Below are 226,445 nucleotides of genomic sequence, written 5' to 3' on the forward strand. Positions count from 1 at the left end.
GGTCGACACCCCCACCCCGCCCTTCGCGCCCGTGACCGCCAGGACGAGCGCGCGGTGCCCGCTCCTCGTGGAGTCCCGCTCGACGAGCAGCTCGTGCAGCCGGTTCGACCAGTCGAGCGCGTTGGTGACGCGCTGCTGGACCTCGCTGAAGGACAGCGGGTAGGTCAGGACCCCGCGGGCACCGGCGTCGAGCGCGAGACCGAGGTTCTCGGGGTCGCTGTCGCCGGCCACGATGAGCGTCACGCTCGACGGGCGCCGCAGCCCCAGGTCGCGGATGACCTGGTGCACCGGCTCCGGTCCGAGCTGGTCGTGCACGATGACGAGGTTCGGCTCGCGCTCGACCACGGCACGCACGAGCTCGCCGGTGGTCTCGGCGAGGGCGAGCACCTCGAGCTCGGCGACCTCCGCGAGCTGCGCCCGCAGCTCGTACGCCAACGTCTGGTCGGCGCACCCGATGATGACGGTCCCGGCCATCAGCCCACGTTCCCTTCCGGCACGGAGACCCCGCCGAGGTCCTCGGCGTCGAAGTCGTCCTGCTCGCCGGAGCGGTTCTCACCGGTGCCGGTCGGCAGGCCGACGAGGCGCACCTCCTGCGCGAAGGCTGCGGCGTACGTCACGGCCAGCGCGTCGTTGGGCTCGAGCGCGAGCGTCACCGGGACCACTGCCTGCTCCCCGGACGGGCTGTCCTCGTCGTAGCGCACCTGGCTGCCCCGCACGGACACGACGCGGACGTTCTGCACCAGCACCCGCACCTGCTTGGGCAGGCCCGGGACGTCGGCGAAGACCGCGTAGATGTCGACGTAGTCGCCCGGCCGCACGCGGTCGGCGATGCCGGTGATCTGGTTGACCTGGACGGCGATCTCCCGCTCGGTCGGCGACAGGTCGGACGGCGGGACGAGCATGTCCTCGGAGACGAGCGTGCCGGCGGCGATGTTGAAGCCGATCCGTCGGCCGAGCAGGTCCTCCGCGGTGACGCGGGCGTTGTCCGACAGCCACCGGGCCGGCACCTCGTCCACGACGAGCGAAGACTCGTCGATGACCGCGTACGCGGGCAGGTCGTCGGCGGCGCGGTACACGGTGACGACCGAGCCCACCTGGCTCTGGACGTTGCCCACGTACGTCGCGATGACGAAGAAGACGACGACGGCGAGCACGGCGGACAGCAGGATGAACAGGACACCGCGACGCTGGCGGGGGTTCACGCAAGGACTCCTTGGGGATCGACGACCACGGGTCGTACGTGACAGAAGGGACAGGTCTCGGCGAACACCAGGGCGTCGCACACGCCGCACCGGCCGCGTGCGGGCGGCAGCGCCAGGCGCTGCTCGGCGGGCAGGGCCACGAGCTCCACGGCCTCGTCGGCACCGATGCGCCCACGGGCGTCGAGCGCGAGCGCCGGGTGGTCGACCGTGCCGGTCGCGCCCGACGTCGTCAGGACGTCCTGGAGGGCCGGCGCCGGGATCCGCGCGAGGCCGGCTCCGTACAGGTCGCCGCGGGCGAGCACCGGCTCCGCCGGGGACGCCTTGCCGACCGCACGCGCCTCCGGCTGCGGGCCGGAGAACGTGACGACGAAGCCGGAACCGCCCGGCAGCCACGAGCGCAGGTGCTGACCCACCGCGACCTCGGGGTGCTCCAGGCGCGCCACGCTGGGCGCCCACGCGCCGCTCCACGTCTGCTCCAGCAGGCGGTCGGCCAGGACGACCGCGATGCCGGCGTCCACGTCCGAGGTGGCGATCTGGTTCGCGATCAGCAGGAGCGCGGCCGGGCCGTGGTGCCCCGTGCGCCACGCCACCGGGTGGCCGGCGTCGGCCAGCAGCGCCGCATGCCGCCGCACGAGTGGTTCGTGCCGTCTTTCACCCAGGAGGAGGACGTGCGTTGCACACCCTGCGAGCCTCTCGGCCAGGTCCGGCAGATCCTCGGGTGCGACCAGCAGCAGCCGGTCGCTCTCGACGAGCTCACGAGCGTCCGGGAGGGGCGGCACGAGCGCCGACACGACGATGCGCTGCATGGATACGGTGCTCTCCTCGGTGCTGCGGCCTGCGCGTACGCTCCAGAACGCCTCCCGAATGGGTCCCTGGAAAGGGACACAGCGGGAGGAATCGGGCACGGGTTGCGACACAAGAGCCGGGGGACGATGACCCGCGAATGGTAACGGGAGGCCTGAGATGCACCAGCCAGACGTTCGGCTGTTCGTGGACGGGAGGGACGTCGCCGGCCTCGTGGTGGCCGACACGTGGGCCCGACGTGCCCGCGGGATGCTGGCGCGCCGGCCGCTGCCCCCGGCCATGTGGTTCGTCGGCGAGAGCGGCGTGCACGGCGTCGGCATGACCCGGACGCTCGACGTCGCGCTCCTCGACGGCAGCGGGCGGGTGCTGGCGACGACCGTGCTGCGGCCTTTCGGCATGACACGACCGCGCCGGGGCGTCGTGGACGTCCTCGAGGCGCCGCGGGGCAGCTTCGCGGCCTGGGGGCTCACGACCGGGAGCACGCTGGCGCGGCGGGGCAGCGGCGCGGCGCAGGTCGACGGGTCGTGAGGCACGATCACATCCTCGGCACCCGGAACCCCCGGACGTAGGGCCCAGGGACCGGGTTCGCCCGGGTGCGGCCTGGGCCCACCCTGGGCCCCTCGACCCACGGCGGGGTTGCACGAGGGCGACCGGCGTGCGGTGCGACCCGCGTGCGGTGCGACCGTCCGCGGTGCGCGCTGCAGTAATTCCTTCAACGATGTCAGGACCGCCCCGTAACGTTGTTCGACGTGCGTTCCCTGCCTCTCGCCGATCCCGGCACCCCGCCGCTGAGCGGACCCACCGCCTACCTGTGGTGGCTCGCCCGGCGCCAGTGGGGCATCCTGCTGACCGCCGTCGCGTGCGGCGTCGTGATGTTCGCCTGCCAGGCGTTCCTGCCCTTCCTCACGGGTCGCGCGATCGACGACGGGCTGGAGCAGGGCTTCGGCCCCGACCTGCTGCGCGCCGCCGGTGCCCTGCTGACCCTCGGGCTCGTCAGCGCCGGCGCCTCGGCGATCGGTCACCGGTTCGACGTCGCCAACTGGCTGCGGGCGGCCTTCACGACGTCGCAGCTGGTCGGACGCACCGCGGCTCGCTCGGGGCACGCGATCACCGCCGAGCTGCCGACGGGTGAGGTCGTGTCGGCCGTCGCCAACGACGCGCTGCGCGTGGGCGAGGTGTTCGCGGTCCTGGCCCGGTTCGTCGGCTCGATCACCGCCTACGGTGCCGTGGCCGTGCTCATGCTCCGGGTCTCCGTCCCGCTCGGCCTCGTCGTGCTGCTCGGGCTGCCGACCGTCGCCGCGGCCCTCGGCCTGCTGGTCAAGCCGCTGCAGCGGCGCCAGACGGCGCAGCGCGAGGCGTCGGGCCGCCTGACGACGCTGGGCGCCGACACCGTCTCCGGCCTGCGCGTGCTGCGCGGCATCGGCGGCGAGTCCGTCTTCACGGGCCGCTACCGGCAGCAGTCGCAGCTCGTCCGGGAGCGCGGCGAGAACGTCGCGGTCACGCAGTCCTGGCTCGACGCGCTGCAGGTGCTGCTGCCGGGCGCGTTCGTCGTCGCGCTCGTGTGGATGGGCGCGCACATGGCGCTCGCCGGCACGATCACGCCCGGCCAGCTCGTCACGACCTACGGTTACGCGGCGTTCCTGGCGTGGCCGGTGCAGAACGCGACCGAGTTCCTCCAGGCCACGACGCGCGCGTTCGTGGGGACGCGCAAGGTGCTCGCCGTGCTGCGCGTCGTCCCGGCCGCCGGTGTCGACCCGGGTACCGCCGCGGTGATGCCGCCGGTGGGTGCCCCGCTGGTCGACGAGGCCAGCGGCGTCACGCTGGAGGCGGGCCGCGTCGTGGCGCTGGTGTCCGCCGACCCCGACGAGTCCGCGCGCATCGCGACGCGGCTGGGTCGGTTCGACGACGCCGCCGAGGCCGGGACCCCCGTCCTGCTGGGCGGGGTCCCGCTGACCGACCTGCCGCTGGCCGAGGTGCGGCGCCGCATCGTCGTCGCCGAGGCGATGCCGCAGCTCTTCTCGGGTGCCCTGGCGACGGGCCTCGACGTGCGCGGCGGCGCGAGCCGCGACGACCTGCTCGCCGTCATCGGCCTCGCCGACGCGCAGGACGTGCTCGACTCCGTGCCCGACGGGCTGGACGGCGAGCTGCCGGAGAAGGGCCGCTCGCTGTCCGGTGGCCAGCGGCAGCGGGTCGCGCTCGCGCGGGCCCTGCTCACGGACGCCGAGATCCTCGTGCTCGTCGAGCCGACGAGCGCCGTCGACGCCCACACGGAGGCACGCATCGCTGCACGCCTGGCCGACGCGCGCCGCGGCCGCACCACCGTCGTGGTCACCGCGAGCCCGCTCGTGCTCGACCACGTCGACGAGGTGCAGCTGGTGCAGGGCGGCGCTCTGGTCGCGCGCGGCACCCACGCCGGGCTGCTCGACGGCGCCGCCGGGCCACGCGTCGCCGCGACGTACCGCGCGGTCGTGGGTCGCCGGCTCGACGACGACCTGCCTGTCGAGGAGTCCTTCGACGACGCACCGGTCGACCTCTCCCCCGCGGCGCTGTCGCCCGCCGACCTGTCCACCGGAGGTGCCGCATGAAGCTCCCCATCGCCGACGCGGCGACCGTGCGCGCCTACGCGGCCGAGCTGCTGCGCCGCCACCGCCGGCCGCTGAGCCGGCTCGCGGTGCTGCACACGCTCGCCGCCGTCGCCGGACTCGCAGGGCCCCTCCTGCTGGGCCGGCTCGTGGATGCCGTCACGCGCGGCACCGACGCGGCGTTCGTCAACACCCTCGTCGCCGTCGGTGCGGTCGCCGTGCTCACGCAGACCGGGCTCATCCGGTACGCGCAGCGCGCGTCCATGCTCTTCGGCGAGAAGGTCTTCGCCGAGCTGCGCGAGGAGTTCCTCGAGACGGTCACCTCGCTGCCGCTGTCCGTCGTCGAGCGCGCCGGCACGGGCGACCTCGTCGCGCGCACCACCAACGACGTCAACAAGCTGCAGCACGCCGTCCGGTTCGGCGTGCCGCGCGTGATCGTCGCGGTCGTGACGATCACGCTGACCATCGTCGCGTGCCTCGTCATCGACCCGCTCGTGTCGGTGGGGCTGTTCGTCGGCGTCCCGTCGATGGTGCTCGTCGTGCGCTGGTACCTGCGGCGCGCGACGCCCGCGTACGTCCGCGAGTCGGCGTCGTACGCGGTGCTCAACGGGACCATCACCGAGACCGTCGAGGGTGCGCGCACGGTCGACGCGCTCGGCCTGGCCGACGCGCGCGAGCGTCAGGTGCACGAGGACCTGCGCGAGGCGTTCGCCGCCGAGCGCGCGACGCTGCGGCTGCGCACGATCCTGTTCCCCGGGGTGGACCTCGCGTTCGTCCTCGCGCCCGTGGCGGTGCTCGTCTGGGGCGGCTACCTCGCCTCCACCGGTCACGTCACGCTCGGCGCGGTGACGACGATCGTGCTCTACGCGTACCAGGTGACGGGACCCGTGTGGGAGCTCATCTACTGGGTCGACGAGATCCAGGTCGCCACCACCGCGCTCGCACGGATCGTCGGTGTGCGGCTCGTCGACCCGGACCGCGAGGAGTCCGACGCGCGCCCGTCCGACGAGCGCATCGCCACCCACGGGCTGCGCTACGCGTACCGCGAGGGGCACGACGTGCTGCACGGCATCGACCTCGACCTCGCACCCGGCGAGCGGCTCGCCGTCGTCGGGCCGTCCGGCGCGGGCAAGTCGACGCTGGGACGCATGCTCGCGGGCATCCACCCGCCCACGGGCGGCACCGCGACCGTCGGCGGCGTCCCCCTGGTCGACCTCCCGCTCGGCGAGCTGCGCGGCCACGTCGCGCTCGTCACGCAGGAGCACCACGTGTTCGTCGGCACCGTCGCGGACAACCTGCGCCTGGCCAAGGTCGAGGCGGACGACGCCGAGATCGAGCGCGCTCTGCGCGCGGTCGACGCCTGGGAGTGGGTGCAGCACCTGCCGGACGGTCTGGCCACCGAGGTCGGGTCGGGCGGCACCGCGCTCACCCCGGCGCAGGCCCAGCAGGTCGCGCTCGCGCGCCTCGTCCTGCTCGACCCCCACACCCTCGTGCTGGACGAGGCGACGTCGCTGCTCGACCCGCGCGCCGCCCGCCACCTCGAACGCACGCTGTCCGCGGTGCTCGCCGGTCGCACGGTCGTCGCGATCGCCCACCGCCTGCACACCGCGCACGACGCCGACCGCGTCGCCGTGGTCGAGGACGGACGGATCAGCGAGATCGGCCCGCACGACGAGCTCGTCGCCGCCGGCGGCGGGTACGCGGCCCTGTGGCGGTCCTGGCAGCACGAGTCCGCCTGAGCACGCGGACACCCGGGCCGCACGACGCACCGGAGCGGTGTGCGAGCATGACCGGCACCCGTCCGACCCGTCCTGCACCGGCACGCCCGCGCACGTACGGCCGACCCTCAGGAGCCTCCGTGCCCGTCCGCCCCCTCCGCCCCGGTCCGCTCGCGGCAGCGCTGGTCGTCCTCGTGGCCGGGGGCTGCGCCGGCACGCCCGCCGATCCCCCGCCCACGTCGGCCGCGCCGATCGAGTCGCCGACGGAGTCGGCCACTCCGGCGCCCGTCGTCCCCGCCTCCGTGCAGTGCCTCGAGTCGGGGGTCTGGGTCGTCGACGCCGCGCGCGAGGCCACGCTCTTCGCCGAGGGCCTGTCGATGCACGCGGCCGACGTGAGCGCCGAGTACACCGGCGAGGCCGTGTACACGTTCGCGGACGGCGTGCTGACGCGCACCTACACGGGGTGGCAGGAGTACTTCTCGGCGATCCTCGACGCCCCCGGGTCTCCGCTGGTCACCGAGACCGCCACCCAGGAGGGCTCGACGACCGCGGCGTACGAGGCCACCGAGACGGACGTCGTGACGCAGGCGGCCGACGTCACGGGCCTGACGGTCACCGTGGCGGGCACGCGGGACGGCGCGCCCGTGACGTTCGACGACCCGGGCGCCAACCGGGTGACCGCCGAGACCGAGGCCCAGACCTGGGCCTTCACGTGCGAGGGCGACACGTTGCGCCTGAGCGAGCGGGACGAGGCCGGTCAGCCGGGCGGGGAGTACGCGACGACCGTGCTGCAGCGGCGCTGACGCCCTGACGGCCGGTGCGGCCGGGCGTCACCCGGTGGTCGGTACCGGGGTCGGGTCCTTCTCGCGCGGCGGGACGGGCACGTCGTCGCCCGGCAGCGGCGGCCGGCCCGCCGCCTCGTCGCGGACGAGCCGCCACCACAGCCCGGCGGCGAACAGCCCGAAGATCCACCACTGGGCCGCGTAGGCGAGGTTCTGGATGTTGAGGCCCGCGCCCGCGCGCGTGGGCGGGTCGAGCCCCTCGAGACCGCCTGCCGCGGCCGGGTCGACGGGGTCGCTGGTCTGCACGACGAGGTACCCGGTGTAGACCGGGCCGCCCCAGACCGACACCAGCTGGGCGGAGCTGATCGCGTCGGTGCGCCCGTCGACGACCGGCGCACCGGCCTCCTCCGCCACCTGCAACCACCCCACGACGTCGACGTCCCCTGCGGGGGCGGCCGCGATGTCGGGGGTCGCCGACCAGCCGCGGACCACGGGCAGCACGGCCGTGCCGTCGGCGGTGGGCACGCGCAACGGCGTCAGCACCAGGTAGCCGTCGGTGCTCCCGTCGTGCTCGCGACCCGTGACGAGCAGCGTCGCGTCGTCGTCGTACGTGCCCGTCACGACCGCCTTGCGGGCGACGAGGTCGCCGGCGAACGTCTGCCCCGGCGCGAGCAGGTCGGCCAGCGGGTCGGGGTCCGCGGTGACGACGCGTGCGGCCTCCCGCTCGGCCGACGCGGCCCCCCGGACCTCCGCGCGCTCGAGCTGCCAGACACCGAGCCGCGCGCAGACGGCGGCCGCGGCCAGCAGCACCACGAGCAGGCCCAGCATCCGCGGGCGGACCGCGGCGCGCAGGAGGCTGGTGGGGGTGTCGGCCACGACCTCACGGTACCCGCCGTGCCGTGCGCGACCGCGCCGCCCGTCGGTCGTCCCGCGTTCACCCCGGGGACCACCGCGATGGTCCTGCGGCGACGTCGTATGTGCGCTTGTATGGCTGTGTCCAGGAGCACAGCCGACGTGGGTAGGACGTCCCACCTCTGGCCACGACCTCACGGAAGGCTGGGGACGACCCAGCCGGAACGGCACTTCCCTCGGGAGGGGACACATGACTTCCACCACCTCGGACCCGCAGCCCGCCACGGGCGCGGCGCCCGTCGCCCCCGGACCTTTCGCCGCCGCTGAGGCGCGGACCGCCTGGCGCACAGGATCGGGTCGGCTCGACGACGCGACCCTGCGGCGCATCGAGAAGTTCTGGCGCGCCGCCAACTACCTGTCGGTCGGCCAGATCTACCTGCTCGACAACCCCCTGATGCGGCGCCCGCTGCACCGCGACGACGTCAAGCCGCGCCTGCTCGGCCACTGGGGCACCACCCCGGGCCTGAACTTCCTCTACGCGCACCTCAACCGCGCGATCGCGGAGCGCGAGCAGTCGACGATCTACATCACCGGCCCCGGGCACGGCGGCCCCGGTCTCGTCGCGAGCGCCTACCTCGACGGCACCTACTCCGAGGTGTACTCCGACATCACGGAGGACGAGGAGGGGATGCGCCGGCTGTTCCGGCAGTTCTCGTTCCCCGGCGGCATCCCGTCGCACGTCGCGCCGGAGACCCCCGGGTCGATCCACGAGGGCGGTGAGCTCGGGTACGCCCTGAGCCACGCGTACGGCGCCGCGTTCGACAACCCGCACCTGCTGGTAGCCGCGGTCGTCGGCGACGGCGAGGCGGAGACCGGACCGCTGGCCACCAGCTGGCACTCCAACAAGTTCGTCAACCCGCAGCAGGACGGCATCGTCCTGCCGATCCTGCACCTCAACGGCTACAAGATCGCCAACCCGACGATCCTGGCGCGCATCGGCGACGACGAGCTGACCGACCTGATGCGGGGCTACGGCCACACGCCGTACGTCTTCGTCGCCGGCTTCGACGACGAGGACGAGCTCGAGATCCACCGCCGGTTCGCCGTGCTGCTGGACGAGGTCCTCGACGACATCGCCGCGATCAAGGCGCGCGCCGCGCAGGGCGACCTGACGCGTCCGATGTACCCGATGATCGTGTTCCGCACCCCCAAGGGGTGGACGGGACCGGCCGAGATCGACGGCAAGAAGACGACCGGCTCGTGGCGTGCGCACCAGGTGCCGCTCGCGAGCGCCCGCGACACCCCGGAGCACCTCGCGGTGCTCGAGGAGTGGCTGCAGTCGTACCGTCCGTCCGAGCTGTTCGACGCGACGGGCCGGCCGGACGCCGAGATCACAGCGCTCGCCCCCGCGGGCGACCTGCGGATGAGCGCCAACCCGCACGCCAACGGCGGTCAGCTGCTGCGTGACCTGCGCCTGCCCGACTTCCGGGACTTCGCGCAGGACGTGCCGTCACCGGGCGCGACGTTCGCGGAGGCGCCGCGCGTCCTCGGCGAGTTCCTCACCGAGGTCATCCGCCGCAACCCGGACAACTTCCGGATCTTCGGCCCGGACGAGACGGCGTCCAACAGGCTGCAGGGCGTGTACGACGTCACGGCCAAGCAGTGGAACGCGGAGTTCTACGGCGGGGACGTCGACGAGCACATGGAGCGCGCCGGTCGCGTCATGGAGATGCTGTCGGAGCACCAGTGCCAGGGGTGGCTCGAGGGTTACCTCCTGACCGGGCGGCACGGCCTGTTCACGTCGTACGAGGCGTTCATCCACATCGTCGACTCGATGTTCAACCAGCACGCCAAGTGGCTGAAGGTCACCAACCACATCCCGTGGCGGCGGCCCATCGCCAGCCTGAACTACCTGCTGTCGAGCCACGTGTGGCGTCAGGACCACAACGGCTTCAGCCACCAGGACCCGGGCTTCATCGACCACGTGGTCAACAAGAAGGCCGAGGTCGTGCGGGTGTACCTGCCGCCGGACGCCAACACGCTGCTGAGCACGTACGACCACTGCCTGCGCAGCCGGCAGTACGTGAACGTCGTCGTGGCCGGCAAGCAGCCCGCACCCAACTTCCTCACGATGGAGCAGGCCGTCGCGCACTGCACGCGCGGCCTGGGCATCTGGGAGTGGGCGGGTTCCGAGGTCAAGGACGAGGAGCCGGACGTCGTCCTGGCGTGCGCCGGCGACGTGCCGACGGTCGAGGTCCTCGCGGCGGCGGACATCCTGCGGCGCGAGCTGCCGCAGCTCAAGGTGCGCGTCGTCAACGTCGTGGACCTCATGCGCCTGCAGGACGCGCGCGAGCACCCGCACGGGCTCTCGGACCGCGAGTTCGACACGATCTTCACCGCCGACCGGCCGATCGTGTTCGCCTACCACGGGTACCCGTGGCTCATCCACCGCCTCACGTATCGTCGCAACGGGCACGCGAACCTGCACGTGCGCGGGTACAAGGAGGAGGGCACCACCACCACGCCGTTCGACATGGTGATGCTCAACGACCTCGACCGGTTCCACCTGGTGATCGACGTCATCGACCACGTGCACTGGCTGCGTGCGTCGCAGGCGGGCCTGCGCCAGCGCATGGTCGACGAGCGCATCCGCGCCCGGGAGTACACGCGCACGCACGGCGAGGACATCCCCGAGGTGCGGGACTGGGTGTGGCCCGACGCGGGCGACGCCGCGTCGAAGGAGGAGATCGCGGCCTCGCTCAGCACGGGCGGGGACAACGAGTAGGTGGACCGACGGGCGAGAGCCTGATGCGGCGGCGTCCGGACCGACGGGTCCGGACGCCGCCGGACGACGACCAGCCCCTCTGCGGGGGCGAACGGAGTGAGCTGCACAGTGGCCAGGACGATCTACGTCATGTCGGCCGAGGGTGACACGGGCAAGTCCGTCGTCGCCCTGGGTCTCGTCGACCTGCTGACCCGCACGGTGCAGCGGGTCGGCGTCTTCCGCCCCGTGGCCCGCTCGACGGACGAGCGCGACTACGTGCTCGAGCTGCTGCTCGAGCACGACGGCGTCGACATCGCGTACGAGGACGCCGTCGGCGCGACGTACGACGAGGTGATCGACGACCCCGAGGGCGCGCTGTCCCGGATCGTGTCCCGGTTCCACGACGTCGAGCGTCGGTGCGACGCGGTCGTGGTCGTGGGGACCGACTACACGGACGTCGCCGGACCGACCGAGCTCGCGTACAACGCCCGCATCGCCGCCAACCTGGCGGCGCCCGTCGTGCTGGTCGTCAACGGGGCGAACCGCTCCCCGGAGGACGTGCACCACGCGGTCGACGTCGCGACGACGGAGATCGTGGCGAACCACGCCCAGGTCGTCGCCGTCATCGCCAACCGCTGCGCGCCCGCGTCGCTCGACGTCGTGCGCGCGGCCCTGGCCGGGAGCGTCTCGGTGTGGGCGCTGCCGGACTCGCCCCTGCTGTACGCGCCGACGCTGCGCCAGCTCATGCACGCGGTCGGCGGGACGCTGACCGGTGGCGACGAGGAGCTGCTGGGCCGCGAGGTGCTCGACGTGCTCGTCGGGGCGATGTCGATCGAGCACCTGCTGGACCGGCTGCAGGACGGTGCGGTGGTCATCACGCCCGGCGACCGCAGCGACGTGGTGCTGGGCCTGCTCATGGCCCACCAGGCCGAGGGCTTCCCGTCCCTCGCGGGCCTCATCCTCAACGGCGGGCTCGCGCCCGCCCCGACGGTCGAACGCCTCATCGCGGGCCTCGGGTCCCGGCTGCCGCTCATCACGACGTCCCTGGGCACGTTCCGCTCGGCGAGCGCGGCCGCGACGACGCGCGGACGCCTGACGCACGACGCGCAGCGCAAGATCGACACGGCGCTCGCGCTGTTCGAGCAGCACGTCGACGGCGCCGAGCTGCTCGCGACGCTGGACGTGCCGCGACCCGAGGTCATCACGCCGCTGATGTTCGAGTACGCGCTGCTCGACCGCGCGCGGTCCGACCGCAAGCACGTCGTGCTGCCGGAGGGCAACGACGACCGCATCCTGCGGGCCGCGTCGACGCTGCTGCAGCGCCAGGTCGCCGACCTGACGATCCTCGGCGAGGAGTCGTCGATCCGGGCGCGGGCGACCGAGCTCGGCCTCGACCTCGACGCCGCCCAGGTGATCGACCCGAAGAACGGCGAGACGCTCGAGCGGTTCGCCGAGGTCTACACCGAGCTGCGCAAGCACAAGGGCATGACCGTCGAGCGGGCGCGCGAGATCGTGTCGTCGGTGTCGTACTTCGGCACGCTCATGGTGCAGCTGGGGCTCGCCGACGGCATGGTGTCCGGCGCCCTGCACACCACCGCGCACACCATCAAGCCGTCGTTCGAGATCATCAAGACGACGCCGGGCGTCGGCAGCGTGTCGAGCTGCTTCCTCATGTGCCTCGAGGACCGCGTGCTGGTCTACGCGGACTGCGCCGTGATCCCCGACCCGACGGCCGAGCAGCTCGCCGACATCGCCATCTCGTCGGCGGAGACGGCCGTGCAGTTCGGCATCGAGCCGCGCATCGCGATGCTGTCGTACTCGACCGGCGAGTCGGGGTCGGGCGTCGACGTGGAGAAGGTCCGGGAGGCGACGCGGCTGGTCCGCGAGCGCCGCCCCGACCTGTCGGTCGAAGGGCCGATCCAGTACGACGCCGCGGTCGACGCGTCCGTCGCGAAGACGAAGATGCCCGACTCGGCGGTCGCCGGACGCGCGACGGTCTTCGTGTTCCCCGACCTCAACACGGGCAACAACACGTACAAGGCCGTGCAGCGGTCGGCCGGTGCCGTCGCGATCGGCCCCGTGCTGCAGGGCCTGCGCAAGCCCGTCAACGACCTGTCGCGCGGCGCGCTCGTGCAGGACATCGTCAACACCGTGGCGATCACCGCCATCCAGGCGCAGGCGCTCGCGCAGGCCGCCGCTGCCGCCGACGTCGCCCCGACCGCTGCCACGATCCCCGGAGGGTCCACCCGATGAGCACGTCCACACCGTCCGAGCAGCACCACGCGAGCGTCCTCGTCATCAACTCCGGCTCGTCGTCCATCAAGTACCAGCTGGTCACCCCTCATGACGGTGCGGCCGTCGCGTCGGGCCTCGTCGAGCGCATCGGGGAGACCGCCGGCGCCGTGAAGCACGTCGCGCACGGCACCACGACGCGCCGCGAGGTCCCGGTGCCGGACCACGGCGCCGGCCTGCGGATCGTGCTGGGGCTCTTCGAGGAGGTCGGACCCGACCTGCAGGACGCGCACGTCGTGGCCGTCGGCCACCGCGTCGTGCAGGGCGGCGACCGGTTCGACGGGCCGGTGCTCGTCGACGCCGCCGTCGAGCACGCGATCGAGGAGCTGTCCCCGCTCGCGCCCCTGCACAACCCGCCGAACCTCACGGGGATCCGCGTCGGGCAGGCGCTGCTGCCGGACGTGCCGCACGTCGCGGTGTTCGACACCGCCTTCTTCCGGCACCTGCCGGACGCCGCCGCGACGTACGCGATCGACGCGGACGTCGCCGCCCGGTACGGCGTGCGCCGGTACGGCGCGCACGGCACGTCCCACCAGTACGTGTCCCGGCAGGTCGCGCAGATCCTCGGCCGCCCCGTCGAGGACCTCCACCAGATCGTCCTGCACCTGGGCAACGGCGCGTCCGCGTCGGCCGTGCGCGGCGGGGTCGCCGTCGAGACGTCGATGGGCATGACGCCGCTCGAGGGCCTGGTCATGGGCACGCGGTCGGGCGACATCGACCCGGCGGTCGTGTTCCACCTGTACCGCAACGCCGGGATGAGCGTCGACGAGATCGACGACCTGCTCAACCGCCGGTCGGGGATCAAGGGCCTGTCGGGTGAGAACGACTTCCGTGCGCTGCACGACCTGGTCGCCGCGGGCGACGCGGGGGCGCGGCTCGCGCTGGACGTGTACCTGCACCGGCTGCGCAAGTACATCGGCGCGTACCACGCGGTCCTCGGCCGGCTCGACGTCATCACGTTCACGGCCGGCGTCGGCGAGAACGACGACATCGTGCGGGCGAGTGTCCTCGCCGGTCTGGAGCCGCTGGGCATCGAGGTCGACGCGGCGCGCAACGACGGCCGCAAGTCCGAGCCGACCGTCATCTCCCCCGACGGCGCCCGCGTCACGGTCCTGGTCGTCCCGACCAACGAGGAGCTCGCGATCGCCCGCCAGGCCATCGAGGTCGTCGGCGCCTGACCCCGCCCCACCGGACTGGATTGCTCTCTCACGCCCGGGGGTGGGAGCCCGCGCGGTGCTGGATTGCTCTCTCACGCACCGGCGTGGGTGTCCCGCCACAACCCGCGCGCGAGAGAGCAGTCCAGCACCCCCCAGGGTGGTGAGAGAGCAATCCAGCACCACCCAGGGGTGGTGAGAGAGCAATCCAGCACCCACCCAGGGTGGTGAGAGGGCGATCCAGCCCCGCTCGGGCCGGGTCAGGGCAGGCGCAGCACCCGCTGGGCGCGGAGCAGGCGGGTGACGACGCGCGGCCAGACGTCCGGGCCGAGCTCGTGGATCTGCCGCATCCCGATCCCCCGGCCCGTGTGGACCCCGCGCTGCGCCACGACGGTCTGCGTCCACGTCGTCTCCCACAGGCCCTCGCGGCCGTGCCGGCGCCCGTGGCCCGACGCCCCCACGCCGCCGATGGGTGCCCCGACGCTGCCCCACAGGACGTGGTGGGTGTCGTTCACGGCCACCGCGCCGGCCCGGACGCGCGCCGCGAGCGCCCTACCGCGGGCGGTCGAGAGGGTCCACACCGCGGCGACGAGGCCGAGCTCGGAGTCGTTCATGGCGGCGATCGCCTCGTCGTCGGACGCGACGGGGTAGACCGCCACGACGGGCCCGAACGTCTCCTCGCGGTACGCGCGCGCCGTCGGTGCCACGTCGACCAGGACGGTCGGCTCGTAGAAGAACGCCCCCAGGTCGGGGCGCTGCGCGCCCCCGACGAGCACGGTCGCGCCGTTGCCCACGGCGTCCTCGACGTGCTCGACGACGCGGGCGAGCTGGTCGGGCCCGACCAGGGAGCCCATGTCGGCGCGGTAGTCCAGCCCGGCTCCGAGGCGCAGGTCGCCCGTGCGGCGCACGAGCGCAGCGACGAAGGCGTCGTGCACGTCCTCGTGCACGTAGATCCGTTCGATGCTGGCGCACAGCTGGCCCGACGACCCGAAGCAGGCGCGCACGGCACCCTCGGCGACGGCGTCGACGTCGACGTCCTCGGCGACGTACATCGGGTTCTTGCCGCCGAGCTCGAGGGTCACGGGGACGCCCAGCTCGCCGGCACGGCCGGCGAAGACGCGCCCAGCCAGGGTCGAGCCCGTGAAGCCCGCGTGGTCGACGTGCTCGAGGAGGGCCATGCCGACGTCGGGGCCGCCGACGACGACCTGCAGCAGGTCCGGGGGCAGGCCCGCGTCGTCGAGCAGCTCGGCGGACCACAGGAGGGTCAGCGCGGTCTGCGGGTCGGCGCGCAGCAGCACGGCGTTGCCCGCCACGAGCGCGGGCAGCGCGTCGCCGAGCCCGAGGGACAGCGGGTAGTTCCACGGCGTGACGATCCCGACGACGCCCAGGGGGTGGCGCAGGACGCGCGCCGAGGTCAGCGGGCCGACGAGCCCCCGGACGGTGCGCGCGGCCAGCAGCCGGCGGGCCCGCAGCGCGTAGTACCGCGCGGCGTTGGCGACGTCCCCGAGCTCCTCCCACGCGTGGGTGCGGGCCTTGCCGGTCTCGACCTGGAGCAGGTCGAGGACGTCGGACTGCCGCTCGAGGAGCAGGTCGTGCGCGCGCAGCAGCACGGCGGCGCGCTCGGCGACGGGCCGGGCCGCCCACAGGCGCTGCGCGGCGCGGGCCCGGCGGGCGGCGTCGGGCAGGTCGTCGGGCGCGGTCAGCGGCACGGCGGCGATGGGCGCGCCCGTGAAGGGGGCGATCGACGTGGACGTCGCGTGCCCGGGACTTGCGACCGCGCGCGCCAGCAGCGGGCGCACGTCATCGGGCTCGAGCACGTAGGTGGCGAGCGGGTCGGTCTCCGGGTCCTGCAGGTCGGCATGCTCGTGCGCCATCGCGTCAGGTTACGCCGGACGCCGGAGGGGCGGGGATGACGCGCCGCGCGCGGACCGCTGGAGGGGTGACACCATGATGGTGTTGCCATGACACCATAAATGGTGTCATGATGACGTCATGGACCTCACGCGCTACGTCGACGACCTGCGGGACCGGCTGACGGCGGCTGCCGACATCGGTGGCGACGACGCACGGCAGCTCGCCCAACGGCTCACCACGCCGCTCGACGCCGCCGTCCGTCTCGTCCTGCTCGACGCCCTGACGGAGGCCGCCGGCGAGATCTCCGCCGAGCTCGCGCCCGGCTCGGTCGACGTCCGGCTCCGCGGAGGGCTCCCGGAGTTCGTCGTCGACGCGGGCACGCACGCGGACCCGGCCGGGGCGTACGCGCCGCCGCCTCCCCCGCAGCCCCCGACCACGACCCCCGCCCCGCCGACGCCCCCGGCGACCGACGACGAGGGCACCACCACCCGCACCACCCTGCGCCTGCCCGACCACCTCAAGGCGCAGGTCGAGGTGGCGGCCGCCCGCGACGGGCTGTCCGTCAACTCCTGGCTCGTGCGCGCCGTCGCCGGCGCGCTCGAGCACCCGACCGGCCGCACGGCACCCCAGCCGCGCACCGACCCGCGCGCCTCGAACCGCCTCACCGGCTGGGTGCGCTGAGCACCCCGCTCCACCGCCACGACCGCCACCCCGACGCACCCCTGGAGACCCGCATGCCCACCTTCCCTGCGCCCGCGCCCGTCCCGGTCGTCGTGGACGTCCCGTTCGGCAACCTGCACGTCGTCGCCAGTGAGCGCGACGACGTCGTCGTCACCGTGCTGCCCGCCGACCCCTCCAAGGCCGGCGCCGTGCGCGCCGCCGAGGAGACCCGGGTCCAGCTCGAGGGCGACACCGTCACGATCGTGTACCCGGCCGCGTGGCGGCAGTACGTCATGCCGTTCTCGGCCGGCGGCGCGCAGGTGACGATCGAGGTGCCCACCGGCTCGGACCTGCGCGGCAAGGCCGGCACGCTGTACGCGGAGGGCCGGCTCGGCAGTGTCGACCTCACCCTCAACGGCGGCGACGCCCGGCTGGACGACGTCGCACGCCTCGACCTCAACGTGACGGCGGGCTCCGTCGTCGTCGGGCAGATCACCGAGTGCACGCACGTCCGGGCGGGTGCCGGCAGCGTGCGCATCGCCGGGCTCACGGGCGACGGCGAGGTCCACGCCCGCAACGGCAGCACGTCCGTCGGTGCGCTGACCGGGACCCTGCAGGTCTCCGGCGTGCACGGCGACGTCGTCGTCGGCACGGTGCGCGGCACGCTCACCGCCAAGGCGGCCGCGGGCGGCATCCGCGTCGAGCGCGTCGAGTCCGGTGCGCTGACCCTGACGACGTCGTACGGCTCGATCGAGGTGGGCGTGCCGCAGGGCACGGCCGCGTGGCTCGACGTCGCGTCGAAGCACGGCACCGTGCGCACCGACCTGACCCCGGGCGACGGCCCGGCGGACGACGACGCCACCGTCGAGATCCACGCCGGCACCGGCTACGGCAACGTGCTGGTCCGCCGCCCCTGAACGACCCGCCCCACCACCGGCAACCCGAGCCCCCCAGGAGGAGAACCATGACCAGCGAGCCCGCCGTGGACGTCCGCGGCCTGCGCAAGTCCTACGGCGACCTGACCGTCCTCGACGGCGTCGACCTGACCGTCGCACCCGGCACCGTCACCGCCCTGCTCGGCCCCAACGGCGCCGGCAAGACCACCATCGTGGGCATCCTGTCGACCCTGCTGTCGCTCGACGGCGGCAGCGCCCGGGTCGCCGGGCACGACGTCGTCACCCAGGGTGACGCGGTGCGACGTGCCATCGGCGTCACCGGGCAGACGTCCGCCGTCGACGACCTGCTGACGGGCGCCGAGAACCTGCGCCTCATGACCGCGCTGCACCACCTCGGCCGGCGCGCCGGCCGCGAGCGCGTCGACGCGCTGCTCGCGCAGTTCGGCCTCACGGACGCCGCCCGCAAGCCCGTCTCGACGTGGTCGGGCGGCATGCGCCGCAAGCTCGACCTCGCGATGACGCTCGTCGGGTCGCCTGCCGTCGTCTTCCTCGACGAGCCGACGACGGGCCTCGACCCGCGCAGCCGCCGCACCCTGTGGGACGAGGTGCGCGCGCTCGTGGCGGCCGGGACCACGGTCCTGCTGACCACGCAGTACCTCGAGGAGGCCGACCACCTGGCGGACCGCGTCGCGGTGCTCGACGGCGGCCGCATCGTCGCCGAGGGCACCCCCGCCGAGCTGAAGTCCGCGCACGACGCGGGCTCGCTCGACGACGTCTTCCTGCGCCTCACCGAGCCCACGTCCGCCTCGACCAGCAAGGAGGTGGCCTGATGACCACCGCGACGATCGCCCCCACCGCCGGCGCCCGGCCGCTGACCGACATGCTCACCATGCTGCGGCGCAACCTCCTGCGCGCCGTGCGCTACCCCGCCCTGACCAGCTTCACGATCGTGATCCCCGTGCTGCTGCTCCTGCTCTTCGTCTTCGTGTTCGGCGGGGCGATCGGCGCGGGGGTGACGCCCGGCGTCGCGCCCGGGGCCGAGGGTCGCGCGGCGTACCTCGACTACATCACCCCGGCGATCCTGCTGTTCGCGGTCGTCGGCGCGGCGCAGAGCGTGGCGATCACCGCCGCGATGGACGCGCACAGCGGCATCATGGCGCGCTTCAAGACCATGGCGATCTCGCCCGGCTCGGTGCTGGGCGGTCCGGTGCTCGGCACCGTGGTCCAGGGGCTCGTCGCGGTCGCGGTGGTGCTCGTGCTGGCCGTGGCGCTCGGCTTCCGGACGGGCGCCGGGGTGCTGGACTGGGTCGCGCTCGTCGGCCTGGTCGCGCTGGTCACGTTCGCGACGACCTGGCTGTGCGTGGCGATGGGGCTCGCGGCGCCGTCGGTGGAGACCGCCTCGAACACCCCGATGCTGCTGACGGCGCTGCCGTTCCTGAGCAGCGGGCTCGTCCCGGTGGAGACGATGCCGGCCGCCGTGGGCTGGTTCGCCGAGCACCAGCCCTTCACGCCGATCATCGAGACGATCCGCTCCCTGCTCGCGGGCACCACCCCGGACGGCTCGACGACGCTCCTGGCGATCGGGTGGTGCGTGGTCATCGCCGCGGTCGGCTACGCCTGGTCCCGCGCCCTCTACCGCCGCGAGCGCCACTGACACGGCGCTCGCACCAGGAAGTGTGAAGGGTTGTTGCCGTCCTCCGGCAACAACCCTTCACACTTCTGGTGTCACAGCGCCAACGTCGCCCGGACCTCCGCGTCGACGAGCGCCAGCGCGGCGGCGCGGGCCTGCGTGGCCGTGCGGGCACCCAGGGCCGCGTCGGCGATCTCCTCGCAGCGCTGCTGCGTGTGCCGCCGCAGGGCGTGCCGCACGGCGGGCAGCGCGCCGGGCGCGGCGGACAGGCTCGTGACGCCCAGCCCGACGAGCACGAGCGCCATCAGCGGGTCGCCGGCGGACTCCCCGCACACGCCGACGGGCTTGTTCGTGGCCCGTCCGGCGCGGGCGGTCGCGGCGACGAGGTCGAGCACCGCGGGCTGCCACATGTCGAGCAGGTCGGCCAGCTCGCCGCGCAGGCGGTCCGTCGCCATCGTGTACTGCGCCAGGTCGTTGGTGCCGAGCGACACGAAGTCGACCTCCGCGAGGATGTCGGCGGCCCGCAGCGCGGCCGCGGGCACCTCGACCATGACGCCGACGGTCGCGACGCCGGCCGCGCGGGCCCGCTCCGCGAAGGCGCGGGCCTCGTCGGGCGTGGCGATCATCGGGGCCATCGCCCAGGGCGTCGACCCCGTCGCCTCCTGCGCCCGGACCAGCGCTGCGAGCTGGGTGTCGAGCAGCTCGGGGTGCGCGCGGACGAGCCGGTAGCCGCGCACGCCGAGCGCCGGGTTCTCCTCGTCCGGCAGCGTGGCGAACGCGAGCGGCTTGTCGGCGCCCGCGTCGAGCGTCCGCACGACGACCTTGCGTCCGTCGGCCGCGCGCAGCACCGCGGCGTAGGCCTCGGCCTGCTCCTCGACCGTCGGGGCCACCTGCCGCTCGAGGAACAGCACCTCGGTGCGGAACAGGCCGACGCCCTCGGCGGCCGTCCCGACGCGGGTCGCGTCCGCGGCCGTGCCGATGTTGGCGAGCAGCGCGACGGCGTGCCCGTCGGACGTCGCGCCGGGTGCCGTGTCGGCCGCGAGGACGGACTCGGCGGCGCTGCGACGCGCGTACGCGTCCCGCACGGCGTCGTCCGGGTGCGGCTGCACGGTGCCGGCAGCGGCGTCGACGGCCACCTCGGTGCCGTCCTCGAGGTCGGTGGCACCGGCGACGCGCACGACGCACGGCAGGCCGAGCTGACCGGCGATGATCGCGGTGTGCCCCGTCGGGCCGCCGAGCTCGGTGACGATGGCCAGCACGTTGGCCAGGTCCAGCGCGGCGGTGTCGGCGGGGGCGAGGTCACGCGCCACGACGACGGACGGGCGGTCGAGGTGCGGCACGCCCGGGTCGGGCAGGCCCAGCGCGCTCGCCACGACGCGGTCACGCACCGAGCGCAGGTCGGTGACCCGCTCGGCGAGGTACCCGCCCGCCTGCTCGAACATGCCGGCGAACATCTGCACGACGCCGTCGATCGCCCCGACGGGCGGCTCCCCCGCGTCGACGCGGGCGAGCACCTGGCTGCGCAGGGCCGTGTCGTCGGCCATCTGCGCGGTGGCGGCCAGGACGTCCCTGACCGTGCCGGACGCCCCGGCGGACTGCTCGCGGAGCCGCGCCGCGACGTCGCTGAACGCGCGCTCCACCGCGGCGTGCACCTGCGCGACGCCCGCGGTCTCACCGTCGACGACGAGCGGTGCGTCGGGCGGCACGACCGGCGCGGGCCGCACGCGGGCGACGGGCCCGACGACGGCGCGTCGTCCGACCCCCACGCCGTGCAGCACACCGCCGGCCGGTGCGCCGAGCGTCTGCGCGGTCATGACGCCGCCTGCGTCGACGACCCGGGCGCCTCGGGGGCGTCGAGGTCGGTGGCCAGGAGCTCGACCAGCCCGTCGAGGACGCGGTCGGCGTCGGGGCCGTCGGCCGCGAGCGTGACCTCCTCGCCGTGCGGGATGCCGAGGGACATGACGAACAGGATGCTCGACGCGTCGACCGGCGTGCCGCCGGCCTTCGCGATGGTGACGGGGACGCCGCCGGCGGCCACGGCCTGGGTGAACAGCATCGCGGGGCGGGCGTGGAGCCCGACGCGGGACGCGACGGCGACGGTGCGCTCGGTCATGGTGCTCTCCTTCGAGACGACAAGGCTTCGGGACGACTGGTGGGTGGGGTCCGTCAGGCGGACCGGGCGACGAGGGCGTCGTCGCGCTGCTCCTCGGCGGCACGCTCCGCACGGACGACCGGGTCGTGCGCGAGCGTCTTGAGCACGACGACGATCGCCGCGGTGACGAGCGTGCCGACGACGACAGCACCGAGGAACGCCAGCGGGTTGCCGATCAGCGGCAGCACCCAGACGCCGCCGTGCGGGGCGACGAGGGTGGACCCGGACGCCATGACGATCGCGCCGGTGATGCTGGACCCGACGACCGAGGACACGATGACGCGCCACGGGTCGGCGGCCGCGAACGGGATCGCGCCCTCGGAGATGAACGACGCGCCGAGCAGCCACGCGGCCTTGCCGTTCTCCTGCTCGACGTGGGTGAACAGCCGCTTGCGGACGGTCGTGGCGAGCGCCATGGCCAGCGGTGCGACCATCCCCGCCGCCATGACCGCGGCCATGATGCGGTACTGCGTCGCGTCGGACGCCAGCCCCTGCGTGGCCAGGCCCGTGACGGCGAACGTGTAGGCGACCTTGTTGATCGGGCCGCCGAGGTCGAAGCCCATCATGGCGCCGAGCAGGATGCCGAGCAGCACCACGCTGGACCCGGACAAGCCGTTGAGCCAGCTCGTCAGCCCGTCCATGGCCGCGGCGATGGGCCGGCCGACGAGCACGAGCATGACGATGCCGACGATCGCGGAGGACAGCAGCGGGATCACCACCACGGGCATGATGCCGCGCACGCCCTTGGGCACCTTCCAGCGGCTGATCCACAGGGCGAGACCACCGGCGAGGAACCCGGTGACGAGGCCACCGAGGAACCCGGCGCCGACGAACACCGCGGCGGCCCCGCCGACGAACCCGGGCACGAGCCCGGGCCGGTCGGCGATCGCGTAGGCGATGAACCCGGACAGCACCGGCACGAGGAAGCCGAACGCGAGCTGGCCCGTCGCCAGGAGGATCACGGCCCAGTGCTGCAACGACAGCGGGTCGAACGCGGCGACGACCTCCGCCGCGTCGACGCCGGTCACCTCGATCGCGCCCTCGGCGCCGCCCCACGCGACCTGCGCGAGCATGAACGACACCGCGATGAGGATCCCGCCGGCGGCGACGAACGGGATCATGTACGACACGCCCGTCATGAGCCACTGCCGGATCTTGGTGCCGGCCCCGGCGTCGCGCGCTGCCGACGAGGTCGGGGCAGGGGTACCGGCCGGCGTCTCCCCCGCGCCGGCCGGCACCCACGCCTCGACCGCGGCGACGGCAGCGGCGATCACGCCCGGCGCGTCGTGCACGGCCTTCTTCACCCCGACGTCGACGAACGGCTTGCCGGCGAACCGCTGCTTGTCCTTGACCTCCAGGTCGGCGGCGTAGACGACGCCGTCGGCCGCGGCGATGATCGCGGGGTCGAGCGGCGTGGAGCCGGCCGCGCCCTGCGTCTCGACGTGCACCTCGTGCCCGGCGGCCTTGCCGGCCTGCTCGAGCGCCTCGGCGGCCATGTAGGTGTGGGCGATCCCTGTGGGGCACGAGGTCACCGCGACGAGCCTCATGCCGGCACCACCTCTCGGGTGACGATCTCCGCGACGGTGTGCGCGTCGGGCGCCTCGAGCAGCGAGGTGCGGAAGGACTCGTGCACGAGGCGCCGTGCCAGTGCGGCGAGGATCTGCAGGTGGTCGGCGTCACCCGACGCGGGCGCCGCGATGAGGAAGACGAGCCGCGCGGGCCCGTCCGGGGCTCCCCAGTCGACGCCCTGGGCGAGCTTGCCGACGGCGAGGCTCGGCGCGACGACGTGCTCCGAGCGGGCGTGCGGCAGGCCGATGCCGCCGGGCATGCCCGTGGCCATCTGGGCCTCGCGCGCGGCGACGTCCGCGGCGAACCCGTCGGCGTCGGTCACGCGTCCCGCGGCGACCAGCAGGTCGACCAGGTGGCGCGTGACCTGCGTGCGGTCGGTGGCGGCCAGGTCGACGGCGACCAGGTCGGCGGTGATGAGCGGGGTGGTGGTGCTCATGTCACAGCTCCTTGAGTGCGAGGTGCGGATCGGGTCCCTCGACGACACGGACGGCGTCGAGGTCGAGCTGCGCGGGGGCAGGGACCTGCGTTCCCGGTAGCAGCACCGCGGCGCGCCCCCACGCCACCGCGGTCCGGAGCTTGTCGGCACACGTGCCGGTGCCGGCGAGGAAGCCGGCGAGCGTCGAGTCGCCGGCACCGACGGTCGACAGCGGGACGAGCGGCGGGCCGCCGGCCCACCAGGTGCCGTCCGCCCGCACCAGGAGCGCACCGTGGGCGCCCAGGCTGACGAGGACCGCGGACGTGCCCTGCGCGATGACCTCGCGCGCCGCGTCGGTGACGTCGCCGACGGTGCGGAGGTCGCGACCCACGAGCTCGGCGAGCTCGTCCTCGTTGGGCTTGACGATGCTCAGCCCGCCGGCGCGCACGGCACGGGCCAGCGGTGCGCCCGACGTGTCGAGCGCGACGGGCACCCCGTACCGCCCGGCCAGCCCGGCGAGCCGCACGAAGAACGCCTCCCCGGCGCCCGCGGGCAGCGAGCCGGCGGCGACGACGACCCGCGGTGCGGCTCTGAGCTGGTCCTCGACGGCCGCGAGCAGCGCGTCGACCTCGGCGTCGGACAGCCGCGGGCCGGGGGCGTTGACCTTGGTGGTCGCGCCGTCGGCCTCGACGAGCGTGATGTTGGTGCGGGTGTCACCCGCGACGGGGACCGCGACGGCCGGCACGCCGTGCTCGCCGAGCAGCGCGACGAGCCGCGCACCGTCGGCGCCCCCCGCCGGCACGACCGCGAGCGCCGCGACGCCGTGCCGGGCGAGTGCCCGGGCGACGTTGATGCCCTTGCCCCCGGGGTGCACGTGGGTCTCGCGCGCCCGGTTGACCTCGCCGACCTCGAGCCGGTCGACGTCCAGCGCGCGGTCGAGGCTGGGGTTGGGGGTGACGGTGACGATCATGCGCGCACCACCCGGGTGCCGGCGGCCTCGATCTCGTCGGCGAGCTCGGGCTGCACGTCGGAGTCGGTGACGAGCACGTCGATGTCGGCGAGCGCCGCGACGCGCGCCAGGTCGACGCGCCCGACCTTGGTGTGGTCGGCCAGCACGACGGTGCGTCGGGCGGCCGCGACGAGTGCGCGCTTGACGGCGGCCTCGCCGAGGTCGGGCGTCGTGACGCCGTGCTCGGCGGTGATGCCGTTGGCGCCGAGGAACGCGACGTCGACGTGGATCTCGGCGAGGTCGCGCAGCGCCCACGACCCGACGGCGGCGAGCGTGCGGCCGCGCACGGTGCCGCCGACGAGGTGCAGCGTGGTGCCCGGCCGCGTCGCGAGGACGGTCGCGACGGGCAGCGCGTGCGTCACGACCACGAGCTCACGGTCGGTCGGCAGCAGCTCGGCGAGGCGCACGGTGGTGGTGCCGGCGTCGAGGATGACGGCGCCGCCGTCGGGCAGCTCGTCGAGCGCGGCCTTGGCGATGCGCTCCTTCTCGCCGGACAGCTGGCCCTCCCGGTCGGCGATCCCGGGCTCGAACCCCAGCCGCTCGACCGGGATGGCACCGCCGTGGACGCGGCGGACGAGTCCGTGGCGCTCGAGAGCGGTGAGGTCGCGGCGGATCGTCTCGGGGGTGACGTCGAGCTCGACCGCGAGCCCGGTGACGTCCACGCGACCGTCGGCCCGTGCCCTCGTGAGGATCTGCTGGTGCCTCTCGGGTGCGTACACATCAACTCCGTCGTCCCGTGCCGCCGGGTGGGCATCGGATTCCAGGATCACCCCGATGGCCACCTCTGTCAACCTATTCGGACATACTCGGAAGTCGAAGAATGTCTGTTCATGTGGGAGACCACATGGCCCGTGTTCTGATGTGGTGAGCCGCATCGGGTGTCATGCACGTCACGATCCGGCCCCGGGGGCCATGGCGTAAGGTTAGCCTCACCTACTGAGCCCGCCTCCCGCGGGCCCGTCGGGCAGCCGCGCACGCGCCGCCGCCACGACGACCGCGACCCCACCTGCGAAGGACACCATGCGCACTGCGCCCTCCCGCCGCGTGTTGCGACCCCTCGTCGCCGCCACCGCCGCCTCCCTCCTGCTCGCCGCCTGCGCCACCGGAGGCGCGGACGACACGGGGGACCCCACGGCCACGGCCGAGGCCGGTTCCGACGTCTTCCCCGTCACGCTGACGAGCACCTTCGGCGAGACCACGATCGAGGCCGAGCCCACCGCCGTCGCCTCGGTCAACTGGGGCAACCACGACGTCGCGATCGCGCTGGGCATCGTGCCCGTCGGCTTCGCCAAGGCGAGCTACGGCGACGACGACACGGACGGCATCCACCCGTGGACGTACGAGGGCCTCGAGGGCCTCGACGCGACCGGCGACGCGCTGCCCGTCCTGTTCGACGAGACCGACGGCATCCCGTTCGAGGCCGTCAACAACACGGCGCCCGACGTCGTGCTCGCCGCGTACTCCGGCCTCACCGAGGAGGACTGGACCACGCTGTCCCAGATCGCGCCCACCGTGTCGTTCCCCGAGTTCGCCTGGGGCACCAACTGGCAGGACATGGCGCTGATCAACGGCGAGGCGCTCGGCCGCAAGGCCGAGGCCCAGGCGCTGGTCGACGACGTCCTCGCGCAGATCGACGACGCCCTGGCCGAGCGCCCCGACGTCGAGGGCACCACCGTGGCGTACACCTGGATCGACCCGGCCGACCCCAGCACCATCGGCGTCTACACCCCGCTCGACGCACGCGTGCAGCTGCTGGACGACCTCGGCATGAGCACCGCGCCGTCGGTCGTCGAGCTCGCCGGCGACACCGACCTGTTCTTCGTCGACCTCGCGGCCGAGCAGGCCGACGTCCTGGCCGACGTCGACATCCTGGTCACCTACGGCGACGAGACGACGCTCGCGACGCTGCAGGCCGACCCGCTGATCGGCAAGATCCCCGCGGTCGCCCGCGGTTCCGTCGCCGTCGTCCCGGACGGCGTGCCGCTCGCGTCGGCCACCTCCGGCCCGACCGTGCTGTCCGTCCCGTGGTCCCTCGACGCGTACCTCGACCTGTTCCAGGCCGCGGCCGAGAAGGTCGGATGACCCTCGTCGCCCCACCCGGGACGCCGGCCGCACCCTCCCGGGTGCGGCCGGCGTCCCTGCGGCGCCGGCGGGTCGTCGGGCTCGCCGTGTGCGCCCTGGCGGTGCTGCTCGCCGTCGTCGCCTCCCTCGCGTTCGGTGCCCGCGTCGTCGGCTGGTCCGACGTCGTCGCCGGCGTGCTGCACCCCGACACCTCCGACATCGCGCAGGCCGCCGTGCAGTCCCGCGTCGCACGCACCGTCCTCGGCCTGCTGGTCGGCGCCGCCCTCGGCATGGGCGGCGCGGTGCTCCAGGGCCTGACGCGCAACCCCCTGGCCGACCCCGCCCTGCTCGGCATCAGCTCGGGCGCGTCGCTCGCGGTCGTCCTCGGCATCATGCTCCTGGGCCTGTCGACGCTCCAGCAGTACGTGTGGCTCGCCTTCGCGGGCGCCGCGCTCGCGTCGGTCCTCGTCTACGCGATCGGGTCGCTGGGCCGCGAGGGCGCGACCCCGCTCAAGCTCGCGCTCGCGGGCGCCGCCACGACCGCCGCCCTCGGGTCCGGCGTCTCGATGGTGCTGCTGTCCCGCACCGACGTCCTCGACACCTTCCGGTTCTGGCAGGTCGGGTCGATCGGCCGTGCGTCGTTCGCCGAGATCGGGCAGGTGCTGCCCTTCCTCGTCGTCGGCACCGTGCTGGCCGTCGGCTGCGCACGCGGCATGGACGCCATCGCGCTCGGGGACGACGTCGCCGCCGGTCTCGGGCAGCGTGTCGGCCTCGTCCGCGCCGTCGGAGGGCTGGCCGCCGTGCTGCTGTGCGGCACCGCGGTCGCCGCCGCCGGACCCATCGGCTTCGTCGGCCTGGTCATGCCGCACCTCGCCCGCACGTTCACCGGCCCCAGCCACCGCTGGCTGCTGCCGGCCTCCGCCGCGCTGGGCGCGGCCCTGCTGCTGGCCGCCGACGTCGTCGGCCGCGTCGTGGCCCGCCCGCAGGAGATCGAGGTCGGCATCGTCACCGCCGTCCTCGGCGCCCCGGTGTTCATCGCGATCATCCGACGGCACAAGGTGAGCGCGCTGTGACCGCCGTGCTGCACGACCGGCCCGGCGCGGTCGTCGCGCGCGCCCGGCGCGCCCGCACGCGGCGGTACCGCACCGTCGTCGCCGTCCTCGCCCTCGCGGTGCTCACCGTCGCCGTCGTCGCGCTGTGCGTCGGCGAGCGCCCGTCCACGCCTGCCGAGGTGCTGCGCGTCCTGCTGGGCGAGCAGGTGCCCGGGGCGTCGTTCAACGTCGGCGTCCTGCGCACGCCGCGCGCCCTGACGGCGGTCCTCGTCGGTCTCGCGTTCGGCATGGGCGGCGTCGTCTTCCAGACGATGCTGCGCAACCCGCTGGCCAGCCCCGACATCATCGGCGTCAGCGCCGGGTCCAGTGCGGCGGCCGTCCTCGCGATCACGGTGTTCGGCCTGTCCGGTGCGGCGCTGTCCGTCGTGGCGGTCGTCGCCGGCCTCGCCGTCGCCGGGGCCATCTACGCGCTGTCGTGGCGCAACGGCGTGCAGGGGGCCCGGCTCGTGCTCATCGGCATCGCGGTGGGCGCCATGCTGGACTCCGTCATCGGCTACGCCATGACGCGCGCCGGCATCTACGACGCCAACGAGGCGCTGCGCTGGCTCACCGGCTCGCTCAACTCGGCCTTCTGGCCGAGCGTCGGACCCCTCGCGCTGGCGCTCGCCGTCCTGCTGCCCACGCTGCTGGTGCTCGCGCGTCGGCTGCCGGCGCTGCAGCTCGGTGACGACGCCGCCGCCGGCCTCGGTGTCCGGCCCGACCGCTCGCGCCTCGCGCTGCTGATCGTCGCCGTCGCCGCGATCGCGGTCGCCACCGCCACGACCGGTCCCATCGCGTTCGTCGCCTTCCTGGCCGGTCCCATCGCGCACCGGCTGCTGCGCGGCACGGGCGCGCTGCTCGTCCCCGCCGGACTCGTCGGTGCGCTCCTCGTGCTCGTCGGGGACCTCGTCGGGCAGCACGTGCTCGGCCACCGGTTCCCCGTCGGCGTCGTCACCGGCGTGCTCGGCGCGCCCTACCTGCTCTGGCTGCTCGCCAGGACCAACCGCTCCGGAGGCTCCCTGTGACGGACTCCCCCGCCGCCCACACCCTCGCCGTGGAGGCCGTGACCGTCGGGTACGACGACCGGGTCGTCGTGCACGACATGACGCTCGCGATCGCACCGGGTGCGATCACGGCGATCGTCGGCGCCAACGGCTGCGGCAAGTCCACGCTGCTGCGGGCGATGGCGCGGCTGCTGCCGGTGCGCAGCGGGCGGGTCCTGCTCGACGGCGTCCCGATCGACTCGATCCCCACGCGGCAGGTCGCAGGCGTGCTGGGCCTGCTGCCGCAGTCGCCGGTCTGCCCCGAGGGCATCGCGGTCGCCGACCTCGTGGGGCGCGGGCGGTACCCGCACCAGGGGTGGTTCCGCCGCTGGACCGCGCAGGACGACGCGGTCGTCGAGCAGGCGCTGGTCGCGACCGACATCCTCGATCTCGCGGACCGGCCCGTCGACGAGCTCTCCGGCGGGCAGCGCCAGCGCGTGTGGATCGCGATGGCGCTCGCGCAGCAGACGGACGTGCTGCTGCTCGACGAGCCCACGACGTTCCTCGACGTCGCGCACCAGGTCGACGTCCTGGACCTGCTCGCCGACCTCAACCGCCGCCACGGCACGACGATCGTCATGGTCCTGCACGACCTCAACCTCGCCGCCCGCTACGCCGACAGCCTCGTCGCGCTCACCGACGGCCGCCTGTACGCGCAGGGCGACCCGACCGACGTCGTCACCGAGCAGATGGTCCGCGACGTGTTCGGCATGACGGCGCGCGTCATCCCCGACCCGGTCAGCGGCACCCCGCTGGTGCTGCCCGTCGGCCGCCACCGCACGGGACGGATCGCCCAGCCGACGGACGAGGGCACCGTCGTCGCACCGCCCGTCGAGCGACCTGTGGCGCAACCCGTTCTCTGAGGACGGCCACCGGGCCTCGGGACAGCCATCGAGCACACGGAAAACCACACGTCCGTACGGAAAACCACACGATCGTACGGAATACCGTAGCCTTGGCGGCACGTCACGACCCCACGTAAGGACGTGTCACGACCACCAGAAAGGCTGCAGATGGATTGGTCGACGCCCGCCGGCCCGATCATCCACGGGATGGAGGGCCCGGTTCTGTACCGCCTGTACCGCGTGATGGGACCTCAGACCGTCGGAGAGATCCACAAGCGCGCCGGTGTCGGCTCCCTCAGCGGTGTCCGCGGCGCGATCGACCGCCTGGTCGCGCAGGGCCTCGCGGTCTCACACCCGGTCGGCAAGGTCGTCGGATTCACGCTCAACCGGGACCACGTGGCCTACCCAGCGGTGAAGGCCCTCTTCGAGGCGTACGACCCTTACCGTGAGTTCTCGCGACGGCTCCACGACCTCGTCGCTGGCCACGTGGGCGACGTCCCAGACCTCGTCGTCGCCGTCTTCGGCTCGGTCGCGCGACGCTCGGCGACCGTGACCTCGGATGTCGACATCATCGTCATGACACCAGACGATCCGCCGTGGGACGACGACCGCGCCCTGGCGCTCAGCACCGGCCTGGCGTGGGAGGTACGACGCTGGACCGGCAACGAGCCGCAGATCGTGGAGATGTCCCGCCGTCAGCTGCTGAGCGCTGCCCGTGAGCGCGACCCGCTCGTCGAGTCCCTCCGGGCCGACGCCGACACCGTCGTCGGCGAGGACCTGCGCCAGCTCCTCGACCGCGAGGTCCCCCGGTGAACGCTCGCGACGAGGGTCGCCGACGCCGAGCCGTCACCACGCACGACGTCAGGGCGCGGGCCGAGGCCGCTCGAGCGTTCCGCGATGCGGCGCGCCTCTTGGTCGACGAGCCCGAGTACGCACAGGTGGCGGCCGCGCTCGCCGTGCTCGCCGGCATCGCTGCCGCGGATGCCGTCTGCGGCCACGCACTCGGCCAGTACTCCCGCGCCCAGGGCCACCGGGAGGCGATCGACCTGCTCACCTCCGTCGACGAGACGCTCGCGAAGCAGCTCGGACTCCTTCTTGCCCAGAAGGACAACGCCCACTACTCGCCACGCGCGATGTCGGCGGTCACCGTGACACAGCTCGTGCGTGCAGCCGGGCACCTCGTCGAGCAGATGGATGCCCGGCTGACCGGAGGGTGAGCCAGGTCTCAGAACGGCTGGTACGGGGAGACGACGACCTCGATGCGCTGGAACTCCTTGAGGTCGGAGTACCCGGTGGTCGCCATCGCGCGACGCAGGGCGCCGACGAGGTTGAGGGTGCCGTCGGCGGTGTGGCCGGGGCCGAACAGGATCTGCTCGAGCGTGCCGACCGTGCCGACCGAGACGCGCTCGCCGCGCGGCAGCTGCGGGTGGTGCGCCTCGGGTCCCCAGTGGAAGCCCCGGCCGGGGGCGTCCGACGCGCGGGCCAGTGCGGCACCCAGCATCACCGCGTCCGCACCGCAGGCGACGGCCTTGACCAGGTCGCCCGAGCGCCCGACGCCGCCGTCGGCGATGACGTGCACGTACCGCCCGCCGGACTCGTCGAGGTAGTCGCGCCGGGCCGCCGCGACGTCGGCGACGGCCGTGGCCATCGGGGCGTGGATGCCGAGCGACACGCGCGTGGTGTGCGCCGCGCCGCCGCCGAACCCGACGAGGACGCCCGCGGCACCCGTGCGCATGAGGTGCAGCGCCGCGGTGTACGTCGACGCGCCCCCGACGATGACGGGCACGTCGAGCTCGTAGATGAAGCGCTTGAGGTTCAGCGGCTCGGCACGACCGGAGACGTGCTCGGCCGACACCGTGGTCCCGCGGATGAGGAACAGGTCGACGCCCGCGTCCACGACGGCCCGCCAGTGCTCCTGCGTGCGCTGCGGGCTGAGGGCACCGGCGACCACGACACCGGCGTCACGGATCTCCTGCAGGCGCGCCCGGATCAGCTCGGGCTGGATCGGTGCGGCGTAGATCTCCTGCATGCGGGCGGTCGCACGCGGCGCGTCGAGCGACGCGATCTCCTCGAGCAGGCCCGTCGGGTCCTCGTACCGCGTCCACAGGCCCTCGAGGTCCAGGACGCCGAGCCCGCCGGCCCGGCCCAGCGCGACGGCCGTCGCGGGGCTCATCACCGAGTCCATGGGTGCGGCCAGCACCGGCAGGTCGAAGTGGTACGCGTCGATCTGCCAGCCGATCGACACCTCCTCCGGGTCGCGCGTGCGCCGTGAGGGCACGACCGCGATGTCGTCGAAGGAGTACGCCCGGCGCCCCCGCTTGCCGCGCCCGATCTCGATGTCGCTGGTCACCCGAGGAGCCTACCGGCGGGCACCCGATGCCTCGGCAAGGCGGGCGCGGTCAGCGGCCCGTGTAGTTGGGCGCCTCGACCGTCATCTGGATGTCGTGCGGGTGGGACTCCTTGAGTCCCGCCGGCGTGATCCGGATGAACTGCCCGCGCTGCTGCAGCTCCTCGATCGTGTGCGCGCCGACGTAGAACATCGACTGCTGCAGCCCGCCGACGAGCTGGTGCGCGACGGCCGACAGCGGGCCGCGGTACGGCACCTGGCCCTCGATGCCCTCGGGCACGATCTTCTCGTCCGTCGTCACGTCGGCCTGGAAGTACCGGTCCTTGGAGTACGACACGCGCCCCCGGGACGCCATCGCCCCGAGCGACCCCATGCCGCGGTAGTGCTTGAACTGCTTGCCGTTGACGAACACGAGGTCACCGGGCGACTCGTCGCAGCCCGCGAGCAGCGAGCCGAGCATGACGGTGTCCGCGCCCGCGACCAGCGCCTTGGCGATGTCCCCCGAGTACTGCAGGCCGCCGTCGCCGATGACCGGCACGCCCGCCGGCTGGCACACCCGGGCGGCGTCGTAGATCGCGGTGACCTGCGGCACGCCGACTCCCGCGACGACGCGCGTCGTGCAGATCGAGCCCGGGCCGACGCCGACCTTGACGGCGTCGACGCCCGCGTCGACGAGCGCCTGCGCGCCCGGCCGAGTCGCGACGTTGCCGCCGATGACCTGGACGTGCCGGGTCGCCGGGTCGGACTTCAGGCGCCGCACCATGTCGAGCATGAGCCGGGCGTGGCCGTTCGCGGTGTCGACGACCAGCACGTCGACGCCCGCCTCGACGAGGGCGGACGCGCGCTCCCAGGCGTCACCGAAGAACCCGATCGCCGCCCCGACCACGAGGCGCCCGTCGGCGTCCTTCGTCGCGTGCGGGTACTGCTCGGACTTCACGAAGTCCTTGACGGTGATGAGCCCGGCCAGCCGGCCGTGCTCGTCCACGAGCGGCAGCTTCTCGACCTTGTGCTTGGCGAGCAGCGCCGCGGCGTCCGCGCGCGCGATCCCGACGGGCGCGGTGACCAGCGGCATCGACGTCATCTCGTCGCGCACGCGGCGGGTGGCGAACTCCGCGGCGGGCACGAAGCGCAGGTCGCGGTTGGTGATGATGCCCAGGAGGCGACGGGTGTCGTCGACGACGGGCAGCCCGGAGACGCGGTACGTGCCGCACAGCGCGTCGAGCTCGGCGAGCGTCGCGTCGGGGCCCACGGTCACGGGGTCGGAGACCATGCCGGACTCGGAGCGCTTCACGACGTCGACCTGGTGCGCCTGGTCGACGATCGACAGGTTGCGGTGCAGGATGCCGACGCCGCCCTGGCGCGCCATCGCGACCGCCATGCGCGACTCCGTGACGGTGTCCATGGCAGCCGAGACCAGCGGTACCCGGACGGTGATCTCGCGCGTGAGACGCGAGCTGGTGTCGACCTCGGAGGGGATGACGTCCGTCTCGCCGGGGAGCAGCAGGACGTCGTCGTAGGTGAGCCCGACCCGCGCGAACGGGTCTCCAGGAGCAGACGTGGGTGACTCGGGCGCCGTCATCGGGCCAGGATACGGCGCGAGACGGCCGCCACGGGCCCGCCGGTCAGTCGATGATGCCCCGACGCAGCCCGATGGCGACGGCCTGGGCGCGGTCGGACGCACCGAGCTTGCGGAAGAGCCGGCGCGCGTGCGTCTTGACCGTGTCCTCCGAGAGGAACAGCTCCTGGCCGATCTGCGCGTTGGACCGCCCGTTGCTCATCCCGATGAGCACCTCGATCTCGCGCTTGGTCAGCACGGGCGTGGGCTCGCTGGGTCGCGACCCGACGCCGGCGTCGGCGCGCGGTGCGTGGGACTCCTGCAGCGGTGACGCCGGGTGCGGGACACCCGCCGTGCCCGGGGGCGCGGACGAGACGGGGCTGGCCTGCACGTGCGCGGCGACCGCCGCGAGCTCGGCGCGTCCCACGTCGGGGGCGAGGAAGCCGCGTGCGCCGAGGGCGAGGGCGCGGTCGAGCGCCTCACCGTCCTCGGGCCCGGCCAGCAGGACGACCGCGGCGGACGGTGCGACGGCGCGCAGCCGACGGATCGCCTCCGCGGGCCCGGCACCGGGCAGGTGCGCGTCCAGCAGGACGACGGTGGGAGCGATGCGTCGGGCGAGCGCCAGCAGCTCGTCCGCCGTCGCAGCGGCACGGACGGGTGCCAGTGACGGCACACCGATCGATGTCACGACGAGCCGCTCGCGCACGGTCGCCGAGCCGTGGCAGACCACGACTCCAGCCATGGGATTCCTCCTCGCACCGGTCCCGTCACACCTGCGTGCACGGGTCCATGCCTGCATCGGCGTTACCGGTGCGTCACGTTAGCCCCCGCGAGGGGTGGTCACGGATCGAACTCGCCGTTTCCTCACGGTTGCGGAAGGACACGTGGTATGCGATCACGCGTTCGGGTCATCGCGTCGTGACGAATTGACACCGGGTCACAGGGGCGGCGACACCGCGACCGCCGCCAGCGCCTCGTGGAGCAGGCCCGGGAGGGTGCGCGCGCGGTGCACCGAACGGTCCAGCGGCACCCGGTCCTCGGCCACCGCGGCGACCATGACGAACTGCGGCAGGTCGGCCCGCTCACGTGCCAGACGTGCCACGACGGACAGGTCCGGCGCGGCGGACTCCGACAGCGTGACCACGGCGCGGGCGCGGGTCATGAGCGCGAGCTCGCCGGCGTGCCGCGTGGACACCGGACCGGCGACGAGCCGCGCGTCGACGCCGCCGTCGACGAGCGCGGCGGCGAGCACGTGCGCCTGCACGGGTCGCACCTCCCCGGGGACGGGCAGCAGCAGGACGACGGGGGCACCGGACGCCGGCGGTGTCGCGGTGTGCGCCCGCACCGCCGTGAGCACCGCACCGAGCAGCGTCTCGCGCGCGTCGACCCCCGGGCGCTCGACGACGGTGCGTCGGGCGAGGGCCGCCAGGGCCGGCTGCACGAGCGTCGTCCACCACGCGGTCAGGTCGTCGGCCGTGGTCGTGTCGAGCAGGGAGACGCACCGGTCGGCGCGTCCCGTCAGGGCGCCGTCGACGAGCGCGGCGACGGCGCTCGCGGCCCCGGCCGCGCGGCCGGAGGTCGCGGCGTCGGCGCGCGCCCGGCCCTCCGGCGCCCCGTCCCCGCCCGACGCGGGCAGCCGCCGGGTCAGGTCGTCGCTGCCCGGCGCGGGTGCGGGTGCGACCGCGTCGTGCGCGTCGGAGGCGAGCGCGAGCCGCGCCGCCTCGACCGGGGCGACGCCGTCGATGGTCAGGCGACGCATCACGAGGAGGCGGTCGAGGTCGTGCGTCGTGTAGCGGCGGTGGGCGCCCGCCGAGTGCTCGGACGGCCCCAGGCCGTAGCGCCGGTCCCAGGTGCGCAGCGTGGCGGGTGCGACGCCGAGGCGACGGGCCACGGCGGCCACCGTCAGGGCGGGCCCGAGCAGGGCGGCGACGCCGTCGGCGGGTGTCAGCCCGGCATCGACGGGCGTGGGCGCAGCGTTCGCGGGCGCGGGTGCGCGCTCCGCGTCGGCCGGGCCGGCCGAGGTCTCGTCTGCTGCGGGGACCATGACGCGATTGTGCCAGCCGGTGGCGCGGTCCCGGGGACCCCGTGGGTCCTGGGGCCGGTGTGGCGGACGGCCGTCCTGCACCGACGTCCAGAACGCGCCAGATAACCGCTTCACACGACCGCTTCAGAAAGAGGGTCTTGAACAACTTCTGGCGCGGTTGTAGGTTGGCACCAGGTCGACACGGGAAACCGGCGACGACCACCCACTTCTTCGTCTCGGCCAGCGCCGTAGGACGACCACGTACTCAAGGAGGCACACCATGGCCGAGATCTCGCGTCTGCCCGGACCGGTGATGGACCTGTGGGAGTGGCAGTTCGACGGCGCGTGCCGCGACGCCGACCAGGACCTGTTCTTCCACCCCGAGGGCGAGCGCGGCTCGGCCCGCCGCCGCCGCGCCGAGGCCGCCAAGGCCATCTGCGCGACCTGCCCCGTGCTCAAGGAGTGCCGCGAGCAGTCGCTCGCGGTGCGCGAGCCCTACGGCGTGTGGGGCGGGCTCTCGGAGGAGGAGCGCACCGCGGTCCTCGCCGAGCGCGCCGGCCGCCGCGTCACCGCCTGACCGCTCGACCCCCGCGTACAACGGGGTACGTGATGAAGGCCCCCTTCCGCAGGGAGGGGGCCTTTGTCGTCCCCGGGGACGAGGGTCCGCGAACGACGAAGGCCCCCTCCGAGGGAGGGGGCCTTCGTCGTTCGCGGGGACGGGTCCCCGACGGGTCGAGCGTCGTCAGCCGACGATCGCGAGGATGTCGCGCGCCGAGAGGATCAGGTAGTCCTCGCCGCCGTACTTGACCTCGGTGCCGCCGTACTTGGAGTAGATGACCTTGTCGCCGACCGCCACGTCGAGCGGCACGCGGTTGCCCTTGTCGTCGATCCGACCCGGGCCCACCGCCAGGACCTCGCCCTCCTGGGGCTTCTCCTTGGCGCTGTCAGGGATGACGAGTCCCGAAGCGGTCGTCGTCTCGGCCTCAAGGGTCTTGACGACGATCCGGTCCTCGAGGGGCTTGATGGAGACCGACACAGCGGACCTCCCCTTCGCATGTGAGTAGTTCAGCGATGTCTGCGTCGCACCGTTGCCACCGTCGTCGCGGGAGCCGGGGCCACAGGTGCGATCGGCATCCCCAGGAGGGGGTACCGACCTCCTCACTCTAGGAACGCGTTAGCACTCGGTCAACCCGAGTGCCAGCCCTCGGCCCTCCGGGTCCGCGCCCCGGGCGCGCCGGGGGCCCCAGGTCGCCCGTCCGGCGCACCCGTCCCGCCGCCGGGTGCCGCGGGCGGCGTCCGACGTGGGAGGGTGATCCGGTGGACGACGCCGGGCTGGTCAAGCTGCTCAGCCCCGACGGGTGGGCGCTGCTGCAGGCACTGCCGCCGTACGACGAGCGGCTCGTGCTGCCGATCACCGAGCGGCTGCAGAAGGAGGGCTTCGAGCCCGGGCTGGTCGCCGCCGCGCTCACGCAGTCCCGGCTGCGCGCCAAGGCGCGCGGCAAGCTCGGCGACTTCGCCGAGGGCATGCTCTTCACGGTCGCCGGGCTCGAGCAGGCGACGCGCCTCGAGGTCGCCGCGCACCACGCGCGCCGCTACCGGGACGCCGGGTGCACCTACGTCGCCGACCTGACCTGCGGCCTGGGCGCCGACGCCCTCGCGATGGCCGGCGTGGGGCTGCGGGTGCTCGCCACGGACGTCGACGAGACCACGGCCGCGCTCGCGACGGTCAACCTGCGCGCGTTCCCGGAGGTCGAGGTCCGCATGGGGGACGGCCTCGCGCTCGACCTGGCGGCCGAGGGCGTCGACGGCGTGTACGCCGACCCGGCGCGCCGCACCGGGACCGGCCGGCGCGTGTTCGACCCGCGCGCCTACTCCCCGCCGCTCGACGCGGTGCTCGCCGCCCGCGAGACCGTCCCCGCGCTCGGCCTCAAGCTCGGCCCCGGCATCGCCCACCGCGACCTGCCGCACGACGCCGAGGCGCAGTGGGTGTCGTCCGACGGCGAGGTCGTCGAGCTCGGCCTGTGGTTCGGCCCGCTCGCGCCCGACGGGCCCGGGCGCTCGGCCCTCGTCCTGCGCGACGGTTCCGCGCACGCGCTGCGCGCGGACCCCGACGGCGACGACGACGCCCCGCCCGTCGGCCCGGTCGGCGGGTACCTCTACGAGCCGGACGGCGCCGTCATCCGCGCCGGGCTCGTCGGGACGATCGCGCACCGCGTGCGCGGACGGCTCGTGGACCCGACGATCGCCTACGTGACCTCCGACGCCCTCGCCGACCGCGCCGCCTGGCAGCCGCTGGCCACGGCCTACCGCGTCCTCGACGAGCTGCCGTTCGGCCTCAAGCGCCTGCGCACCTACCTGCGCGAGCGTGACGTGGGTCGCCTCACCGTGAAGAAGCGCGGCACGGCCGTCGTCCCCGAGACCCTGCGCCGCCAGCTCGACCTGCGGGGCGGCACGGAGGCCACGATCGTGCTGACGCGCGTCGCCGGGCAGCAGCGCGTGCTCGTCGTGGAGCCGGTCTGATGGCCGCGCCCGTCACGCTGCCGTTCGCGCAGTCAGAGCGGTCGAGCGTCGGCATCGAGTGGGAGGTCGCGCTCGTCGACACCGACTCCGGGGACCTGCGTCAGGCGGCGCAGGCGATCTTCGAGGCCGTCCGGCCGGCCGACGGCACGGACCACCCGCACATCACGTCCGAGCTGCTCCTCAACACGGTCGAGGTGTCGTCCGGCAAGTGCCGCACGGTGGGCGAGGCGGGGGCGGACCTGCAGCGCGCGCTCGACGTGGTCGCGGCGGCCGCGCGGCCGTTGCGCATCGAGCTCATGGGGGCGGGCACGCACCCGTTCGCGAGCTGGGCGACGCAGCGCGTCACCGACAAGCAGCGCTACGCGACCCTCATCGACCGGACGCAGTGGTGGGGCCGGCAGATGCTCATCTACGGCGTCCACGTCCACGTCGGCATCGAGGACCGCGCCAAGGTGCTGCCGCTGAGCCGCGCGATGCTCACGGTGTTCCCGCACCTCCAGTCGCTGTCGGCGTCGTCGCCGTTCTGGGGCGGCAAGGACACCGGGTACGCGTCGAACCGCGCGCTGCTGTTCCAGCAGCTGCCGACCGCCGGGCTGCCGCCGCAGCTCGAGCACTGGGAGCAGCTCGAGCAGTACGTCGGCGACATGCGGCACACCGGCGTCATCGACCAGATGAACGAGGTCCGCTGGGACATCCGCCCGGCGCCGCACTTCGGCACCCTGGAGATGCGCATCGCCGACGGCGCCGCGAACCTGCTCGAGGTGACCGCGATCAGCGCGTTCACGCACTGCCTCGTGGAGCACTTCTCGTCGATGATCGACGCGGGCGAGCCCCTGCCGACGCTGCCCCTGTGGTTCGTGCAGGAGAACAAGTGGCGCTCGGCCCGCTACGGCATGGACGCGATCGTCATCACGAACGCGGCGGGCGACGAGGAGCTGGTGACGGACTCGGTGGGCCGGTGGCTGGTCGAGCTGGCGCCCGTCGCGGCGCGGCTCGGCTGCTCGGCGGAGCTCGAGCAGGTCCGGGTCATCCTGCGGCGCGGCGCGTCGTACCAGCGACAGCGCGCGGTCGCGCGACGGCACGCGGGCGAGCTCGAGCCGGTGGTGCGCTCGCTGCTCGCGGAGATGGTGGCCGGCCGGCCGCTCTGAGCGTCAGGCCCACCGCCACGACGCGAGCAACCCGTCGATGGCACGCGCCGGGCCCGGGTCGTGCGTCCTGCGCGTCAGGGTCCACGCCCACGTCCGTCCGTCGCGGTCGAGCCGAGCCTCCGTGCGCAGCACGTGGTCACCGACCGCGAAGGTGCGCACGAGCACCTCGCCCGCGGGTGTCGCCCGCACCGTGACGGGTCCCGCCGGCCGCACCGGCGGTCCGTAGGCGTGCACGTGCGGCGACTCGAGCGCGGTGCGCGCATCACGTCCGTCAGCCGTCGCAGCCGACGTGACGACGAGCGCCGCCGCCGGGGCGATCCGGACGTACAGGTGCGTCCACGTGCCGTCGGCCGCCGGGACGTCGACGGCGGTGGGCGGCGCGGGCAGGAGGCACGCGGCGACGTGGGTGCCCTGGGGTCCGCGGACGGTCGTCGGCACGGTCGCGAGGCAGGGGTCGGACGGCAGCGCCGGCGACGTCGGGTGCGGCCCCGCGGCGGGGTCGTCCGGCAGCCACTGCCAGGTCGTCAGGACGGCGTCGGCGAGCCCGTCGACGTCGTCGTCCCCGTCGCCGCGCATCACGCCGACGACGAAGGCCCAGCCGTCGTGGTCGACGTGCGTGTCCGTGACGCGCCTGCTGCCCACGACGAACGTGCTGCGCCACGCCGGCCCGGCCGCGGTCTCGGCGTGCTCGACGTCGCCGACGTGCAGGCTCCGGTCGCCCCCGAGGGCACGGGAGAGCCGTGGCCGGTCGGGTGCCGCCACCACGAGCTCGCCGCGGTGGACCGCCCCGACACGGCCGAGGCAGACGACGAGCAGCGCACGACCGCTCCCCAGCCCCACCACGACGTCCGTCCGGCCGCCGTCCTCACCGGGCACACCCGATCGGGGGTCGTTCGGTCCCGGCGCGAGGAAGGCCTCGCCGGGACGCCCGTCGCCGAGCGGCGCCACCCGGACCGGCACGGTGGGCACGGCGGGGTCGGCTCCGCGCGGGAGGGACGCGAGCCCGAGCGGCGCCCGCGCGACGGGGATCTGCTCCCGCAGGCGCCGCAGTGCCACGGCGCGGTCCTGCGGCGAGAGCGCCGGGTCGAGCATCCGGGCCATCCGACGCCGCAGGCGCCACCGCGCGACCGGCCCGACGTCGCGCACGACGACCCACAGGAGGGCGAGGCCCGCCACGACCAGGACGACGGCGGACGGATCGGTCACCCTGACGGTGTCGGCAGCAGTCCCGCCGGACTTGACCTGCCGAGCCTCGGGGCCACTATTTGGCATTGCCAGGTACCTGGCGCTACGGTAGTCCGGTGCCCGAGACCCGCGACCCCCAGCTCCTCAAGGGTGTCCTGCCGATGCTCGCCCTCGCGGCGCTCACCCGCGCCGAGACCTACGGGTACGAGCTCGTCACGGTCCTGCGGGACGCCGGGCTGACGGAACTGTCCACCGGGACGCTCTACCCGGTCCTGACCCGGCTCGAGCGCGACGGCCTGCTGACCTCGCGGCTCGTCGCCTCCTCGTCCGGGCCCGCCCGCAAGTACTACCGCCCCAGCGACGTCGGGCTGCGCGCGCTCGCCGACCAACGCACCGCCTGGGCGGCTCTCGTCGCCGTCGCCGGCCGCGTGCTCGCCGACGCCGGGCCCACCACCCACGCGCAGCCGGCCGTCCTGGCTGCCGCACCGACCACCCCCGGGGAGCGCTCATGAGCACCACGTCGACCACCACGGCCCGCCACCCCCTCGCGTTCCGCGACCGCGCACGCCTGCGGCGGTGGCTGTGGCGGTTCACGCTCGCCATGCAGGACCACCCCGCGCGCGAGGGTCGTCGCATCCGCCGGGACCTGCGGGCGGCGCTGCTCGACGACGCCGAGCGGATCGGCGTCGACGCGGCGCTGCGGGAGATCGGCAGCCCGTTGCGCGTCGCCGCCGACCACCTCGAGGCGCTGGGCAGCGCGGGCCCGCGCTGGAACGACGGGGCGGTCCTGGCCGCGCTCCTCGGGTTCGCCCTCCCGCTCTACATGTGGGCCGCCTGGGCGATGGGCGCGATCGACGCCGTGGGGGCGATGGGCGGCGGGCGCGTCGAGCTCACCTGGCTGGGGGTCCCGATGACGGCCGAGAGCTCGGACGAGATGTTCGGGCTGGAGTTCACGCTCGGGTGGCAGCCGTTCGCGGTCTCGCTCGTGCTCGGTGCGCTGGGCTTCGCCCTCGGCGCCCGCATCTGGCGCCGGTGGGCGCGGACGCCGATCAGCTGACGACTCGCGCGTCGGGGCGACGCGGCTCGCCGACCGCTCAGACGAGGACCTGCGTGAGCGGCATGCTCGAGTCCACCGGCAGGTCCAGCGGGGACGGCGTCATCCCCCGCCGGACGACCGCCGACCCGAGCGCCGCGATCATCGCGCCGTTGTCGGTGCAGTAGCGGATCGGCGGGATGCGCAGCTCGATGCCCGCCTCGGCGCAGCGCGCCGCGGCCATGTCCCGCAGCTGGGAGTTGGCGGAGAACCCGCCGCCGACCACGAGCGTCGCGACGCCCTCACGTCGGCACGCGGCGATCGTCTTGGCCGTCAGCACGTCGGCGACCGCCGCCGCGAACGACGCGGCGACGTCCTCGAGCGGGACGGGCTCGCCGGCGTCCTGCCGGGCCTCGACCCACCGGGCCACGGCCGTCTTGAGCCCCGAGAACGAGAAGTCCGTGGCATGCCTCGCCTGGTCCTTGGGTGCGGTGAGCCCGCGCGGGAACCGGATCGCCGTGGGGTCGCCGTCGCGCGCGAGCCGGTCGATGTGCGGCCCGCCGGGGTACGGCAGCCCGAGCAGGCGTCCGACCTTGTCGAACGCCTCCCCCGCCGCGTCGTCGAGCGTCGAGCCGAGCTCGGTGACGTTCACGGTGTCGTCGATCAGCAGCAGCGAGGAGTGCCCGCCGGACACGACGAGCGCCATGACGCGCTCGGGGAACGGCCCGTCGACGAGCTCGTCGACGACCGCGTGCCCGATCACGTGGTTGACGCCGTACAGCGGCTTGCCGAGCCCCACGGCGAGCGCCTTGGCGGCGGCGGCCCCGATCGTCAGGGGTCCGACGAGCCCGGGCCCGGCCGTCACGGCGACGGCGTCGACCTCGGCCAACGTGACCTGCGCGGTCGCGAGCGCCCGCTCGATCGTGGGGACCATCGCCTCGAGATGGGCACGCGCGGCGATCTCGGGGATGATCCCGCCGTAGCGCGCGTGCTCGTCGACCGAGCTGGCGACGGCGTCGACGAGCAGGTCGTACCCGCGCACGAGGCCGACGCCGGTCTCGTCGCAGGAGGTCTCGATCCCGAGGACGAGGGGTGCGCTCACGCCGCTCAGGATAGGCGGCGGCACCGACGTGACGCGTGTCACGGTTGCCTCGGGGTATCGATGTGTTCGCAACGACGTTGCTCCGGACATGACCACGAGCGACCTGATCGACCCCACCGCGTCGCTGCTGCCCGGCGCCGACACCGCCCTCGCGGACCTCGTGTTCCACGGCGCCCGCACCGTGGGCCGGTTCGTCGACGACACCGTGCCCGACGACCTCCTGCAGGCCGTCCACGACACCGTGCGCTGGGGCCCCACGGCGAACAACTCCGGACCGATGCGCGTCCTCGTCGTCCGCAGCCCCGAGGCCCGGACGCGCCTCGCGGCCCACATGGCCGAGTTCAACCGCGACCGCGTGCTGGCCGCACCGGTGACCCTGGTCGTCGCCGCGGACACCGACTTCCACCTGCACCTGCCCGTGCTCGCACCCCACACGCCGACCGCGGGCGACAGCCTCGCGGGCGTCCCCGACGTGCGCGAGCGCATGGCCCGGGAGAACGCGTGGCTCCAGACCGGTTACCTCGTCGTCGGGCTGCGCGCGGCCGGCCTGGGCGTCGGACCGATGACGGGCATGGACGCCGCCGGCGTCGACGCCGAGTTCTTCGCCGGCACCGGCTGGCGGGCGCTGTCCGTGCTCAACGTCGGCTGGCCCGACGGTGAGGGCACGGACCGTCCCCGCGCCCCGCGGCTCACGTGGGAGCAGGTCTCCCGCGAGGCCTGATCCCCCGCGAGGGCCCGATCCCCGCGAAAGTCTGGTCCCCGCAAGGCCTGATGGCCCTCAGGCGGTCGCGACGGGCCTCTCCGGGTCGTTCGACCACTGCGACCAGGACCCCGGGAACAGCGCCGCGTCCACGCCGAGCGAGGCGAGGGCCGCGATCTCGTGCGCGGCGGTGACGCCCGACCCGCAGTAGACCCCGACGCGGTCGCCACGGTCGCCCAGCGGCACGCCGAGCGCGGCGAAGCGCGCCGTGAGCGCCGCGGCGTCCAGGAACCGGCCGTCCGGCCCCAGGTTCTCGGCTGTCGGCGCGCTGACCGCGCCGGGCACGTGCCCTGCCCGCGGGTCGACCGGTTCGACGCGCCCCGCGTACCGCTCGGCGGCGCGCGCGTCGAGCAGCACGCCGTCCTGGGGCAGTGCCGCTGCGTCGTCCGCGTCGAGCGTCCGCAGCGCACCCGGCACGAGGACGACGTCGCCCGGCTCGGGCGTGACCTCACCCGGCTCGCCGGGGTACCCGGCGGCCGTCCAGGCGGGCAGCCCGCCGTCGAGGATCCGCACGTCGCGCACCCCCGCCCACCGCAGCAGCCACCACGCGCGCGCGGCCGACGTGCCGCCGGCGTCGTCGTACACGACGACCGCACCGCCCTCGCGGACCCCCCAGCGCCGCGCCGCGCGCTCGAGGTCGGCCACGTCGGGCAACGGGTGCCGTCCGGCGGCCGGGGACGCCGGTGCCGCGAGCTCGGTGTCGAGGTCGACGTACACCGCACCGGGCAGGTGCGCCTCGAGGTAGCGCTCGTGGCCGTCGGAGCGCCCGAGCGCCCACCGCACGTCGAGCAGCACCGGCGGCTCGTCGTCGAGCAGCCGCGCCAGCTCGTCGGCGTCGACGAGGACCCGTCGACGCGTCGCGTCCTGCGCGCTCACCGCTCCCCCTCCGCGCCGGCGGGCCGCGGCAGCAGCAGCTGCATGGTCCACGCGTCGACGTTCTCGGGCTGGTAGTAGCCGCGGCGACGCCCCAGCTGCGTGAAACCCAGGCTCTCGTACAGGTGGATCGCCGAGGCGTTGTCGACCCGCACCTCCAGCAGCACGGACTCCGCACGCAGCGTGCGCGCACGCTCGAGGAGCGTGACGAGCATCCGGCGCGCGATGCCGCGCCCCTGGTAGCCGGGGTCCGTGGCCACGGTCATGACCTGCGCGTCCCGACCGTCGAACCACAGCCCGGCGTACCCGACGAGCGACCCGCCCGGCAGCTCGGCCCCCACGTACGTGCGGCCCGGCCCGACGAGCTCGTCGGCGAGCATCTGCCGCGACCACGCGCTGATGCCGAAGAGCGTGCGCTCCATGCGGTCGAGCGCCGACAGGTCGCCGGCGACCAGCGGACGCACGGCGACGTCGACGGCCGGCGCGCTCATGCGAGCACCCGCTTGGCGCCCGCGGACGGCACGGCGTCGGGGCGGCGCAGGTACAGCGGGTCGGTGGGCTGCGGCGCACCGGCCGCGGCACGCCTCAGCGCGAGCCGCACGAGCCACGTCGGGTCCGGGTGCCGCAGCAGGGCCTCGTGCTCCGTGAGCCGACCGTCGAGCAGCCCGAAGGCGTCCGGGAACAGGTCCCGCCCCGCGCCGAGCACCACGTCGGCCGTCGTGCGCGGCACGTCCGCGGGCGCGGCGACGCCGGGGGCCGCGGTCGGGACTGCGACACCGCCCCGCGTCTCGTACCGCGCCCAGTACACCTCGCGGCGGCGCGCGTCGGTGACGACGAGCAGCGGCGTGCCGTCGGGCAGCACGGGCGACCCGGACGCCGCGTGCCCGAGCCCCGCGGCGGCCGCCGCGAGCGCGTCGAGGCTGGGCACCCCCCACACGGGTACCCCGAGCGCCAGGCCCAGCACCCGCGCGGTCACCAGACCCGCGCGCAGCCCCGTGAACGGCGCCGGTCCCGTGCCGACGGCGATGCCGCGCACCTCGGTGCGGTCCACACCCTGCGCGGCGAGCGCCCGCTCGATCATCGGCGCGAGGTGCTCGGCGTGCCGTCGTGGCTCGTCGGACCTCTCGACGTGGGCGGTCAGCGCGTCGCCGTCGAGCGTCGCGAGGCACGCCGTGACCGCACCCGACGTGTCGATCCCCAGGTACCTCACCGGTCGTCCTCCTCGTCGTGCGTGCCCGGCAGCGCGACGCCCGCCCAGCGCTCCCCCACGCCCCGCACGGTCAGCACCCGCTCCCCTGCCGCGGCGTCCTCGACGTCGTCGTCGACACCGCCGTGCGGCCGCTGCAGCGCGAGCTCGAGGCGGTCGTCGCTCAGGCCCTCGACCCAGCCCGCACCCCACTCGACGACCGTCACGGCCTCGTCGAGCGCCGACTCCAGGTCGAGCGCCTCGACCTCGTCGAACGAGCCGAGCCGGTACGCGTCGACGTGCACCAGCGCGGGCCCGCGCGAGCCGTCGGGACGCGGCAGCGCCGGGTGCTCGCGCGCGATGACGAACGTCGGCGACGCCACCTGCCCCCGCACGCCCAGACCCTCGCCGAGGCCCTGCGTGAGGGTCGTCTTGCCGGCACCGAGCCCGCCGGTGAGCACCACGAGGTCACCCGGGCGCAGCACGGCCGCCAGGGCGCGGCCCCACGCGCGGGTGGCGTCGGCGTCCGGGAGGCGCACCTGCGCGGTCACCAGGCGCCCCCGCGGGTGGCCGCGAGCGAGGCGGTGGACGTGCCGTCGCGCTCGCTGTCGACGTAGGTGCGCGGCACCCGCGCCCCGAGCCGCGTGACGATCTCGTAGGAGATCGTCCCCGCGACCTCGGCCCAGTCCTGCGCGGTCGGGCCCCCGTCGCGGCCGTCGCCCCACAGGACGACGCGGTCCCCGGCGACCTCGCGCGCGTCCGGGCCGAGGTCGAGCACGACCTGGTCCATGCACACGCGTCCCGCGACGCCGAGCCTGCGGCCCCCGACCTGCACCGGCCCGCCCCAGCGCTCGGCCGTGCCGGACGCGTGCCGCGGGACCCCGTCCGCGTAGCCCACCGGCACGACGCCGAGCACCGTGTCCTGCGGCACGACGTACTCGTGGCCGTACGACACCCCCGACCCGGCGGGCACGGGCTTGACCGTCGCGAGCTGCGCCTCCAGCGTCATCGCGGGCACCAGCCCGAACCGGTCGGACCCGCCCAGGTGCGGCACCGGTGACAGCCCGTACACCGCGATGCCGGGACGCACGAGGTCCCAGTGCAGCGCGGGCGACGTCAGCGTCGCTGCCGAGTTGGCGAGGTGGCGGACCTCGAGCCGCGCGCCCGCCGCCTCGACGGCCCTGACGGCCGCGGCGAAGACCTCGGCCTGCTGCCGCACCGCCGGGTGCTCCGGCGCGTCCGCGAACGCGAGGTGCGACCACAGGCCGACGACGCGCACCACGCCCTCCGCCTCGGCAGCGAGGGCCGCGGCGAGCACGTCGGGCAGCTGACCGATCGACAGGCCGTTGCGCCCCAGGCCCGTGTCGACCTTGAGGTGCACGCGTGCGGTCCGGCCCGCCGCGCGGGCCGCCGTGACGACGTCGTCGAGCGCCCAGCGCGCCGCGACGGACACGTCGACGTCCGCCTCGACCGCCTCCCGCAGCGGTGCGCCGGGCGCGTACAGCCACGCCAGGACCCGCGCGCCCGTGACGCCCGCGCGACGCAGCGCCAGCGCCTCGCCGACCTGCGCGGCGCCGAGCCACGTCGCCCCGCCCTCGAGCGCGGCGAGGGCGCTGGGGACGAGGCCGTGCCCGTACGCGTCGGCCTTCACCACGGCCATGACCTGCGCTGTCGGGGCGTGGGCGGCGAGCGCGCGGACGTTGCCGCGCACCGCGCCCAGGTCGACCACCGCGCGCGCCGGGAAGTCGTTCACGCCCGCCAGTCTCTCACCGTGCGCGCCGTGCCTCGCGCTCCCCGGCGCGTGCGGGGGGCGGCGCCGCGGGGCGGGCACCTCACCCCAGCAGCGCTGGTCCCACGACGACGTCCGCGCGCGCCGCGGTCGGTGCGACGAGGCGGGCGTTGGCCGCATCCGGACCCGTGGACCACGCGAGCGCCGCCGCGGGCGGCTTGCCGAACGTCTCGTGGCGGGCGACCAGCCGGGCGAGCCGCACGTCGTCGTCGGGCGCGACGAACCACGCCTCGTCGAGCAGCCCGACGACCGGGGCGAACCCGTGCGCGTCGAGCAGCAGGTAGTTGCCCTCGGTGACGACCAGCGGCACGTCGCCCGGGACCGCCACCGCGCCCGCGACCGGGTTGCGCAGGTCGCGCCGGTACACCGGCGCGTACACGACGCGCCCGGGCTCCGGGGCCCGCAGCCGGCGCAGCAGCGCGACGTACCCGTCGGCGTCGAACGTGTCCGGGGCGCCCTTGCGGTCGGCGCGGCCGAGCCGCTCGAGCTCGGCCTGCGCCAGGTGGAACCCGTCCATGGGCACGACGACGCACGCGTCACCGAAGGCGGCCGCGACCTGCGCCGCGAGCGTGGACTTGCCGGCGCCGGGCGGGCCGGCGATCCCCAGCACGGACCGTCCCCCGGTCGCGAGGAGGGACTGCACGCGGGCGACGAGCGCGTCCGCGAGCACGGCGGTGGGCGTGCCGTCGCTCATGCGCGCAGCAGCCCGGCGACCACGGCGGGCAGCGCGTCCGCGACGGACGTCGCCGACACGGGCCCGCCGGGGTTCGCGTGGTGGGCGGCGAGGCCGTGCACCAGGGCGGCCGCGGCGGCGAACGCCGCAGAGGACGTGGGGTCGGCCACGGCGGCGTCCGACCGGCCGGCGAGCAGCGCGCCGAGCACGCCCGCGAGCACGTCGCCCGCGCCCGCGGTCGCCAGCCACGCGGGCCCGTCGGCCTGCGCGTACGCGACACCCTGCGGGCCGACGACGACGGTGACCTCACCCTTGAGCAGGACCGTCGCCCCCGTCAGCTCGTGCGCGCGGCGGGCGTGCGCGAGCGGCGCCGCCTCGACGTCCGCGCGTCCGACGTGCTCCCCGCGGGCGGCCAGCAGCGCCGCGAGCTCGCCGGCGTGCGGCGTCAGGACGACGTGCGGCGGCACGCGGTCCGGCAGCAGCTCCAGCGCGCCCGCGTCGACGACGACCGGCTCGTCGTGCCGCAGCGCGTGCGTCAGCGCGCCGTGCACGCGCGCGCGCTGGGGGCCGTCGTCGGGGGCAACCCCCGGTCCCACGACCCAGGCCCGCACGCGTCCGTCCCCCACGACGACCTCGGGGTGGGCCGCGATGACCTGCGGGCCGGCCGACCCGACGTACCGGACCATGCCGACGCCCGCGCGCACCGCGCCCGCCGCCGCCAGGACCGCCGCCCCGGGGTACCGGGCGGACCCGGCGACCACGCCGAGCACGCCGCGGCCGTACTTCTGCGCGGCGCGGGCGGGCACGGGCCACAGCGCCGCGGCGTCGGCCGCCTCGAGCCGCGACGCCGTGGGGGCGAGGTCGAGCCGCAGCCCGAGCCCGACGAGCACGACGCGACCGGCGGCCGCGGCCGCGGGCGGCAGCAGCAGCGCCGGCTTGTACGCGCCGAACGTCACCGTGAGGTCCGCGTCGAGCACGGGCCCCGCGCGCGTCCCGTCGTCCACGCCGACGCCCGACGGCACGTCGACCGCGACGACCAGCGGGCGTGGCACCGTCGCCACGACCGCCGCCACGAGCCACGCGCCCGGACCGCGCACACCGCCGCGTCCGCCGAGCCCGAGCAGCCCGTCGAGCACGACGTCCGCGGCGCGCAGCGCAGCGCGCACGGCGTCGGTCACCGGGGCGTCGGACACCGAGCCGTCGGCCGCCGAGCCGTCGGCCGCCGAGCCGTCGGCCGCCGAGCCGGCGTCGAGGGCCAGGACGCGGCCGTGCGCCGACCGCAGCGCCACGAGCCCCGCGGCGTGCACGCGCCCCGACGCCAGCACGGCCGTCACGGCGACGCCGCGCCGGGCGAGCAGCGCCCCCGCGTGCAGCGTGTCGCCGCCGTTGTTGCCCGGACCGACGAGCAGCACGGCGTGCGCACCCGCCACGCGACCGCGCGCGTCCCGCAGGACCCGCTGGACGTGCCCGGCGAGCCCGAACGCCGCGTGCGCCATCAACGGCGCCCCGGAGGCCAGGAGCGGGGCCTCCGCCGCGCGCACGGCGTCGGCGTCCCAGGAGTGCAGCACGCGCCCATCCTGTCCCGACCGCCGCCGCGGTGCGAGCGCCGGTACCGTGGCGAGCATGCGATTCGGACTCTTCATCCCCCAGGGCTGGCGGCAGGACCTCACGGGCATCGAGGCCCGCGACCACTGGAAGGTCATGCACGGCCTCGCGCAGTGGGCCGACGACGGCGACGTCTTCGAGTCCATCTGGGTGTACGACCACTTCCACGCCGTGCCCGAGCCGAACGGTGAGGCCACGCACGAGGCGTGGAGCCTGATCAGCGCGTTCGCGGCGTCCACGTCCCGCGTCCGCCTCGGCCAGATGTGCACGTGCATGGCGTACCGCAACCCCGCCTACCTCGCGAAGGTCGCGACGACGGCCGACGTCATCTCCGGCGGCCGCGTCGAGATGGGCATCGGCGCCGGCTGGTACGAGCACGAGTGGCGCGCGTACGGCTACGGGTTCCCGCGCGCCGGCGAGCGCATCGCGATGCTCGACGAGGGCGTGCAGATCTTCAAGCAGATGTGGACCAACGGCACGGCGACGCTGGACGGCACCTACTACCAGGTCGACGGTGCGCAGCTCTCGCCGCTGCCGCTGCAGGTCGACGGCCCGCCGCTGTGGATCGCGGGCGGGGGCGAGAAGAAGACGCTGCGGATCGCCGCCGAGCACGCGCAGTACACGAACTTCGACGGCTCCCCCGAGGGCTTCGCGCACAAGTCCGAGGTGCTGCGCGGGCACTGCGAGGCCATCGGTCGTCCGTTCGACGAGATCACGCGGTCGGCCAACTACAACGTCGTCATCGGGTCGACGCAGGCCGAGGTCGACGACCGCATCGCCTGGGTCGAGGAGCACTACGCGAACACCGTGCCGGACAAGGCGCCCGGTGTCGCCGAGGAGTTCCGCCACGGCCCCCTCGTCGGCACGCCGGACCAGATCGTCGAGAAGCTGCGCGAGCTGCAGGGCCTGGGCATGACGTACGCGATCACGTACTTCGCCGAGGCGGCCTACGACCGCACGGGCATCGAGCTCTTCGCCCGCGAGGTCGTCCCCCACCTCCGCTGACGGCCGGGACCGTGGTGCTGGACTGCTCTCTCACCCCTGGGTGAGAGAGCAGTCCGGTCCTGCGGCGGTCAGGTGTCGCGTTCGGCGATGACGACGGCCGACGCGATGCCCGCGTCGTGCGAGATCGACAGGTGGAACCGGTCGACGCCCAGCTCGTCCGCGCGCGCCCGGACCGTGCCGACGACCTCCACGACCGGCGGGGTGCCGGGCACGCGTCGCACCGTGGCGTGCTGCCAGCTCATGCCGGAGGGTGCACCCAGCGCCTTGGCGATCGCCTCCTTCGCGGCGAACCGCGCGGCGAGCGACGCGTCGGGCAGCTCCCGCTCGTCGGGCGTGAAGAGACGGACCCGCAGCGCGGGGACCCGCTCGATCGTCGCCATGAACCGCGCGACGTCGACGACGTCGATGCCGACGCCGACGATCACGGGGTCACGACCACGGGGTCCCGCTCACTCGACCGTGACGGACTTCGCCAGGTTGCGCGGCTGGTCCACGTCGAGGCCCTTGGCGTGCGCGAGCTCCGAGGCGAAGACCTGCAGCGGCACGACGGTGAGCAGCGGCGCCAGCAGCGTCGAGGTCTGCGGGACGAAGAAGACCTCGTCGGCGTACGGCACCACGGCGTCGTCACCGTCCTCGGCCACCACGAGCGTCCGCGCGCCGCGCGCCCGGATCTCCTGGATGTTCGAGACGACCTTGGAGTGCAGCGAGTCGCGGCCACGCGGTGACGGCACGATGACGAAGACCGGCTGCCCGGGCTCGATCAGGGCGATCGGGCCGTGCTTGAGCTCGCCGGCCGCGAAGCCCTCGGCGTGGATGTACGCGAGCTCCTTGAGCTTGAGCGCACCCTCGAGCGCCACCGGGAAGCCGACGTGCCGGCCGAGGAACAGCACCGACGGCGTCTCCACCATCCACCGCGCGATCTCGCGCACGCGGTCGGACCGGTCGAGCACCTCCTGGATCTTGCCGGGCATCTCGCGCAGGTCGTCGAGCGTCGCCGCGATCTCGTCCGGGAACTTGTTGCCCCGCAGCTGCGCCAGGTACAGGCCCAGCAGGTAGGCGGCCGTGATCTGCGCGAGGAACGCCTTGGTCGACGCGACCGCGATCTCCGGCCCCGCGTGCGTGTACAGGACCGCGTCGGACTCCCGCGGGATGGTCGACCCGTGCGTGTTGACGATCGCGAGCGTCGTCGCCCCCTGCTCACGCGCGTGGCGGACGGCCATGAGCGTGTCCATCGTCTCGCCCGACTGCGACACGGCGACGACCAGGGTGCGGCCGTCGACGACCGGGTCCCGGTAGCGGAACTCGTGCGCGAGCTCGACCTCGACGGGGATCCGGCACCAGTGCTCGATCGCGTACTTGGCGACGTGCCCCGCGTAGGCGGCGGTGCCGCACGCGACGACGACGATCTTGTCGACCGAGCGCAGCACCGACTCCTCGATGCGCATCTCGTCGAGCACCAGCTTGCCCGACAGGTCGAGCCGGCCCAGGAGCGTGTCCGCGACGGCCTGCGGCTGGTCGTGGATCTCCTTGTCCATGAAGGACCGGAAACCGCCCTTCTCGGCGGCCTTGGTGTCCCAGTCCACCGTGAACGGCTTGGCCTGCACGGGGGTGCCGGCCAGGTCCGTCACCGTGACCGTCGTCGGCGTGATCGTCACGACCTGGTCCTGACCGAGCTCGAGGGCCTCGCGGGTCGAGCCGATGAACGCCGCGACGTCCGAGCCGAGGAAGTTCTCGCCGTCACCGAGGCCCACGACGAGCGGCGAGTCGTGCCGCGCGCCGACCACGGTGTCCGGGACATCGGCGTGCACGGCCAGCAGCGTGAAGGTGCCCTCGAGGCGCCGCGCGACGGACGCGAGCGCCGCCGTGAGGTCCTTCGAGTCCTCGTACGCCCGTGCCACGAGGTGCGCGACGACCTCGGTGTCGGTCTCCGAGAGGAACTCGACACCGGCGGAGATCAGCTCGGCCTTGAGGGTCGCGAAGTTCTCGACGATGCCGTTGTGGATCACGGCGACGCGTCCCGAGACGTGCGGGTGCGCGTTCGCGTCGTTCGGAGCGCCGTGCGTCGCCCAGCGGGTGTGCCCGATCGCCGCGGTCGACGGCGGCAGCGGGTGGGCGGCCAGCTCCTCGACGAGGTTGGCGAGCTTGCCCGCCTTCTTGGCGGTGGCGAGCTCGCCCCCCGGCACGACGAGGGCGACCCCCGCGGAGTCGTACCCCCGGTACTCCAACCGCCGGAGCCCCTCCAGCACCACGTCCAGCGGACGCTCGCTCGGCCCAGCACTGCCGACGTACCCGACGATTCCGCACATGCGATCGATCCTAACGGGGGAACCCGGAGGGCCGTCGCGCATCCCGGCGCGCTCGGCACGGCGCACCGCGCGTGATGCGGAACAATCGTCGGGTGCCGTCCCTGGTCCCCGCCACGCCCTACGTCGATCTCGACCGCGACGCCTGGACGCGGCTGTCCGCCTCGACCCCCATGCCGCTGACCGATGCTGACGTCACCCGGCTGCGCGGCATCGACGACCCGATCGACCTGGCGGAGGTCGACGCGATCTACCGCCCCCTGTCCCGCCTGCTCGACCTGTACATCCAGGCCACGCAGGGCCTGCACGTGGCGACGAGCACGTTCCTGCGGGAGGACGTCGGCCGCACGCCGTTCGTCATCGGCGTGGCCGGCTCGGTGGCGGTGGGCAAGTCGACGACGGCCCGCCTGCTGCGCGAGCTGATGGCGCGCTGGCCGGCGACGCCCCGGGTCGAGCTGGTGACCACCGACGGGTTCCTGCACCCCAACGCCGAGCTCGAGCGGCGCGGCCTGCTGCAGCGCAAGGGCTTCCCCGAGTCGTACGACCGGCGCGCGCTGCTGCGCTTCGTGTCCAAGGTGAAGGCGGGGCGCCGCGAGGTCGCGGTGCCGGTCTACGACCACCTCACGTACGACATCGTGCCGGGCGCCGAGCTCGTGGTGCGGCAGCCCGACGTCCTGATCGTCGAGGGCCTCAACGTGCTCCAGCCGGCCCGCCCCACGCTCGAGGGGACGTCCAACCTGGCGCTGAGCGACTTCTTCGACTTCTCGATCTACGTCGACGCCCGGACGGCCGACGTCAAGCAGTGGTACGTCGACCGGTTCCTGTCGTTGCGGGCCACCGCGTTCGCCCGGCCGGAGTCGTACTTCCGCCGCTACGCGTCCCTCACGGACGACGAGGCGGTCGCCCGGGCGGAGAGCATCTGGGAGAGCATCAACGCCCCGAATCTCGAGGAGAACATCCTGCCGACGCGCAGCCGGGCGACCCTGGTGCTGACCAAGGGGCCCGACCACGCGGTGCAGCGCGTGCGGCTGCGCAAGATCTGACGCGTCGGCGCCTCAGGGCGCCGGGGCGTCGGCGTTCACGGACTGGGCGAGCGCGACCGGGTGCTCCATGCGGTCGACCACGGCGAGGTCCGCGAGCGCGGCGGCCACGTCGTCGTCCGCGCAGGTCGCGTCGCGCGGCAGCAGCACGGCGGCGCCCATGGCGTCGACCAGCCACACCTGGGGGGCGATCGCGGTGCCGCAGGCCGCGGCGGGCGTCGTCCCCGTCATGACGCCGACGAGCGGGTCGAGGTCGCCCTCGAGGAGCGTCGCGGTGACGGCCCACCACCGGCCGGCCGAATCCCGCAGCGTCTCGCCCCGGTCGCAGAGCAGGACGGTGTCGGCGACGAAGCCCACGGGCGGCAGCCCACGCGTCGTGGCGGCGGGCTGGTCGGCGCGCAACGACGGGTCGAGCTCGAGCCCCAGCGCGTCGAGCACGTCGGGGTCCAGGCAGCTCGCGTCGCTGCGGACCTCGGCGGTCGCGACGCGGGCGGGGCTGGGGGCGTCCTGGCCGCACCCGGCGATCGCGAGCGCGACGACGACGGCCGCCACCGCTGCGCGTCCCGCTGCCTGCACCGTCGTCCTCCCGCTCCACGTCCCGACCCCGGGCGCACGGCGGCCGACCCCCGTCGGGCGGGGGCCTCGCGTGGGCAGCGGGGAGGACGACGACGACGTCGCCCTCCTGCGAGCGTAGGACGCGTGCGGGCGGTCGTCGTCCTCACCCCGACGGTCGATACCGGATCGTTGTCACACGTCCCATATCGTGAGGTCATCGTGACCTCGACTCCCGGTGCGTCAGGCCGCGGTGCGTCAGGCCGCGGTGCGTCAGGCCGCGGTGCGTCAGGCCGCGGTGCCCTCGCTCCGCGGGGACGCCGGCTCGGCGCCGGCCGTCGCGGCGTCCACCGGGACACCGCCGGCGAGGGCATGCTCGTCGGCCGCGGTCCCGTCGGCCGCCGTGGCCACAGTGGCCGCCGTGGGCACGGTCCGTGCCGTGAACCCCAGCCACCGCCGCAGGACCCAGTCGACGCCGAGCCCGATGACGAACCCCCCGACGACACCCGCCACGACACCGACCAGCGGGGAGTCCCCCAGCACGGCACCGGTGCCGATGCCGATCGCCGTCGAGTACAGCGCCCAGCTCAGGGCGGCGATGGCGGTGAGCAGCACGAACCTGCGTCGCCGGAACCCGAGCGCCCCGGCCGTCATGTTCACCGCGACCCGGCCGACGGGGATGTAGCGCGCCGCGATGATGAAGGCAGCGCCGCGCGTGAGCAGCGCGCGCTCCGCCCAGTCGAGCAGGGCATGACCCCGGCGACCCTGGAACACCCGCAGCTCACGGATCCGGACGACCGTGCCGATCTGGTACGCGATCTGGTCGCCGACGAACGCACCGAGCGCGGCGACCAGGACGACGCCCCACAGCAGGGGGCTCCCGGTGGAGGTCGACAGCGAGGCCAGCGCGATCACGACGGACTCGCTGGGGATCGGCGGGAAGAACCCGTCGATCGTCGCGAACCCGAACAGCGCCGCGAAGACCCACGGCGAGGCCGCCAGGTCGAGTACCCACTGCTCGAGCACGTGGTCCCCCCTCGTCGTGCCCACCCCCCGATGGGGCCGACGTGACCACGCTAGGTGCGCAGGACCCGCCCGTACATCGGGAATGCCCCCGAATCAGCCCTGAGCGGCACCGATCTCGTCCCTGAGGACTCCCCGACCCGACCCGCTGTCCGTCCTGGGGTGGAGGTGGCGCTCGACGAACGCCCGGAGCACCGGCGGCACCGTGCGCACGCCGCTCGTCCGCGCCGCCGCGACGACGTCCGCCGCCTCGGTGGGGTCGAAGTAGCCGTCGAACCGGTACGCCTCGACGCGCGTGGCCAGCCCGTCGGCGTCGAGCTCGGGGTGGAACTGCGTCGCGTAGACGTGCCGGCCCACCCGGAACGCCTGCACGGGGGCGGTCGGCGAGGACGCCAGCAGGACGGCGTGCGCGGGCAGCACGCTCAACGACTCCTTGTGCCCGACGAACGCCCCGAAGCGCGGCGGCGCGACGCCGAGGACGGGATCGGCACGCCCCGCCGCCGTGAGCTCGACCGTGACCGCACCGACGGGCTCGGGGTGGGCGCGGTCCACGACACCACCCTGGTGCCGTCCCAGGGTGCCGATGCCGTAGCAGGCGCCGAAGAACGGCTTGTCGGCGGGGACGACGGCGTCGAGCAGCCGCGACAGGTCTGCCTCGACGCGTCGTTGCACGGCCGACTTGTCGTCCTCGGGGTCGCTCACGCAGAACGGGCCCCCGCCCACCACGATCCCCGACCACGCGTCGAGGTCGACGACCCCGAGCGGTGCCGCCTCGAGCCGCACGCGGCGCAGCGTCGACTCGTCGAGGCCCGTGCAGCGCAGCATGGCGTCGTACTCGTCGTCCGCGGGGGCGTCCTCGGGACGCACCCCCAGGAACAGGAACGGCCTCATCGAGGCTCCTCTCCGGCACCCCGTCGTGCCGTACCCGGTAGCTCGAAGCCCAGGGCCCGCGCGGCCTCGCGCGGGTCGGGCTCCGACCCCCAGTGTGCCCCCCAGGCGTCCGTCGCGGACAACGACCGGGGCAGCGCCCGGTCGAGGTACAGCGTGCCGCGCAGGTGGTCGGTCTCGTGCTGGACGATCCGTGCGGACCAGCCCGTCACCACCTCGTCGAGCGCCCGACCGGCCTCGTCGAGTCCCGTGAGGTGCACGGACCGCGCCCGCGCGACGACCGCCTGGTAGCCGACCACGCTCAGGCAGCCCTCGTAGAACGCCGCGGGTGCCGCGTCCGCAGGCGCGTAGGCGGGGTTGACCAGCACGCGGTACGGCAGCGCGGTGCGCTCCCGCGCGAGCGCGACCTCGTCGTCACCGGAGCCCGGGTCCTCGAGGACCGCGAGCGCGAGCGGGAGGCCGATCTGGGGCGCGGCCAGCCCCACGCCGGGCGCCGCGAGCATCGTGCGGCGCATCAGGGCGAGGAGCTCGGTCAGCTCGTCGCCGTCGAGCTGACCGTCGTACGGCGCCGCCACGGTGCGCAGCACGGGGTGCCCGGCCTGCACGATCGGCGCGACGGCGTCGGGGCCGGCCGCACGCGCGGCCTCGAGCGTGCGGCGCACGAGGTCACGCACGACCCGGTCGACGTCGTCCATGCCCGGCCCCGACCCGTCAGGCCCGCGCGACGCGCGTCACAGCGCGAGCCGCGTGCGGACCACGTCGGCGAGCTCGTGCGCGACGCGGTCCGCCTCGTCCTGCGTCGCGGCCTCGACCATGACGCGCACGAGGGCCTCGGTGCCCGACGGGCGCAGCAGCACGCGGCCGGTGTCACCGAGCCCCTTCTCGGCCAGCGCGACGGCCTCGGCGAGCACGGCGTCGTCGGTGCGGGTGCGGTCGACGCCGGAGACGTTGACGAGGGTCTGCGGCAGCCGACGCACCACGCCGGCGAGGTCGGCCAGGGTGCGGCCGGTCTCGACGACGCGGGCGGCGAGCTGCAGGGCCGTCAGCAGCCCGTCCCCGGTGGTCGCGTGCGCCGCCAGGATGATGTGGCCGGACTGCTCGCCGCCCAGCCCGTACCCGCCGGCGCGCATGGCCTCCAGCACGTACCGGTCGCCGACACCCGTCTCGACGGTGGCGATGCCCGCGTCCCGCATCGCGATCCGCAGGCCGAGGTTGCTCATCACCGTGGTGACCAGCGTGTCGTGCGGCAGGTCCCCGCGGTCGTGCAGGGCGATCGCGAGGATCCCCATGATCTGGTCGCCGTCGACGAGCGTGCCCGTCGCGTCGACCGCCAGGCAGCGGTCGGCGTCACCGTCGAGCGCGACGCCGAGGTCGGCATGGGCCGCGACCACGGCGGCCTGGAGCTGCTCGGGGTGCGTCGAGCCGCACGCCTCGTTGATGTTGCGGCCGTCGGGCGAGGCGTTGATGACGACGACGTCGGCGCCCGCCTCGCGCAGCGCGGACGGCCCGACCTCGCTCGCCGCACCGTTGGCGCAGTCGATGACGATCCGCAGGCCCTCGAGCCGCGTCGTGACGGTCGAGACCAGGTGGTCGACGTACTGCTGCCCGGAGAGGCTGAGGTCCATGCGGATGCGGCCGACGTCGGCGCCCAGCGGGCGGTCCCACACCTCGCCCATCCGCGCCTCGATCGCGGCCTCGAGCTCGTCGTCGAGCTTGTGGCCGCCGCGCGCCAGGAACTTGATGCCGTTGTCGGGCATCGGGTTGTGCGACGCGGACAGCACGACCCCGATGTCCACCCCGCGGGCGGCCGTCAGGTAGGCGACGGCCGGCGTCGGCAGCACGCCCACGTTGTCGACGTCGACGCCCGCCGACGCGAGCCCCGCGGCGACCGCGGCCGAGAGGAACTCGCCCGACGAGCGGGGGTCACGCCCCACCACGGCTCTGGGCCGGTGGCCGGCGAACGCTCCCGTCGTGGCCAGCACGTGCGCCGCGGCGACGGACGCGTCGAGCGCGACCTCCGCCGTCACGTCGCGATTCGCCAGACCGCGTATCCCGTCGGTCCCGAACAGTCGACCCATCATCGGCTCCTTCGTCCTGCCGGTCGCCCCTGCCCCCCGGTGGGATGCGCGGCCGGCGCCGTCCATGATCCGCCCTCCGGCGTCATGCGGCATGTGCCGCGACGCCGCCCCGGCATGCCGATGGCCCCGGCGGTCTGTCGACCACCGGGGCCATCGGGCCGGTGCGCTGGGTCAGCGCTTCGAGTACTGCGGCGCCTTGCGGGCCTTCTTCAGGCCCGCCTTCTTGCGCTCGACCACACGCGCGTCACGCGTGAGGAAGCCGGCCTTCTTCAGCGCGGCGCGGTTGTGCTCCTCGTCGATCGCGTTGAGCGCGCGGGCGATGCCCAGGCGCAGCGCGCCGGCCTGGCCGGAGACGCCACCGCCGTGGATGCGCGCGTGCACGTCGAAACGGCCCTCGACGTCCACGAGCTTCAGCGGGGAGTTGACGAGCTGCTGGTGCACCTTGTTCGGGAAGTAGTCCTCGAGGGCGCGGCCGTTGATCGTCCACTGGCCGGTGCCGGGCACCAGACGGACGCGCGCGACCGCCTCCTTACGACGGCCGAGCGCCTGGGCCGGTGCCGTGAGGGACTGTCCGCGGCCCGTGGGCGCAACGGTCTCGGAGGTGTAGCTGGTGGGCGTGTCGTCGCCCTCGTTCTCGATCTCGACGGTGGTCTGAGCCACGGGATCCTCGCGTTCTGGGTTCGTCTGCCGCAGCAGCCGGGGGCTTACTGCGCCACCTGGGTCAGCTCGAACGTCTTCGGCTGCTGGGCCGAGTGCGGGTGCTCCGCACCGGCGTAGACCTTGAGCTTGCTGATCTGCTGACGGCCGAGCGTCGTGCGGGGCAGCATGCCGCGGACGGCCTTCTCGATCGCCCGCTCGGGGTGCTTCTCGAGGAGGTCGACGTAACGGGTCGCCCGCAGGCCACCCGGGTAGCCGGAGTGCCGGTAGGCGAGCTTGGTCTCACGCTTGTTGCCGGTCAGCGCGACCTTCCCCGCGTTGATGATGATGACGAAGTCACCGCCGTCGACGTGGGGAGCGAAGGTCGCCTTGTGCTTGCCGCGCAGCAGCGTGGCCACGTGGCTGGCCAGGCGGCCGAGCACGACGTCGGTCGCGTCGATGACGTACCAGTTCCGCTCGACGTCGCCGGGCTTCGGGGTGTACGTGCGCACGGGTGCCTCTGTCTCGTGATGCGTGTCGTGGCCGGGCGCACTGGGGCGACCGGCCGAGGATGTCTGCACGGAGCATCCCGCCCGGCGAGTGGGATCGCACCAGGACGGCCATCGGCACCCGGTGGTGAGAAGCCACCGGTGCGCGACAGGGGACGCACAACGACGCACCAGACTACCGGGCTGCCTCCCCAAAGCCAAACGAGGGACTCAGCGCGGACTCAGCGCGGACTCAGCGCGGACTCAGCGCGCCCGCTGCACCCGCCCCGCGTCCCACACCGGCTCCGGGGTCTCGACGACCGTGCCGTCGGCCGCGAACAGCAGGTAGCGGTCGAACGTCCGCGTGAACCACCGGTCGTGCGTCACCGCCAGCACCGTGCCGTCGAACGCCGCGAGGCCCGTCTCGAGCGCCTCCGCCGAGTGCAGGTCGAGGTTGTCGGTGGGCTCGTCGAGGAGCAGCAGCGTGGCCCCACCGAGCTCGAGCAGCAGGATCTGCAGCCGCGCCTGCTGCCCGCCGGACAGCGTCTCGTACGGCTGCTCGGCCGCGGCGACGAGCTCGTACCGGTCGAGCGCGCGGCTCGCCGCCTCGCGGCCCAGTCCCCTGCGGTGCCCGTCCCCACGGTGCAGGACGTCCAGCAGCGTGCGCCCGACGAGCTCGGGGTGCGCGTGGTTCTGCGCGAACCAGCCGGGACGCACCCGCGACCCCAGCACGACCGACCCCGTGTGCGGGACGGGGTCGACCGGCACGTCGCCCGCCGGCGCGTGCTCGGGGTCCGTGCCGCCCGCCGCGAGCAGGCGCAGGAAGTGCGACTTGCCCGAGCCGTTGGCCCCGAGCACCGCGACGCGCTCGCCGTACCAGACCTCGAGGTCGAACGGCTGCATCAGACCCGTGAGCCCCAGGTCGCGCGCCACGACGGCGCGCTTCGCGGTCCGCCCGCCGGTGAGCCGGACGCTGACCTGCTGGTCACGCGCGACCACCGTCGGCGGACCCGCCTCCTCGAACTTGCGCAGCCGCGTCTGGGCGGCCTGGTACCGGGACGCGAGCCCGTCGTTGAACGTGGCCTTCTGCTTGAGCGTCACGACCAGCTCCCGCAGCTGGGCATGCTCCTCGTCCCAGCGCCGCAGCAGCTCCTCGAGACGCGCGCGGCGGTCCGCGCGGGCCTGCGCGTAGGTGGCGAACCCGCCGCCGTGCACCCAGACACGCGCGCCGACGGCCGTCGGCTCCAGCGTCGCGACGTGGGTGGCGACGCGCGCGAGCAGCTCACGGTCGTGGCTGACGAACAGCACCGTGCGCCCGCTCGCGACGAGCCGGTCCTCGAGCCAGCGCTTGGTGGGGACGTCGAGCGCGTTGTCGGGCTCGTCGAGCAGCAGCACCTCGTCCGGGCCGCGCAGCAGGGCCTCGAGGACGAGCCGCTTCTGCTCCCCGCCCGACAGGGTCCGCACGTACCGGTGCTGCGCACGCTCGAACGGCAACGACAGCACCGCGTCGGTCACCCGGTCCCAGCCGGCCTCGGCCTCGTACCCCCCGACGTCGGCCCAGTCGGCGAGCGCCTGCGCGTACCGCAGCTGCGTCGGCTCGTCGTCGACCTCCATCATCGCCAGCTCCGCCGACGACAGCTCCGCCGCCGCGGCCCGCACGGCCGGCGGCGCGAGGTCCGCGAGCAGGTCGCGCACGCTGCGGTCGTCGTCGATGCGGCCGACGTCCTGCCGCATGACGCCCAGCCCGCCGCTGCGCTGCACGGAGCCCGCGTGCGGGGCGGTGTCGCCGGTGACGATGCGCAGCAGCGTCGACTTGCCGACGCCGTTGGGACCCACGAGCGCCACCCGCGCACCGTCGCCGACGCGGAACGTGACCTCCGACAGCAGCGGCCTGCCGTCCGGGAGCGTGTAGCCGATCGCGCCGACGTCGAGATGACCCATGGCACCAGTGTCGGGCCACGGCGCCGCCCGCCGAAGCGCATTGCCCGGCGCCGTGGTGTGGCGTCCGCGCCGACCCGGTGCTTGGCTCGTGCCATGAGCGACGACACCCCCGCCACCCGCACCGACCCGGCCCTCGGCTCCGAGGGCGACGCCGACCAGCTGCCCCGCGAGGACACCCTGGTGGACCGCGGCGTCGACGACCTGCTCGACGAGGGCTACACGGTGCCCGAGCGCGACCGGAGCAACCACTGGGGCGAGACAGCCTGGGAGGAGGTCCACGGCGAGCCGCTGGACCGGCGCCTGGCCGAGGAGGAGCCCGAGGTGTGGGAGCGGACGCCGACGCCGTCGGGCGACCGCGAGGAGCTGCGCGCCGGGCGCCTGGTGGCCGACGACGACGCGGTCGAGGCGGGTCCCAACGACGCCTTCGCGGTCGACGCCGGCATCGGCGGTGGCGCCGCGAGCGCCGAGGAGGCCGCGGTGCACCTCATCGAGGAGGAGTACGTCGACGCGGAGGACGACGACGACTGACCGGGCTCAGCCGCAGCACCCCGGCGTCGCGGGCGGCTCGACGTCGTGGGCGCTGCGCCGGGCGCGCGTCTGCTCCGCGCGGCGCGCCAGCTCGTCGTCCGGCGGGTAGCCGACCTCCTCGAGCGTCAGGCCGTGGGGCGCGACGACCGTGGCGCCGCCCTCGCGGCGCCGGGCGTCGAGCAGCGCGCGCGGCCAGGTCGCCGGCCGTCGCCCCTCCCCCACGGCGAGGCTCGCGCCGACGAGCGCACGCACCATCGAGTGGCAGAACGCGTCGGCCTGGACGTGCGCGACCACGAGTCCCGCGTCCGGCCCGTCCGTCGGGCGCGACCAGCCGAACTCCTCGAGCGTGCGGATCGTCGTCGCGTCCGGGCGCGGCCGGCAGTAGGCCGCGAAGTCGTGGCGGCCGACGAGGGTGCCCGCGGCGGCGTCCATCGCGGCGACGTCGAGCGGGCGGCGGTGGCCCAGCACCCACCCGCGGCGCAGCGGGTCCCGGGCCGCGTCCGCGTCGCACACGCGGTAGGCGTACCGCCGGCGCAGCGCCGAGAAGCGGGCGTCGAAGCCGTCCGGTGCATGCCGGACGGCCCGGACGACGAGGTCGCCTGGCAGCACTCCCGCCAGGCGCGTCGTCAGCACGTCGACCTCCGCGCGGTCCGCACGTCCGCGGGCGGCCGTCAGCGCGCCCGCCCCGACGTCGACGTGCGCGACCTGCCCCCGGGCGTGCACGCCCGCGTCGGTCCGGCCGGCGACCGTCACCCGCGGCGGCGCCTCCCCGCGCGGTCCGCTGCGCAGCACCGTGCCCAGGGCGTCCTCCAGGACGCCCTGCACCGTCCGCCGTCCCGGCTGACGGGCCCACCCGGAGAACTCCCCGCCGTCGTACGCGAGGTCCAGCCGCAGCCGCACGGTCCGTGTCTCCTCGCCGGTCACGGCCCCCACGGTAGCCGCCGGGCTACCGTGGGCCGGTGGCCCCCGCGTCCGAGCCGTACACGCTGGCCGTCGACTGCGGCGGCAGCGGCATCAAGGCGTCGGTCCTCGACGCCGCGGGCACCCTGCGCGCCCCCGCGGTGCGCGTCGCCACGCCGTACCCGCTACCACCGCAGCGGCTCGCCGACACGATCGTCGCCATCGCCGCGGGCCTGCCCCCGGCGCAGCGGGCGACGGTCGGCGTGCCCGGCATGATCCGGCACGGCGTCGTCGTCGCGACCCCCCACTACGTGACGCGCTCGGGGCCGCGCAGCGCCGTCCTGCCGGAGCTGCTCGCGGCCTGGACCGACTGCGACGTCGAGGCGCTGCTCACCGACCGGCTCGGGGTGCCGACGCTCGTGCTGAACGACGCCGAGGTGCACGGCGCCGGTGTCGTGTCCGGCACGGGGCTCGAGCTCGTGCTCACGCTCGGGACGGGGCTGGGCTCCGCGCTGTTCGACGGCGGCCGGCTCGCGCCGCACCTGGAGATGTCGCACGCCCCGGTCCGTCGGGGCACGACGTACGACGAGTACGTCGGGCAGCCCGAGCGGGCACGGCTGGGCGACGCGCTGTGGTCACGTCGGGTGCGCAAGGTCGTCGAGGGCTTCCGACCGGTGTTCCGCTGGGACCGGCTGTACCTGGGCGGGGGCAACGCGCGGCGCATCACCGCCACGACGCTCGACCGGCTGGGCGACGACGTCGTCGTGGTCCCCAACCAGGCGGGCATCGTCGGCGGCGTGCGCGCCTGGGACCTGACCGGGCGGCACCGCTGAGCGGACCGCGAGCTCGTCCAGCACGTCGAGCAGCACCCGCGTGAAGCGGACCGGCCGCACCAGGCTGACCAGGTGCGTCGCACCGGGGACGACGACCAGGCGACCATCCCGGCACGCCGCCAGGAAGCGCCGCTCGTCGCGCCGGAAGTGGTCCCACCGGCCGTTGACGAGCCACACGGGGGCCTCGACGCGGGCCAGGTCCGCGAGCGGCGTCGCCGACAGCATCGCGCGCATCGTGTCCCCGACGACGTCGAGCGCGAACCCGCCCGCGGCCACGTCGGCGGCTGCTGCGGGTGACAGCACCCGGTCGACGAGGACCTGGTTGATCGCCGCCCCGCGGTCCGGCAGCCGGGCGAAGAACCCGTCCGCGGCGGCCCCCCAGGCGCGCACGACGACGGGGCGCGGCACCGTGCTGCACGCCGCGGCGAGGAGTCCCACCACCTGGTCCGGGTGCCGCGCGGCGTGCGCGATCGCCACGTAGCCGCCGAGCGACAGCCCCACCACGAGCGCGCGCCCGCCGGCAGCGGCGACCGCGGAGTGCACGGCCTCGACACCGCCGTCGAGCGTGAACGTCTCGTCGAGCCGGGCGCCGTGCCCGGGCAGGTCGACCGCCGTCGCCTCGTACCCGGCGCGGCGCAGCGCGTCGACCTGAGCCCGCCACATCGTGTGCGACGTGCGCAGGCCGTGGACGAGGACGACGGGAGCGGCAGCGTCAGCCATGCCCCGGACGCTACCGCTCGACGACCGATCGAGTGACCCCCGGGGCCGCGGCGGGGTGACGGCGTCCGACCGGATCGTCCGCTACCACCCGGACGAACCGCGACGCGCGCCCGCCCTTCGTGGGGCGCACCGAGCACGCACGACGAGGCCCGCCCACCGTGACGGTGTGCGGGCCTCGTCGGCGTGCGAGGGAGATCAGGCCTTGTCGGCGGGCGCGTCCTCGACGGGGGCGTCCTCGACCGGCGCGTCCTCGACGGGGGCGTCCTCGACGGGCGCCTCGTCGGCGACCGGCTTGTCGGCCTTCTTCTTCGGGGCAGCCTTCTCGGCGGCCCGCGTGGCCTCCTTGACGACGGCCTGCTTGGGCGACAGCGGCTCGAGCACGAGCTCGATGACGGCCATGGGGGCGTTGTCGCCCTTGCGCGGACCGATCTTGGTGATCCGCGTGTAGCCGCCCTGACGCTCGGCGACGGCCGGCGCGATCTCGGTGAACAGGGCGTGCACGACGCCCTTGTCCTTCACGACGGTCAGCACGCGACGGCGCGCGTGCAGGTCACCGCGCTTGGCGAACGTGATGAGGCGCTCGGCCAGAGGGCGCAGGCGCTTGGCCTTCGTCTCCGTCGTCGTGATCCGCCTGTGCTCGAACAGTGCCGTCGCGAGGTTCGCGAGGATGAGTCGCTCGTGCGCCGGGCTGCCACCGAGCCTGGGACCCTTGGTGGGCGTGGGCATGGTCTCTACTCCTTGGGTTCTGCGGTGAGGGCGACGTCCCCGGGGCCGGCGCGTCGGCGCGCGGTCCCGGGATCACCTACGTCAGTACTGCTCGTCCTCGACGAAGTCCGTCTCGTCGTCCCCGTAGTAGCCGCCGGCCGTCGAGGGGTCGAAGTCCAGCGGGCTGTCCTTGAGCGTCAGGCCCAGCTCGGCCAGCTTCTCCTTGACCTCGGTGATCGACTTCGCACCGAAGTTGCGGATGTCCAGCAGGTCGGCCTCGGACCGGGCCACGAGCTCGCCCACGGAGTGGATGCCCTCGCGCTTGAGGCAGTTGTACGACCGGATGGTCAGCTGCAGGTCCTCGATCGGCAGCGCCAGGTCCGCGGCCAGGGCCGCGTCCGTCGGCGACGGGCCGATCTCGATGCCCTCCGCCTCGACGTTGAGCTCACGCGCGAGGCCGAACAGCTCGACGAGCGTGCGACCGGCCGACGCGAGCGCGTCGCGCGGGCTGATCGCCTGCTTCGTCTCGACGTCGACGATGAGCTTGTCGAAGTCGGTGCGCTGCTCGACACGGGTCGCCTCGACCTTGTAGGTCACCTTGAGGACCGGCGAGTAGATCGAGTCCACCGGGACCCGACCGATCTCGGCGTCGAACGACTTGTTCTGGTTGGCCGAGACGTAGCCGCGGCCGCGCTCGACGGTCAGCTCGATCTCGAGCTTGCCCTTCTCGTTCAGCGTGGCCAGGTGCAGGCCGGGGTTGTGCACCTCGACGCCCGCGGGCGGCACGATGTCGGCGCCGGTGATCTCACCCGAACCCTGCTTGCGCAGGTACATCACGACCGGCTCGTCGTTCTCCGAGGAGACGACGAGGTTCTTGATGTTGAGGATGATCTCGGTGACGTCCTCCTTGACACCCGGGACTGTCGAGAACTCGTGCAGCACGCCGTCGATCCGGATGGACGTGACGGCGGCGCCCGGGATGGACGACAGGAGCGTCCGGCGCAGGGAGTTCCCGAGGGTGTAGCCGAAGCCGGGCTCGAGAGGCTCGATGGAGAACCGCGAGCGGTGCTCCGAGATGACCTCTTCGGTCAGGGTGGGGCGCTGTGCGATCAGCACGGTGTGGTTCCTCTCCGCGAGCGTCCGCCATATGACGCTGTCGCGAGTGATGCTTGCCTGGACGTGCCTCGGTCTGCAGGTCCGAGCGGGAATGCGTGTGTCATCCGTCGTTCCGTGGTGCGGCTCGTGCGCCTCGCAGGGCTACCGCCTCGCAGGGCGACGGACGTGGTGCGCGGCGGACGCGCGAGGGCCGGGACGAGCGCCTGACGGCATCGTCCCGGCCGTGCGCGCGTCAGACGCGTCGACGCTTCGGCGGACGGCAGCCGTTGTGGGCCTGCGGCGTCACGTCCTGGATGGAGCCGACCTCGAGGCCGGTGGCCTGCAGCGAACGGATCGCCGTCTCGCGGCCCGAGCCCGGGCCCTTGACGAAGACGTCGACCTTGCGCATGCCGTGCTCCTGCGCCTTGCGCGCGGCTGCCTCGGCGGCGAGCTGCGCGGCGAACGGAGTCGACTTGCGGGAACCCTTGAAGCCCACCTGACCCGAGGAGGCCCAGGCGATCACGGCGCCCGACGGGTCGGTGATGGACACGATGGTGTTGTTGAACGTGCTCTTGATGTGCGCCTGGCCGTGGGAGATGTTCTTCTTCTCCTTGCGGCGGGGCTTGCGCACGGCGGTGCGGGACTTGGGAGGCATCTCTTCTTCTCTCGGGGTCTGCGGGTCGGAAGGCGGACGGGCGGGCGGTCAGCGAGGTGCGCGACCGGCCCGCGTCATCACTTGCGCCCGGCCTTCTTCTTGCCGGCGACGGTGCGCTTGGGGCCCTTGCGGGTACGCGCGTTGGTCTTGGTGCGCTGACCGCGCACCGGGAGGCCGCGGCGGTGACGCAGACCCTCGTAGCTACCGATCTCGACCTTGCGGCGGATGTCGGCGGCGATCTCGCGTCGGAGGTCACCCTCGAGCTTGAAGCTGCCCTGGAGGAAGTCGCGCAGTGCGACCAGCTCCGTGTCGCCCAGGTCCTTGACCCGGACGTCCGGGCTGATGCCGGTGGCGGACAGGGCCTGGTGCGCACGCGTGCGACCGACCCCGAAGATGTAGGTGAGGGCGACCTCGACCCGCTTGTCGCGGGGCAGATCGACACCGATCAGACGTGCCATGTGCCTGGTGACTCCTGTACTGCACTCGGAGGTCTGCCGCACCGTCCTCCCGCAGTCCTTGCGGGCCCCAGCCTCCGAGCTGGGGGTTCACCGTGACATCGGCCCGGGGGCCGGGTCACGGAGCGGCGGTGCGCTTGCTCGCCCCCTGGGGGGCGGGGTGGTGCAGGTGGCTGCTCAGCCCTGGCGCTGCTTGTGGCGCAGGTTCTCGCAGATCACCTGGACGCGACCGTGCCGGCGGATCACCTTGCACTTGTCGCAGATCTTCTTGACGCTCGGCTTGACCTTCATCGCGTTCGTTCCTCCGCCGCCGCGTCCCGGACCGTGTGGCCCGACCGACAGCGTCTCGATGGTGGTGGTTACTTGTAGCGGTAGACGATGCGCCCGCGGGTCAGGTCGTACGGGCTGAGCTCGACGACCACCCGGTCCTCGGGGAGGATCCGGATGTAGTGCTGACGCATCTTGCCCGAGATGTGGGCGAGCACCTTGTGGCCGTTCGCGAGCTCCACCCGGAACATCGCGTTGGGCAGCGCTTCGACCACGCTGCCCTCGATCTCGATCACGCCGTCCTTCTTGGCCATGTCCTCCGCTAACTGTCGTGCTCGTCGTGTCCTGCCGGTGGTCGCCCCACCCCGTGCCAACGCCCGGCAGACGTGCCGGACGCCGCGCGACATCGTGCGAGGTCGAGCGGAGGACGTGGGGTGACTGGTCGCCGATCCATCGGCGCACACAACCAACGAGCAAGCATACGGCATTCCGAGACTGGTCGGTACCGCGATGTAGGGGACGCAGCGGCCATCACAGCGCGCGACGCGGCGGCCTACCCAGCGGCGCGACCGGAGGTCACGTCGCTGCTCGCGCGTCAGAGCGTCGCGACCTCGACGCCCAGGGCGCGGAGCCGCTCGGCGCCGCCGTCGCGCGCCGTGAGCACCACGATGCCGCCCTCGAGCAGTGCGACCGTGTGCTCCCAGTGGGCCGACCGCGCGCCGTCGTCCGTGACCACGGTCCAGTCGTCGGCCAGCACGTGGTTGTCCTGCGCACCGCGCACCAGCATGGGCTCGACCGCCACGCAGAGCCCCGGTCGCAGCCGCACACCGCGGTCACGCGAACGGTAGTTCGGGACGTCGGGGGGCTGGTGCATGGCGGTGCCGATGCCGTGACCGACGTAGTCCTCGACGATGCCGAACGGCTGCGCACCCGTGCGAGCCGCGGCCTCCTCGACGACGTCCTCGACCGCACCGCCGACCGCACCCAGCCGGTCCCCCGTCGCGAGCGCGGCGATGCCGGCCCACAGCGCGTCCTGCGTGGTGGCGACGAGCGCGAGGTCCGCCGGGTCGGCGGGGTCGAGCACGACGGTGAACGCCGAGTCGCCGTGCCAGCCGTCGACGACGGCCCCGCAGTCGACCGACACGACGTCACCGGGCTGCAGCACGCGCGGACCGGGGATGCCGTGCACGATCTCGTCGTTCACGGACACGCACAGCGACGCGGGGTACCCGTGGTACCCGAGGAAGGACGGGGTCGCGCCCGCGGCCGTGATGACGTCCTCGGCGACGGCGTCGAGCTCGGCCGTCGTCACCCCCGGGGCGATCGCGGCCCGCACGGCGTCGAGGGCGTCCGCGACCACGAGGCCGGCGCGGCGCATGACGGCGACCTGCTCAGGCGTCTTGTACTCCACGCGGTCGCGGCCGAACACCACGGGACCTCAGGACCGGACGGGGGCGACCGCGGCGAGCAGCCGCGTCGTGACGTCGTCGACCTCGCCCAGGCCGTCGACCTGCGCGAGCAGGCCGCGGTCCGCGTACACCTGCGAGATCGGGGCCGTCTGCTCGGCGTAGACGTCGAGCCGGTGCCGGATGACCTCGACGGTGTCGTCCGCCCGGCCCTCGACCTGCGCACGCTTCGTGAGCCGCTCGACGACGACCTGCGGGTCGACCGTCAGCTCGACCGCGAGGTCCAGCTCACGGCCCGCCGCGGCGAGCATCTCGTCGAGCGCGGCCACCTGCGCCACGTTGCGCGGGTACCCGTCGAGCAGGAACCCGTCGACGGCGTCGTCCTGCGCCAGGCGGTCCCGGACGAGCTCGTTGGTCAGCTCGTCCGGGACGAGCCGGCCGGACGCCGTGACGTCCTGCACCCGACGACCGAGCTCGGTCCCGTCCTTGACGTTCGCGCGGAAGATGTCGCCGGTCGAGACGGCCGGGACACCCAGCGCCTCGGCGAGACGGGCGGCTTGCGTGCCCTTGCCCGCTCCGGGCGGACCGAGCAGGACCAGACGTGCACTCAACGCAAGAACCCTTCGTAGTGCCGCTGCTGCAGCTGGGACTCGATCTGCTTGACGGTCTCGAGGCCGACGCCCACCACGATGAGGATCGACGCCCCGCCGAACGGGATGTTGGCGCCGACGCCGAGCACGATGAACGCGATCATCGGGATCAGCGCGATCATCGCCAGGTACAGCGACCCCGGGGTCGTGATGCGCGTGATGACGTAGTCGAGGTACTCGGCCGTCGGGCGGCCCGCGCGGATTCCCGGGATGAACCCGCCGTACTTCTTCATGTTGTCCGCGACCTCGTCCGGGTTGAACGTGATCGCCGTGTAGAAGAAGCAGAAGAAGATGATGAGGACGAGGTACATCGCGATGTGGAGCGGGGCGGCCGGGTCGGCCACGTTCACGCTGATCCACTGCACCCAGCCCGCGGTCGCGTCACCGAACTGCGCGATCAGCGTCGGCACCGCGAGCAGCGAGGACGCGAAGATCACCGGGATGACGCCGGCCATGTTGATCTTGATCGGGATGTAGGTGCTCGACCCGCCGTACATGCGGCGGCCGACCATGCGCTTGGCGTACTGCACCGGCACGCGGCGCTGCGACTGCTCGACGAACACGACGAGCCCGATGACCAGCACGACGATCGCCAGCACGGCGACGAACTTGCCGGCACCGTTGTTGCCACCGGCGATCGACCACAGCGCGCCGGGGAACGACGCGGCGATCGACGTGAAGATGAGCAGCGACATGCCGTTGCCGACGCCGCGCTCGGTGATGAGCTCGCCCAGCCACATGATGAGGCCGGTGCCCGCGGTCATCGTGATGACCATCAGGAGCAGCGTGACGGGGCTGTCGTCGGGGATGACCTCGAGCGTGCAGCCCTGGAACAGGTTGCCGCTGCGCGCGAACGTGATGATCGTCGTCGACTGCAGGACCGCCAGGCCGATGGTCAGGTACCGCGTGTACTGCGTCAGCTTCGCGGTTCCGGACTGGCCCTCGCGGTGCAGCTCCTCGAACTTGGGGATGACCACGCGCAGGAGCTGGATGATGATGCTCGCGGTGATGTACGGCATGATCCCGAGCGAGAACACGGAGAGCTGCAGGAGCGCGCCACCACTGAACAGGTTGACCAGGCCCAGCAGGTCGTTGTCCGCGGTCTGCTCGATGCAGGCCTGCACGTTCGGGTAGCTCACCCCTGGGGTCGGCAGGAACGACCCGATGCGGAACAGCACCATCATCCCGATGGTGAAGAGCAGCTTGCGCCGCAGGTCGGGCGTCCTGAACGCCCGAACGAATGCACTGAGCACCTGTCGTCCTCCTGCTGTGTGGGCCGTCCTCCGACCCCGTCGCCGTCGATGAGCGGGACGGACCGCCGGTAGAGACTACCCCGCGGTGGGCGCCGTACCGGACCCGCCCGGCTGCTGGACGTCCCGCCGGCGACGCGCGGCCCCGACGAGCAGCGACCCGAAGCCGATCCCGACGACCGCGAGGAGGGCCGCGCGCAGGGCGTCGAGGCCCGTGAGGGCCAGCGTCGCGGCGTTGCCGGCCGCCGGCGCGGCAGCCACGGTGCCCGCCGCCGTCGTCGTCGGACCGGGGTCGGCGGCGACACCCTCGCCCGTCGTGGGCGACGGCGCGGGCGTGGCCGTGGGCGACGGCGCGGACGTGGGGGCAGGCGTGGCCGTGTCGCCGGTGATCTGGACGTGCACCACGAACGACGCCTCACGCTCTCCGACGAGGCCGCGGTTGCCGGTCGTGGCCGTGGCCGGCAGCTCGTACGCGACCTCGATCCGGGTGACGGCGCCCTGCGGGAGGTGCGTCTGCGCGATGAGGGTGTCCCCTGCGGCCTCGAGCGCACGGAACGTCGCCCCGTCGGTCTGAGAAGCCGTCGCCCAGTCCAGGTGCAGGTCGTCGTAGAAACCGTCGTCCGCGCCCGCCGCCGGGTCGAGCAGGTCGACCTGCGTCACCCACGCCTGCAGGGTGCCACCCGTCGGCCCGTCGTTGCGGACGGTGACCGCGCGCCGGGCGCGGTCACCCGGCACCGTGACGGGTACGCCCACGAACGACTGCTCCGCGCTGGCGCGCGTGGACCCGTCCCAGGCCAGCGACAGGGTGGGTCCTTCCCAGGCGACGTCGACGGCTGCGGCCGGCCCCACGAGGGCGACGGACGCGAGCAGCGCGACCGCGGCGGCCGCAGCGACCCGCGCAGGCCTCACGGCGTGCTCCCGGCCCTGGTGGTCGTGAACGCGAACGTGAGCGTGTGGGTCGGCTCGGCGGACGGGACGAGGGTCTGGCGCGTGAGGGCCGACCACGAGTCGGTGGCGGTCAGCGGTGACTGGGCACCCAGGCCAGGGATGACGGGCGTCCCCGTCACCGTGGCCGTGTTGGTGTGGGTGCCGGTGACCGGGACGAAGCGCGCGACGAGGCACCAGTACTCGGACACCAGGGCCGTCGTCGTGGTGTAGGCGGTGCTCCAGGGAGTCGACGTGGTCGTGACGGTCGCCGTGGTGGACGTCGTGCACGCCGCGGCCGACGCGACCTTGTAGAGCTGCCAGCGCGACGCGCCGAACACCCCGCCGGTGATGCTCGGGGTGACCGTGTAGGACAGCCCGCGGTGGCCCTGCGCGAGCGAGTCGACCTGGACGGGGATCGCGACCGCGCCGCCCGTGGGACCGCCGTAGAGGGCCGCGGCCTGCGCCGGGCCGAACGTGAAGGTGAGGGACTGCGGGTCCGCGGTCGCGTACTTCGCGAGCGTGCCGGGTGTCGCGGGCGTGCCGACCCCGAACACGGTCACACCCACGGGCATCCGGACCGTCCCGGTGAACTCGTCGCGCCACAGAGCGAGCGTGCCGCCGGTGCCGGCACCCACGAGGATCGCCGCGAGCAGCACGAACGCCGTCAGGAGCCAGCCGTGCGGTCGCCGCCACGCCGACGCGCGCGTCGTCGCGGTCGTCACTGGAAGCCGTCCCCGCTGCGCACCTGGGCGAGCTCGACGACGACCGCGCCGGTCGTGGTGACCGGGGCCGACCCCACCGCCGACGGTGCGACGACGACGGCCGAGGTCCCGGTGTAGACGAGCGAGATGGTCACCGACCACGGCGTGGTCCCCCACGACGCGACCTCGGCGGGCGTGATGTTGTCGGTGCCGCCGGGGAGGGTCACGGGTGAGCCGAGCGCGACGGGTGCCGACGCCGTGCCGTCGGGCATGGTGACGACGTACGTGGCGGTGACGCGGCCCGTCGGCTGGAGGCTCGGCGGGGTGGCCCAGCGCACGTTGACGCGGGCTGCCACGTTGTCGCCCGTCAGCACGGTGCGGAACTGCTGGCGCAGGGTGAACGCGTCACCGGGTGTCGCCAGGTGGTTGGCCGTGATCTGGTCGCCCTGCATGCCGAACGCGTGGACGGGTGTGACGCCGGGGCTGGTCTCGGTCCACGTCGGCGTGCCGACGATCTGGAGCTCCAGGTTCCCCGAGCGGATCACCGGCATGGCCACCGACGCGTCCTCGCCCCACAGCGCGTACGTGATGCCGGCCGTCGCGGCCGCGACGACCAGGGCCGACGCCGCGAGCGACAGCACGCGACGGGCCCTCATCGGCTCGCCTCCGCCGGCAGCGGGTCGTCCGCCGGCGCGTCGGTGTCCGGGGCATCGGCAGCGACGGCGGAGCGTCGACGCTCCGGGCGCAGGACCATGAACGCCGCGTAGAGGAAGAGCGCCACGGCGACTCCGACGACGAGCAGGCCGCGCTGCTGGCCGAGGTAGAGCGAGACGTGCCCGACCCACGGCACGTGGTAGACCACCTCGGCCTTGACCTGGGCGGGCACGAGCGGCGCGTCGTCCGCGCTGTTCGCGTCACCGCGCGTGACGAACATGGTGCCGTCGGCCGTGAACACCTTCTCGACCACGCGGTGCGTGATGAGCGTGGGGTCGTCGGACACGGGCTGGAACGTCACGACATCGCCGATCTGGACCTCGGCCGCGGCGTCCTTCACGCCGCGGACGACGACCACGTCGCCGGGATCGTACGTCGGCACCATCGAGCCGGTGAGCACCGTCAGCGCGGCACCGTCGAGGACCTTGGGAACGACCGCGAGCGCGACCGCCGCGGCGAGCACGACGAGCAGCGCGAAGGTCGTGACCGCGGAGAGGAGGCCGGAGAACCAGCTGTCGCGGGGTGCGGGGTGGGTGCTCATGGTGTCCTCCTCGGTGGGTCAGCGGGTCGGTGGTGCGGGGTGGATCGAGGGGTGGGGCGGGCCAGAGGCCCGCCCCACCCGGGTGATCACGGGACGACGGGCGGCACGACGAAGTCCGTGCCGGTGCGGACCTGGTTGACGTTGACCACGAGCGAGCCAAGCGCCGTGGTTGCGGACGCCGACGTCGTCGCCGCGGTCCCCGCGTCGAAGCGCGCCGTCAGGACGACGGTCATGTTCGAGGTCGGGTTGACGGTCGCGAGCGCGGTCCGGTCGACCACGATCGTCGGTGCCGCGTTGGCGGGCGCCCCCGCCGCCTGGCCGGCGCGAGGGGCCGCGAACCGCACGGCGGAGTCGGTACCGAGCGCGATGTCGTTCGCCAGGACCGTGCCGGTGGCGCTGACCACGTCGTACGTCACGGACATGCCCGTGGGCAGCGTGCCGACGGTCGTGTCGACGCCGACGTTCGCGACGAGGTTGTCACCCTCGAGCGCCACCTGGAACCCGTAGGTCCCCTCGGCGACGTCACCCGGGACCATCCGCCACGTGGCGAGGCTGATGTCGTGTCCGGCAGTGCCACGGTCGGCGCGGTCCGTGGACACGTCCTTCCAGCCCGGGGTGCCGACGGCGGCGATCGCCAGGTTGCCGTTCGTGATCGTGCCACCTGCGACGGTGCTGCTGGCGGTCCAGAGCGCGAACGTCGAGCCGCCGGTCAGCAGCGCGATACCGGCGACGCCGGCGATGAGGCCCTTGGTCTTGTTCTTCATGGTGTTGCCTTTCTGAGGGTGGTCGCCCGGAGGGCGGAGCAGCACGTCCGGGCGGGCGTCTGCAGGTCTGTGGTCACCGATCGGGTCGTGCGGTGTGCCGGGGTGCGTGCGTCAGGGATTCGGCACCACCGCCCCCGAGGCCGTGCAGGTGGTCGCGGCGCCCACGGCGAGCGTGCCGAGCGCGACGGACGTCCCCGGCGGGAAGCCGGGACAGGTGAGGGTCGTCGCTCCGCCGGCCGACGTCGTGCCGTCGATCGTCGAGCGGGTCTGCGACCACGCGTCGGAGACGACCACGCCCGTCAGCGGCACCGAGCCGGTGTTGGTCACGACGTAGCGCCACACGACCGCGGCACCCGGCGCGAGCTGCACGCCGTTGGCGAGCTGGGCCGTGAAGCCCGTGTCGCTCGCGAGGTACGCCTGCTTGTCGATGGCGAGGCCGGGCCGGTAGAGGTCGACGCGTGCGCACTGCAGGGCGGTCATCTCCGCCGACCCGGCCGCGCAGGTCACCGCTGCCGTGATCGCCGAGGTCGACACCGCGACCACGTTGGTGAGCACCTGGTCGCCCGGCCCCCCGACGGCGGAGCGCGTCGTCATGGGGTAGGTGAGCTGCACGCTGCCGCCCGCGGGGACCGTGCCGCTCCACGTGAACCGGCCGGTGCCGTTGTCGGCGAACGTGCTGCCGGCAGGGCGGGCGACGGTACCGAGGGTCGCGTCGTCGAGCGCCAGGGCGTAGTCGTCGGCGAGGTGCGCCACGACGGCTGCCGCCCCCGCGTTCGCCACGGTGATCGTGAACGTCACGTTCCCGCCGGCGGGCATGGTCGCAGCGCTCGCGGTCTTGGTCACCGTCAGGGCGGCGACCACCTCGACCTGCCAGTCCTCGACCTCACCGGTCAGGATCGGGGTGGTCGCGGTGAGGAGCTGGGCGTCGTCGGGGGCGATCGCCACGCGCAGGGTCCGACGGCCGAGCTGGGCCGAGGTCACGGTGATGCCCGTCCACGTCAGCGTCGCCGTGCCTGCCGTGCATGCGGCCGTGGCGGTCGCCTCGCCTGCGTCGAACCCGTTGTTGGCGTTCCAGTCGAGCCACCCCCGGACACGACCGGTCGTGGCTGCAGCACACGAGACGGGCAGCGAGTAGGTCGACGCCACACCGACCTGCGCCGTCAGTCGCGGCGGGGTGGTCACCGTGTCCTCGTCGGCGGTCTGCGTGGTCGCGCCCGTGGTGCCGTTGGGCACGGCCCAGCCGGCATCGCCGGTGGCGTCTGCGCTCGTCGGGACCGTCCGGTTGGGGTGCGCCTGCAAGCCGAGCCGGGTCGTCGACGCCGCCATGGTGGCGAGCTCGAAGCCACCGGCCAGCAGGTTCGTGGGGGCGGCGGTGCTCGTGCTGACTGACGACCCCCCGGTCCAGGTCGGCTGCACGACGGCAGGCGCGTGACCGTAGCTCGCCGGCGCGTCGCCGTAGTCGGCGCCGAGCACGTAGCCGATCGAGGCGGCGGCGATGCCGCTGCCGTTGAGGGCGATGTCGAGGGACGTCGACCCCTGGGCCAGCGCCACAGCGGTGGCGGAGGACGCCCCCGTACCCCCGCACTCCATGTTCGAGCTCAACGTCAGCGTCCTGCTGGAATTGGTCACCGCGCCGCGGTACTCCGAGCCGCACGTCCCGGCCCAGCGGTCGATGATGCGCCAGGTCGTCCCGGCCACGCCCGTCGCCGCCAGCGTCTCGGTGGCGTTGGTCGACTCGGCGTCGGCCACCACGAGCCCCGCGAGCGGGACCGGCTGCGTGGTGGGCGTGCCGTTGAATCCGGTCGGATAGGTCGCGAGCACCGCGCTGCACGCCACGTTCACGGTCCGGTCGGCGTTGTCGCCCGGGATCGCGAAGCCCGACACCAGGCCCGGTGCGCCCGACGCCCGGTAGAGCTGCGGCAGGCCGTCGGCCGCGTAGGTGCCGGGACGGTAGACGACCACGTTCTGCTCGTATCCGCGCGTCATCCTGCACGTGACCTCGAGGCGCGCGTTCGCGCTGACCTCCTGGCGGGTGGTGACGGAGGTGACGGCGTCCGTGTACTCCCAGCTGAACCAGTTCCACGAGCGGGTCCCGCCCGTGAGGCTCGCTCCGGCCGCACCCCAGTTGACCCAGGTGATGCGGTCCTTGTACCGCCCTGCGCCGTCGGTCGCCATCAGCGCCGACCCGCTCGCGGTGGAGCTGAGGTCGCCGGTCGCGGCGGCGGCAGGAGTCACGGTCAGGACGCCGACGACGGGCGCGAGCCCCAGGCCGAGCACGAGGGCGAGCGCTGCGCCGAGGGCGGCACGTCGCGTGCCCACCCTGCGCTGCCGGCTCGTCCCTGCTCCCATGGCCACTGCCCCCTGGATCCTGCTGGGGCCGTCGTGCCGCTCTCCTGACGAGTGCGACGCCTCCGACAACCCCTTGCGGATTTAAGTAGGTCACTTGTCCAGGTCGACCGTCCACTTCGACAGATCGGGGCACAGCGGGGCACACCCGGACCTAGGGGCGCACAACGACGGGTGGTAACCCCTAGCGGGCCGAGACCTTTCACCCGGACTTTCGAAAGTCGAAACGCTTGCGGCAGAATCGGTCATCGAGGGTTGCTCGCGTCGCCCGCTTCACGGCAGACCTGCAGGTCACGGGCGGCAAACGTTCGCCATAGGCCTCAAAACGATTCAATCGTGGGGGTCGTCCGAGGGCTTCGCGCGGTGCGCCCGGGGCGCGATGTGGGGTGTTTCGTCTCCCCTGCCACGTGCTCGACCGGGCGCGGGAGCACGCAGGTATCGCACTGTCGATCGCCGACTATCGGAGCCCGCCACACACCTCGGTGGCGCATGGGGACGCACGTCTGCCTGCCAACGCCGCAGCGGGCGGCCCCGGGATCTCTCCCGGGACCGCCCGCTGCGGGTGGTCCGACCTGCGTGACGCCTCGGAGGGTCAGTCCCCCGCGACGCTCCCGCCGGCAGCCTCGATCTTGTCCTTCGCGGACGCGGAGTACGCGTCCACGGCGACGGACACCTTGACGGTCAGGTCACCGTCACCCAGCACCTTGACGCGCTGGCCCTTGCGGACCGCGCCCTTGGCGACCAGGTCGGCGACCGTCACGTCGCCACCGTCGGGGTACAGCGCGGAGAGCTTGTCCAGGTTGACGACCTGGTACTCGACGCGGAACGGGTTCTTGAAGCCACGGAGCTTGGGCAGCCGCATGTGCAGCGGCATCTGCCCACCCTCGAAGCGGTCCGGCACCTGGTACCGGGCCTTGGTGCCCTTGGTACCGCGGCCGGCCGTCTTGCCCTTGGACGCCTCGCCACGACCCACACGGGTCTTGGCGGTCTTGGCACCGGGGGCCGGACGCAGGTGGTGCACCTTGAGGGTGCCACCGGCGCCGGGCTGGGCAGCGGCCTCGGCAGCAGCCTTCGCGGCAGCCGTCGGGGCCTTCTTCTTGGCCGGAGCCTTGTCGGCCTTCGCCGAGGACTCCGTCGTGGCCGAGGTGTCCGCCTTCGCGGACGCCTTCTTGGCTGCAGCCGGAGCAGCGTCCGCCTTGGCGGACTTCTTCTCCGCGGCCGGAGCGGCATCCGCCTTGGCGGCAGCCTTCTTCGCCGGAGCCTTGGCAGCCTTGGGCGCCTCGGTGTCCGTCGTCGTGTCGTCGGCCTTCTTGTCGTCGGCCATGGTCACTCGACCTCCTCGACCGCGATCAGGTGCGTCACCGTCTTGACCATGCCGCGGATCTCAGGGCGGTCCTCCTTGACGACGACGTCGCCGATCCGCTTCAGGCCCAGGGTGCGCAGCGTGTCGCGCTGGTTCTGCTTGCCGCCGATGGCGGACCGGGTCTGGGTCACCTTCAGACGGGCCATCACGCACCCGCCTTCGATGCTGCCGCGGCGGCACGACCCTCGGCCTGCGCGCGCAGCAGCGCGTGCGGCGCGACGTGGTCGAGAGGCAGGCCGCGGCGAGCCGCCACAGCCTCCGGCTCCTCGAGGGAGCGCAGTGCCTTGACCGTGGCGTGCACGATGTTGATCGCGTTGGACGACCCGAGCGACTTGCTGAGCACGTCGTGGATGCCGGCGCACTCGAGCACCGCGCGCACCGGACCACCGGCGATCACGCCGGTACCCGGCGACGCGGGACGCAGGAAGACGACACCGGCAGCAGCCTCACCCTGGATGGGGTGCGGGATGGTGCCCTGGATGCGGGGGACGCGGAAGAAGCTCTTCTTCGCCTCCTCGACACCCTTGGCGATCGCCGCGGGCACCTCCTTGGCCTTCCCGTAGCCGACGCCGACCGTGCCGTCGCCGTCGCCCACCACGACGAGCGCGGTGAAGCTGAAGCGGCGGCCGCCCTTGACGACCTTGGCGACACGGTTGATCGTCACGACGCGCTCGACGAACGCGCTCTTCTCGGGGGCGTCACGCCGCCCGCCGTCACGACGGCCGCCGTCCCGGCGGTCGCCGCCGGTGCCACCGGCACCGGTGTTGCTGCGCTGAGGAGCAGCCATCAGAGAGTCCTCTTCTTCGATGCGGAGTTCGTCGTCACAGGGCCAGACCGCCCTCGCGTGCGCCGTCGGCGACCGCGGCCACACGGCCGTGGTACTTGTTGCCGCCGCGGTCGAACACGACCGCCTCGACGCCGGCAGCCTTGGCACGGGCGGCCACGAGCTCGCCGATCTTCCGTGCCTTGGCGGTCTTGTCGCCGTCGTCGCCGCGCAGGTCGACCTCGAGGGTCGACGCCGACGCGAGCGTCTTGCCGAGGGCGTCGTCGACGACCTGGGCCGTCATGTGCCGCGCAGAGCGCGTCACGACGAGGCGGGGACGAGCAGCCGTACCGACCACCTTCTTGCGCAGGCGCAGGTGACGACGCCGACGAGCGACGGTCGTGCCCTTGCCTCTGATGCCGATAGCCATGGCTACTTCCCAGCCTTTCCGACCTTGCGGCGCACGTTCTCGCCCGCGTACCGCACGCCCTTGCCCTTGTACGGCTCGGGCTTGCGGATCTTGCGGATGTTCGCGGCGACCTCGCCAACCTGCTGCTTGTCGATGCCCTGCACCGAGAACTTGGTCGGCGCCTCGACGGCGAACGTGATGCCCGCCGGCGGCTCGACGACGACCGGGTGGCTGAAGCCGAGCGCGAACTCGAGGTTGTCGCCCTTTGCCGTGACGCGGTAACCCGTGCCCACGATCTCGAGCTTCTTGATGTAGCCCTCCGTCACACCGGTGACCAGGTTGGCCAGCAGCGTGCGGGTCAGGCCGTGCAGCGAGCGCGAGAGGCGCTCGTCGTCGGGACGCGTCACCACGAGGGCGCCCGCGTCGTCGCGGTCGACCGCGAGCGGTGCCGCGATGGTGTGGCTGAGCGTGCCCTTCGGACCCTTGACCGTCACGAGGCGGTCGTCGATGGCGACATCGACGCCGGCCGGAACCGGGACGGGGACCCTGCCGATACGAGACATGGCTGTTCTCCTCTCCGTCTCGGACTTACCAGACGTAGGCGAGGACTTCCCCACCCACGCCCTTCTTGGCGGCCTGCTTGTCGGTCAGCAGCCCGGAGGACGTGGACAGGATCGCCACGCCCAGGCCGCCGAGCACCTTCGGCAGGTTGGTCGACTTGGCGTACACGCGCAGGCCCGGCTTGGACACGCGCTTGATGCCGGCGAGCGAACGCTCGCGGTTCGGGCCGTACTTCAGCGTGATCGTGAGGTTCTTGCCCACCGGGGCGTCCTCGACGGTCCAGCCGGAGATGTAGCCCTCGGCCTGCAGGATCTCGGCGACGTGGCTCTTGAGCTTCGAGAACGGGATCGTCACCGTGTCGTGGTGCGCCGAGTTCGCGTTGCGCAGACGCGTCAGGAAGTCTGCGATCGGGTCGGTCATGGTCATCGGGCGTCAGCCCTTTCTCGCCGGGGTATCCGCAGCCCCCCGGAGGGGGGCCGCGGACCTACCGACGTCAGGAGGATGGTGCCGAGCAGGGCTGGGTTACCAGCTGCTCTTGGTCACGCCGGGGAGCTCGCCACGGTGGGCCATCTCCCGCACGCAGATCCGGCACAGGCCGAACTTGCGGTACACCGAGTGCGGACGTCCGCACTTCTGGCAACGCGTGTAACCGCGGACCGCGAACTTGGGCTTCGCGGCCGCCTTGTTGATGAGGGCGGTCTTCGCCATGTCAGTTCTCCTTGAACGGGAAGCCGAGGAGCTTGAGGAGCGCGCGCCCCTCCGCGTCCGTCGTCGCGGTGGTCACGATCGTGATGTCCATGCCGCGGACACGGTCGATCTTGTCCTGGTCGATCTCGTGGAACACGGACTGCTCCACGAGGCCGAAGGTGTAGTTCCCGTGGCCGTCGAACTGCTGGGGCGACAGCCCCCGGAAGTCACGGATGCGCGGCAGCGCCGTCGACAGCAGGCGGTCGAGGAACTCCCAGGCCCGGTCGCCGCGCAGCGTCACGTGAGCGCCGATCGGCATGCCCTCGCGCAGCTTGAACTGAGCGATGGACTTGCGAGCCTTCGTGACCTGCGGCTTCTGTCCCGTGATCTGGGTCAGGTCGCGGATCGCGCCCTCGATGAGCTTGGAGTCCTTCGCGGCCTCGCCGACGCCCATGTTCACGACGACCTTGACCAGGCGCGCGACCTGGTTGATGTTCTCGTGGCTGAACTGCTCGAAGAGCGCCGACCGGATCTCGTCGTTGTAGCGCGACTTGAGGCGCGGCAGGGCCGGGGCCTCGATGGTGGTCTCGGTCATCAGATGTCCTTACCGGAGCGCTTGGCGACGCGGACACGCACGGTGCGCGTGCGTCCGTCGCGCTCGACCTGCTCGCTGCGGTAGCCGACCCGGGTGCCCTTCTTGGTCTCCGGGTCCACGAGCATCACGTTGCTGATGTGGATGGGGGCCTCGATCGTCTCGATGCCGCCGGTGCGGGTGCCGCGCGAGGTCTGGCCGGCCTTCGTGTGCTTCTGCACACGCTGGACGCCCTCGACCACGACGCGCTGCGTCTCGGGAAGGACCTCGAGGACGCGGCCCTGCTGGCCCTTGTCGCGACCCGAGATCACGAGGACGAGGTCGCCCTTCTTGATCTTTGCCATGGTCAGATCACCTCCGGAGCGAGCGAGATGATCTTCATGAACTTCTTGTCACGCAGCTCCCGGCCCACCGGGCCGAAGATGCGCGTGCCACGAGGCTCACCGTCGTTCTTGAGGATCACGGCCGCGTTCTCGTCGAACTTGATGTACGAGCCGTCGGGACGCCGACGCTCCTTGCGGGTGCGGACGATGACCGCCTTGACGACGTCGCCCTTCTTGACGTTGCCGCCGGGGATGGCGTCCTTCACGGTGGCGACGATGACGTCTCCGATACCCGCGTAACGGCGGCCGGAGCCGCCGAGCACACGGATGCAGAGAATCTCCTTCGCACCCGTGTTGTCGGCGACACGCAGTCGCGACTCCTGCTGGATCATCTACCTACTCCTGTCGTCTGGCGGGTTCTCGCTCGCACGGCGGCGGCGAGCCTGGCCATACGGATGGTTGCCGTGGTGCACACGCCGCGGGCGGGGTGACCCGCCCGCGTCGTGGGCAACTGTCGTGGTGCGGTGCTGCGGTGGCCTCGCGGCCCGACGCAGGGTTACTTGGCCTTCTGGAGGATCTCGACGACGCGCCAGCGCTTGGTCGCCGACAGCGGCCGGGTCTCCATGATCTCGACCAGGTCGCCGATGCCGGCGGCGTTGAGCTCGTCGTGCGCCTTGACCTTGCTGGTGCGGCGGATGACCTTGCCGTACAGCGGGTGCTTGACGCGGTCCTCGACCTCGACGACGACGGTCTTGTCCATCTTGTCGGACACGACGTAGCCGCGACGCGTCTTGCGGAACGTGCGGTCGTCGGCCGTGGCCGTCGTGTTCTCGTGCTTCGTGGTCATGGTTGCCTCACTCCGCGCTCGGTGCGGTACGGATGCCGAGCTCGCGCTCGCGCAGGATCGTGTAGATGCGCGCGATGTCACGACGGACGGCCTTGAGCCGGCCGTGGCTCTCGAGCTGACCGGTCGCGGACTGGAAGCGGAGGTTGAACAGCTCCTCCTTGGCCTTCTTCAGCTCGGCGACCAGCTTCTCGTCGTCGAAGGTGTCCAGCTCGGTGGGAGCCAGCTCCTTGGTTCCGATAGCCATCAGTTACCACCCTCGCGCACGATGAAACGTGTCTTCATCGGGAGCTTGTGCTGCGCGCGACGCATGGCCTCACGCGCGAGCGGCTCCGGGACACCGGCGAGCTCGAACAGAACTCGGCCCGGCTTGACGTTGGCGATCCACCACTCGGGCGAGCCCTTGCCGGAACCCATGCGGGTCTCGGCGGGCTTCTTCGTGAGGGGGCGGTCCGGGTAGATGTTGATCCAGACCTTCCCTCCACGCTTGATGTGGCGGGTCATGGCGATACGTGCAGCCTCGATCTGCCGGTTGGTGACGTAGGCGGGCTCGAGAGCCTGGATGCCGTACTCACCGAAGGAGATCGTCGTGCCACCCGTCGCCGCGCCGGAGCGCCCGGGGTGGTGCTGCTTGCGGTGCTTCAGCCTGCGCGGGATCAGCACGGCTCAGGCCTCCGTTCCGGACTCGGTGGGCGCATCCGCCGCGGGCGCCTGATCGGCGGCCGGGGCGGGTGCGTCCTGACGCTCGGGACGACGACCGCCACCGGCACCGCCGGCACCACCGGCACCGCCGCGGGGACCACGGTCACCGCCACGCTCACCGCCACGGTCGGTACGCGGGCCGCCACGCGAGGGACGCGGAGCCTGCGAGGCCTGCTCGCGCGCCCACTCCTTCTCGGTCATGTCGCCCTTGTAGACCCAGACCTTCACGCCGATGCGGCCGAAGGTCGTGCGGGCCTCGAAGAAGCCGTAGTCGATGTTCGCGCGCAGCGTGTGCAGCGGCACACGACCCTCGCGGTAGAACTCCGTACGGCTCATCTCCGCGCCACCGAGGCGGCCGGAGACCTGCACGCGGATGCCCTTGGCACCGGCACGCTGGGCCGACTGGATGCCCTTGCGCATGGCACGGCGGAACGAGACGCGGCTCGCCAGCTGCTCGGCGATGCCCTGGGCGACCAGCTGAGCCTCGATCTCGGCGTTCTTGACCTCGAGGATGTTCAGCTGCACCTGCTTGCCCGTGAGCTTCTCGAGCTCGCCGCGGATGCGGTCGGCCTCCGCCCCACGACGCCCGATGACGATGCCCGGGCGGGCGGTGTGGATGTCGACGCGCACACGGTCCCGCGTGCGCTCGATCTCGACCTTGGCGATACCGGCGCGCTCGAGACCCGTGCTCATGAGCTTGCGGATCTGCACGTCCTCGCGGACGTAGTCGCGGTAGCGCTGACCCGGCTTCGTCGAGTCGGCGAACCAGCGCGAACGGTGGTCGGTCGTGATGCCCAGGCGGTACCCGAGCGGGTTGACTTTCTGTCCCACTATCGGGCCCTTCCCTTCGTCTCACGCTCAGTGACGACCACCGTGATGTGGCTCGTCCGCTTGAGGATCTGGCTCGCGCGACCCTGCGCCCGCGGACGGAACCGCTTGAGCGTGGGGCCCTCGTCGACGAAGACCTCCGAGATGAAGAGGTCGGCCTCGTCGAGCCGCTCGCTGTTGCGCTTCGCACCCTCGACCGCGTTGGCGACCGCGGACTGCACCGTCTTGAGGACGGGCTCCGCTGCTGCCTGCGGTGCGAACTTCAGCACCGCCACGGCCTCCGCCGCCTGCTTGCCACGGATGAGGTCCACGACGCGGCGGGCCTTCTGGGGCGTGACACGGACGAACCGTGCCTTCGCCTTGGCTTCCATCGCTGTCCTGCTCTCTTGTCTCTGCCGTCAGGGCGTCACCGGGCTGACCGAGGTCAGCGGCGACGGCCCTTCCGGTCGTCCTTCTCGTGGCCGCGGAACGTCCGCGTCGGGGCGAACTCGCCGAGCTTGTGCCCGACCATCGACTCCGTCACGAACACCGGGGTGTGCTTGCGTCCGTCGTGCACCGCGAACGTGTGGCCGAGGAAGTCCGGCGTGATCATCGAACGGCGCGACCACGTCTTGATGACGTTCTTCGTGCCGGCCTCGTTCTGGACGTCGACCTTCTTCTGCAGGTGGCCGTCGACGAACGGGCCCTTCTTCAGGCTGCGTGGCATCTCAGGCTCCTATCAGCGCTTGTTCTTGCCGGTGCGCCGACGGCGCACGATGAGCTTGTCGCTCGGCTTGTTCGGACGACGGGTGCGACCCTCGGACTGGCCCCACGGGCTGACGGGGTGACGTCCACCGGACGTCTTGCCCTCGCCACCACCGTGCGGGTGGTCGATCGGGTTCATGGCGACACCACGGACGGTCGGGCGCTTGCCCTTCCAGCGCATGCGGCCGGCCTTGCCCCAGTTGATGTTCGACTGCTCGGCGTTGCCCACCTCGCCGACCGTGGCGCGGCAGCGCAGGTCGACGTTGCGGATCTCGCCGGACGGCATGCGCAGCTGCGCGTACGGCCCGTCCTTGGCGACGAGCTGCACCGACGCACCGGCCGAACGTGCGATCTTCGCGCCGCCACCGGGCTTCATCTCGATGGCGTGGATGACCGTACCGGTCGGGATGTTGCGCAGCGGCAGGTTGTTGCCGGGCTTGATGTCCGCGCCCGCGCCCGCCTCGAGCATGTCGCCCTGCGACACCTTGTGGGGGGCGAGGATGTAGCGCTTCTCACCGTCCGCGTAGTGCAGCAGCGCGATACGCGCCGTGCGGTTCGGGTCGTACTCGATGTGCGCGACCTTGGCCGGCACGCCGTCCTTGTCGTGGCGACGGAAGTCGATCACGCGGTAGGCGCGCTTGTGCCCGCCACCCTGGTGACGCGTCGTGATGCGACCGGTCGCGTTGCGACCGCCCGTCTTGTGCAGCGGGCGGACGAGCGACTTCTCCGGCTGCGAGCGCGTGATCTCGACGAAGTCGGCGACGCTCGAGCCTCGGCGGCCAGGCGTCGTCGGCTTGTACTTGCGGATTCCCATGAAAGTAAGTCCTCTTCGCTCTCGGTCAGCCGACCGGTCCGCCGAAGATGTCGATCGAGCCCTCGCGGAGGGTGACGATCGCACGCTTCGTGTTCTTGCGGCGGCCGATGCCGAAGCGGGTCCGGCGGGCCTTGCCCTGACGGTTCGCGGTGTTGACCGACTCGACCTTGACGCCGAAGACGTGCTCGACGGCGATCTTGATCTCGGTCTTGTTGGCGCGCGGGTCGACGAGGAAGGTGTACTTCCCCTCGTCGAGCAGGCCGTAGCTCTTCTCCGAGACGACCGGCGCGATCAGGATGTCGCGCGGGTCCTTGCCGAGGGCGGTCACTTCGTCTCCTCGTGAGCCACATCGTCGGTCGTGGTCTCGGATGCCGCAGCATTCCGTGCGCCCTTGACGGGGCCGGCCAGGAACGCGTCGAGCGCGCCCTGGGTGAAGACCACGTCGTCCGAGATGAGGACGTCGTAGGTGTTGAGCTGGTCGGCGACGAGCAGGTGGACCCGCTCGACGTTGCGCAGCGACTTCCACGTGATCTCGTCCTGACGCTCCACGACCACGAGGACGTTCTTGCGCCCGGAGAGGTTGTCGAGCACCGCGATCGCGGACTTCGTCGACGGGACCTCGCCCGGGGCGAAGCCCGTGACGACGTGGACGCGGCCCGCACGCGCGCGGTCCGAGAGAGCACCGCGGAGCGCCGCGGCCTTCATCTTCTTCGGGGTGCGCTGCGAGTAGTCACGCGGGGTCGGGCCGTGGACGACGCCACCGCCGGCGAACTGCGGTGCACGGGTCGAGCCCTGACGGGCGCGGCCGGTGCCCTTCTGCTTGTACGGCTTCCTGCCACCACCGCGGACCTCGCCGCGGCTCTTGGTGTCGTGGGTGCCCTGCCGCGCGGCGGCGAGCTGGGCGACGACGACCTGGTGGATCAGGGGGATGTTGGTCGTGGCGTCGAAGACGTCACCGGGCAGGTCGGCCGTGCCGGCCTTCTTGCCCTTGTCGTCGAGGACGTCGACGGTCAGCGTGTCGCTCATCGAGGTCACGCACCCTTCACAGCGGATCGCACGACCACGACGCCACCCTTGGGGCCGGGAACTGCGCCCTTGACGAGCAGCAGACCCCTCTCGACGTCGATCGCGTGCACGGTCAGGTTCTGGGTCGTCTGGCGGTCGACGCCCATCCGACCGGCCATCTTGATGCCCTTGAACACGCGCGACGGCGTCGATGCGCCACCGATCGAGCCGGGCTTGCGGTGGTTGCGGTGCGCACCGTGGGAGGCGCCGACGCCGTGGAAGCCGTGACGCTTCATCACACCGGCGGTGCCCTTGCCCTTGGTGGTACCGGTCACGTCGACCACCTGGCCGGGCGCGAACGCGCCGGCGGTGATCTCCTGGCCGAGGGTGTACTCGGCCGCGTCGGACGTACGGATCTCTGCCACATGCCGGCGGGGGGTGACCCCGGCCTTCTCGAAGTGGCCCTTGAGCGGCTTGGTGACCTTGCGCGGGTCGATCTGGCCGTAGGCCAGCTGGACCGAGGCGTAGCCGTCGCTCTCAGCGGAGCGGACCTGCGTCACGACGTTCGTGCCCACGCCGACGACCGTGACGGGAACGAGGCGACCTGCCTCGTCCCACACCTGGGTCATGCCGAGCTTGATGCCGAGGAGCGCCGTGACGGGGCGCGCGTTCTGCTGGGTAACCATGTAGATCAGTCCCTTCCCAGCGTCAGAGCTTGATCTCGATGTTCACGTCGGCGGGGAGGTCGAGACGCATGAGCGAGTCGACGGCCTTCGGCGTGGGATCGATGATGTCGATGAGCCGCTTGTGCGTGCGCATCTCGAAGTGCTCGCGGCTGTCCTTGTACTTGTGGGGCGACCGGATGACGCAGAAGACGTTCTTCTCCGTCGGCAGCGGCACCGGACCCACGACCGACGCACCAGCGCGAGTCACCGTGTCGACGATCTTGCGCGCCGAGCTGTCGATGACCTCGTGGTCGTAGGACTTGAGCCTGATGCGGATCTTCTGTCCCGCCATGGCGTCGTCTACTTCTCTCTCTAGAAAAACCGGCCGTGTCCGACCCCCGCGCTCGGGCGTGTCGCTCTTCGCGACCGTCTTTGCGCTGCGTACCGTTCCCGGGACAGGGGCCGTGGTGTCGTCGAACGCCACCCTCCGGGTGACCAGGGGGTCCGGGCGTTCGCCACGTCTGTTCGCCCAGCATTGGGCGCGCGTGAACGCACACCCCAGCGGGCAACCCCAGAAGTCTGCCAGACGAACCCGAAAAGACCAAGTCGCACGTGGTCCTACCCCGCAATAGCGAGGTCACCGATCGGGCTCCACCCCGCCGGCACCTGGGTGCAGACCCGCGGGCACCGACCGCGTGGTGCTGCTGCCGGGGCTCGGCACGCCGGTGCTCGTGAGCCTCGTGAGCCTCGTGAGCCTCCACCGCGGCCGACGACCACTGCGGCGCGGCTGCCAGGCCGCTGTCTCACCCGCGACGACGCAGGGCCCGGGAGCCGAAGCTCCCGGGCCCTGCGTGGTGGATCAGCCCCGGGGGGCGGTGATCACTTGGTGATCTTGACGACCCGGCCCGAGCCGACGGTGCGGCCACCCTCGCGGATGGCGAAGCCGAGGCCCTCCTCCATCGCGATGGGCTGGATGAGCGTCACGGAGATCTCCGTGTTGTCGCCCGGCATGACCATCTCGGTGCCCTCGGGCAGCGTGATGACACCGGTGACGTCCGTCGTCCGGAAGTAGAACTGGGGACGGTAGTTGCCGTAGAACGGGTTGTGACGGCCGCCCTCGTCCTTGGACAGGATGTAGACCTGGCCCTCGAACTCGGTGTGCGGCGTGATCGAGCCCGGCTTGACGACGACCTGGCCGCGCTCGACCTCCTCGCGCTTCGTGCCGCGCAGGAGCAGACCGACGTTCTCGCCGGCCTCGGCGTAGTCGAGCAGCTTGCGGAACATCTCGACGCCGGTGACCGTGGTCTTGATCGCCTTCTCCTTGATGCCGACGATCTCCACCTCCTCGTTCACCTTGAGCGTGCCGCGCTCGACACGACCGGTGACGACCGTGCCACGACCCGTGATCGTGAAGACGTCCTCGATCGGCATGAGGAACGGCTTGTCGATCTCGCGGATCGGGTCCGGGACGGACTCGTCGACAGCCTCGAGCAGGTCCTCGACGGACTTGACCCAGACCGGGTCGCCCTCGAGCGCCTTGAGGCCCGAGACGCGCACGACCGGGGCGTTGTCGCCATCGAACTCCTGCGACGACAGCAGCTCGCGGACCTCCATCTCGACGAGCTCGAGGATCTCCTCGTCGTCGACCATGTCGGCCTTGTTCAGCGCCACCAGCAGGTAGGGCACGCCGACCTGACGGGCGAGCAGGACGTGCTCACGCGTCTGGGCCATCGGGCCGTCGGTCGCCGCGACCACGAGGATGGCGCCGTCCATCTGCGCCGCGCCCGTGATCATGTTCTTGATGTAGTCGGCGTGACCGGGGGCGTCGACGTGCGCGTAGTGACGCTTCTCGGTCTGGTACTCGACGTGCGCGATGTTGATGGTGATCCCGCGCTGCTTCTCCTCCGGTGCCTTGTCGATCTCGTCGAACGGCGTGAAGGGGTTCAGATCCGGGTACTTGTCGTGCAGCACCTTCGAGATCGCGGCGGTCAGCGTCGTCTTGCCGTGGTCGACGTGACCGATGGTCCCGATGTTGACGTGCGGCTTCGTCCGCTCGAACTTCGCCTTGCCCACTAGTAGTCCTCCTCAGGACTTGGTAGAGATTGCCCGACGGCAGCCACCTGACGGTACCTGCTCGGCGTGCGGTCCTACGGGTCGGATGTGTTGCTGGAACTGCAGGGTTCGACCTGTGGGACTACTCGCCCCGGGTCTTCTTGATGATCTCCTCGGCAACGTTCCGAGGAACCTCGGCGTAGCTGTCGAACTGCATGGAGTAGACGGCACGACCCTGGGTCTTGGACCGCAGGTCGCCGACGTACCCGAACATCTCCGAGAGCGGCACCTGCGCGCGGACGACCTTCACGCCCGTCGCGTCCTCCATGGACTGGATCATGCCGCGACGGGAGTTGATGTCGCCGATGACGTCGCCCATGTACTCCTCGGGCGTACGCACCTCGACGGCCATGATCGGCTCCAGGAGGGCCGGGTCCGCCTTGCGCACCGCCTCCTTGAGGATCATCGAGCCGGCGATCTTGAACGCCATCTCCGAGGAGTCGACGTCGTGCGCGGCACCGTCGAGCAGGATCGCCTTGACGCCCACGAGCGGGTAGCCCGCGAGGACGCCCAGCTGCATCGCGCTCTGGATCCCGGCGTCGACCGACGGGATGTACTCGCGCGGGATGCGGCCACCGGTGACCTTGTTCTCGAACTCGTACAGCTCGCCCTCGGCAGGGTCCAGCGGCTCGAAGGTCATCTGGACCTTCGCGTACTGGCCCGAGCCACCGGTCTGCTTCTTGTGCACGTAGTCGATCTTGACGACGGCACGACGGATCGTCTCGCGGTACGCGACCTGCGGCTTGCCGACGTTGGCCTCGACCTTGAACTCGCGCCGCATGCGGTCGACGAGGATGTCGAGGTGGAGCTCGCCCATGCCGCCGATGACGGTCTGGCCGGTCTCGTCGTCGTGCTTGACGCGGAAGGTCGGGTCCTCCTCGGCGAGCTTCTGGATGGCCACGGAGAGCTTCTCCTGGTCACCCTTCGTCTTCGGCTCGATGGCCACGTCGATGACGGGCTCCGGGAAGGTCATCGACTCGAGGATCACGGGCGCGCTCGGGTCGCAGAGGGTGTCACCCGTGGTGACGTCCTTCAGGCCGATGAACGCGTAGATGTGACCCGCCTGGGCCTCCGCGACCGGGTTCTCCTTGTTGGAGTGCATCTGGAACAGCTTGCCGATGCGCTCCTTCTTGCCCTTGGTCGAGTTGAGCACCGGGGCGCCCGACTCGACGCGGCCGGAGTACACCCGGACGTACGTCAGCTTGCCGAAGAACGGGTGCGACGCGACCTTGAACGCGAGGGCCGAGAACGGCTCCGTCGCGTCGGGGTGGCGCTCGACCACGAGCTCGGCGTCCTTGACGTCGTGACCGACGACGGCCGGCACGTCCAGGGGCGTCGGGAGGTAGTCGATGACGGCGTCGAGCATGGGCTGCACGCCCTTGTTCTTGAACGCCGAGCCGCACAGGACGGGGTACGCCTGCGAGGTGATCGTCAGCTGGCGGATGCCGGCCTTGATCTCCGCGACCGTGAGCTCCTCGCCGCCCAGGTACTTCTCGAGCAGCTCCTCGGAGGTCTCGGCGACGGCCTCGATGAGGTGGCCGCGGTACTCCTCGGCCTTCTCGACGAGGTCGGCGGGGATGTCCTCGATCTCGTACTTCTCGCCCAGGGCCGTCTCGCCGCGCCACACGAGCGCGCGCATCTCGACCAGGTCGACGACACCGATGAAGTCGTTCTCGGAGCCGATCGGCAGCTGGATGACCAGCGGCTTGGCCTTGAGGCGGTTCACGATGGTGTCGATCGTGAAGTAGAAGTCCGCGCCGAGCTTGTCCATCTTGTTGACGAAGCAGATGCGGGGGACGTCGTACTTGTCCGCCTGCCGCCACACCGTCTCGGACTGGGGCTCGACACCCTCCTTGCCGTCGAAGACGGCGACGGCGCCGTCGAGGACGCGGAGCGAACGCTCCACCTCGACCGTGAAGTCCACGTGGCCGGGCGTGTCGATGATGTTGATCTGGTTGTCGTGCCAGTAGCAGGTCGTCGCGGCCGACGTGATCGTGATGCCGCGCTCCTGCTCCTGCTCCATCCAGTCCATCGTGGAGGCGCCGTCGTGCGTCTCACCGATCTTGTAGTTGACCCCCGTGTAGAACAGGATCCGCTCGGTGGTTGTCGTCTTGCCGGCATCGATGTGCGCCATGATGCCGATGTTGCGGACCTTCGTGAGGTCCGTCAGCACGTCCAGTGCCACGTGGTAGCCCCTTGTCGGTTGGCTTTGAGGTGGTGCCGTTCGCGTCGCCGCGGGCCGCGCCTGTCTCCAGGCGGCCCGCGGCGAGCGCAGGGGTCACCAGCGGTAGTGCGCGAACGCCCGGTTGGACTCGGCCATCTTGTGCATGTCCTCGCGGCGCTTGACCGCGGCACCGAGGCCGTTCGAGGCGTCGAGGATCTCGTTCATGAGGCGCTCGGTCATGGTCTTCTCACGACGTGCGCGGGAGAAGTCCGTCAGCCAGCGGAGCGCGAGCGTCGTGGACCGCACGGGGCGGACCTCGATCGGGACCTGGTAGGTGGCACCACCGACGCGGCGGGACTTGACCTCGATGGACGGACGCACGTTGTCCAGCGCGCGCTTGAGCACGACGACCGGGTCGGACTGCGTCTTGTCACGGACGCCCTCGAGCGCGCCGTAGACGATGGACTCGGCGACGGTCTTCTTGCCGTCGAGGAGCACCTTGTTGATGAGCTGCGTGACGACCGGCGATCCGTAGACCGGGTCGATGATCAGCGGCCGCTTCGGAGCGGGACCCTTGCGAGGCATCTGTCTCAGCCCTTCTTCGCGCCGTAGCGGCTGCGTGCCTGCTTGCGGTTCTTGACGCCCTGCGTGTCGAGCGCACCGCGCACGATCTTGTAGCGGACACCGGGGAGGTCCTTCACACGGCCGCCGCGCACGAGCACGATGGAGTGCTCCTGCAGGTTGTGACCGACACCCGGGATGTAGGCGGTGACCTCGATGCCCGACGAGAGGCGCACGCGCGCGACCTTGCGGAGCGCGGAGTTCGGCTTCTTCGGGGTGGTCGTGTAGACGCGGGTGCACACACCGCGCCGCTGGGGGGAGCCCTTCAGGGCAGGCGTCTTCGACTTGTTCGTCTTCGCCTGCCGGCCCTTGCGGACCAGCTGCTGAATCGTAGGCACTGCATCTCCGTCTGTCGGTGATCTCTGGTCTGACCGGCACCCGTCACCCTGGACGGCCGGCGAGCTTCCGGATCGTCGCCCGTCGCGCGACTACCCCGGGGGGTCTTGCGTCCCGCACCGACCCCCGCGCCCGGGCGTGTCGTCCTGGTCCTCCGCACCGCGATCGTCCCGAAGGAGTGATCCGGCGGAGGTGGAAGCCACCCGGTGCGACTCGTGCCGCCCGTGAGGGTTCGGCCGAGTGCACGCGCAAGGGCCCGACGGCGCGGGCACGGTGTCCTACGTTACCTGGCACTGAACAGAGCGTCAAAGGAGGAGGTCGGCGCCCCGCACGTGCCCGTGGTGGCGCCGTCACTCGACCGGCAGCACCCAGGCGGAGCCGGTCGCCTGGTCGACGTCGTCGCCCGTGCCCTCGACCTCCACCGCCACGAGCTCGAAGGTCCTGCCCTTGACCTCGCCCGGCTGACCGACCGTCAGGTCGACGGCCTCGTCGTAGTCCTCACCGTCGGAGGCGATCAGCGAGATGCTGTCCTCCCCGAAGTTGGCAGCGGTGAGGGTCAGTCCGCCGACCTCGACGGGTTCGCCCGCCTCGAGCTGAACAGCCCCCTCGGGCACGTCCGGCCCCTGCGCACCGCAGGCCGCGAGCAACGCGACCACCCCGACGACCACAGCGGTGCGAACCGCTCGTCCACCTCGTCCCACCAGCGACCCCGTCCCGTCTCGATGCACCTGCGCGCGCCGCGCTCGTCCACCCGTGAGCGGGTGACTGCCAGATGCTAGCCGGGCCGGCCGCCTCGTCGCCGTCTCCCCCAGGGACGGGATCCACAGCGACGGGTCAGTCGACCGGCAGCACCCAGGCATAGCTCCCGGACCCGCCGGGCGCCGACTCCTCCATGTCCTCGTGGATCGACAAGAGCTCGAACGTGCGGCCCTTGATCGTCGCGCGCTCCCCCACCGAGAGCCCGGCGTTCTGAGCCGCACCGTCGCCGTCGTCGACGGACAGGACGATCGACTCGTCCCAGATGTTGCCCGCGACCAGGTTCAGCTCACCGACCGGCGTCGGCAGGTTCTCCCGCAGCTGGACGGCACCCTCGGGCTGCTCCTGCGGTTCGTCGCTGCACGCCCCGAGGGCGAGCACCAGCCCGACCACGACCACCCAGGACCACGCGCGTCGACCCCGCACCATCTAGCTCACCTCGTTCACGTCGACCTGGCGGAACTGCTCCAGGTAGTCGGCGTACGGCATCGTGATCGGCGGGTTGCGCGCGATCCCCCACGGGTTCACGAGGGTCACGGTGCCGCCGTCCACGTCCACGGACTGCAGGTAGTACGCGTGGTTGGCGTACAGGACGTCCGCCCCCGCATCGCCCTGATAGTAGGCACTCTTCTTCGCGTCCTCCTTGGTCAGCGAGGCCACGCCGACGGCGCCGCCGTCGGACAGCGTCGAGGCGAGCTCCTGGATCGACACGTCGTCGGTGTCGTGGCTCGTCGACTCCCGGCCGGTCAGAGCGGCCATGCCGTCCGCCGGCCATCCGCCCTCGATCTTCTCGTAGTCGCCGTAGTGCAGCGCCAGCGCCTTCTCCATCACCATGGGCCACAGCTCGTAGCCGAGGGTCGTGTCATCAGCCAGCAGGTACTGCGGCGACCGGGCCAGTGCCGGCGCACCGTCGACCAGCACCATCTCGGGTGTGACCGTGATGTCGACCGGTCGGCCGTCGTCGTAGAGCCGGACCGTGTACGTGCCGTTGGCGTTCACGGTGATGGCGTCCTCGATGATCCCGGGGTCCGCCTGCGCGATCGCGCCCAGCGACGCCATCCACCAGCAGTCGCCGATGGAGCCCTGCTGGATGTCCTCGGGGCTCGGCCCCTCCACGAAGAGGTCGTGCGGCACCTCGCCGTACTCGCCGACGTTCCGCGGGCTGTCGGGCTTGTCCCGGGCCTCGTCACCGCCGACCTCGTCGAACGACGGCTGGAGCTCGTCCGTGAACTGCGAGAGGCGGTCCAGGGTCTCTTTCGACGCGCGCGTCGCCAGCAGCTCCCAGAGCTCGCGGCGCTCCTCGCGCGACCACCCGCCCTGCAACCAGCCGTCGTCCATCTGGCCGACCCAGTGCTCGAGCTCCTCGTCGTCCATCGACGCGATGAGAGCGTCCAGCTCGGGACCGTTGAGCCCCTCCACGGCCTCACGGGCGTCCTCCAGGTCGCCCGTGCGGACCCCGAAGAACCCGCCCTCGAGCGCGTCCCGCAGGTCCTCCAGGGCGCCGGCCACGCGCTCCGGGTCGGCCTCGCCCCGCTCGTCGGAGGCGTTCGCGTACTCGGGGGACGTCGAGTCCTCCTGCTCGGCGCCGTCCGACGACGAGCCGTTGCCGCCCTCCCGTGGAGCCGCGGCCGTCAGTCCGTCCTCGTCCTGGCCGCCGTAGGTGGTCGGCGCGTCGTCGCCACCGCAGTCGCCGGCCTGGGAGAAGGCCGAGCGGATGTCGCAGACGGCGGCCGCGACCCACTGCGACGGCCCGGCGGCGCGCACGCCCACCACCACGGCGACGACCAGCAGCGCGGCCACCGCCACGATGCCGAGGTACTCCAGGGTCCCGGCGCCCTGGTCGCCACGCGCGGAGCAGTGCCGTCGTCGTCTCACGCGGTGATCGTCTCGACGCCCGTCGGTGCACGACAGGGCCCGGGGGCCCTGGGCGCGCGCCGACCGCCCCGGACGCCCGAGGGGCCCGTCGGACGAACCGACGGGCCCCTCGGGGTCATGCTGGGAGGTGGTCGACCTCAGCGGTAGTCGCCGAAGTCGATGTCCTCGAGCGGGATCGCCTCGCCGGTGCCCAGACCCAGCGCCGGGAAGTCGATCTCGTCGTAGCCGAAGGCCGGGTACAGCTCGGCCTTCGCCTCCTCGGTCGCCTCCACCGCCACGTTCCGGTACCGGGGCAGCCCGGTGCCGGCGGGGATGAGCTTGCCGAGGATGACGTTCTCCTTCAGGCCCAGCAGCGGGTCCGAACGGCTCGACATCGCGGCCTCGGTGAGCACCTTCGTCGTCTCCTGGAAGGAGGCCGCCGAGAGCCACGAGTCCGTCGCGAGCGACGCCTTCGTGATGCCCATGAGCTCGGGACGACCCGAGGCCGGCTGACCGCCCTCGGAGACCGCCTTGCGGTTGAAGTCCTCGAAGCGACCACGCTCGGCCAGCTCGCCGGGCAGCAGGCCCGTCTCACCGGAGTCGAGCACCGTCACGCGCCGCAGCATCTGCCGCACGATGACCTCGATGTGCTTGTCGTGGATGTCCACGCCCTGCGAGCGGTAGACCTCCTGGACCTCGTCCACCAGGTGCTTCTGCGTGGCACGCGGGCCGAGGATGCGCAGCACCTTCTTCGGGTCGACGGCGCCCTGCACCAGCTGGGTGCCGACCGACACGTGGTCGCCGTCCTGCATGATCAGGCGCGACCGCTTCGTGATCGGGTACCTGATCTCCTCGGAGCCGTCGTCCGGCGTGAGGACGATCGCGCGGGCGCGGTCGGTCTCCTCGATGGCGACCCGGCCCGAGAACTCCGCGATGTGCGCCTCACCCTTGGGGGTGCGGGCCTCGAAGAGCTCCTGGACACGCGGCAGACCCTGCGTGATGTCGTCGGCCGAGGCCACACCACCGGTGTGGAACGTCCGCATCGTCAGCTGGGTGCCGGGCTCACCGATCGACTGGGCCGCGATGATGCCGACGGCCTCGCCGATGTCGACGAGCTTGCCCGTGGCCAGCGACCGGCCGTAGCACTTGGCGCACGTGCCGACGCGGGACTCGCAGGTGAGCACCGAGCGGATCTTGAGCTCGGTGACACCCGTCTCCAGGAGACGGTCGAGCAGCACGTCGCCCACGTCGTCTCCGGCGTGACCGACGACGGCCCCGTCCACCTCGATGTCGGTCGAGAGGGTCCGCGAGAACACGGACGTCTCGACCTTGTCGTGGCGCCGCAGCGTGCCGTCGGCCGCCGCCACGCCGATCGGCATGGTCAGGCCGCGCTCGGTGCCGCAGTCCTCCTCGCGGACGATGACGTCCTGCGAGACGTCCACCAGACGACGCGTGAGGTACCCCGAGTCGGCGGTCCGCAGCGCGGTGTCCGCCAGACCCTTGCGGGCACCGTGCGTCGCGATGAAGTACTCGAGGACGGACAGGCCCTCGCGGTAGTTCGCCTTGATCGGGCGCGGGATGATCTCGCCCTTCGGGTTGGCCACCAGGCCACGCATGCCCGCGATCTGACGGACCTGCATCCAGTTGCCACGCGCGCCGGAGCCGACCATGCGGAACACCGTGTTGCGGGGCGGGAAGTTGGCCTGCATCGCCTTGGCGACCTTGTCGGTGGCGTTCGTCCAGATCTCGATGAGCTCCTGACGACGCTCGTCGTCGGTGATCAGGCCCTTCTCGTACTGGCCCTGCACCTTCGCCGCGCGCGCCTCGTGCTCGTCGAGGATCCCCTGCTTCTCCGCCGGCGTGGCGACGTCGGAGATCGCGATCGTGACGCCCGAGCGGGTGGCCCAGCGGAAGCCGGCCTCCTTCAGCGCGTCGAGCGAGGCCGCGACCTCGACCTTCGGGTACCGCTCGGCCAGGTCGTTGACGATGACCGACAGGCGCTTCTTGTCGACCACGCCGTTCTCGTACGGGTAGTCGACGGGCAGCAGCTCGTTGAAGAGCGCGCGGCCCAGCGTCGTCTCGTACGTGTGCGTCTGGCCGGGCACCCAGCCCTCGGGCGCCTGCTCCTCGGAGAGGACCAGGTCGTCGAAGCGGATCTTCACGACCGCGTTGAGGTCGAGGCTCCCCTGGTCGAACGCCATGATCGCCTCGGACACCGAGCTGAACCCACGGCCCTGGCCCTCCGGGTCCTCCTTGTCGGAGGTCAGGTGGAACAGACCGATGATCATGTCCTGCGAGGGCATGGTCACCGGGCGGCCGTCGGACGGCTTGAGGATGTTGTTGCTCGAGAGCATGAGGATGCGGGCCTCGGCCTGCGCCTCGGCGCTCAGGGGCAGGTGGACGGCCATCTGGTCGCCGTCGAAGTCCGCGTTGAACGCGGCGCAGACGAGCGGGTGCAGGTGGATCGCCTTGCCCTCGACGAGCTGGGGCTCGAACGCCTGGATGCCCAGACGGTGCAGCGTGGGTGCGCGGTTCAGCAGCACCGGGTGCTCCGTGATGACCTCCTCGAGCACGTCCCAGACGACGGGACGCGCGCGCTCGACCATGCGCTTGGCCGACTTGATGTTCTGCGCGTGGTTCAGGTCGACGAGGCGCTTCATGACGAACGGCTTGAAGAGCTCGAGCGCCATCTGCTTGGGCAGGCCGCACTGGTGGAGCTTGAGCTGCGGGCCGACGACGATGACCGAGCGGCCCGAGTAGTCGACACGCTTGCCGAGCAGGTTCTGACGGAAACGACCCTGCTTGCCCTTGAGCATGTCCGAGATCGACTTGAGCGGGCGGTTGCCCGGACCGGTCACCGGACGTCCGCGGCGGCCGTTGTCGAACAGCGAGTCGACGGCCTCCTGGAGCATCCGCTTCTCGTTGTTGACGATGATCTCGGGCGCGCCGAGGTCGAGCAGCCGCTTGAGGCGGTTGTTCCGGTTGATGACGCGGCGGTACAGGTCGTTCAGGTCCGACGTGGCGAAGCGGCCACCGTCGAGCTGGACCATCGGGCGCAGGTCCGGCGGGATGACCGGGACCGCGTCCAGGACCATGCCCGTCGGCGAGTTGTTCGTCGTGAGGAACGCGTTGACGACCTTGAGCCGCTTAAGGGCACGGGTCTTGCGCTGCCCCTTGCCGCTGCGGATGGTCTCGCGCAGCGAGTCACCCTCGGCCACCAGGTCGAACGCCTCGAGACGCTTCTGGATCGCCGCGGCGCCCATCGAGCCCTCGAAGTAGTTGCCGTAGCGGTCCTGCAGCGCGCGATACAGCATCTCGTCGCCCTCGAGGTCCGCGACCTTGAGGTTCTTGAACCGGTCCCAGACCTGCTCGAGGCGGTCGAGCTCGGCGTCCGACCGCTTGCGCAGCTGGGCCATCTCGCGCTCGGCGGAGTCGCGCACCTTGCGGCGCGCGTCGGCCTTGGCACCCTCGGCCTCGAGCTCGGCCAGGTCGGCCTCGAGCTTGGTGGCGCGGGTGTTGATGTCGTTGTCGCGCCGGTCCGAGATCTCCTTCTTCTCCAGGTCGATCTCGTTCTGGAGGTTCGGGAGGTCCTCCTGGCGACCGTCCACGTCGACCCACGTGATCATGTAGGCCGCGAAGTAGATGACCTTCTCCAGGTCCTTCGGCGCCAGGTCGAGCAGGTAGCCCAGCCGCGACGGCACACCCTTGAAGAACCAGATGTGCGTGACGGGGGCGGCCAGCTCGATGTGGCCCATGCGCTCACGGCGCACCTTCGAGCGCGTCACCTCGACGCCGCAGCGCTCGCAGATGATGCCCTTGAAGCGCACGCGCTTGTACTTGCCGCAGTAGCACTCCCAGTCCCGGGTGGGGCCGAAGATCTTCTCGCAGAAGAGCCCGTCCTTCTCCGGCTTGAGGGTGCGGTAGTTGATGGTCTCGGGCTTCTTCACCTCGCCGTGCGACCAGGCACGGATGTCGTCGGCCGAGGCAAGGCCGATGCGCAGCTCGTCGAAGACGTTGACGTCGAGCAAGGGGGTCCTACTTCCTTCGCTTGCCGGTTTCGAGAACCGGCGGAACGGAAATCGTGCTGAGGGGTGCGGGCACCCGGTCCGGCTTCGCGCGAGCGTGGCCGGCCCGGGGCTCGACGTCAGATCTCTTCGACGCTGCTGGCGTTCGGGCGCCGCGACAGGTCGATGCCGAGCTCTTCCGCAGCGCGGTAGACCTCGTCGTCGTTCTCCTTCATGTCGATCGACACGCCGTCGGAGGACAGCACCTCGACATTCAGGCAGAGCGACTGCATCTCCTTGAGCAGGACCTTGAACGACTCGGGGATGCCGGAGTCCGGGATGTTCTCGCCCTTGACGATCGCCTCGTAGACCTTGACGCGGCCCGGGACGTCGTCCGACTTGATGGTGAGGAGCTCCTGCAGCGTGTAGGCAGCGCCGTACGCCTCGAGGGCCCACACCTCCATCTCGCCGAACCGCTGGCCACCGAACTGCGCCTTACCACCCAGCGGCTGCTGCGTGATCATCGAGTACGGGCCGGTGGAGCGGGCGTGGATCTTGTCGTCCACCAGGTGGTGCAGCTTGAGGATGTACATGTAGCCGACGGACACGGGCTCCGGGAACGGCTCGCCGGAGCGGCCGTCGAAGAGCCGCGCCTTGCCGTCGCCCTTGACCATGCGCTCGCCGTCCCGGTTGGGGAGCGTCGAGCCGAGCAGACCGGTGAGGGTCTTCTCGGGAACACCGTCGAACACCGGGGTGGCGACGGGGTTGCCGGGCTTCGAGCTCGCCACGGCGTCAGGGACGCCGTCGCGCCACGAGACATCGCCCTCGGCGAGCTGGATGTCCCAGCCCTGCTTGGCCACCCAGCCCAGGTGCGTCTCGAGCACCTGGCCGACGTTCATGCGCCCCGGGACGCCGAGCGGGTTGAGCACCACGTCCACGGCCGTGCCGTCCTCGAGGAACGGCATGTCCTCGACGGGCAGGATCTTGGAGATGACGCCCTTGTTGCCGTGACGGCCGGCGAGCTTGTCGCCGTCCGTGATCTTGCGGCGCTGCGCGATGTACACGCGGACCAGCTCGTTCACGCCGGCCGGCAGCTCGTCGCCGTCGTCGCGGCTGAACGTGCGGACCTCGATGACCGTGCCCGACTCGCCGTGCGGGACCTTGAGCGACGTGTCGCGGACCTCGCGGGCCTTCTCACCGAAGATGGCGCGCAGCAGGCGCTCCTCCGGGGTCAGCTCGGTCTCGCCCTTGGGCGTGACCTTGCCGACGAGGATGTCGCCCGCCGCGACCTCGGCACCGATGCGGATGATGCCGCGCTCGTCCAGGTCACCCAGGACCTCCTCGGAGACGTTCGGGATGTCCCGCGTGATCTCCTCCGGGCCGAGCTTGGTGTCGCGCGCGTCGACCTCGTGCTCCTCGATGTGGATCGAGGACAGCACGTCGTCCTGCACGAGGCGCTGCGACAGGATGATCGCGTCCTCGTAGTTGTGGCCCTCCCACGACATGAACGCCACGAGCAGGTTGCGGCCGAGCGCCAGCTCGCCCTCGTCCGTCGCCGGGCCGTCGGCCAGCACGGAGCCGACCTCGACGCGCGCGCCGTGCTCGACCAGGACCCGCTGGTTGTAGCAGGTGCCCTGGTTGGAGCGCCGGAACTTGGCGATGCGGTACGTCGACGTCGTCGCGTCGTCGTTGGCGACGACGACGAGGTCGGCGGACACCTCGGTGACGACACCGGGCTTGGTCGCCACGATGACGTCGCCCGCGTCGACCGCCGCACGCCGCTCCATGCCGGTGCCGACCAGCGGCGCCTCGGAGCGGACCAGCGGCACGGCCTGGCGCTGCATGTTGGCACCCATGAGGGCACGGTTCGCGTCGTCGTGCTCGAGGAACGGGATGAGCGCGGTGGCGACCGAGACCATCTGGCGCGGCGAGACGTCCATGTAGTCGACGTTCGCGCCGGGCACCAGGTCGGGCTCGCCGCCCTTGGTGCGCACGAGCACGGCGTCCTCGACGAAGAGGCCCTCGTTGGTCAGCGGCGCGTTGGCCTGCGCGATGATGTGCCGGTCCTCGTCGTCGGCCGTGAGGTAGTCGACCTCGTCCGAGACGACGCCGTCGACGACGCGCCGGTAGGGCGTCTCGACGAAGCCGAACGGGTTGATCCGCCCGTACGTCGCGAGCGAGCCGATGAGGCCGATGTTCGGGCCCTCGGGCGTCTCGATCGGGCACATGCGGCCGTAGTGCGACGTGTGGACGTCACGGACCTCCATGCCGGCGCGGTCGCGGGACAGACCACCCGGGCCGAGCGCGGACAGGCGACGCTTGTGCGTCAGGCCCGCGAGCGGGTTGTTCTGGTCCATGAACTGCGACAGCTGCGACGTGCCGAAGAACTCCTTGATCGACGCCACCACAGGGCGGATGTTGATCAGGGTCTGCGGGGTGATCGCCTCGACGTCCTGCGTCGTCATGCGCTCGCGCACGACGCGCTCCATCCGCGACAGGCCCGTGCGGACCTGGTTCTGGATGAGCTCGCCGACCGCGCGGATGCGACGGTTGCCGAAGTGGTCGATGTCGTCCGGCTCGACGCGGATCTCGATCGACTCGCCGCTGCGCGTGCCGGGCAGCGTGGGCTTGTCGATGTGGAGCGCGGCGAGGTACTTGATGGTCGCGACGACGTCCGACAGCGTGAGCACGGAGTCGGACAGCGGGGCGTCCTGGCCGAGCTTCTTGTTCACCTTGTAGCGACCGACCTTGGCCAGGTCGTAGCGCTTGGGGTTGAAGTAGAAGTTCTCGAGCAGCGCGCGGCCGGCCTCGACGGTCGGCGGCTCGCCCGGGCGGATCTTGCGGTACAGGTCGAGCAGCGCCTCGTCCTGGGTCTGGACGTGGTCCTTCTCGAGGGTGTCGATGACGGCGGGGTAGTCGGCGAACTCCTCGCGGATCTCGCCCTCCGACATGCCGAGCGCCTTGAGCAGCACGGTCGCGTTCTGCTTGCGCTTGCGGTCGACGCGCACGCCGACGTTGTCGCGCTTGTCGATCTCGAACTCGAGCCAGGCGCCGCGGCTCGGGATGACCTTGGCGGTGAGGACGTCCTTGTCGGACGTCTTGTCCGCGGTCCGCTCGAAGTACACGCCCGGGGAGCGCACGAGCTGGGACACGACGACGCGCTCGGTGCCGTTGATGATGAAGGTGCCGCGCTCGGTCATCAGGGGGAAGTCACCCATGAAGACGGTCTGCGACTTGATCTCGCCGGTCGTGTAGTTGACGAACTCGGCGGTCACGAACAGCGGTGCGGCGAACGTGAAGTCCTTCTCCTTGCACTCCTCGGCCGTGTACTTCGGCGGCTCGAAGCGGTGCTCGCGGAAGGAGAGGGACATCGTCCCGCCGAAGTCCTCGATCGGGGAGATCTCCTCGAAGATCTCCTCCAGCCCCGCGGTCTCCGGCACGTCCGTCCGTCCGGCCTCGAGAGCGGCGGCCACACGGGCCTGCCAGCGCTCGTTGCCCAGCAGCCAGTCGAAGCTCTCGGTCTGCAGACCGAGGAGGTCGGGGACCTCGAGAGGCTCGTGGATCTTGGCGAAGGAGATGCGACGGGATGCGGTGCGGTTCGCGATGGCGTCGGCGGACGGTGCATTAGGGATGCGCGAGGCAGCCAAGAGGGGTCCTTCCCTGCGGATCGTGGCACGCTGCGCCGCCTGGCAAGGCGCAACCCCCCGGCCACGACACGAGGTCCGACGCGCGTACGTCGGAACCGGGGTCGGGATATCTGAGGTCGCGGGCACAGGCCAGCGCAAAGCGCTAGCGTACGCGCCTTCGTGGGCAACTTCAAGTCAGCCCAGAGGGAGCCCACCACGGGCCACACCGCCCGTACCGGCGACCTCGTCGTCGCCGCGTGCCATGGTGACACACCCTCCCCGGCGGGGAAACGGTGCGGGGTCACACGTCCTGCCGACGTGTGACCCCGCGACCTCGGCGCGACCCCTCAGGGGCCGCCCGGATCAGTGCCCCTGCGTGTAGGGGGCGGCGAACGCGTAGACGGCCAGGACGACTGTCACGACGCTCGCGGTGGTGACGTACATGCGCTCGCGGGTGGGCTTGCTCATCGGGTGCTCCTCTCGGTCGCGGGCACGACGCCCGCCTGGGTGGGGTGGTGCTTCTCACCGGGGTCACCGGTGGGTTCTGCGGCCCGGCGGACGCCGAGCACGAGGACGGCCGCGAGGCCGCCCCACAGGAGCAGGTCGCCGATGCTGAGGACGACGCCGAGGCCGGGCAGGCCGATGACGTCCGACAGCGCGACCAGGTCGGTGTCGGGACCGACGGGGACGTGGCCCGGTGTCGGCGCCGCGACGTGCTCGGGCGCGATCCCGGCCGTCCGCGCTGCGTCCACGGAGAAGGGCATGCCGCCGTTGAGGGCCGTGGCGAGCGCGTTGGCGGCCGCACCCGCCAGCACGGCCGCGAGCGCGAGCCGCGCCGCCCGCCCCGCGCGGCCGGCGTTCGCGAGCACGAACCCCGTCGCGCACACGGCGAGCGCGAGGGGTGGCAGCACTCCGCCCGCGGTGTGCAGGAGCCCACCGGCCCACGCCGGGTCGGCGGTACGGACGACCTGGACGAGCGCGCCCACGAGCACCCACGGCAGTCCCCGCACCCGGACGTGCGCGAGCGCTGCGACACCCTCGCCCCGCACGAGGACCACCACGAGCGCGAGCACGGGGACGACGAGCAGCACGAGGAGCTGGCCCGCACTCATGCCCGCCTCCTGGCCGCAGCTCGGGCGCACGGCCGGGGGCCCTGCGCGCGGACGCCACGTCCGCGCCGACGACAGTATCGACGATCCGGACATCACGGACAGGGCGTCTCAGGGTGCGGCGCGGGCCGCGCGAGGCCTCCTGCGCGGCCGCTCCGTCACCGGGGACGGCACGAGGCCCGGTCCCCCACAGGGGACCGGGCCTCGTCAGCACTGGCGCCGGCCTCGCGGCCGGCGCAGATCACTTGAGCGTGATCGTGGCGCCCGCGCCCTCGAGCGCAGCCTTGGCCTTCTCGGCCGTCTCCTTGTTGACACCCTCAAGGACCGGCTTCGGCGCGCCGTCGACGAGGTCCTTGGCCTCCTTCAGACCGAGGCTCGTGAGCGTGCGCACCTCCTTGATGACCTGGATCTTCTTCTCGCCGGCAGCCTCGAGGACGACGTCGAACGAGTCCTTCTCCTCCTCGACCTCGGCCTCGGCGGCGCCACCGGCGCCGGCGGGGGCCGCGGCGGCGACCGGAGCGGCGGCGGTGACCTCGAAGGTCTCCTCGAACGCCTTCACGAACTCGGACAGCTCGATGAGCGTGAGGTCCTTGAACGCGTCGATGAGCTCGTCGGTGCTGAGCTTCGCCATGGTGGCGGTTCCTTCCGTTCGGACCCGCTGCCCGATTCTCGGACGGCGGGAGGTGCTGGGCGTGCTACGTGAGCGTGCGGCCGGAGCGTCGGGCTCAGGCTGCGGCGTCGGACTCCTCGCGCTTCGCGCGCAGGGCCTCGACGGTGCGCACGGCCTGCGAGGCAGGAGCCGTGAACAGGTACGCGGCCTGGTAGAGCTTGGCCTTCATCGCGCCGGCCGCCTTGGCCAGCAGGACCTCACGGGACTCGAGGTCCGCGAGCTTGGTGATGTCCGCAGCGGTCACGGGGCGGCCGTCGAGGACGCCCGCCTTGATGACCAGTGCGGGGTTCGCCTTGGCGAAGTCACGCAGTCCCTTGGCCGCCTCGACCGGGTCACCGGTGACGAAGGCGATCGCCGACGGGCCCGCGAGCGCGTCGTCGAGGCCCTCGAGGCCGGCATCCTTGGCCGCGATCGCGGTCAGCGTGTTCTTCACCACGGCGTAGTGCGCGTTGCCGCTGAGCGCCTTGCGCAGCGCCTTGAGCTGCGCGACGGTGAGCCCGCGGTACTCGGTCAGCACGGCCGCGTTCGAGCCGCGGAAGCGCTCCGTCAGCTCCGCGACAGCGGCAGCCTTGTCCGGCCTCGCCATGGCATTCCTTCCGATGGTGGTGCCACCGGGCGCGAACCTCGCTGCCGCAGGAACGACGAGAGCCCCGCGCAGGCGCGGGGCTCGACGCCGCACCGGCCCGGTCGGGCCACGTGCAGCACAGGACGTGCGATGAACTCTCACCTGCGCAGGCCCCCGCGTCACGCGGAGCTTCGGCCGGTCCGACGAGCGGACCGACGACCGGCGGTCTTGGGCACCGACGAGACTACGACATGCCCGGGGGTACGACCAAATCCACGGTCACCCGGACCGGCGCTCGGTGAGCACGGCGACCGCCACCCGCGCCTGCGCGCTCCCGGACGCACGCTCCCGGCGTCGCGGGCCCGCCGCCGTCGCGACGAGCAGACCGGCCGCCCCCGCCCCCAGGAGCACGTCCCCCGCGCTCAGGACCACACCCGCGCCAGGGACGGGGAACACGTCACCGAGGGCGAGCAGGTGCGTGCCCTCGCCCGCGACGACGTGCCCGGACACCGGCGCCACGACCGCCGACTCCGGGAGACCGGCGGCGCGCGCCGCCCCGACGTCCAGGGGCATGCCGCCGTTGACGCCGACGACCAGCAGGTTCGCACCCGCCCCGAGTGCCATGGCGGCAAGCGCCGTCCGCGCCGCCCGGTCCGCCCCACGCCACGTCGTCGCGACGAGCCCGACCACGCAGCCCGCGAGCAGGGCGGCGACCGCGGTGCCGCCGGCGGGGCGCGCACCACCGCGGACGCCCACGCCGGGTCCAGGACGTGCAGCAGGTGGACGCCGACAGCCGTCACCACCCAGGGCAGCAGACGCGCGACGCGCGACGCCGCGGCCCGGACGGTGTCGCGCGCGGCCACGACCTCCCCGGGGGCGGGCGGCACGTCAGCGGGGTCCGGGGACGTCGGCAGGGCGTCGACGGCGACGTCCTCCCGGGTCGCCGCGCGCAGGACGAGGACGATCAGCGCGACGAGCGGCAGCACCGCGAGCGCGCCGAGCTGGTCTGCACCCACCCCGCCACCTCGCTGCCCGCAATGCCCGGTTTGACCCGCTATGGGTCGTGCGGGGCAGCGTAGGGCGGCGGGCCTGCGCGGCGGCAGGTGGATCTCAGATGGCGGATGGGGTCGGACAGACCCTCAGGCGGCACCGTGCGCGCTGAACGTGCACCAGTTGACGAAGCCCGCGGGCGTGTCCCGGTCGATCTCGCCGCGCGCGCCGTGCAGGGCCCGCGCCATCGTCTCCCCCGCGGCCAGCCGGCGGTGCAGCGCGAGCATGAGGTCGACCACCTCGACGTCCGGCACCGCCGCGATGGAGGCGACGACGCCGGCGGTGCCGCGCGACAGAATCGCCGACACCAGCCCGAGCACCTCGTCGCCCTCGTACGCCACGTCCGCGCCGGAGTGGCAGGACGCGAGGACGAGCCGACGGGGCGCCACCCCCGCCCGGTGCAGCTCCTGCACGGTCACGGGCCCGTCGGCCAGCACCACCGACGAGAACATCGGGTTGTCGGAGCGCAGCGCGCCGTGGCACGCGAGGTGTGCGAGGTCGGCCGCCGCCACCGCGGCGACCACCGCGTCGGCACGGCTGTCCTGCGCGCCCAGCACCTGCACGTCGCGGTGCAGCGCGCGCAGCGCCTCGACCTCGTCCTGCGCGCCCCGCAGGTCGGGTCCCGCGACCAGGACCACGGGCCGGTCGGGGGCGGGCACGCGGGCCCGGGTCCGCAACCAGGCAGCGGCCGACGGCGCGAGCGCGACCGGGCCGTCGTGCAGCGCGGACCAGGGGGCACCGTGCAGCACACCCACCGGCACGACGACGAGCTCGGCGTCCGGCGACAGCCCGAGCGGCTCGACCAGCGTCGCCCGCAGGCGTGCGATCCGCAGGTCGGCGCTCGCCCGCGCGGCCTCCGCCGCGGCACGGCTGCTCGGGTCGACCATCCGACGCAGCGCGAAGACGAGCGCGCGCAGGGTGTCCCCGACGTCGCCGGCGACCTCGCCGAGGTCGACGACGCGGGCGCGCGCGGCGTCGACGACGACGGCGACGAACCGGTCGCCGTGCCGCCCGTACTCGACCAGGACCCGCCCCCCGAGCGCGGCGCGGACGGTCCCGATGCCGGGCACGCTCGTCACGCGCGACGGCGCGCCCGCGACGTCCTCGAGCCAGGCGGAACGGCGGGCGTCCGCGAGCTCGTCGTCCGCGACGATCACCGCACGCTGCCGGGCGGCCGCATGCGCGGACTCACGGTCCTCCTGCTCCGCACCCGGAGCGACGCCGTCGTGCGGCACCGCACGGGTCGGTCCCTCCGGCTCCGGTGCGACGACGGGCAGCCGTGCCTGCAGGGCCGCCGCGCGCGTCTGCTCCATCCAGCGCAGCACGGCGGCGGGCGACCCTGCCGGACCACGACCTCGAGCCCCAGCTCCCCCAGCTGCGCCCCGTGACCCGACGCCAGCGCCTGCAGCTCCATCGTCGGCAGCGCGTCGCGGTGGCGCGCGAGGTCGCGCAGGCCTGCCCGGCACTCACGCAGCACGTCGTCGTCGACGCCGCCGAGGCGTCCCGCCAGCGCCGCGGCCAGCCGCCCCCGCAGCCGCACGGAGAGCGGTCCGCGACGGGCGAGCGATGCCGCTGCGGTGAGGTGGCGGTCGGCGCGCCGGGGCATCGCGAGGGCGGCCGCGAGCCTGCCGCCCTCGAGGTGCGCGTCCGCGGCGGATCCGAGCTCACGCGCGCGCTCCAACCGTCCTGCGGCACGACGGACCGCGGCGAGGTCGGCGGGGCCCGCGTCACCGGCCCTCGCCCGGGCGCGGACGGCGATGAGCACGGCGCGGTCGTGCGCACCCGGGCGGCGCTGCGCACGCGCGCGGACGCGGGCCGTCTCCGCCTGTTCCGCCGCTCCGACGGCGTCGCCGAGCATCAGCAGCGTCTCCGCCAACGAGATGCGCGCGTCGACCTCCACCAGCCCGCCACCGGCCGCGGCCAGCTCGTCCAGCGCGCGGCGGCCGGCAGCCGCGGCCTCCGGCAGGAGCCGGAGCTCGCGCATCGTCTCCGCGTACTCGACGTAGTACTCACCGGGAGACTGCCCGGCCTCCTGCGACGCCCGCGCCGCACGCTCCAGGTCACGCAGTCCGTCCGCGAGCCGCCCGGTCTGCACCTCGATGAGGGCCCGCGTCAGGTAGGGCCACGAGCGCAGCGACGGCCCCAGGCGGGCTGCACCGTCGACCGCGAGCTGGGCCCAGCGCAGCGCCTCCGTGTACTCGGTGCGCGCCACGAGCACGAGCGCGAGGTTGTTCGCCGCCCGCACGAGATTCGCGCTGCCGGGCGCCACCTCGCGCACGATCGACCGGTACCGGGCCTCGGCCTCGACGAGGCGGCCGGCGTTGTGATCCATCACGGCGAGCTGGAGCTGGATCCGAGCGTGCAGGTCGTCGAGCTCGGGGTCGTCGCCGCGGCGCTCGTCGACGATCCGCAGCGCCGCCGACGCGTCGGTCCGCGCGCGAGCGGTGCGGCCGAGCTCCAGCTGCGCGACCGAGCGGCTGGCGAGCACCCACGCCCCGGGTGTCGCGAGCCCCGCGCGCCGCGCGAGGGCGAGCGCGTCGTCGAGCATCGCGACGGCACCGGCCGGGTCGCCTTCGTGCCTACTGAGGACGGCCAGCGCCCGCAGGGCCCAGACCAGTGCCTCCGGGTGGTGGTGGGCCCGCGCCTGCTCGGCGAGGTCGGCCGCACGGAGCCGGGTCCCGGCCGGGTCCGCGTCGATCTCCGACTCGAGCCGACGGGCCTGCGCGAGCACCTCGGCGCGCGACGTCACCAGGGGCGTCGTGGACTCGGGGGGCTGCACCCTGGGATTTTAGTGCCCCGGACGTATCAAGCACGGCACCCGGACCCTCTGCACTGGCGAGGACCGTACCGATCCGAGATGAGGAGCACCCCGTGGCCCGATTCCCCGGCAGGCCCGCCGGCCGGCCGTTCGCCGACGACTACGACGCGCGACTGGTCGGTGGTCGCCCGAGGGCCGCGTCGGCCCCGCCGCGATGGTCGGGTTGAGGGGTCCAGGCTCCGGGTACCTGCGGGGTCTCGGCCGGTCGCTGTCGCCGGACGACGACGCCGACGAGGCCGTCCAGCGTCGGCGGGAGGCCGTCATCGAGCGCCTCCGGACCGGGTGGACACGCCGCGAGGCCCCCGAGCTCGAGGTGGTCCAGAACGACTACGGGTCCGACGTCTTCCCGGTCGCGGGCGAGATCCTCGCCGCCACCGCGACCTGGGACGACATCCAGACCGAGGAGGGCGGGGCCGGCCTCGAGGTCGTGCCGCTGGGCCACCCCGAGCTCGAGGGCAGGGTCGTCCGGCTGAGGCAGGCGGTGCCCGGGACGAACGAGGACGTGCGGGAGCTCGTCAGGTCGTTGCAGGGACGTGGGCACGCCGTCTCGATGTCGTACGTGACCCCCCTGGGCGGACGACCGATCATGAAGCCGAACTCCGGCGAGTTCGCACCCCAGGTCGCGGACTTCCCCGCCTACCAGGCAGCGGGTCCCCGCTACGGCGAGGGCGTGGTCGTGGCCGTCATCGACACGGGCGTCACCCAGGACCCCCGCAGCGACGGATGGCTCGCCGACGTGCCGCGGGTCGCGCACGACGACGCGTCCACCGCGCACGACGACTCGAACATCGACCCGCTCGACGCCGAGCCACGGGACGGGTGGCTCGACGTGTACGCCGGCCACGGGACGTTCGTCGCCGGCGTCGTGGCACGCGTTGCACCCGGCGCGGAGATCCGCGTGTACAAGGCCGTCGGCCCGGGCGGCGCCGGCTGCGAGCTCGACGTCGCGTCCGCGCTGATCCGGGCCGTGCGCGACGGCGCGCACGTCGTCAACCTCTCGCTGGGAACCCAGACGCTCTTCGGCGAGGCCTCCGTCCCGCTCGGCGTCGCGCTCGACGTGGTCCGGGAGATCGAGGACGAGCGAGGAAGCGTCAGCGTGATCGTCGCGTCCGCGGGCAACTACGGGGACGCGGTGCCGACCTACCCCGCCGCCTTCGGCCGGGTCGTCGCCGTCGGAGGCCTGACGGCCGAGCTCCGGCCGACGACGTGGTCGAGCCGCGGCCCCTGGGTGGACATCTCGACCGTCGGGGAGGACGTCGTGTCGACGTACGTCGAGGGCCGCCAGAACCCGGCCTTCGGCAGCGGTGCGGAGTTCGGCGAGAACCCCTTCGCCCGCTGGGTCGGCACGTCCTTCGCCGCACCCCAGGTCGCGGGCGCGATCGCGCGCACGATGACCGAGCTCGGGGTGTCGGGCCCCGAGGCCGTCAACGCCCTGCTCGCCGCCGGTAAGCCCGTCGCGGGCTTCGGCAAGGCGTTGCAGATCCTGCCGGGAGCGTAACCATGTTGGGCACCTGCCTCGTCGAGCGTCATGATGGCCTTCGGGACGAACCCGACAGGCGAAGGAGTCGTGCCGTGAGCAGCCGAGAACAGCTGGGCCTGCCCTACGACGAACGCACCACGTCACAGCTCGTGGCGGGTGCGCTCACGGGCGACGAGGGGTCATGGGCCGAGATCGTGCGCCGCCACACGAACCTCGTGATGGCGCGCGTGCGGCAGTTCCGGCTCACGCCGCAGCAGGCCGAGGACGTCGCGCAGACCGTGTGGCTCAACCTGCTGGAGCACCTCGCTGACCTGCGGGAACCCGCTGCTCTGCCCGGCTGGATCTCGACGGCGACGCGGCACGAGTGCATCCGCATGACCAACCTGTCGCGCCGGTCGATCCCCGTCGACCCGACGACGGGCCGGCTCGACGGCCAGGACGACGTCGAGCTCGACGGCGAGCTGCTGCGCAGCGAGCGGCACGCCGCGCTGCGCGCCGCGCTCGCCGAGCTGCCCCCGCACCAGCGCGAGCTGCTGCTCCTGCTGTCCACCGATCCACCGCCCAGCTACCAGGAGGTGTCGACCCGCCTCGGCATCCCCGTCGGGTCGATCGGCCCGACGCGGCAGCGCGGTCTGGCGCGACTGCGTCAGACGGAGGCGATCCGCACCTATCTCGCGGTGCCGTCAGGCCCCGTGCTCGGCGAAGGAGGCCGCGATGTGCTGGCACTCGGATGACGTGAGCCTGCCGCAGCCGCGCCCCGCGGACGCGTGGGAGGACGACGACGTGCTCGCCGGCGACCTCGTCCGCGCGGTCACGGAGGACGACGCGGTGCGCCGGGTCACCACCGCGGCGACGACCGCGTTCCACGCGCACCGCGGCATGCTCGCGCTGCGTGACGAGCTGGCGACGGACCTGCTGCTGCTCTCCCTGGTGCACGACTCGTGCACCGCGGGCGAGCTGACGGGGGTCCGCGACCGCAGCGGTCAGCCGTCGCGGACCCTCGTCTTCGAGGGCGACGGCATCGGCGTGGAGGTCGAGGTCACCGACGGCGCCGTCGAGGGCCAGCTCATCCCGGCGCGCCCCGGCCGCGTCGTGCTGCGCCGGCCGGACGGCGACGTCACGGGCGTCGACACCGACGAGGTCGGGTACTTCCGTCTCGACGCCCGCCCCGAGGGTCCCGTACGGCTGGTCTGCGAGAGCGCGGCCGGCACGTGCGTGACCGCCTGGCTGCCCTGGTGAGGGGCTGACGCGCCGCGGGACCCTCCCGGTGCGTGGACGGGGCCCGGTCCGCAGGGGGGACCGGGCCTCGTCGCGCGCCCCCACGGCGGCGGCCCGTGACGGACGACGGCCCGGCCACCCCTCGCGGGGTGCCGGGCCGTCGGACGTGCGGGAGGCGGGCCGTCAGGCCGCGTCCTCCTCCGTGAGGTTGCGCGTCTTGGACTGGTCCAGCGCGATGCCGGGGCCGTTGGTCGTCGAGACGGTCGCCTTGCTGATGTAGCGACCCTTCGAGGACGCGGGCTTCAGACGCAGGATCTCCTCGAGCGCGGCGGCGTAGTTCTCCACCAGCGAGACCTCGGGGAAGGACGTCTTGCCGATGATGAAGTGCAGGTTCGCGTGCCGGTCGACCCGGAACTCGATCTTGCCGCCCTTGATGTCCGTGACGGCCTTGGCGACGTCCATCGTCACGGTGCCGGTCTTCGGGTTCGGCATGAGGCCGCGGGGTCCGAGGACCTTGCCGAGGCGACCGACCTTGCCCATGAGGTCCGGCGTGGCGACGGCGGCGTCGAAGTCCGTCCAGCCGTCCGCGACCTTGGCGATGAGCTCGTCGCCGCCGACCTCGTCCGCACCGGCGGCGCGGGCCTGCTCGGCACGCTCACCGTTCGCGAACACGATGACGCGGGCCGTCTTGCCGGTGCCGTGGGGCAGGTTGACCGTGCCACGGACCATCTGGTCGGCCTTGCGGGGGTCGACACCGAGGCGGAACGCGACCTCGACGGTCGCGTCGTACTTCGTGGTCGACGTCTCCTTGGCGAGGCGCACGGCCTCGAGCGGCGTGTAGAGGCGGTCGTCCTCGATCTTCTCGAGGGCGGCGCGGTACGCCTTGCTGTGCTTTGCCATCTGCTTGCTCTCCTTGTTCAGCAGTCGTGGTCATCCGGGCCGCACATGGGCCCTGCCACCTGTCCGTGGGCGCGGGACGCGCTCACGGGACGTGCGTGTCGGTACTGAGCGGTGCTCAGGCCTCGACCTTGATCCCCATCGAGCGCGCGGTCCCGGCGATGATCTTCTGCGCCGCGTCCAGGTCGTTCGCGTTGAGGTCCTCGAGCTTGGTGGTCGCGATCTCGAGCACCTGCGCCTTGGTGAGCGTCGCCACCTTGACGGTGTGCGGCGTCGGCGAGCCCTTGGCCACGCCCGCGGCCTTCTTGATCAGCTCGGCGGCCGGCGGCGTCTTCGTGATGAAGGTGAACGAGCGGTCCTCGTACACCGTGATCTCGACGGGGATGACGTTGCCGCGCTGCGCCTCGGTGGCCGCGTTGTAGGCCTTGCAGAACTCCATGATGTTCACGCCGTGCTGACCGAGCGCGGGCCCGATCGGCGGCGCGGGGGTGGCCGCGCCGGCCTTGATCTGGAGCTTGATGAGGCCGGTGACCTTCTTCTTGGGGGGCATGATGCCTTCCGTTCGTGTCGTGGGCCGACGCCGTGGGCGATGACCCGGTTGCAGTACCCCGCTGCGCGGGGCGGATCAGCGAGGTCAGATCTTCGAGACCTGGCTGAAGGACAGCTCGACCGGGGTCTCCCGGCCGAAGAGCGAGACGAGGACCTTGAGCTTCTGGTTCTCGGGGTTGATCTCGGAGATCGTCGCGGGCAGCGTGTCGAAGGGCCCGCCGTCGGTGACGGTGACCGACTCGCCGACCGTGAAGTCGACCTCGACCGGCTTGCTCGACGACGCGGCCGCCTGCTGGGCCGGGGTCTTGATCTCGAGCGTCGGCGCGAGCATCGAGAAGACCTCGTCGAGCGTCAGGGGCACCGGCTGGTGCGTGTGCCCGACGAACCCGGTGACGCCCGGCGTGTGGCGCACGGCGCCCCACGACTCGTCGGTCAGGTCCATGCGGACGAGGACGTAGCCGGGGATCCGCACGCGCTTGACGACCTTGCGCTGCGCGTTCTTGATCTCCACGACCTCCTCCATGGGGACCTCCACCTGGTGGATGTAGTCCTCCATGTTCAGGCTCTGCGTGCGCGACTCGAGGTTCGCCTTCACGCGGTTCTCGTAGCCCGCGTAGGAGTGGATGACGTACCAGTCGCCGGGCATGCGGCGCAGCTGCGCCTTGAACGCGGCGACGGGGTCCTCGTCAGGGTCGATCTCGTCGTCCGACGCGGGCGCGGCCTCGTCGGTGGCGTCGTCGTCGGCGGCATCGGCTGCGTCGTCCGGTCCGGCCTCGTCGGCGTCCCCGGCCTCGCTGTCGTCGGCCACCTCGACCTCGGCCACCTCGACCTCGTCGGCCTCGACCTCGTCGCCCTCGACCTCGGCGGCGCTCGTGTCGTCGATCTCGTCACCCGCGCTCGCCTCGACGGCCTCGACGGAGGCCAGGGCGTCCGCGAGCTCGGCCTCGGCGCCCGACGTGGGCTCCTGCGACTCCTGCGACACGTGCAACCTGCTTTCTTTCGGTGAGGGGCCGGCGCACACGCCGGCGTCGCGCGGGCTCGACCCGCGCGGGTGGGTGGTGCGCCGGCGTCAGCCGGCGCGCGTCACCCGAAGACCCAGAACGTCAGCTTCCCGATGCCCAGGTCGATGAGCGTGACGAAGAGCATCACGACGGTGACGAACACGAGCACCACGCTGGTGTAGGTGATGAGCTCCTGGCGGGTGGGCCGGACGACCTTCTTGAGCTCGGCCACGACCTGCCGCACGAAGAGCGCGATGCGCGCGAACAGCCCGCGCTTGTGCTCCTCGCGGCGCGGCTCGCGCTCGCTCCGGTCGGCGGCGGAGCCGTCGGCGTCGGACGCCGCGGCGGCAGCGGTATCGCTCACGTCAGGCCCCTGTCTCGTCTCGTGCGGCACCCGGACGGGACCGCTGGTCGAGGACGCACGGGCCGGACCGACGCGACGCGCCGGACCGACCGGCGGTCCTGCTCACGACGCCGACCCGCGCCCCGAGAGATCTCGGGGACGGATCGGTCCGCGTGCGCAGGGCAGACAGGACTCGAACCTGCAACCTGCGGTTTTGGAGACCGCTGCGCTACCAATTGCGCCACTGCCCTACGACGACCTGGTCCACCACGACGTCGCTCCCCCCAGGACCGCTGTGGCCTGAGGGCGTGCTTCATCATGGCGGACGTCAACCGCCGGGTGATCACTGTACGCGACCCGGGCGGTGCGGTCGAACCCGCCCATCCTCGCCCCCGGGGCGTCGGCCGATCTCGCCCACGGCCCGCGTACCACGTCGTGATATCCGCTCGCGGCACCGCCCCGTGCCTCTGCGAGGATGTCCGCGTGAGCCAGCACAGCGCCCCGACGACGACGTCCACCCGCGCGAGGGTCTCCGCCCGCGTCGCCGCGATCGCGGAGTCCGCGACCCTCGCGGTCGACGCCAGGGCAAAGGCCCTCAAGGCCGCCGGCCGGCCGGTGATCGGCTTCGGCGCCGGCGAGCCCGACTTCCCGTCGCCGGACTACGTGGTCGAGGCGGCGGTGCGCGCGGCGCAGGACCCGGTCAACCACCGGTACTCCCCCGCGGCCGGCCTGCCCGTGCTGCGCGAGGCGATCGCCGCCAAGACGCTGCGCGACTCCGGCTACGACGTGAAGCCCTCCGAGGTGCTGGTGACCAACGGCGGCAAGCAGGCCGTCTTCCAGGCCTTCGCCGCGCTCCTCGACCCGGGTGACGAGGTCCTGCTGCCCGCGCCGTACTGGACGACCTACCCCGAGGCGATCCGCCTGACGGGCGCCGAGCCCGTCGAGGTGTTCGCGGGCGTCGACCAGGGCTACCTGGTGACGGTCGAGCAGCTCGAGGCGGCCCGGACCCCCCGGACCAAGGTGCTGCTGTTCAACTCGCCCTCGAACCCGACGGGCGCGGTGTACTCCCCCGAGCAGACGCAGGAGATCGGCCGCTGGGCGCTCGAGCACGGCATCTGGGTCGTCACGGACGAGATCTACGAGCACCTGACCTACGACGACGCGGTGTTCACCCCGATCGTGCGCGCCGTCCCGGAGCTCGCGGACACGACCGTCGTCCTCAACGGCGTCGCCAAGACCTACGCGATGACCGGCTGGCGCGTGGGCTGGATGATCGGGCCCACCGACGTGATCAAGGCCGCCACGAACCTGCAGTCGCACCTGACGTCGAACGTCGCGAACGTGTCCCAGCGCGCGGCCGTCGCCGCGCTGACGGGCGACCTGTCGGCCGTCGAGACGATGCGGGCGGCGTTCGACCGGCGCCGCCGCACGATGGTCGAGATGCTCTCGACGATCGACGGCGTGCGCTGCCCGGCGCCGCAGGGCGCGTTCTACGCCTACCCCTCGGTCGAGGGCGTCCTCGGCCGCACGATCCGCGGCGTCACGCCGACGACGTCGGCCGAGCTCGCCTCGCTCATCCTCGACGAGGTCGAGGTGGCGGTCGTGCCGGGCGAGGCGTTCGGGCCCAGCGGCTACCTGCGCCTGTCGTACGCGCTCGGCGACGACGACCTGGTGGAGGGCGTGGGCCGCATCCAGGCCCTGCTCGGCGAGGCCGTCTGACCCGCTGACGGACGCGGTCGTCCACCGATCGGTGGACGACCGCCACCACCGCGCGGTCGTCGCGGCGGCGACGTCCCCGGCGGGACGCTCGGAGCATGATGACGACGAACGCCCCGGCCGTCCTGGTCGAGGGCCTGCACAAGCGGTACGGCGACAAGCGCGCCGTGGACGGCCTCGACCTGCGCGTCGAGCACGGCGAGATCGTCGCCGTCCTCGGTCCCAACGGCGCCGGCAAGACCACGACCGTCGAGACCCTCGAGGGGTTCCGACGGGCCGACGCGGGGCACGTGCGCGTGCTCGGTGAGGATCCCGCGCGCGGCGGACGGGCCTGGCGGTCCCGGCTCGGCGTGGTGCTGCAGGACAACCAGGACCTCGCCGAGGTGACGGTCGGGGAGATCGTGCGGCACGTCGCGGGCTTCTACCCCGCGCCCCGGGACCCTGACGCCGTGATCGACGCGGTGGGCCTGCGGGAGAAGGTGTCGACCCGCACGCGTGCGCTGTCCGGCGGGCAGCGGCGCCGGCTCGACGTCGCACTCGGCGTCGTCGGCGACCCCGAGCTGCTGTTCCTCGACGAGCCGACCACGGGGTTCGACCCGCAGGCGCGCCACGACTTCTGGGACCTCGTGGAGTCCCTGCGGGACACGGGCACGACGATCCTGCTGACGACGCACTACCTCGAGGAGGCCGAGCGGCTGGCGGACCGCGTGGTCGTCGTGGCGCGCGGACGCGTCGTGGCCGAGGGCGCGCCGGCGGACCTGGGAGGACGACGGGCGCGACGGGCCCGTGTGCGCTGGACGGTCGACGGCGTCGGCCACGAGGAGGCGACGGACACCCCTACGGCGCTCGTCGCGCGCCTCGCCGCACAGGTCGGCCGGCCCGACGGGGAGGTCCCCGGGCTGCAGGTGCTGCGGCCCACGCTGGAGGACGTGTACCTGGGGCTGATCGGCGAGGCCGCGACGGACGCGGCGACGGGCACGGCTGCGACACACGAGGAGGCGGCACGATGACCACGACGACCGGCACCACCGACGGCACGCGCACGACGCGCTCCGCACGACGCACGACGACGGCGCTGCCGGGCCCGGCCCGCCTTGCCTGGTCCCGCACCCGGTACGAGGTCCGGGGGTTCTTCCGCGAGCGCGACTCGGTCGTGTTCGTCTTCGCCTACCCGATCCTCATGCTCGCGATCTTCGCGACGGTGTTCGGGGCGGACGAGGAGGTGCTGGCCGGGTCCGGCGTCTACTTCCCGCAGTACTTCCTGCCCGGCATGGTCGCCACGGGCGTCATGCTCTCGAGCTTCCAGAACCTGGCGATCGCGATCGCGGCCGAGCGCGACGACGGCACCCTCAAGCGGCTGCGGTCGACACCGCTGCCCCCCACGGCGTACTTCCTGGGCAAGACGGGGCAGGTGCTCGTCACGGCGGGCGTGCAGACCGCGCTGCTGCTCGCGGTCGCGGCCCTGGTGTTCGACGTCCCCCTGCCGACGGAACCCGGCCGCTGGGCGACGTTCGCCTGGGTCTTCGTGCTCGGCACGGCCGCCGGATCGGTGTGCGGCGTGGCGTACTCCTCGGTCCCGCGCACGGGCCGGTCGGCCAGCCCGGTCGTGATCCCGGTGGTGCTGGTCCTGCAGTTCGTCTCCGGCGTGTTCTTCCAGTTCGACCAGCTGCCGACGTGGATGCAGCAGCTGGCGTCGGTCTTCCCGCTGAAGTGGATGGCCCAGGGCATGCGCTCGGTCTTCCTCCCCGACGAGGCGGCGGTGCTGGAGCCGTCGGGCTCCTGGCAGCACGGGGCGACGGCCGCCGTGCTCGCGGCGTGGCTGGTCGTGGGGCTCGTGGTGGGCGTGCGGACCTTCCGCTGGCGGCGCCGGGACGACGGGTGACGCGCGTCGACCGGTCGGCCGGGACCGTGGCAGAGTCGCGGGCATGAGCACCGCCGCCGCCGCGCCCCCCGGGCGCGCGACCGTGGACCGGCACGGGTTCTGGCTGCGCACGCTGCTGATGTACGACCTGGTGTTCGTCGGGATGTCGACGGTGTACCTGATCGCGGTGCTGACGCAGGCCGACGACCTCGCCGAGGCGCTGGTGCCGGCGACCACGATGGTGGTGCTGACGCTCGCGTACGCCCTGGTCGGGCGGCGCGGCGCGCAGCGCGGCAGCGCCCGGCTCGTGGACGCGTACCTCGTGGTCCTGGTCGTCGTCGTGGTCGTGCAGGTCGTGAACGGCGACATCGGCTCGGTCCTGCTCTTCCTCGCCTTCACGCAGATCTGGTTCTTCGCCCGCACCCGCGTCGCGGGCGTCGTGTGGGCGACGGTGCTGACGGTGGCCATCACGACCGGCGCGGTCCTGCGCGTGCAGGCGAGGGGCCCGCAGATCGCGGAGATCGCCGCGGAGTACGGCGCCGCGCTGCTCTTCGCCGTGGTCCTCGGGCTGTGGATCACGCAGGTCGCCGAGCAGAGCGAGGTGCGCGCCTCCCTGCTCGAGGAGCTGAGCGCCGCGCAGGACGCGCTCGCGGCCTCCCACCACGAGGCCGGCGTCGTCGCCGAGCGGGAACGGCTGGCCGCGGAGATCCACGACACGCTCGCCCAGGGGTTCACGTCGGTCGTGATGCTCGCGCAGACCGCGACGGTCGAGCTCGAGCGCGGGCACGCCGACCGCGCGGCCGCGCGGCTGGCGCACATCGAGGACGTCGCGCGGGACAACCTGGCGGAGGCGCGTGCGCTCGTCGCGGCGTTCGCCCCGCCCGACCTGCAGGACGGCACCCTGGCCGACGCCCTGGCGCGCCTGGCGGCGCGGTTCGGGGCGGAGACCGGGACGCACGTGGAGGTCGTCGCCGCGGCCGCGGACGACGTGACCGGACGCGATGCGCAGCTCGTGCTGCTGCGGGTCGCGCAGGAGTCCCTGGCGAACGTCCGCCGGCACGCGGGCGCGTCGCAGGTCACGTTGCGCCTGACGCGGTCCGGCGACGAGGTCGTGCTCGAGGTCGCCGACGACGGCGGCGGGCTGCGGCCCGGCACACCGGAGGGCAACGGGCTGCGCGGCATGCGGGCCCGCGCCGACGCCGCAGGGGGTGCGCTCGACGTGGTGGGGATGCCGGGCGGAGGCACGCGGGTGCGGGTCCGGGTACCGGCCGCCGTGGACGCCGCTGCGACGCGCCCCACCGCCACCGACGGGGAGGCGTCGTGACCGTGCGCGTCGTCGTCGCCGACGACCACCCGGTCGTCCGGGCGGGGATCGTGGCCCTGCTCGACCTCGAGCCGGACCTCGAGGTCGTCGGGGAGGCCGGCGACGGGGAGCAGGCCGTCGCGCTCGCCGCGGCGCTGCGCCCCGACCTCGTCCTCATGGACCTGCGGATGCCGGGCACCGACGGCGCGGACGCGACGGCCCGCATCGTCGCGGAGGTGCCGGGCGTGCACGTGCTGGTCCTGACGACGTACGAGACGGACACCGACATCCTGCGGGCGGTCGAGGCGGGTGCGACCGGCTACCTGCTCAAGGACACGCCGCGCGACCAGCTCGTCGCAGGGGTGCGCGCCGCCGCACGTGGTGAGTCGGCGCTGTCGCCGTCGGTGGCCCGCCGGCTCGTGCAGCAGGTGCGCGGCGACGGTGGCGACCGCCTCACACCCCGCGAGCGACAGGTCCTCGCGGGCGTCGCGCGGGGGCTGTCCAACGCCGCGGTGGGTCGCGAGCTGTTCATCACCGAGGCGACCGTGAAGACGCACCTGCTGCGGGCGTTCGCCAAGCTCGGCGTCGACGACCGCACCCGCGCCGTCACCGTCGCGATCGAGCGCGGGATCCTGCCCGGCGCGTGACGCGCCGACCCGCAGACCGGCGCGCGGACGCACCTACTCCCCGCACCGGGCGCCCGACCATACTGAGCGCATGCGGAACGGGCCGGCGTCGGGACGGGCGCTCGGCGTGCCCTCCGAGGCGCCGCGGGCCACGACCTCGCGCGTCACCGTCCGGGGCCGGCTCATGACGGCCGTGGTCGCGCTGACCGCGGCGGCGATGACGGTGGCCGGGGTCACTGGGCTCGCGCTGCAGCTGCGCGCGACCGACGCCCGCATCGACGACTCGCTGAGCCGCGCCGTCACCGCGTTGCGCAGCACCCAGGCGGAGGGTCAGGTGCAGCCCGACGGGTCGCGCGGCCCGTGGACCTCCGTGCAGGCGATGCTGCGCGAGGCGGTCGAGGCGCGCGTGCCGGCCGAGCACGAGGGCATGCTCTCGATGATCGACGGCACGTTCGACCTGCGGCCTGCGGACGAGACGCGCGCGATCCGCCTGGACACCGACGAGGAGCTCATGGCGTGGCTCGGCGGGCTCACGCCCGACGACCCGCTCTCCGACGTCCCGCGCACGGTGCGCACGTCCGTGACCGAGTACCGCCTCGTCGCCGTCCCGGTGAGCCTCGAGGCCGATCCCGGCGTCGCGGGCATGTTCGTCGTCGCCTCCGACCGGACCGCGCAGAACGCGGGCGTGTGGCGGATCTTCGCCACCTACTCCCTGGTGGGGCTGGTGGCGCTGGCGGTGACGTCGCTCGTGGCGTGGTTCGTCGTCGGGCGGATGCTGCGCCCCGTCCGGGTGCTGCGCGACACCGTGCGCCGCGTCACCGAGTCGGACCTCTCCGAGCGCATCGCCGTCCGCGGCAAGGACGACCTGTCCGACCTCGCGGCCTCCGTGAACTCCATGCTCGCGCGTCTCGAGGGCGCCTTCGGGTCGCAGCGCGAGCTGCTGGACGACGTGGGCCACGAGCTGCGCACCCTGACGATCGTGCGCGGCCACCTCGAGCTGCTCGACCCGGGCGACGAGTCCGACGTGCGCGCGACGCAGTCCCTCGCGCTCGACGAGCTGGACCGCATGCAGCGCCTGGTCGACGACCTCGTGACGCTCGCGACGGCCGACCGCCCCGACTTCGTGCGGCGGGCGCCCGTCGACGTCGGACGCCTCACCGACGACGTGCTGGAGAAGGCCCGCGGGCTGGGCGAGCGCCGGTTCGTCGTCGTGTCGCGCGCGGACGTCATGGCGGACGTCGACGCGCAGCGCGTCACGCAGGCCTGGCTGCAGCTGCTGGCCAACGCGGTGCGCTTCTCGGCTCCGGGGTCGACCGTGCGCCTGGGCAGCGAGGTGTCCGCCGGCCGCCTGCTCGTCTGGGTGCGCGACGAGGGCCCGGGCGTGCCACGCGACGAGGAGACGCGGATCTTCGAGCGCTTCCACCGCGGGCAGGCCGACCGCGTCCAGCACGGTGCGGGCCTCGGCCTGCCGATCGTCGCGGCCATCGCGGCCGCGCACGGGGGACGCGTGTTCCTCGAGCATCCCCCGCCCGGCGCCGGTCCCGGCGTCGGTTTCGTCCTCGACCTGCCCGCCGTCGGCCTCGTCGACGGCGAGTCCGAGTCCCTCGAGCTCGTGGAGCCCCGCAGATGACGCACATCCTGATCGCCGAGGACGAGGAGCGCATCGCCGCCTTCGTCGCCAAGGGCCTGCGCGCCCACGGGTACGAGGCGACCGCCGTCCTGACCGGTGAGGCGGCGCTCGAGCGCGTCGAGACCGGTGGTGTCGACCTGCTCGTGCTCGACCTGGGCCTGGGCGACATGGACGGCTTCGACGTGCTGCGGTTCCTGCGCGCCGAGGGCTACGAGCTGCCCGTGATCGTCCTGACGGCACGCTCGTCCGTGACCGACACGGTCACGGGCCTGGAGTCCGGCGCCGACGACTACATGGCCAAGCCGTTCCGCTTCGAGGAGCTGCTGGCCCGCATCCGGCTGCGGCTGCGCAGCCAGCCGGCGGCGACCGCCGCACGCGGCAACGTGCTGGTGCACGGGCGGCTGCAGCTCGACCTGCGCACGCGGCGCATGAAGGTCGACGAGGTCGAGGTCGACCTGTCGGCGCGGGAGTTCGCGCTCGCGGAGACCTTCATGCGCAACCCCGGGGACGTGCTGACGCGCGAGCGGCTGCTGTCCGAGGTGTGGGGCTACGACTTCGACCCGGGCTCGAACGTCGTCGACGTGTACGTGCGGTACCTGCGGCGCAAGCTCGGCGCGGAGCACTTCGACACGATCCGCGGCGTCGGCTACCGCCTGGTGGACGCGCCCGCGTGACACGAGCCCGACGCACGCGCCTGGCACACTGGCCCCGATGCGCGACCTGAGCCTGCTCCCCAAGGCACACCTGCACCTGCACTTCACGGGCTCGATGCGGGTAGCGACGCTCGCCGAGCTGGCGGAGCAGCACCGCATCCGGCTGCCCTCGGTGCTGCTCGACGACGATCCCCTGCGGGTGCCCGCGGGCGAGCGCGGCTGGTTCCGCTTCCAGCGGCTGTACGACGCGGCGCGCGCGTGCGTGCGCTCCGAGGCGGACATGCGGCGCATCGTCGCGGAGGCCGCTGCCGACGACGCCGCCGAGGGGTCGGGGCGCCTGGAGATCCAGGTGGACCCCACCTCGTACGCGCCGTTCGTCGGTGGTCTGACGCCCGCGCTCGAGATCGTCCTGGACGAGGCGCGCACCGCGCAGGCGGCCACGGGCGTCGAGATCGGCGTCGTCGTCGCCGCGTCGCGCATGCGGCACCCCCTGGACGCGCGGACGCTCGCCCGGCTCGCCGCCCGGCACGCCGGCGACGGGCCGGGGCAGGTCGTCGGGTTCGGCCTCTCGAACGACGAGCGGCGCGGCACGACCGCCGACTTCGCCGGGGCGTTCGCGATCGCGCGGCAGGCCGGGCTGCTGAGCGTGCCGCACGGCGGGGAGCTGCTGGGACCCGCGCACGTCGAGGAGGTCCTCGACCACCTGCAGCCCGACCGCCTGGGGCACGGCGTGCGCTGCGGCGAGGACCCGCGCGTGCTGGACCGGGTCGTCGAGCGCGACGTCCCGCTCGAGGTGTGCCCGGCGTCGAACGTGTCGCTCGGCGTGTACGCCGGGCCGGCGGACGTGCCGCTGCGCGCCCTGGTCGACGCGGGTGCGCGCCTCGCGCTCGGCGCGGACGACCCGCTGCTGTTCCGGTCCCGTCTGGTCGACCAGTACCGCATCGCGCGGGAGGACCTCGGTTTCACGGACGCGGAGCTCGCGGATCTTGCCCGGGCGTCCGTGACCGCGAGCGCGGCGTCACCGGCGACGCGTGCGCGTCTGCTGGCCGGGGTGGACGCGTGGCTCGCGGCGGAGCCTGCCGCGGCCTGACGGCCCGCCGGCCCCCCGACGGACCCCGACCCGGACCGCGGTGGGGCCCGGCGCACCGCCGGGCCCCACCGCGTCAGCCTCCGAGCCGCGGCGTCACGACGCGCGCGGCGTCGCGCCCGGGACCGGCGGGACGACCGGCGGCAGCATGCGCGGGGTCTGCGCGGTGCGGGACTGCGGCTGCTCGACGAACGGCTGCGCGTCGCCGACGCACGTCGTTCCCTCCGCCGGGACCTCACCGGTCAGCAGGTACCGGCCCACGGTGTCGGTCGCGCAGGCGGACGTGCCGAACGCGACGTGGCCCCAGCTGTCCGACGACAGCAGCCGGCTGTTCGGCAGCTCCCTGGCCGCAGCCAGCGCGCCCTCGTACGGCGTGGCCGGGTCCCAGAGGTTGCCGACGACCAGGACGGGTGCGACGGTCCGCGCGTCGAACGGTCCGCGGTACACGTCCTCGTCCTGTGCGGTCCAGGAGCGCGTCGCGCACTGCGGCGACCCCCACGTCCACCGCGGCCCGAACCCGGGGGCGACGGCCTCCGAGGCCTGGGCGGCACCGATCCACGCCTCCCCGCGACGCGGCCCGCGCGCATCGGCGCACACGACACCGGAGAACGACTCGAACCCGTTCTCGTACGACGTGTCCCGGCCGAAGACCGCGGACAGGGCGAGGAACCGGCGCTCGGCCTCGGCCGCGACCTCGGGCGGCACGTCGAACAGGGCGAGGAGCTCGCGCGAGGCCTGCGCCCGCGACGGCGCGTTCTCGGGCGTGTCGGGCAGCTGGAGCTGGTGGACCGCCCAGACGACCACGTCGACCCGGGCCGCGCCGACGGGCGAGTAGAGCTCGCCGAGCACCACCGAGAGCACGTCCGGCCACGTCAGCACGCCGAGGAGGGTCCCGCTCTCGGGGTCGATCAGGGGCGCCGGGGCGGCGCGCAGACCGTCGGTCACCTGGGCCCAGACCGCACGCGGCGCCCCCAGCCCCGCCGTCCGGCAGACGTCGGGACCGGCCGCCTCGCACCGGTCGAGCACCTCCTGCATCGCGCGCCAACCGGCCGCGCCGGACCCGATCCGGTCCGTCACGGGGGTTCCCTCCGTGCGCCTGGTCCCCGCCCACGCCCACGGGTCGACCACGCCGTCGATCGCCAGGGCCCGGAACCGGTCCGGGAACAGGTTCGCGTACACCTGGCCCAGCACGCTGCCGTAGGAGAAGCCGAGGTAGCTGAGCCGCTCGTCACCGGCGGCGCGGCGCAGCACGTCCAGGTCCCGCGCCACCTCGGCCGTGGACATCGACGCGCTGAGCGGTGCACCCGTCGTCGAGCAGGCCCGGCCGAGCGCGTCCGCCGAGGTGAGGTACGCGGACGTCTCCTCCTCGGTCGTCGGGAAGGCGACGAACATCCCCCGAGCGCGTCCGACTGCGCCTGGGCGTCGGCGAAGCAGCGGATGCTCGCGGAGTAGCCCACGCCGCGGGGGTCGAAACCGACGACGTCGAACCGCGCCAGCACCTCCGGCGGGAGGAACGCGGGCGCGTCCGCCGCCATGTCGACCCCGGACCCGCCGGGACCGCCGGGGTTGAGGAAGAGCGTGCCGATCCGCGCCTGCGGGTCGGTCGCGGGGATCCGCAGCAGCGCGACCCGCGTCGTGCCGCGGCGCGGGTGGTCGTAGTCGAGCGGGAGGTCGACGGTGCCGCACTCGGCGGTGGTGCCGGCGGCCTCCGAGCAGTCCGCCCAGTGCGGGTCGGGCGTCGGGACGCGGTCGACCCGCGCCGCCTCGACGCGGCTCGTGCGGTCGTGGCCCCCGTGGCCGGGGTGCCCGGGGCCGCGCCCCTCGGCGCTCGCGCCGGTGGCGGTCAGCGTGGTGGCGGTCAGCGCCAGGCACGCCGCGACGGCGGTCGCGGCGACGGCATGACGGGACGGTCGTCTTCTCATGGGTGCACCCCCTGCACGTGCGCCCGCCGGGCTCGGTGCCCGACCGTCGACGCACCTCCACCCTGGCGGGCCGGGGGGCGCGGGGCATCGGTCGCAGGACGGCACCCGTGCCCGTCGCGCGGCCGATGCGCCCCGCGGGCGGCGAGGGGTAGCCTCGCGCGCCCGGCCGCTACAGGGTGGCGCCGACGAGGACCGGCTCCGCCTCGAGCACGACGCCGAAACGGTCGCGCACGCCGTCACGGACCGCGCGGGCCAGCTCCAGCAGGTCCTCGGCGCGCGCGTCGCCGCGGTTGGTCAACGCGAGCGTGTGCTTCGTCGACAGCGTCGCCGGGCCGGGCGCACCGTGACCCCGGCCGAAGCCCGCGTGCTCGATGAGCCACGCGGCGCTCGTCTTGGTGGCGCCGTCCGGCATCGGCCAGCGGGGGGCGTCGGCGGGCAGCGCGTCGGCCGCAGCCGCCGCGACCACCGGGTTGGTGAAGAACGAGCCCGCGCTCCACGTGTCGTGGTCGGCGGCGTCCAGCACCATGCCCTTGCGTCCGCGCAGCTGGAGCACCGCGGCCCGCACGTCCGCCAGCGGGGCGCGCTCCCCCACGGCGACGTCGAGCGTGCGCGCGAGCTCCGGGTAGGCCACGGGCGACGACAGCGAGCCCTCCTTGACCTGGAACGTCACGTCGAGGACGACGTAGCGGGGCGTCGGGCCCCACGGGGCCGCCGGGTCGGCCGGGTCCGGCCGCATCGAGCGCTTGAGCGTCGACGTGCGGTAGCCGAACCCGAGGGAGACGTACGGCAGCGTGCGCACCCGGCCGCCCCCGGTCCCACACCCGCACCTGCGCGACGGTCTGCGCGACCTCCTGCCCGTAGGCGCCGACGTTCTGCACGGGCGTCGCACCCGTCGAGCCCGGGATGCCGGACAGCGCCTCGACGCCGACGAGCTCGTGGGCCACCGCGTACGCGACGACGTCGTCCCACACGGTGCCCGCCGGCACCGTCAGCGTGACTCCGGCGCACGCGGACGCGTCGGGGACCGCCACGCCGCCGCGCACGTCGCGGACGACCACGCCGTCGAACCCCGCGTCCGCCGCGAGCACGTTCGACCCGCCTCCCAGCACGAGGAGCGGTTCGCCCGCGGCGTCGGCCGCACGCACGACCTCGACCAGCTCGTGCTCGGACGTCGCCTCGACGTACCGGCCGACGGGCCCGCCCACGCGCAGCGTCGTGAGGTCCGCGAGGGTGGGCGTGCCGGGGTGCGTCGGGACCGCCGGGTACGCCGGCTCGGGTGCCGGGCCGGACAGGGCGCAGGTGTCGAGCTCCACGCGTCCAGGCTAGTCCGCGGGGAGCGGTGCGCCCGCGGGGGCGCCCGTCCGCGGCAGGGGGCGCACGGCGGACATCACCAGCAGCCCCAGCACGACGGGCACGAGGATCGCCAGCAGCGCGTGCCGGTAGCCGACGTGCTCGGCGAGCAGGCCCAGCAGCGGCGGGCCGGCCAGGAACGCGGAGTAGCCGATGGTCGACACGACGGCGACGCGCGGCGCGGCGCGCAGCGGGTCGTCGGCCGCGGCGCTCATGCCGACGGGGAAGCCGAGCGCGGCGCCCATGCCCCAGGCAGCGACGCCGACGAGGGCGAGCCACAGCTGGTCGGCGAGGCCGAACACCAGCAACCCGACGGCCGCCAGACCGGCGCACAGGCGCAGCACCGCCACGCGGCCGTACCGGTCGAGCAGCGGGGTGCCGAAGAGCCGCATCGCGGTCATCGCGGTGACGAACAGCCCGAAGCCGATGGCACCGGTCGCGTGCCCCGTGCCGAAGCCGTCGACCACCGCCAGGCTCACCCAGTCGTTCGCGGCGCCCTCGGTGAGCGCGGCCGAGAGCACGACCAGGCCGATGAGCAGCGTCCGCGGCTCGAGCCAGGCGCCGAGCGCCGCGTGCGCGCCGCGACGTGCGGCGGACGGCGTGGCCGTGCGGTCGGCGTCGTGCCGGTCGGCGTCGTGCGGGTCGGCGTCGTGCGGCGCGCGGTGCGGCTCGGGCTCCGCGAGGAAGGATCGCACGGCCACCGCGACGGCGACGGACGACAGGGCGACCACCACGGGCAGGTGCACCTGCACGGGGACGTGCAGGGCGGCGGCGCCCGCGGCGACCCCGGCGGCGGCCATGGTGCCGAACGAGAATCCGGCGTGGAACCGCGGCATGATCGTGCGACCGAGCCGCTGCTCCACGACCGCGCCCTCGATGTTCATCGCGGCGTCCCACACGCCGGCGCCGATCCCGGCGAGCACCAGGCCCGCGCCGACCAGCACGACCTGGCCTGCAGCGACACCGAGCGCGGCGGACGCGAAGCCGAGCGCGTTGAGGATCGCGAAGCCGAGCACGGTCCGACGCGCGCCGAGCCGCTCGACGACCATGCCGGACAGCGGCAGCGAGAACAACGACCCGAAGGCGCCGATGAGCAGCAGCACGCCCATGCGCTCGGGGGTCAGGTCGAGCGCGTCCCGCACGGCCGGCAGCCGGGCCGCCCAGGAGGCGAAGTTCACGCCCGAGAGAAGGAAGACCGCGAACACGGCGGCCGAGGCGAGCCGGACCTCGCGCGCGCCTGGCGCGTGACGGACGTCCACGCTGCTCATGCTGCCTCATCTCGGGGTCGAATCGATTCGATATCTGCCGATGATTGTGCGGGTACGCTGGCGGCGACGTCAAACCGATCCGCGACGCCACCCCCCGCCCACGCCGCCGGCCCCGGAGGTACTGCCCTGTCCGCGCAGCGCACCACCCTCGCCGACGTCGCTGCGAGCGCAGGTGTGTCCGTGTCGACCGCGTCGCTCGCGTTCTCCGGCTCCGGACCCATCGCCGACGCCACCCGGACCCGGGTGCTGGACGCCGCCCGCGCGCTGAGCTACGCCGGTCCCAACCCGCTCGGGCGACAGCTGCGCCGCGGCCGGTCCGGCATCGTCGGCGTGATCATGGGCGACGCGCTGCGCCGCGCGTTCCGCGACCCGGTGGCCGTGCAGGTGCTCGACGGGCTCACCACGACGCTCGGCCCGCTCGGCCTGGGCGTCCTGCTGGTCCCCGGGCCCGACGACTCGACCCAGCCCGCCGTCGACCCGCTGCTCGGCACCGCCGCGATGGACGTCGCCGTGCAGATGTGGGGAGGCACCACCGACGACCCCGTCCTGGAGATGCTGCGGCGCCGCAACACCCCCGCGGTGCTCGTCGAGGGCACACCGCAGCCCGACGTCGCGGCGATCGGCATCGACGACCACGGCGGCATGACGGAGCTCACCCGGTACCTCCTCGACCTGGGCCACACCCGCATCGCGACCGTCACCCTGCCGTTCGACCGGGACCGGGGCGAGGGCGCCGCCGACCCGGCGCGCATCGCCGCCATCTCGTGGGAGATCACCCGGCGACGCCTGGCCGGCGTCACCGACGCCGGGGTGACGCCCACGGTCGTGTACGAGACCCCGGCGTCGCTGGTGGAGAACGGCGCCGCGGCGGGCCGGGTGCTGCTGCAGGGCGCCGACCGTCCCACGGCGATCGTGTGCCAGTCCGACCTGCTCGCGTCCGGCGTCGTGCTCGCCGCCCGCGAGCTGGGCCTGCGGGTGCCGCAGGACGTGTCCGTCGCCGGCTTCGACGGCCTGGACCTGCCGTGGCTCGCACCCGACGTCCTGACGACCGTCGCCCAGCCGCTCGCCGAGAAGGGCGCCGCCATCGGCGAGGCCGTCGCGGAGCTGCTCGCCGGCCGCATGCCGGAACCGCGGGTCCTGCCGGTGCAGCTGCGCGTGGGGACGACGACCGGCCCGCCGCACGCCTGAGCGCTCGGACCCGGCCCAACGTCGGCTCGGCCGAAGGTCGGCTCAGCCGAGGGTTCGGCTCAGCCGAGGCGGACGACCGCGTGCGCCTTGCCCAGCACGCGCGCACCCTCGACGCTCACCGTCAGGTCGATGCGCGCGGTCCGCGCGTCGGTGTCGAGCGCACCGACGACCGCGACGACGTCCACGGACGCCTCCCCGGGGTCGGGCACGGGGACGGGGCGCGTGAAGCGGGTCTGGTAGTCCACGACCGCGCCCGGGTCACCCGCCCAGTCGACGACGACCGCTGCGACCGCGCCCATCGTCCACATGCCGTGCGCGATGACGCCAGGCAGGCCCACCGACGTCGCGACGCGCTCGTTCCAGTGGATGGGGTTGAAGTCGCCGGACGCCCCGGCGTACCGCACCAGGCGTGCCCGGTCGACCGTGATCGTGCGGCGGGCGACCTCCTGGCCGACCGCGAGGTCCGCGAGCACGGGACGGTCGGCGAGCACCGGACGGTCGGCGGGGGCGCTCACGCGTCCTCCTCCGGCCGCACGGCGAGCATCGACAGGACCGTCGCGACGGGCGTGCCGTCCTCGTCCGCGATCTCGCACCGGGTCGTGACCATCGACAGCCCGGCACGCTGCGTGACCGCGTCGACGTGCAGCGCGGTGCGCAGGCGGTCACCGGCGTGGATGGGCCGGTGGTGCGTGAACCGCTCGTCGGCGTGCACGACACGGCTGAAGTCGATGCCGGCTGCCGGGTCCTGGACGTACTGCGCCTCGGTGCGCTGGGCGACGACGACGGCGAACGTCGGCGGCGCGACCACGTCGGGGTGGCCGAGCGCACGTGCCGCGTCGACGTCCGTGTGCGCGGGGTGCGTGGCACCCGTCGCCTCGGCGAACTCGCGCAGCTTCTCGCGGGAGACCACGTACACGTCGCCGGGCGGGTAGGCCCGCCCGGCGAAGGTGATGTCGACCGGCACGTCAGCGGGTCCGTCGGTGACGAGCTGACCGCGTCAGCGGGTCTCGCGGTGCACCGTGTGCTTGTTGTCCCGCGGGCAGTACTTCTTCATCTCGAGCCGGTCGGGGTTGTTCCGCCGGTTCTTCTTGGTGATGTAGTTCCGCTCCTTGCACTCCGTGCAGGCGAGTGTGATCTTCGGGCGGACGTCCGCGCTCTTGCTGGCCATGTCTGTGTCACCTCTCGCGCCCGCGGGGCTGCGTTCTTCTCCTGGCGCGCGCCGGCCGACGCGTGCTGCTGGGACGGATGTTTCGCCGGACGTGGTAGCGGGAGCGGGATTCGAACCCGCGACACCACGATTATGAGCCGTGTGCTCTAACCACCTGAGCTATCCCGCCACAGCGGTCGCCCGGGCCGATCGTCCGAGGACGACCGACCCGTGGCACACCACAGAGCCCCGAAAGGGAATCGAACCCTTGACCTTCTCCTTACCATGGAGACGCTCTGCCGACTGAGCTATCGGGGCAGCGCGGACCAGAGTACACGCGCTGCGGGGTGCCCGTGAAATCGTCTCCTGCGAGGGCTCCGACCGCCGGCCGTCGAGGCCCGGGCGCCCGCTCCCGAAGCGTTTCATCTCGTCGCGGTCCCCGACGCGCCGTGCCACGATCCGGCCCATGCGTCCCACCCCCCGTCACCGCGGCCGCGTCGCCGCCGCCGTCCTGCTGTCCGTCGCCGCCCTGCTCTCGACCGCCGCGTGCAGCGGCGGTGACGAGGGCGTCGACCCCTCCGCCGCCGACTGGCCCACCGCCGTCACCCCCGCCGACACCGACGGCGACTTCTGGGTCGTGTGGACCGCGATCGCCGAGACCGTCGACGACCCCGCGCTCGCCACCGAGATCGACCGCCTCGCCGAGCAGGGCTACGAGGTCGAGACCTGGTCCCCCGGCTGCCAGGACGGTGCGCAGGAGCAGCTCGGCGGCCTCACGGGCTACGCGGAGCCGGTCGGCGTCGGCGTCGCGTTCGCCTCGGAGGAGGACGCCGGCATCTTCGACACCCGCGACGAGGGCACCACGGTCTCGGTCACCACAGGCGCCTGGACCTGCTGACCGCTCCCCACCCCACCCACCTCCCGCGAGTGCGGGGAAACGGCTCGAGTGCGGGGGTCGTATCCCCCGCACTCGACGTGTTTCCCCCGCACTCGCGGGACGTGGGGGCGTGCAGAAGGGGGCGTCCTCCGTGGAGGACGCCCCCTTCGGTGCGTGGCGGGTGAGGGATTCGAACCCCCGTAGGCGTTGCCAGCTGATTTACAGTCAGCCCCCTTTGGCCACTCGGGTAACCCGCCAGGGGACGCGTGCCCGCGTCGTGCGCGTCGTCCCCGTCGTGACGACGGGAGCGGCGCGTCCGCGCGAGCGGCGTGCGGATGGAAGGATAGCAACTCCGAGAGGGGGCTCGTGCACACCGACCGGTCCGGCCGGTGACCGACCGCCCGCAGCACGCGGCACGCGGTCCCGCACACCCCTCGTCCGACGGACGCAGTCGCGACCCGGTCGGGTCGCCCCGGAGGGAGCAGCATGGCGAGCGAGTCGTCGTTCGACGTCGTCAGCAAGGTCGACCGTCAGGAGGTCGACAACGCCCTGAACCAGGCCGCGAAGGAGATCGCGCAGCGCTACGACTTCAAGGGCGTCGGTGCCTCCATCGCGTGGAGCGGCGAGAGCATCCTGATGGTCGCCAACTCCGCCGAGCGCGTGCTCGCGGTGCTCGACGTGTTCCAGACCAAGCTCATCCGGCGGGGCATCTCGCTGAAGTCGCTCGACACCGGTGAGAGCGAGCCCCAGCCGTCCGGCAAGGAGTACCGCCTCGCCGGCACGATCCAGGAGGGCCTGAGCAGCGAGATCGCCAAGAAGCTCGCCAAGATCGTGCGCGACGAGGCCCCCAAGGGCGTCAAGACGCAGATCCAGGGCGACGAGCTGCGGGTGACGGCCAAGAGCCGCGACGACCTGCAGGCCGTGATCGCGCTGCTCAAGGGCGCCGACGTGGACGCGGCCCTGCAGTTCGTCAACTACCGGTAGACGTATCGGCGCGGCGTCGTCCGCGCTCCTCACCGGTGCCGGCCCGCGACCGACGCGGCCGGCACCCGGGAGGGCGTCATGTCGTTGGACCGCTTCACCGTCGCGACCGTCAACCTGTACAACCTGCAGCTGCCGGGGCGCGCGATGAACCCCGGCCAGGAGCCGTGGACCGCGCGAGAGTACGCCCGCAAGATCGCCTGGCTCGCCGACCGCCTGCGCGACCTGCAGGCCGACGTCGTCGGCCTGCAGGAGCTGTGGCACCGCGACGCGCTCGTCGCGGCCCTGGAGCGCGCCCGCCTCGACGACGACTACGACGTGCTGGCCGACCAGGCGACGGGCGGCCGGATCACCTGTGCCGCGCTCGTGCGACGCGGCCTGCTGCACGGCACCCCGCACTGGGTGGACGACTTCCCGCCCGCGCTGCGGCTGCACGCGTCCGACACCCACGACCCGCAGGCACCCGACATCGACGTGCGGATCCGGCGGTTCTCGCGGCCGGTGCTGCGCTTCGCCGTGACGCCGCGCACGGACCGCCCGCCGGTGGAGGTGGCCGTGGTGCACCTGAAGTCCAAGGTGCCGACGCGGGTCGAGCGCGAGCCGTGGTTCCGGGCCGACCCCGACACGTTCCGCCCGCACGTCGAGGCGCTGGGCGCCGCCATCTCGACGATCCGCCGCACCGCGGAGGCCGCGGCCCTGCGCGTCCTGCTCACCGACGTCATGAAGCGCTCGGACACGCCCGTCGTCGTCCTCGGCGACGTCAACGACGGTCAGCACAGCAACACCGTCAACATCCTCACGGGCCAGCCGCGCTACCTCGTCGGCGACTCGCGCGGCGGCACCGACACAGGCCTGTACACCGCGCAGACCCTCCAGGAGTACCGCGACACCCGCGACGTGTACTACACGCACGTCCACGAGGACCTGCGGGAGTCGCTCGACCACGTGCTCGTCAGCGAGCAGCTCTACGACAACAGCCGGCGCCGCATGTGGCTCTTCGACGGGCTGACCATCACCAACGACCACCTCGCCACGCAGGACCACCGCGCCGACGGCTCGAACGACCACGGCCTGGTGCGTGTCGCCTTCCGGTGGGCGCCCGTCGCGGCCTGAGCCGGTGCGTCAGTAGCGCGTGATCCCGCCGCCGGCCATGGCCTCCAGGCGGGCGATCCGGTCCGGCATCGGCGGGTGGGTCGCGAAGAGACGACCCAGGCCGCCGCCGCGGAACGGGTTCGCGATCATGAGGTGCGAGACGTCGACGAGCTCGCGGTCCTGCGGCAGCGGCCGCGCCCGGGTCCCCGCCTCGAGCTTGCGCAGCGCGGAGGCCAGCGCGAGCGGGTCACCCGTCAGCCGGGCGCCGTCCTCGTCCGCGTCGTACTCCCGCGTCCGGGAGATCGCGAGCTGGACGAGCGTGGCGGCCACCGGCGCCAGGAACACCATGAGGAGGGCGGCGACCGGGTTGCCGCCCTCGCGACGGTCCCCACCGCCGAAGAACAGCGCGAGCTGGGCGAGCGAGGTGATGACGCCCGCGACCGCGGCGGCGACCGAGGACGTGAGGATGTCGCGGTTGTAGACGTGCATGAGCTCGTGCCCCAGGACGCCGCGCAGCTCGCGCTCGTCGAGGATCGCGAGGATGCCGTCGGTGCAGCACACCGCGGCGTTCTTCGGGTCACGGCCGGTCGCGAAGGCGTTCGGCGCCATGGTCGGGGACACGAACAGGCGCGGCATCGGCTGGCGCGCGGCGGTCGAGAGCTCGCGCACGATGCGGTACATCGTCGGCTGCTCGATCTCGCTGACGGGGCGCGCGCGCATCGCGCGGATGGCGATCTTGTCCGAGTTCCAGTAGCTGTAGGCGGTCATCGCCACGCCCAGCCCTGCGAACACCCAGAGGTACCGCGCACCGCCGATCAGCCACCCGACCCCGAGCAGCACCGCCCACATGGCGCCGAACAGCGCCGCCGTCTTCAACCCGTTGTAGTGCCGATGGCCCATCTGTTCCTCGTCCTCCCCGCGGACGACGAGGTGCCGCCCTCCGCACCGGGGTCAACGCCCGGCGCGGGGCACGCGTTCCCGGCGGCGGTGCGACGGCCGGGTGAGGGACGCGTGACGGACGCGGGGCCCCGGACGCCTCTGCCGTCCGGGGCCCCGCGGGTAGTGCTGTCCTGCGTGCTCTGCTCAGTCCTGCGGGAGCTCGCGTCCCAGCGAGATCGCGACCATGTGGTCACGCGGCACGAGCTTGACGCGCTCACGCCCGTGGGGCTCCCCAGCGACCGCTCGTACGCGTCGAGCACCTGCCACCCCGACCACTCGATGACGTCGGCGCCGCGCTGCACGAGGAAGTCGAGGACCGCCTGCGGCTCCCGCTCGGTGGCCGTGTAGAACTCCTGGCCGCGCTCGGCGACGTCCTCGCCGAGGTTCCGGATCGTCTCCGACGCGTCGGACTTGGTGTGACCGATGAGGCCGACCGGGCCGCGCTTGATCCACCCCGTCGCGTACACGCCGTCCAGGTGCCGGCCGTCGACGTCGATCACGCGGCCCTCCCGGTTGGGGATGACGCCCGCGACGTCGTCGAACGGGATGTCGACCAGCGGCGAGCCGAAGTAGCCGACCGCGCGGTAGACCGCCTGGACGGGCCAGTCGTGCGTCTGGCCGGTCCCCGTGGCGTTGCCGTCACCGTTGAGCACCGTGCGCTCGGTGCGCAGCCCGACGACCTTGCCGTCCTCGCCCAGCACCTCGACCGGCTTGTGCAGGAAGTGCAGGTGGATGCGGCGCGAGGCCGTCAGGTCCTCGGGCTCCTTGAGCGTCCAGTCGGTGAGGGTCTTGACGACCTGCTTGGTCTGGTTGCTCGAGTGGATGGCCGCCATCGAGCCCTCGTCGAACTCGAAGTCCTCCGGGTAGACGATCGTGTCGACGTCCGGCACGTGGCCGAGCTCACGCAGCTCGAGCGGCGAGAACTTGGCCTGGGCGGGTCCGCGGCGGGCGAAGACGTGCACGTCCGTGACCGGGCTGGCCTTGAGCAGGTCGTAGACGTTGGCGGGGACCTCGGTGGGCAGCAGGTCGTCCGCGTGCTTGGCCAGGATGCGGGCCACGTCGAGCGCGACGTTCCCGGCACCGAGCACGGCGACCTGCGTGGCCTCCAGCGGCCACGTGCGCGGCACGTCCGGGTGGCCGTCGTACCAGGACACGAAGTCCGCCGCGCCGTAGGAGCCGTCGAGGTCGATCCCGGGGATCGCGAGCGCCGCGTCCCGGATCGAGCCGGTGGAGAAGATCACCGCGTCGTAGAAGGTGCGAAGGTCGTCGAGCTTGAGGTCGGTGCCGTAGTCGACGTTGGCGAGCAGGCGGATGTCCCCGCGCTCGAGCACCTTGTGCAGCGCGACGATGATCTGCTTGATGCGCGGGTGGTCGGGTGCCACGCCGTACCGGACCAGGCCGAAGGGCGCCGGGAGCCGCTCGAACAGGTCGATGCTGACGTCGAGGTCGGTCTTCGACAGGATGTCGGCCGCGTAGATGCCGGCCGGACCGGCGCCGACGATCGCGACGCGCAGGGTCGGGGTGCTCACGGGACCTGGTTGCCTTCCGGTGGGGGAAGCCCTCGCGCGGCGGACGCCTGGCGGGGCGTCCTGCAGGGCCCCGCACCCGTGCGCCTCGCCGTCGGTGCGAGAGCAGTGCGACCCCGAGTCTAGGACGCGACCGCCCCGACCCTCGACGTCCACTCCACGATACGGACAGCCCACGATGTGGGACGGCGGGTGCCGTCCGGCGCGACGCCTACAGTCGCGGGGTGGATACCGCCGCTCGCCGGTCCCGCGCCGGCCTCGCCGCGGGGTCGGCGCCTACGCCCTGTGGGGCGCGCTGCCGCTGTACTTCCCGCTCCTCGCGCCCTCCGACCCGGTCGAGATCATCGCGCACCGCGTCGTGTGGTCCCTGCTGTTCTGCCTCGTGCTGCTGCTGGTCACCCGGACGTGGGGGGCATTCGTCGCGATCCTGCGTGACGTCCGGCTCCTGGCCACGCTCACGCTCGCGGCCGTCCTGCTCGCCGTGAACTGGCTCGTGTTCGTGCACGGCGTCCTGACCGGCCACGTCGTCGACGCGGCGCTCGGCTACTTCGTCAACCCCCGTGACGGTGGCGCTGGCCGTGCTCGTGCTCGGCGAGCGGCTGCGCACCGTGCAGTGGGTCGCGGTCGGCTGCGGCGCCGCGGCGGTCGTCGTGCTCACCGTCGCCTACGGCACCCTGCCGTGGATCGCGCTGGTCCTGGCAGGCAGCTTCGGCACCTACGGGCTCCTCAAGAGCCGCCTCGGGTCACGGGTCGGCGCACTGCCCGGCCTCGCCGCCGAGACGGCCGTCCTCGCACCCGCCGCCGTGCTCTACCTCGGGTGGCTGCACCTGACCGGCTCCGCGACGTTCGCGCCCGACTGGCACGGGCTCGCGCTCGTCGGGACCGGCGTGGTCACCGCGGTCCCGCTGCTGCTCTTCAACTCCGCGGCGCGTCGCCTGCCGCTGTCGACCGTGGGGCTCCTGCAGTACCTCACCCCCGTGCTGCACCTCGCCATCGGCGTGCTCGTCGCCGGCGAGGAGATGCCGCCCGCCCGGTGGTGGGGATTCGGGCTGGTGTGGCTCGCGCTCGTCGTGCTCACCGTCGACGGGCTCCGGCACTCCCGCAGGCCCGCGCCCGGGGCCGAGGGCCCGGTGCCGCCCCCCTCCGACGCCTGACGCGCCGTCAGTCGTCCTCGACGCGCGCCTCGCGGTCGCCCAGCCGCAACGACCAGCCCGCACGCACGACGGCCCGCGCCCCGGCCGGCAGCACCCGCGCGGCACCCGTCGGGTCGACGACGACCGTGCCGTTGGTCGACCCGCGGTCGGTCACCCAGATCGCGGCGTCCTGCGCCGTCGTCGCGCCCTGCGGCCCGAACTCGACGTGCACGCGCGACAGCGACCGCGCGGCGTCGCTCAGCACCACGACGTGCAGGATGTCCTCGCCGTCCTCGGCCCGCGGGCCACGCCCGACCAGCCCGCGTCCGACGACGCGCACGCGCTCACCGGTGTCGAAGTGCAGCGCCAGCGTGCCGGTGCGACGGCGCAACGACTCGGGGTCCCGCACGCGGGTGTGCTCGATCTCGGCCAGGTCCTCGTCCGACGCCGGCGCTGCGGCCGGGACCGCGGCACCACCCGGGCGGGCCGCCCGGCGGTCGGAGCGCGTCGCGTCGGGCGGAGGCGGCAGCAGGTCCGCCTCCGGGCGCCCCCGCGAGGCGCAGCACCGAGACCGGCAGGGGCGTCGGGGACGAGGTCCGGAGCGGGCGGCTCCACCACGGCCGCGACGGAGGCCGGCGGGGGCGGCAGCGCGACGCGCGACGCCTCCCCGGCGCGAACAGGCTGTCGTCGACCGGCGGCGCCGGCACGGGCGCCGTGACGGGTGCGCCGCCCGGCCCGCCCGGACCGGTCGACGGGGCCGACGGCGTCCACGGGCGCGCGCTGCCGCGCGGCCCGCTGGGCGCCGACGCCCGTCCTTGGCGCCCCGACGGCGGCTGGGCGGCGCCCGCCTGCACGACCGCCGTGCCCGACGCCTTGTCGTGCCAGCCGCGGCGACGCGGACCGGAGTCCCACGCGCCCGACGCGGCGACGACCCAGTTGCCGACGCCGCACCCGATCACGCCCAGGGCGACCAGCAGCTGCCGCAGGAACGCGCGCGGCACACCGGGCCACGCACCCGTGCGCTCGTCGACGGTGCGCAGACCCAGCAGGTACGCGCCGAGCGTCGCACCGCGCAGCCCCTCGGCGAGGACCTGCGCAACCCCGACGACCAGCCCGATCAGACCCGCCACGAGGGTCGCGTCGCCGCCGACCACCCCCGCAACGAGCAGACCGATGCCGGCGGCCGCGGCCGCGACGAGCACGTCGATCGCGTACGCCAGCACGCGGGTGCCGATCGGCGGCACGGCGGCCGCAGCCCGCGGGGGAGCCGCGCGCTGCGGGCGGGCGGCCGCGCGCACGTCGCGGGCAGCCGCGGCGGCGTCGAAGGCGGTGCTGCGCGCGGCGGGTGCCGCGGGCATCGGCCTGTCCGTCGCGGAGACGGCGAGGGTCGCGGCCGGGACGCCCGGCCGGACGACGGGGTCCGACGGCGGCGGCAGCGCCGACCCGGCGCCGGCCGGCTCGTCGACGTCCGGCCCGTCGTCCTCACCCGAGGTGGGACGCGCGATCAGCGGGACACGGGCCCCGCAGACGGAGCAGGACTCGGCGTCGGGGGCGAGCGGCATGCCGCACGATGCGCAGCGCGGAGCTGAGGCGCGGGTGCTCACGGGCGGTCCTCCGGGGTCGGGTGCGCGGTCATCGTGCCACGTCGGCGCGCCCGCCCGCGCCTGCGATCGGGGTGACGGCGACCGCGTCCACCACGACGACCGTCACGTTGTCCTGCGCACCCGCCGCCAGCGCCTCCCGGACCAGGCGGTCGGCCGCCGCGCGGGGGTGCCGCTCGGCGCGGAGCACCGCCTGGACGCGACCGTCGGGCAGCACGTCCGTCAGGCCGTCGGAGCACACGACCATCCGGTCCCCCACGCTCACGGGGAACATCCGCAGGTCGGGGTCGACCCACGACGCCCCGCCGCCGAGCACCCGCGTCACGACGTGCCGGCGGGGGTGCCGCGGTGCGTCCTCCACGGCCACCAGTCCCTGCTCCACCAGCTCGGCCACCTCGGAGTGGTCCCGGGTGAGCTGCTCGAGCATGCCCCCGACCATGCGGTACGTGCGCGAGTCGCCGACGTTGAGGACGAGCCAGCACGCCACGCCCGCGTGCTCGGTCACGACCACCCCCGTGAGCGTGGTCCCGGGGCGCCGCTCCCCCTCGACCGGCAGCTCGCGGACCCGCCGGTGCGCGTCCTGCACGACGCGCGTCACGTCCTCGAGCGAGGGGGCCACCCCGGCCAGGGTGCTGACGACGTCGACCGCGAGCCGCGACGCGACCTCGCCGGCCTCGTGCCCGCCCATGCCGTCGGCGACGACGAACAGCCCGTCCTGCGCCCACGCCGTGTCCTCGTTGGTCTCGCGCGCCGCCTGGTCCGTGGCGACGGCGGACCGGAGCCGAACGCCTGCGACCATCACCGCGCCCGGGTCACGAGGCCCGGTCGACCAGCGCGTCGGCGAACGCCACGAGGGCGTCCTTCACCGGGCCGGACGGCAGCGGGCCGAGCTCGGAGACGGCCTGCCGTGCGAGGTCCACGGCGCGCCGGCGCGTGAGCGCGACGACCTCGTGCTCGCGGAGCACCGCGACCGCGGCGGCCAGGTCGGCGTCGTCCGACAGGTCGGAGTCGAGCAGCGCGACGGCGGCGCGGTCGGTCGAGCCCACGGGCGTCGTCGCCGCACGGGAGCGCAGCAGCAGCGCGGGCAGCGTCGGGACGCCCTCGCGCAGGTCGGTGCCGGGCGTCTTGCCCAGCGTCGTCCCGTCGGAGGTGAGGTCGATGACGTCGTCGGCGAGCTGGAAGGCGACCCCGATGGTCTCGCCGAACTGGGTGACGGTGCGCACCTCGGCGGGTCGGCAGCCGGCCATCATGGCGCCGAACCGCGCCGAGGTCGCGATGAGCGACGCCGTCTTGTCGGACAGCACCTGCAGGTAGTGCGCGACGGGGTCCTCGTCGGGCCGCGGACCGACCGTCTCGTGCAGCTGGCCGAGGCACAGCCGCTCGAACGTCTGGGCCTGGATGCGCACGGCCTCCGGCCCCAGCCCGGAGACGATCGACGACGCCCGCGCGAACAGCAGGTCACCGGTGAGGATCGCCACCGAGTTGCCCCACACCTCGTGCGCGGAGGGTGCACCGCGGCGCAGCGGCGCGGAGTCCATGACGTCGTCGTGGTACAGCGTCGCGAGGTGCGTCAGCTCGACGACGGTGGCCGCGTCGACCACCTCGCGCCGGCCGCCGTCCCCGAGCTCGGCCGTCAGCAGGGTCAGGAGCGGGCGCAGCCGCTTGCCCCCCGCGTTGACCAGGTGGCTCGACGCGTCGTGCGCGATCGGGTCGGCGTACGTGACGGCGTCGCGCAGCAGCTCCTCGACGATCAGGAGCCGTCCCGTCAGTCGCTCGGCGAGCGCGGCGTCGTGGAGCGGGAGGGCGAGTGCGGTCGTCACGGGACGAACCTATCCGCACCGCGGCCGGACGACCGACCCGGGACCGGAGGATGTCCGGGTGATCCGGGTTCCTGCCCCGCCGCCGGCCGCGGGCAGGTCACGGCAGCAGCACCGCCACCGAGGCGATCGTGTCGAGCACCGCGGAGGGCGCGACGCCCAGGACGACCGTGAGGATGGCGCAGACGGCGACGGCGACCACCGTCAGGCCCTCGCCGGCCGCCACCGTCGTCGTCGTGGCGGGCCGCTCACCATCCGCGGCGAGGACCGCGGCCGGCGCGGACCCCGCAGCGGCGCCCGGCCCGACGGCGACCTCGGACAGGGCTGCCGGGGCTCGCTGCGGACCGCGGTCCGCACCGGTCGCGACGGCCGTGCCGTCGGCGTCGTCCGCGTCGTCCGTGTCGTGCGACTCGGTGAAGAACATCAGCACGATGATCCGGACGTAGAAGAACGCCGCGGCGGCCGACGCGAGCACGCCGACCAGCGCGAGCTGCCAGGCCCCGCCCTCGACCGCGGACGAGAACACCGCGAACTTGCCCACGAACCCCGCGGTGAGCGGGATCCCGGCGAAGGACAGCAGGAACAGCGTGAACGTGACGGCGACCACGGGGTGGCTCCGGCCCAGGCCGGCCCACTGCGACAGCCGCGTGGCCTCCCCCAGGACCACGGGCGCGCCGTCGTCGTCCGTCCCCTGCTCGCGCACGAGCGCGATGAGGCCGAACGCGCCGACGGTGGCCGCGCCGTAGGCCAGCAGGTAGAACAGCACGGCGGTGATGCCGGAGTCCTGCAGGGCGACGATGCCCGTCAGGACGAAGCCCGCGTGCGCGATCGAGGAGTACGCCAGCAGCCGCTTGACGTCGGTCTGGACCAGCGCCGCGACGGTCCCGACGACCATCGTGAGGATGGCGACGACCCACAGGACCACCTCGAGGTCCCAGGCCATGCCGGGCAGCATGCCGTAGACGACACGCAGCAGCGCACCGAACGCCGCGACCTTGGTGCACGCGGCCATGAAGCCCGTCACCGGGGTCGGCGCGCCCTGGTAGACGTCGGGCGTCCACATGTGGAACGGGACCGCGCCGACCTTGAAGAACAGCCCGGCGAGCAGCATCAGCGCACCCACGACGAGCAGACCCTCGAGCCCGTTGGGCGTCGCGGTCGCGGCCGCGATGTCGGCGTACCGCAACGAGCCGGAGTAGCCGTAGAGCAGCGCGATGCCGAACAGCATGATCGCCGAGACGAAGGCCCCGAGCAGGAAGTACTTCATCGACGCCTCCTGCGACAGCAGGCGACGGCGGCGTCCCATCCCGGACAGCAGGTACAGCGGCAGGGACAGGACCTCGAGCGCGACGAACAGCGTCAGCAGGTCGGTCGTGGCCGGGAACAGCATCATCCCGCCGGTGGCGAACAGCAGGAGCGGGTACACCTCGGTCTGACGCAGACCCTTGCGGCGGGCGAGCTCCTCGTAGTCCGAGCCCGGCACCGCGGCGGCGGCGGGCGCGAACGCGTCCTCGCCCCCGGCGACGCGGTCCGCGAAGACCAGCGTCGAGAGCAGCGCGAGCAGGGCGATCGTCGCCTGCAGCACGAGCGTGGGTCCGTCGACGACGAGGGAGCCGCCCAGCACGTCCGTCCCGCCCGTGCGCTCGACGTCGGACCAGAGAGCCGCGACGGCGAGCAGGGCACCGGCGAGCGCCGCCAGCGTCAGCACGAGCTGGACGAGACGACGACGCGCGGCGGGGACGAACGCCTCGACGACGACGCCGAGGACGGCCGCGACCAGCACGACCAGCACGGGGACCGTGGGCCCCCAGGCGATCTCGGGGGCGGTGAAGCCGCTCACTGGTCACTCCCTTCCGCACCGGCGGGGGTCGCGGTGGTGGTCGTGGGCTCGACGTCGTCGACGCCGAGCTGCGCGATGCTCTCCTGCGCCGGCGGCCGGACCAGGTCGAGGGCCGGGCCGGGGACGAACCCGAGGACGAGCATCAGCGCCACGAGCGGCCCGATCACCCACCGCTCGCGTGCCCCGACGTCGGCCATGTCCGCCAGCTCGTGGCGGACGGGCCCGGTGAACACCCGCTGGTAGAGCCACAGCACGTAGATCGCGGCGAGCACCACGCCCAGCGTCGCGACGATCGCCGCCGCCGGGTGGCGCGGGTACGTGCCGACGATGACGAGGAACTCGCTGACGAACGTCGACAGGCCCGGCAGGGACAGCGCCGACAGACCGACGACCAGGAACAGGCCGGCCAGCACGGGCACGACCTTCTGCAGGCCGCCGAAGTCGACGATCTGCTGCGACCCGCGCCGCGCCGCGAGGAACCCGACGAGCAGGAACAGCGCACCCGTCGAGAGCCCGTGGTTGACCATGTAGAACGACGAGCCGGCGATCGACGTCGACGTGAACGCGAAGATCCCCAGCACGATGAACCCGAAGTGCGACACCGAGGTGTACGCGACCAGCCGCATCATGTCCTTCTGGCCGATCGCGAGCAGCGCGCCGTACAGGATCGACACCACCGCGAGCACGATGATCACGGGCGCCGCCCAGCGCGAGGCCGCGGGGAACAGCGGCAGGCACAGCGTGAGCATGCCGAACGTGCCGACCTTGTCGAGCACGCCGACGAGCAGCGTCGACGTGCCGGCGGGGGCCTGCTGCGCCGCGTCGGGCAGCCACGTGTGCACCGGGAACATGGGGGCCTTGATGGCGAACGCCAGGAAGAACGACAGGAAGATCCACTTCTCGACCGTCGGGTCGAGGTCGACGCCCACGAGGTTCTCGATGAGGAAGCCCTCGGGGCCGCCCGGGCCCTGCAGGTACAGCGCGATGACGCCGACGAGCATGACGAGACCGCCGGCGAGCGAGTACAGCAGGAACTTCACCGCGGCGTAGCGCCGCTGGGCGCCGCCGAACGCGCCGATCATGAAGTACACGGGGATGAGCATCGCCTCGAAGACGACGTAGAACAGGAAGACGTCGCGGGCGGCGAACACGAGCACGATGAACGCCTCGAGCAGCAGCACGAGCGCCAGGTAGTGCCGCAGCCGGTCGGTCGGGCCGTCGGTCGAGCCCTGCTCGCGCCAGGCGGCCAGCACGACGAGCGGCACCAGGACCACGGACATGCCGATGAGCGCGAGGCCGACGCCGTCGACGCCGAGCGCCCACGACACCCCGAGCGCGGGGATCCACGGCACGGTCTCGACGAGCTGGTGCGTGGCCGCGTCGCCCGTGTCGAAGGCCGCGAAGGCCGCGACGGCGAGCACCACCTGCGCGAGGGCGAAGCCGAGCGCGACCGTGCGGGCACGCGCGCGCGCGCCGGCGGGCAGCAACCACAGCGCCGCGGCGCCGAGCAGCGGCAGCACCACCAGCGCGGTGAGCCAGGGGAAGTCAGACATCAGTTTCCAGGTCTCCTGTCGACTCTGCGATCAGCCGCGCGCGGCCAGGACGACGAACGCGAGCACGACCACGCCGATGACCATGACCGCGGCGTACGAGCGGGCGAACCCGTTCTGGGCGCGGCGCACGATGTCACCGACGGCGACGGTGGTGCGTCCCAGGCCGGTGACCGCACCGTCGACCACGGCCTTGTCGCCGTACACCAGCGACCGCGTGAGGTACTGCCCCGGTGCGACCAGGAGCGTGTCGTTGACCGCGTCCTGGTGCAGGTCCACGCGGGCGGCCCGCGTGAGCGCGGTCCCCAGCGGGGGCGTGACGGGCACGGTCGTGATCGCGTAGCGGCGCCACGCGAGGACGAGCCCGAGCGCGACGGCCGCCAGCGTGAGCCCGATGATCAGCGGCACCGCCAGCACCGGCTCCTCGTGCTCGGCGTGCCCGACGGACGGCTCGAGCCACTCGACGAACCCGACGCGCGACAGGATCAGGCCCAGGGCCACCGACCCACCCGCCAGGACGATCATCGGCCACGTCATGAGCGCCGGGGACTCGTGCGGGTGCTGGTCGGCGCCGCTCTTCGTCGCGCTCCAGCGCTTCTGCCCCTCGAACGTCATGAAGAACAGCCGCGACATGTAGAACGCGGTGATGCCCGCACCGATCAGGGCGACGCCGCCGAACACCCACGCCCGCCACGGCTGACCGTCGACCGGGACGAACGCGGCCTCGATGATCTTGTCCTTGCTGAAGAACCCGGCGAACGGCGGGATGCCGAGGATCGCGAGCCAGCCGGCCATGAACGTGAAGTACGTGATCTTCATGTACCGGCCCAGGCCGCCGAAGCGGCGCATGTCGACCTGGTCGTCCATGCCGTGCATGACGGACCCGGCGCCGAGGAACATGCCGGCCTTGAAGAAGCCGTGCGTCACCAGGTGGAAGATCGCGAACGCGTACCCGATCGGCCCGAGGCCTGCGGCCAGCACCATGTAGCCGATCTGCGACATCGTCGACGCCGCGAGGGCCTTCTTGATGTCGTCCTTGGCGCAGCCCACGATCGCACCGAACAGGAGCGTGACCGCGCCGACGATCGCGACGACGAGCTGCGCCGTCGGGGCCGCCGTGAAGACCGCACCGGACCGGATGATGAGGTAGACGCCCGCGGTGACCATCGTCGCCGCGTGGATGAGCGCCGACACCGGCGTGGGGCCGGCCATCGCGTCGCCCAGCCAGGACTGCAGCGGGAACTGCGCCGACTTGCCGCAGGCCGCGAGCAGCAGCGCCAGGCCGATCGCGGTGAGCGTGCCCTGCGACACGTCGCCGGACGCCGCACCGGTCTCGACGGTCGCGAAGTCCAGGCTGCCGAACGTCGCGAACAGCAGACCCATCGCGACGAGCAGCCCGACGTCGCCGACACGGTTGGCGACGAACGCCTTCTTGGCGGCCACCGCGTACGGCGTGTGGTGGTTCCAGAACCCGATGAGCAGGTACGACGCCAGACCGACGCCCTCCCAGCCGACGAACAGCAGCACGTACGAGTCCGCGAGGACCAGCAGCAGCATCGCCGCGACGAACAGGTTCAGGTACGCGAAGAACCGGCGGCGCGCGGCGTCGTGCTCCATGTACGCCACGGAGTAGACGTGGATGAGCGTGCCGACGAACGTCACGAGCATGACGAACGTGAGCGACAACGGGTCCACGCGCAGGCCGGCGTCAATGCTCAGCGCGCCGGCGTCCAGCCACGTCGCCAGGTGCACGTCGTGCACGCGCTGGCCCGCGGGCTGCCCGAGCACGGCCAGGAGCAGCACCACGCCGACGACGAACGCGCCGGCCGAGGCCAGGACGCCGAGCCAGTGGCCCCACCGGTCGGCACGCCGGCCGAGCAGCAGCAGGACCGCGGCCGACAGCAGGGGCAGCGCGACGAGCCAGACGGCGGCCTGCGCCCCGGCCCACTCGGGGGCGGCGACGACCGGGTCGACCGCCGGCAGCACGGCAGGGGCGGTCAGGGAGATCAGGGTGTGCACGTCGGAGCCCTTCAGCTCTTCAGCAGGTTGACGTCGTCGACCGACGCCGAGCGTCTGGTCCGGAAGATCGTGACGATGATCGCCAGGCCGACGACCACCTCGGCCGCCGCGACGACCATGACGAAGAACGCGAGCACCTGGCCGGAGAGGTTGCCGTGGATGCGCGAGAACGTCACGAGCAGCAGGTTGGTGGAGTTGAGCATGAGCTCGACGCCCATGAAGACGATGATCGCGTTGCGTCGCAGCAGCACGGTCGTCGCGCCGATCGCGAACAGGATCGCGGCCAGCACCAGGTAGTGGGTGAGGCTCACCGGCCGTCCTCCTCGTCGTGCGTCGGGGTGGTCGGCAGGTCCGCCGGGGCACCCGTCGCGCCCTCACGCTCGCGGACGGTCACCGCACCGTCGACGGGCCCGTCCTGCTCGCCCCGGTAGTCCTCGTCCGACGTGAACGTGCCCGCGCCGGAGGCCCAGCCGCCGGCGAGGACGCGGTCGATCCGCGCGGCGTACTCCCGCGCGTCCGCCTCCTGGCCGCGCACGCGCAGCACGCGCGGCACCGAGTTCTCCAGCGGCGTGCCGTCCGGTCCGAGCGCGGGGACGTCCATGGCGTTGTGCCGTGCGTACACGCCGGGGGCCGGCAGCGACACGGGGTGGCCGCCGGTCCGCAGCCTGCGCTCCGCCTGCTCGCGCTGCCCGACCTTCGGCACGAGCCGCTGGCGGTGCGTGAGGATGAGTGCGCCGAGCGCCGCGGTGACCAGCAGCGCGCCGACGACCTCCATCGCGAGCACGTGCTGCCCGAAGACGACCTCGGCGATCGCCTCGGGGTTCGACGGGGTGTTCGCCTCGACCAGCCCCGTCGGCGGCCCGTACGTCGCGCGCCCGACGACGCCGACCAGCACGACGGCCAGGCCGAGACCCGCGAGGACGCCGGTCCAGCGCTGCCCGCGGATCGTCTCGACGAGCGAGTCCGAGCGGTCGACCCCCACGAGCATGAGCACGAACAGGAAGAGCATCATCACGGCGCCGGTGTAGACGACCACCTGCACGACACCGAGGAACTCGGCGCCCTGCGCGACGTACATGAACGCCAACGAGATCATGACGAAGACGACCGCCAGCGACGCGTGCACCGCCTTGCGGGCGAAGAGCAGACCCAGCGCGGCGAGCACCATGAGCGGGCCGAGGGTCCAGAACAGGACGGCCTCGGCCGTGCTCGCACGGCCTGCCTCGTCCAGGGCGCCGGCGGCCGCCGGCAGCACGGTGTGCAGGGTGATCACCGGGCACCCCCCTGGCGGTGCGCGCCCGCCGTGATCTCGCGCTGCGCGAGCCGCGTCGCGCCGAGGTCGGGGACCGTCGCGCCCTTCGCGACGTTCTCCGGCAGCGTCGGGTCGTCGGGACGGTGCTCGGCGACCCACGCGACCTGATCGTCGGTGGTCCCGGTCACCTCGCCCCGGTAGTAGTCGGTGTCCGTGGACCCCTCGGGCATCGGGTGCGGGGCCGCGAGCTGGCCGGAGCGCAACGGTGCGAGCAGGTCCTGCTTCTCCCAGATCATGCCGGGCCGCGTGGGCCCCGCGAGCTCGTAGTCGTTGGTCATCGTGAGCGCGCGCGTCGGGCAGGCCTCGATGCACAGCCCGCAGAAGATGCAGCGCAGGTAGTTGATCTGGTAGACGCGGCCGTACCGCTCGCCCGGCGAGTACTGCGCGTCGGGGGTGTTGTTGTCACCCTCGACGTAGATCGCGTCCGCGGGGCACGCCCACGCGCACAGCTCGCAGCCGATGCACTTCTCGAGCCCGTCGGCGTACCGGTTGAGCTGGTGGCGCCCGTGGTACCGGGGCTTGGTCGGCACCTGCTCGCGCGGGTACTGCTCCGTCACCGTCGGCTTGAACATGTTGGCGAACGTCACGCCGAACCCCGCGACGGGCGCGAGCAGCTCGGCCAGGCCGGAGCGCGGCTCGATGAGCGAGCGGTAGCCCTCGACGGGACGGCCGACGTCGCCGGCGCGCGGGTGCGCTGCACCTGCGCACCGGTCGTCGGGGTCGCCTCGTCGGGCGCGGGCCTCTTCTTGCGCTGCTCAGCCACCGCGCACCTCCAGCGGGGTCTCGGGTGCGGACGGGTCGGACGCGTCGGACGCCGCGAGACGGCGCTGCGCGCGGCGACGGGGAAGGACCTGACCCGGCAGGGGCGGCACGGGGTAGCCGTGCTCGAACGGGTCGATCTCCTGCGGGCCCGTCGGCTCGGCCTCCGGCGGCGCCTTCTTGTCCGGCACCAGGAACGAGGCGACCAGGCCCACGACGACGACCCCTGCGAGGACGAACAGCAGCGTGCGCAGGTCGACGTCCCACAGCTGGCGCGCGGCCTGCACGAACGTGACCGCGACGACCCAGGCCAGGGCGGCCGGGATGAGCACCTTCCAGCCGATCTTCATGAACTGGTCGTACCGGAACCGCAGCACCGAGCCGCGGATCCACACGAACAGGAACATGAACAGCCACACCTTGGCGACGAACCACAGGACGGGCCACCAGCCGGTGTTGAACATGCCGTCGTTGATCGCGGAGATCGGCCACGGTGCACGCCACCCGCCGAAGAACAGCGTCGTGGCGACCGCCGAGACGTTGAGCATGTTGATGTACTCGGCGAGGAAGAACCACGCGAACTTCATCGAGGAGTACTCGGTGGTGTACCCGCCGACGAGCTCGCCCTCGGCCTCGGGGAGGTCGAACGGCAGGCGGTTGGTCTCGCCGACCATCGAGATGACGTAGATGACGAACGCCGGCAGCAGCGGCAGGAACCACCACACCTGCGTCTGGGAGTCGACGATCTGGGACGTCGACATCGACCCGGCCATGATGAACACGCTGACCAGGGACAGGCCCATCGCGAGCTCGTACGAGATGACCTGGGCCGTCGACCGCACGCCGCCGAGCAGCGGGTAGGTCGAGTTGGACGACCAGCCGCCCAGCACGATGCCGTACACGCCGACCGAGGCGCAGGCCAGGATGTACAGGACCGCGACGGAGAAGTCCGTGAGCTGCAGCGGCGTGATGACGCCGAAGATGTTGACCTCGGGCCCGAACGGGATGACCGCGTACACCAGCAGCGAGCAGAGCACGGCGATCATCGGCGCGAGGATGTAGACGAGCTTGTCGGCCGCCTTGACGGTGACGTCCTCCTTGACGAGGAGCTTCATCGCGTCGGCGAGCGACTGCAGCAGACCGAGCGGCCCGTGCACGTTGGGGCCGGGACGCACCTGCATGCGCCCGACGACCCGCCGCTCGAACCAGATCGCGATGAGCACGCTCGTCAGCAGGAACACGATGAGGGCGACGGCCTTGAGCAGCCACACCCAGAACACGTCCTGGCTGAAGTCCGCCGTGACCGGGGCGACGGCACCGTCGCCGACCACCGCCGGCAGCGCGGCCAGCACCCCTGGCAGCCCGCTCATGCCCGCTCCTCCTCGTCCACGCGGACGCCGGCGACGGCCTCCGCGGCGTTCCCGGTCACGGTGGCGCCGGCCTGGGCCGTCAGCCGCGCCGGGCCGTCCTCGCCGACCCGCTCGAGCCGGACGACGCTGCCGCCGACCGCCCCGAGCACGTCGCGCACGGCACCGCCGCGCGCGTTGGTCGCGAGCCAGACGACGTGGTCGGCCATCTCCGTGAGGTGCACGGGCGCGGTGATCGCGCCGCGGTCCGTCCCGACCGACACCTCGTCGCCGTCGGCCACGCCGACCGCCTGCGCGGTGGCGGGCGACAGGCGCACGACGGGGCGCTTCGCAGTCCCCGCGAGGTACGGCTCGCCGTCCTGCAGGCGTCCCGCGTCGAGCAGCTGGTGCCACGTCGCGAGCACCGCGTGACCCGCGGGCACCGCCGGCGGCTCCGCCGGGGCGTCCGGGGCGCCGCGACGCGCGCGCCGTCCCACCCGCCCAGCTGGTCCAGCTCGCCGTGCACGGCCGCGAGGCCGGGCAGGCCCAGCTCGACGCCGAGGGCGTCGGCGAGCCGGTCGAGCACCCGGAAGTCGGGCAGCTGGGTGGACGTCAGGGCCTGCGGGAACGGGCGCGGACGCCCCTCCCACGTGACGAACGTGCCGGGCTTCTCGACCGGCGGCGCGACGGGCAGCACGACGTCGGCGCGGTCGGTCACCTCGCTGCGGCGCACCTCGAGCGACACGAGGAACGGCACCGCGTCGAGCGCGGCCCGCGCACCGGCGGGGTCGGCGTGGTCGGCCGGGTCGACACCGCCGACGACGAGCGCGCCCAGGCGCCCGTCGGCCGCGGCCGCGAGGATCTCGTCCGCGCTGCGTCCCGGCGTGGCCGGCAGCTCGTCGACGCCCCAGGCGGCGGCGAGGTCGACGCGTGCGGACGCATCGGCGACGGGCCGGCCTCCCGGCAGCAGCGACGGCAGCGTGCCCGCCTCGATCGCGCCGCGCTCGCCCGCACGGCGCGGGACCCACGCGAGGCGCGCACCCGTGCGCGTCGCGAGCCGCAGCACCGCGGTGAGCGTGCCGGGCACGGTCGCGGCGCGCTCGCCGACGAGGATGACGGCGCCCGCGGTGCTCAGCGCGGTGGCGGTCGCGCCGAGGTCCCCGTCCGCACCCACGGTGATCGCGTCGAGCACCTCGGGCTCGGTGCCGGGCGCGGCCGGCAGGAGCGTGCCGTCGAGCCGCTCGAGCCCGCGGCTCGCGAGCGCGGCGACCGACGTCACGTGCGTCCGCCCCGCGACGACCGACGCGCGCAGGCGCAGGAAGACGATGCCGCCCTCCTCCTCGGGCTCGTACGCGACGCACAGGACGGCGGGCGCGGCGACGAGGTCGCCGAACGTCACCTGCAGCGTGCGGCCCGCGACGTGGTGGCCGAGGAACTCCTCCTCCTCGCCCGAGTGCGGGCGGGCGCGGTGGTCGACGTCGTTGGTGCCCAGCGCGACGCGCGCGAACTTGGCGTACGCGTAGGCGTCCTCGAGCGTGAGGCGACCGCCCGGCAGCACGCCGACCGCGCCCGCGGCCCGCAGGCCGTCGGCGGCCGTGTCCAGCGCCTCGGTCCACGAGCAGGGCTCGAGCTCGCCGCGCGTGCCGTCGGGCAGGGTGCGCCGGACCAGCGGCGTCGTCACGCGGTCGGGTGCCGACTGCCAGTGGAACGCGAACCGGTCCTTGTCGGTGATCCACTCCTGGTTGACCGCGGGGTCGTCCCCCGCCAGCCGGCGCAGCACGACGCCGCGGCGGTGGTCGACGCGGATCGCGGAGCCGTTGGCGTCGTGCTCGGCGATCGACGGCGCCGACACCAGGTCGAAGGGCCGCGAGCGGAAGCGGTACGCGGCCGACGTGAGCGCACCCACCGGGCAGATCTGCACGGTGTTGCCGGAGAAGTAGGACGCGAACGGCCGGCCGCTGGTGTCGAGCGTCGACGCGCCCACGGGCGTGTCGCCGGCGAACCCGAGGACCTGGGTGTCGAACGTGCCGATCTGCTGGGCCGCCCCGCGCTTCTGCAGGTCGATCCAGACGTCGCCCGCGATCTCCTCGGAGAACCGCGTGCAGCGCTGGCAGAGCACGCACCGCTCACGGTCGAGCAGGACCTGCGTGGAGACGGAGATCGGCTTGGGGAACGTGCGCTTGACGTCGACGAACCGCGTCGCCGCCCGCCCGTTGCTCATCGCCTGGTTCTGCAGGGGGCACTCGCCGCCCTTGTCGCAGACCGGGCAGTCGAGCGGGTGGTTGATGAGCAGCAGCTCCATGACGCCGTGCTGGGCCTTGTCGGCCTCGGGCGACGTGTGCTGCGTCTTGACCTGCATGCCGGGCGTGGCCTCGAGCGTGCAGGAGGCCTGCGGCTTGGGCATCTTGGCGACGTTCCCGTCGCGCCCCGGCGCCCACACCTCGACGAGGCACTGCCGGCACGCGCCGGCGGGCGCGAGCAGCGGGTGGTCGCAGAACCGCGGGATCGCGATCCCCAGCTCCTCGGCGGCGCGGATGACCAGCGTGCCCTTGGGCACGGTCGTCTCGATGCCGTCGACGGTGAACGTCACGGTCGCGTCGGGCACGGGCACGACGGGCGCCGGTGCGCCCGGCACCAGCGGCGTCGCGTCGGTGGCCCTCGGGGTCGTGATCGTCATGCGTGCACCCCCGCCAGCTGCGTGCTGCCACGCGGCGTGTAGTCGAAGAGCGAGCTGCGCTCGGGCGGGAACAGCACGTCGGCGGGCGTGTGCGTGCCTGCCTCGAACTCCTCCCGGAAGTACTGGATCGCGCTCGTGACGGGGCTCGTCGCACCGTCGCCGAGCGCGCAGAACGCGCGTCCCAGGATGTTGTCGCACAGGTCGAGCAGCAGGTCGATGTCCGCGTCCGTGCCCTGCCCGGCCTCGAGCCGCGCGAGGATCTGCGCGAGCCAGAACGTGCCCTCGCGGCACGGGGTGCACTTGCCGCACGACTCGTGCTTGTAGAACTGCATCCACCGGGAGACGGCCTTCACGACGGACGTCGTCTCGTCGAAGATCTGCAGGGCGCGGGTGCCGAGCATCGAGCCCGCCGCGCCGACGGACTCGTAGTCCAGCGGCACGTCGAGGTGCTCCGCGGTGAAGATCGGCGTGGAGGACCCGCCCGGCGTCCAGAACTTCAGCTCGTGGCCGGCGCGGACTCCCCCGGCCATGTCGAGCAGCTCGCGCAGCGTGATGCCCAGCGGGGCCTCGTACTGGCCGGGCCGCGTGACGTGGCCCGACAGCGAGAACAGGCCGTGCCCGGCGGAACGCTCGGTGCCCATCGACGTGAACCAGTCGGCGCCGCCGACCAGGATGCCCGGCACCGACGCGATCGACTCGACGTTGTTGACGACGGTCGGGCGCGCGTACAGGCCCGCGACGGCGGGGAACGGCGGCTTGAGGCGCGGCTGCCCGCGCAGGCCCTCGAGCGAGTCGAGCAGCGCCGTCTCCTCGCCGCAGATGTACGCGCCGGCCCCGGCGTGCACCGTGACCTCGAGGTCGAAGCCCGAGCCCAGCACGTCCGTGCCCAGGTAGCCGGCCTCGCGGGCCTCCCGCACGGCCTCGAGCAGGCGGCGGTAGACGTGCAGGACCTCGCCGCGGACGTAGATGAACGCGTGGTGGCAGCCGATGGCGTACGACGTGATGATGACGCCCTCGAGCAGCTCCTGCGGGCTCGCCATCATCAGCGGGATGTCCTTGCAGGTGCCCGGCTCGGACTCGTCCGCGTTGACGACGAGGTACCGCGGGCCGCCGTCGGGCGCCGGCAGGAAGCCCCACTTCATGCCCGTCGGGAAGCCGGCACCGCCGCGGCCGCGCAGCCCGGAGTCCTTCACCGCGGTCACCACGTCGGCGGGCGCCATGCCCAGCGCGGTGCGCAGACCGCGGTAGCCGCCGTCGGCCACGTAGCGGTCGAGCTTCCACGAACGCTCCGCGTCCCAGTGTGCGGACAGCACGGGGGTGAGGGTCGTCATCACGACTCCTTCGCGTCGTCGGACTGCTGCTTGCGCTGCTCGCCGGCGGGCGAGGTGTCGGCGGGCGTCGTCACCGGACGGTCCGCGCTGGACTGCTCGGCGCCGACCTCGGGCTCCCCGTCGGTGACCACGGGAGCGGCAGTGCGCTCGTCGGCGTCGTAGGACGGCGCCGCCCAGCCCCGCTCGCGGGCCAGCACGGTGCCGCGCACCGTCGGCTCGCCCGCGCCGACGCCCTCGTCGACGCGCCCGTCGGGGAAGCCCGCCAGGACGCGGCTCATCTCCTTGAACGTGCAGACGGACGCCGCCCCGCGGGTCGGCGCGACGGGCGCGCCCTCGACCAGCTTGTCGACGACCTCGACGGCCGAGGCCGGCGTCTGGTTGTCGAAGAACTCCCAGTTCACCATCACGACGGGCGCGTAGTCGCAGGCCGCGTTGCACTCGATGCGCTCGAGCGTGATCGCGCCGTCGCCGGTGGTCTCGTCGTGCCCGATCCCGAGGTGCTCGCTGAGCTCCTCCCAGATCGCGTCCCCGCCCATGACCGCGCACAGCGTGTTCGTGCACACGCCGACGGTGTAGGTGCCGTTGGGGTGGCGCTTGTACTGCGTGTAGAACGTCGCGACCGCGGACACCTCAGCGGTGGACAGACCCAGCGTCGCGGCGCAGAACGCGATGCCGCGCGGGCTGACGTAGCCGTCCTGCGACTGCACCAGGTGCAGCATCGGCAGCAGCGCGGACCGGGCCTGCGGGTACCGGGCGATGATCTCGCGGGAGTCGGCCGTCAGCCGGGCGCGCGTCGCGTCGTCGTAGCCGGTCGCGTGGCGGTCGCCCGGGGCGCGGCCGTGGTCGTGGGGCGCCGGGGCGCCCGCGTGCTCGACGGACATCAGCGGTCCACCCCTCCCAGCACCGGGTCGATCGACGCGACGGCGACGACGACGTCGGCCACCTGCCCGCCCTCGCACATCATCGACACGGCCTGCAGGTTGTTGAACGACGGGTCACGGAAGTGCGCCCGGTACGGCTTGGTGCCGCCGTCGGAGACGAGGTGCACGCCCAGCTCGCCGCGCGGGTGCTCGACGGTCTGGAACACCTGCCCGGCCGGCACGCGGAAGCCCTCGGTGACGAGCTTGAAGTGGTGGATCAGGGACTCCATCGAGGTGCCCATGATCTCCCGGATGTGGTCGAGGGAGTTGCCCATGCCGTCGGTCCCGATGGCGAGCTGCGCAGGCCACGCGACCTTCTTGTCCGCGACCATGACGGGTCCCGGCTTCGCCAGCCGCTCGAGGCACTGCTCGACGATCCGCATCGACTGGTAGCACTCCTCGACGCGCACCAGCAGCCGCGCCCAGGAGTCCGCCGCGTCGTTGGTCGGCACGTCGAAGTCGTACGTCTCGTACCCGCAGTACGGGTCGGTCTTGCGCACGTCGTACGGCAGGCCCGTCGCGCGCAGCAGCGGCCCGGTGACGCCCAGGGCCATGCAGCCGGCCAGGCTCAGGACGCCGACGTCCTTCATGCGCGCGTGCAGGATCGGGTTCGCCAGCATGAGGTCCTCGAGCTGGCGGAAGTAGCCGCGCACCTTGACCAGCGCCTCGCGGACGCTGTCGATCGCGCCCGGGGGCACGTCCTGCGCGACGCCGCCGGGGCGGATGTACGCGTGGTTCATGCGCAGGCCGGAGATCATCTCGAAGATCTTGAGGATCTCCTCGCGCGCCGTGAACCCGAGGATCATGATCGTCGTCGCGCCGAGCTCGTTGCCGCCCGTGGCGAGGAAGACCAGGTGCGACGAGATGCGGTTGAGCTCCATCATCAGCACGCGGATGACCGACGCGCGCTCGGGGACGTCGTCGGTGATGCCGAGCAGCTTCTCGATCGCGAGGCAGTAGGCCGCCTCCTGGAACAGCGGGGCGACGTAGTCCATGCGGGTGCAGAACGTCACGCCCTGGGTCCAGGTGCGGTACTCCATGTTCTTCTCGATGCCCGTGTGCAGGTAGCCGATGCCGGCCCGCGCCTCGGTGACGGTCTCGCCGTCGATCTCGAGCATGAGCCGCAGGACGCCGTGCGTCGACGGGTGCTGCGGACCCATGTTGACGACGATGCGCTCCTCGCCGAGGCGCGCGGCCTCCTCGGCGATGTCGGACCAGTCGCCGCCGGACGCCTCGAACGAGGGCACGCCCTCGGTCTCGTCCAGGGGCACGTGACGGGTCGCGTGGGGGTCCGCGAGGTGGGGGCGGTCATCAGCTGTACGACCTCCGCTGGTCCGGGGGCGGGATGCTCGCGCCCTTGTACTCGACCGGGATCCCGCCGAGGGGGTAGTCCTTGCGCTGCGGGTGGCCCGGCCAGTCGTCGGGCATCTGGATGCGCGCCAGGCTGGGGTGACCGTCGAAGACGATCCCGAAGAAGTCCCAGGCCTCGCGCTCGTGCCAGTCGTTGGCGGGGTACACGCCGGTCGTGGACGGGATGTGCGGGTCACCCTCGGGGACGGCGACCTCGAGACGCAGGCGGCGCCCGTGCGTCACCGACACGATCTGGTAGACGGCGTGCAGCTCGCGCCCGACCTCGTGCGGGTAGTGGACGCCGGACACGCCGAGCGACAGCTCGAACCGCAGGTCCGGGTCGTCGCGCAGCGCCTGCACGACCTCGACGAGGTGTGCGCGCGCGATGTTGAGCGTCAGCTCGTTGCGGTCGACGACGACCGACTCCACGGCCGCGGCGTAGCCCGTCCCCGACTCGTCGAGCACCTCGGCCAGCAGGTCGACGACCTCGTCGAACCAGCCGCCGTAGGGGCGCTCGCTGGGCCCCGGCAGCGCGATCGTCGCGACGAGCCCGCCGTAGCCCGACGTGTCCCCCGTGCCGCTCACGCCGAACATGCCGGTGCGCACGTCGATGATGTCCAGCGGCGTGCGCGGGCCGGTCGGGTCGGGTCCGGCGGGCAGGTTCTGGGAGCCCGCCTCGAGCGCGGCAGCCGTGGTGCGCTGCGTCCCGGCCGGTGCCGGCCCGCCGGGCTTGGCGGCCGCGGACGCGTCGGCCTTCTCCGCCGTGGGCTTCGTGCCCTCGGTCGGCCGGTCGGCGACCGGGGACGTCGCGTCCTCGGGCGTCTTCTCGTCGCTCATCGCAGCAGCCCCGTCATGTGCGACGTCGGCGTCGCGGCCATCGCCGCCTCCTGCGCGCGGGCCGCGGCCTCGCGGCGGTTCACGCCGAGCGGCTCGTCCTGGATCTGCTGGTGCAGCGCGAGGATCGCGTGGAGCAGCATCTCCGGGCGCGGCGGGCAGCCGGGCAGGTAGATGTCGACGGGCACGATGTGGTCCACGCCCTGCACGATCGCGTAGTTGTTGAACATGCCGCCCGACGACGCGCACACGCCCATCGACAGCACCCACTTGGGCTCGGCCATCTGGTCGTAGACCTGCCGCACCACGGGCGCCATCTTCTGGCTGACGCGCCCGGCGACGATCATGAGGTCCGACTGGCGCGGCGACGCGCGGAAGACCTCCATGCCGAAGCGCGAGATGTCGTACCGGCTCGTCCCGGCCGCCATCATCTCGATCGCGCAGCACGCCAGGCCGAACGTCACGGGCCACAGGGAGGCCTTGCGGAAGTAGCCGACGAGGTCCTCGACCGTCGTCAGCAGGAAGCCCGAGGGCGCTTCTTCGATACCCATGTCAGCCCCTCCTCGGGGTCGGTCGGCTGCGCGTGGTGGCACGTGTCGGGCAGGCGAGGGCCGGCCCGTGCATGGTCAGTCCCACTCGAGGCCGCCGCGCTTCCACTCGTACGCGAACGGGACGGTGATGATCAGCAGGAACACCATCATCGCGACCAGCCCGAACGTCGCGAGCTCCACGAAGCTCACCGCCCACGGGTAGAGGAAGACGACCTCGATGTCGAAGATGATGAAGGTCATGGCGACCAGGTAGTACTTGATCGGGAAGCGCCCGCCGCCGATGGCGTGGGGCGTCGGCTCGATGCCGCACTCGTAGGCGTCGAGCTTGGCGCGGTTGTACCGCTTGGGACCGAGGATCGCGCTCGCGCCGACCCCACCCAGGGCGAGGACCGCCGCGATCCCGATCATCACCAGGAGCGGGACGTACGGGTTGCTCATCGAGCGGTCCTCCTCGTCGGGGACGTCGTGCCGGGGGTCCGGCCGTGGGGTGCTGCCGTGCCGTCGCTGCCCGTGCGCCGGCTCATGCGTCCGGCGCCAGTCGGGTGAGCGCGGCGATCACGCGGTCGACCACGTCACCCCCGCGCGGCTCGTAGCAGTCGGCCAGCAGCTTGAGCACGAACTTCATGAGCAGGGGCCGCGGCAGACCGTACCGCGTGCACAGGTGCATGACCTGCGGGTGCTCGATCAGCGCCACGAAGATCCGCCCCAGCGTGTAGTACCCGCCGAGGTCGTCCTTCATGCGGTGCTGGTACGTCGCCAGGGCGCGCTCGCGTCCCGCGGCCGACCCGCGGGCCAGCCCCTGCGCGATGGCGTCGGCCGCGACCCGGCCCGCCTGCAGGCCGTACGCGATGCCCTCGCCGTTGAACGGGCTGACCATGCCGGCGGCGTCGCCCGCGAGCATCAGCCCGTCCGCGTAGAGCGGGCCGCGGTTGAAGCCCATCGGGAGGGCCGCACCGCGCACGGGACCCATCTGGTTGTCGGGGGTGAACTCCCACTCGGCGGGCGCGTTGGCCATCCAGCGGGCGAACAGGTCCTTGTAGTCGACCTTGGTCGCCGCGGCCGTCGAGCTCACCGACCCGAGCCCGACGTTGGCGGTCCCGTCGCCGAGCGAGAAGATCCAGCCGTACCCGGGCATGAGGTTCGAGCGGCCCGGGGCGCCGTCCCACAGCTCGAGGTGCGACTCCATCCACGGGTCGTCGTGCCGCGGGGTGCGGAAGTAGGTGCGGACCGCCACGCCCATCGGGCGGTCGTCGCGCTTGGCGCGGCCGACGGCGGTCGCGAGGCGTGCCGACACCCCGTCGGCGGCGATGACGACGGGGGCGCGGTACGTGGCCTCGTCGCCGGCGTCGCCCGTGCGGCGGCCGTCGGCGTCGACCGACCGTGCCCGGACGCCGACGACCCGGCCCGTGCGCTCGTCACGCACCGGTCCCGTGACGGACGTGCCCTCGAGCAGCTTGGCACCCGCGGCGCGGGCGTACTCGGCCAGCGTCTGGTCGAACGACACGCGCGACTTCGCGAGCCCGTAGGAGGGGTAGCTCGACAGCTCGGGCCATGGCAGCTCGAGGCGGTGGCCGCCGCCGATGACACGCAGACCGGCGTTGCGGATCCAGCCGTCCTGCTCGCGGATCGGGACGCCCATGCGGACGAGCTCGGCCACCGCGCGCGGGGTGAGGCCGTCGCCGCAGATCTTGTCGCGCGGGAAGGTCGCCTTCTCCAGCAGGAGGACGTCGAGCCCCGCGGCGGCGCAGTGGTAGGCCGCCGAGGCCCCGGTCGGACCGGCGCCGACGACGATGACGTCGGCGTCATCGGTCGTTCCGTCCACCTGGTCACCCCACTTGTGACGATGTTCACGTGCAGCTTCGGCGAGTGTATCCAGCGCCTCCGGACCTGTCTGCGAAGGGTTGGCTTACCTCAGCAGCAGGACCGGACCATGGTCCCCCACGGCGGCGCCGAACAGGCGTCACACGCACCGGGAGCGCCCGGGCGCGCCCGTGCTCCCGCCCTCGCGGGCGGCCGACCCTCATCGTCCACCACGCGGCCGCAGCCCGCAGGACGGGCGCGCGCACCGCACACCCGCGCCGCAGGACGCGGGCGAACGGCTCAGGGTCGACGGGCGCGGTGCAGCGCGACGACCCCGCCCGTGAGGTTCCGGAACGCGACCTGGTCCCAGCCCGCGCCACGCACCAGCAGGCCCAGCTCGCGCTGGTCCGGCCACTCGCGGATCGACTCGGCGAGGTACACGTACGCGTCCGGCTCCTTCGACACCGCGCGGGCGACCGGCGGCAGGGCACGCATGAGGTAGTTCGTGTAGACGGTGCGGAACGGCGCAAACGTCGGCCGGGAGAACTCGCACACGACCATGCGTCCACCCGGACGGGTCACGCGCAGCAGCTCGCGCAGCGCCGCGTCCACGTCGGACACGTTGCGCAGGCCGAACGACATCGTCACCGCGTCGAACGACGCGTCGGCGAACGGCAGGTGCAGCGCGTCGCCCGCGACGAACGGCAGGTCGGGGCGCCGGCGGCGGCCGACCCGCAGCATCCCGGTCGACAGGTCGCACGGCACGACGTGCACGCCCGCGTCGGCGAGCGGCTCGCTCGACGTGCCGGTGCCCGCCGCGAGGTCCAGGACCGTCTCGCCGCGCTGGGCGTCCAGGGCGGAGAGCGTCGCCCTGCGCCACGCACGGTCCTGGCCCAGGGAGATGACGTCGTTGGTGATGTCGTACCGGTGCGCGACCGCGTCGAACATGGCGGCGACGTCGCGAGGGTCCTTGTCGAGGGCGGCGCGTGGCATGCGCCCATCGTCGCAGGTCCGCGTGGTCGGCTGCGCACCCGGCTCGGGTAGCGTGCGGCGGGACGGCGCCGGTGGGCGTCGTCGTCGCACCGACCTCGGGGGCCCGTCCACCCATGCCGCAGTACGCGATCCTCGTCCAGCCCTCGGCGAACCGGGTGTACTCGCAGCACGCTGCGCGCCTCACGCGCAACGAGCTCCTCGCCCTCGACGGGCTGCTCCTCGACGGCCGCCTGGCCGCGGCGGGCGAGCCCGAGGAGCGCACGATGGGCGGGGTCCCGTACCTCGTCCTGCCGACGCCGGCCCTGACCGCGGACGACCTGGCCGTGCTGGCCAACCTGTCCTCGCTGTTCGCCCTGTTCGAGCTGAACGACGACGGCACGCTTCGCCCGCTGGAGCTGGCCCGCCTCGACCGCTATGACGACGACCTGCTGACGATCCTCAAGTACATCGGCAAGACCAACGAGCAGCTCACGCGCCTGCTGCTCAACCTCACGGCGGCCGGCGCTGCCCGTCCAGGACTTCCTGCACTCCCGCGTGCGGGTGCTCGACCCCGTGTGCGGGCGCGGCACCACGCTGAACCAGGCCCTGATGTACGGCTGGGACGCGTACGGCGTCGACACGGACCGGCGCGACGTCGAGGCGTACACCGCGTTCGCGGACCGCTGGCTGCAGGACAAGCGCCTCAAGCACCGGTCGCGCAGCACGCGCGTGCGCGTGGCCGGCAAGAACCTGGGCCGACGCACGACGTTCGAGCTCGCCCCGACCAAGGAGCTCTACCGCGCCGGCGACGTGCAGACGCTCGAGATCACGCAGGGCGACACGCTCGACGCCGACCGGATGTACCGGGCCGGGTCCTTCGACCTCGTCGTCGCCGACGCGCCGTACGGCATCCAGCACGGGTCCGTGACCGGCCCGCGCACCCCGTCCCGGTCGCCGCAGGCTCTGCTGACGGACGCGATCCCGGTGTGGGCGGGCCTGCTGCGCCGCGGCGGCGCCATGGGCCTGTCCTGGAACACCAAGGTCCTGCCGCGCGCGGACCTGCTCGCGATGCTCACCGACGCGGGGCTCGAGCCGCTCGACGACGCGCCGCTGCTGGACCTCGCGCACCGCGTCGACCACGCGATCGAGCGCGACCTCGTGGTGGCGCGCAAGCCCGGGTGAGACGGACGTCGCACCCCCACGACAGGGGGCGGGACGTCGTGAGGACCTACCCTGGACGGCGATGAGCACGTCGCCCAGCGCCCCCGCGACCGGGGGCATCCCCCGGCCCCTCGTGGTGCGCACGGTCGAGTGCGCCGACCTGCCCACCGGCGGGTCCCCCGACCCGGCCGACCTGCTCGACCTGCTCGGACCCGACGCACCCCTCGCCTGGGTGCGGCGCGGTGACGGGCTCGTCGCGTGGGGCGAGGCCGTGCGCGTCGAGGTGCACGGCGCCGACCGGTTCGCCGCCGCCGAGCGCGCGTGGCGGGAGGTGCTCGCGCACGCGATCGTCCGCGACGAGGTGCAGCTGCCCGGCAGCGGGCCCGTCGCGTTCGGCTCCTTCGCGTTCGACGACGACTCCGCCGCGGGCGGCGTGATCGTCGTGCCGCGCGTCGTCGTCGGACGCCGCGACGGGCGCACGTGGCTCACCACCGTGAGCACGGTCGGCGAGCTCGGCCCCGCGCCGCGGCTGCGCGACGTCGTGCCCGCGCGCACCCCCGCCCACCCGCCCGGCGAGGTGACGTACACCGACGGCGCCGTCGACGCCGAGGCGTGGCTCGAGGTCGTCGCCCGCGGGGTCTGCGCGATCCGTGAGGGCGAGGTGGAGAAGGTCGTCCTCGCACGCGACGTGCACGCCCGCACCGAGCACCCGCTCGACGTCCGGTGGGCGCTGCAGCGCCTCGCGGACCGGTACCGGTCGTGCTGGACGTTCAGCGTCGACGGCATGATCGGTGCCACGCCCGAGCTGCTGGTGCGCTCCGAGCGCGGCCTCGTCACGTCGCGCGTGCTCGCGGGCACGATCCGGCGCACGGGCGACGACGACGCGGACATGGGCCGCGCCGCGATCCTCGCGCACTCCTCCAAGGACCTCGAGGAGCACGAGTACGCGGTCTCGTCCGTCGCGCGCGCGCTCGCCCCCTTCTGCTCGTCGTCGAACGTCCCCGACGTGCCGTTCTGTGCTGTCCCTGCCGAACGTGCTCCACCTCGCGTCCGACGTCACCGGCGTGCTGAGCGCCCCCCGCGGCGACGACGCGCACCCCTCGTCGCTCGCGCTCGCCGCCGCGCTGCACCCCTCGGCCGCCGTGTGCGGCACGCCGACGCAGGCGGCACGCGCCCTCATCACCCGCATCGAGGGCATGGACCGCGGCCGCTACGCCGGTCCCGTCGGCTGGTTCGGCGCCGACGGCGACGGCGAGTGGGGCATCGCGCTGCGCTCCGCCGAGGTGGACCGGGACGACCCGCGCCGGCTGCGGCTGTTCGCCGGGTGCGGCGTCGTCGCCGCGTCCGACCCGGCCGCCGAGCTCGCCGAGTCCCGCGCCAAGCTCGTCCCCATGCGCCACGCCCTGTCCTGAGCCGCCGCCCCGCAGGGCTGGATCGACCTCTCGCCGGGGGTGGGACGCACGAGGGCCCGCCGCGAGAGGGGATGCCCACGGCGGGCCCAGCGGTGCGTGCCGGCCCCTGCGGGCGCACGCACGGGCACGACCCCTGCGGGCCTGCCCCGGTCTCTGTTGCCAGGTCGGACGACGGTCGGTCCCCGGCGCGGTGGCCGGGGACCGACCGGGACTCAGCCCTGGCCCTCCTGCTGCTGCTGCTCCTGCAGCCACTCCCAGAACTGCTCGGGAGTCATGCCACCGGGCATGGTGCCCTCGTCACCCGGGTCCGGCGCAGGCTGCTCGCCCTCGCCCTCGCCCTGGTCGTCCGGGGCCTGCTCGCCCTGACCCTCGTCGCCCTGACCCGGCTGCGACTGACCGAAGTCGTCGGGGCGCGTCGCGAGCGTGACGTCGAGCTCGACGGCGCGGCCGTCGCGGACGACGGTGAGCGTGACGTCGTCGCCGGACGTCAGCGAGCGGACGAACGCCGTGAGCGACTCGGCACCGCCGACCGGGTCGTCCCCGATCGCGACGATGACGTCACCGTCCTGCACGGCGGCCTCGGCGGCCGGCGAGCCCTCGCTGACCGACTCCACGACCGCGCCGCGGCGCGTGACGCCGTCGGCGGTCGCCGTGCCGTCGGACAGCGTGACGCCGAGGAACGCGTGCTCCGCCTGCCCGTCCTCGATGAGCTGCGCCGCGATGTTCCGGGCCAGGTCCACCGGGATCGCGAACCCGAGGCCGATCGACCCTGACTGCTGGCTGAGCGTCGCGATCGACGACGTGATGCCGATGACCCGGCCCGTCGCGTCGAACAGCGGACCGCCGGAGTTGCCGGGGTTGATCGCGGCGTCGATCTGGACCGCGTTCGTCACGGCGGCCTCGCCGCCGACCTCCTGCGTCGAGACGGGGCGGTTCAGGGCCGAGACGATGCCCGTGGTCACCGTGTTGGCCAGACCCAGCGGGTTGCCGACCGCCATGACCGGGTCGCCGACCGTGACGTCGTCGGAGTCCCCGAACGCAGCCGCCTGGAGGTCGTCGGGGGCGTCGACGACCTGCAGGACCGCGAGGTCCGTGCTCGCGTCGGTGCCCACGACCTCGGCCTCGAGCATGCGGCCGTCGGTCAGCGTGACCTGGACGTTGCCCTGGGCGCCGGCGACGACGTGGTTGTTGGTCACGACGTGACCGTCGTCGTCGATGATGACGCCGGAGCCCTGACCGCCGCCCGACTGCGTCTGCACGTCGATCGCGACGACGGACGCCTGCACGGCGGACGCGACGGCCTGCCAGTTGGGGTTCTCGGTGCTCGAGCCGGACACGGGGACCTGGTCGGTCTCCGTGCGGCCGACGTCGGCGAGCGACGCGGAGCGCACCGGGTCGCTCGCCCCGGCCAGGACGTCGAGGCCGCCGAGGCTCGCGACGGAGCCACCGCCGACCAGGAGGCCGACGGCCGCGGCCGACGCGATCCACACCCAGGCGCGCGACCGGCGCCGCGGTGCGGGGTCGGCGGGTGCGGCCCACGGGTCGGTGGGCGGTGGTACGGCGCCCGGGGGCACCTGGCCGGGTGCGGCCGCCGTGCCCGGCGACCAGGGTCTGTCCCGGGCGCGCCGGCGACAGGGTGGTCGGTGGCGGGGTGGTCGACGACCGGGTGGTCGGTGGCGGGGTGGTCGGTGGCGGGTGCGCCACCGCCCACGGTCACGGGCCGCCGGGCGGCGCGCTGTGCGGCCTCGTACCGCGCCCAGTGCTGCGCGGGCGTCAGCCGGGCGGCGGGGTCGTCGGCGGGTGCCGGAGGCGGCTGGACCGCGAGCGGCTGCGTCGCGTCGTGCGCCGGCAGCGGCTGGGTCGGGTGGTCCTGCGGGTGGCTGCCCGGTTGCGGCTGAGGTGTGGTGGTCATGGGTGCCTCCTTGTCGGACTCCATGAGACACCCGGGTCCTGGGATCGCGCTCGCTGCCACCTGGACGTTTGCTGTGAGATCCCGCGGACGACCCCGCGCGACCGAGGTCAGGCCAGCGGCGACAGGGCCTTGTCGACGGCGGCGGCGACCTCGGCCTGGAGGCGCTCGACGAGCGACCGTCGGTGCGTGCGGTCCACCCGCACCTCGACGACGCTCGTCCCGGTGCCCGGCGCCGCGAGGGCGGGCAGCAGCCCCTCGGTGTCCACGACGCGCGTGTGCCGCACCCCGTACCCCGCGCACAGCGCCGCGACGTCCACGCCGTGCGGCGTCGCGAACACCCGCTCGAACACGTCGGCCCGGTCCGGCTCACCGGGCTCGAGCGTCGTGAACACCGAGCCGCCGTCGTCGTTCGCGACCACGATCTGCAGGTCCACGGTCGGCTCCGCGGGCCCACGCAGCAGCCCTCCGACGTCGTGCAGGAACGTCAGGTCGCCCAGGTAGGCGCGCACCCGGCGGTGCGGCAGGGCGAGCGCGACTCCGGTGGCCGTGGCGATCGTGCCGTCGATCCCGGCCAGCCCGCGGTTGGCGAGCACGAGGGGCGCGAGGTCCCAGCGCGCGACGAGGTCGAGGTCCCGCACCGGGTTCGACGACCCCACGACGAGCACGTCGTCCGGTGCGCTCGCCCGTGCCACGGCGCGCGCGAGCGCCCAGCCGCTGACCCGGGGGCCGCTGCGGGACCGGCGCGCGTCCTCCGGCGTGTCGAGCAGCCCCGCCAGGACGTCCTGCGCGGCCGCGTCCGCGGTGCGCCACGCGTCGAGCCAGCCCGCGGGCGCGCCGACGCGTCCCTGCCGCATGCGCGGCGGCACCTCGAGCAGCACCTGGGACGCGTTGCGCGCCGCGTCGGGCCAGTCCGTGCCGCGCGGCGCGACGACGAGCACCTCGACGTCCGGGCGGGCCAGCAGCTGCTGCACGGGCCGCGTGAGCGTCGGGCGCCCCAGCACGACGACGCGCCCGACCCGGCCGCCGAGGCGGTCGTCGGCGAGCAGCAGCCGGTAGGCCGCGACGGCGCTGGGTCCCTGCCGCGCCCCCGACGACGGCTCCGCGAGCAGCGGCCAGCCGTTGGCCTCGGCGAGCCGCGCCGCGCCGGGACCGGCGCCGTCGCCCGCCACGACGACGGTCGGGACGGCGCCGCGCGCCCGCCGCGAGGGGCGCGCGCGGTCGTCGGCGAGGTCGTCGGTCGCCTCGACCACGAGCGGCTGGGCGTCCGTGAGGGCCGCCGCCGGCTCGGCGGGCTGGGCGCGACCGGCGACGTGCGTGAGCCCCGCGACCGACGGCGCGGGCCAGGGCTCGTCGCCCGGCACGAGCGGCTCACGGAACGCGAGGTTGAGGTGCACCGGGCCGGGGTCGCCCGTGCGGGCGCCGGTCGCGGCGGCGAGCGCACGCGAGACCGTGCGGCGCAGGTCGCGGTCCTCACCGGTCCGCCCCGTGGGGGCGGGCACGTCGACCGCGAGGCGGACCGAGGACGTGAACAGCTGGGCCTGCTCCGTCGTCTGGTTGGCGCCCGTGCCGCGCAGCTCGTGCGGGCGGTCGGCCGTGAGGAGCACGAGGGGCAGGCCCGCGTGGTGCGCCTCGAGGACCGCCGGGTGCAGGTTCGCGACCGCCGTCCCCGACGTCGTCACGACGGCGACCGGCCGGGCAGGGCCGGGGCCGCGCGCGCCCGCGTGCGCGGACGCCTTCGCCAGCCCGAGGGCGAGGAACCCGGCGTCGCGCTCGTCGACGCGGACGTGCAGGCGCAGCGCGGGGGCGCCGGCGGGACGCTCGTCGTCGGGGCGGGCCGCGTCGGCGAACGCGTACGCCAGCGGGGCGCTGCGCGAGCCGGGCGCGAGCACGACGTCGCGCACCCCGAGCGACGCGAGCGCCTGCACGAGGACCCGAGCCGCGGCGACGGCCGGCACCGGCTCGCCGGACGCGCCGGCCGGCGCGAGGGGCCCGGAGGTGCGCCGGCGGCGGCGCGGCGCAGGCGGGTCCTCGGGGACGGGGGTCACGTCGCCATCATGCCCGAGCGCCATCATGCCCGAGCGCGCACGGCGGCGAGGCGCGCGCCCCAGCGTGCGGCGAGCGCCGGCTCGGCTGCCGCGGCCGCCAGCAGGTCCGCCGTCGGCAGCGGCCGCCGCACCTCGATCCGGCCGTCGCGCGGCAGCAGGGGGTCGGCCACGAGGTCCTGCGCGAGCAGCGCCGCCGTGGCCAGGCCGCACGCGTACGGCAGCTCGGGCAGGGCGGCGGCCAGCGCGAGCCCGGCGGCGAGCCCGACGGACGACTCGAGCGCGGACGACACCACCACCGGCAGCCCGACCTGCTCGGCGAGCCGCAGGCACGCGCGCACGCCGCCGAGCGGCTGCACCTTGAGCACGACGACGTCGGCGGCGTGCTGCCGCACGACCGCGAGCGGGTCGTCGCCGAGGCGGATCGCCTCGTCGGCGGCGATCGGCACGCGCGTGCGGCGGCGCAGCGCGGCGAGCGCCTCGACGCCCGGCACGGGCTGCTCGGCGTACTCGAGCCCGCCCGCGGCGTGGTCGAGGGCGTCCAGGCGCGTCGCCGCGGTGTCGACGTCCCAGGCGGCGTTCGCGTCCACCCGGATCGCGCCGTCGGGGCCGAGGGCGTCGCGCACCGCCTCGAGCCGGGCCTCGTCGGCGCCCGCGGGCTGCCCGGGCTCCGCGACCTTGACCTTGGCGGTGCGGCAGCCACCGGAGCCCGTGACGATGCGGTGCGCGTGCTCGGGGTCGACGGCCGGGACGGTCACGTTGACGGGCACGTGCGTGCGCACGGCGGGGGGCCAGCCCTCGTCGGCGGCCTCGCGCGCCGCGCGCCACCAGCGCGCCGCTGTCGCGTCGTCGTAGTCCCAGAAGGGGCTGAACTCGCCCCACCCGGCGTCGCCGCGCACGAGCACGCCGTCGCGGCGCGTCAGCCCGCGGAACCGGGTGCGCAGCGGCACGTCCCACACGACGAGACCCGGCAGCGCACCCACCCCCCCAGGCTAAGCCGCCGCCCCCACCCCTCCGCCCCCACCCCGGCGACCGGAACCCGGGTCACCGCAACGGCCGCCGGACGGTGACCCCGGTTCCGGTCGGCGGGGGGCGGGCGCCTACCCTGGGGCGGTGAGTGAGAGCGGCACGTCTGCCCCCCTGCCCGCGCGCGTCTCGGAGACGTTCGACCCGACCCGGTGGCGCGACGTCGCGGGGTTCGAGCACCTCACGGACGTCACCTACCACCGGGGGCGGGCGCGGCCCACGGCCGAGCAGGCCGCCGCGGGTGCGGTCGAGCGCGACCTGCCCGTGGTCCGGGTCGCGTTCCACCGTCCCGAGGTCCGCAACGCGTTCCGGCCGGGCACGGTCGACGAGCTGTACGCCGTGCTCGACCACGCCCGCACGACGTCCGACGTGGGCACGGTGCTGCTCACCGGCAACGGGCCGTCCCCCAAGGACGGCGGGTGGGCGTTCTGCTCCGGCGGCGACCAGCGCATCCGCGGCCGTGACGGCTACCGGTACGCCGACGGTGACACGGCCGACGCCGTCGACCCGGCGCGCGCGGGCCGGCTGCACATCCTCGAGGTGCAGCGGCTGATGCGGACGATGCCGAAGGTCGTCGTCGCGCTCGTCAACGGGTGGGCGGCCGGCGGCGGGCACTCGCTGCACGTCGTCGCGGACCTGACGATCGCCAGCCGCGAGCATGCGCGCTTCAAGCAGACCGACGCGAACGTCGGGTCGTTCGACGGCGGGTACGGCTCGGCGCTGCTGGCGCGGCAGGTGGGGCAGAAGCGGGCGCGGGAGATCTTCTTCCTGGCGCGGGAGTACTCGGCGGACGACGCCCACGCGTGGGGTGCCGTGAACGACGTCGTCGACCACGCGGACCTCGAGGACGCCGGGCTCGAGTACGCGCGGATCATCGCGACCAAGTCCCCGCAGGCGGTGCGGATGCTGAAGTTCGCGTTCAACCTGGCCGACGACGGGCTGGCCGGGCAGCAGGTCTTCGCGGGCGAGGCGACGCGCCTGGCGTACATGACGGACGAGGCCGTCGAGGGGCGCGACGCGTTCCTGCAGCGGCGCGACCCGGACTGGTCCGGGTTCCCGTACGCCTACTGACCGACGAGGTCAGGGGTCGCCGGGGCTCGACGTCAGGCGGCTCCCGCCCACGACGCGAGGTCGACGACGGTGGCGAGCATCGCCCCGCCGCCGACGAGCAGCGCGACGAGGACGATGCCGGCGAGCACGACGGCGACCGCCGAGCGGACCGAGTGGTCCTCGGGGCCGCGCGCCGGGCGGGCGGGACGGACGGTGACGGGGAACGACGTGTGAGCGGCCATGGCTCCAGCGTGGTCCGCACCGGCACCCCGCCGCGTCGCCCTGCGGGCCCGGCGTGCGCACCGCGCCGTCCACCCCGCGACGGCCCCTCGTACGTCGCCAGGACGACGGCGCGGCGTCCGACGTCCTCCCGGGGTATCGACCCGGACGGACGCGCGATCAGGACGTGGTCAGCGACCCGCTGCCCGCGGGCACGAGCTCGACCCAGGTGTTGCCCGGTGCGAGCGTCGCCTCGGACCCGTCGGCCAGGAACAGCCGCATCGGCTGGTCCTGCGCGTCCTTCTGCCAGCGCGCGGCGACGACCTTGCCGCCGGTCGCCACGACGGCGTCCCCGGACCCGACGAGCTCGTACGTCGGGACAGCCGCGCCGCCCTGCGCACCGAACCCGGTGGCCGGGTGACCCGCGGTGATCGAGACGACGTTGACGGCCGAGAGCCGCGCACCGCTCGCACCCGTGGCCGGCGACCCGCCCTCCGAGCGCAGCCACGTGCCGCTGCCCGCGTCCCAGCTCCACACCGGGTTCGACTGGCCCGACAGGCGGAAGTCCAGCGTGCCGGCCGGGGCACCCGCGACGACGGCGGCCGCGCGGTCCGCGGACCGCGCGAACGCGAACTGCTCGCCCGGTGCCGTCCGGCCCGCCTCGGCGATCCCCCACCACTCGCGCAGCGAGCCGTAGACGTTGTGCGGCGCGGACCGGCCGCGGACGCGGTACAGCCCCGGTGCGCCGGCGTCGTGCGAGACCATCTGGACCCCGGAGGCGGTGACGAGGTCGAGGATGCCCGGCTGGCCGCCGGAGAACGCGAGGAGCCCGCCCAGGGGCGCCACGATCAGGGGGTCCATCGGACGGACCGACCGGATCGGCCCGACCTCCTCGGGAGCCTGGGAGTGGAACACGGCCACGAACCGGGAGACCTCGAACTCGACGATGGTCTCCCAGACCACGTCCGCCTGCTCCAGGCCGGACTGCGGGCGGGCCGACGACGTGTTCTCGATCTTCACCGCGATCGCCGGGCGCGGGTCGGGGCGCCTGCGACACCCGTCAGCGGCCACGTCGGAGGCACCTCGGGGACGGGGACGGCCTGCTTGTCGACGGCGACGTCCGCACGGGACGTCACCGTCGGCCCGGGCTGCACCGTCGCGGGCGATCCGCACGCGGCGAGCGCGAGCAGCGCACCGACCGCCACCAGCCCACCGGACCGGTCACGCCACCTGCGCGTCGCACCCCTGCCTGCCGACCTCGCTGCCATCCGTCTCTCTCCGTCCCCCGCCGCGGCGGCGATCTCGCACTCGCGCGTCGGCGGGCGCCCCTGGGGCACCCGCCCGGGCGCGCCGGACCGCGCGCCACTCTACGGGTCGCGGCCCCACCTCCGGTTGCGCCACCCCGGGGGACGTGCTTGCACCGCCGGGGCGCGCCCTGGCGGCTCGCCTCCCGGCGCGCACGCCGCACGGACGACCTACGCTGTGCGGGTGGACCGGCCGCTGCGCGACGTGCCCGCGCAGGCGCGGGACCTCGTCACCGCGCTGGTCGCGGCGCTGGACGGCACCGGCCCGGCGGTGCGGGCCCTCGACGAGCCCGTCCCCGGGCCGGCGTCCCGCGTGCCCGCGGACGTCGCGGTGGTGGTGCGGACGTCCGGGTCGACCGGTCACCCGCGGGACGTGATGCTGTCCGCGGCGGCGTTGCGCGCCTCCGCCGACGCGACCGCGGCCCGGCTCGCGGGCCCGGGCTCGTGGCTGCTGGCGCTGCCCGTGCACCACGTCGCGGGTCTCCAGGTCCTCCTGCGGGCGCTGCTGGCCGGTCGGGAGCCGACGACGCTGCCCGCGGGTCCGTTCCGCGCCCCCGTCTTCACGGGCGCCGCGCTCGCCGCGACCGACGGGCCCGGTCCGCACTACACCTCGCTCGTGCCGACGCAGGTGGTGCGCGTGCTCGACGACCCGGACGCGACCGCCGCGGCCCTCGCGTTCGACGCGATCCTCGTGGGCGGTGCCGCCTGCCCCCCGCCGCTGCTCGCCCGCGCCCGCGCCGCGGGGCTGCGCCTCGTCACCACCTACGGCATGACGGAGACCTGCGGCGGCTGCGTGTACGACGGGCGCCCGCTGGACGGTGTCGAGGTGGCCGTCGACGCGGAGCACCGCATCGCGCTCACCGGCCCCACGCTCGCGACCGGCTACCTGCACCGGCCCGACCTCGACGCGACGACGTTCGTCACGACGGGCGGTCGGCGCTGGCTGCGCACCGCCGACCGCGGCCGCCTCGACGACGGCCTGCTGCACGTCCTCGGCCGGCTCGACGACGTGCTCGTGTCGGGCGGCGTGAAGGTCGACCCGCTGGCGGTCGAGGAGGTCGTCGCGGGCTTCGCGGACGTGCGCGAGGTGTGCGTCGTCGGTGTGCCGGACCAGCACTGGGGGCAGTCCGTGGTGGCGGTCGTCGTGACGCGGGACGGTGCGGTGCCGCCGCTGACGGCGCTGCGCACGGCCGTCGCGTCGGCCCTCGGGCCGGCCAGCGCACCACGGCAGGTCGTCGTCGTCGACGAGCTGCCGATGCGGGGCCCCGGCAAGCCGGACCGCCGGGCCGTCGCGCGGCTCGCCACGCAGCGCATGACGTCGCCCCCGCCGACCGCCCCTTGAACGACCACACCCCCACCGACAGGAGCACGATGGCCACCGCCACCGACTGGGTCGCCGGTGCGCGACCCCGCACCCTGCCCGCCGCAGTCGCGCCCGTGCTCGTCGGGACGGGCGCCGCGGCGCAGGCCGGTGACGCGCACGTGGGGCGGGCGCTGCTGGCGGCGGGCGTCGCGCTCGCGCTGCAGGTGGCCGTCAACTTCGCCAACGACTACTCCGACGGCGTGCGGGGGACGGACGTCGACCGGGTCGGGCCGATGCGGCTCACGGCCTCGGGCGCCGCCCCGCCGCGGCAGGTCCGGGGGGCCGCGTTCGCCGCGTTCGCCGTGGCCGGCGTGCTCGGGCTGTGGCTCGTCGCGCTGTCCGGGTCGTGGTGGCTGCTGGCCGTGGGCGCGCTGGCCGTGGTCGCCGCGTGGACGTACACGGGCGGACGTCGTCCCTACGGGTACCTGGGACTCGGCGAGGTCGGCGTGTTCCTGTTCTTCGGCCTCGTCGCGGTGCTCGGCACCACGTACACGCAGGTCGCAGGGGTGACGTGGCCGTCGGTGGTCGGCGCCGTCGCGATCGGGATGCTCGCGTGCGCGCTGCTCATGGCCAACAACCTGCGCGACGTGCCGACGGACGTGCTGGTCGGCAAGCGGACCCTCGCGGTGCGCCTCGGTGAGCACCGCGCGCGCCGCGTGTACGCCGTGACGGTCGTCGCCCCCGTGCTGCTCGGGGCGGTGTGCGCGATCGTCGCACCGTGGTCGCTGCTCGTGCTGCTGCTGCTCGCCCCCGCCGTGGTGCTGGCCGTCGCGGTGCTCGCCGGGGCGCGCGGCATCGCGCTGGTCCCCGTGCTCGGCGGGACGGGTCTGCTCGAGCTGGCGTTCGGCGTGCTGCTGGGGCTCGGCCTGGCCCTGTGACGCCGCCGGCCCGCGAGCCGGGCGCACGTGCTCGTGGTGCCCGATGAGCGACCTGAGCCCGGCCTCGCAGCGTCCGGGTCGTCCAGGGGCTACGCGTCGCTGTCGTGCGGCGAGGGCGAGCGGTGGATCTCGGCGTCCTCTGCGTCCGCGTCCGCGCGGGCACGCGCCCCCAGGCCCGCGCCGGCGCGGCGTCGCTCGGCGCGCGTCGCGAGGTGCAGCGCGGCGGCGTCGCGCTGCCGGGTGAGCAGGACGTACGACAGCGCGAAGGCGAGCAGGGCGCCCAGCACGGGGGCGAGCCACGACCGCATCCCGGCCCACCACAGGACGCCGGTCACGGCGAGGAAGAGGGCGAGGCGCAGCACGGAGTAGACGACGACAGGCACGTGACCAGGATAGGCGGGGCGCGCGCGTCTAAGGTGGACGAGTGCTCAGGTACCTGCCCTCGTCGCCGTCGTCGCGTTCACGGTCTACTGCGCGTTCGACGTGCTGGGGAGCGATGCGCACCGGCGGCGCGGCCTGCCCGCCGTCGCGTGGCTCCTGATCGTGCTGGTCCCCGTCCTCGGGGGCGTGGCCTGGCTCGTCGCCGGCCGCGGCGCCTCGCCGGCGGGCGGACCGGGTCCGCGTCGCAGCGGACCGGTCGCCCCCGACGACGACCCGGAGTTCCTGTTCCGCCTGGAGCAGGAGCAGCGCCGCCGCGAGAAGACAGCCGGCCCCGCGCCGACCGGGCAGCAGTCCGGTGAGCAGGACGTGCGTGAGCAGGGCGGGCCTCCGCAGGACGACCGCCCGCAGGACGGGCGCACCGACGACCGAGGAGCCACGGGCAGCGCCGACGGCGCACCGTCGACCTGACCGGCGCCTGTCGACCTGACCGGAGCCTGTCGACCTGGCCGGAGCCTGCGGGCTCAGAGCCCCGAGTACGAGTGCTTGCCGTCGATGAACAGGTTGACGACCGTGAAGTTGGCGATCACGGCCGCGTAGCCGACGAAGGCGATGAACGCCGCCCGGCGCCCGGCCCAGCCGCGCGTGGTGCGGGCGTGCAGGTACGCGGCGTAGACGACCCAGGCGACGAACGTGCCGACCTCCTTGGGGTCCCAGCCCCAGTACCGGCCCCAGGCCTCCTCGGCCCAGATCGCGCCGCCGATGAGCGTGAACGTCCACAGCACGAAGCCGACCGCGTGCAGCCGGAACGACATCGCCTCGAGGCGGCGCGCGTCGGGGACCTGCTCGAGCCACGCGAACGCGGGACCCGTGACGCGCACGCCGCGGAACGCCTGGCGGACGCCGTCGAGCCGGCTCCACGGCTGCGCCAGGCGTGACCGTCCCGCCGCGCGGCCGTCCCGCAGGACCTGCAGCACGGCCGTCGCGAACGCGACGGTGAAGATGCCGGTCGCGATGATCGCGACGCCGACGTGGATGACGAGCCAGTACCGCTGCAGCGCGGGCTGCACGGCGTCGGCCTGCACGTGCAGCGTGTTCAGCGCGAGCACGAGCGCGAGGACGGCGATGCCCGTCACGACGACGCCGACGAACGCGATGGGCCGGCGGCGCTGCACGACGACCAGCGCGGTCGTGGCGCAGAACGTGCCGACGACCGTGAACTCGTACATGTTGGCGGTCGGCCAGCGCCCCGCGGCGATCCCGCGCAGCACGATCGCGACGAGCAGCAGGAGCGTGCCGAGCACGAGCGTCGAGCGCGCGATGCCCGCCGCGCGGCCCCGTGCCGGGGCGTCGGCCCGCGACGTCGTCGGTCCCGACGGCGCGGCGGGTGCGGACGCGCCGGCACCGACGGCGACGTGCGTGCGCGCCTCGCTCGCCGCGCGCGCCACGTCGGTGATGCGCGCGAGCTCGACGGCGTACGCGACCAGCGCGATCGTCAGCGCGGTCGCGGCCGACCACACGAACAGGTCGCTCAGCTCGGCGACGGTCATGTCCTGTCCTCCTGCGGGGGGTGGGGCCCGGGGGTGTCGTGCGACGGGCCGGGGGGCGCACCGAGCACGTCGGCGAGGACGCGGTCGAGCTCGGGCTGCAGGCCGACGTCGTCGCCGCGGGCGAGCCCGGCGGCCGTGATCACTGTAGCTCCGCCGGTGGTCCCGTCCTCGGCCGGGGCCGCCCGCAGCCACAGGCGCCGCCGCGGGGCGAACAGCGACGTCGTGAGGCCGCCGAGCGCGAGCAGCGCGAACGCCAGCACCCACGCCAGCGACGGGTCGTGCCGCAGGTCCAGCGCGACGAAGCGGGGCAGCTCGTCGAACGTCAGGGTGCCGAGCCCGTCGGGGAGGTCGACCGTCTCGCCCGGGCGGACGTACAGGGTCACGACGTCGCCCGCGTCGTCGACGGCCTGCTCCATGCGGGACTCGTCGAGGCGGAACGCGTTCTGCGGCACGCCGGTGTCCAGGCCGAGGTTGCCGCTCCACACGGACAGCACGAGCAGCGGGTCCGCCGGCTGCGGGTGCACCGAGCGCCACAGGCCTGCGACGGGCTCCTCGGCCGTGGGCAGCAGGAACCCGACGAGCCCGATCTGCGGCTGGTCGTCTGACACGTCGGGCACCTTGATGACACCGCGCGACGTGTAGACGTCGTCCTGCGGCAGGAACGGCACGGCGCCGGAGAACGCGACCTCGCCCGCGGCGTCGCGCACCGTCACGGCGGGTGCGTAGCCGTTGCCCTGCAGGTACACCTTGGCGCCGCCCGCGACGATCGGGTAGTTGACCTTCACGGTGCGCTCGTCCGGCTCGCCCCCGGGCTCGGTGACGGTCACGTACGCGGTGAAGTCGCGCGACTGCAGCGTCTCGGGGTCGAAGCGCGCCTCGAACTCGTCGAGGCGCATGGTGAACGGCACGAGGTCCGCGGGGTCGAAGGCGGACCCGCGCTCGAACGTGTCGTACGACGCCTGCACGTTGGCGAATCCCGTGCCCTGCACGACGATCGCCTGCCCGCGGTAGTGCAGCAGCTGCCCGGTCGCCACCGCGACGAGCAGGCCCACCAGCGCCAGGTGGAACACCAGGTTGCCCGTCTCGCGCAGGTAGCCGCGCTCGGCGGACGCCGACCACGTGCCGGCGCCCTCGTCGCGCACGTCGACGCGGTAGGCGGGGACGGCGAGCCGGCGGCGGCGCAGCACTGCCGCCGCACGCTCGACGACGTCCCGCGGCGCGTCGTCGGACGTGCCCGCGCCCTGCGCGGGGAACCGGCCGAACCGTCGGGGCGTGCGCGGCGGCCGACCGCGCACCGCCGCGAGGTGCACCCGCGTCCGGGGCAGGATGCACCCGACCAGCGACACGAACAGCAGCAGGTAGATCGCCGAGAACCAGACCGACGCGTAGACGTCGAAGAAGCCCAGCCGGTCGAGCCACGGCCCGGCGGTCGCGTGCTCCGTGAGGTACGCGGAGACCGCCGCAGGGTCCTGCGGGCGCTGCGGGAACATCGTGCCGGGCACGGCCGCGACGGCGAGCAGCACGAGCAGCAGGAGCGCGACGCGCATGCTCGTGAGCTGGCGCCACGCCCAGCGCAGCCACCCGACGACGCCCAGCGCGGGCAGCGACGGGTCGGTCCCGGACGGGGTGGCCCGGGTCCGGTCCGCGCCGTCGGGGCCGGGGCCGTCGGTGAACGCGTCGTCGAGGCCCTCGGGGCGGTACCCGGCGGTCGCGTCCGCGGGGCGTGCCGTGTCGTCGCTCACAGCGCGGGCACGAACGGGTCGCCGCCGGTCAGCACGCCCTGGAGCCAGGCCGCCCAGGTGCCCCACGCGCCGGTGAGCAGCGCGACTCCCAGCACCACGAGGACGGCACCGCCGGTGCGCTGCACCGCGCGGCGGTGCCGGCGCAGCCACGCCAGAGCGCGCTGCGAGCGCTGCAGGCCCAGGCCGACGAGCACGAACGGCAGGCCGAGGCCGACGCAGAACGCGACCGCGAGCAGGGCGCCGCGCCCGGCCGAGCCGCCCGTGAGGGACAGCGTGAGGATCGCGGCGAGCGTCGGGCCGATGCACGGCGTCCAGCCGAGGCCGAACGCGACGCCGAGCAGCGGCGCACCCCACACGCCCGCGCGCGGCGCAAGGCGCACCCGCCGCTCGCCCTGGAGGAACGGGACGGCGCCGAGGAACGCCAGGCCGAGCACGACCGTCAGGGCGCCGAGCACGCGGCTCACCGGGTCCTGCCACTGCCACAGCGCGGCCCCGAGGGTCCCGGCGAGCGCGCCGAACGCGACGAACACCGCGGAGAACCCGAGGACGAAGAGCGTGATCCCGAGCACGAGCGTGCGCCGGCCGGCGGGTGCGGGCAGCGGCACGGCGGCGCCGGGCGTCGGCAGGGCGACGGTGCCCGCACCCGGCACCGGGGCCGCAGCAGCGGGACGCGCCTCGGCGCCCGCCCGCGCGGGCGCGACACCGAAACGCACGACGTCGGTCGCGTCGACCAGGCCGAGCCGCGCACCCGGCCCCGGGCGCTCCTCCCCGACCAGGCCGCCGAGCAGCCCCAGGTAGCCGGGCACGAGCGGCAGGACGCACGGCGACGCGAACGACACGAGACCCGCGAGCAGCGCGACGGGCACGGCGAGCAGCAGCGAGCCGTCGGCGACGGTCGAACCGACGCCGAGCACGACCGCGCCTCCGGTCACCGGGCGGCGCCCCTGAGGGCCGCGCGAGCCGGCAGCGCGGTCGGGTCGGCGGCGGTCGGGTCGGCGGCGGTCGGGTCGGCGGCGGTCGGGTCGGCGGCGGACGGGTCGGGCCCCGACGCCTCCTCGGCGAGCAGCTCCTCGACCAGTGCGCGCAGCGTGGCCCCGTCGACGAGGCCGAGGACCCGCGCCGCGACCGTGCCGTCGCGGTCGAGCAGGATGGTCGTCGGCACCGCGTTCACGGGGACCACGCCCTGCAGGGACGCGATCGCCGACCCTCCGCGGTCGTCGAGCGAGGGGTAGGGCACCTCGAGCCGGCGCTGGAACGCCTGCGCGGCGCCGGCCGCGTCGCGGCTGTTGATGCCGAGCACGCGCAGGCCCTGGTCGGCGTACTCGGTCGCGACGGCCGCGAGGTCCGGGGCCTCGGCCCGGCACGGCGGGCACGCGGCGTACCAGGTGTTGAGCAGCACGACGTCGCCGCGCCACTGCGCCAGGTCGTGGGACGTGCCCTCGTAGTCGGTGCCGGTGATCTCGACCGGTCCGACCCGCTCGCCGGCGGGCCACGTGGTCGTCGACCCGTCACCCGACTGGTAGCCCTGGTCGACGACGTCCGGCGCGGCGCCGCTGCCGCCGTCGGCGGCGCACCCGGCGACCGCGAGCAGGAGGGTCGCCGCGGCCGCGAGGGCGGCGCGGCGACGTCGGGGCGCGGCGTGCACGTCAGGCCCCGGGGACCGGTGACGCGCCGGGGAGCAGCGCCGCGGCCGGCTCGCTGTAGCCGACACCGACGAGGGTGTCCCCTCGAACCGCAGGGTCGTCAGGGAGGCGAGCGCGCACTGCCGGCGGCGCGGGTCGTGCCACAGCCGGCGGTTCTCGAGCGCGAGGCGCGTGACCCAGATCGGCAGCTGGTGGCTGACGAGGACCGCCTCGTGGCCGCGCGCGGCGATGCGGGCCGACTCGACCGCGGCGAGCACCCGGTCGACCTGCTCGGCGTACGCCTCGCCCCACGACGGCCGGATCGGGTTGCGCAGGTGCGGCCAGTGCCCGGGGTGGCGCAGGGAGCCGTCGCCGACGCCGAACGTCATGCCCTGGAAGTGGTTGGCGGCCTCGATGATCCGGTCGTCCGTGCCGACCGCGAGCCCGAAGGCGGCGGCGATCGGTGCCGCCGTCTCCTGCGCCCGCTGCAGGGGGGACGCGGTCACGACCACCACGTCGCGCCGGGGCGCGTCGTGGTCGCCCGCGAGCGTGCCCGCGACGAGCTCGGCCATCTGCTGCCCGCGCTCGGACAGCCGGTAGCCGGGGAGCCTGCCGTAGAGCACGCCGTCGGGGTTGTGGACCTCACCGTGCCGCAGCAGGTGGACCGTGGTGGCGACCATGTGCACAGTGTCGCAAAGTCTCCTGGGTACCCCGGACCGCTGCGGCTCGGCGGCCGGTCACGGTCCGGCCGGACCGGCGTCGTCGCCCGCGGGCGGCGCGCACGCGGGGCCGCGCAGGTGGTCGACGACGACCTGCATGGCGACGCCCAGCGCGGCGAGCTGCTCGTCGTCGAGCACGTCGACGAGGTGGGCGCGCACCGAGGCGACGTGCCCGGGCGCCGCGGCGACCAGCACGCCCCACCCGCGCTCGGTCAGGACGCAGTTGACCCCGCGCGCGTCGTCCAGCGCGGGTTCGCGCCGCACGATGCCGTCGCGCTCCATGCGGGCCACGGTGTGCGTCAGGCGGCTGCGGGAGTGGGCGAGGTCGTCGGCCAGCTCCGACATGCGCAGCGTGCGTCCGGGCGACTCGGAGAGGCGGACCAGGACCTCGTACTCCCCCAGCGACATGCCGCTCGTGTCGTCGAGCTCACGTGCCAGGACGTCGAAGAGGAGCGCGGTGCCGTCGCGGAAGGCACGCCAGTGCTCCTGCTGCGTCGCGGAGAGCCAGCGCACCTCGGGCGGCGCATCGGGCGTACCGGCGCCGGGCGGGGCGGGCTGCGGGCCGGGGGCGGCGCCCGCGGTCGACCGCTCGGCGATCGGGCTGCGGCTCGGCACGTCGTCCTCCAGGGTGGGGGTTGCAATGACGTCCTCACTGTAGTAGAAAGATCAACAACAGATACTTGTCGAGTCAACGAATCCGTTCGGCCCCGAGCTGCAGAGGACCATCATGACCGCGCTTCCCACCGGCCTCACCACCGGCACCTGGACCATCGACCCGTCCCACACCGAGGCGTCGTTCACCGTCCGGCACGCCGGCATCTCCAAGGTCCGCGGCACCGTCGCGGTGACCTCCGGCGCCCTGACGATCGGCGAGGACCTCGAGACGTCGTCCGTCACCGTCACGCTGGACCCCTCCACCGTCACGACCGGTGACGCCGGCCGCGACGGCCACCTCCAGAGCGGCGAGTTCTTCGACGTCGAGCAGTTCGGCCAGTGGACCTTCGTCTCCACCGGCGTCCGGGAGTCCGGCTCCGCCCACGTCGTCCACGGCGACCTGACGATCCACGGCGTGACCCGCCCCGTCGAGCTCGAGACCGAGTTCAACGGCACCGCGGTCGACCCGTTCGGCAACACCCGCGCCGGCTTCGAGGCGACCGTCACCATCTCGCGCAAGGACTTCGGCCTGACGTGGAACGCCGCGCTCGAGGCCGGCGGCGTGCTCGTCGCCGACAAGGTGCGCATCGACCTCGACGTCTCGGCCATCAGGGCCTGAGCCGTCCCGCCGGCCGACGCCGGCACGCACGTCCCCGCGAGGGCGCGACCGCACCGGTCGCGCCCTCGCGGCGTCCCGCCGTCACGACGCCCCACCCCCCACGCTGCGCGCACGGTCGTGGAACGCGAGGATCTGCAGCTCGGAGGCCACGTCCACCGCGCGGACGTCGACGTGGGGCGGCACCCGCGCAGCGCACGCGGCGCGAACGTGAGGATCCCCACCACGCCCGCCGCCACGAGCTCGTCGCACACGGCCTGCGCGACGCCCGCGGGCGTCGTCAGCACCGCGATCGTCGCCCCCGTGCGCGCCACGACGGCCGCCAGGTCGGCGGCGGGCTCCACCACCAGGCCGGCCACGGTCGTGCCCACGACCGCGGGGTCCGCGTCGAGGAGACCCACGAGCACGAAGCCGCGCTCCGCGATGCCCGCGTAGTTCGCGAGCGCGTGGCCCAGGTTGCCCACGCCCACCAGCAGCACGCGGCGCACGTCCGCCAGGCCCAGCACGACGGTGATCTGCTCGCGCAGGTGGCCCACGTCGTAGCCGACGCCGCGGCGGCCGTACGAGCCGAGGAACGACAGGTCCTTGCGCAGCTGCGCCGGCGTCACGCCCGCACGCGCCGCAAGCTCGTCGGACGAGGTCAGGACCGCGCCCGTGGCCGCCGTGGCCTCCAGCGCGCGCAGGTAGCCCGGCAGCCGGGCCACCGTCGCCGGCGGCACGGGCTGGCCGTCGCGCGCGGCTCGCCGGTCGCCGTCCCGCCGCCCTGCCGTGCGCCGTTCGTCCACGCGACCCCCTGTGCCCGCGGCACCGCAGGAAGGCCCCGGTGCCAGGGGTCTCACGCTAGGCCCTGGCGCCCCCCGTCGCGAGAGCCCGTCGCAGGCGTGTCTCGTCGATCCGCCAGTACCCGCGCCGCACGCCGTCGACGTCGACCACCGGCACCAGCTCCCCAGCTCGTCCGCGAGCACGTGCCCGTCGGCCGCCGGCGCGTCGACGTCGACCTCCGCCCACGTCGCGCCGACCTCCGCGCACACCCGCGCCACGAGGGAGCGTGCCACGTCGCACAGGTGGCACCCCGCGCGCCCGTACAGCACGACCCGGGCCGTCGTCGCCTCGTCCACGAGGGCCACGCTAGCCCGGGCGGGCCCAGCCCGCGGGAGACGACCGCCCCACCCGCGGCCCGCGCTCGTTACAGTGGCCCGATGCACGCGGGCGACGGCACGGACCAGCGCATCGTCGCCGCCACGGTCGAGACGCCCCTGGCCGCGCTCGTGCCCGACGGCACCCGCGTCGCGGCCTTCTTCGACGTCGACAACACCATCATCCGCGGGGCCAGCTCCTTCCACCTCGCCGTCGGGCTGTACCGGCGGGGCTTCTTCCGCAAGCGCGACCTCGTGAACTTCGCCGGGCAGCAGGCGCGGTACCGCGTGTTCGGTGAGGACCGCCGCCAGATCGACGAGCTGCGCGCCCGCGCGCTGGACATCATGCGCGGCCACTCGGTCGCCGAGGTCACGGCAATCGCCGAGGACGTCTACGACGAGGTGCTGAGCCTGCGCATCTACCCCGGCACCCAGGCCCTGCTCGACGCGCACCTGGCCGACGGGCACGCCGTGTGGCTGGTGACCGCCACGCCCGTCGAGATCGGTGAGCTCATCGCGCGCAGGCTCGGAGCCACCGGTGCGCTCGGCACGGTCGCCGAGCACGAGGACGGCTACTACACCGGGCGGCTCGTGGGCGACCTGGTGCACGGCGAGGCCAAGGCGAGCGCCGTCCGCGCGCTCGCCGCCCGGGAGGGGTACGAGCTCGACCGGTGCCACGCCTACGGGGACTCGACCAACGACGTCCCGATCCTGTCCACGGTCGGCCACCCGTGCGCCATCAACCCCGACGGCCGGCTGCGCCGGCACGCCGCCGAGGTGGGCTGGCCCGTGCGGGAGTTCCGCACCCGGCGCAGGCAGGCGCGACGCGGCGTCAACGCCGCGAGCCTCGCCGGGGTCGTCTGGGCGCTCGCGGTCGTCGGACGCGCCCTGCGGCGCTCGATCCGGGGCCGGATGGGGGCACCATGACGGCGACGACCAACTGGGCCGTGCGGACCGCGCAGCCGCGGGACTCCACCGCACTGGCGGAGCTGGCCGCGCTGACGTTCCCGCTGGCGTGCCCGCCCGGGTCGACCGCCGCCGACCAGGGGCTGTTCCTCGACGCGCACCTGCGCGCCGAGCACTTCGCGGCGTACGCGGCCGACGCGGGGCACGTCGTGCTCGTCGCCGCGACGCCCGGCGACGACGGCGTGCTGCTCGGGTACACGATGCTCGTCGCCGGGGAGCCGACGGACGAGGACGCCCGCGCGGCCGTGCACATCCGCCCGACGGTCGAGCTGTCCAAGTGCTACGTGCACCCGGACCAGCACGGCGCCGGCGTCGCAGCCACCCTGCTGCGCACCTCCTTCGACCACGCCCGCGCCCTCGGCGGCGGCGGGATGTGGCTGGGCGTCAACCAGCACAACGCGCGCGCCCAGGCGTTCTACGCGCGCGAGGGGTTCGCGGTCGTCGGCGTCAAGCACTTCCGCGTCGGCGAGCGGGTCGAGGACGACTACGTGCTGGAGCGTCCGCTCTAGGGTCCCGACGCGGACCGGCAGGTGTCGGCAGCAACGTGCCGGCCGACCTGCGCGCGTCTCAGTGTGGCGGCGTGGTCCCGCGCTCGACGATCCGCATGCTCGCCAGGTGCGTCACCGGCTCGTGCGGCGCGCCGGAACGCTGCAGGCGGTCCCACAGCAGGTCGAACGCGACCCGCGCGATCTCCCCGCGTCCGGGGTCGACGGTCGTCAGCGGCGGGTCCGTGAACCTGGCCTCGTCGGTGTCGTCGAAGCCGATGACCGCCACGTCGTCCGGGACGGACAGGCCCCGTGCACGCAGCTCGGACAGCACGCCGATCGCCAGGGAGTCGTTCAGGGCGACGACGCCGTCGGGCTCCGCACCCGAGTCGAGGACCGCCGCCATGCCGGCGGCACCGTCCGCGCGGCGCCAGGTCGGCGGCGCCCAGCCGACCAGGCGCGGGTCGAACGCGATCCCGCACGCCTCCAGCGCGGCGAGGTAGCCCGCGTACCGCAGGCGGGCTGTGGCGAAGGGGTGCTCGCGCTGCATCCCGACGACGGCGACGCGCCGACGGCCGCGCTCGACGAGCAGCCGCGTCGCCGCCTCGACCGCCTCGCTGTCGCGCATCGACACGTGGTCCACCCCGGCCGCGGCGCCGGCGACCTGCTCGCCGAGCAGCACGAGGGGGACGTGCGGTGCCACCGCCGCGACGTCGGCGACGTCGACCGCGACCGGGATGAACAGCAGGCCGTCGGTGAGCTTGCGTCCCGGGCCGTTGAGCACCTGCAGCTCCTGCTCCCGCGTGCCGCCCGTCGGCTCGATGATGACGGTGACCCCCCGCTCGCGGCCGATGCGCAGGACCTCGTCCGCAAGCTCACCGAAGTACGCCTGGCGCAGCTCCGGGACCGCGAGCCCGATCATGCCCGTGCGCCCCAGGCGCAGGTTGCGGGCCGCGAGGTTCACCTCGTACCCGAGCTGGTCGATGGCGGCGACCACCCGCGCGCGCGTCTCGGCGCGCACGTACGGGTAGTCGTTGATGACGTTGGAGACCGTCTTCACCGAGACACCCGCGACCCGCGCCACGTCGGCCATCGTCGTCGGCATGGCCGACCTCCTCGGATCCGTGCCCGTGGGTCCGACGACAGGCGGACGCACGCGTGGCAGACGAGACGGCAGCAGCGCCGTCGCCCGGGCAGCCTATCGAGGACGCTGCGCCGGGTGGTCCCGGACACACGTCGGCCCGGTCGTGGCGACCGGGCCCGGGGTGCACGACGCGCCGACGAGCGGCGCTCAGCTCACTTCTTGTTGCGGCGCTGGTGACGCGTCTTGCGCAGCAGCTTGCGGTGCTTCTTCTTCGCCATACGCTTGCGGCGCTTCTTGATGACGGATCCCATGCGGTCCTCACTCGTGTCCGGTCACGACCCGTCAGGGCCGCGAGTGGTGGTCGATCGACGCGCGGTGCGCATCGGGCCCACCCGAATCACCCACGCACGCAAAGTCCGAGCGCCCACCTTACGCGATGGCGTACCGCGACCGCGAACTCCCGGCCGTGCGGGGTGCTCACCGGGCGCTCGTCGGGTGCCTGCCGTGTGCCTGCCGTGCGCCTGCCCGTGCCGCACGGCCGGCACCGGTGTCCTCAGGAGGTCCGGCGGTCCTCGCCGAGCATCCCGGGGTCGACCGTCGCCGACGACCTCAGGTACGCGTCGAGCGCGTCCTGCGGCACGCGGAACGACCGTCCGACGCGCACGGCGGGCAGCTCACCCGCGTGCACCAGCCGGTACACGGTCATCCGCGAGACCCGCATGAGGTCCGCGACCTCGACGACCGTGAGGAACCGCACGCGACCCTGGGGTCCGCCCTGCTCCTCGCCCATGCCTCGGCCCTCCAGCTGACCGGGCCGCGCCGGCGTCGCGCACCCGGGCGCCCGGGTGCGCGGCCCACAGTAGTGGCGCGTGTGACAGGTGGGATAGGGGTGACACCCGCCCGGCCCACCGCAGTGACGGTCCTCCCGTCGTGACGGTCCTCCCGTCGTGACGGTCAGTCGAGGTCCGGGTCGAGACCCAGCGACGGGAACACGGCCGCGCGGGTCGCGCGGATCGCGCGGTCCACGTCGTTCGCCGGGTCGTAGCCCGCGGACCAGGGCCGGTACCAGGCCGTCGCGTGGTCCGTCATCACCGGCACCGCGGCACGCCCGTAGCGCTGCTGCACGAGGTCGAGCCACTCCTGCGGCACCGGGGTCGCCGGGTCCACCGGGCGGTGCGACGCGACGCCCAGCAGGTGCGACCACGTCCGCGGGACGACGTCGAGGATCGCGTACCCGCCGCCGCCGAGCGCGACCCACCGCCCGTCGCAGACCTCGTGCGCCAGGTCGTGCAGCAGGGACGCCGCGACCTTCTGCGCGTCCACCGACACCCGCAGCGTCGCGAGCGGGTCCATGAGGTGGGTGTCGCAGCCGTGCTGGGTGACGAGCAGGTCGGGCGCGAACTCGCGGACCACCGCGGGCACGACCGCCTCGATCGCGCGCAGCCAGCCCGCGTCGTCCGTCCGGGAGGGCAGCGCCACGTTGACGGCCGTGCCGTCCGCGCGGGGCCCCCCCGTCTCCGTCGGGTACCCCGTTCCGGGGAACAGCGCGTGCCCCGTCTCGTGGATCGACACGGTCAGCACCCGCGGGTCGTCCCAGAAGACGTCCTGGACGCCGTCGCCGTGGTGCGCGTCCACGTCGACGTACGCGACCCGCTGCGCGCCGGCGTCCAGCAGCGCCCGGATCGCGACGGCCGCGTCGTTGTAGACGCAGAAGCCCGACGCGGCGCCCGGCCGCGCGTGGTGCAGGCCACCGCCCACGTTCAGCGCGTGCTCCGCCCGGCCCTCCCACACCGCCATCGCCGCGTCGACCGTGCCGGCCACGACGCGGGCGGCGGCGTCGTGCATCTGCGGGAACAGCGGGTCGTCCCGCGTCCCCAGGCCGCGCACCAGGTCCGGGACGCCGTGCTCGGCCGCCGCGTGCACCGCCGCGACGTACGCGGGCTCGTGCACGGTCGCCAGCAGCGCGTCGGACGCCGGCTCCGCCCCCACCACCTCGACGCCCGCCGCGTCGAGCAGGCCGAGCTGGGCGGCGAGCGCGATCGTCAGGTCGATCCGGTCGGACGTCATGGGGTGACCGAAGCCGAAGTCGTACGCGAGGAGCTCGGTCGCCCAGACGACCCGCAGCGTCGGTGCCCCGGTGACGCGCGCGGCGGGGTGCGCGTCGGAGGCCGTCATGGGCTCACCGTCCCACCGTCACACGGCGTGTGTCGACCCGACGTGCAGGCCGCGCCAGTGCGTGGGGAGGGGCGGCACGTGCCAGAGTGTGGGGTCTGCGACCAGGTGGACAGCGGGAGGTGGGATGGCAGCGGGGCCCGGCCTGCTGTGGAGCGCGCGCGAGTACGTCGACCGGTCGGCCCGGCAGTCCCCCGCACGACTCGCGCTCGGCGTCTTCGCCCTCGTCATCGCCGTCATCACCGTGCTGCTGTCCGCACCGTGGGCGACGGCCGGTGGCGAGCGCGCGCCGCTCGTCGACGCCCTGTTCACCGCGACGTCCGCGACCACCGTCACGGGGCTGGTCGTCGTGCCCACCGGGGAGTACTGGTCCGCGTGGGGCCTGGTGGTCATCCTCGTGGCGATCAAGATCGGCGGGCTGGGCGTCATGACGCTCGCGTCGCTGCTCGGCATGGCCGTGTCGCGGCGCATCGGCCTGACGCAGCGTCTGCTGGTGTCGTCCGAGACCAAGGTGACCCGCCTGGGCGAGGTGGGGTCGCTGGTCCGCACCGTCATCGTGACGTCGACGGTCCTGGAGGTCGCGATCGCCCTGGTGCTGTTCCCGCGGCTGCTCGTGCACGGGGAGTCCACGGGGACGGCCGCGTGGCACGCGGTGTTCTACTCCGTCTCGGCGTTCAACAACGCGGGCTTCGTGCCGACCCCCGAGGGGCTGGACCCGTTCGTCTCCGACTGGTGGATGCTGCTGCCGATCATCATCGGCGTGTTCATCGGGTCCCTGGGCTTCCCCGTCATCCTCAACGTCGCCAACCACCTGCGCGAGCCGCGCCGCTGGAGCCTGCACTCCAAGCTGACGATCACGACGAGCCTCGCCCTGGTGCTGTTCGGGTCCGTGGTGGTCGCGGCGTTCGAGTGGACCAACCCGGACACGTTCCGGCCGCTCGACGCCCCGGGGACCATCCTCGCGTCGCTGTTCGCGGGCGTCATGCCCCGCTCGGGCGGGTTCTCGACGGTCGACGTGGGGCAGATGCACGAGGGCACGTGGCTCCTGCTCGACGCCCTGATGTTCGTCGGCGGGGGCTCGGCGTCGACCGCGGGCGGCATCAAGGTCACCACCCTGGCCGTCATGCTGCTCGCGATCGTCGCCGAGGGCCGCGGCGACCGTGACGTCGAGGCGTTCGGCCGGCGCATCCCGCGCGAGACGCTGCAGGTCGCCATCGCCGTCAGCTTCGTCTCCGCGACGATCGTGCTGATCGCCACCCTCCTGCTGCTGGCCATCACCGGGCTGACGCTCGACCGCGTGCTCTTCGAGGTCATCTCGGCGTTCGCGACGGCCGGGCTGTCGACCGGCATCACCGCCGACCTGCCGACACCGGCGAAGTACGTGCTCGTCGTGCTCATGTTCATCGGCCGGACCGGCACCATGACGCTTGCGGCGGCGCTCGCGCTGCGCAACCGTCGACGTGTCATCCGCTACCCGGAGGAGAGGCCCATCGTTGGCTGAGAGCCTGCGTTCAGGCGGCGGCGAGCCGCGCAACGCACCCCGCACCCCGAAGAAGGACTCGGGCGTCCTGGTCATCGGCCTCGGGCGGTTCGGGTCCGCCATCGCCTCGACCCTCGACCGCCTCGGCCAGGACGTCCTGGCCGTCGAGCGCAACCCCGAGCTGGTCGCCCAGTGGTCCGGGCGCATCCCGCTGGTCGAGGCCGACGCGGTGAACCCCGACGCGCTCGAGCAGCTGGGCGCACGCGAGTTCCCCGTCGCGGTCGTCGGCGTCGGGTCGTACCTCGAGGCGTCCGTGCTGATCACGGGCAACCTGGTCGACATCGGTGTCCCGCAGATCTGGGCCAAGGCGATCAGCTCCGAGCACGCGCGCATCCTGCAGCGCATCGGCGCGCACCACGTCGTCCTGCCCGAGGCCGACGCCGGGTCGCGCGTCGCGCACCTCGTCAGCGGCAAGATGCTCGACTACATCGAGGTCGAGGACGGGTTCACGGTCGTGAAGATGCGGCCCCGAAGGAGGCGCAGGGGTTCACCCTCGCGCAGTCCAAGGTGCGCGAGCGGTACGGGGTCACGATCATCGGGGTGAAGTCACCCGGGATCGACTTCCAGTACGCCACACCCGAGACGCGCATCTCGGCCAACGACCTCATCATCGTCGGCGGTCACGCGCCGAGGTCGAGCAGCCGCTTGAGGCGGTTGTTCCGGTTGATGACGCGGCGGTACAGGTCGTTCAGGTCCGACGTGGCGAAGCGGCCACCGTCGAGCTGGACCATCGGGCGCAGGTCCGGCGGGATGACCGGGACCGCGTCCAGGACCATGCCCGTCGGCGAGTTGTTCGTCGTGAGGAACGCGTTGACGACCTTGAGCCGCTTAAGGGCACGGGTCTTGCGCTGCCCCTTGCCGCTGCGGATGGTCTCGCGCAGCGAGTCACCCTCGGCCACCAGGTCGAACGCCTCGAGACGCTTCTGGATCGCCGCGGCGCCCATCGAGCCCTCGAAGTAGTTGCCGTAGCGGTCCTGCAGCGCGCGATACAGCATCTCGTCGCCCTCGAGGTCCGCGACCTTGAGGTTCTTGAACCGGTCCCAGACCTGCTCGAGGCGGTCGAGCTCGGCGTCCGACCGCTTGCGCAGCTGGGCCATCTCGCGCTCGGCGGAGTCGCGCACCTTGCGGCGCGCGTCGGCCTTGGCACCCTCGGCCTCGAGCTCGGCCAGGTCGGCCTCGAGCTTGGTGGCGCGGGTGTTGATGTCGTTGTCGCGCCGGTCCGAGATCTCCTTCTTCTCCAGGTCGATCTCGTTCTGGAGGTTCGGGAGGTCCTCCTGGCGACCGTCCACGTCGACCCACGTGATCATGTAGGCCGCGAAGTAGATGACCTTCTCCAGGTCCTTCGGCGCCAGGTCGAGCAGGTAGCCCAGCCGCGACGGCACACCCTTGAAGAACCAGATGTGCGTGACGGGGGCGGCCAGCTCGATGTGGCCCATGCGCTCACGGCGCACCTTCGAGCGCGTCACCTCGACGCCGCAGCGCTCGCAGATGATGCCCTTGAAGCGCACGCGCTTGTACTTGCCGCAGTAGCACTCCCAGTCCCGGGTGGGGCCGAAGATCTTCTCGCAGAAGAGCCCGTCCTTCTCCGGCTTGAGGGTGCGGTAGTTGATGGTCTCGGGCTTCTTCACCTCGCCGTGCGACCAGGCACGGATGTCGTCGGCCGAGGCAAGGCCGATGCGCAGCTCGTCGAAGACGTTGACGTCGAGCAAGGGGGTCCTACTTCCTTCGCTTGCCGGTTTCGAGAACCGGCGGAACGGAAATCGTGCTGAGGGGTGCGGGCACCCGGTCCGGCTTCGCGCGAGCGTGGCCGGCCCGGGGCTCGACGTCAGATCTCTTCGACGCTGCTGGCGTTCGGGCGCCGCGACAGGTCGATGCCGAGCTCTTCCGCAGCGCGGTAGACCTCGTCGTCGTTCTCCTTCATGTCGATCGACACGCCGTCGGAGGACAGCACCTCGACATTCAGGCAGAGCGACTGCATCTCCTTGAGCAGGACCTTGAACGACTCGGGGATGCCGGAGTCCGGGATGTTCTCGCCCTTGACGATCGCCTCGTAGACCTTGACGCGGCCCGGGACGTCGTCCGACTTGATGGTGAGGAGCTCCTGCAGCGTGTAGGCAGCGCCGTACGCCTCGAGGGCCCACACCTCCATCTCGCCGAACCGCTGGCCACCGAACTGCGCCTTACCACCCAGCGGCTGCTGCGTGATCATCGAGTACGGGCCGGTGGAGCGGGCGTGGATCTTGTCGTCCACCAGGTGGTGCAGCTTGAGGATGTACATGTAGCCGACGGACACGGGCTCCGGGAACGGCTCGCCGGAGCGGCCGTCGAAGAGCCGCGCCTTGCCGTCGCCCTTGACCATGCGCTCGCCGTCCCGGTTGGGGAGCGTCGAGCCGAGCAGACCGGTGAGGGTCTTCTCGGGAACACCGTCGAACACCGGGGTGGCGACGGGGTTGCCGGGCTTCGAGCTCGCCACGGCGTCAGGGACGCCGTCGCGCCACGAGACATCGCCCTCGGCGAGCTGGATGTCCCAGCCCTGCTTGGCCACCCAGCCCAGGTGCGTCTCGAGCACCTGGCCGACGTTCATGCGCCCCGGGACGCCGAGCGGGTTGAGCACCACGTCCACGGCCGTGCCGTCCTCGAGGAACGGCATGTCCTCGACGGGCAGGATCTTGGAGATGACGCCCTTGTTGCCGTGACGGCCGGCGAGCTTGTCGCCGTCCGTGATCTTGCGGCGCTGCGCGATGTACACGCGGACCAGCTCGTTCACGCCGGCCGGCAGCTCGTCGCCGTCGTCGCGGCTGAACGTGCGGACCTCGATGACCGTGCCCGACTCGCCGTGCGGGACCTTGAGCGACGTGTCGCGGACCTCGCGGGCCTTCTCACCGAAGATGGCGCGCAGCAGGCGCTCCTCCGGGGTCAGCTCGGTCTCGCCCTTGGGCGTGACCTTGCCGACGAGGATGTCGCCCGCCGCGACCTCGGCACCGATGCGGATGATGCCGCGCTCGTCCAGGTCACCCAGGACCTCCTCGGAGACGTTCGGGATGTCCCGCGTGATCTCCTCCGGGCCGAGCTTGGTGTCGCGCGCGTCGACCTCGTGCTCCTCGATGTGGATCGAGGACAGCACGTCGTCCTGCACGAGGCGCTGCGACAGGATGATCGCGTCCTCGTAGTTGTGGCCCTCCCACGACATGAACGCCACGAGCAGGTTGCGGCCGAGCGCCAGCTCGCCCTCGTCCGTCGCCGGGCCGTCGGCCAGCACGGAGCCGACCTCGACGCGCGCGCCGTGCTCGACCAGGACCCGCTGGTTGTAGCAGGTGCCCTGGTTGGAGCGCCGGAACTTGGCGATGCGGTACGTCGACGTCGTCGCGTCGTCGTTGGCGACGACGACGAGGTCGGCGGACACCTCGGTGACGACACCGGGCTTGGTCGCCACGATGACGTCGCCCGCGTCGACCGCCGCACGCCGCTCCATGCCGGTGCCGACCAGCGGCGCCTCGGAGCGGACCAGCGGCACGGCCTGGCGCTGCATGTTGGCACCCATGAGGGCACGGTTCGCGTCGTCGTGCTCGAGGAACGGGATGAGCGCGGTGGCGACCGAGACCATCTGGCGCGGCGAGACGTCCATGTAGTCGACGTTCGCGCCGGGCACCAGGTCGGGCTCGCCGCCCTTGGTGCGCACGAGCACGGCGTCCTCGACGAAGAGGCCCTCGTTGGTCAGCGGCGCGTTGGCCTGCGCGATGATGTGCCGGTCCTCGTCGTCGGCCGTGAGGTAGTCGACCTCGTCCGAGACGACGCCGTCGACGACGCGCCGGTAGGGCGTCTCGACGAAGCCGAACGGGTTGATCCGCCCGTACGTCGCGAGCGAGCCGATGAGGCCGATGTTCGGGCCCTCGGGCGTCTCGATCGGGCACATGCGGCCGTAGTGCGACGTGTGGACGTCACGGACCTCCATGCCGGCGCGGTCGCGGGACAGACCACCCGGGCCGAGCGCGGACAGGCGACGCTTGTGCGTCAGGCCCGCGAGCGGGTTGTTCTGGTCCATGAACTGCGACAGCTGCGACGTGCCGAAGAACTCCTTGATCGACGCCACCACAGGGCGGATGTTGATCAGGGTCTGCGGGGTGATCGCCTCGACGTCCTGCGTCGTCATGCGCTCGCGCACGACGCGCTCCATCCGCGACAGGCCCGTGCGGACCTGGTTCTGGATGAGCTCGCCGACCGCGCGGATGCGACGGTTGCCGAAGTGGTCGATGTCGTCCGGCTCGACGCGGATCTCGATCGACTCGCCGCTGCGCGTGCCGGGCAGCGTGGGCTTGTCGATGTGGAGCGCGGCGAGGTACTTGATGGTCGCGACGACGTCCGACAGCGTGAGCACGGAGTCGGACAGCGGGGCGTCCTGGCCGAGCTTCTTGTTCACCTTGTAGCGACCGACCTTGGCCAGGTCGTAGCGCTTGGGGTTGAAGTAGAAGTTCTCGAGCAGCGCGCGGCCGGCCTCGACGGTCGGCGGCTCGCCCGGGCGGATCTTGCGGTACAGGTCGAGCAGCGCCTCGTCCTGGGTCTGGACGTGGTCCTTCTCGAGGGTGTCGATGACGGCGGGGTAGTCGGCGAACTCCTCGCGGATCTCGCCCTCCGACATGCCGAGCGCCTTGAGCAGCACGGTCGCGTTCTGCTTGCGCTTGCGGTCGACGCGCACGCCGACGTTGTCGCGCTTGTCGATCTCGAACTCGAGCCAGGCGCCGCGGCTCGGGATGACCTTGGCGGTGAGGACGTCCTTGTCGGACGTCTTGTCCGCGGTCCGCTCGAAGTACACGCCCGGGGAGCGCACGAGCTGGGACACGACGACGCGCTCGGTGCCGTTGATGATGAAGGTGCCGCGCTCGGTCATCAGGGGGAAGTCACCCATGAAGACGGTCTGCGACTTGATCTCGCCGGTCGTGTAGTTGACGAACTCGGCGGTCACGAACAGCGGTGCGGCGAACGTGAAGTCCTTCTCCTTGCACTCCTCGGCCGTGTACTTCGGCGGCTCGAAGCGGTGCTCGCGGAAGGAGAGGGACATCGTCCCGCCGAAGTCCTCGATCGGGGAGATCTCCTCGAAGATCTCCTCCAGCCCCGCGGTCTCCGGCACGTCCGTCCGTCCGGCCTCGAGAGCGGCGGCCACACGGGCCTGCCAGCGCTCGTTGCCCAGCAGCCAGTCGAAGCTCTCGGTCTGCAGACCGAGGAGGTCGAGGACCTCGAGAGGCTCGTGGATCTTGGCGAAGGAGATGCGACGGGATGCGGTGCGGTTCGCGATGGCGTCGGCGGACGGTGCATTAGGGATGCGCGAGGCAGCCAAGAGGGGTCCTTCCCTGCGGATCGTGGCACGCTGCGCCGCCTGGCAAGGCGCAACCCCCCGGCCACGACACGAGGTCCGACGCGCGTACGTCGGAACCGGGGTCGGGATATCTGAGGTCGCGGGCACAGGCCAGCGCAAAGCGCTAGCGTACGCGCCTTCGTGGGCAACTTCAAGTCAGCCCAGAGGGAGCCCACCACGGGCCACACCGCCCGTACCGGCGACCTCGTCGTCGCCGCGTGCCATGGTGACACACCCTCCCCCGGCGGGGAAACGGTGCGGGGTCACACGTCCTGCCGACGTGTGACCCCGCGACCTCGGCGCGACCCCTCAGGGGCCGCCCGGATCAGTGCCCCTGCGTGTAGGGGGCGGCGAACGCGTAGACGGCCAGGACGACTGTCACGACGCTCGCGGTGGTGACGTACATGCGCTCGCGGGTGGGCTTGCTCATCGGGTGCTCCTCTCGGTCGCGGGCACGACGCCCGCCTGGGTGGGGTGGTGCTTCTCACCGGGGTCACCGGTGGGTTCTGCGGCCCGGCGGACGCCGAGCACGAGGACGGCCGCGAGGCCGCCCCACAGGAGCAGGTCGCCGATGCTGAGGACGACGCCGAGGCCGGGCAGGCCGATGACGTCCGACAGCGCGACCAGGTCGGTGTCGGGACCGACGGGGACGTGGCCCGGTGTCGGCGCCGCGACGTGCTCGGGCGCGATCCCGGCCGTCCGCGCTGCGTCCACGGAGAAGGGCATGCCGCCGTTGAGGGCCGTGGCGAGCGCGTTGGCGGCCGCACCCGCCAGCACGGCCGCGAGCGCGAGCCGCGCCGCCCGCCCCGCGCGGCCGGCGTTCGCGAGCACGAACCCCGTCGCGCACACGGCGAGCGCGAGGGGTGGCAGCACTCCGCCCGCGGTGTGCAGGAGCCCACCGGCCCACGCCGGGTCGGCGGTACGGACGACCTGGACGAGCGCGCCCACGAGCACCCACGGCAGTCCCCGCACCCGGACGTGCGCGAGCGCTGCGACACCCTCGCCCCGCACGAGGACCACCACGAGCGCGAGCACGGGGACGACGAGCAGCACGAGGAGCTGGCCCGCACTCATGCCCGCCTCCTGGCCGCAGCTCGGGCGCACGGCCGGGGGCCCTGCGCGCGGACGCCACGTCCGCGCCGACGACAGTATCGACGATCCGGACATCACGGACAGGGCGTCTCAGGGTGCGGCGCGGGCCGCGCGAGGCCTCCTGCGCGGCCGCTCCGTCACCGGGGACGGCACGAGGCCCGGTCCCCACAGGGGACCGGGCCTCGTCAGCACTGGCGCCGGCCTCGCGGCCGGCGCAGATCACTTGAGCGTGATCGTGGCGCCCGCGCCCTCGAGCGCAGCCTTGGCCTTCTCGGCCGTCTCCTTGTTGACACCCTCAAGGACCGGCTTCGGCGCGCCGTCGACGAGGTCCTTGGCCTCCTTCAGACCGAGGCTCGTGAGCGTGCGCACCTCCTTGATGACCTGGATCTTCTTCTCGCCGGCAGCCTCGAGGACGACGTCGAACGAGTCCTTCTCCTCCTCGACCTCGGCCTCGGCGGCGCCACCGGCGCCGGCGGGGCCGCGGCGGCGACCGGAGCGGCGGCGGTGACCTCGAAGGTCTCCTCGAACGCCTTCACGAACTCGGACAGCTCGATGAGCGTGAGGTCCTTGAACGCGTCGATGAGCTCGTCGGTGCTGAGCTTCGCCATGGTGGCGGTTCCTTCCGTTCGGACCCGCTGCCCGATTCTCGGACGGCGGGAGGTGCTGGGCGTGCTACGTGAGCGTGCGGCCGGAGCGTCGGGCTCAGGCTGCGGCGTCGGACTCCTCGCGCTTCGCGCGCAGGGCCTCGACGGTGCGCACGGCCTGCGAGGCAGGAGCCGTGAACAGGTACGCGGCCTGGTAGAGCTTGGCCTTCATCGCGCCGGCCGCCTTGGCCAGCAGGACCTCACGGGACTCGAGGTCCGCGAGCTTGGTGATGTCCGCAGCGGTCACGGGGCGGCCGTCGAGGACGCCCGCCTTGATGACCAGTGCGGGGTTCGCCTTGGCGAAGTCACGCAGTCCCTTGGCCGCCTCGACCGGGTCACCGGTGACGAAGGCGATCGCCGACGGGCCCGCGAGCGCGTCGTCGAGGCCCTCGAGGCCGGCATCCTTGGCCGCGATCGCGGTCAGCGTGTTCTTCACCACGGCGTAGTGCGCGTTGCCGCTGAGCGCCTTGCGCAGCGCCTTGAGCTGCGCGACGGTGAGCCCGCGGTACTCGGTCAGCACGGCCGCGTTCGAGCCGCGGAAGCGCTCCGTCAGCTCCGCGACAGCGGCAGCCTTGTCCGGCCTCGCCATGGCATTCCTTCCGATGGTGGTGCCACCGGGCGCGAACCTCGCTGCCGCAGGAACGACGAGAGCCCCGCGCAGGCGCGGGGCTCGAAGGCACGGGACGCCGCACCGGCCCGGTCGGGCCACGTGCAGCACAGGACGTGCGATGAACTCTCACCTGCGCAGGCCCCCGCGTCACGCGGAGCTTCGGCCGGTCCGACGAGCGGACCGACGACCGGCGGTCTTGGGCACCGACGAGACTACGACATGCCCGGGGGTACGACCAAATCCACGGTCACCCGGACCGGCGCTCGGTGAGCACGGCGACCGCCACCCGCGCCTGCGCGCTCCCGGACGCACGCTCCCGGCGTCGCGGGCCCGCCGCCGTCGCGACGAGCAGACCGGCCGCCCCCGCCCCCAGGAGCACGTCCCCCGCGCTCAGGACCACACCCGCGCCAGGGACGGGGAACACGTCACCGAGGGCGAGCAGGTGCGTGCCCTCGCCCGCGACGACGTGCCCGGACACCGGCGCCACGACCGCCGACTCCGGGAGACCGGCGGCGCGCGCCGCCCCGACGTCCAGGGGCATGCCGCCGTTGACGCCGACGACCAGCAGGTTCGCACCCGCCCCGAGTGCCATGGCGGCAAGCGCCGTCCGCGCCGCCCGGTCCGCCCCACGCCACGTCGTCGCGACGAGCCCGACCACGCAGCCCGCGAGCAGGGCGGCGACCGCGGTGCCGCCGGCGGGGCGCACCACCGCGGACGCCCACGCCGGGTCCAGGACGTGCAGCAGGTGGACGCCGACAGCCGTCACCACCCAGGGCAGCAGACGCGCGACGCGCGACGCCGCGGCCCGGACGGTGTCGCGCGCGGCCACGACCTCCCCGGGGGCGGGCGGCACGTCAGCGGGGTCCGGGGACGTCGGCAGGGCGTCGACGGCGACGTCCTCCCGGGTCGCCGCGCGCAGGACGAGGACGATCAGCGCGACGAGCGGCAGCACCGCGAGCGCGCCGAGCTGGTCTGCACCCACCCCGCCACCTCGCTGCCCGCAATGCCCGGTTTGACCCGCTATGGGTCGTGCGGGGCAGCGTAGGGCGGCGGGCCTGCGCGGCGGCAGGTGGATCTCAGATGGCGGATGGGGTCGGACAGACCCTCAGGCGGCACCGTGCGCGCTGAACGTGCACCAGTTGACGAAGCCCGCGGGCGTGTCCCGGTCGATCTCGCCGCGCGCGCCGTGCAGGGCCCGCGCCATCGTCTCCCCCGCGGCCAGCCGGCGGTGCAGCGCGAGCATGAGGTCGACCACCTCGACGTCCGGCACCGCCGCGATGGAGGCGACGACGCCGGCGGTGCCGCGCGACAGAATCGCCGACACCAGCCCGAGCACCTCGTCGCCCTCGTACGCCACGTCCGCGCCGGAGTGGCAGGACGCGAGGACGAGCCGACGGGGCGCCACCCCCGCCCGGTGCAGCTCCTGCACGGTCACGGGCCCGTCGGCCAGCACCACCGACGAGAACATCGGGTTGTCGGAGCGCAGCGCGCCGTGGCACGCGAGGTGTGCGAGGTCGGCCGCCGCCACCGCGGCGACCACCGCGTCGGCACGGCTGTCCTGCGCGCCCAGCACCTGCACGTCGCGGTGCAGCGCGCGCAGCGCCTCGACCTCGTCCTGCGCGCCCCGCAGGTCGGGTCCCGCGACCAGGACCACGGGCCGGTCGGGGGCGGGCACGCGGGCCCGGGTCCGCAACCAGGCAGCGGCCGACGGCGCGAGCGCGACCGGGCCGTCGTGCAGCGCGGACCAGGGGGCACCGTGCAGCACACCCACCGGCACGACGACGAGCTCGGCGTCCGGCGACAGCCCGAGCGGCTCGACCAGCGTCGCCCGCAGGCGTGCGATCCGCAGGTCGGCGCTCGCCCGCGCGGCCTCCGCCGCGGCACGGCTGCTCGGGTCGACCATCCGACGCAGCGCGAAGACGAGCGCGCGCAGGGTGTCCCCGACGTCGCCGGCGACCTCGCCGAGGTCGACGACGCGGGCGCGCGCGGCGTCGACGACGACGGCGACGAACCGGTCGCCGTGCCGCCCGTACTCGACCAGGACCCGCCCCCCGAGCGCGGCGCGGACGGTCCCGATGCCGGGCACGCTCGTCACGCGCGACGGCGCGCCCGCGACGTCCTCGAGCCAGGCGGAACGGCGGGCGTCCGCGAGCTCGTCGTCCGCGACGATCACCGCACGCTGCCGGGCGGCCGCATGCGCGGACTCACGGTCCTCCTGCTCCGCACCCGGAGCGACGCCGTCGTGCGGCACCGCACGGGTCGGTCCCTCCGGCTCCGGTGCGACGACGGGCAGCCGTGCCTGCAGGGCCGCCGCGCGCGTCTGCTCCATCCAGCGCAGCACGGCGGCGGGCGACCCCTGCCGGACCACGACCTCGAGCCCCAGCTCCCCCAGCTGCGCCCCGTGACCCGACGCCAGCGCCTGCAGCTCCATCGTCGGCAGCGCGTCGCGGTGGCGCGCGAGGTCGCGCAGGCCTGCCCGGCACTCACGCAGCACGTCGTCGTCGACGCCGCCGAGGCGTCCCGCCAGCGCCGCGGCCAGCCGCCCCCGCAGCCGCACGGAGAGCGGTCCGCGACGGGCGAGCGATGCCGCTGCGGTGAGGTGGCGGTCGGCGCGCCGGGGCATCGCGAGGGCGGCCGCGAGCCTGCCGCCCTCGAGGTGCGCGTCCGCGGCGGATCCGAGCTCACGCGCGCGCTCCAACCGTCCTGCGGCACGACGGACCGCGGCGAGGTCGGCGGGGCCCGCGTCACCGGCCCTCGCCCGGGCGCGGACGGCGATGAGCACGGCGCGGTCGTGCGCACCCGGGCGGCGCTGCGCACGCGCGCGGACGCGGGCCGTCTCCGCCTGTTCCGCCGCTCCGACGGCGTCGCCGAGCATCAGCAGCGTCTCCGCCAACGAGATGCGCGCGTCGACCTCCACCAGCCCGCCACCGGCCGCGGCCAGCTCGTCCAGCGCGCGGCGGCCGGCAGCCGCGGCCTCCGGCAGGAGCCGGAGCTCGCGCATCGTCTCCGCGTACTCGACGTAGTACTCACCGGGAGACTGCCCGGCCTCCTGCGACGCCCGCGCCGCACGCTCCAGGTCACGCAGTCCGTCCGCGAGCCGCCCGGTCTGCACCTCGATGAGGGCCCGCGTCAGGTAGGGCCACGAGCGCAGCGACGGCCCCAGGCGGGCTGCACCGTCGACCGCGAGCTGGGCCCAGCGCAGCGCCTCCGTGTACTCGGTGCGCGCCACGAGCACGAGCGCGAGGTTGTTCGCCGCCCGCACGAGATTCGCGCTGCCGGGCGCCACCTCGCGCACGATCGACCGGTACCGGGCCTCGGCCTCGACGAGGCGGCCGGCGTTGTGATCCATCACGGCGAGCTGGAGCTGGATCCGAGCGTGCAGGTCGTCGAGCTCGGGGTCGTCGCCGCGGCGCTCGTCGACGATCCGCAGCGCCGCCGACGCGTCGGTCCGCGCGCGAGCGGTGCGGCCGAGCTCCAGCTGCGCGACCGAGCGGCTGGCGAGCACCCACGCCCCGGGTGTCGCGAGCCCCGCGCGCCGCGCGAGGGCGAGCGCGTCGTCGAGCATCGCGACGGCACCGGCCGGGTCGCCTTCGTGCCTACTGAGGACGGCCAGCGCCCGCAGGGCCCAGACCAGTGCCTCCGGGTGGTGGTGGGCCCGCGCCTGCTCGGCGAGGTCGGCCGCACGGAGCCGGGTCCCGGCCGGGTCCGCGTCGATCTCCGACTCGAGCCGACGGGCCTGCGCGAGCACCTCGGCGCGCGACGTCACCAGGGGCGTCGTGGACTCGGGGGGCTGCACCCTGGGATTTTAGTGCCCCGGACGTATCAAGCACGGCACCCGGACCCTCTGCACTGGCGAGGACCGTACCGATCCGAGATGAGGAGCACCCCGTGGCCCGATTCCCCGGCAGGCCCGCCGGCCGGCCGTTCGCCGACGACTACGACGCGCGACTGGTCGGTGGTCGCCCGAGGGCCGCGTCGGCCCCCGCCGCGATGGTCGGGTTGAGGGGTCCAGGCTCCGGGTACCTGCGGGGTCTCGGCCGGTCGCTGTCGCCGGACGACGACGCCGACGAGGCCGTCCAGCGTCGGCGGGAGGCCGTCATCGAGCGCCTCCGGACCGGGTGGACACGCCGCGAGGCCCCCGAGCTCGAGGTGGTCCAGAACGACTACGGGTCCGACGTCTTCCCGGTCGCGGGCGAGATCCTCGCCGCCACCGCGACCTGGGACGACATCCAGACCGAGGAGGGCGGGGCCGGCCTCGAGGTCGTGCCGCTGGGCCACCCCGAGCTCGAGGGCAGGGTCGTCCGGCTGAGGCAGGCGGTGCCCGGGACGAACGAGGACGTGCGGGAGCTCGTCAGGTCGTTGCAGGGACGTGGGCACGCCGTCTCGATGTCGTACGTGACCCCCCTGGGCGGACGACCGATCATGAAGCCGAACTCCGGCGAGTTCGCACCCCAGGTCGCGGACTTCCCCGCCTACCAGGCAGCGGGTCCCCGCTACGGCGAGGGCGTGGTCGTGGCCGTCATCGACACGGGCGTCACCCAGGACCCCCGCAGCGACGGATGGCTCGCCGACGTGCCGCGGGTCGCGCACGACGACGCGTCCACCGCGCACGACGACTCGAACATCGACCCGCTCGACGCCGAGCCACGGGACGGGTGGCTCGACGTGTACGCCGGCCACGGGACGTTCGTCGCCGGCGTCGTGGCACGCGTTGCACCCGGCGCGGAGATCCGCGTGTACAAGGCCGTCGGCCCGGGCGGCGCCGGCTGCGAGCTCGACGTCGCGTCCGCGCTGATCCGGGCCGTGCGCGACGGCGCGCACGTCGTCAACCTCTCGCTGGGAACCCAGACGCTCTTCGGCGAGGCCTCCGTCCCGCTCGGCGTCGCGCTCGACGTGGTCCGGGAGATCGAGGACGAGCGAGGAAGCGTCAGCGTGATCGTCGCGTCCGCGGGCAACTACGGGGACGCGGTGCCGACCTACCCCGCCGCCTTCGGCCGGGTCGTCGCCGTCGGAGGCCTGACGGCCGAGCTCCGGCCGACGACGTGGTCGAGCCGCGGCCCCTGGGTGGACATCTCGACCGTCGGGGAGGACGTCGTGTCGACGTACGTCGAGGGCCGCCAGAACCCGGCCTTCGGCAGCGGTGCGGAGTTCGGCGAGAACCCCTTCGCCCGCTGGGTCGGCACGTCCTTCGCCGCACCCCAGGTCGCGGGCGCGATCGCGCGCACGATGACCGAGCTCGGGGTGTCGGGCCCCGAGGCCGTCAACGCCCTGCTCGCCGCCGGTAAGCCCGTCGCGGGCTTCGGCAAGGCGTTGCAGATCCTGCCGGGAGCGTAACCATGTTGGGCACCTGCCTCGTCGAGCGTCATGATGGCCTTCGGGACGAACCCGACAGGCGAAGGAGTCGTGCCGTGAGCAGCCGAGAACAGCTGGGCCTGCCCTACGACGAACGCACCACGTCACAGCTCGTGGCGGGTGCGCTCACGGGCGACGAGGGGTCATGGGCCGAGATCGTGCGCCGCCACACGAACCTCGTGATGGCGCGCGTGCGGCAGTTCCGGCTCACGCCGCAGCAGGCCGAGGACGTCGCGCAGACCGTGTGGCTCAACCTGCTGGAGCACCTCGCTGACCTGCGGGAACCCGCTGCTCTGCCCGGCTGGATCTCGACGGCGACGCGGCACGAGTGCATCCGCATGACCAACCTGTCGCGCCGGTCGATCCCCGTCGACCCGACGACGGGCCGGCTCGACGGCCAGGACGACGTCGAGCTCGACGGCGAGCTGCTGCGCAGCGAGCGGCACGCCGCGCTGCGCGCCGCGCTCGCCGAGCTGCCCCCGCACCAGCGCGAGCTGCTGCTCCTGCTGTCCACCGATCCACCGCCCAGCTACCAGGAGGTGTCGACCCGCCTCGGCATCCCCGTCGGGTCGATCGGCCCGACGCGGCAGCGCGGTCTGGCGCGACTGCGTCAGACGGAGGCGATCCGCACCTATCTCGCGGTGCCGTCAGGCCCCGTGCTCGGCGAAGGAGGCCGCGATGTGCTGGCACTCGGATGACGTGAGCCTGCCGCAGCCGCGCCCCGCGGACGCGTGGGAGGACGACGACGTGCTCGCCGGCGACCTCGTCCGCGCGGTCACGGAGGACGACGCGGTGCGCCGGGTCACCACCGCGGCGACGACCGCGTTCCACGCGCACCGCGGCATGCTCGCGCTGCGTGACGAGCTGGCGACGGACCTGCTGCTGCTCTCCCTGGTGCACGACTCGTGCACCGCGGGCGAGCTGACGGGGGTCCGCGACCGCAGCGGTCAGCCGTCGCGGACCCTCGTCTTCGAGGGCGACGGCATCGGCGTGGAGGTCGAGGTCACCGACGGCGCCGTCGAGGGCCAGCTCATCCCGGCGCGCCCCGGCCGCGTCGTGCTGCGCCGGCCGGACGGCGACGTCACGGGCGTCGACACCGACGAGGTCGGGTACTTCCGTCTCGACGCCCGCCCCGAGGGTCCCGTACGGCTGGTCTGCGAGAGCGCGGCCGGCACGTGCGTGACCGCCTGGCTGCCCTGGTGAGGGGCTGACGCGCCGCGGGACCCTCCCGGTGCGTGGACGGGGCCCGGTCCGCAGGGGGACCGGGCCTCGTCGCGCGGCGGCGGCCCGTGACGGACGACGGCCCGGCCACCCCTCGCGGGGTGCCGGGCCGTCGGACGTGCGGGAGGCGGGCCGTCAGGCCGCGTCCTCCTCCGTGAGGTTGCGCGTCTTGGACTGGTCCAGCGCGATGCCGGGGCCGTTGGTCGTCGAGACGGTCGCCTTGCTGATGTAGCGACCCTTCGAGGACGCGGGCTTCAGACGCAGGATCTCCTCGAGCGCGGCGGCGTAGTTCTCCACCAGCGAGACCTCGGGGAAGGACGTCTTGCCGATGATGAAGTGCAGGTTCGCGTGCCGGTCGACCCGGAACTCGATCTTGCCGCCCTTGATGTCCGTGACGGCCTTGGCGACGTCCATCGTCACGGTGCCGGTCTTCGGGTTCGGCATGAGGCCGCGGGGTCCGAGGACCTTGCCGAGGCGACCGACCTTGCCCATGAGGTCCGGCGTGGCGACGGCGGCGTCGAAGTCCGTCCAGCCGTCCGCGACCTTGGCGATGAGCTCGTCGCCGCCGACCTCGTCCGCACCGGCGGCGCGGGCCTGCTCGGCACGCTCACCGTTCGCGAACACGATGACGCGGGCCGTCTTGCCGGTGCCGTGGGGCAGGTTGACCGTGCCACGGACCATCTGGTCGGCCTTGCGGGGGTCGACACCGAGGCGGAACGCGACCTCGACGGTCGCGTCGTACTTCGTGGTCGACGTCTCCTTGGCGAGGCGCACGGCCTCGAGCGGCGTGTAGAGGCGGTCGTCCTCGATCTTCTCGAGGGCGGCGCGGTACGCCTTGCTGTGCTTTGCCATCTGCTTGCTCTCCTTGTTCAGCAGTCGTGGTCATCCGGGCCGCACATGGGCCCTGCCACCTGTCCGTGGGCGCGGGACGCGCTCACGGGACGTGCGTGTCGGTACTGAGCGGTGCTCAGGCCTCGACCTTGATCCCCATCGAGCGCGCGGTCCCGGCGATGATCTTCTGCGCCGCGTCCAGGTCGTTCGCGTTGAGGTCCTCGAGCTTGGTGGTCGCGATCTCGAGCACCTGCGCCTTGGTGAGCGTCGCCACCTTGACGGTGTGCGGCGTCGGCGAGCCCTTGGCCACGCCCGCGGCCTTCTTGATCAGCTCGGCGGCCGGCGGCGTCTTCGTGATGAAGGTGAACGAGCGGTCCTCGTACACCGTGATCTCGACGGGGATGACGTTGCCGCGCTGCGCCTCGGTGGCCGCGTTGTAGGCCTTGCAGAACTCCATGATGTTCACGCCGTGCTGACCGAGCGCGGGCCCGATCGGCGGCGCGGGGGTGGCCGCGCCGGCCTTGATCTGGAGCTTGATGAGGCCGGTGACCTTCTTCTTGGGGGGCATGATGCCTTCCGTTCGTGTCGTGGGCCGACGCCGTGGGCGATGACCCGGTTGCAGTACCCCGCTGCGCGGGGCGGATCAGCGAGGTCAGATCTTCGAGACCTGGCTGAAGGACAGCTCGACCGGGGTCTCCCGGCCGAAGAGCGAGACGAGGACCTTGAGCTTCTGGTTCTCGGGGTTGATCTCGGAGATCGTCGCGGGCAGCGTGTCGAAGGGCCCGCCGTCGGTGACGGTGACCGACTCGCCGACCGTGAAGTCGACCTCGACCGGCTTGCTCGACGACGCGGCCGCCTGCTGGGCCGGGGTCTTGATCTCGAGCGTCGGCGCGAGCATCGAGAAGACCTCGTCGAGCGTCAGGGGCACCGGCTGGTGCGTGTGCCCGACGAACCCGGTGACGCCCGGCGTGTGGCGCACGGCGCCCCACGACTCGTCGGTCAGGTCCATGCGGACGAGGACGTAGCCGGGGATCCGCACGCGCTTGACGACCTTGCGCTGCGCGTTCTTGATCTCCACGACCTCCTCCATGGGGACCTCCACCTGGTGGATGTAGTCCTCCATGTTCAGGCTCTGCGTGCGCGACTCGAGGTTCGCCTTCACGCGGTTCTCGTAGCCCGCGTAGGAGTGGATGACGTACCAGTCGCCGGGCATGCGGCGCAGCTGCGCCTTGAACGCGGCGACGGGGTCCTCGTCAGGGTCGATCTCGTCGTCCGACGCGGGCGCGGCCTCGTCGGTGGCGTCGTCGTCGGCGGCATCGGCTGCGTCGTCCGGTCCGGCCTCGTCGGCGTCCCCGGCCTCGCTGTCGTCGGCCACCTCGACCTCGGCCACCTCGACCTCGTCGGCCTCGACCTCGTCGCCCTCGACCTCGGCGGCGCTCGTGTCGTCGATCTCGTCACCCGCGCTCGCCTCGACGGCCTCGACGGAGGCCAGGGCGTCCGCGAGCTCGGCCTCGGCGCCCGACGTGGGCTCCTGCGACTCCTGCGACACGTGCAACCTGCTTTCTTTCGGTGAGGGGCCGGCGCACACGCCGGCGTCGCGCGGGCTCGACCCGCGCGGGTGGGTGGTGCGCCGGCGTCAGCCGGCGCGCGTCACCCGAAGACCCAGAACGTCAGCTTCCCGATGCCCAGGTCGATGAGCGTGACGAAGAGCATCACGACGGTGACGAACACGAGCACCACGCTGGTGTAGGTGATGAGCTCCTGGCGGGTGGGCCGGACGACCTTCTTGAGCTCGGCCACGACCTGCCGCACGAAGAGCGCGATGCGCGCGAACAGCCCGCGCTTGTGCTCCTCGCGGCGCGGCTCGCGCTCGCTCCGGTCGGCGGCGGAGCCGTCGGCGTCGGACGCCGCGGCGGCAGCGGTATCGCTCACGTCAGGCCCCTGTCTCGTCTCGTGCGGCACCCGGACGGGACCGCTGGTCGAGGACGCACGGGCCGGACCGACGCGACGCGCCGGACCGACCGGCGGTCCTGCTCACGACGCCGACCCGCGCCCCGAGAGATCTCGGGGACGGATCGGTCCGCGTGCGCAGGGCAGACAGGACTCGAACCTGCAACCTGCGGTTTTGGAGACCGCTGCGCTACCAATTGCGCCACTGCCCTACGACGACCTGGTCCACCACGACGTCGCTCCCCCCAGGACCGCTGTGGCCTGAGGGCGTGCTTCATCATGGCGGACGTCAACCGCCGGGTGATCACTGTACGCGACCCGGGCGGTGCGGTCGAACCCGCCCATCCTCGCCCCCGGGGCGTCGGCCGATCTCGCCCACGGCCCGCGTACCACGTCGTGATATCCGCTCGCGGCACCGCCCCGTGCCTCTGCGAGGATGTCCGCGTGAGCCAGCACAGCGCCCCGACGACGACGTCCACCCGCGCGAGGGTCTCCGCCCGCGTCGCCGCGATCGCGGAGTCCGCGACCCTCGCGGTCGACGCCAGGGCAAAGGCCCTCAAGGCCGCCGGCCGGCCGGTGATCGGCTTCGGCGCCGGCGAGCCCGACTTCCCGTCGCCGGACTACGTGGTCGAGGCGGCGGTGCGCGCGGCGCAGGACCCGGTCAACCACCGGTACTCCCCCGCGGCCGGCCTGCCCGTGCTGCGCGAGGCGATCGCCGCCAAGACGCTGCGCGACTCCGGCTACGACGTGAAGCCCTCCGAGGTGCTGGTGACCAACGGCGGCAAGCAGGCCGTCTTCCAGGCCTTCGCCGCGCTCCTCGACCCGGGTGACGAGGTCCTGCTGCCCGCGCCGTACTGGACGACCTACCCCGAGGCGATCCGCCTGACGGGCGCCGAGCCCGTCGAGGTGTTCGCGGGCGTCGACCAGGGCTACCTGGTGACGGTCGAGCAGCTCGAGGCGGCCCGGACCCCCCGGACCAAGGTGCTGCTGTTCAACTCGCCCTCGAACCCGACGGGCGCGGTGTACTCCCCCGAGCAGACGCAGGAGATCGGCCGCTGGGCGCTCGAGCACGGCATCTGGGTCGTCACGGACGAGATCTACGAGCACCTGACCTACGACGACGCGGTGTTCACCCCGATCGTGCGCGCCGTCCCGGAGCTCGCGGACACGACCGTCGTCCTCAACGGCGTCGCCAAGACCTACGCGATGACCGGCTGGCGCGTGGGCTGGATGATCGGGCCCACCGACGTGATCAAGGCCGCCACGAACCTGCAGTCGCACCTGACGTCGAACGTCGCGAACGTGTCCCAGCGCGCGGCCGTCGCCGCGCTGACGGGCGACCTGTCGGCCGTCGAGACGATGCGGGCGGCGTTCGACCGGCGCCGCCGCACGATGGTCGAGATGCTCTCGACGATCGACGGCGTGCGCTGCCCGGCGCCGCAGGGCGCGTTCTACGCCTACCCCTCGGTCGAGGGCGTCCTCGGCCGCACGATCCGCGGCGTCACGCCGACGACGTCGGCCGAGCTCGCCTCGCTCATCCTCGACGAGGTCGAGGTGGCGGTCGTGCCGGGCGAGGCGTTCGGGCCCAGCGGCTACCTGCGCCTGTCGTACGCGCTCGGCGACGACGACCTGGTGGAGGGCGTGGGCCGCATCCAGGCCCTGCTCGGCGAGGCCGTCTGACCCGCTGACGGACGCGGTCGTCCACCGATCGGTGGACGACCGCCACCACCGCGCGGTCGTCGCGGCGGCGACGTCCCCGGCGGGACGCTCGAGCATGATGACGACGAACGCCCCGGCCGTCCTGGTCGAGGGCCTGCACAAGCGGTACGGCGACAAGCGCGCCGTGGACGGCCTCGACCTGCGCGTCGAGCACGGCGAGATCGTCGCCGTCCTCGGTCCCAACGGCGCCGGCAAGACCACGACCGTCGAGACCCTCGAGGGGTTCCGACGGGCCGACGCGGGGCACGTGCGCGTGCTCGGTGAGGATCCCGCGCGCGGCGGACGGGCCTGGCGGTCCCGGCTCGGCGTGGTGCTGCAGGACAACCAGGACCTCGCCGAGGTGACGGTCGGGGAGATCGTGCGGCACGTCGCGGGCTTCTACCCCGCGCCCCGGGACCCTGACGCCGTGATCGACGCGGTGGGCCTGCGGGAGAAGGTGTCGACCCGCACGCGTGCGCTGTCCGGCGGGCAGCGGCGCCGGCTCGACGTCGCACTCGGCGTCGTCGGCGACCCCGAGCTGCTGTTCCTCGACGAGCCGACCACGGGGTTCGACCCGCAGGCGCGCCACGACTTCTGGGACCTCGTGGAGTCCCTGCGGGACACGGGCACGACGATCCTGCTGACGACGCACTACCTCGAGGAGGCCGAGCGGCTGGCGGACCGCGTGGTCGTCGTGGCGCGCGGACGCGTCGTGGCCGAGGGCGCGCCGGCGGACCTGGGAGGACGACGGGCGCGACGGGCCCGTGTGCGCTGGACGGTCGACGGCGTCGGCCACGAGGAGGCGACGGACACCCCTACGGCGCTCGTCGCGCGCCTCGCCGCACAGGTCGGCCGGCCCGACGGGGAGGTCCCCGGGCTGCAGGTGCTGCGGCCCACGCTGGAGGACGTGTACCTGGGGCTGATCGGCGAGGCCGCGACGGACGCGGCGACGGGCACGGCTGCGACACACGAGGAGGCGGCACGATGACCACGACGACCGGCACCACCGACGGCACGCGCACGACGCGCTCCGCACGACGCACGACGACGGCGCTGCCGGGCCCGGCCCGCCTTGCCTGGTCCCGCACCCGGTACGAGGTCCGGGGTTCTTCCGCGAGCGCGACTCGGTCGTGTTCGTCTTCGCCTACCCGATCCTCATGCTCGCGATCTTCGCGACGGTGTTCGGGGCGGACGAGGAGGTGCTGGCCGGGTCCGGCGTCTACTTCCCGCAGTACTTCCTGCCCGGCATGGTCGCCACGGGCGTCATGCTCTCGAGCTTCCAGAACCTGGCGATCGCGATCGCGGCCGAGCGCGACGACGGCACCCTCAAGCGGCTGCGGTCGACACCGCTGCCCCCCACGGCGTACTTCCTGGGCAAGACGGGGCAGGTGCTCGTCACGGCGGGCGTGCAGACCGCGCTGCTGCTCGCGGTCGCGGCCCTGGTGTTCGACGTCCCCCTGCCGACGGAACCCGGCCGCTGGGCGACGTTCGCCTGGGTCTTCGTGCTCGGCACGGCCGCCGGATCGGTGTGCGGCGTGGCGTACTCCTCGGTCCCGCGCACGGGCCGGTCGGCCAGCCCGGTCGTGATCCCGGTGGTGCTGGTCCTGCAGTTCGTCTCCGGCGTGTTCTTCCAGTTCGACCAGCTGCCGACGTGGATGCAGCAGCTGGCGTCGGTCTTCCCGCTGAAGTGGATGGCCCAGGGCATGCGCTCGGTCTTCCTCCCCGACGAGGCGGCGGTGCTGGAGCCGTCGGGCTCCTGGCAGCACGGGGCGACGGCCGCCGTGCTCGCGGCGTGGCTGGTCGTGGGGCTCGTGGTGGGCGTGCGGACCTTCCGCTGGCGGCGCCGGGACGACGGGTGACGCGCGTCGACCGGTCGGCCGGGACCGTGGCAGAGTCGCGGGCATGAGCACCGCCGCCGCCGCGCCCCCCGGGCGCGCGACCGTGGACCGGCACGGGTTCTGGCTGCGCACGCTGCTGATGTACGACCTGGTGTTCGTCGGGATGTCGACGGTGTACCTGATCGCGGTGCTGACGCAGGCCGACGACCTCGCCGAGGCGCTGGTGCCGGCGACCACGATGGTGGTGCTGACGCTCGCGTACGCCCTGGTCGGGCGGCGCGGCGCGCAGCGCGGCAGCGCCCGGCTCGTGGACGCGTACCTCGTGGTCCTGGTCGTCGTCGTGGTCGTGCAGGTCGTGAACGGCGACATCGGCTCGGTCCTGCTCTTCCTCGCCTTCACGCAGATCTGGTTCTTCGCCCGCACCCGCGTCGCGGGCGTCGTGTGGGCGACGGTGCTGACGGTGGCCATCACGACCGGCGCGGTCCTGCGCGTGCAGGCGAGGGGCCCGCAGATCGCGGAGATCGCCGCGGAGTACGGCGCCGCGCTGCTCTTCGCCGTGGTCCTCGGGCTGTGGATCACGCAGGTCGCCGAGCAGAGCGAGGTGCGCGCCTCCCTGCTCGAGGAGCTGAGCGCCGCGCAGGACGCGCTCGCGGCCTCCCACCACGAGGCCGGCGTCGTCGCCGAGCGGGAACGGCTGGCCGCGGAGATCCACGACACGCTCGCCCAGGGGTTCACGTCGGTCGTGATGCTCGCGCAGACCGCGACGGTCGAGCTCGAGCGCGGGCACGCCGACCGCGCGGCCGCGCGGCTGGCGCACATCGAGGACGTCGCGCGGGACAACCTGGCGGAGGCGCGTGCGCTCGTCGCGGCGTTCGCCCCGCCCGACCTGCAGGACGGCACCCTGGCCGACGCCCTGGCGCGCCTGGCGGCGCGGTTCGGGGCGGAGACCGGGACGCACGTGGAGGTCGTCGCCGCGGCCGCGGACGACGTGACCGGACGCGATGCGCAGCTCGTGCTGCTGCGGGTCGCGCAGGAGTCCCTGGCGAACGTCCGCCGGCACGCGGGCGCGTCGCAGGTCACGTTGCGCCTGACGCGGTCCGGCGACGAGGTCGTGCTCGAGGTCGCCGACGACGGCGGCGGGCTGCGGCCCGGCACACCGGAGGGCAACGGGCTGCGCGGCATGCGGGCCCGCGCCGACGCCGCAGGGGGTGCGCTCGACGTGGTGGGGATGCCGGGCGGAGGCACGCGGGTGCGGGTCCGGGTACCGGCCGCCGTGGACGCCGCTGCGACGCGCCCCACCGCCACCGACGGGGAGGCGTCGTGACCGTGCGCGTCGTCGTCGCCGACGACCACCCGGTCGTCCGGGCGGGGATCGTGGCCCTGCTCGACCTCGAGCCGGACCTCGAGGTCGTCGGGGAGGCCGGCGACGGGGAGCAGGCCGTCGCGCTCGCCGCGGCGCTGCGCCCCGACCTCGTCCTCATGGACCTGCGGATGCCGGGCACCGACGGCGCGGACGCGACGGCCCGCATCGTCGCGGAGGTGCCGGGCGTGCACGTGCTGGTCCTGACGACGTACGAGACGGACACCGACATCCTGCGGGCGGTCGAGGCGGGTGCGACCGGCTACCTGCTCAAGGACACGCCGCGCGACCAGCTCGTCGCAGGGGTGCGCGCCGCCGCACGTGGTGAGTCGGCGCTGTCGCCGTCGGTGGCCCGCCGGCTCGTGCAGCAGGTGCGCGGCGACGGTGGCGACCGCCTCACACCCCGCGAGCGACAGGTCCTCGCGGGCGTCGCGCGGGGGCTGTCCAACGCCGCGGTGGGTCGCGAGCTGTTCATCACCGAGGCGACCGTGAAGACGCACCTGCTGCGGGCGTTCGCCAAGCTCGGCGTCGACGACCGCACCCGCGCCGTCACCGTCGCGATCGAGCGCGGGATCCTGCCCGGCGCGTGACGCGCCGACCCGCAGACCGGCGCGCGGACGCACCTACTCCCCGCACCGGGCGCCCGACCATACTGAGCGCATGCGGAACGGGCCGGCGTCGGGACGGGCGCTCGGCGTGCCCTCCGAGGCGCCGCGGGCCACGACCTCGCGCGTCACCGTCCGGGGCCGGCTCATGACGGCCGTGGTCGCGCTGACCGCGGCGGCGATGACGGTGGCCGGGGTCACTGGGCTCGCGCTGCAGCTGCGCGCGACCGACGCCCGCATCGACGACTCGCTGAGCCGCGCCGTCACCGCGTTGCGCAGCACCCAGGCGGAGGGTCAGGTGCAGCCCGACGGGTCGCGCGGCCCGTGGACCTCCGTGCAGGCGATGCTGCGCGAGGCGGTCGAGGCGCGCGTGCCGGCCGAGCACGAGGGCATGCTCTCGATGATCGACGGCACGTTCGACCTGCGGCCTGCGGACGAGACGCGCGCGATCCGCCTGGACACCGACGAGGAGCTCATGGCGTGGCTCGGCGGGCTCACGCCCGACGACCCGCTCTCCGACGTCCCGCGCACGGTGCGCACGTCCGTGACCGAGTACCGCCTCGTCGCCGTCCCGGTGAGCCTCGAGGCCGATCCCGGCGTCGCGGGCATGTTCGTCGTCGCCTCCGACCGGACCGCGCAGAACGCGGGCGTGTGGCGGATCTTCGCCACCTACTCCCTGGTGGGGCTGGTGGCGCTGGCGGTGACGTCGCTCGTGGCGTGGTTCGTCGTCGGGCGGATGCTGCGCCCCGTCCGGGTGCTGCGCGACACCGTGCGCCGCGTCACCGAGTCGGACCTCTCCGAGCGCATCGCCGTCCGCGGCAAGGACGACCTGTCCGACCTCGCGGCCTCCGTGAACTCCATGCTCGCGCGTCTCGAGGGCGCCTTCGGGTCGCAGCGCGAGCTGCTGGACGACGTGGGCCACGAGCTGCGCACCCCCCTGACGATCGTGCGCGGCCACCTCGAGCTGCTCGACCCGGGCGACGAGTCCGACGTGCGCGCGACGCAGTCCCTCGCGCTCGACGAGCTGGACCGCATGCAGCGCCTGGTCGACGACCTCGTGACGCTCGCGACGGCCGACCGCCCCGACTTCGTGCGGCGGGCGCCCGTCGACGTCGGACGCCTCACCGACGACGTGCTGGAGAAGGCCCGCGGGCTGGGCGAGCGCCGGTTCGTCGTCGTGTCGCGCGCGGACGTCATGGCGGACGTCGACGCGCAGCGCGTCACGCAGGCCTGGCTGCAGCTGCTGGCCAACGCGGTGCGCTTCTCGGCTCCGGGGTCGACCGTGCGCCTGGGCAGCGAGGTGTCCGCCGGCCGCCTGCTCGTCTGGGTGCGCGACGAGGGCCCGGGCGTGCCACGCGACGAGGAGACGCGGATCTTCGAGCGCTTCCACCGCGGGCAGGCCGACCGCGTCCAGCACGGTGCGGGCCTCGGCCTGCCGATCGTCGCGGCCATCGCGGCCGCGCACGGGGGACGCGTGTTCCTCGAGCATCCCCCGCCCGGCGCCGGTCCCGGCGTCGGTTTCGTCCTCGACCTGCCCGCCGTCGGCCTCGTCGACGGCGAGTCCGAGTCCCTCGAGCTCGTGGAGCCCCGCAGATGACGCACATCCTGATCGCCGAGGACGAGGAGCGCATCGCCGCCTTCGTCGCCAAGGGCCTGCGCGCCCACGGGTACGAGGCGACCGCCGTCCTGACCGGTGAGGCGGCGCTCGAGCGCGTCGAGACCGGTGGTGTCGACCTGCTCGTGCTCGACCTGGGCCTGGGCGACATGGACGGCTTCGACGTGCTGCGGTTCCTGCGCGCCGAGGGCTACGAGCTGCCCGTGATCGTCCTGACGGCACGCTCGTCCGTGACCGACACGGTCACGGGCCTGGAGTCCGGCGCCGACGACTACATGGCCAAGCCGTTCCGCTTCGAGGAGCTGCTGGCCCGCATCCGGCTGCGGCTGCGCAGCCAGCCGGCGGCGACCGCCGCACGCGGCAACGTGCTGGTGCACGGGCGGCTGCAGCTCGACCTGCGCACGCGGCGCATGAAGGTCGACGAGGTCGAGGTCGACCTGTCGGCGCGGGAGTTCGCGCTCGCGGAGACCTTCATGCGCAACCCCGGGGACGTGCTGACGCGCGAGCGGCTGCTGTCCGAGGTGTGGGGCTACGACTTCGACCCGGGCTCGAACGTCGTCGACGTGTACGTGCGGTACCTGCGGCGCAAGCTCGGCGCGGAGCACTTCGACACGATCCGCGGCGTCGGCTACCGCCTGGTGGACGCGCCCGCGTGACACGAGCCCGACGCACGCGCCTGGCACACTGGCCCCGATGCGCGACCTGAGCCTGCTGCCCCAAGGCACACCTGCACCTGCACTTCACGGGCTCGATGCGGGTAGCGACGCTCGCCGAGCTGGCGGAGCAGCACCGCATCCGGCTGCCCTCGGTGCTGCTCGACGACGATCCCCTGCGGGTGCCCGCGGGCGAGCGCGGCTGGTTCCGCTTCCAGCGGCTGTACGACGCGGCGCGCGCGTGCGTGCGCTCCGAGGCGGACATGCGGCGCATCGTCGCGGAGGCCGCTGCCGACGACGCCGCCGAGGGGTCGGGGCGCCTGGAGATCCAGGTGGACCCCACCTCGTACGCGCCGTTCGTCGGTGGTCTGACGCCCGCGCTCGAGATCGTCCTGGACGAGGCGCGCACCGCGCAGGCGGCCACGGGCGTCGAGATCGGCGTCGTCGTCGCCGCGTCGCGCATGCGGCACCCCCTGGACGCGCGGACGCTCGCCCGGCTCGCCGCCCGGCACGCCGGCGACGGGCCGGGGCAGGTCGTCGGGTTCGGCCTCTCGAACGACGAGCGGCGCGGCACGACCGCCGACTTCGCCGGGGCGTTCGCGATCGCGCGGCAGGCCGGGCTGCTGAGCGTGCCGCACGGCGGGGAGCTGCTGGGACCCGCGCACGTCGAGGAGGTCCTCGACCACCTGCAGCCCGACCGCCTGGGGCACGGCGTGCGCTGCGGCGAGGACCCGCGCGTGCTGGACCGGGTCGTCGAGCGCGACGTCCCGCTCGAGGTGTGCCCGGCGTCGAACGTGTCGCTCGGCGTGTACGCCGGGCCGGCGGACGTGCCGCTGCGCGCCCTGGTCGACGCGGGTGCGCGCCTCGCGCTCGGCGCGGACGACCCGCTGCTGTTCCGGTCCCGTCTGGTCGACCAGTACCGCATCGCGCGGGAGGACCTCGGTTTCACGGACGCGGAGCTCGCGGATCTTGCCCGGGCGTCCGTGACCGCGAGCGCGGCGTCACCGGCGACGCGTGCGCGTCTGCTGGCCGGGGTGGACGCGTGGCTCGCGGCGGAGCCTGCCGCGGCCTGACGGCCCGCCGGCCCCCCGACGGACCCCGACCCGGACCGCGGTGGGGCCCGGCGCACCGCCGGGCCCCACCGCGTCAGCCTCCGAGCCGCGGCGTCACGACGCGCGCGGCGTCGCGCCCGGGACCGGCGGGACGACCGGCGGCAGCATGCGCGGGGTCTGCGCGGTGCGGGACTGCGGCTGCTCGACGAACGGCTGCGCGTCGCCGACGCACGTCGTTCCCTCCGCCGGGACCTCACCGGTCAGCAGGTACCGGCCCACGGTGTCGGTCGCGCAGGCGGACGTGCCGAACGCGACGTGGCCCCAGCTGTCCGACGACAGCAGCCGGCTGTTCGGCAGCTCCCTGGCCGCAGCCAGCGCGCCCTCGTACGGCGTGGCCGGGTCCCAGAGGTTGCCGACGACCAGGACGGGTGCGACGGTCCGCGCGTCGAACGGTCCGCGGTACACGTCCTCGTCCTGTGCGGTCCAGGAGCGCGTCGCGCACTGCGGCGACCCCCACGTCCACCGCGGCCCGAACCCGGGGGCGACGGCCTCCGAGGCCTGGGCGGCACCGATCCACGCCTCCCCGCGACGCGGCCCGCGCGCATCGGCGCACACGACACCGGAGAACGACTCGAACCCGTTCTCGTACGACGTGTCCCGGCCGAAGACCGCGGACAGGGCGAGGAACCGGCGCTCGGCCTCGGCCGCGACCTCGGGCGGCACGTCGAACAGGGCGAGGAGCTCGCGCGAGGCCTGCGCCCGCGACGGCGCGTTCTCGGGCGTGTCGGGCAGCTGGAGCTGGTGGACCGCCCAGACGACCACGTCGACCCGGGCCGCGCCGACGGGCGAGTAGAGCTCGCCGAGCACCACCGAGAGCACGTCCGGCCACGTCAGCACGCCGAGGAGGGTCCCGCTCTCGGGGTCGATCAGGGGCGCCGGGGCGGCGCGCAGACCGTCGGTCACCTGGGCCCAGACCGCACGCGGCGCCCCCAGCCCCGCCGTCCGGCAGACGTCGGGACCGGCCGCCTCGCACCGGTCGAGCACCTCCTGCATCGCGCGCCAACCGGCCGCGCCGGACCCGATCCGGTCCGTCACGGGGTTCCCTCCGTGCGCCTGGTCCCCGCCCACGCCCACGGGTCGACCACGCCGTCGATCGCCAGGGCCCGGAACCGGTCCGGGAACAGGTTCGCGTACACCTGGCCCAGCACGCTGCCGTAGGAGAAGCCGAGGTAGCTGAGCCGCTCGTCACCGGCGGCGCGGCGCAGCACGTCCAGGTCCCGCGCCACCTCGGCCGTGGACATCGACGCGCTGAGCGGTGCACCCGTCGTCGAGCAGGCCCGGCCGAGCGCGTCCGCCGAGGTGAGGTACGCGGACGTCTCCTCCTCGGTCGTCGGGAAGGCGACGAACATCCCCCCGAGCGCGTCCGACTGCGCCTGGGCGTCGGCGAAGCAGCGGATGCTCGCGGAGTAGCCCACGCCGCGGGGGTCGAAACCGACGACGTCGAACCGCGCCAGCACCTCCGGCGGGAGGAACGCGGGCGCGTCCGCCGCCATGTCGACCCCGGACCCGCCGGGACCGCCGGGGTTGAGGAAGAGCGTGCCGATCCGCGCCTGCGGGTCGGTCGCGGGGATCCGCAGCAGCGCGACCCGCGTCGTGCCGCGGCGCGGGTGGTCGTAGTCGAGCGGGAGGTCGACGGTGCCGCACTCGGCGGTGGTGCCGGCGGCCTCCGAGCAGTCCGCCCAGTGCGGGTCGGGCGTCGGGACGCGGTCGACCCGCGCCGCCTCGACGCGGCTCGTGCGGTCGTGGCCCCCGTGGCCGGGGTGCCCGGGGCCGCGCCCCTCGGCGCTCGCGCCGGTGGCGGTCAGCGTGGTGGCGGTCAGCGCCAGGCACGCCGCGACGGCGGTCGCGGCGACGGCATGACGGGACGGTCGTCTTCTCATGGGTGCACCCTGCACGTGCGCCCGCCGGGCTCGGTGCCCGACCGTCGACGCACCTCCACCCTGGCGGGCCGGGGGGCGCGGGGCATCGGTCGCAGGACGGCACCCGTGCCCGTCGCGCGGCCGATGCGCCCCGCGGGCGGCGAGGGGTAGCCTCGCGCGCCCGGCCGCTACAGGGTGGCGCCGACGAGGACCGGCTCCGCCTCGAGCACGACGCCGAAACGGTCGCGCACGCCGTCACGGACCGCGCGGGCCAGCTCCAGCAGGTCCTCGGCGCGCGCGTCGCCGCGGTTGGTCAACGCGAGCGTGTGCTTCGTCGACAGCGTCGCCGGGCCGGGCGCACCGTGACCCCGGCCGAAGCCCGCGTGCTCGATGAGCCACGCGGCGCTCGTCTTGGTGGCGCCGTCCGGCATCGGCCAGCGGGGGGCGTCGGCGGGCAGCGCGTCGGCCGCAGCCGCCGCGACCACCGGGTTGGTGAAGAACGAGCCCGCGCTCCACGTGTCGTGGTCGGCGGCGTCCAGCACCATGCCCTTGCGTCCGCGCAGCTGGAGCACCGCGGCCCGCACGTCCGCCAGCGGGGCGCGCTCCCCCACGGCGACGTCGAGCGTGCGCGCGAGCTCCGGGTAGGCCACGGGCGACGACAGCGAGCCCTCCTTGACCTGGAACGTCACGTCGAGGACGACGTAGCGGGGCGTCGGGCCCCACGGGGCCGCCGGGTCGGCCGGGTCCGGCCGCATCGAGCGCTTGAGCGTCGACGTGCGGTAGCCGAACCCGAGGGAGACGTACGGCAGCGTGCGCACCCGGCCGCGCCCCCGGTCCCACACCCGCACCTGCGCGACGGTCTGCGCGACCTCCTGCCCGTAGGCGCCGACGTTCTGCACGGGCGTCGCACCCGTCGAGCCCGGGATGCCGGACAGCGCCTCGACGCCGACGAGCTCGTGGGCCACCGCGTACGCGACGACGTCGTCCCACACGGTGCCCGCCGGCACCGTCAGCGTGACTCCGGCGCACGCGGACGCGTCGGGGACCGCCACGCCGCCGCGCACGTCGCGGACGACCACGCCGTCGAACCCCGCGTCCGCCGCGAGCACGTTCGACCCGCCTCCCAGCACGAGGAGCGGTTCGCCCGCGGCGTCGGCCGCACGCACGACCTCGACCAGCTCGTGCTCGGACGTCGCCTCGACGTACCGGCCGACGGGCCCGCCCACGCGCAGCGTCGTGAGGTCCGCGAGGGTGGGCGTGCCGGGGTGCGTCGGGACCGCCGGGTACGCCGGCTCGGGTGCCGGGCCGGACAGGGCGCAGGTGTCGAGCTCCACGCGTCCAGGCTAGTCCGCGGGGAGCGGTGCGCCCGCGGGGGCGCCCGTCCGCGGCAGGGGGCGCACGGCGGACATCACCAGCAGCCCCAGCACGACGGGCACGAGGATCGCCAGCAGCGCGTGCCGGTAGCCGACGTGCTCGGCGAGCAGGCCCAGCAGCGGCGGGCCGGCCAGGAACGCGGAGTAGCCGATGGTCGACACGACGGCGACGCGCGGCGCGGCGCGCAGCGGGTCGTCGGCCGCGGCGCTCATGCCGACGGGGAAGCCGAGCGCGGCGCCCATGCCCCAGGCAGCGACGCCGACGAGGGCGAGCCACAGCTGGTCGGCGAGGCCGAACACCAGCAACCCGACGGCCGCCAGACCGGCGCACAGGCGCAGCACCGCCACGCGGCCGTACCGGTCGAGCAGCGGGGTGCCGAAGAGCCGCATCGCGGTCATCGCGGTGACGAACAGCCCGAAGCCGATGGCACCGGTCGCGTGCCCCGTGCCGAAGCCGTCGACCACCGCCAGGCTCACCCAGTCGTTCGCGGCGCCCTCGGTGAGCGCGGCCGAGAGCACGACCAGGCCGATGAGCAGCGTCCGCGGCTCGAGCCAGGCGCCGAGCGCCGCGTGCGCGCCGCGACGTGCGGCGGACGGCGTGGCCGTGCGGTCGGCGTCGTGCCGGTCGGCGTCGTGCGGGTCGGCGTCGTGCGGCGCGCGGTGCGGCTCGGGCTCCGCGAGGAAGGATCGCACGGCCACCGCGACGGCGACGGACGACAGGGCGACCACCACGGGCAGGTGCACCTGCACGGGGACGTGCAGGGCGGCGGCGCCCGCGGCGACCCCGGCGGCGGCCATGGTGCCGAACGAGAATCCGGCGTGGAACCGCGGCATGATCGTGCGACCGAGCCGCTGCTCCACGACCGCGCCCTCGATGTTCATCGCGGCGTCCCACACGCCGGCGCCGATCCCGGCGAGCACCAGGCCCGCGCCGACCAGCACGACCTGGCCTGCAGCGACACCGAGCGCGGCGGACGCGAAGCCGAGCGCGTTGAGGATCGCGAAGCCGAGCACGGTCCGACGCGCGCCGAGCCGCTCGACGACCATGCCGGACAGCGGCAGCGAGAACAACGACCCGAAGGCGCCGATGAGCAGCAGCACGCCCATGCGCTCGGGGTCAGGTCGAGCGCGTCCCGCACGGCCGGCAGCCGGGCCGCCCAGGAGGCGAAGTTCACGCCCGAGAGAAGGAAGACCGCGAACACGGCGGCCGAGGCGAGCCGGACCTCGCGCGCGCCTGGCGCGTGACGGACGTCCACGCTGCTCATGCTGCCTCATCTCGGGGTCGAATCGATTCGATATCTGCCGATGATTGTGCGGGTACGCTGGCGGCGACGTCAAACCGATCCGCGACGCCACCCCCCGCCCACGCCGCCGGCCCCGGAGGTACTGCCCTGTCCGCGCAGCGCACCACCCTCGCCGACGTCGCTGCGAGCGCAGGTGTGTCCGTGTCGACCGCGTCGCTCGCGTTCTCCGGCTCCGGACCCATCGCCGACGCCACCCGGACCCGGGTGCTGGACGCCGCCCGCGCGCTGAGCTACGCCGGTCCCAACCCGCTCGGGCGACAGCTGCGCCGCGGCCGGTCCGGCATCGTCGGCGTGATCATGGGCGACGCGCTGCGCCGCGCGTTCCGCGACCCGGTGGCCGTGCAGGTGCTCGACGGGCTCACCACGACGCTCGGCCCGCTCGGCCTGGGCGTCCTGCTGGTCCCCGGGCCCGACGACTCGACCCAGCCCGCCGTCGACCCGCTGCTCGGCACCGCCGCGATGGACGTCGCCGTGCAGATGTGGGGAGGCACCACCGACGACCCCGTCCTGGAGATGCTGCGGCGCCGCAACACCCCCGCGGTGCTCGTCGAGGGCACACCGCAGCCCGACGTCGCGGCGATCGGCATCGACGACCACGGCGGCATGACGGAGCTCACCCGGTACCTCCTCGACCTGGGCCACACCCGCATCGCGACCGTCACCCTGCCGTTCGACCGGGACCGGGGCGAGGGCGCCGCCGACCCGGCGCGCATCGCCGCCATCTCGTGGGAGATCACCCGGCGACGCCTGGCCGGCGTCACCGACGCCGGGGTGACGCCCACGGTCGTGTACGAGACCCCGGCGTCGCTGGTGGAGAACGGCGCCGCGGCGGGCCGGGTGCTGCTGCAGGGCGCCGACCGTCCCACGGCGATCGTGTGCCAGTCCGACCTGCTCGCGTCCGGCGTCGTGCTCGCCGCCCGCGAGCTGGGCCTGCGGGTGCCGCAGGACGTGTCCGTCGCCGGCTTCGACGGCCTGGACCTGCCGTGGCTCGCACCCGACGTCCTGACGACCGTCGCCCAGCCGCTCGCCGAGAAGGGCGCCGCCATCGGCGAGGCCGTCGCGGAGCTGCTCGCCGGCCGCATGCCGGAACCGCGGGTCCTGCCGGTGCAGCTGCGCGTGGGGACGACGACCGGCCCGCCGCACGCCTGAGCGCTCGGACCCGGCCCAACGTCGGCTCGGCCGAAGGTCGGCTCAGCCGAGGGTTCGGCTCAGCCGAGGCGGACGACCGCGTGCGCCTTGCCCAGCACGCGCGCACCCTCGACGCTCACCGTCAGGTCGATGCGCGCGGTCCGCGCGTCGGTGTCGAGCGCACCGACGACCGCGACGACGTCCACGGACGCCTCCCCGGGGTCGGGCACGGGGACGGGGCGCGTGAAGCGGGTCTGGTAGTCCACGACCGCGCCCGGGTCACCCGCCCAGTCGACGACGACCGCTGCGACCGCGCCCATCGTCCACATGCCGTGCGCGATGACGCCAGGCAGGCCCACCGACGTCGCGACGCGCTCGTTCCAGTGGATGGGGTTGAAGTCGCCGGACGCCCCGGCGTACCGCACCAGGCGTGCCCGGTCGACCGTGATCGTGCGGCGGGCGACCTCCTGGCCGACCGCGAGGTCCGCGAGCACGGGACGGTCGGCGAGCACCGGACGGTCGGCGGGGGCGCTCACGCGTCCTCCTCCGGCCGCACGGCGAGCATCGACAGGACCGTCGCGACGGGCGTGCCGTCCTCGTCCGCGATCTCGCACCGGGTCGTGACCATCGACAGCCCGGCACGCTGCGTGACCGCGTCGACGTGCAGCGCGGTGCGCAGGCGGTCACCGGCGTGGATGGGCCGGTGGTGCGTGAACCGCTCGTCGGCGTGCACGACACGGCTGAAGTCGATGCCGGCTGCCGGGTCCTGGACGTACTGCGCCTCGGTGCGCTGGGCGACGACGACGGCGAACGTCGGCGGCGCGACCACGTCGGGGTGGCCGAGCGCACGTGCCGCGTCGACGTCCGTGTGCGCGGGGTGCGTGGCACCCGTCGCCTCGGCGAACTCGCGCAGCTTCTCGCGGGAGACCACGTACACGTCGCCGGGCGGGTAGGCCCGCCCGGCGAAGGTGATGTCGACCGGCACGTCAGCGGGTCCGTCGGTGACGAGCTGACCGCGTCAGCGGGTCTCGCGGTGCACCGTGTGCTTGTTGTCCCGCGGGCAGTACTTCTTCATCTCGAGCCGGTCGGGGTTGTTCCGCCGGTTCTTCTTGGTGATGTAGTTCCGCTCCTTGCACTCCGTGCAGGCGAGTGTGATCTTCGGGCGGACGTCCGCGCTCTTGCTGGCCATGTCTGTGTCACCTCTCGCGCCCCGCGGGGGCTGCGTTCTTCTCCTGGCGCGCGCCGGCCGACGCGTGCTGCTGGGACGGATGTTTCGCCGGACGTGGTAGCGGGAGCGGGATTCGAACCCGCGACACCACGATTATGAGCCGTGTGCTCTAACCACCTGAGCTATCCCGCCACAGCGGTCGCCCGGGCCGATCGTCCGAGGACGACCGACCCGTGGCACACCACAGAGCCCCGAAAGGGAATCGAACCCTTGACCTTCTCCTTACCATGGAGACGCTCTGCCGACTGAGCTATCGGGGCAGCGCGGACCAGAGTACACGCGCTGCGGGGTGCCCGTGAAATCGTCTCCTGCGAGGGCTCCGACCGCCGGCCGTCGAGGCCCGGGCGCCCGCTCCCGAAGCGTTTCATCTCGTCGCGGTCCCCGACGCGCCGTGCCACGATCCGGCCCATGCGTCCCACCCCCCGTCACCGCGGCCGCGTCGCCGCCGCCGTCCTGCTGTCCGTCGCCGCCCTGCTCTCGACCGCCGCGTGCAGCGGCGGTGACGAGGGCGTCGACCCCTCCGCCGCCGACTGGCCCACCGCCGTCACCCCCGCCGACACCGACGGCGACTTCTGGGTCGTGTGGACCGCGATCGCCGAGACCGTCGACGACCCCGCGCTCGCCACCGAGATCGACCGCCTCGCCGAGCAGGGCTACGAGGTCGAGACCTGGTCCCCCGGCTGCCAGGACGGTGCGCAGGAGCAGCTCGGCGGCCTCACGGGCTACGCGGAGCCGGTCGGCGTCGGCGTCGCGTTCGCCTCGGAGGAGGACGCCGGCATCTTCGACACCCGCGACGAGGGCACCACGGTCTCGGTCACCACAGGCGCCTGGACCTGCTGACCGCTCCCCACCCCACCCACCCCTCCCGCGAGTGCGGGGGAAACGGCTCGAGTGCGGGGGTCGTATCCCCCGCACTCGACGTGTTTCCCCGCACTCGCGGGACGTGGGCGTGCAGAAGGGGCGTCCTCCGTGGAGGACGCCCCTTCGGTGCGTGGCGGGTGAGGGATTCGAACCCCCGTAGGCGTTGCCAGCTGATTTACAGTCAGCCCCCTTTGGCCACTCGGGTAACCCGCCAGGGGACGCGTGCCCGCGTCGTGCGCGTCGTCCCCGTCGTGACGACGGGAGCGGCGCGTCCGCGCGAGCGGCGTGCGGATGGAAGGATAGCAACTCCGAGAGGGGGCTCGTGCACACCGACCGGTCCGGCCGGTGACCGACCGCCCGCAGCACGCGGCACGCGGTCCCGCACACCCCTCGTCCGACGGACGCAGTCGGGCGACCCGGTCGGGTCGCCCCGGAGGGAGCAGCATGGCGAGCGAGTCGTCGTTCGACGTCGTCAGCAAGGTCGACCGTCAGGAGGTCGACAACGCCCTGAACCAGGCCGCGAAGGAGATCGCGCAGCGCTACGACTTCAAGGGCGTCGGTGCCTCCATCGCGTGGAGCGGCGAGAGCATCCTGATGGTCGCCAACTCCGCCGAGCGCGTGCTCGCGGTGCTCGACGTGTTCCAGACCAAGCTCATCCGGCGGGGCATCTCGCTGAAGTCGCTCGACACCGGTGAGAGCGAGCCCCAGCCGTCCGGCAAGGAGTACCGCCTCGCCGGCACGATCCAGGAGGGCCTGAGCAGCGAGATCGCCAAGAAGCTCGCCAAGATCGTGCGCGACGAGGCCCCCAAGGGCGTCAAGACGCAGATCCAGGGCGACGAGCTGCGGGTGACGGCCAAGAGCCGCGACGACCTGCAGGCCGTGATCGCGCTGCTCAAGGGCGCCGACGTGGACGCGGCCCTGCAGTTCGTCAACTACCGGTAGACGTATCGGCGCGGCGTCGTCCGCGCTCCTCACCGGTGCCGGCCCGCGACCGACGCGGCCGGCACCCGGGAGGGCGTCATGTCGTTGGACCGCTTCACCGTCGCGACCGTCAACCTGTACAACCTGCAGCTGCCGGGGCGCGCGATGAACCCCGGCCAGGAGCCGTGGACCGCGCGAGAGTACGCCCGCAAGATCGCCTGGCTCGCCGACCGCCTGCGCGACCTGCAGGCCGACGTCGTCGGCCTGCAGGAGCTGTGGCACCGCGACGCGCTCGTCGCGGCCCTGGAGCGCGCCCGCCTCGACGACGACTACGACGTGCTGGCCGACCAGGCGACGGGCGGCCGGATCACCTGTGCCGCGCTCGTGCGACGCGGCCTGCTGCACGGCACCCCGCACTGGGTGGACGACTTCCCGCCCGCGCTGCGGCTGCACGCGTCCGACACCCACGACCCGCAGGCACCCGACATCGACGTGCGGATCCGGCGGTTCTCGCGGCCGGTGCTGCGCTTCGCCGTGACGCCGCGCACGGACCGCCCGCCGGTGGAGGTGGCCGTGGTGCACCTGAAGTCCAAGGTGCCGACGCGGGTCGAGCGCGAGCCGTGGTTCCGGGCCGACCCCGACACGTTCCGCCCGCACGTCGAGGCGCTGGGCGCCGCCATCTCGACGATCCGCCGCACCGCGGAGGCCGCGGCCCTGCGCGTCCTGCTCACCGACGTCATGAAGCGCTCGGACACGCCCGTCGTCGTCCTCGGCGACGTCAACGACGGTCAGCACAGCAACACCGTCAACATCCTCACGGGCCAGCCGCGCTACCTCGTCGGCGACTCGCGCGGCGGCACCGACACAGGCCTGTACACCGCGCAGACCCTCCAGGAGTACCGCGACACCCGCGACGTGTACTACACGCACGTCCACGAGGACCTGCGGGAGTCGCTCGACCACGTGCTCGTCAGCGAGCAGCTCTACGACAACAGCCGGCGCCGCATGTGGCTCTTCGACGGGCTGACCATCACCAACGACCACCTCGCCACGCAGGACCACCGCGCCGACGGCTCGAACGACCACGGCCTGGTGCGTGTCGCCTTCCGGTGGGCGCCCGTCGCGGCCTGAGCCGGTGCGTCAGTAGCGCGTGATCCCGCCGCCGGCCATGGCCTCCAGGCGGGCGATCCGGTCCGGCATCGGCGGGTGGGTCGCGAAGAGACGACCCAGGCCGCCGCCGCGGAACGGGTTCGCGATCATGAGGTGCGAGACGTCGACGAGCTCGCGGTCCTGCGGCAGCGGCCGCGCCCGGGTCCCCGCCTCGAGCTTGCGCAGCGCGGAGGCCAGCGCGAGCGGGTCACCCGTCAGCCGGGCGCCGTCCTCGTCCGCGTCGTACTCCCGCGTCCGGGAGATCGCGAGCTGGACGAGCGTGGCGGCCACCGGCGCCAGGAACACCATGAGGAGGGCGGCGACCGGGTTGCCGCCCTCGCGACGGTCCCCACCGCCGAAGAACAGCGCGAGCTGGGCGAGCGAGGTGATGACGCCCGCGACCGCGGCGGCGACCGAGGACGTGAGGATGTCGCGGTTGTAGACGTGCATGAGCTCGTGCCCCAGGACGCCGCGCAGCTCGCGCTCGTCGAGGATCGCGAGGATGCCGTCGGTGCAGCACACCGCGGCGTTCTTCGGGTCACGGCCGGTCGCGAAGGCGTTCGGCGCCATGGTCGGGGACACGAACAGGCGCGGCATCGGCTGGCGCGCGGCGGTCGAGAGCTCGCGCACGATGCGGTACATCGTCGGCTGCTCGATCTCGCTGACGGGGCGCGCGCGCATCGCGCGGATGGCGATCTTGTCCGAGTTCCAGTAGCTGTAGGCGGTCATCGCCACGCCCAGCCCTGCGAACACCCAGAGGTACCGCGCACCGCCGATCAGCCACCCGACCCCGAGCAGCACCGCCCACATGGCGCCGAACAGCGCCGCCGTCTTCAACCCGTTGTAGTGCCGATGGCCCATCTGTTCCTCGTCCTCCCCGCGGACGACGAGGTGCCGCCCTCCGCACCGGGGTCAACGCCCGGCGCGGGGCACGCGTTCCCGGCGGCGGTGCGACGGCCGGGTGAGGGACGCGTGACGGACGCGGGGCCCCGGACGCCTCTGCCGTCCGGGGCCCCGCGGGTAGTGCTGTCCTGCGTGCTCTGCTCAGTCCTGCGGGAGCTCGCGTCCCAGCGAGATCGCGACCATGTGGTCACGCGGCACGAGCTTGACGCGCTCACGCCCGTGGGGCTCCCCCAGCGACCGCTCGTACGCGTCGAGCACCTGCCACCCCGACCACTCGATGACGTCGGCGCCGCGCTGCACGAGGAAGTCGAGGACCGCCTGCGGCTCCCGCTCGGTGGCCGTGTAGAACTCCTGGCCGCGCTCGGCGACGTCCTCGCCGAGGTTCCGGATCGTCTCCGACGCGTCGGACTTGGTGTGACCGATGAGGCCGACCGGGCCGCGCTTGATCCACCCCGTCGCGTACACGCCGTCCAGGTGCCGGCCGTCGACGTCGATCACGCGGCCCTCCCGGTTGGGGATGACGCCCGCGACGTCGTCGAACGGGATGTCGACCAGCGGCGAGCCGAAGTAGCCGACCGCGCGGTAGACCGCCTGGACGGGCCAGTCGTGCGTCTGGCCGGTCCCCGTGGCGTTGCCGTCACCGTTGAGCACCGTGCGCTCGGTGCGCAGCCCGACGACCTTGCCGTCCTCGCCCAGCACCTCGACCGGCTTGTGCAGGAAGTGCAGGTGGATGCGGCGCGAGGCCGTCAGGTCCTCGGGCTCCTTGAGCGTCCAGTCGGTGAGGGTCTTGACGACCTGCTTGGTCTGGTTGCTCGAGTGGATGGCCGCCATCGAGCCCTCGTCGAACTCGAAGTCCTCCGGGTAGACGATCGTGTCGACGTCCGGCACGTGGCCGAGCTCACGCAGCTCGAGCGGCGAGAACTTGGCCTGGGCGGGTCCGCGGCGGGCGAAGACGTGCACGTCCGTGACCGGGCTGGCCTTGAGCAGGTCGTAGACGTTGGCGGGGACCTCGGTGGGCAGCAGGTCGTCCGCGTGCTTGGCCAGGATGCGGGCCACGTCGAGCGCGACGTTCCCGGCACCGAGCACGGCGACCTGCGTGGCCTCCAGCGGCCACGTGCGCGGCACGTCCGGGTGGCCGTCGTACCAGGACACGAAGTCCGCCGCGCCGTAGGAGCCGTCGAGGTCGATCCCGGGGATCGCGAGCGCCGCGTCCCGGATCGAGCCGGTGGAGAAGATCACCGCGTCGTAGAAGGTGCGAAGGTCGTCGAGCTTGAGGTCGGTGCCGTAGTCGACGTTGGCGAGCAGGCGGATGTCCCCGCGCTCGAGCACCTTGTGCAGCGCGACGATGATCTGCTTGATGCGCGGGTGGTCGGGTGCCACGCCGTACCGGACCAGGCCGAAGGGCGCCGGGAGCCGCTCGAACAGGTCGATGCTGACGTCGAGGTCGGTCTTCGACAGGATGTCGGCCGCGTAGATGCCGGCCGGACCGGCGCCGACGATCGCGACGCGCAGGGTCGGGGTGCTCACGGGACCTGGTTGCCTTCCGGTGGGGGAAGCCCTCGCGCGGCGGACGCCTGGCGGGGCGTCCTGCAGGGCCCCGCACCCGTGCGCCTCGCCGTCGGTGCGAGAGCAGTGCGACCCCGAGTCTAGGACGCGACCGCCCCGACCCTCGACGTCCACTCCACGATACGGACAGCCCACGATGTGGGACGGCGGGTGCCGTCCGGCGCGACGCCTACAGTCGCGGGGTGGATACCGCCGCTCGCCGGTCCCGCGCCGGCCTCGCCGCGGGGGTCGGCGCCTACGCCCTGTGGGGCGCGCTGCCGCTGTACTTCCCGCTCCTCGCGCCCTCCGACCCGGTCGAGATCATCGCGCACCGCGTCGTGTGGTCCCTGCTGTTCTGCCTCGTGCTGCTGCTGGTCACCCGGACGTGGGGGGCATTCGTCGCGATCCTGCGTGACGTCCGGCTCCTGGCCACGCTCACGCTCGCGGCCGTCCTGCTCGCCGTGAACTGGCTCGTGTTCGTGCACGGCGTCCTGACCGGCCACGTCGTCGACGCGGCGCTCGGCTACTTCGTCAACCCCCTCGTGACGGTGGCGCTGGCCGTGCTCGTGCTCGGCGAGCGGCTGCGCACCGTGCAGTGGGTCGCGGTCGGCTGCGGCGCCGCGGCGGTCGTCGTGCTCACCGTCGCCTACGGCACCCTGCCGTGGATCGCGCTGGTCCTGGCAGGCAGCTTCGGCACCTACGGGCTCCTCAAGAGCCGCCTCGGGTCACGGGTCGGCGCACTGCCCGGCCTCGCCGCCGAGACGGCCGTCCTCGCACCCGCCGCCGTGCTCTACCTCGGGTGGCTGCACCTGACCGGCTCCGCGACGTTCGCGCCCGACTGGCACGGGCTCGCGCTCGTCGGGACCGGCGTGGTCACCGCGGTCCCGCTGCTGCTCTTCAACTCCGCGGCGCGTCGCCTGCCGCTGTCGACCGTGGGGCTCCTGCAGTACCTCACCCCCGTGCTGCACCTCGCCATCGGCGTGCTCGTCGCCGGCGAGGAGATGCCGCCCGCCCGGTGGTGGGGATTCGGGCTGGTGTGGCTCGCGCTCGTCGTGCTCACCGTCGACGGGCTCCGGCACTCCCGCAGGCCCGCGCCCGGGGCCGAGGGCCCGGTGCCGCCCCCCTCCGACGCCTGACGCGCCGTCAGTCGTCCTCGACGCGCGCCTCGCGGTCGCCCAGCCGCAACGACCAGCCCGCACGCACGACGGCCCGCGCCCCGGCCGGCAGCACCCGCGCGGCACCCGTCGGGTCGACGACGACCGTGCCGTTGGTCGACCCGCGGTCGGTCACCCAGATCGCGGCGTCCTGCGCCGTCGTCGCGCCCTGCGGCCCGAACTCGACGTGCACGCGCGACAGCGACCGCGCGGCGTCGCTCAGCACCACGACGTGCAGGATGTCCTCGCCGTCCTCGGCCCGCGGGCCACGCCCGACCAGCCCGCGTCCGACGACGCGCACGCGCTCACCGGTGTCGAAGTGCAGCGCCAGCGTGCCGGTGCGACGGCGCAACGACTCGGGGTCCCGCACGCGGGTGTGCTCGATCTCGGCCAGGTCCTCGTCCGACGCCGGCGCTGCGGCCGGGACCGCGGCACCACCCGGGCGGGCCGCCCGGCGGTCGGAGCGCGTCGCGTCGGGCGGAGGCGGCAGCAGGTCCGCCTCCGGGCGCGCCCCGCGAGGCGCAGCACCGAGACCGGCAGGGGCGTCGGGGACGAGGTCCGGAGCGGGCGGCTCCACCACGGCCGCGACGGAGGCCGGCGGGGGCGGCAGCGCGACGCGCGACGCCTCCCCCGGCGCGAACAGGCTGTCGTCGACCGGCGGCGCCGGCACGGGCGCCGTGACGGGTGCGCCGCCCGGCCCGCCCGGACCGGTCGACGGGGCCGACGGCGTCCACGGGCGCGCGCTGCCGCGCGGCCCGCTGGGCGCCGACGCCCGTCCTTGGCGCCCCGACGGCGGCTGGGCGGCGCCCGCCTGCACGACCGCCGTGCCCGACGCCTTGTCGTGCCAGCCGCGGCGACGCGGACCGGAGTCCCACGCGCCCGACGCGGCGACGACCCAGTTGCCGACGCCGCACCCGATCACGCCCAGGGCGACCAGCAGCTGCCGCAGGAACGCGCGCGGCACACCGGGCCACGCACCCGTGCGCTCGTCGACGGTGCGCAGACCCAGCAGGTACGCGCCG

General features: G+C 73.6%; 217 protein-coding genes, 8 tRNA genes and 12 pseudogenes (2 of these 237 cut by a window edge). 70 read left to right on the plus strand and 167 right to left on the minus strand.

What is annotated here, in order from left to right:
* The 3 genes in view from OKX07_RS13835 to OKX07_RS13845 are tightly spaced (each overlapping or abutting the next) and all read right to left on the minus strand, a layout consistent with a single transcriptional unit that may run on beyond the window.
* Positions 1-474, minus strand: the beginning of a protein-coding gene (locus OKX07_RS13835) for an AAA family ATPase (protein WP_265628649.1). It extends 1,092 nt beyond the left edge of the window; the window shows 474 of its 1,566 coding nt (coding positions 1-474); the start codon lies at positions 472-474; its stop codon lies off the left edge, out of view.
* Positions 474-1,202: a Flp pilus assembly protein CpaB gene (cpaB, locus tag OKX07_RS13840; protein WP_265628650.1), complete on the minus strand. Its 729-nt coding sequence runs from the start codon at positions 1,200-1,202 to the stop codon at positions 474-476. Before cpaB ends, OKX07_RS13835 begins: the two co-directional genes overlap by 1 nt.
* Positions 1,199-2,008 (minus strand): hypothetical protein, encoded by an 810-nt coding sequence (locus OKX07_RS13845; protein ID WP_265628651.1) that lies wholly within the window; start codon positions 2,006-2,008, stop codon positions 1,199-1,201. Before OKX07_RS13845 ends, cpaB begins: the two co-directional genes overlap by 4 nt.
* Before the next feature lie 157 nt (positions 2,009-2,165).
* Between OKX07_RS13845 and OKX07_RS13850 the strand changes: the two genes are divergently transcribed.
* From OKX07_RS13850 to OKX07_RS13865, 4 genes are all read left to right on the plus strand, one after another.
* Positions 2,166-2,534: a DUF192 domain-containing protein gene (locus OKX07_RS13850; RefSeq protein ID WP_265628652.1), complete on the plus strand. Its 369-nt coding sequence runs from the start codon at positions 2,166-2,168 to the stop codon at positions 2,532-2,534.
* Between the two features lie 221 nt (positions 2,535-2,755).
* On the plus strand, positions 2,756-4,591 hold the full coding sequence (locus OKX07_RS13855; protein ID WP_265628654.1) for an ABC transporter ATP-binding protein: 1,836 nt from the start codon (positions 2,756-2,758) through the stop codon (positions 4,589-4,591).
* Positions 4,588-6,327 (plus strand): ABC transporter ATP-binding protein, encoded by a 1,740-nt coding sequence (locus OKX07_RS13860; RefSeq protein WP_265628655.1) that lies wholly within the window; start codon positions 4,588-4,590, stop codon positions 6,325-6,327. Before OKX07_RS13855 ends, OKX07_RS13860 begins: the two co-directional genes overlap by 4 nt.
* 119 nt (positions 6,328-6,446) lie before the next feature.
* The gene (locus OKX07_RS13865) at positions 6,447-7,109 is read left to right on the plus strand and encodes a hypothetical protein (protein WP_265628656.1); all 663 of its coding nucleotides are present in this window, start codon (positions 6,447-6,449) and stop codon (positions 7,107-7,109) included.
* 27 nt (positions 7,110-7,136) lie between these two features.
* Here OKX07_RS13865 and OKX07_RS13870 read toward each other — a convergent pair whose 3' ends face one another.
* Positions 7,137-7,964 carry an SURF1 family protein gene (locus tag OKX07_RS13870; protein WP_265628658.1) on the minus strand — a complete coding sequence of 276 codons (828 nt, stop codon included), beginning with the start codon at positions 7,962-7,964 and terminating at the stop codon, positions 7,137-7,139.
* 226 nt (positions 7,965-8,190) lie between these two features.
* Here OKX07_RS13870 and OKX07_RS13875 point away from each other — a divergent pair, with 226 nt between their 5' ends.
* From OKX07_RS13875 to OKX07_RS13885, 3 genes are all read left to right on the plus strand, one after another.
* A complete protein-coding gene (locus OKX07_RS13875; protein ID WP_265628659.1) occupies positions 8,191-10,725 on the plus strand; it encodes a phosphoketolase in 2,535 nt (844 codons plus the stop codon).
* Positions 10,726-10,833: 108 nt separating this feature from the next.
* Positions 10,834-12,957 carry a phosphate acetyltransferase gene (gene pta / locus OKX07_RS13880; RefSeq protein WP_265628661.1) on the plus strand — a complete coding sequence of 708 codons (2,124 nt, stop codon included), beginning with the start codon at positions 10,834-10,836 and terminating at the stop codon, positions 12,955-12,957.
* Positions 12,954-14,174 carry an acetate/propionate family kinase gene (locus tag OKX07_RS13885; protein ID WP_265628663.1) on the plus strand — a complete coding sequence of 407 codons (1,221 nt, stop codon included), beginning with the start codon at positions 12,954-12,956 and terminating at the stop codon, positions 14,172-14,174. Before pta ends, OKX07_RS13885 begins: the two co-directional genes overlap by 4 nt.
* Positions 14,175-14,410: 236 nt before the next feature.
* Here the strand turns inward: OKX07_RS13885 and OKX07_RS13890 are convergent, their stop codons facing one another.
* Entirely contained in the window at positions 14,411-16,024 is a 1,614-nt protein-coding gene (locus OKX07_RS13890; protein WP_265628665.1) for a succinic semialdehyde dehydrogenase, read from the minus strand.
* A 118-nt stretch (positions 16,025-16,142) separates the two neighbouring features.
* Between OKX07_RS13890 and OKX07_RS13895 the strand changes: the two genes are divergently transcribed.
* Genes OKX07_RS13895 through OKX07_RS13910 form a run of 4 tightly spaced genes read left to right on the plus strand, consistent with a single transcriptional unit; the run spans position 16,143 to position 19,214 of the window.
* Positions 16,143-16,685 carry a histidine kinase gene (locus OKX07_RS13895; protein ID WP_265628666.1) on the plus strand — a complete coding sequence of 181 codons (543 nt, stop codon included), beginning with the start codon at positions 16,143-16,145 and terminating at the stop codon, positions 16,683-16,685.
* A gap of 53 nt (positions 16,686-16,738) precedes the next feature.
* On the plus strand, positions 16,739-17,581 hold the full coding sequence (locus tag OKX07_RS13900; protein ID WP_265628668.1) for a DUF4097 family beta strand repeat-containing protein: 843 nt from the start codon (positions 16,739-16,741) through the stop codon (positions 17,579-17,581).
* Between the two features lie 47 nt (positions 17,582-17,628).
* A complete protein-coding gene (locus OKX07_RS13905) occupies positions 17,629-18,390 on the plus strand; it encodes an ABC transporter ATP-binding protein (protein WP_265628670.1) in 762 nt (253 codons plus the stop codon).
* Positions 18,390-19,214, plus strand: coding sequence for an ABC transporter permease (locus tag OKX07_RS13910; protein WP_265628671.1), 825 nt, complete (start codon positions 18,390-18,392; stop codon positions 19,212-19,214). The genes OKX07_RS13905 and OKX07_RS13910 overlap by 1 nt, the downstream gene beginning before the upstream one ends.
* A gap of 71 nt (positions 19,215-19,285) precedes the next feature.
* On the opposite strand, the gene ptsP is transcribed toward OKX07_RS13910, so the two are convergent.
* Genes ptsP through OKX07_RS13940 form a run of 6 tightly spaced genes read right to left on the minus strand, consistent with a single transcriptional unit; the run spans position 19,286 to position 25,054 of the window.
* A complete protein-coding gene (gene ptsP, locus OKX07_RS13915) occupies positions 19,286-21,004 on the minus strand; it encodes a phosphoenolpyruvate--protein phosphotransferase (RefSeq protein ID WP_265628672.1) in 1,719 nt (572 codons plus the stop codon).
* Positions 21,001-21,303, minus strand: coding sequence for an HPr family phosphocarrier protein (locus OKX07_RS13920; RefSeq protein WP_265628673.1), 303 nt, complete (start codon positions 21,301-21,303; stop codon positions 21,001-21,003). The genes ptsP and OKX07_RS13920 overlap by 4 nt, the downstream gene beginning before the upstream one ends.
* A 53-nt stretch (positions 21,304-21,356) precedes the next feature.
* Positions 21,357-22,889, minus strand: coding sequence for a PTS fructose transporter subunit IIC (locus OKX07_RS13925; RefSeq protein WP_265628674.1), 1,533 nt, complete (start codon positions 22,887-22,889; stop codon positions 21,357-21,359).
* Positions 22,886-23,347 carry a PTS sugar transporter subunit IIA gene (locus OKX07_RS13930; protein WP_265628675.1) on the minus strand — a complete coding sequence of 154 codons (462 nt, stop codon included), beginning with the start codon at positions 23,345-23,347 and terminating at the stop codon, positions 22,886-22,888. The genes OKX07_RS13925 and OKX07_RS13930 overlap by 4 nt, the downstream gene beginning before the upstream one ends.
* A gap of 1 nt (position 23,348) precedes the next feature.
* Entirely contained in the window at positions 23,349-24,296 is a 948-nt protein-coding gene (gene pfkB, locus OKX07_RS13935; protein WP_265628676.1) for a 1-phosphofructokinase, read from the minus strand.
* On the minus strand, positions 24,293-25,054 hold the full coding sequence (locus OKX07_RS13940) for a DeoR/GlpR family DNA-binding transcription regulator (protein ID WP_265628677.1): 762 nt from the start codon (positions 25,052-25,054) through the stop codon (positions 24,293-24,295). The genes pfkB and OKX07_RS13940 overlap by 4 nt, the downstream gene beginning before the upstream one ends.
* Positions 25,055-25,379: 325 nt before the next feature.
* Here OKX07_RS13940 and OKX07_RS13945 point away from each other — a divergent pair, with 325 nt between their 5' ends.
* The 6 genes from OKX07_RS13945 to OKX07_RS13970 all read left to right on the plus strand — a co-directional run bounded on the left by OKX07_RS13945 (position 25,380) and on the right by OKX07_RS13970 (position 30,592).
* The gene (locus OKX07_RS13945) at positions 25,380-26,417 is read left to right on the plus strand and encodes an ABC transporter substrate-binding protein (protein ID WP_265628678.1); all 1,038 of its coding nucleotides are present in this window, start codon (positions 25,380-25,382) and stop codon (positions 26,415-26,417) included.
* On the plus strand, positions 26,414-27,469 hold the full coding sequence (locus tag OKX07_RS13950; RefSeq protein ID WP_265628679.1) for a FecCD family ABC transporter permease: 1,056 nt from the start codon (positions 26,414-26,416) through the stop codon (positions 27,467-27,469). The genes OKX07_RS13945 and OKX07_RS13950 overlap by 4 nt, the downstream gene beginning before the upstream one ends.
* A complete protein-coding gene (locus OKX07_RS13955; RefSeq protein WP_265628680.1) occupies positions 27,466-28,512 on the plus strand; it encodes a FecCD family ABC transporter permease in 1,047 nt (348 codons plus the stop codon). The genes OKX07_RS13950 and OKX07_RS13955 overlap by 4 nt, the downstream gene beginning before the upstream one ends.
* Positions 28,509-29,393, plus strand: coding sequence for an ABC transporter ATP-binding protein (locus OKX07_RS13960; RefSeq protein WP_265628681.1), 885 nt, complete (start codon positions 28,509-28,511; stop codon positions 29,391-29,393). Before OKX07_RS13955 ends, OKX07_RS13960 begins: the two co-directional genes overlap by 4 nt.
* Positions 29,394-29,582: 189 nt before the next feature.
* The gene (locus OKX07_RS13965) at positions 29,583-30,188 is read left to right on the plus strand and encodes a nucleotidyltransferase domain-containing protein (protein WP_265628682.1); all 606 of its coding nucleotides are present in this window, start codon (positions 29,583-29,585) and stop codon (positions 30,186-30,188) included.
* A 98-nt stretch (positions 30,189-30,286) separates the two neighbouring features.
* Positions 30,287-30,592, plus strand: a complete 306-nt coding sequence (locus OKX07_RS13970) for a hypothetical protein (RefSeq protein ID WP_265628683.1) — start codon at positions 30,287-30,289, stop codon at positions 30,590-30,592.
* A gap of 8 nt (positions 30,593-30,600) precedes the next feature.
* Here the strand turns inward: OKX07_RS13970 and OKX07_RS13975 are convergent, their stop codons facing one another.
* From OKX07_RS13975 to OKX07_RS13990, 4 genes are all read right to left on the minus strand, one after another.
* Positions 30,601-31,725 (minus strand): GuaB3 family IMP dehydrogenase-related protein, encoded by a 1,125-nt coding sequence (locus tag OKX07_RS13975; protein WP_265628684.1) that lies wholly within the window; start codon positions 31,723-31,725, stop codon positions 30,601-30,603.
* Positions 31,726-31,774: 49 nt separating this feature from the next.
* Complete coding sequence (gene guaB, locus OKX07_RS13980) at positions 31,775-33,301, minus strand: IMP dehydrogenase (protein WP_265628685.1); 1,527 nt, start codon at positions 33,299-33,301, stop codon at positions 31,775-31,777.
* A 43-nt stretch (positions 33,302-33,344) separates the two neighbouring features.
* Positions 33,345-34,019 carry a response regulator transcription factor gene (locus OKX07_RS13985; protein WP_265628686.1) on the minus strand — a complete coding sequence of 225 codons (675 nt, stop codon included), beginning with the start codon at positions 34,017-34,019 and terminating at the stop codon, positions 33,345-33,347.
* 195 nt (positions 34,020-34,214) lie between these two features.
* Positions 34,215-35,321 (minus strand): MerR family transcriptional regulator, encoded by a 1,107-nt coding sequence (locus OKX07_RS13990; RefSeq protein ID WP_265628687.1) that lies wholly within the window; start codon positions 35,319-35,321, stop codon positions 34,215-34,217.
* Between the two features lie 259 nt (positions 35,322-35,580).
* Here OKX07_RS13990 and OKX07_RS13995 point away from each other — a divergent pair, with 259 nt between their 5' ends.
* The gene (locus tag OKX07_RS13995; RefSeq protein WP_265628688.1) at positions 35,581-35,877 is read left to right on the plus strand and encodes a WhiB family transcriptional regulator; all 297 of its coding nucleotides are present in this window, start codon (positions 35,581-35,583) and stop codon (positions 35,875-35,877) included.
* A gap of 165 nt (positions 35,878-36,042) precedes the next feature.
* On the opposite strand, the gene groES is transcribed toward OKX07_RS13995, so the two are convergent.
* The gene (gene groES, locus OKX07_RS14000; RefSeq protein WP_265628689.1) at positions 36,043-36,336 is read right to left on the minus strand and encodes a co-chaperone GroES; all 294 of its coding nucleotides are present in this window, start codon (positions 36,334-36,336) and stop codon (positions 36,043-36,045) included.
* Between the two features lie 281 nt (positions 36,337-36,617).
* On the opposite strand from groES, the gene OKX07_RS14005 reads away from it, so the two are divergent.
* Together OKX07_RS14005 and OKX07_RS14010 are read left to right on the plus strand one after the other, a co-directional pair.
* A complete protein-coding gene (locus OKX07_RS14005; RefSeq protein ID WP_265628690.1) occupies positions 36,618-37,820 on the plus strand; it encodes a class I SAM-dependent methyltransferase in 1,203 nt (400 codons plus the stop codon).
* A complete protein-coding gene (locus tag OKX07_RS14010) occupies positions 37,820-38,968 on the plus strand; it encodes a glutamate--cysteine ligase (RefSeq protein WP_265628691.1) in 1,149 nt (382 codons plus the stop codon). Before OKX07_RS14005 ends, OKX07_RS14010 begins: the two co-directional genes overlap by 1 nt.
* Positions 38,969-38,971: 3 nt before the next feature.
* On the opposite strand, the gene OKX07_RS14015 is transcribed toward OKX07_RS14010, so the two are convergent.
* Positions 38,972-40,174: a hypothetical protein gene (locus OKX07_RS14015; protein ID WP_265628692.1), complete on the minus strand. Its 1,203-nt coding sequence runs from the start codon at positions 40,172-40,174 to the stop codon at positions 38,972-38,974.
* Positions 40,175-40,269: 95 nt separating this feature from the next.
* Here OKX07_RS14015 and OKX07_RS14020 point away from each other — a divergent pair, with 95 nt between their 5' ends.
* The gene (locus tag OKX07_RS14020) at positions 40,270-40,665 is read left to right on the plus strand and encodes a PadR family transcriptional regulator (RefSeq protein WP_265628693.1); all 396 of its coding nucleotides are present in this window, start codon (positions 40,270-40,272) and stop codon (positions 40,663-40,665) included.
* A complete protein-coding gene (locus OKX07_RS14025) occupies positions 40,662-41,210 on the plus strand; it encodes a hypothetical protein (protein WP_265628694.1) in 549 nt (182 codons plus the stop codon). The genes OKX07_RS14020 and OKX07_RS14025 overlap by 4 nt, the downstream gene beginning before the upstream one ends.
* Positions 41,211-41,247: 37 nt before the next feature.
* On the opposite strand, the gene tsaD is transcribed toward OKX07_RS14025, so the two are convergent.
* Positions 41,248-42,288, minus strand: coding sequence for a tRNA (adenosine(37)-N6)-threonylcarbamoyltransferase complex transferase subunit TsaD (gene tsaD / locus OKX07_RS14030; protein WP_265628695.1), 1,041 nt, complete (start codon positions 42,286-42,288; stop codon positions 41,248-41,250).
* Between the two features lie 88 nt (positions 42,289-42,376).
* On the opposite strand from tsaD, the gene OKX07_RS14035 reads away from it, so the two are divergent.
* Positions 42,377-43,009 carry a malonic semialdehyde reductase gene (locus OKX07_RS14035; protein WP_265628696.1) on the plus strand — a complete coding sequence of 211 codons (633 nt, stop codon included), beginning with the start codon at positions 42,377-42,379 and terminating at the stop codon, positions 43,007-43,009.
* Between the two features lie 57 nt (positions 43,010-43,066).
* Here the strand turns inward: OKX07_RS14035 and OKX07_RS14040 are convergent, their stop codons facing one another.
* From OKX07_RS14040 to OKX07_RS14070, 7 genes are all read right to left on the minus strand, one after another.
* Positions 43,067-43,924: a sulfurtransferase gene (locus tag OKX07_RS14040; protein WP_265628697.1), complete on the minus strand. Its 858-nt coding sequence runs from the start codon at positions 43,922-43,924 to the stop codon at positions 43,067-43,069.
* A complete protein-coding gene (gene rimI, locus OKX07_RS14045) occupies positions 43,921-44,412 on the minus strand; it encodes a ribosomal protein S18-alanine N-acetyltransferase (RefSeq protein ID WP_265628698.1) in 492 nt (163 codons plus the stop codon). The genes OKX07_RS14040 and rimI overlap by 4 nt, the downstream gene beginning before the upstream one ends.
* The gene (gene tsaB, locus OKX07_RS14050) at positions 44,409-45,131 is read right to left on the minus strand and encodes a tRNA (adenosine(37)-N6)-threonylcarbamoyltransferase complex dimerization subunit type 1 TsaB (RefSeq protein WP_265628699.1); all 723 of its coding nucleotides are present in this window, start codon (positions 45,129-45,131) and stop codon (positions 44,409-44,411) included. Before tsaB ends, rimI begins: the two co-directional genes overlap by 4 nt.
* Complete coding sequence (gene tsaE / locus OKX07_RS14055) at positions 45,128-45,658, minus strand: tRNA (adenosine(37)-N6)-threonylcarbamoyltransferase complex ATPase subunit type 1 TsaE (protein ID WP_265628700.1); 531 nt, start codon at positions 45,656-45,658, stop codon at positions 45,128-45,130. The genes tsaB and tsaE overlap by 4 nt, the downstream gene beginning before the upstream one ends.
* Positions 45,655-46,860 (minus strand): alanine racemase, encoded by a 1,206-nt coding sequence (gene alr / locus OKX07_RS14060; RefSeq protein ID WP_265628701.1) that lies wholly within the window; start codon positions 46,858-46,860, stop codon positions 45,655-45,657. Before alr ends, tsaE begins: the two co-directional genes overlap by 4 nt.
* 79 nt (positions 46,861-46,939) lie before the next feature.
* A complete protein-coding gene (locus tag OKX07_RS14065) occupies positions 46,940-47,590 on the minus strand; it encodes a nucleoside/nucleotide kinase family protein (RefSeq protein ID WP_265628702.1) in 651 nt (216 codons plus the stop codon).
* Positions 47,587-49,137 (minus strand): bifunctional ADP-dependent NAD(P)H-hydrate dehydratase/NAD(P)H-hydrate epimerase, encoded by a 1,551-nt coding sequence (locus OKX07_RS14070; RefSeq protein WP_265628703.1) that lies wholly within the window; start codon positions 49,135-49,137, stop codon positions 47,587-47,589. Before OKX07_RS14070 ends, OKX07_RS14065 begins: the two co-directional genes overlap by 4 nt.
* Positions 49,138-49,192: 55 nt before the next feature.
* Between OKX07_RS14070 and OKX07_RS14075 the strand changes: the two genes are divergently transcribed.
* On the plus strand, positions 49,193-50,179 hold the full coding sequence (locus OKX07_RS14075) for an LLM class F420-dependent oxidoreductase (RefSeq protein ID WP_265628704.1): 987 nt from the start codon (positions 49,193-49,195) through the stop codon (positions 50,177-50,179).
* 68 nt (positions 50,180-50,247) lie between these two features.
* On the opposite strand, the gene OKX07_RS14080 is transcribed toward OKX07_RS14075, so the two are convergent.
* Together OKX07_RS14080 and glmS are read right to left on the minus strand one after the other, a co-directional pair.
* On the minus strand, positions 50,248-50,604 hold the full coding sequence (locus tag OKX07_RS14080) for a holo-ACP synthase (protein ID WP_265628705.1): 357 nt from the start codon (positions 50,602-50,604) through the stop codon (positions 50,248-50,250).
* Positions 50,605-50,628: 24 nt separating this feature from the next.
* On the minus strand, positions 50,629-52,485 hold the full coding sequence (glmS, locus tag OKX07_RS14085; protein ID WP_265628706.1) for a glutamine--fructose-6-phosphate transaminase (isomerizing): 1,857 nt from the start codon (positions 52,483-52,485) through the stop codon (positions 50,629-50,631).
* Positions 52,486-52,559: 74 nt separating this feature from the next.
* Between glmS and coaA the strand changes: the two genes are divergently transcribed.
* Positions 52,560-53,525, plus strand: coding sequence for a type I pantothenate kinase (coaA, locus tag OKX07_RS14090; RefSeq protein ID WP_265628707.1), 966 nt, complete (start codon positions 52,560-52,562; stop codon positions 53,523-53,525).
* Between the two features lie 12 nt (positions 53,526-53,537).
* On the opposite strand, the gene OKX07_RS14095 is transcribed toward coaA, so the two are convergent.
* From OKX07_RS14095 to OKX07_RS14130, 8 genes are all read right to left on the minus strand, one after another.
* Complete coding sequence (locus OKX07_RS14095) at positions 53,538-54,098, minus strand: hypothetical protein (protein ID WP_265628708.1); 561 nt, start codon at positions 54,096-54,098, stop codon at positions 53,538-53,540.
* A 264-nt stretch (positions 54,099-54,362) separates the two neighbouring features.
* Positions 54,363-55,124, minus strand: coding sequence for a DedA family protein (locus tag OKX07_RS14100; protein ID WP_265628709.1), 762 nt, complete (start codon positions 55,122-55,124; stop codon positions 54,363-54,365).
* Positions 55,125-55,193: 69 nt separating this feature from the next.
* Positions 55,194-55,988: a glutamine amidotransferase gene (locus OKX07_RS14105; protein WP_265628710.1), complete on the minus strand. Its 795-nt coding sequence runs from the start codon at positions 55,986-55,988 to the stop codon at positions 55,194-55,196.
* Entirely contained in the window at positions 55,985-56,680 is a 696-nt protein-coding gene (locus OKX07_RS14110) for a peptide deformylase (protein ID WP_265628711.1), read from the minus strand. The genes OKX07_RS14105 and OKX07_RS14110 overlap by 4 nt, the downstream gene beginning before the upstream one ends.
* Positions 56,681-56,716: 36 nt before the next feature.
* The gene (gene glmM, locus OKX07_RS14115) at positions 56,717-58,063 is read right to left on the minus strand and encodes a phosphoglucosamine mutase (RefSeq protein WP_265628712.1); all 1,347 of its coding nucleotides are present in this window, start codon (positions 58,061-58,063) and stop codon (positions 56,717-56,719) included.
* A gap of 171 nt (positions 58,064-58,234) precedes the next feature.
* Complete coding sequence (rpsI, locus tag OKX07_RS14120; RefSeq protein WP_265628713.1) at positions 58,235-58,723, minus strand: 30S ribosomal protein S9; 489 nt, start codon at positions 58,721-58,723, stop codon at positions 58,235-58,237.
* Positions 58,724-58,767: 44 nt separating this feature from the next.
* Complete coding sequence (gene rplM, locus OKX07_RS14125; protein WP_265628714.1) at positions 58,768-59,211, minus strand: 50S ribosomal protein L13; 444 nt, start codon at positions 59,209-59,211, stop codon at positions 58,768-58,770.
* A 240-nt stretch (positions 59,212-59,451) separates the two neighbouring features.
* Entirely contained in the window at positions 59,452-61,128 is a 1,677-nt protein-coding gene (locus OKX07_RS14130) for an ABC-F family ATP-binding cassette domain-containing protein (protein WP_265628715.1), read from the minus strand.
* 93 nt (positions 61,129-61,221) lie between these two features.
* On the opposite strand from OKX07_RS14130, the gene OKX07_RS14135 reads away from it, so the two are divergent.
* On the plus strand, positions 61,222-61,656 hold the full coding sequence (locus tag OKX07_RS14135) for a DUF5709 domain-containing protein (protein WP_265628716.1): 435 nt from the start codon (positions 61,222-61,224) through the stop codon (positions 61,654-61,656).
* 6 nt (positions 61,657-61,662) lie between these two features.
* Here OKX07_RS14135 and truA read toward each other — a convergent pair whose 3' ends face one another.
* Positions 61,663-62,589, minus strand: a complete 927-nt coding sequence (gene truA / locus OKX07_RS14140; RefSeq protein WP_265628717.1) for a tRNA pseudouridine(38-40) synthase TruA — start codon at positions 62,587-62,589, stop codon at positions 61,663-61,665.
* 26 nt (positions 62,590-62,615) lie between these two features.
* Between truA and OKX07_RS14145 the strand changes: the two genes are divergently transcribed.
* The gene (locus OKX07_RS14145) at positions 62,616-63,389 is read left to right on the plus strand and encodes an ROK family protein (RefSeq protein WP_265628718.1); all 774 of its coding nucleotides are present in this window, start codon (positions 62,616-62,618) and stop codon (positions 63,387-63,389) included.
* A 102-nt stretch (positions 63,390-63,491) separates the two neighbouring features.
* On the opposite strand, the pseudogene OKX07_RS14150 reads toward OKX07_RS14145, so the two are convergent.
* The 52 genes and pseudogenes from OKX07_RS14150 to OKX07_RS14405 all read right to left on the minus strand — a co-directional run.
* Positions 63,492-64,109, minus strand: a pseudogene (locus tag OKX07_RS14150) (alpha/beta fold hydrolase); the annotation flags it as partial.
* A 195-nt stretch (positions 64,110-64,304) separates the two neighbouring features.
* On the minus strand, positions 64,305-64,835 hold the full coding sequence (rplQ, locus tag OKX07_RS14155) for a 50S ribosomal protein L17 (RefSeq protein WP_265628719.1): 531 nt from the start codon (positions 64,833-64,835) through the stop codon (positions 64,305-64,307).
* Positions 64,836-64,916: 81 nt separating this feature from the next.
* Positions 64,917-65,930 carry a DNA-directed RNA polymerase subunit alpha gene (locus tag OKX07_RS14160; protein WP_265628720.1) on the minus strand — a complete coding sequence of 338 codons (1,014 nt, stop codon included), beginning with the start codon at positions 65,928-65,930 and terminating at the stop codon, positions 64,917-64,919.
* Between the two features lie 232 nt (positions 65,931-66,162).
* Entirely contained in the window at positions 66,163-66,564 is a 402-nt protein-coding gene (gene rpsK, locus OKX07_RS14165) for a 30S ribosomal protein S11 (RefSeq protein WP_265628721.1), read from the minus strand.
* Between the two features lie 77 nt (positions 66,565-66,641).
* A complete protein-coding gene (gene rpsM, locus OKX07_RS14170) occupies positions 66,642-67,022 on the minus strand; it encodes a 30S ribosomal protein S13 (protein ID WP_265628722.1) in 381 nt (126 codons plus the stop codon).
* 174 nt (positions 67,023-67,196) lie between these two features.
* A complete protein-coding gene (gene rpmJ / locus OKX07_RS14175) occupies positions 67,197-67,310 on the minus strand; it encodes a 50S ribosomal protein L36 (protein ID WP_013117849.1) in 114 nt (37 codons plus the stop codon).
* A 68-nt stretch (positions 67,311-67,378) separates the two neighbouring features.
* Positions 67,379-67,600, minus strand: a complete 222-nt coding sequence (gene infA, locus OKX07_RS14180; protein ID WP_019146749.1) for a translation initiation factor IF-1 — start codon at positions 67,598-67,600, stop codon at positions 67,379-67,381.
* A 281-nt stretch (positions 67,601-67,881) separates the two neighbouring features.
* On the minus strand, positions 67,882-68,715 hold the full coding sequence (map, locus tag OKX07_RS14185; protein WP_265628723.1) for a type I methionyl aminopeptidase: 834 nt from the start codon (positions 68,713-68,715) through the stop codon (positions 67,882-67,884).
* Positions 68,716-68,724: 9 nt separating this feature from the next.
* Positions 68,725-69,303 (minus strand): adenylate kinase, encoded by a 579-nt coding sequence (locus OKX07_RS14190; protein ID WP_265628724.1) that lies wholly within the window; start codon positions 69,301-69,303, stop codon positions 68,725-68,727.
* The gene (gene secY, locus OKX07_RS14195; RefSeq protein WP_265628725.1) at positions 69,300-70,595 is read right to left on the minus strand and encodes a preprotein translocase subunit SecY; all 1,296 of its coding nucleotides are present in this window, start codon (positions 70,593-70,595) and stop codon (positions 69,300-69,302) included. Before secY ends, OKX07_RS14190 begins: the two co-directional genes overlap by 4 nt.
* A gap of 75 nt (positions 70,596-70,670) precedes the next feature.
* Complete coding sequence (locus tag OKX07_RS14200; RefSeq protein WP_265628726.1) at positions 70,671-71,501, minus strand: hypothetical protein; 831 nt, start codon at positions 71,499-71,501, stop codon at positions 70,671-70,673.
* Positions 71,498-72,241 (minus strand): hypothetical protein, encoded by a 744-nt coding sequence (locus OKX07_RS14205; RefSeq protein ID WP_265628727.1) that lies wholly within the window; start codon positions 72,239-72,241, stop codon positions 71,498-71,500. Before OKX07_RS14205 ends, OKX07_RS14200 begins: the two co-directional genes overlap by 4 nt.
* On the minus strand, positions 72,238-72,876 hold the full coding sequence (locus tag OKX07_RS14210) for a hypothetical protein (protein WP_265628728.1): 639 nt from the start codon (positions 72,874-72,876) through the stop codon (positions 72,238-72,240). Before OKX07_RS14210 ends, OKX07_RS14205 begins: the two co-directional genes overlap by 4 nt.
* Positions 72,873-73,475, minus strand: a complete 603-nt coding sequence (locus OKX07_RS14215; RefSeq protein ID WP_265628729.1) for a signal peptidase I — start codon at positions 73,473-73,475, stop codon at positions 72,873-72,875. The genes OKX07_RS14210 and OKX07_RS14215 overlap by 4 nt, the downstream gene beginning before the upstream one ends.
* Before the next feature lie 86 nt (positions 73,476-73,561).
* Positions 73,562-74,239: an alternate-type signal peptide domain-containing protein gene (locus tag OKX07_RS14220; protein ID WP_265628730.1), complete on the minus strand. Its 678-nt coding sequence runs from the start codon at positions 74,237-74,239 to the stop codon at positions 73,562-73,564.
* A gap of 111 nt (positions 74,240-74,350) precedes the next feature.
* The gene (locus OKX07_RS14225; RefSeq protein ID WP_265628731.1) at positions 74,351-76,558 is read right to left on the minus strand and encodes a CshA/CshB family fibrillar adhesin-related protein; all 2,208 of its coding nucleotides are present in this window, start codon (positions 76,556-76,558) and stop codon (positions 74,351-74,353) included.
* Between the two features lie 619 nt (positions 76,559-77,177).
* Entirely contained in the window at positions 77,178-77,909 is a 732-nt protein-coding gene (rplO, locus tag OKX07_RS14230; RefSeq protein ID WP_265631931.1) for a 50S ribosomal protein L15, read from the minus strand.
* A 2-nt stretch (positions 77,910-77,911) separates the two neighbouring features.
* The gene (gene rpmD / locus OKX07_RS14235; RefSeq protein ID WP_265628732.1) at positions 77,912-78,094 is read right to left on the minus strand and encodes a 50S ribosomal protein L30; all 183 of its coding nucleotides are present in this window, start codon (positions 78,092-78,094) and stop codon (positions 77,912-77,914) included.
* Positions 78,094-78,735 carry a 30S ribosomal protein S5 gene (gene rpsE / locus OKX07_RS14240; RefSeq protein ID WP_265628733.1) on the minus strand — a complete coding sequence of 214 codons (642 nt, stop codon included), beginning with the start codon at positions 78,733-78,735 and terminating at the stop codon, positions 78,094-78,096. Before rpsE ends, rpmD begins: the two co-directional genes overlap by 1 nt.
* 34 nt (positions 78,736-78,769) lie before the next feature.
* On the minus strand, positions 78,770-79,141 hold the full coding sequence (gene rplR / locus OKX07_RS14245; protein ID WP_265628734.1) for a 50S ribosomal protein L18: 372 nt from the start codon (positions 79,139-79,141) through the stop codon (positions 78,770-78,772).
* Between the two features lie 2 nt (positions 79,142-79,143).
* Positions 79,144-79,683, minus strand: a complete 540-nt coding sequence (gene rplF, locus OKX07_RS14250) for a 50S ribosomal protein L6 (RefSeq protein ID WP_265628735.1) — start codon at positions 79,681-79,683, stop codon at positions 79,144-79,146.
* Positions 79,684-79,708: 25 nt separating this feature from the next.
* Positions 79,709-80,107 (minus strand): 30S ribosomal protein S8, encoded by a 399-nt coding sequence (rpsH, locus tag OKX07_RS14255; RefSeq protein WP_265628736.1) that lies wholly within the window; start codon positions 80,105-80,107, stop codon positions 79,709-79,711.
* A gap of 96 nt (positions 80,108-80,203) precedes the next feature.
* Positions 80,204-80,389, minus strand: coding sequence for a type Z 30S ribosomal protein S14 (locus tag OKX07_RS14260; RefSeq protein ID WP_046528982.1), 186 nt, complete (start codon positions 80,387-80,389; stop codon positions 80,204-80,206).
* Position 80,390: 1 nt separating this feature from the next.
* Entirely contained in the window at positions 80,391-80,963 is a 573-nt protein-coding gene (gene rplE, locus OKX07_RS14265; RefSeq protein ID WP_265628737.1) for a 50S ribosomal protein L5, read from the minus strand.
* Positions 80,963-81,304 carry a 50S ribosomal protein L24 gene (gene rplX / locus OKX07_RS14270; RefSeq protein ID WP_265628738.1) on the minus strand — a complete coding sequence of 114 codons (342 nt, stop codon included), beginning with the start codon at positions 81,302-81,304 and terminating at the stop codon, positions 80,963-80,965. The genes rplE and rplX overlap by 1 nt, the downstream gene beginning before the upstream one ends.
* 2 nt (positions 81,305-81,306) lie before the next feature.
* Positions 81,307-81,675, minus strand: coding sequence for a 50S ribosomal protein L14 (gene rplN, locus OKX07_RS14275; RefSeq protein WP_013117868.1), 369 nt, complete (start codon positions 81,673-81,675; stop codon positions 81,307-81,309).
* A gap of 164 nt (positions 81,676-81,839) precedes the next feature.
* Complete coding sequence (rpsQ, locus tag OKX07_RS14280) at positions 81,840-82,130, minus strand: 30S ribosomal protein S17 (RefSeq protein WP_265628739.1); 291 nt, start codon at positions 82,128-82,130, stop codon at positions 81,840-81,842.
* Positions 82,131-82,137: 7 nt separating this feature from the next.
* Positions 82,138-82,374 (minus strand): 50S ribosomal protein L29, encoded by a 237-nt coding sequence (rpmC, locus tag OKX07_RS14285; RefSeq protein ID WP_225214955.1) that lies wholly within the window; start codon positions 82,372-82,374, stop codon positions 82,138-82,140.
* Positions 82,374-82,790, minus strand: coding sequence for a 50S ribosomal protein L16 (rplP, locus tag OKX07_RS14290; protein WP_191782354.1), 417 nt, complete (start codon positions 82,788-82,790; stop codon positions 82,374-82,376). The genes rpmC and rplP overlap by 1 nt, the downstream gene beginning before the upstream one ends.
* Positions 82,791-82,793: 3 nt before the next feature.
* Positions 82,794-83,660 (minus strand): 30S ribosomal protein S3, encoded by an 867-nt coding sequence (gene rpsC, locus OKX07_RS14295; RefSeq protein WP_265628740.1) that lies wholly within the window; start codon positions 83,658-83,660, stop codon positions 82,794-82,796.
* Positions 83,660-84,028, minus strand: coding sequence for a 50S ribosomal protein L22 (gene rplV, locus OKX07_RS14300; protein WP_265628741.1), 369 nt, complete (start codon positions 84,026-84,028; stop codon positions 83,660-83,662). Before rplV ends, rpsC begins: the two co-directional genes overlap by 1 nt.
* 53 nt (positions 84,029-84,081) lie before the next feature.
* Entirely contained in the window at positions 84,082-84,363 is a 282-nt protein-coding gene (rpsS, locus tag OKX07_RS14305; RefSeq protein WP_265628742.1) for a 30S ribosomal protein S19, read from the minus strand.
* A 12-nt stretch (positions 84,364-84,375) separates the two neighbouring features.
* Positions 84,376-85,215, minus strand: a complete 840-nt coding sequence (gene rplB, locus OKX07_RS14310) for a 50S ribosomal protein L2 (RefSeq protein ID WP_265628743.1) — start codon at positions 85,213-85,215, stop codon at positions 84,376-84,378.
* Between the two features lie 25 nt (positions 85,216-85,240).
* The gene (rplW, locus tag OKX07_RS14315) at positions 85,241-85,543 is read right to left on the minus strand and encodes a 50S ribosomal protein L23 (protein ID WP_203671244.1); all 303 of its coding nucleotides are present in this window, start codon (positions 85,541-85,543) and stop codon (positions 85,241-85,243) included.
* Positions 85,540-86,241 (minus strand): 50S ribosomal protein L4, encoded by a 702-nt coding sequence (gene rplD / locus OKX07_RS14320; protein WP_265628744.1) that lies wholly within the window; start codon positions 86,239-86,241, stop codon positions 85,540-85,542. The genes rplW and rplD overlap by 4 nt, the downstream gene beginning before the upstream one ends.
* Before the next feature lie 5 nt (positions 86,242-86,246).
* Positions 86,247-86,906, minus strand: a complete 660-nt coding sequence (gene rplC / locus OKX07_RS14325) for a 50S ribosomal protein L3 (RefSeq protein WP_265628745.1) — start codon at positions 86,904-86,906, stop codon at positions 86,247-86,249.
* 22 nt (positions 86,907-86,928) lie between these two features.
* Positions 86,929-87,237 (minus strand): 30S ribosomal protein S10, encoded by a 309-nt coding sequence (gene rpsJ, locus OKX07_RS14330; RefSeq protein WP_013117879.1) that lies wholly within the window; start codon positions 87,235-87,237, stop codon positions 86,929-86,931.
* A 527-nt stretch (positions 87,238-87,764) separates the two neighbouring features.
* Entirely contained in the window at positions 87,765-88,958 is a 1,194-nt protein-coding gene (tuf, locus tag OKX07_RS14335) for an elongation factor Tu (protein ID WP_265628746.1), read from the minus strand.
* 121 nt (positions 88,959-89,079) lie between these two features.
* Positions 89,080-91,182, minus strand: a complete 2,103-nt coding sequence (gene fusA, locus OKX07_RS14340) for an elongation factor G (protein WP_265628747.1) — start codon at positions 91,180-91,182, stop codon at positions 89,080-89,082.
* Positions 91,183-91,275: 93 nt separating this feature from the next.
* Complete coding sequence (rpsG, locus tag OKX07_RS14345) at positions 91,276-91,746, minus strand: 30S ribosomal protein S7 (RefSeq protein WP_265628748.1); 471 nt, start codon at positions 91,744-91,746, stop codon at positions 91,276-91,278.
* 5 nt (positions 91,747-91,751) lie between these two features.
* Positions 91,752-92,120: a 30S ribosomal protein S12 gene (gene rpsL, locus OKX07_RS14350; protein ID WP_013117883.1), complete on the minus strand. Its 369-nt coding sequence runs from the start codon at positions 92,118-92,120 to the stop codon at positions 91,752-91,754.
* Between the two features lie 348 nt (positions 92,121-92,468).
* A complete protein-coding gene (locus tag OKX07_RS14355) occupies positions 92,469-92,774 on the minus strand; it encodes a hypothetical protein (protein ID WP_265628749.1) in 306 nt (101 codons plus the stop codon).
* A gap of 178 nt (positions 92,775-92,952) precedes the next feature.
* Entirely contained in the window at positions 92,953-93,303 is a 351-nt protein-coding gene (locus tag OKX07_RS14360; RefSeq protein WP_265628750.1) for a hypothetical protein, read from the minus strand.
* The gene (locus tag OKX07_RS14365) at positions 93,304-94,749 is read right to left on the minus strand and encodes a C2 family cysteine protease (protein ID WP_265628751.1); all 1,446 of its coding nucleotides are present in this window, start codon (positions 94,747-94,749) and stop codon (positions 93,304-93,306) included. It abuts the gene before it with no gap.
* A 137-nt stretch (positions 94,750-94,886) separates the two neighbouring features.
* Complete coding sequence (locus OKX07_RS14370) at positions 94,887-98,756, minus strand: DNA-directed RNA polymerase subunit beta' (protein WP_265628752.1); 3,870 nt, start codon at positions 98,754-98,756, stop codon at positions 94,887-94,889.
* A 116-nt stretch (positions 98,757-98,872) separates the two neighbouring features.
* Positions 98,873-102,379 (minus strand): DNA-directed RNA polymerase subunit beta, encoded by a 3,507-nt coding sequence (gene rpoB, locus OKX07_RS14375; RefSeq protein WP_265628753.1) that lies wholly within the window; start codon positions 102,377-102,379, stop codon positions 98,873-98,875.
* Between the two features lie 443 nt (positions 102,380-102,822).
* On the minus strand, positions 102,823-103,470 hold the full coding sequence (locus tag OKX07_RS14380) for a DUF5317 family protein (RefSeq protein WP_265628754.1): 648 nt from the start codon (positions 103,468-103,470) through the stop codon (positions 102,823-102,825).
* Positions 103,471-103,708: 238 nt separating this feature from the next.
* Positions 103,709-104,098, minus strand: coding sequence for a 50S ribosomal protein L7/L12 (rplL, locus tag OKX07_RS14385; protein ID WP_265628755.1), 390 nt, complete (start codon positions 104,096-104,098; stop codon positions 103,709-103,711).
* Between the two features lie 94 nt (positions 104,099-104,192).
* Positions 104,193-104,723: a 50S ribosomal protein L10 gene (gene rplJ / locus OKX07_RS14390; RefSeq protein ID WP_265628756.1), complete on the minus strand. Its 531-nt coding sequence runs from the start codon at positions 104,721-104,723 to the stop codon at positions 104,193-104,195.
* Positions 104,724-104,981: 258 nt separating this feature from the next.
* Positions 104,982-105,458 carry a DUF5317 family protein gene (locus OKX07_RS14395; protein ID WP_265628757.1) on the minus strand — a complete coding sequence of 159 codons (477 nt, stop codon included), beginning with the start codon at positions 105,456-105,458 and terminating at the stop codon, positions 104,982-104,984.
* A gap of 383 nt (positions 105,459-105,841) precedes the next feature.
* Positions 105,842-106,909: a CHAT domain-containing protein gene (locus OKX07_RS14400; protein WP_265628758.1), complete on the minus strand. Its 1,068-nt coding sequence runs from the start codon at positions 106,907-106,909 to the stop codon at positions 105,842-105,844.
* Positions 106,906-108,531 carry a hypothetical protein gene (locus OKX07_RS14405; RefSeq protein ID WP_265628759.1) on the minus strand — a complete coding sequence of 542 codons (1,626 nt, stop codon included), beginning with the start codon at positions 108,529-108,531 and terminating at the stop codon, positions 106,906-106,908. The genes OKX07_RS14400 and OKX07_RS14405 overlap by 4 nt, the downstream gene beginning before the upstream one ends.
* A 202-nt stretch (positions 108,532-108,733) precedes the next feature.
* Here OKX07_RS14405 and OKX07_RS14410 point away from each other — a divergent pair, with 202 nt between their 5' ends.
* The 3 genes from OKX07_RS14410 to OKX07_RS14420 all read left to right on the plus strand — a co-directional run bounded on the left by OKX07_RS14410 (position 108,734) and on the right by OKX07_RS14420 (position 111,289).
* Positions 108,734-110,068, plus strand: coding sequence for a S8 family peptidase (locus tag OKX07_RS14410; protein ID WP_265628760.1), 1,335 nt, complete (start codon positions 108,734-108,736; stop codon positions 110,066-110,068).
* A gap of 74 nt (positions 110,069-110,142) precedes the next feature.
* Positions 110,143-110,784, plus strand: a complete 642-nt coding sequence (locus OKX07_RS14415; protein WP_265628761.1) for an RNA polymerase sigma factor — start codon at positions 110,143-110,145, stop codon at positions 110,782-110,784.
* Between the two features lies 1 nt (position 110,785).
* Positions 110,786-111,289: a hypothetical protein gene (locus OKX07_RS14420; protein WP_265628762.1), complete on the plus strand. Its 504-nt coding sequence runs from the start codon at positions 110,786-110,788 to the stop codon at positions 111,287-111,289.
* A 162-nt stretch (positions 111,290-111,451) separates the two neighbouring features.
* Here the strand turns inward: OKX07_RS14420 and rplA (OKX07_RS14425) are convergent, their stop codons facing one another.
* The 5 genes from rplA (OKX07_RS14425) to OKX07_RS14445 form a co-directional block, all read right to left on the minus strand.
* Positions 111,452-112,168 (minus strand): 50S ribosomal protein L1, encoded by a 717-nt coding sequence (rplA, locus tag OKX07_RS14425; protein ID WP_265628763.1) that lies wholly within the window; start codon positions 112,166-112,168, stop codon positions 111,452-111,454.
* A 115-nt stretch (positions 112,169-112,283) separates the two neighbouring features.
* The gene (rplK, locus tag OKX07_RS14430; RefSeq protein ID WP_265628764.1) at positions 112,284-112,715 is read right to left on the minus strand and encodes a 50S ribosomal protein L11; all 432 of its coding nucleotides are present in this window, start codon (positions 112,713-112,715) and stop codon (positions 112,284-112,286) included.
* 84 nt (positions 112,716-112,799) lie between these two features.
* Complete coding sequence (gene nusG / locus OKX07_RS14435; protein ID WP_265628765.1) at positions 112,800-113,696, minus strand: transcription termination/antitermination protein NusG; 897 nt, start codon at positions 113,694-113,696, stop codon at positions 112,800-112,802.
* Positions 113,697-113,797: 101 nt separating this feature from the next.
* Positions 113,798-114,079, minus strand: a complete 282-nt coding sequence (secE, locus tag OKX07_RS14440) for a preprotein translocase subunit SecE (RefSeq protein WP_265628766.1) — start codon at positions 114,077-114,079, stop codon at positions 113,798-113,800.
* 157 nt (positions 114,080-114,236) lie between these two features.
* Positions 114,237-114,309, minus strand: a tRNA-Trp gene (locus OKX07_RS14445).
* A gap of 232 nt (positions 114,310-114,541) precedes the next feature.
* On the opposite strand from OKX07_RS14445, the gene OKX07_RS14450 reads away from it, so the two are divergent.
* From OKX07_RS14450 to OKX07_RS14485, 8 genes are all read left to right on the plus strand, one after another.
* A complete protein-coding gene (locus tag OKX07_RS14450) occupies positions 114,542-115,777 on the plus strand; it encodes a pyridoxal phosphate-dependent aminotransferase (protein WP_265628767.1) in 1,236 nt (411 codons plus the stop codon).
* A 95-nt stretch (positions 115,778-115,872) separates the two neighbouring features.
* Complete coding sequence (locus tag OKX07_RS14455) at positions 115,873-116,784, plus strand: ABC transporter ATP-binding protein (protein ID WP_265628768.1); 912 nt, start codon at positions 115,873-115,875, stop codon at positions 116,782-116,784.
* Positions 116,781-117,656: an ABC transporter permease gene (locus OKX07_RS14460; RefSeq protein WP_265628769.1), complete on the plus strand. Its 876-nt coding sequence runs from the start codon at positions 116,781-116,783 to the stop codon at positions 117,654-117,656. The genes OKX07_RS14455 and OKX07_RS14460 overlap by 4 nt, the downstream gene beginning before the upstream one ends.
* A 43-nt stretch (positions 117,657-117,699) precedes the next feature.
* A complete protein-coding gene (locus OKX07_RS14465) occupies positions 117,700-118,959 on the plus strand; it encodes a sensor histidine kinase (protein ID WP_265628770.1) in 1,260 nt (419 codons plus the stop codon).
* Complete coding sequence (locus OKX07_RS14470; RefSeq protein WP_265628771.1) at positions 118,956-119,585, plus strand: response regulator; 630 nt, start codon at positions 118,956-118,958, stop codon at positions 119,583-119,585. Before OKX07_RS14465 ends, OKX07_RS14470 begins: the two co-directional genes overlap by 4 nt.
* Positions 119,586-119,655: 70 nt before the next feature.
* The gene (locus OKX07_RS14475) at positions 119,656-121,194 is read left to right on the plus strand and encodes a sensor histidine kinase (protein WP_265628772.1); all 1,539 of its coding nucleotides are present in this window, start codon (positions 119,656-119,658) and stop codon (positions 121,192-121,194) included.
* Positions 121,191-121,868 (plus strand): response regulator transcription factor, encoded by a 678-nt coding sequence (locus OKX07_RS14480; RefSeq protein WP_265628773.1) that lies wholly within the window; start codon positions 121,191-121,193, stop codon positions 121,866-121,868. Before OKX07_RS14475 ends, OKX07_RS14480 begins: the two co-directional genes overlap by 4 nt.
* Before the next feature lie 37 nt (positions 121,869-121,905).
* Positions 121,906-122,937, plus strand: coding sequence for an adenosine deaminase (locus tag OKX07_RS14485; RefSeq protein ID WP_265628774.1), 1,032 nt, complete (start codon positions 121,906-121,908; stop codon positions 122,935-122,937).
* Between the two features lie 93 nt (positions 122,938-123,030).
* Here OKX07_RS14485 and OKX07_RS14490 read toward each other — a convergent pair whose 3' ends face one another.
* The 3 genes and pseudogenes from OKX07_RS14490 to OKX07_RS14500 form a co-directional block, all read right to left on the minus strand.
* On the minus strand, positions 123,031-124,326 hold the full coding sequence (locus tag OKX07_RS14490) for an alpha/beta hydrolase (RefSeq protein ID WP_265628775.1): 1,296 nt from the start codon (positions 124,324-124,326) through the stop codon (positions 123,031-123,033).
* 699 nt (positions 124,327-125,025) lie between these two features.
* Positions 125,026-126,148: pseudogene (locus OKX07_RS14495) on the minus strand (UDP-N-acetylmuramate dehydrogenase).
* A gap of 30 nt (positions 126,149-126,178) precedes the next feature.
* The gene (locus OKX07_RS14500) at positions 126,179-127,474 is read right to left on the minus strand and encodes an MFS transporter (protein ID WP_265628776.1); all 1,296 of its coding nucleotides are present in this window, start codon (positions 127,472-127,474) and stop codon (positions 126,179-126,181) included.
* A gap of 126 nt (positions 127,475-127,600) precedes the next feature.
* On the opposite strand from OKX07_RS14500, the gene OKX07_RS14505 reads away from it, so the two are divergent.
* A complete protein-coding gene (locus tag OKX07_RS14505) occupies positions 127,601-128,662 on the plus strand; it encodes a LacI family DNA-binding transcriptional regulator (protein ID WP_265631932.1) in 1,062 nt (353 codons plus the stop codon).
* A 59-nt stretch (positions 128,663-128,721) separates the two neighbouring features.
* Here the strand turns inward: OKX07_RS14505 and OKX07_RS14510 are convergent, their stop codons facing one another.
* The 5 genes from OKX07_RS14510 to OKX07_RS14530 form a co-directional block, all read right to left on the minus strand.
* The gene (locus OKX07_RS14510) at positions 128,722-129,177 is read right to left on the minus strand and encodes a MaoC/PaaZ C-terminal domain-containing protein (RefSeq protein ID WP_416220790.1); all 456 of its coding nucleotides are present in this window, start codon (positions 129,175-129,177) and stop codon (positions 128,722-128,724) included.
* Entirely contained in the window at positions 129,174-129,626 is a 453-nt protein-coding gene (locus tag OKX07_RS14515; RefSeq protein WP_265628777.1) for an FAS1-like dehydratase domain-containing protein, read from the minus strand. The genes OKX07_RS14510 and OKX07_RS14515 overlap by 4 nt, the downstream gene beginning before the upstream one ends.
* Before the next feature lie 33 nt (positions 129,627-129,659).
* Positions 129,660-129,830, minus strand: a complete 171-nt coding sequence (gene rpmG / locus OKX07_RS14520) for a 50S ribosomal protein L33 (RefSeq protein ID WP_191782268.1) — start codon at positions 129,828-129,830, stop codon at positions 129,660-129,662.
* A 92-nt stretch (positions 129,831-129,922) separates the two neighbouring features.
* Positions 129,923-129,999, minus strand: a tRNA-Met gene (locus tag OKX07_RS14525).
* Positions 130,000-130,054: 55 nt separating this feature from the next.
* A tRNA-Thr gene (locus OKX07_RS14530) sits at positions 130,055-130,127 on the minus strand.
* A 148-nt stretch (positions 130,128-130,275) separates the two neighbouring features.
* On the opposite strand from OKX07_RS14530, the gene OKX07_RS14535 reads away from it, so the two are divergent.
* Positions 130,276-130,707 (plus strand): hypothetical protein, encoded by a 432-nt coding sequence (locus OKX07_RS14535; protein ID WP_265628778.1) that lies wholly within the window; start codon positions 130,276-130,278, stop codon positions 130,705-130,707.
* A gap of 154 nt (positions 130,708-130,861) precedes the next feature.
* Here OKX07_RS14535 and OKX07_RS14540 read toward each other — a convergent pair.
* Positions 130,862-130,943, minus strand: a tRNA-Tyr gene (locus tag OKX07_RS14540).
* A gap of 229 nt (positions 130,944-131,172) precedes the next feature.
* On the opposite strand from OKX07_RS14540, the gene OKX07_RS14545 reads away from it, so the two are divergent.
* Both OKX07_RS14545 and OKX07_RS14550 read left to right on the plus strand, forming a co-directional pair.
* Positions 131,173-131,670, plus strand: coding sequence for a YajQ family cyclic di-GMP-binding protein (locus tag OKX07_RS14545; RefSeq protein ID WP_265628779.1), 498 nt, complete (start codon positions 131,173-131,175; stop codon positions 131,668-131,670).
* Positions 131,671-131,748: 78 nt separating this feature from the next.
* Complete coding sequence (locus tag OKX07_RS14550; protein ID WP_265628780.1) at positions 131,749-132,780, plus strand: endonuclease/exonuclease/phosphatase family protein; 1,032 nt, start codon at positions 131,749-131,751, stop codon at positions 132,778-132,780.
* A gap of 9 nt (positions 132,781-132,789) precedes the next feature.
* Here the strand turns inward: OKX07_RS14550 and htpX (OKX07_RS14555) are convergent, their stop codons facing one another.
* Both htpX (OKX07_RS14555) and OKX07_RS14560 read right to left on the minus strand, forming a co-directional pair.
* Positions 132,790-133,659 (minus strand): zinc metalloprotease HtpX, encoded by an 870-nt coding sequence (gene htpX, locus OKX07_RS14555; RefSeq protein ID WP_265628781.1) that lies wholly within the window; start codon positions 133,657-133,659, stop codon positions 132,790-132,792.
* A 183-nt stretch (positions 133,660-133,842) separates the two neighbouring features.
* Positions 133,843-135,227 (minus strand): annotated as a pseudogene (locus tag OKX07_RS14560) (FAD-dependent oxidoreductase).
* 557 nt (positions 135,228-135,784) lie between these two features.
* Between OKX07_RS14560 and OKX07_RS14565 the strand changes: the two are divergent.
* On the plus strand, positions 135,785-136,378 hold the full coding sequence (locus OKX07_RS14565; protein ID WP_322746787.1) for an EamA family transporter: 594 nt from the start codon (positions 135,785-135,787) through the stop codon (positions 136,376-136,378).
* A gap of 7 nt (positions 136,379-136,385) precedes the next feature.
* Here the strand turns inward: OKX07_RS14565 and OKX07_RS14570 are convergent, their stop codons facing one another.
* The 20 genes and pseudogenes from OKX07_RS14570 to OKX07_RS14665 form a co-directional block, all read right to left on the minus strand.
* Complete coding sequence (locus tag OKX07_RS14570; RefSeq protein ID WP_265628782.1) at positions 136,386-136,766, minus strand: FHA domain-containing protein; 381 nt, start codon at positions 136,764-136,766, stop codon at positions 136,386-136,388.
* Positions 136,702-137,919, minus strand: coding sequence for an RDD family protein (locus tag OKX07_RS14575; RefSeq protein WP_265628783.1), 1,218 nt, complete (start codon positions 137,917-137,919; stop codon positions 136,702-136,704). Before OKX07_RS14575 ends, OKX07_RS14570 begins: the two co-directional genes overlap by 65 nt.
* A gap of 70 nt (positions 137,920-137,989) precedes the next feature.
* Positions 137,990-138,757, minus strand: coding sequence for a PP2C family protein-serine/threonine phosphatase (locus tag OKX07_RS14580; RefSeq protein WP_265628784.1), 768 nt, complete (start codon positions 138,755-138,757; stop codon positions 137,990-137,992).
* Between the two features lie 13 nt (positions 138,758-138,770).
* Positions 138,771-139,778, minus strand: a complete 1,008-nt coding sequence (locus OKX07_RS14585; RefSeq protein WP_265628785.1) for a polyprenyl synthetase family protein — start codon at positions 139,776-139,778, stop codon at positions 138,771-138,773.
* A gap of 97 nt (positions 139,779-139,875) precedes the next feature.
* Entirely contained in the window at positions 139,876-141,615 is a 1,740-nt protein-coding gene (gene nuoN / locus OKX07_RS14590) for an NADH-quinone oxidoreductase subunit NuoN (protein WP_265628786.1), read from the minus strand.
* A complete protein-coding gene (locus tag OKX07_RS14595) occupies positions 141,612-143,168 on the minus strand; it encodes an NADH-quinone oxidoreductase subunit M (RefSeq protein WP_265628787.1) in 1,557 nt (518 codons plus the stop codon). Before OKX07_RS14595 ends, nuoN begins: the two co-directional genes overlap by 4 nt.
* Positions 143,169-143,198: 30 nt before the next feature.
* Positions 143,199-145,184: an NADH-quinone oxidoreductase subunit L gene (gene nuoL / locus OKX07_RS14600; protein ID WP_265628788.1), complete on the minus strand. Its 1,986-nt coding sequence runs from the start codon at positions 145,182-145,184 to the stop codon at positions 143,199-143,201.
* A gap of 11 nt (positions 145,185-145,195) precedes the next feature.
* Positions 145,196-145,495 carry an NADH-quinone oxidoreductase subunit NuoK gene (gene nuoK, locus OKX07_RS14605; RefSeq protein WP_203671178.1) on the minus strand — a complete coding sequence of 100 codons (300 nt, stop codon included), beginning with the start codon at positions 145,493-145,495 and terminating at the stop codon, positions 145,196-145,198.
* A complete protein-coding gene (locus OKX07_RS14610; RefSeq protein WP_265631934.1) occupies positions 145,492-146,454 on the minus strand; it encodes an NADH-quinone oxidoreductase subunit J in 963 nt (320 codons plus the stop codon). Before OKX07_RS14610 ends, nuoK begins: the two co-directional genes overlap by 4 nt.
* Complete coding sequence (gene nuoI / locus OKX07_RS14615) at positions 146,454-147,137, minus strand: NADH-quinone oxidoreductase subunit NuoI (RefSeq protein WP_265631935.1); 684 nt, start codon at positions 147,135-147,137, stop codon at positions 146,454-146,456. The genes OKX07_RS14610 and nuoI overlap by 1 nt, the downstream gene beginning before the upstream one ends.
* A 114-nt stretch (positions 147,138-147,251) precedes the next feature.
* On the minus strand, positions 147,252-148,625 hold the full coding sequence (nuoH, locus tag OKX07_RS14620) for an NADH-quinone oxidoreductase subunit NuoH (protein WP_265628789.1): 1,374 nt from the start codon (positions 148,623-148,625) through the stop codon (positions 147,252-147,254).
* Positions 148,622-151,278, minus strand: a pseudogene (locus OKX07_RS14625) (NADH-quinone oxidoreductase subunit G). The gene nuoH and the pseudogene OKX07_RS14625 overlap by 4 nt, the downstream one beginning before the upstream one ends.
* Positions 151,275-152,609: an NADH-quinone oxidoreductase subunit NuoF gene (gene nuoF, locus OKX07_RS14630; protein WP_265628790.1), complete on the minus strand. Its 1,335-nt coding sequence runs from the start codon at positions 152,607-152,609 to the stop codon at positions 151,275-151,277. Before nuoF ends, OKX07_RS14625 begins: the two are co-directional and overlap by 4 nt.
* Entirely contained in the window at positions 152,609-153,490 is an 882-nt protein-coding gene (nuoE, locus tag OKX07_RS14635) for an NADH-quinone oxidoreductase subunit NuoE (protein ID WP_265628791.1), read from the minus strand. The genes nuoF and nuoE overlap by 1 nt, the downstream gene beginning before the upstream one ends.
* On the minus strand, positions 153,490-154,800 hold the full coding sequence (locus tag OKX07_RS14640) for an NADH-quinone oxidoreductase subunit D (RefSeq protein WP_265628792.1): 1,311 nt from the start codon (positions 154,798-154,800) through the stop codon (positions 153,490-153,492). Before OKX07_RS14640 ends, nuoE begins: the two co-directional genes overlap by 1 nt.
* A 40-nt stretch (positions 154,801-154,840) precedes the next feature.
* Positions 154,841-155,716, minus strand: coding sequence for an NADH-quinone oxidoreductase subunit C (locus OKX07_RS14645; protein WP_265628793.1), 876 nt, complete (start codon positions 155,714-155,716; stop codon positions 154,841-154,843).
* On the minus strand, positions 155,713-156,264 hold the full coding sequence (locus OKX07_RS14650) for a NuoB/complex I 20 kDa subunit family protein (protein WP_265628794.1): 552 nt from the start codon (positions 156,262-156,264) through the stop codon (positions 155,713-155,715). The genes OKX07_RS14645 and OKX07_RS14650 overlap by 4 nt, the downstream gene beginning before the upstream one ends.
* Positions 156,265-156,339: 75 nt before the next feature.
* Positions 156,340-156,702 carry an NADH-quinone oxidoreductase subunit A gene (locus OKX07_RS14655; RefSeq protein WP_265628795.1) on the minus strand — a complete coding sequence of 121 codons (363 nt, stop codon included), beginning with the start codon at positions 156,700-156,702 and terminating at the stop codon, positions 156,340-156,342.
* An 82-nt stretch (positions 156,703-156,784) separates the two neighbouring features.
* A complete protein-coding gene (locus OKX07_RS14660) occupies positions 156,785-158,086 on the minus strand; it encodes a geranylgeranyl reductase family protein (protein ID WP_265628796.1) in 1,302 nt (433 codons plus the stop codon).
* Positions 158,087-158,364: 278 nt separating this feature from the next.
* The gene (locus OKX07_RS14665; protein ID WP_265628797.1) at positions 158,365-159,057 is read right to left on the minus strand and encodes a demethylmenaquinone methyltransferase; all 693 of its coding nucleotides are present in this window, start codon (positions 159,055-159,057) and stop codon (positions 158,365-158,367) included.
* Positions 159,058-159,591: 534 nt separating this feature from the next.
* Between OKX07_RS14665 and OKX07_RS14670 the strand changes: the two genes are divergently transcribed.
* Positions 159,592-160,218: a TRM11 family SAM-dependent methyltransferase gene (locus OKX07_RS14670; protein ID WP_265628798.1), complete on the plus strand. Its 627-nt coding sequence runs from the start codon at positions 159,592-159,594 to the stop codon at positions 160,216-160,218.
* A gap of 61 nt (positions 160,219-160,279) precedes the next feature.
* Positions 160,280-161,609: pseudogene (locus tag OKX07_RS14675) on the plus strand (isochorismate synthase).
* Positions 161,610-161,821: 212 nt separating this feature from the next.
* Here OKX07_RS14675 and OKX07_RS14680 read toward each other — a convergent pair.
* From OKX07_RS14680 to OKX07_RS14690, 3 genes are all read right to left on the minus strand, one after another.
* Positions 161,822-163,183: a S1C family serine protease gene (locus OKX07_RS14680; protein WP_265628799.1), complete on the minus strand. Its 1,362-nt coding sequence runs from the start codon at positions 163,181-163,183 to the stop codon at positions 161,822-161,824.
* 445 nt (positions 163,184-163,628) lie between these two features.
* The gene (gene menD / locus OKX07_RS14685) at positions 163,629-165,566 is read right to left on the minus strand and encodes a 2-succinyl-5-enolpyruvyl-6-hydroxy-3-cyclohexene-1-carboxylic-acid synthase (RefSeq protein WP_265628800.1); all 1,938 of its coding nucleotides are present in this window, start codon (positions 165,564-165,566) and stop codon (positions 163,629-163,631) included.
* A 23-nt stretch (positions 165,567-165,589) separates the two neighbouring features.
* Positions 165,590-166,546, minus strand: coding sequence for an o-succinylbenzoate synthase (locus OKX07_RS14690; RefSeq protein ID WP_265628801.1), 957 nt, complete (start codon positions 166,544-166,546; stop codon positions 165,590-165,592).
* A 130-nt stretch (positions 166,547-166,676) separates the two neighbouring features.
* Between OKX07_RS14690 and OKX07_RS14695 the strand changes: the two genes are divergently transcribed.
* Entirely contained in the window at positions 166,677-167,660 is a 984-nt protein-coding gene (locus tag OKX07_RS14695; protein ID WP_265628802.1) for a 1,4-dihydroxy-2-naphthoyl-CoA synthase, read from the plus strand.
* Between the two features lie 32 nt (positions 167,661-167,692).
* Here OKX07_RS14695 and OKX07_RS14700 read toward each other — a convergent pair whose 3' ends face one another.
* The 3 genes from OKX07_RS14700 to OKX07_RS14710 form a co-directional block, all read right to left on the minus strand.
* Positions 167,693-167,881: a hypothetical protein gene (locus OKX07_RS14700; protein ID WP_265628803.1), complete on the minus strand. Its 189-nt coding sequence runs from the start codon at positions 167,879-167,881 to the stop codon at positions 167,693-167,695.
* A gap of 157 nt (positions 167,882-168,038) precedes the next feature.
* The gene (locus OKX07_RS14705; protein WP_265628804.1) at positions 168,039-168,878 is read right to left on the minus strand and encodes a DUF3048 domain-containing protein; all 840 of its coding nucleotides are present in this window, start codon (positions 168,876-168,878) and stop codon (positions 168,039-168,041) included.
* On the minus strand, positions 168,875-169,063 hold the full coding sequence (locus tag OKX07_RS14710) for a hypothetical protein (RefSeq protein WP_265628805.1): 189 nt from the start codon (positions 169,061-169,063) through the stop codon (positions 168,875-168,877). Before OKX07_RS14710 ends, OKX07_RS14705 begins: the two co-directional genes overlap by 4 nt.
* Before the next feature lie 283 nt (positions 169,064-169,346).
* Between OKX07_RS14710 and menE the strand changes: the two genes are divergently transcribed.
* Both menE and OKX07_RS14720 read left to right on the plus strand, forming a co-directional pair.
* Entirely contained in the window at positions 169,347-170,504 is a 1,158-nt protein-coding gene (gene menE, locus OKX07_RS14715) for an o-succinylbenzoate--CoA ligase (protein ID WP_265628806.1), read from the plus strand.
* A 29-nt stretch (positions 170,505-170,533) separates the two neighbouring features.
* A complete protein-coding gene (locus tag OKX07_RS14720) occupies positions 170,534-171,403 on the plus strand; it encodes a 1,4-dihydroxy-2-naphthoate polyprenyltransferase (RefSeq protein ID WP_265628807.1) in 870 nt (289 codons plus the stop codon).
* A gap of 89 nt (positions 171,404-171,492) precedes the next feature.
* On the opposite strand, the gene OKX07_RS14725 is transcribed toward OKX07_RS14720, so the two are convergent.
* Positions 171,493-171,786: a DUF4229 domain-containing protein gene (locus OKX07_RS14725; RefSeq protein WP_265628808.1), complete on the minus strand. Its 294-nt coding sequence runs from the start codon at positions 171,784-171,786 to the stop codon at positions 171,493-171,495.
* Positions 171,787-171,871: 85 nt separating this feature from the next.
* On the opposite strand from OKX07_RS14725, the pseudogene OKX07_RS14730 reads away from it, so the two are divergent.
* Positions 171,872-172,252 (plus strand): annotated as a pseudogene (locus OKX07_RS14730) (PLD nuclease N-terminal domain-containing protein); the annotation flags it as partial.
* 53 nt (positions 172,253-172,305) lie between these two features.
* On the opposite strand, the gene ccsB reads toward OKX07_RS14730, so the two are convergent.
* The 6 genes and pseudogenes from ccsB to OKX07_RS14760 form a co-directional block, all read right to left on the minus strand.
* Positions 172,306-173,331: a c-type cytochrome biogenesis protein CcsB gene (ccsB, locus tag OKX07_RS14735; protein ID WP_265628809.1), complete on the minus strand. Its 1,026-nt coding sequence runs from the start codon at positions 173,329-173,331 to the stop codon at positions 172,306-172,308.
* Positions 173,328-175,073 carry a cytochrome c biogenesis protein ResB gene (gene resB, locus OKX07_RS14740; protein WP_265628810.1) on the minus strand — a complete coding sequence of 582 codons (1,746 nt, stop codon included), beginning with the start codon at positions 175,071-175,073 and terminating at the stop codon, positions 173,328-173,330. Before resB ends, ccsB begins: the two co-directional genes overlap by 4 nt.
* Positions 175,070-176,005 carry a cytochrome c biogenesis CcdA family protein gene (locus OKX07_RS14745; protein WP_265628811.1) on the minus strand — a complete coding sequence of 312 codons (936 nt, stop codon included), beginning with the start codon at positions 176,003-176,005 and terminating at the stop codon, positions 175,070-175,072. The genes resB and OKX07_RS14745 overlap by 4 nt, the downstream gene beginning before the upstream one ends.
* A complete protein-coding gene (locus OKX07_RS14750; protein WP_322746788.1) occupies positions 176,002-176,784 on the minus strand; it encodes a TlpA disulfide reductase family protein in 783 nt (260 codons plus the stop codon). Before OKX07_RS14750 ends, OKX07_RS14745 begins: the two co-directional genes overlap by 4 nt.
* Positions 176,720-177,375 (minus strand): annotated as a pseudogene (locus OKX07_RS14755) (histidine phosphatase family protein). Before OKX07_RS14755 ends, OKX07_RS14750 begins: the two are co-directional and overlap by 65 nt.
* A gap of 57 nt (positions 177,376-177,432) precedes the next feature.
* A complete protein-coding gene (locus OKX07_RS14760; RefSeq protein ID WP_416220792.1) occupies positions 177,433-178,029 on the minus strand; it encodes a MarR family winged helix-turn-helix transcriptional regulator in 597 nt (198 codons plus the stop codon).
* A gap of 112 nt (positions 178,030-178,141) precedes the next feature.
* Here OKX07_RS14760 and OKX07_RS14765 point away from each other — a divergent pair, with 112 nt between their 5' ends.
* Positions 178,142-178,687 carry a YceI family protein gene (locus OKX07_RS14765; protein WP_265628812.1) on the plus strand — a complete coding sequence of 182 codons (546 nt, stop codon included), beginning with the start codon at positions 178,142-178,144 and terminating at the stop codon, positions 178,685-178,687.
* A gap of 245 nt (positions 178,688-178,932) precedes the next feature.
* Here OKX07_RS14765 and OKX07_RS20430 read toward each other — a convergent pair.
* Positions 178,933-179,889 (minus strand): annotated as a pseudogene (locus tag OKX07_RS20430) (redox-sensing transcriptional repressor Rex); the annotation flags it as partial.
* Here OKX07_RS20430 and OKX07_RS14780 point away from each other — a divergent pair.
* Positions 179,884-180,747, plus strand: a complete 864-nt coding sequence (locus OKX07_RS14780; protein ID WP_265628813.1) for an HAD family hydrolase — start codon at positions 179,884-179,886, stop codon at positions 180,745-180,747. The pseudogene OKX07_RS20430 and the gene OKX07_RS14780 overlap by 6 nt on opposite strands.
* Positions 180,744-181,295: a GNAT family N-acetyltransferase gene (locus OKX07_RS14785; protein WP_265628814.1), complete on the plus strand. Its 552-nt coding sequence runs from the start codon at positions 180,744-180,746 to the stop codon at positions 181,293-181,295. The genes OKX07_RS14780 and OKX07_RS14785 overlap by 4 nt, the downstream gene beginning before the upstream one ends.
* 58 nt (positions 181,296-181,353) lie before the next feature.
* Here the strand turns inward: OKX07_RS14785 and OKX07_RS14790 are convergent, their stop codons facing one another.
* From OKX07_RS14790 to OKX07_RS14805, 4 genes are all read right to left on the minus strand, one after another.
* Positions 181,354-182,376, minus strand: coding sequence for a LacI family DNA-binding transcriptional regulator (locus OKX07_RS14790; RefSeq protein WP_265628815.1), 1,023 nt, complete (start codon positions 182,374-182,376; stop codon positions 181,354-181,356).
* Positions 182,377-182,567: 191 nt separating this feature from the next.
* Positions 182,568-182,666, minus strand: coding sequence for a 30S ribosomal protein bS22 (locus tag OKX07_RS14795; protein ID WP_003792170.1), 99 nt, complete (start codon positions 182,664-182,666; stop codon positions 182,568-182,570).
* A gap of 242 nt (positions 182,667-182,908) precedes the next feature.
* Positions 182,909-183,145, minus strand: coding sequence for a helix-turn-helix domain-containing protein (locus tag OKX07_RS14800; protein WP_265628816.1), 237 nt, complete (start codon positions 183,143-183,145; stop codon positions 182,909-182,911).
* A 164-nt stretch (positions 183,146-183,309) separates the two neighbouring features.
* Positions 183,310-184,530 (minus strand): acetoin utilization protein AcuC, encoded by a 1,221-nt coding sequence (locus OKX07_RS14805; RefSeq protein WP_265628817.1) that lies wholly within the window; start codon positions 184,528-184,530, stop codon positions 183,310-183,312.
* A 124-nt stretch (positions 184,531-184,654) separates the two neighbouring features.
* On the opposite strand from OKX07_RS14805, the gene OKX07_RS14810 reads away from it, so the two are divergent.
* Positions 184,655-186,028 carry a TrkH family potassium uptake protein gene (locus OKX07_RS14810; RefSeq protein ID WP_265628818.1) on the plus strand — a complete coding sequence of 458 codons (1,374 nt, stop codon included), beginning with the start codon at positions 184,655-184,657 and terminating at the stop codon, positions 186,026-186,028.
* A pseudogene (locus OKX07_RS14815) lies at positions 186,021-186,694 on the plus strand (potassium channel family protein); the annotation flags it as partial. The gene OKX07_RS14810 and the pseudogene OKX07_RS14815, both read left to right, overlap by 8 nt.
* Here the strand turns inward: OKX07_RS14815 and OKX07_RS14820 are convergent.
* The 7 genes and pseudogenes from OKX07_RS14820 to OKX07_RS14850 form a co-directional block, all read right to left on the minus strand.
* A pseudogene (locus tag OKX07_RS14820) lies at positions 186,691-187,776 on the minus strand (DNA-directed RNA polymerase subunit beta'); the annotation flags it as partial. The pseudogenes OKX07_RS14815 and OKX07_RS14820 sit on opposite strands and share 4 nt — an antisense overlap.
* Positions 187,777-187,892: 116 nt before the next feature.
* A complete protein-coding gene (rpoB, locus tag OKX07_RS14825; RefSeq protein ID WP_265628819.1) occupies positions 187,893-191,399 on the minus strand; it encodes a DNA-directed RNA polymerase subunit beta in 3,507 nt (1,168 codons plus the stop codon).
* 444 nt (positions 191,400-191,843) lie between these two features.
* A complete protein-coding gene (locus OKX07_RS14830; protein ID WP_265628754.1) occupies positions 191,844-192,491 on the minus strand; it encodes a DUF5317 family protein in 648 nt (215 codons plus the stop codon).
* Positions 192,492-192,728: 237 nt separating this feature from the next.
* A pseudogene (gene rplL / locus OKX07_RS14835) lies at positions 192,729-193,117 on the minus strand (50S ribosomal protein L7/L12).
* Positions 193,118-193,211: 94 nt separating this feature from the next.
* A complete protein-coding gene (rplJ, locus tag OKX07_RS14840; RefSeq protein WP_265628756.1) occupies positions 193,212-193,742 on the minus strand; it encodes a 50S ribosomal protein L10 in 531 nt (176 codons plus the stop codon).
* A 268-nt stretch (positions 193,743-194,010) separates the two neighbouring features.
* The gene (locus OKX07_RS14845) at positions 194,011-194,745 is read right to left on the minus strand and encodes a DUF5317 family protein (protein ID WP_265628820.1); all 735 of its coding nucleotides are present in this window, start codon (positions 194,743-194,745) and stop codon (positions 194,011-194,013) included.
* A 123-nt stretch (positions 194,746-194,868) separates the two neighbouring features.
* Entirely contained in the window at positions 194,869-197,559 is a 2,691-nt protein-coding gene (locus tag OKX07_RS14850; RefSeq protein ID WP_265628821.1) for a CHAT domain-containing protein, read from the minus strand.
* A gap of 92 nt (positions 197,560-197,651) precedes the next feature.
* Between OKX07_RS14850 and OKX07_RS14855 the strand changes: the two genes are divergently transcribed.
* The 3 genes from OKX07_RS14855 (at position 197,652) to OKX07_RS14865 (ending at position 200,318) form a co-directional block, all read left to right on the plus strand.
* Positions 197,652-199,097, plus strand: a complete 1,446-nt coding sequence (locus tag OKX07_RS14855; RefSeq protein ID WP_265628822.1) for a S8 family peptidase — start codon at positions 197,652-197,654, stop codon at positions 199,095-199,097.
* A 74-nt stretch (positions 199,098-199,171) separates the two neighbouring features.
* Positions 199,172-199,813 carry an RNA polymerase sigma factor gene (locus tag OKX07_RS14860; protein ID WP_265628761.1) on the plus strand — a complete coding sequence of 214 codons (642 nt, stop codon included), beginning with the start codon at positions 199,172-199,174 and terminating at the stop codon, positions 199,811-199,813.
* Between the two features lies 1 nt (position 199,814).
* Positions 199,815-200,318, plus strand: a complete 504-nt coding sequence (locus tag OKX07_RS14865; protein WP_265628762.1) for a hypothetical protein — start codon at positions 199,815-199,817, stop codon at positions 200,316-200,318.
* Positions 200,319-200,471: 153 nt separating this feature from the next.
* On the opposite strand, the gene rplA (OKX07_RS14870) is transcribed toward OKX07_RS14865, so the two are convergent.
* The 5 genes from rplA (OKX07_RS14870) to OKX07_RS14890 form a co-directional block, all read right to left on the minus strand.
* Positions 200,472-201,188 (minus strand): 50S ribosomal protein L1, encoded by a 717-nt coding sequence (gene rplA, locus OKX07_RS14870; protein WP_265628763.1) that lies wholly within the window; start codon positions 201,186-201,188, stop codon positions 200,472-200,474.
* Between the two features lie 115 nt (positions 201,189-201,303).
* Entirely contained in the window at positions 201,304-201,735 is a 432-nt protein-coding gene (gene rplK / locus OKX07_RS14875; RefSeq protein ID WP_265628764.1) for a 50S ribosomal protein L11, read from the minus strand.
* Positions 201,736-201,819: 84 nt separating this feature from the next.
* On the minus strand, positions 201,820-202,716 hold the full coding sequence (gene nusG / locus OKX07_RS14880; RefSeq protein ID WP_265628765.1) for a transcription termination/antitermination protein NusG: 897 nt from the start codon (positions 202,714-202,716) through the stop codon (positions 201,820-201,822).
* A gap of 101 nt (positions 202,717-202,817) precedes the next feature.
* Positions 202,818-203,099, minus strand: coding sequence for a preprotein translocase subunit SecE (gene secE / locus OKX07_RS14885; protein ID WP_265628766.1), 282 nt, complete (start codon positions 203,097-203,099; stop codon positions 202,818-202,820).
* 157 nt (positions 203,100-203,256) lie between these two features.
* Positions 203,257-203,329 (minus strand) — tRNA-Trp (locus OKX07_RS14890).
* Positions 203,330-203,561: 232 nt separating this feature from the next.
* Between OKX07_RS14890 and OKX07_RS14895 the strand changes: the two genes are divergently transcribed.
* The 8 genes and pseudogenes from OKX07_RS14895 (at position 203,562) to OKX07_RS14930 (ending at position 211,959) form a co-directional block, all read left to right on the plus strand.
* Positions 203,562-204,797: a pyridoxal phosphate-dependent aminotransferase gene (locus tag OKX07_RS14895; protein WP_265628767.1), complete on the plus strand. Its 1,236-nt coding sequence runs from the start codon at positions 203,562-203,564 to the stop codon at positions 204,795-204,797.
* Positions 204,798-204,891: 94 nt separating this feature from the next.
* The gene (locus OKX07_RS14900; RefSeq protein WP_265628768.1) at positions 204,892-205,803 is read left to right on the plus strand and encodes an ABC transporter ATP-binding protein; all 912 of its coding nucleotides are present in this window, start codon (positions 204,892-204,894) and stop codon (positions 205,801-205,803) included.
* Positions 205,800-206,674, plus strand: a pseudogene (locus OKX07_RS14905) (ABC transporter permease). The gene OKX07_RS14900 and the pseudogene OKX07_RS14905 overlap by 4 nt, the downstream one beginning before the upstream one ends.
* Before the next feature lie 43 nt (positions 206,675-206,717).
* Positions 206,718-207,977 carry a sensor histidine kinase gene (locus tag OKX07_RS14910; RefSeq protein ID WP_265628770.1) on the plus strand — a complete coding sequence of 420 codons (1,260 nt, stop codon included), beginning with the start codon at positions 206,718-206,720 and terminating at the stop codon, positions 207,975-207,977.
* A complete protein-coding gene (locus tag OKX07_RS14915; RefSeq protein WP_265628771.1) occupies positions 207,974-208,603 on the plus strand; it encodes a response regulator in 630 nt (209 codons plus the stop codon). The genes OKX07_RS14910 and OKX07_RS14915 overlap by 4 nt, the downstream gene beginning before the upstream one ends.
* 70 nt (positions 208,604-208,673) lie before the next feature.
* The gene (locus OKX07_RS14920) at positions 208,674-210,215 is read left to right on the plus strand and encodes a sensor histidine kinase (protein WP_265628823.1); all 1,542 of its coding nucleotides are present in this window, start codon (positions 208,674-208,676) and stop codon (positions 210,213-210,215) included.
* Positions 210,212-210,889 (plus strand): response regulator transcription factor, encoded by a 678-nt coding sequence (locus tag OKX07_RS14925; protein ID WP_265628773.1) that lies wholly within the window; start codon positions 210,212-210,214, stop codon positions 210,887-210,889. Before OKX07_RS14920 ends, OKX07_RS14925 begins: the two co-directional genes overlap by 4 nt.
* A 95-nt stretch (positions 210,890-210,984) precedes the next feature.
* Complete coding sequence (locus OKX07_RS14930; RefSeq protein ID WP_322746789.1) at positions 210,985-211,959, plus strand: adenosine deaminase; 975 nt, start codon at positions 210,985-210,987, stop codon at positions 211,957-211,959.
* A 93-nt stretch (positions 211,960-212,052) separates the two neighbouring features.
* On the opposite strand, the gene OKX07_RS14935 is transcribed toward OKX07_RS14930, so the two are convergent.
* From OKX07_RS14935 to OKX07_RS14950, 4 genes are all read right to left on the minus strand, one after another.
* The gene (locus OKX07_RS14935) at positions 212,053-213,033 is read right to left on the minus strand and encodes an alpha/beta hydrolase (RefSeq protein WP_265628824.1); all 981 of its coding nucleotides are present in this window, start codon (positions 213,031-213,033) and stop codon (positions 212,053-212,055) included.
* Entirely contained in the window at positions 213,030-213,878 is an 849-nt protein-coding gene (locus OKX07_RS14940) for an alpha/beta fold hydrolase (RefSeq protein ID WP_265628825.1), read from the minus strand. The genes OKX07_RS14935 and OKX07_RS14940 overlap by 4 nt, the downstream gene beginning before the upstream one ends.
* Positions 213,879-214,045: 167 nt before the next feature.
* Positions 214,046-215,191 carry a UDP-N-acetylmuramate dehydrogenase gene (locus OKX07_RS14945; protein ID WP_265628826.1) on the minus strand — a complete coding sequence of 382 codons (1,146 nt, stop codon included), beginning with the start codon at positions 215,189-215,191 and terminating at the stop codon, positions 214,046-214,048.
* Positions 215,192-215,200: 9 nt separating this feature from the next.
* Positions 215,201-216,337 carry an MFS transporter gene (locus OKX07_RS14950; protein ID WP_322746790.1) on the minus strand — a complete coding sequence of 379 codons (1,137 nt, stop codon included), beginning with the start codon at positions 216,335-216,337 and terminating at the stop codon, positions 215,201-215,203.
* Positions 216,338-216,621: 284 nt separating this feature from the next.
* Between OKX07_RS14950 and OKX07_RS14955 the strand changes: the two genes are divergently transcribed.
* A complete protein-coding gene (locus OKX07_RS14955) occupies positions 216,622-217,683 on the plus strand; it encodes a LacI family DNA-binding transcriptional regulator (RefSeq protein ID WP_265631932.1) in 1,062 nt (353 codons plus the stop codon).
* Positions 217,684-217,742: 59 nt separating this feature from the next.
* On the opposite strand, the gene OKX07_RS14960 is transcribed toward OKX07_RS14955, so the two are convergent.
* From OKX07_RS14960 to OKX07_RS14980, 5 genes are all read right to left on the minus strand, one after another.
* A complete protein-coding gene (locus tag OKX07_RS14960) occupies positions 217,743-218,198 on the minus strand; it encodes a MaoC/PaaZ C-terminal domain-containing protein (protein ID WP_416220790.1) in 456 nt (151 codons plus the stop codon).
* Entirely contained in the window at positions 218,195-218,647 is a 453-nt protein-coding gene (locus OKX07_RS14965) for an FAS1-like dehydratase domain-containing protein (protein WP_265628777.1), read from the minus strand. The genes OKX07_RS14960 and OKX07_RS14965 overlap by 4 nt, the downstream gene beginning before the upstream one ends.
* Before the next feature lie 33 nt (positions 218,648-218,680).
* Positions 218,681-218,851, minus strand: a complete 171-nt coding sequence (rpmG, locus tag OKX07_RS14970; protein WP_191782268.1) for a 50S ribosomal protein L33 — start codon at positions 218,849-218,851, stop codon at positions 218,681-218,683.
* 94 nt (positions 218,852-218,945) lie between these two features.
* Positions 218,946-219,022 (minus strand) — tRNA-Met (locus tag OKX07_RS14975).
* A 55-nt stretch (positions 219,023-219,077) separates the two neighbouring features.
* Positions 219,078-219,150: transfer RNA gene (locus OKX07_RS14980), tRNA-Thr, on the minus strand.
* A 148-nt stretch (positions 219,151-219,298) separates the two neighbouring features.
* Here OKX07_RS14980 and OKX07_RS14985 point away from each other — a divergent pair.
* On the plus strand, positions 219,299-219,730 hold the full coding sequence (locus OKX07_RS14985; RefSeq protein WP_265628778.1) for a hypothetical protein: 432 nt from the start codon (positions 219,299-219,301) through the stop codon (positions 219,728-219,730).
* Between the two features lie 152 nt (positions 219,731-219,882).
* Here OKX07_RS14985 and OKX07_RS14990 read toward each other — a convergent pair.
* Positions 219,883-219,964: transfer RNA gene (locus OKX07_RS14990), tRNA-Tyr, on the minus strand.
* 231 nt (positions 219,965-220,195) lie between these two features.
* Here OKX07_RS14990 and OKX07_RS14995 point away from each other — a divergent pair.
* A complete protein-coding gene (locus OKX07_RS14995) occupies positions 220,196-220,693 on the plus strand; it encodes a YajQ family cyclic di-GMP-binding protein (RefSeq protein ID WP_265628779.1) in 498 nt (165 codons plus the stop codon).
* Between the two features lie 78 nt (positions 220,694-220,771).
* Positions 220,772-221,803, plus strand: a complete 1,032-nt coding sequence (locus OKX07_RS15000; RefSeq protein ID WP_265628780.1) for an endonuclease/exonuclease/phosphatase family protein — start codon at positions 220,772-220,774, stop codon at positions 221,801-221,803.
* A gap of 9 nt (positions 221,804-221,812) precedes the next feature.
* On the opposite strand, the gene htpX (OKX07_RS15005) is transcribed toward OKX07_RS15000, so the two are convergent.
* Positions 221,813-222,682, minus strand: a complete 870-nt coding sequence (htpX, locus tag OKX07_RS15005; protein ID WP_265628781.1) for a zinc metalloprotease HtpX — start codon at positions 222,680-222,682, stop codon at positions 221,813-221,815.
* A gap of 183 nt (positions 222,683-222,865) precedes the next feature.
* Positions 222,866-224,251: an FAD-dependent oxidoreductase gene (locus OKX07_RS15010; protein WP_265628827.1), complete on the minus strand. Its 1,386-nt coding sequence runs from the start codon at positions 224,249-224,251 to the stop codon at positions 222,866-222,868.
* Between the two features lie 221 nt (positions 224,252-224,472).
* On the opposite strand from OKX07_RS15010, the gene rarD reads away from it, so the two are divergent.
* A complete protein-coding gene (rarD, locus tag OKX07_RS15015; protein WP_265628828.1) occupies positions 224,473-225,405 on the plus strand; it encodes an EamA family transporter RarD in 933 nt (310 codons plus the stop codon).
* A gap of 7 nt (positions 225,406-225,412) precedes the next feature.
* Here the strand turns inward: rarD and OKX07_RS15020 are convergent, their stop codons facing one another.
* A protein-coding gene (locus OKX07_RS15020) for an RDD family protein (RefSeq protein WP_265628829.1) crosses the window boundary here: on the minus strand, positions 225,413-226,445 show its 3' portion. It continues 503 nt past the right edge of the window; only the last 1,033 of its 1,536 coding nucleotides appear in the window; its start codon lies off the right edge, out of view; its stop codon occupies positions 225,413-225,415.

Origin of the sequence: Cellulomonas sp. S1-8 (genome assembly GCF_026184235.1) — a bacterium.
Taxonomy (GTDB): Bacteria; Actinomycetota; Actinomycetes; order Actinomycetales; family Cellulomonadaceae; genus Cellulomonas.

Bases quoted from the DNA above. Each gene is read 5' to 3' on its own strand.
- OKX07_RS13860 (WP_265628655.1), top strand. From the start codon at position 4,588: ATGAAGCTCCCCATCGCCGACGCGGCGACCGTGCGCGCCTACGCGGCC.
- OKX07_RS13910 (WP_265628671.1), top strand. From the start codon at position 18,390: ATGACCACCGCGACGATCGCCCCCACCGCCGGCGCCCGGCCGCTGACC.
- rpsG (WP_265628748.1), bottom strand. From the start codon at position 91,746: ATGCCTCGCAAGGGTCCCGCTCCGAAGCGGCCGCTGATCATCGACCCG.
- OKX07_RS14575 (WP_265628783.1), bottom strand. From the start codon at position 137,919: ATGCCGCTCGCCCCCGACGCCGAGTCCTGCTCCGTCTGCGGGGCCCGT.
- OKX07_RS15000 (WP_265628780.1), top strand. From the start codon at position 220,772: ATGTCGTTGGACCGCTTCACCGTCGCGACCGTCAACCTGTACAACCTG.
- rplL (WP_265628755.1), bottom strand. From the start codon at position 104,098: ATGGCGAAGCTCAGCACCGACGAGCTCATCGACGCGTTCAAGGACCTC.
- nuoE (WP_265628791.1), bottom strand. From the start codon at position 153,490: ATGTCCGTCGAGCACGCGGGCGCCCCGGCGCCCCACGACCACGGCCGC.
- OKX07_RS13990 (WP_265628687.1), bottom strand. From the start codon at position 35,321: ATGGTCCCCGCAGCAGACGAGACCTCGGCCGGCCCGGCCGACGCGGAG.
- rpsK (WP_265628721.1), bottom strand. From the start codon at position 66,564: ATGCCTCCCAAGTCCCGCACCGCCGTGCGCAAGCCCCGCCGCAAGGAG.
- OKX07_RS14215 (WP_265628729.1), bottom strand. From the start codon at position 73,475: ATGAGCACCCACCCCGCACCCCGCGACAGCTGGTTCTCCGGCCTCCTC.
- rimI (WP_265628698.1), bottom strand. From the start codon at position 44,412: ATGAGCGCGCCGGCCGTCGACGTCGCCGTGCGTCCGCTGGTCGCCGGC.
- OKX07_RS14985 (WP_265628778.1), top strand. From the start codon at position 219,299: ATGCGTCCCACCCCCCGTCACCGCGGCCGCGTCGCCGCCGCCGTCCTG.
- nuoH (WP_265628789.1), bottom strand. From the start codon at position 148,625: ATGAGCGGGCTGCCAGGGGTGCTGGCCGCGCTGCCGGCGGTGGTCGGC.
- rplD (WP_265628744.1), bottom strand. From the start codon at position 86,241: ATGAGCGACACGCTGACCGTCGACGTCCTCGACGACAAGGGCAAGAAG.
- OKX07_RS14490 (WP_265628775.1), bottom strand. From the start codon at position 124,326: ATGTTCGTCGCCTTCCCGACGACCGAGGAGGAGACGTCCGCGTACCTC.
- OKX07_RS14595 (WP_265628787.1), bottom strand. From the start codon at position 143,168: ATGTCTGACTTCCCCTGGCTCACCGCGCTGGTGGTGCTGCCGCTGCTC.
- guaB (WP_265628685.1), bottom strand. From the start codon at position 33,301: ATGACGGCGCCCGAGTCACCCACGTCTGCTCCTGGAGACCCGTTCGCG.
- OKX07_RS13920 (WP_265628673.1), bottom strand. From the start codon at position 21,303: ATGACCGAGCGCACCGTCGCCGTCGCGTCCCGCGTCGGGCTCCACGCC.
- OKX07_RS14765 (WP_265628812.1), top strand. From the start codon at position 178,142: ATGACCGCGCTTCCCACCGGCCTCACCACCGGCACCTGGACCATCGAC.
- OKX07_RS13905 (WP_265628670.1), top strand. From the start codon at position 17,629: ATGACCAGCGAGCCCGCCGTGGACGTCCGCGGCCTGCGCAAGTCCTAC.
- OKX07_RS13950 (WP_265628679.1), top strand. From the start codon at position 26,414: ATGACCCTCGTCGCCCCACCCGGGACGCCGGCCGCACCCTCCCGGGTG.
- OKX07_RS14035 (WP_265628696.1), top strand. From the start codon at position 42,377: ATGACCACGAGCGACCTGATCGACCCCACCGCGTCGCTGCTGCCCGGC.
- OKX07_RS14260 (WP_046528982.1), bottom strand. From the start codon at position 80,389: ATGGCGAAGACCGCCCTCATCAACAAGGCGGCCGCGAAGCCCAAGTTC.
- OKX07_RS14650 (WP_265628794.1), bottom strand. From the start codon at position 156,264: ATGGGTATCGAAGAAGCGCCCTCGGGCTTCCTGCTGACGACGGTCGAG.
- OKX07_RS14950 (WP_322746790.1), bottom strand. From the start codon at position 216,337: ATGGGCGTGCTGCTGCTCATCGGCGCCTTCGGGTCGTTGTTCTCGCTG.
- glmS (WP_265628706.1), bottom strand. From the start codon at position 52,485: ATGTGCGGAATCGTCGGGTACGTCGGCAGTGCTGGGCCGAGCGAGCGT.
- OKX07_RS14580 (WP_265628784.1), bottom strand. From the start codon at position 138,757: ATGGTCGCAGGCGTTCGGCTCCGGTCCGCCGTCGCCACGGACCAGGCG.
- OKX07_RS14800 (WP_265628816.1), bottom strand. From the start codon at position 183,145: ATGGGCGAGGAGCAGGGCGGACCCCAGGGTCGCGTGCGGTTCCTCACG.
- rplA (WP_265628763.1), bottom strand. From the start codon at position 112,168: ATGGCAAAGCACAGCAAGGCGTACCGCGCCGCCCTCGAGAAGATCGAG.
- ccsB (WP_265628809.1), bottom strand. From the start codon at position 173,331: ATGACCGTCGCCGAGCTGAGCGACCTGTTCGTGTGGTCGGCCGCGACC.
- rplB (WP_265628743.1), bottom strand. From the start codon at position 85,215: ATGGGAATCCGCAAGTACAAGCCGACGACGCCTGGCCGCCGAGGCTCG.
- rpsE (WP_265628733.1), bottom strand. From the start codon at position 78,735: ATGGCTGCTCCTCAGCGCAGCAACACCGGTGCCGGTGGCACCGGCGGC.
- OKX07_RS13995 (WP_265628688.1), top strand. From the start codon at position 35,581: ATGGCCGAGATCTCGCGTCTGCCCGGACCGGTGATGGACCTGTGGGAG.
- OKX07_RS13985 (WP_265628686.1), bottom strand. From the start codon at position 34,019: ATGGCTGGAGTCGTGGTCTGCCACGGCTCGGCGACCGTGCGCGAGCGG.
- OKX07_RS14665 (WP_265628797.1), bottom strand. From the start codon at position 159,057: ATGCCACGCGCCGCCCTCGACAAGGACCCTCGCGACGTCGCCGCCATG.
- OKX07_RS14700 (WP_265628803.1), bottom strand. From the start codon at position 167,881: ATGGCCGCTCACACGTCGTTCCCCGTCACCGTCCGTCCCGCCCGCCCG.
- rplJ (WP_265628756.1), bottom strand. From the start codon at position 104,723: ATGGCGAGGCCGGACAAGGCTGCCGCTGTCGCGGAGCTGACGGAGCGC.
- OKX07_RS14485 (WP_265628774.1), top strand. From the start codon at position 121,906: ATGCGCGACCTGAGCCTGCTCCCCAAGGCACACCTGCACCTGCACTTC.
- pfkB (WP_265628676.1), bottom strand. From the start codon at position 24,296: ATGATCGTCACCGTCACCCCCAACCCCAGCCTCGACCGCGCGCTGGAC.
- rplC (WP_265628745.1), bottom strand. From the start codon at position 86,906: ATGGTTACCCAGCAGAACGCGCGCCCCGTCACGGCGCTCCTCGGCATC.
- OKX07_RS13885 (WP_265628663.1), top strand. From the start codon at position 12,954: ATGAGCACGTCCACACCGTCCGAGCAGCACCACGCGAGCGTCCTCGTC.
- OKX07_RS14465 (WP_265628770.1), top strand. From the start codon at position 117,700: ATGAGCACCGCCGCCGCCGCGCCCCCCGGGCGCGCGACCGTGGACCGG.
- rplJ (WP_265628756.1), bottom strand. From the start codon at position 193,742: ATGGCGAGGCCGGACAAGGCTGCCGCTGTCGCGGAGCTGACGGAGCGC.
- ptsP (WP_265628672.1), bottom strand. From the start codon at position 21,004: ATGACCGCGCAGACGCTCGGCGCACCGGCCGGCGGTGTGCTGCACGGC.
- OKX07_RS13850 (WP_265628652.1), top strand. From the start codon at position 2,166: ATGCACCAGCCAGACGTTCGGCTGTTCGTGGACGGGAGGGACGTCGCC.
- OKX07_RS14930 (WP_322746789.1), top strand. From the start codon at position 210,985: ATGCGGGTAGCGACGCTCGCCGAGCTGGCGGAGCAGCACCGCATCCGG.
- OKX07_RS14025 (WP_265628694.1), top strand. From the start codon at position 40,662: ATGAGCACCACGTCGACCACCACGGCCCGCCACCCCCTCGCGTTCCGC.
- rpsM (WP_265628722.1), bottom strand. From the start codon at position 67,022: ATGGCACGTCTGATCGGTGTCGATCTGCCCCGCGACAAGCGGGTCGAG.
- OKX07_RS14720 (WP_265628807.1), top strand. From the start codon at position 170,534: ATGGCCACCGCCACCGACTGGGTCGCCGGTGCGCGACCCCGCACCCTG.
- OKX07_RS14785 (WP_265628814.1), top strand. From the start codon at position 180,744: ATGACGGCGACGACCAACTGGGCCGTGCGGACCGCGCAGCCGCGGGAC.
- htpX (WP_265628781.1), bottom strand. From the start codon at position 222,682: ATGGGCCATCGGCACTACAACGGGTTGAAGACGGCGGCGCTGTTCGGC.
- OKX07_RS13845 (WP_265628651.1), bottom strand. From the start codon at position 2,008: ATGCAGCGCATCGTCGTGTCGGCGCTCGTGCCGCCCCTCCCGGACGCT.
- OKX07_RS14475 (WP_265628772.1), top strand. From the start codon at position 119,656: ATGCGGAACGGGCCGGCGTCGGGACGGGCGCTCGGCGTGCCCTCCGAG.
- rplK (WP_265628764.1), bottom strand. From the start codon at position 112,715: ATGCCCCCCAAGAAGAAGGTCACCGGCCTCATCAAGCTCCAGATCAAG.
- OKX07_RS14810 (WP_265628818.1), top strand. From the start codon at position 184,655: ATGGCAGCGGGGCCCGGCCTGCTGTGGAGCGCGCGCGAGTACGTCGAC.
- rpmD (WP_265628732.1), bottom strand. From the start codon at position 78,094: ATGGCCCGTCTGAAGGTGACCCAGACCCGGTCCGCCATCGGCGGCAAG.
- OKX07_RS14535 (WP_265628778.1), top strand. From the start codon at position 130,276: ATGCGTCCCACCCCCCGTCACCGCGGCCGCGTCGCCGCCGCCGTCCTG.
- rplO (WP_265631931.1), bottom strand. From the start codon at position 77,909: ATGGCCGACGACAAGAAGGCCGACGACACGACGACGGACACCGAGGCG.
- OKX07_RS13900 (WP_265628668.1), top strand. From the start codon at position 16,739: ATGCCCACCTTCCCTGCGCCCGCGCCCGTCCCGGTCGTCGTGGACGTC.
- rplQ (WP_265628719.1), bottom strand. From the start codon at position 64,835: ATGCCCACGCCCACCAAGGGTCCCAGGCTCGGTGGCAGCCCGGCGCAC.
- OKX07_RS14210 (WP_265628728.1), bottom strand. From the start codon at position 72,876: ATGAGGGCCCGTCGCGTGCTGTCGCTCGCGGCGTCGGCCCTGGTCGTC.
- OKX07_RS13875 (WP_265628659.1), top strand. From the start codon at position 8,191: ATGACTTCCACCACCTCGGACCCGCAGCCCGCCACGGGCGCGGCGCCC.
- OKX07_RS14460 (WP_265628769.1), top strand. From the start codon at position 116,781: ATGACCACGACGACCGGCACCACCGACGGCACGCGCACGACGCGCTCC.
- OKX07_RS13965 (WP_265628682.1), top strand. From the start codon at position 29,583: ATGGAGGGCCCGGTTCTGTACCGCCTGTACCGCGTGATGGGACCTCAG.
- rplX (WP_265628738.1), bottom strand. From the start codon at position 81,304: ATGGCAAAGATCAAGAAGGGCGACCTCGTCCTCGTGATCTCGGGTCGC.
- OKX07_RS14110 (WP_265628711.1), bottom strand. From the start codon at position 56,680: ATGGACGACGTCGACCGGGTCGTGCGTGACCTCGTGCGCCGCACGCTC.
- glmM (WP_265628712.1), bottom strand. From the start codon at position 58,063: ATGGGTCGACTGTTCGGGACCGACGGGATACGCGGTCTGGCGAATCGC.
- OKX07_RS14010 (WP_265628691.1), top strand. From the start codon at position 37,820: ATGGCCGCGCCCGTCACGCTGCCGTTCGCGCAGTCAGAGCGGTCGAGC.
- infA (WP_019146749.1), bottom strand. From the start codon at position 67,600: ATGGCCAAGAAGGACGGCGTGATCGAGATCGAGGGCAGCGTGGTCGAA.
- rpmG (WP_191782268.1), bottom strand. From the start codon at position 218,851: ATGGCCAGCAAGAGCGCGGACGTCCGCCCGAAGATCACACTCGCCTGC.
- coaA (WP_265628707.1), top strand. From the start codon at position 52,560: ATGCGGAACAATCGTCGGGTGCCGTCCCTGGTCCCCGCCACGCCCTAC.
- OKX07_RS14940 (WP_265628825.1), bottom strand. From the start codon at position 213,878: ATGAGAAGACGACCGTCCCGTCATGCCGTCGCCGCGACCGCCGTCGCG.
- OKX07_RS14790 (WP_265628815.1), bottom strand. From the start codon at position 182,376: ATGCCGACGACGATGGCCGACGTGGCGCGGGTCGCGGGTGTCTCGGTG.
- OKX07_RS14655 (WP_265628795.1), bottom strand. From the start codon at position 156,702: ATGAGCAACCCGTACGTCCCGCTCCTGGTGATGATCGGGATCGCGGCG.
- OKX07_RS14105 (WP_265628710.1), bottom strand. From the start codon at position 55,988: ATGAGGCCGTTCCTGTTCCTGGGGGTGCGTCCCGAGGACGCCCCCGCG.
- OKX07_RS14135 (WP_265628716.1), top strand. From the start codon at position 61,222: ATGAGCGACGACACCCCCGCCACCCGCACCGACCCGGCCCTCGGCTCC.
- OKX07_RS14925 (WP_265628773.1), top strand. From the start codon at position 210,212: ATGACGCACATCCTGATCGCCGAGGACGAGGAGCGCATCGCCGCCTTC.
- htpX (WP_265628781.1), bottom strand. From the start codon at position 133,659: ATGGGCCATCGGCACTACAACGGGTTGAAGACGGCGGCGCTGTTCGGC.
- OKX07_RS13895 (WP_265628666.1), top strand. From the start codon at position 16,143: ATGGACCTCACGCGCTACGTCGACGACCTGCGGGACCGGCTGACGGCG.
- rpsS (WP_265628742.1), bottom strand. From the start codon at position 84,363: ATGCCACGCAGCCTGAAGAAGGGCCCGTTCGTCGACGGCCACCTGCAG.
- OKX07_RS14550 (WP_265628780.1), top strand. From the start codon at position 131,749: ATGTCGTTGGACCGCTTCACCGTCGCGACCGTCAACCTGTACAACCTG.
- OKX07_RS14130 (WP_265628715.1), bottom strand. From the start codon at position 61,128: ATGGGTCATCTCGACGTCGGCGCGATCGGCTACACGCTCCCGGACGGC.
- OKX07_RS14805 (WP_265628817.1), bottom strand. From the start codon at position 184,530: ATGACGGCCTCCGACGCGCACCCCGCCGCGCGCGTCACCGGGGCACCG.
- OKX07_RS14995 (WP_265628779.1), top strand. From the start codon at position 220,196: ATGGCGAGCGAGTCGTCGTTCGACGTCGTCAGCAAGGTCGACCGTCAG.
- rplN (WP_013117868.1), bottom strand. From the start codon at position 81,675: ATGATCCAGCAGGAGTCGCGACTGCGTGTCGCCGACAACACGGGTGCG.
- OKX07_RS14780 (WP_265628813.1), top strand. From the start codon at position 179,884: ATGCACGCGGGCGACGGCACGGACCAGCGCATCGTCGCCGCCACGGTC.
- OKX07_RS14480 (WP_265628773.1), top strand. From the start codon at position 121,191: ATGACGCACATCCTGATCGCCGAGGACGAGGAGCGCATCGCCGCCTTC.
- OKX07_RS14830 (WP_265628754.1), bottom strand. From the start codon at position 192,491: ATGAGTGCGGGCCAGCTCCTCGTGCTGCTCGTCGTCCCCGTGCTCGCG.
- OKX07_RS14910 (WP_265628770.1), top strand. From the start codon at position 206,718: ATGAGCACCGCCGCCGCCGCGCCCCCCGGGCGCGCGACCGTGGACCGG.
- OKX07_RS14455 (WP_265628768.1), top strand. From the start codon at position 115,873: ATGATGACGACGAACGCCCCGGCCGTCCTGGTCGAGGGCCTGCACAAG.
- OKX07_RS14900 (WP_265628768.1), top strand. From the start codon at position 204,892: ATGATGACGACGAACGCCCCGGCCGTCCTGGTCGAGGGCCTGCACAAG.
- OKX07_RS14545 (WP_265628779.1), top strand. From the start codon at position 131,173: ATGGCGAGCGAGTCGTCGTTCGACGTCGTCAGCAAGGTCGACCGTCAG.
- OKX07_RS14795 (WP_003792170.1), bottom strand. From the start codon at position 182,666: ATGGGATCCGTCATCAAGAAGCGCCGCAAGCGTATGGCGAAGAAGAAG.
- nuoF (WP_265628790.1), bottom strand. From the start codon at position 152,609: ATGACGACCCTCACCCCCGTGCTGTCCGCACACTGGGACGCGGAGCGT.
- rplE (WP_265628737.1), bottom strand. From the start codon at position 80,963: ATGACCGAGACCACCATCGAGGCCCCGGCCCTGCCGCGCCTCAAGTCG.
- rpmJ (WP_013117849.1), bottom strand. From the start codon at position 67,310: ATGAAGGTCAAGCCGAGCGTCAAGAAGATCTGCGACAAGTGCAAGGTG.
- OKX07_RS14380 (WP_265628754.1), bottom strand. From the start codon at position 103,470: ATGAGTGCGGGCCAGCTCCTCGTGCTGCTCGTCGTCCCCGTGCTCGCG.
- rplR (WP_265628734.1), bottom strand. From the start codon at position 79,141: ATGGCTATCGGCATCAGAGGCAAGGGCACGACCGTCGCTCGTCGGCGT.
- rpmC (WP_225214955.1), bottom strand. From the start codon at position 82,374: ATGGCTATCGGAACCAAGGAGCTGGCTCCCACCGAGCTGGACACCTTC.
- OKX07_RS14220 (WP_265628730.1), bottom strand. From the start codon at position 74,239: ATGAAGAACAAGACCAAGGGCCTCATCGCCGGCGTCGCCGGTATCGCG.
- OKX07_RS14920 (WP_265628823.1), top strand. From the start codon at position 208,674: ATGCGGAACGGGCCGGCGTCGGGACGGGCGCTCGGCGTGCCCTCCGAG.
- rpsH (WP_265628736.1), bottom strand. From the start codon at position 80,107: ATGACCATGACCGACCCGATCGCAGACTTCCTGACGCGTCTGCGCAAC.
- OKX07_RS14645 (WP_265628793.1), bottom strand. From the start codon at position 155,716: ATGAGCGACGAGAAGACGCCCGAGGACGCGACGTCCCCGGTCGCCGAC.
- OKX07_RS13890 (WP_265628665.1), bottom strand. From the start codon at position 16,024: ATGGCGCACGAGCATGCCGACCTGCAGGACCCGGAGACCGACCCGCTC.
- OKX07_RS14065 (WP_265628702.1), bottom strand. From the start codon at position 47,590: ATGAGCGACGGCACGCCCACCGCCGTGCTCGCGGACGCGCTCGTCGCC.
- OKX07_RS14500 (WP_265628776.1), bottom strand. From the start codon at position 127,474: ATGAGCAGCGTGGACGTCCGTCACGCGCCAGGCGCGCGCGAGGTCCGG.
- OKX07_RS14075 (WP_265628704.1), top strand. From the start codon at position 49,193: ATGCGATTCGGACTCTTCATCCCCCAGGGCTGGCGGCAGGACCTCACG.
- rplA (WP_265628763.1), bottom strand. From the start codon at position 201,188: ATGGCAAAGCACAGCAAGGCGTACCGCGCCGCCCTCGAGAAGATCGAG.
- OKX07_RS13925 (WP_265628674.1), bottom strand. From the start codon at position 22,889: ATGAGGCTCGTCGCGGTGACCTCGTGCCCCACAGGGATCGCCCACACC.
- OKX07_RS13930 (WP_265628675.1), bottom strand. From the start codon at position 23,347: ATGAGCACCACCACCCCGCTCATCACCGCCGACCTGGTCGCCGTCGAC.
- rplK (WP_265628764.1), bottom strand. From the start codon at position 201,735: ATGCCCCCCAAGAAGAAGGTCACCGGCCTCATCAAGCTCCAGATCAAG.
- rplV (WP_265628741.1), bottom strand. From the start codon at position 84,028: ATGGAAGCCAAGGCGAAGGCACGGTTCGTCCGTGTCACGCCCCAGAAG.
- rpsQ (WP_265628739.1), bottom strand. From the start codon at position 82,130: ATGACCACGAAGCACGAGAACACGACGGCCACGGCCGACGACCGCACG.
- rpmG (WP_191782268.1), bottom strand. From the start codon at position 129,830: ATGGCCAGCAAGAGCGCGGACGTCCGCCCGAAGATCACACTCGCCTGC.
- OKX07_RS14360 (WP_265628750.1), bottom strand. From the start codon at position 93,303: ATGGTGCGGGGTCGACGCGCGTGGTCCTGGGTGGTCGTGGTCGGGCTG.
- rpsJ (WP_013117879.1), bottom strand. From the start codon at position 87,237: ATGGCGGGACAGAAGATCCGCATCAGGCTCAAGTCCTACGACCACGAG.
- rplF (WP_265628735.1), bottom strand. From the start codon at position 79,683: ATGTCTCGTATCGGCAGGGTCCCCGTCCCGGTTCCGGCCGGCGTCGAT.